This is a genomic window from Streptomyces sp. NPDC051578 (assembly GCF_044454045.1).
GTDB lineage: Bacteria > Actinomycetota > Actinomycetes > Streptomycetales > Streptomycetaceae > Streptomyces.
On sequence record NZ_JBITDH010000002.1, the window covers coordinates 56,497 to 280,252 of the forward strand.

201 protein-coding genes and 2 pseudogenes (1 of these 203 cut by a window edge) are annotated in these 223,756 nt (G+C 73.8%); 112 read left to right on the top strand and 91 right to left on the bottom strand.

Annotated features, from left to right (window positions below; all coding sequences use genetic code 11):
- A protein-coding gene (locus tag ACIA6C_RS11230; protein ID WP_399274647.1) for a transglutaminase family protein crosses the window boundary here: on the top strand, positions 1-363 show its 3' portion. It extends 237 nt beyond the left edge of the window; only the last 363 of its 600 coding nucleotides appear in the window; its start codon lies beyond the left edge, outside the window; its stop codon occupies positions 361-363.
- Here the strand turns inward: ACIA6C_RS11230 and ACIA6C_RS11235 are convergent.
- Positions 299-1,540 carry an MFS transporter gene (locus tag ACIA6C_RS11235; RefSeq protein WP_399274649.1) on the bottom strand — a complete coding sequence of 414 codons (1,242 nt, stop codon included), beginning with the start codon at positions 1,538-1,540 and terminating at the stop codon, positions 299-301. The two genes, ACIA6C_RS11230 and ACIA6C_RS11235, sit on opposite strands and share 65 nt — an antisense overlap.
- Before the next feature lie 45 nt (positions 1,541-1,585).
- Positions 1,586-2,308, bottom strand: a complete 723-nt coding sequence (locus ACIA6C_RS11240) for a lysophospholipid acyltransferase family protein (RefSeq protein WP_361137413.1) — start codon at positions 2,306-2,308, stop codon at positions 1,586-1,588.
- A gap of 211 nt (positions 2,309-2,519) precedes the next feature.
- Here ACIA6C_RS11240 and ACIA6C_RS11245 point away from each other — a divergent pair, with 211 nt between their 5' ends.
- From ACIA6C_RS11245 to ACIA6C_RS11265, 5 genes are all read left to right on the top strand, one after another.
- Positions 2,520-2,858 carry a TlpA family protein disulfide reductase gene (locus ACIA6C_RS11245; protein ID WP_399274651.1) on the top strand — a complete coding sequence of 113 codons (339 nt, stop codon included), beginning with the start codon at positions 2,520-2,522 and terminating at the stop codon, positions 2,856-2,858.
- Positions 2,859-3,138: 280 nt separating this feature from the next.
- Positions 3,139-3,675 (top strand): flavin reductase family protein, encoded by a 537-nt coding sequence (locus tag ACIA6C_RS11250; RefSeq protein ID WP_399274653.1) that lies wholly within the window; start codon positions 3,139-3,141, stop codon positions 3,673-3,675.
- A 202-nt stretch (positions 3,676-3,877) separates the two neighbouring features.
- A complete protein-coding gene (locus tag ACIA6C_RS11255) occupies positions 3,878-4,663 on the top strand; it encodes an electron transfer flavoprotein subunit beta/FixA family protein (protein WP_399274655.1) in 786 nt (261 codons plus the stop codon).
- 61 nt (positions 4,664-4,724) lie between these two features.
- Positions 4,725-5,687, top strand: coding sequence for an electron transfer flavoprotein subunit alpha/FixB family protein (locus ACIA6C_RS11260; protein WP_399274657.1), 963 nt, complete (start codon positions 4,725-4,727; stop codon positions 5,685-5,687).
- Positions 5,688-5,861: 174 nt separating this feature from the next.
- Complete coding sequence (locus ACIA6C_RS11265) at positions 5,862-7,160, top strand: DUF6986 family protein (RefSeq protein ID WP_399274659.1); 1,299 nt, start codon at positions 5,862-5,864, stop codon at positions 7,158-7,160.
- Positions 7,161-7,204: 44 nt separating this feature from the next.
- Here ACIA6C_RS11265 and ACIA6C_RS11270 read toward each other — a convergent pair whose 3' ends face one another.
- A complete protein-coding gene (locus ACIA6C_RS11270; RefSeq protein ID WP_399276180.1) occupies positions 7,205-8,191 on the bottom strand; it encodes a LacI family DNA-binding transcriptional regulator in 987 nt (328 codons plus the stop codon).
- Between the two features lie 233 nt (positions 8,192-8,424).
- Here ACIA6C_RS11270 and ACIA6C_RS11275 point away from each other — a divergent pair, with 233 nt between their 5' ends.
- Positions 8,425-9,462 carry an NUDIX domain-containing protein gene (locus ACIA6C_RS11275; RefSeq protein WP_399274661.1) on the top strand — a complete coding sequence of 346 codons (1,038 nt, stop codon included), beginning with the start codon at positions 8,425-8,427 and terminating at the stop codon, positions 9,460-9,462.
- A gap of 630 nt (positions 9,463-10,092) precedes the next feature.
- On the opposite strand, the gene ACIA6C_RS11280 is transcribed toward ACIA6C_RS11275, so the two are convergent.
- The gene (locus tag ACIA6C_RS11280) at positions 10,093-10,791 is read right to left on the bottom strand and encodes an MBL fold metallo-hydrolase (RefSeq protein ID WP_399274663.1); all 699 of its coding nucleotides are present in this window, start codon (positions 10,789-10,791) and stop codon (positions 10,093-10,095) included.
- A gap of 74 nt (positions 10,792-10,865) precedes the next feature.
- Positions 10,866-12,230 carry a dipeptidase gene (locus tag ACIA6C_RS11285; RefSeq protein WP_399274665.1) on the bottom strand — a complete coding sequence of 455 codons (1,365 nt, stop codon included), beginning with the start codon at positions 12,228-12,230 and terminating at the stop codon, positions 10,866-10,868.
- A 273-nt stretch (positions 12,231-12,503) separates the two neighbouring features.
- Here ACIA6C_RS11285 and ACIA6C_RS11290 point away from each other — a divergent pair, with 273 nt between their 5' ends.
- Positions 12,504-13,694: a geranylgeranyl reductase family protein gene (locus ACIA6C_RS11290; protein ID WP_399276182.1), complete on the top strand. Its 1,191-nt coding sequence runs from the start codon at positions 12,504-12,506 to the stop codon at positions 13,692-13,694.
- A gap of 452 nt (positions 13,695-14,146) precedes the next feature.
- Complete coding sequence (locus ACIA6C_RS11295) at positions 14,147-15,112, top strand: spherulation-specific family 4 protein (protein WP_399274667.1); 966 nt, start codon at positions 14,147-14,149, stop codon at positions 15,110-15,112.
- 31 nt (positions 15,113-15,143) lie between these two features.
- Here the strand turns inward: ACIA6C_RS11295 and ACIA6C_RS11300 are convergent, their stop codons facing one another.
- Positions 15,144-15,884, bottom strand: coding sequence for a maleylpyruvate isomerase family mycothiol-dependent enzyme (locus ACIA6C_RS11300; RefSeq protein WP_399274669.1), 741 nt, complete (start codon positions 15,882-15,884; stop codon positions 15,144-15,146).
- A 35-nt stretch (positions 15,885-15,919) separates the two neighbouring features.
- Here ACIA6C_RS11300 and ACIA6C_RS11305 point away from each other — a divergent pair, with 35 nt between their 5' ends.
- Positions 15,920-16,570 carry an alpha-ketoglutarate-dependent dioxygenase AlkB family protein gene (locus ACIA6C_RS11305; RefSeq protein ID WP_399274671.1) on the top strand — a complete coding sequence of 217 codons (651 nt, stop codon included), beginning with the start codon at positions 15,920-15,922 and terminating at the stop codon, positions 16,568-16,570.
- Positions 16,571-16,610: 40 nt separating this feature from the next.
- Positions 16,611-17,909 carry an ROK family protein gene (locus ACIA6C_RS11310; protein ID WP_361137402.1) on the top strand — a complete coding sequence of 433 codons (1,299 nt, stop codon included), beginning with the start codon at positions 16,611-16,613 and terminating at the stop codon, positions 17,907-17,909.
- A 181-nt stretch (positions 17,910-18,090) separates the two neighbouring features.
- Here ACIA6C_RS11310 and ACIA6C_RS11315 read toward each other — a convergent pair whose 3' ends face one another.
- Positions 18,091-18,633 (bottom strand): ATP-binding protein, encoded by a 543-nt coding sequence (locus ACIA6C_RS11315; RefSeq protein WP_399274673.1) that lies wholly within the window; start codon positions 18,631-18,633, stop codon positions 18,091-18,093.
- A gap of 319 nt (positions 18,634-18,952) precedes the next feature.
- On the opposite strand from ACIA6C_RS11315, the gene ACIA6C_RS11320 reads away from it, so the two are divergent.
- The gene (locus ACIA6C_RS11320) at positions 18,953-20,080 is read left to right on the top strand and encodes a PLP-dependent cysteine synthase family protein (protein ID WP_366083166.1); all 1,128 of its coding nucleotides are present in this window, start codon (positions 18,953-18,955) and stop codon (positions 20,078-20,080) included.
- A gap of 123 nt (positions 20,081-20,203) precedes the next feature.
- Here ACIA6C_RS11320 and ACIA6C_RS11325 read toward each other — a convergent pair whose 3' ends face one another.
- From ACIA6C_RS11325 to ACIA6C_RS11350, 6 genes are all read right to left on the bottom strand, one after another.
- Positions 20,204-20,683 carry an SRPBCC family protein gene (locus ACIA6C_RS11325; protein ID WP_399274675.1) on the bottom strand — a complete coding sequence of 160 codons (480 nt, stop codon included), beginning with the start codon at positions 20,681-20,683 and terminating at the stop codon, positions 20,204-20,206.
- Positions 20,684-20,771: 88 nt separating this feature from the next.
- Positions 20,772-23,225, bottom strand: a complete 2,454-nt coding sequence (locus ACIA6C_RS11330) for a right-handed parallel beta-helix repeat-containing protein (protein ID WP_399274677.1) — start codon at positions 23,223-23,225, stop codon at positions 20,772-20,774.
- A 113-nt stretch (positions 23,226-23,338) separates the two neighbouring features.
- Positions 23,339-23,953, bottom strand: coding sequence for a hypothetical protein (locus ACIA6C_RS11335; RefSeq protein ID WP_399274679.1), 615 nt, complete (start codon positions 23,951-23,953; stop codon positions 23,339-23,341).
- 221 nt (positions 23,954-24,174) lie between these two features.
- Positions 24,175-24,999 (bottom strand): MOSC N-terminal beta barrel domain-containing protein, encoded by an 825-nt coding sequence (locus ACIA6C_RS11340; RefSeq protein ID WP_366083170.1) that lies wholly within the window; start codon positions 24,997-24,999, stop codon positions 24,175-24,177.
- 101 nt (positions 25,000-25,100) lie between these two features.
- Entirely contained in the window at positions 25,101-25,610 is a 510-nt protein-coding gene (locus ACIA6C_RS11345; RefSeq protein WP_361137395.1) for a DUF6643 family protein, read from the bottom strand.
- Between the two features lie 258 nt (positions 25,611-25,868).
- Positions 25,869-27,041, bottom strand: a complete 1,173-nt coding sequence (locus tag ACIA6C_RS11350; RefSeq protein WP_399274682.1) for a glycosyltransferase — start codon at positions 27,039-27,041, stop codon at positions 25,869-25,871.
- A gap of 339 nt (positions 27,042-27,380) precedes the next feature.
- Here ACIA6C_RS11350 and ACIA6C_RS11355 point away from each other — a divergent pair, with 339 nt between their 5' ends.
- The 6 genes from ACIA6C_RS11355 (at position 27,381) to ACIA6C_RS11380 (ending at position 33,450) form a co-directional block, all read left to right on the top strand.
- The gene (locus tag ACIA6C_RS11355) at positions 27,381-28,172 is read left to right on the top strand and encodes a glutamate racemase (protein WP_399274684.1); all 792 of its coding nucleotides are present in this window, start codon (positions 27,381-27,383) and stop codon (positions 28,170-28,172) included.
- Between the two features lie 183 nt (positions 28,173-28,355).
- The gene (locus tag ACIA6C_RS11360; protein ID WP_399274686.1) at positions 28,356-28,703 is read left to right on the top strand and encodes a VOC family protein; all 348 of its coding nucleotides are present in this window, start codon (positions 28,356-28,358) and stop codon (positions 28,701-28,703) included.
- Between the two features lie 137 nt (positions 28,704-28,840).
- Positions 28,841-30,478, top strand: a complete 1,638-nt coding sequence (gene abc-f / locus ACIA6C_RS11365) for a ribosomal protection-like ABC-F family protein (RefSeq protein ID WP_399274688.1) — start codon at positions 28,841-28,843, stop codon at positions 30,476-30,478.
- A 294-nt stretch (positions 30,479-30,772) separates the two neighbouring features.
- Entirely contained in the window at positions 30,773-31,288 is a 516-nt protein-coding gene (locus ACIA6C_RS11370; protein WP_399274690.1) for a hypothetical protein, read from the top strand.
- Positions 31,289-31,331: 43 nt separating this feature from the next.
- Entirely contained in the window at positions 31,332-32,933 is a 1,602-nt protein-coding gene (lnt, locus tag ACIA6C_RS11375; protein WP_399274692.1) for an apolipoprotein N-acyltransferase, read from the top strand.
- A 37-nt stretch (positions 32,934-32,970) separates the two neighbouring features.
- Positions 32,971-33,450, top strand: coding sequence for an NUDIX hydrolase (locus ACIA6C_RS11380; RefSeq protein ID WP_399274694.1), 480 nt, complete (start codon positions 32,971-32,973; stop codon positions 33,448-33,450).
- A 47-nt stretch (positions 33,451-33,497) separates the two neighbouring features.
- On the opposite strand, the gene ACIA6C_RS11385 is transcribed toward ACIA6C_RS11380, so the two are convergent.
- Positions 33,498-34,265: a trypsin-like serine peptidase gene (locus ACIA6C_RS11385; protein ID WP_399274696.1), complete on the bottom strand. Its 768-nt coding sequence runs from the start codon at positions 34,263-34,265 to the stop codon at positions 33,498-33,500.
- Between the two features lie 329 nt (positions 34,266-34,594).
- Here ACIA6C_RS11385 and ACIA6C_RS11390 point away from each other — a divergent pair, with 329 nt between their 5' ends.
- Positions 34,595-35,884, top strand: coding sequence for an ATP-binding protein (locus ACIA6C_RS11390; RefSeq protein ID WP_399274698.1), 1,290 nt, complete (start codon positions 34,595-34,597; stop codon positions 35,882-35,884).
- A 179-nt stretch (positions 35,885-36,063) separates the two neighbouring features.
- On the opposite strand, the gene ACIA6C_RS11395 is transcribed toward ACIA6C_RS11390, so the two are convergent.
- From ACIA6C_RS11395 to ACIA6C_RS11415, 5 genes are all read right to left on the bottom strand, one after another.
- On the bottom strand, positions 36,064-36,840 hold the full coding sequence (locus ACIA6C_RS11395) for a hypothetical protein (RefSeq protein ID WP_399274700.1): 777 nt from the start codon (positions 36,838-36,840) through the stop codon (positions 36,064-36,066).
- Positions 36,837-38,474, bottom strand: a complete 1,638-nt coding sequence (locus ACIA6C_RS11400) for a serine/threonine-protein kinase (RefSeq protein WP_399274701.1) — start codon at positions 38,472-38,474, stop codon at positions 36,837-36,839. The genes ACIA6C_RS11395 and ACIA6C_RS11400 overlap by 4 nt, the downstream gene beginning before the upstream one ends.
- A 139-nt stretch (positions 38,475-38,613) precedes the next feature.
- Complete coding sequence (locus ACIA6C_RS11405) at positions 38,614-39,870, bottom strand: Tm-1-like ATP-binding domain-containing protein (protein ID WP_399274703.1); 1,257 nt, start codon at positions 39,868-39,870, stop codon at positions 38,614-38,616.
- A 48-nt stretch (positions 39,871-39,918) separates the two neighbouring features.
- Entirely contained in the window at positions 39,919-40,386 is a 468-nt protein-coding gene (locus tag ACIA6C_RS11410) for an NUDIX domain-containing protein (protein ID WP_399274705.1), read from the bottom strand.
- Positions 40,387-40,416: 30 nt separating this feature from the next.
- On the bottom strand, positions 40,417-41,448 hold the full coding sequence (locus ACIA6C_RS11415) for a cation diffusion facilitator family transporter (protein ID WP_399274707.1): 1,032 nt from the start codon (positions 41,446-41,448) through the stop codon (positions 40,417-40,419).
- Positions 41,449-41,599: 151 nt separating this feature from the next.
- On the opposite strand from ACIA6C_RS11415, the gene ACIA6C_RS11420 reads away from it, so the two are divergent.
- From ACIA6C_RS11420 to ACIA6C_RS11430, 3 genes are read left to right on the top strand one after another with little or no spacing between them, the layout of a single operon-like run.
- Positions 41,600-43,951, top strand: coding sequence for an FHA domain-containing protein (locus ACIA6C_RS11420; protein WP_399274709.1), 2,352 nt, complete (start codon positions 41,600-41,602; stop codon positions 43,949-43,951).
- Between the two features lie 14 nt (positions 43,952-43,965).
- Positions 43,966-44,595: a hypothetical protein gene (locus ACIA6C_RS11425; protein ID WP_399276185.1), complete on the top strand. Its 630-nt coding sequence runs from the start codon at positions 43,966-43,968 to the stop codon at positions 44,593-44,595.
- On the top strand, positions 44,595-45,608 hold the full coding sequence (locus tag ACIA6C_RS11430; RefSeq protein ID WP_399274711.1) for a serine/threonine-protein kinase: 1,014 nt from the start codon (positions 44,595-44,597) through the stop codon (positions 45,606-45,608). Before ACIA6C_RS11425 ends, ACIA6C_RS11430 begins: the two co-directional genes overlap by 1 nt.
- Before the next feature lie 13 nt (positions 45,609-45,621).
- On the opposite strand, the gene ACIA6C_RS11435 is transcribed toward ACIA6C_RS11430, so the two are convergent.
- Entirely contained in the window at positions 45,622-45,990 is a 369-nt protein-coding gene (locus ACIA6C_RS11435; RefSeq protein WP_399274713.1) for a hypothetical protein, read from the bottom strand.
- 98 nt (positions 45,991-46,088) lie between these two features.
- Positions 46,089-47,372 (bottom strand): streptophobe family protein, encoded by a 1,284-nt coding sequence (locus ACIA6C_RS11440; RefSeq protein WP_399274715.1) that lies wholly within the window; start codon positions 47,370-47,372, stop codon positions 46,089-46,091.
- Between the two features lie 415 nt (positions 47,373-47,787).
- Between ACIA6C_RS11440 and ACIA6C_RS11445 the strand changes: the two genes are divergently transcribed.
- The 3 genes from ACIA6C_RS11445 to ACIA6C_RS11455 all read left to right on the top strand — a co-directional run bounded on the left by ACIA6C_RS11445 (position 47,788) and on the right by ACIA6C_RS11455 (position 54,666).
- A complete protein-coding gene (locus ACIA6C_RS11445; RefSeq protein WP_399274717.1) occupies positions 47,788-48,897 on the top strand; it encodes a DUF6777 domain-containing protein in 1,110 nt (369 codons plus the stop codon).
- 19 nt (positions 48,898-48,916) lie between these two features.
- Complete coding sequence (locus ACIA6C_RS11450; RefSeq protein WP_399274719.1) at positions 48,917-50,998, top strand: SpoIIE family protein phosphatase; 2,082 nt, start codon at positions 48,917-48,919, stop codon at positions 50,996-50,998.
- A gap of 1,019 nt (positions 50,999-52,017) precedes the next feature.
- Complete coding sequence (locus tag ACIA6C_RS11455; protein WP_399274721.1) at positions 52,018-54,666, top strand: phosphodiester glycosidase family protein; 2,649 nt, start codon at positions 52,018-52,020, stop codon at positions 54,664-54,666.
- A 7-nt stretch (positions 54,667-54,673) separates the two neighbouring features.
- On the opposite strand, the gene ACIA6C_RS11460 is transcribed toward ACIA6C_RS11455, so the two are convergent.
- The 3 genes from ACIA6C_RS11460 to ACIA6C_RS11470 form a co-directional block, all read right to left on the bottom strand.
- Complete coding sequence (locus tag ACIA6C_RS11460) at positions 54,674-56,602, bottom strand: ABC transporter permease (protein WP_399274723.1); 1,929 nt, start codon at positions 56,600-56,602, stop codon at positions 54,674-54,676.
- Between the two features lie 137 nt (positions 56,603-56,739).
- Complete coding sequence (modA, locus tag ACIA6C_RS11465) at positions 56,740-57,561, bottom strand: molybdate ABC transporter substrate-binding protein (protein ID WP_399274725.1); 822 nt, start codon at positions 57,559-57,561, stop codon at positions 56,740-56,742.
- 131 nt (positions 57,562-57,692) lie between these two features.
- Positions 57,693-58,088, bottom strand: a complete 396-nt coding sequence (locus ACIA6C_RS11470; RefSeq protein ID WP_399274727.1) for a molybdopterin-binding protein — start codon at positions 58,086-58,088, stop codon at positions 57,693-57,695.
- 134 nt (positions 58,089-58,222) lie between these two features.
- Between ACIA6C_RS11470 and ACIA6C_RS11475 the strand changes: the two genes are divergently transcribed.
- Complete coding sequence (locus ACIA6C_RS11475) at positions 58,223-58,600, top strand: RNA-binding S4 domain-containing protein (protein WP_399274729.1); 378 nt, start codon at positions 58,223-58,225, stop codon at positions 58,598-58,600.
- A gap of 35 nt (positions 58,601-58,635) precedes the next feature.
- Here the strand turns inward: ACIA6C_RS11475 and ACIA6C_RS11480 are convergent, their stop codons facing one another.
- From ACIA6C_RS11480 to dhaK, 3 genes are all read right to left on the bottom strand, one after another.
- Positions 58,636-59,046 (bottom strand): PTS fructose transporter subunit IIA, encoded by a 411-nt coding sequence (locus ACIA6C_RS11480; RefSeq protein WP_366083288.1) that lies wholly within the window; start codon positions 59,044-59,046, stop codon positions 58,636-58,638.
- Positions 59,043-59,624 (bottom strand): dihydroxyacetone kinase subunit DhaL, encoded by a 582-nt coding sequence (gene dhaL, locus ACIA6C_RS11485; RefSeq protein ID WP_399276187.1) that lies wholly within the window; start codon positions 59,622-59,624, stop codon positions 59,043-59,045. Before dhaL ends, ACIA6C_RS11480 begins: the two co-directional genes overlap by 4 nt.
- Positions 59,625-59,780: 156 nt before the next feature.
- The gene (gene dhaK, locus ACIA6C_RS11490; protein WP_399274731.1) at positions 59,781-60,779 is read right to left on the bottom strand and encodes a dihydroxyacetone kinase subunit DhaK; all 999 of its coding nucleotides are present in this window, start codon (positions 60,777-60,779) and stop codon (positions 59,781-59,783) included.
- Positions 60,780-61,017: 238 nt separating this feature from the next.
- On the opposite strand from dhaK, the gene ACIA6C_RS11495 reads away from it, so the two are divergent.
- Together ACIA6C_RS11495 and ACIA6C_RS11500 are read left to right on the top strand one after the other, a co-directional pair.
- On the top strand, positions 61,018-62,583 hold the full coding sequence (locus ACIA6C_RS11495) for a molybdopterin-dependent oxidoreductase (RefSeq protein ID WP_399274733.1): 1,566 nt from the start codon (positions 61,018-61,020) through the stop codon (positions 62,581-62,583).
- Between the two features lie 87 nt (positions 62,584-62,670).
- The gene (locus ACIA6C_RS11500) at positions 62,671-63,312 is read left to right on the top strand and encodes a fasciclin domain-containing protein (protein WP_399274735.1); all 642 of its coding nucleotides are present in this window, start codon (positions 62,671-62,673) and stop codon (positions 63,310-63,312) included.
- Between the two features lie 61 nt (positions 63,313-63,373).
- Here the strand turns inward: ACIA6C_RS11500 and ACIA6C_RS11505 are convergent, their stop codons facing one another.
- Positions 63,374-63,838 carry a MarR family transcriptional regulator gene (locus tag ACIA6C_RS11505; protein ID WP_366082197.1) on the bottom strand — a complete coding sequence of 155 codons (465 nt, stop codon included), beginning with the start codon at positions 63,836-63,838 and terminating at the stop codon, positions 63,374-63,376.
- A gap of 122 nt (positions 63,839-63,960) precedes the next feature.
- Between ACIA6C_RS11505 and ACIA6C_RS11510 the strand changes: the two genes are divergently transcribed.
- Together ACIA6C_RS11510 and ACIA6C_RS11515 are read left to right on the top strand one after the other, a co-directional pair.
- The gene (locus ACIA6C_RS11510; RefSeq protein ID WP_399274737.1) at positions 63,961-64,524 is read left to right on the top strand and encodes a DoxX family protein; all 564 of its coding nucleotides are present in this window, start codon (positions 63,961-63,963) and stop codon (positions 64,522-64,524) included.
- Between the two features lie 86 nt (positions 64,525-64,610).
- A complete protein-coding gene (locus ACIA6C_RS11515; RefSeq protein WP_399274739.1) occupies positions 64,611-66,404 on the top strand; it encodes a glycoside hydrolase family 15 protein in 1,794 nt (597 codons plus the stop codon).
- A 23-nt stretch (positions 66,405-66,427) separates the two neighbouring features.
- Here the strand turns inward: ACIA6C_RS11515 and ACIA6C_RS11520 are convergent, their stop codons facing one another.
- Positions 66,428-67,858 (bottom strand): APC family permease, encoded by a 1,431-nt coding sequence (locus ACIA6C_RS11520; protein ID WP_399274741.1) that lies wholly within the window; start codon positions 67,856-67,858, stop codon positions 66,428-66,430.
- Between the two features lie 300 nt (positions 67,859-68,158).
- On the bottom strand, positions 68,159-70,210 hold the full coding sequence (locus ACIA6C_RS11525) for a SpoIIE family protein phosphatase (protein ID WP_399276189.1): 2,052 nt from the start codon (positions 70,208-70,210) through the stop codon (positions 68,159-68,161).
- 215 nt (positions 70,211-70,425) lie between these two features.
- Between ACIA6C_RS11525 and ACIA6C_RS11530 the strand changes: the two genes are divergently transcribed.
- On the top strand, positions 70,426-71,133 hold the full coding sequence (locus ACIA6C_RS11530; protein ID WP_329193035.1) for a class I SAM-dependent methyltransferase: 708 nt from the start codon (positions 70,426-70,428) through the stop codon (positions 71,131-71,133).
- A gap of 77 nt (positions 71,134-71,210) precedes the next feature.
- Here ACIA6C_RS11530 and ACIA6C_RS11535 read toward each other — a convergent pair whose 3' ends face one another.
- Positions 71,211-72,119 (bottom strand): alpha/beta hydrolase fold domain-containing protein, encoded by a 909-nt coding sequence (locus tag ACIA6C_RS11535; RefSeq protein ID WP_399274743.1) that lies wholly within the window; start codon positions 72,117-72,119, stop codon positions 71,211-71,213.
- Positions 72,120-72,333: 214 nt separating this feature from the next.
- Here ACIA6C_RS11535 and tdh point away from each other — a divergent pair, with 214 nt between their 5' ends.
- The 3 genes from tdh (at position 72,334) to ACIA6C_RS11550 (ending at position 75,781) form a co-directional block, all read left to right on the top strand.
- On the top strand, positions 72,334-73,362 hold the full coding sequence (tdh, locus tag ACIA6C_RS11540; RefSeq protein ID WP_399274745.1) for an L-threonine 3-dehydrogenase: 1,029 nt from the start codon (positions 72,334-72,336) through the stop codon (positions 73,360-73,362).
- Between the two features lie 134 nt (positions 73,363-73,496).
- Complete coding sequence (locus ACIA6C_RS11545; protein WP_361137359.1) at positions 73,497-74,699, top strand: glycine C-acetyltransferase; 1,203 nt, start codon at positions 73,497-73,499, stop codon at positions 74,697-74,699.
- Positions 74,700-74,866: 167 nt separating this feature from the next.
- Positions 74,867-75,781, top strand: a complete 915-nt coding sequence (locus ACIA6C_RS11550) for a LysR substrate-binding domain-containing protein (protein WP_399274747.1) — start codon at positions 74,867-74,869, stop codon at positions 75,779-75,781.
- 196 nt (positions 75,782-75,977) lie between these two features.
- Here the strand turns inward: ACIA6C_RS11550 and ACIA6C_RS11555 are convergent, their stop codons facing one another.
- Positions 75,978-76,757 (bottom strand): DeoR/GlpR family DNA-binding transcription regulator, encoded by a 780-nt coding sequence (locus tag ACIA6C_RS11555; RefSeq protein ID WP_399274749.1) that lies wholly within the window; start codon positions 76,755-76,757, stop codon positions 75,978-75,980.
- A 149-nt stretch (positions 76,758-76,906) separates the two neighbouring features.
- Here ACIA6C_RS11555 and ACIA6C_RS11560 point away from each other — a divergent pair, with 149 nt between their 5' ends.
- The 3 genes from ACIA6C_RS11560 (at position 76,907) to ACIA6C_RS11570 (ending at position 80,032) form a co-directional block, all read left to right on the top strand.
- Entirely contained in the window at positions 76,907-77,809 is a 903-nt protein-coding gene (locus ACIA6C_RS11560) for an SIS domain-containing protein (protein WP_399274751.1), read from the top strand.
- On the top strand, positions 77,806-78,642 hold the full coding sequence (locus tag ACIA6C_RS11565; RefSeq protein ID WP_399274753.1) for a class II fructose-bisphosphate aldolase: 837 nt from the start codon (positions 77,806-77,808) through the stop codon (positions 78,640-78,642). The genes ACIA6C_RS11560 and ACIA6C_RS11565 overlap by 4 nt, the downstream gene beginning before the upstream one ends.
- Before the next feature lie 199 nt (positions 78,643-78,841).
- Positions 78,842-80,032, top strand: a complete 1,191-nt coding sequence (locus ACIA6C_RS11570; RefSeq protein ID WP_399274755.1) for an acyl-CoA dehydrogenase family protein — start codon at positions 78,842-78,844, stop codon at positions 80,030-80,032.
- A gap of 59 nt (positions 80,033-80,091) precedes the next feature.
- Here the strand turns inward: ACIA6C_RS11570 and ACIA6C_RS11575 are convergent, their stop codons facing one another.
- Positions 80,092-80,472, bottom strand: a complete 381-nt coding sequence (locus tag ACIA6C_RS11575; protein ID WP_399274757.1) for a VOC family protein — start codon at positions 80,470-80,472, stop codon at positions 80,092-80,094.
- Positions 80,473-80,874: 402 nt separating this feature from the next.
- On the opposite strand from ACIA6C_RS11575, the gene ACIA6C_RS11580 reads away from it, so the two are divergent.
- Genes ACIA6C_RS11580 through ACIA6C_RS11595 form a run of 4 tightly spaced genes read left to right on the top strand, consistent with a single transcriptional unit; the run spans position 80,875 to position 85,482 of the window.
- Positions 80,875-81,708 (top strand): class II glutamine amidotransferase, encoded by an 834-nt coding sequence (locus ACIA6C_RS11580; RefSeq protein WP_399274759.1) that lies wholly within the window; start codon positions 80,875-80,877, stop codon positions 81,706-81,708.
- A 34-nt stretch (positions 81,709-81,742) separates the two neighbouring features.
- Positions 81,743-82,186 carry a PLDc N-terminal domain-containing protein gene (locus ACIA6C_RS11585; protein WP_361137352.1) on the top strand — a complete coding sequence of 148 codons (444 nt, stop codon included), beginning with the start codon at positions 81,743-81,745 and terminating at the stop codon, positions 82,184-82,186.
- Positions 82,187-82,210: 24 nt separating this feature from the next.
- Positions 82,211-84,061: a glycoside hydrolase family 15 protein gene (locus ACIA6C_RS11590; RefSeq protein WP_399274761.1), complete on the top strand. Its 1,851-nt coding sequence runs from the start codon at positions 82,211-82,213 to the stop codon at positions 84,059-84,061.
- Positions 84,058-85,482 carry a chloride channel protein gene (locus ACIA6C_RS11595; protein ID WP_399274763.1) on the top strand — a complete coding sequence of 475 codons (1,425 nt, stop codon included), beginning with the start codon at positions 84,058-84,060 and terminating at the stop codon, positions 85,480-85,482. Before ACIA6C_RS11590 ends, ACIA6C_RS11595 begins: the two co-directional genes overlap by 4 nt.
- A gap of 13 nt (positions 85,483-85,495) precedes the next feature.
- Here the strand turns inward: ACIA6C_RS11595 and ACIA6C_RS11600 are convergent, their stop codons facing one another.
- Both ACIA6C_RS11600 and ACIA6C_RS11605 read right to left on the bottom strand, forming a co-directional pair.
- The gene (locus ACIA6C_RS11600; RefSeq protein ID WP_399274765.1) at positions 85,496-85,873 is read right to left on the bottom strand and encodes a DUF4180 domain-containing protein; all 378 of its coding nucleotides are present in this window, start codon (positions 85,871-85,873) and stop codon (positions 85,496-85,498) included.
- A complete protein-coding gene (locus ACIA6C_RS11605) occupies positions 85,866-86,354 on the bottom strand; it encodes a helix-turn-helix domain-containing protein (protein ID WP_399274767.1) in 489 nt (162 codons plus the stop codon). The genes ACIA6C_RS11600 and ACIA6C_RS11605 overlap by 8 nt, the downstream gene beginning before the upstream one ends.
- 315 nt (positions 86,355-86,669) lie before the next feature.
- Between ACIA6C_RS11605 and ACIA6C_RS11610 the strand changes: the two genes are divergently transcribed.
- Positions 86,670-88,736 carry a tetratricopeptide repeat protein gene (locus ACIA6C_RS11610; RefSeq protein WP_399274769.1) on the top strand — a complete coding sequence of 689 codons (2,067 nt, stop codon included), beginning with the start codon at positions 86,670-86,672 and terminating at the stop codon, positions 88,734-88,736.
- Positions 88,733-90,334, top strand: a complete 1,602-nt coding sequence (locus ACIA6C_RS11615) for a phytoene desaturase family protein (RefSeq protein ID WP_399274771.1) — start codon at positions 88,733-88,735, stop codon at positions 90,332-90,334. Before ACIA6C_RS11610 ends, ACIA6C_RS11615 begins: the two co-directional genes overlap by 4 nt.
- 4 nt (positions 90,335-90,338) lie before the next feature.
- Here ACIA6C_RS11615 and ACIA6C_RS11620 read toward each other — a convergent pair whose 3' ends face one another.
- Both ACIA6C_RS11620 and ACIA6C_RS11625 read right to left on the bottom strand, forming a co-directional pair.
- Positions 90,339-90,791, bottom strand: a complete 453-nt coding sequence (locus tag ACIA6C_RS11620; protein ID WP_399274773.1) for a nitroreductase family deazaflavin-dependent oxidoreductase — start codon at positions 90,789-90,791, stop codon at positions 90,339-90,341.
- 89 nt (positions 90,792-90,880) lie between these two features.
- Entirely contained in the window at positions 90,881-92,788 is a 1,908-nt protein-coding gene (locus tag ACIA6C_RS11625; RefSeq protein ID WP_399274775.1) for a serine hydrolase, read from the bottom strand.
- A 145-nt stretch (positions 92,789-92,933) separates the two neighbouring features.
- Here ACIA6C_RS11625 and ACIA6C_RS11630 point away from each other — a divergent pair, with 145 nt between their 5' ends.
- Genes ACIA6C_RS11630 through ACIA6C_RS11640 form a run of 3 tightly spaced genes read left to right on the top strand, consistent with a single transcriptional unit; the run spans position 92,934 to position 96,786 of the window.
- Complete coding sequence (locus ACIA6C_RS11630; protein WP_399274777.1) at positions 92,934-94,055, top strand: nitronate monooxygenase; 1,122 nt, start codon at positions 92,934-92,936, stop codon at positions 94,053-94,055.
- Between the two features lie 5 nt (positions 94,056-94,060).
- Positions 94,061-95,608 (top strand): acyl-CoA synthetase, encoded by a 1,548-nt coding sequence (locus ACIA6C_RS11635; RefSeq protein ID WP_366079748.1) that lies wholly within the window; start codon positions 94,061-94,063, stop codon positions 95,606-95,608.
- Positions 95,609-95,643: 35 nt separating this feature from the next.
- The gene (locus tag ACIA6C_RS11640; protein WP_399274779.1) at positions 95,644-96,786 is read left to right on the top strand and encodes a calcium:proton antiporter; all 1,143 of its coding nucleotides are present in this window, start codon (positions 95,644-95,646) and stop codon (positions 96,784-96,786) included.
- 89 nt (positions 96,787-96,875) lie between these two features.
- On the opposite strand, the gene ACIA6C_RS11645 is transcribed toward ACIA6C_RS11640, so the two are convergent.
- The 3 genes from ACIA6C_RS11645 to paaK all read right to left on the bottom strand — a co-directional run bounded on the left by ACIA6C_RS11645 (position 96,876) and on the right by paaK (position 100,159).
- Positions 96,876-97,739, bottom strand: a complete 864-nt coding sequence (locus ACIA6C_RS11645; protein WP_399274781.1) for an oxidoreductase — start codon at positions 97,737-97,739, stop codon at positions 96,876-96,878.
- Positions 97,740-97,806: 67 nt separating this feature from the next.
- Positions 97,807-98,661 (bottom strand): YhjD/YihY/BrkB family envelope integrity protein, encoded by an 855-nt coding sequence (locus ACIA6C_RS11650; protein ID WP_399274783.1) that lies wholly within the window; start codon positions 98,659-98,661, stop codon positions 97,807-97,809.
- A 181-nt stretch (positions 98,662-98,842) separates the two neighbouring features.
- Entirely contained in the window at positions 98,843-100,159 is a 1,317-nt protein-coding gene (paaK, locus tag ACIA6C_RS11655; RefSeq protein ID WP_399274785.1) for a phenylacetate--CoA ligase PaaK, read from the bottom strand.
- 172 nt (positions 100,160-100,331) lie between these two features.
- On the opposite strand from paaK, the gene ACIA6C_RS11660 reads away from it, so the two are divergent.
- Complete coding sequence (locus ACIA6C_RS11660; RefSeq protein ID WP_399274787.1) at positions 100,332-100,985, top strand: DUF2278 family protein; 654 nt, start codon at positions 100,332-100,334, stop codon at positions 100,983-100,985.
- Between the two features lie 18 nt (positions 100,986-101,003).
- Here the strand turns inward: ACIA6C_RS11660 and ACIA6C_RS11665 are convergent, their stop codons facing one another.
- On the bottom strand, positions 101,004-102,683 hold the full coding sequence (locus ACIA6C_RS11665) for an acyl-CoA synthetase (RefSeq protein WP_399274789.1): 1,680 nt from the start codon (positions 102,681-102,683) through the stop codon (positions 101,004-101,006).
- Positions 102,684-102,869: 186 nt separating this feature from the next.
- Here ACIA6C_RS11665 and ACIA6C_RS11670 point away from each other — a divergent pair, with 186 nt between their 5' ends.
- From ACIA6C_RS11670 to ACIA6C_RS11700, 7 genes are all read left to right on the top strand, one after another.
- Complete coding sequence (locus tag ACIA6C_RS11670) at positions 102,870-103,670, top strand: crotonase/enoyl-CoA hydratase family protein (RefSeq protein ID WP_366079754.1); 801 nt, start codon at positions 102,870-102,872, stop codon at positions 103,668-103,670.
- 646 nt (positions 103,671-104,316) lie between these two features.
- Positions 104,317-105,291 carry a Zn-ribbon domain-containing OB-fold protein gene (locus ACIA6C_RS11675; protein WP_399274791.1) on the top strand — a complete coding sequence of 325 codons (975 nt, stop codon included), beginning with the start codon at positions 104,317-104,319 and terminating at the stop codon, positions 105,289-105,291.
- Positions 105,291-106,361: a thiolase domain-containing protein gene (locus ACIA6C_RS11680; protein WP_399274793.1), complete on the top strand. Its 1,071-nt coding sequence runs from the start codon at positions 105,291-105,293 to the stop codon at positions 106,359-106,361. Before ACIA6C_RS11675 ends, ACIA6C_RS11680 begins: the two co-directional genes overlap by 1 nt.
- On the top strand, positions 106,358-107,539 hold the full coding sequence (locus tag ACIA6C_RS11685) for a thiolase domain-containing protein (RefSeq protein WP_399274795.1): 1,182 nt from the start codon (positions 106,358-106,360) through the stop codon (positions 107,537-107,539). Before ACIA6C_RS11680 ends, ACIA6C_RS11685 begins: the two co-directional genes overlap by 4 nt.
- 124 nt (positions 107,540-107,663) lie before the next feature.
- A complete protein-coding gene (locus ACIA6C_RS11690; protein ID WP_399276191.1) occupies positions 107,664-107,891 on the top strand; it encodes a DUF397 domain-containing protein in 228 nt (75 codons plus the stop codon).
- A 356-nt stretch (positions 107,892-108,247) separates the two neighbouring features.
- Entirely contained in the window at positions 108,248-109,066 is an 819-nt protein-coding gene (locus ACIA6C_RS11695; protein ID WP_399274797.1) for a maleylpyruvate isomerase family mycothiol-dependent enzyme, read from the top strand.
- Between the two features lie 98 nt (positions 109,067-109,164).
- Positions 109,165-109,665: a hypothetical protein gene (locus tag ACIA6C_RS11700; protein ID WP_190184063.1), complete on the top strand. Its 501-nt coding sequence runs from the start codon at positions 109,165-109,167 to the stop codon at positions 109,663-109,665.
- A gap of 10 nt (positions 109,666-109,675) precedes the next feature.
- Here ACIA6C_RS11700 and kstD read toward each other — a convergent pair whose 3' ends face one another.
- A complete protein-coding gene (kstD, locus tag ACIA6C_RS11705) occupies positions 109,676-111,469 on the bottom strand; it encodes a 3-oxosteroid 1-dehydrogenase (RefSeq protein ID WP_399274799.1) in 1,794 nt (597 codons plus the stop codon).
- 177 nt (positions 111,470-111,646) lie between these two features.
- A complete protein-coding gene (locus ACIA6C_RS11710; protein WP_399274801.1) occupies positions 111,647-112,771 on the bottom strand; it encodes an aminoglycoside phosphotransferase family protein in 1,125 nt (374 codons plus the stop codon).
- 231 nt (positions 112,772-113,002) lie between these two features.
- Between ACIA6C_RS11710 and ACIA6C_RS11715 the strand changes: the two genes are divergently transcribed.
- On the top strand, positions 113,003-114,490 hold the full coding sequence (locus tag ACIA6C_RS11715) for a hypothetical protein (protein WP_399274803.1): 1,488 nt from the start codon (positions 113,003-113,005) through the stop codon (positions 114,488-114,490).
- 138 nt (positions 114,491-114,628) lie between these two features.
- On the opposite strand, the gene ACIA6C_RS11720 is transcribed toward ACIA6C_RS11715, so the two are convergent.
- Complete coding sequence (locus ACIA6C_RS11720) at positions 114,629-116,056, bottom strand: SpoIIE family protein phosphatase (RefSeq protein WP_366079763.1); 1,428 nt, start codon at positions 116,054-116,056, stop codon at positions 114,629-114,631.
- Positions 116,057-116,248: 192 nt separating this feature from the next.
- Complete coding sequence (locus ACIA6C_RS11725; RefSeq protein WP_399274805.1) at positions 116,249-116,497, bottom strand: SCO4226 family nickel-binding protein; 249 nt, start codon at positions 116,495-116,497, stop codon at positions 116,249-116,251.
- A gap of 302 nt (positions 116,498-116,799) precedes the next feature.
- Here ACIA6C_RS11725 and ACIA6C_RS11730 point away from each other — a divergent pair, with 302 nt between their 5' ends.
- The 3 genes from ACIA6C_RS11730 (at position 116,800) to ACIA6C_RS11740 (ending at position 121,603) form a co-directional block, all read left to right on the top strand.
- Positions 116,800-119,028: a molybdopterin cofactor-binding domain-containing protein gene (locus ACIA6C_RS11730; protein ID WP_399274807.1), complete on the top strand. Its 2,229-nt coding sequence runs from the start codon at positions 116,800-116,802 to the stop codon at positions 119,026-119,028.
- Between the two features lie 41 nt (positions 119,029-119,069).
- Positions 119,070-119,534: a (2Fe-2S)-binding protein gene (locus tag ACIA6C_RS11735; RefSeq protein ID WP_366079766.1), complete on the top strand. Its 465-nt coding sequence runs from the start codon at positions 119,070-119,072 to the stop codon at positions 119,532-119,534.
- A 119-nt stretch (positions 119,535-119,653) separates the two neighbouring features.
- On the top strand, positions 119,654-121,603 hold the full coding sequence (locus ACIA6C_RS11740) for an APC family permease (protein WP_399274810.1): 1,950 nt from the start codon (positions 119,654-119,656) through the stop codon (positions 121,601-121,603).
- A gap of 1 nt (position 121,604) precedes the next feature.
- Here ACIA6C_RS11740 and ACIA6C_RS11745 read toward each other — a convergent pair whose 3' ends face one another.
- A complete protein-coding gene (locus ACIA6C_RS11745) occupies positions 121,605-122,819 on the bottom strand; it encodes a PucR family transcriptional regulator (RefSeq protein WP_399274812.1) in 1,215 nt (404 codons plus the stop codon).
- A gap of 135 nt (positions 122,820-122,954) precedes the next feature.
- Entirely contained in the window at positions 122,955-123,443 is a 489-nt protein-coding gene (locus tag ACIA6C_RS11750; RefSeq protein WP_399274813.1) for a hypothetical protein, read from the bottom strand.
- A 213-nt stretch (positions 123,444-123,656) separates the two neighbouring features.
- Here ACIA6C_RS11750 and ACIA6C_RS11755 point away from each other — a divergent pair, with 213 nt between their 5' ends.
- The 7 genes from ACIA6C_RS11755 (at position 123,657) to ACIA6C_RS11785 (ending at position 130,802) form a co-directional block, all read left to right on the top strand.
- Positions 123,657-123,899 (top strand): helix-turn-helix domain-containing protein, encoded by a 243-nt coding sequence (locus ACIA6C_RS11755; RefSeq protein ID WP_399274815.1) that lies wholly within the window; start codon positions 123,657-123,659, stop codon positions 123,897-123,899.
- A 272-nt stretch (positions 123,900-124,171) separates the two neighbouring features.
- Positions 124,172-124,642: a hypothetical protein gene (locus tag ACIA6C_RS11760; protein WP_399274817.1), complete on the top strand. Its 471-nt coding sequence runs from the start codon at positions 124,172-124,174 to the stop codon at positions 124,640-124,642.
- Positions 124,639-125,433 carry a transcriptional regulator gene (locus ACIA6C_RS11765; protein WP_399274819.1) on the top strand — a complete coding sequence of 265 codons (795 nt, stop codon included), beginning with the start codon at positions 124,639-124,641 and terminating at the stop codon, positions 125,431-125,433. Before ACIA6C_RS11760 ends, ACIA6C_RS11765 begins: the two co-directional genes overlap by 4 nt.
- A gap of 71 nt (positions 125,434-125,504) precedes the next feature.
- Positions 125,505-125,954 carry a roadblock/LC7 domain-containing protein gene (locus tag ACIA6C_RS11770; RefSeq protein ID WP_329192958.1) on the top strand — a complete coding sequence of 150 codons (450 nt, stop codon included), beginning with the start codon at positions 125,505-125,507 and terminating at the stop codon, positions 125,952-125,954.
- 109 nt (positions 125,955-126,063) lie between these two features.
- A complete protein-coding gene (locus ACIA6C_RS11775; protein ID WP_366079773.1) occupies positions 126,064-126,438 on the top strand; it encodes a hypothetical protein in 375 nt (124 codons plus the stop codon).
- 176 nt (positions 126,439-126,614) lie between these two features.
- Positions 126,615-130,175, top strand: coding sequence for a CDP-glycerol glycerophosphotransferase family protein (locus ACIA6C_RS11780; protein WP_399274822.1), 3,561 nt, complete (start codon positions 126,615-126,617; stop codon positions 130,173-130,175).
- 138 nt (positions 130,176-130,313) lie between these two features.
- The gene (locus ACIA6C_RS11785) at positions 130,314-130,802 is read left to right on the top strand and encodes a VOC family protein (protein WP_366079775.1); all 489 of its coding nucleotides are present in this window, start codon (positions 130,314-130,316) and stop codon (positions 130,800-130,802) included.
- A gap of 87 nt (positions 130,803-130,889) precedes the next feature.
- Here the strand turns inward: ACIA6C_RS11785 and ACIA6C_RS11790 are convergent, their stop codons facing one another.
- Positions 130,890-131,615 (bottom strand): Sir2 family NAD-dependent protein deacetylase, encoded by a 726-nt coding sequence (locus ACIA6C_RS11790; protein ID WP_361137315.1) that lies wholly within the window; start codon positions 131,613-131,615, stop codon positions 130,890-130,892.
- Between the two features lie 186 nt (positions 131,616-131,801).
- Between ACIA6C_RS11790 and ACIA6C_RS11795 the strand changes: the two genes are divergently transcribed.
- Both ACIA6C_RS11795 and ACIA6C_RS11800 read left to right on the top strand, forming a co-directional pair.
- A complete protein-coding gene (locus tag ACIA6C_RS11795) occupies positions 131,802-132,251 on the top strand; it encodes a hypothetical protein (RefSeq protein WP_366079776.1) in 450 nt (149 codons plus the stop codon).
- A gap of 121 nt (positions 132,252-132,372) precedes the next feature.
- Entirely contained in the window at positions 132,373-133,215 is an 843-nt protein-coding gene (locus ACIA6C_RS11800; protein WP_399274825.1) for a GNAT family N-acetyltransferase, read from the top strand.
- Positions 133,216-133,269: 54 nt separating this feature from the next.
- Here the strand turns inward: ACIA6C_RS11800 and ACIA6C_RS11805 are convergent, their stop codons facing one another.
- The 3 genes from ACIA6C_RS11805 to ACIA6C_RS11815 form a co-directional block, all read right to left on the bottom strand.
- Positions 133,270-133,713: a subtilase-type protease inhibitor gene (locus ACIA6C_RS11805; protein WP_366079779.1), complete on the bottom strand. Its 444-nt coding sequence runs from the start codon at positions 133,711-133,713 to the stop codon at positions 133,270-133,272.
- A 316-nt stretch (positions 133,714-134,029) separates the two neighbouring features.
- Positions 134,030-134,491, bottom strand: a complete 462-nt coding sequence (locus tag ACIA6C_RS11810) for a cyclic nucleotide-binding domain-containing protein (RefSeq protein WP_366079780.1) — start codon at positions 134,489-134,491, stop codon at positions 134,030-134,032.
- Between the two features lie 158 nt (positions 134,492-134,649).
- Entirely contained in the window at positions 134,650-134,952 is a 303-nt protein-coding gene (locus ACIA6C_RS11815) for a hypothetical protein (RefSeq protein ID WP_361137310.1), read from the bottom strand.
- A gap of 362 nt (positions 134,953-135,314) precedes the next feature.
- Between ACIA6C_RS11815 and ACIA6C_RS11820 the strand changes: the two genes are divergently transcribed.
- The gene (locus tag ACIA6C_RS11820; RefSeq protein ID WP_399274828.1) at positions 135,315-138,053 is read left to right on the top strand and encodes a DNRLRE domain-containing protein; all 2,739 of its coding nucleotides are present in this window, start codon (positions 135,315-135,317) and stop codon (positions 138,051-138,053) included.
- A 61-nt stretch (positions 138,054-138,114) separates the two neighbouring features.
- Here ACIA6C_RS11820 and ACIA6C_RS11825 read toward each other — a convergent pair whose 3' ends face one another.
- Positions 138,115-138,603: a hypothetical protein gene (locus tag ACIA6C_RS11825; protein ID WP_399274830.1), complete on the bottom strand. Its 489-nt coding sequence runs from the start codon at positions 138,601-138,603 to the stop codon at positions 138,115-138,117.
- A 61-nt stretch (positions 138,604-138,664) separates the two neighbouring features.
- Here ACIA6C_RS11825 and ACIA6C_RS11830 point away from each other — a divergent pair, with 61 nt between their 5' ends.
- Positions 138,665-139,009, top strand: a complete 345-nt coding sequence (locus ACIA6C_RS11830) for a hypothetical protein (protein WP_361137307.1) — start codon at positions 138,665-138,667, stop codon at positions 139,007-139,009.
- Here ACIA6C_RS11830 and ACIA6C_RS11835 read toward each other — a convergent pair.
- Both ACIA6C_RS11835 and ACIA6C_RS11840 read right to left on the bottom strand, forming a co-directional pair.
- Positions 138,978-139,811 (bottom strand): MerR family transcriptional regulator, encoded by an 834-nt coding sequence (locus ACIA6C_RS11835; RefSeq protein WP_399276193.1) that lies wholly within the window; start codon positions 139,809-139,811, stop codon positions 138,978-138,980. The two genes, ACIA6C_RS11830 and ACIA6C_RS11835, sit on opposite strands and share 32 nt — an antisense overlap.
- A gap of 71 nt (positions 139,812-139,882) precedes the next feature.
- Positions 139,883-140,329, bottom strand: a complete 447-nt coding sequence (locus tag ACIA6C_RS11840; protein ID WP_399274832.1) for a hypothetical protein — start codon at positions 140,327-140,329, stop codon at positions 139,883-139,885.
- A gap of 327 nt (positions 140,330-140,656) precedes the next feature.
- On the opposite strand from ACIA6C_RS11840, the gene ACIA6C_RS11845 reads away from it, so the two are divergent.
- Together ACIA6C_RS11845 and ACIA6C_RS11850 are read left to right on the top strand one after the other, a co-directional pair.
- The gene (locus ACIA6C_RS11845; RefSeq protein WP_399274834.1) at positions 140,657-141,331 is read left to right on the top strand and encodes a peptidoglycan-binding protein; all 675 of its coding nucleotides are present in this window, start codon (positions 140,657-140,659) and stop codon (positions 141,329-141,331) included.
- A 155-nt stretch (positions 141,332-141,486) separates the two neighbouring features.
- Positions 141,487-142,404 carry an NADP-dependent oxidoreductase gene (locus ACIA6C_RS11850; protein WP_399276195.1) on the top strand — a complete coding sequence of 306 codons (918 nt, stop codon included), beginning with the start codon at positions 141,487-141,489 and terminating at the stop codon, positions 142,402-142,404.
- 26 nt (positions 142,405-142,430) lie between these two features.
- On the opposite strand, the gene ACIA6C_RS11855 is transcribed toward ACIA6C_RS11850, so the two are convergent.
- The 3 genes from ACIA6C_RS11855 to ACIA6C_RS11865 form a co-directional block, all read right to left on the bottom strand.
- Positions 142,431-145,415 carry a poly(A) polymerase gene (locus tag ACIA6C_RS11855; protein WP_399274836.1) on the bottom strand — a complete coding sequence of 995 codons (2,985 nt, stop codon included), beginning with the start codon at positions 145,413-145,415 and terminating at the stop codon, positions 142,431-142,433.
- Complete coding sequence (locus ACIA6C_RS11860; RefSeq protein ID WP_399274838.1) at positions 145,415-147,202, bottom strand: RNA ligase family protein; 1,788 nt, start codon at positions 147,200-147,202, stop codon at positions 145,415-145,417. The genes ACIA6C_RS11855 and ACIA6C_RS11860 overlap by 1 nt, the downstream gene beginning before the upstream one ends.
- Before the next feature lie 149 nt (positions 147,203-147,351).
- Positions 147,352-147,972: a TIGR03086 family metal-binding protein gene (locus ACIA6C_RS11865; protein ID WP_399274840.1), complete on the bottom strand. Its 621-nt coding sequence runs from the start codon at positions 147,970-147,972 to the stop codon at positions 147,352-147,354.
- A gap of 79 nt (positions 147,973-148,051) precedes the next feature.
- On the opposite strand from ACIA6C_RS11865, the gene ACIA6C_RS11870 reads away from it, so the two are divergent.
- On the top strand, positions 148,052-148,999 hold the full coding sequence (locus ACIA6C_RS11870) for a helix-turn-helix transcriptional regulator (RefSeq protein WP_399274842.1): 948 nt from the start codon (positions 148,052-148,054) through the stop codon (positions 148,997-148,999).
- Here ACIA6C_RS11870 and ACIA6C_RS11875 read toward each other — a convergent pair.
- On the bottom strand, positions 148,984-149,637 hold the full coding sequence (locus ACIA6C_RS11875) for a hypothetical protein (RefSeq protein ID WP_399274844.1): 654 nt from the start codon (positions 149,635-149,637) through the stop codon (positions 148,984-148,986). The genes ACIA6C_RS11870 and ACIA6C_RS11875 overlap by 16 nt on opposite strands.
- Positions 149,638-150,506: 869 nt before the next feature.
- Here ACIA6C_RS11875 and ACIA6C_RS11880 point away from each other — a divergent pair.
- From ACIA6C_RS11880 to ACIA6C_RS11895, 4 genes are all read left to right on the top strand, one after another.
- Positions 150,507-151,538 (top strand): NUDIX domain-containing protein, encoded by a 1,032-nt coding sequence (locus tag ACIA6C_RS11880; RefSeq protein ID WP_399274846.1) that lies wholly within the window; start codon positions 150,507-150,509, stop codon positions 151,536-151,538.
- 65 nt (positions 151,539-151,603) lie between these two features.
- Complete coding sequence (locus tag ACIA6C_RS11885; RefSeq protein WP_361137298.1) at positions 151,604-152,134, top strand: SRPBCC family protein; 531 nt, start codon at positions 151,604-151,606, stop codon at positions 152,132-152,134.
- 96 nt (positions 152,135-152,230) lie between these two features.
- Positions 152,231-152,875 carry a hypothetical protein gene (locus ACIA6C_RS11890; protein WP_399274848.1) on the top strand — a complete coding sequence of 215 codons (645 nt, stop codon included), beginning with the start codon at positions 152,231-152,233 and terminating at the stop codon, positions 152,873-152,875.
- Positions 152,876-153,070: 195 nt separating this feature from the next.
- Positions 153,071-154,003 (top strand): class I SAM-dependent methyltransferase, encoded by a 933-nt coding sequence (locus tag ACIA6C_RS11895; RefSeq protein WP_399274850.1) that lies wholly within the window; start codon positions 153,071-153,073, stop codon positions 154,001-154,003.
- A 22-nt stretch (positions 154,004-154,025) separates the two neighbouring features.
- Here ACIA6C_RS11895 and ACIA6C_RS11900 read toward each other — a convergent pair whose 3' ends face one another.
- On the bottom strand, positions 154,026-155,525 hold the full coding sequence (locus tag ACIA6C_RS11900; RefSeq protein WP_399274852.1) for a DEAD/DEAH box helicase: 1,500 nt from the start codon (positions 155,523-155,525) through the stop codon (positions 154,026-154,028).
- Between the two features lie 350 nt (positions 155,526-155,875).
- Between ACIA6C_RS11900 and ACIA6C_RS11905 the strand changes: the two genes are divergently transcribed.
- Together ACIA6C_RS11905 and ACIA6C_RS11910 are read left to right on the top strand one after the other, a co-directional pair.
- Positions 155,876-156,082, top strand: a complete 207-nt coding sequence (locus ACIA6C_RS11905; RefSeq protein WP_081524690.1) for a cold-shock protein — start codon at positions 155,876-155,878, stop codon at positions 156,080-156,082.
- Between the two features lie 220 nt (positions 156,083-156,302).
- Positions 156,303-157,301, top strand: a complete 999-nt coding sequence (locus tag ACIA6C_RS11910; protein WP_366082691.1) for a BtrH N-terminal domain-containing protein — start codon at positions 156,303-156,305, stop codon at positions 157,299-157,301.
- 64 nt (positions 157,302-157,365) lie between these two features.
- Here the strand turns inward: ACIA6C_RS11910 and ACIA6C_RS11915 are convergent, their stop codons facing one another.
- The 3 genes and pseudogenes from ACIA6C_RS11915 to ACIA6C_RS11925 all read right to left on the bottom strand — a co-directional run bounded on the left by ACIA6C_RS11915 (position 157,366) and on the right by ACIA6C_RS11925 (position 159,220).
- Entirely contained in the window at positions 157,366-157,560 is a 195-nt protein-coding gene (locus tag ACIA6C_RS11915; protein ID WP_399274855.1) for a ferredoxin, read from the bottom strand.
- 5 nt (positions 157,561-157,565) lie between these two features.
- A complete protein-coding gene (locus ACIA6C_RS11920) occupies positions 157,566-158,753 on the bottom strand; it encodes a cytochrome P450 (RefSeq protein WP_399274857.1) in 1,188 nt (395 codons plus the stop codon).
- A gap of 129 nt (positions 158,754-158,882) precedes the next feature.
- Positions 158,883-159,220: pseudogene (locus ACIA6C_RS11925) on the bottom strand (thioredoxin family protein).
- Between the two features lie 118 nt (positions 159,221-159,338).
- Between ACIA6C_RS11925 and ACIA6C_RS11930 the strand changes: the two are divergent.
- Positions 159,339-159,608, top strand: coding sequence for a hypothetical protein (locus tag ACIA6C_RS11930; protein ID WP_399274859.1), 270 nt, complete (start codon positions 159,339-159,341; stop codon positions 159,606-159,608).
- A gap of 13 nt (positions 159,609-159,621) precedes the next feature.
- On the opposite strand, the gene ACIA6C_RS11935 is transcribed toward ACIA6C_RS11930, so the two are convergent.
- Positions 159,622-159,999 (bottom strand): hypothetical protein, encoded by a 378-nt coding sequence (locus ACIA6C_RS11935; RefSeq protein WP_361137290.1) that lies wholly within the window; start codon positions 159,997-159,999, stop codon positions 159,622-159,624.
- Between the two features lie 204 nt (positions 160,000-160,203).
- Between ACIA6C_RS11935 and ACIA6C_RS11940 the strand changes: the two genes are divergently transcribed.
- Together ACIA6C_RS11940 and ACIA6C_RS11945 are read left to right on the top strand one after the other, a co-directional pair.
- Positions 160,204-160,563 carry a YciI family protein gene (locus tag ACIA6C_RS11940; RefSeq protein WP_366082688.1) on the top strand — a complete coding sequence of 120 codons (360 nt, stop codon included), beginning with the start codon at positions 160,204-160,206 and terminating at the stop codon, positions 160,561-160,563.
- A 116-nt stretch (positions 160,564-160,679) separates the two neighbouring features.
- Positions 160,680-161,909, top strand: coding sequence for an RNA polymerase sigma factor (locus tag ACIA6C_RS11945; RefSeq protein ID WP_399276197.1), 1,230 nt, complete (start codon positions 160,680-160,682; stop codon positions 161,907-161,909).
- Here the strand turns inward: ACIA6C_RS11945 and ACIA6C_RS11950 are convergent, their stop codons facing one another.
- Positions 161,910-163,370: a condensation domain-containing protein gene (locus ACIA6C_RS11950; protein ID WP_366082687.1), complete on the bottom strand. Its 1,461-nt coding sequence runs from the start codon at positions 163,368-163,370 to the stop codon at positions 161,910-161,912.
- Positions 163,371-163,503: 133 nt separating this feature from the next.
- Here ACIA6C_RS11950 and ACIA6C_RS11955 point away from each other — a divergent pair, with 133 nt between their 5' ends.
- From ACIA6C_RS11955 to ACIA6C_RS11970, 4 genes are all read left to right on the top strand, one after another.
- Entirely contained in the window at positions 163,504-164,496 is a 993-nt protein-coding gene (locus ACIA6C_RS11955) for a hypothetical protein (RefSeq protein WP_399274861.1), read from the top strand.
- Between the two features lie 223 nt (positions 164,497-164,719).
- Positions 164,720-165,544 carry an ABC transporter permease gene (locus ACIA6C_RS11960; RefSeq protein ID WP_399276199.1) on the top strand — a complete coding sequence of 275 codons (825 nt, stop codon included), beginning with the start codon at positions 164,720-164,722 and terminating at the stop codon, positions 165,542-165,544.
- A gap of 5 nt (positions 165,545-165,549) precedes the next feature.
- Positions 165,550-166,650, top strand: a complete 1,101-nt coding sequence (locus ACIA6C_RS11965) for an ABC transporter ATP-binding protein (RefSeq protein WP_399274863.1) — start codon at positions 165,550-165,552, stop codon at positions 166,648-166,650.
- Positions 166,647-167,312, top strand: coding sequence for an HAD family hydrolase (locus tag ACIA6C_RS11970; RefSeq protein WP_399274865.1), 666 nt, complete (start codon positions 166,647-166,649; stop codon positions 167,310-167,312). Before ACIA6C_RS11965 ends, ACIA6C_RS11970 begins: the two co-directional genes overlap by 4 nt.
- Positions 167,313-167,348: 36 nt before the next feature.
- Here the strand turns inward: ACIA6C_RS11970 and ACIA6C_RS11975 are convergent, their stop codons facing one another.
- Positions 167,349-167,828, bottom strand: coding sequence for a hypothetical protein (locus ACIA6C_RS11975; RefSeq protein WP_399274867.1), 480 nt, complete (start codon positions 167,826-167,828; stop codon positions 167,349-167,351).
- Positions 167,829-167,922: 94 nt separating this feature from the next.
- On the opposite strand from ACIA6C_RS11975, the gene ACIA6C_RS11980 reads away from it, so the two are divergent.
- Positions 167,923-169,005, top strand: a complete 1,083-nt coding sequence (locus ACIA6C_RS11980; RefSeq protein ID WP_399274869.1) for a DUF2330 domain-containing protein — start codon at positions 167,923-167,925, stop codon at positions 169,003-169,005.
- Positions 169,006-169,017: 12 nt separating this feature from the next.
- Here the strand turns inward: ACIA6C_RS11980 and ACIA6C_RS11985 are convergent, their stop codons facing one another.
- Together ACIA6C_RS11985 and ACIA6C_RS11990 are read right to left on the bottom strand one after the other, a co-directional pair.
- Entirely contained in the window at positions 169,018-169,830 is an 813-nt protein-coding gene (locus ACIA6C_RS11985) for a RimK family alpha-L-glutamate ligase (protein WP_399274871.1), read from the bottom strand.
- Positions 169,827-170,726: a RimK family alpha-L-glutamate ligase gene (locus ACIA6C_RS11990; protein ID WP_399274873.1), complete on the bottom strand. Its 900-nt coding sequence runs from the start codon at positions 170,724-170,726 to the stop codon at positions 169,827-169,829. The genes ACIA6C_RS11985 and ACIA6C_RS11990 overlap by 4 nt, the downstream gene beginning before the upstream one ends.
- Before the next feature lie 263 nt (positions 170,727-170,989).
- Here ACIA6C_RS11990 and ACIA6C_RS11995 point away from each other — a divergent pair, with 263 nt between their 5' ends.
- Genes ACIA6C_RS11995 through ACIA6C_RS12020 form a run of 6 tightly spaced genes read left to right on the top strand, consistent with a single transcriptional unit; the run spans position 170,990 to position 176,371 of the window.
- A complete protein-coding gene (locus tag ACIA6C_RS11995; protein ID WP_399274875.1) occupies positions 170,990-172,558 on the top strand; it encodes a sensor histidine kinase in 1,569 nt (522 codons plus the stop codon).
- Positions 172,555-172,956, top strand: coding sequence for a roadblock/LC7 domain-containing protein (locus ACIA6C_RS12000; protein ID WP_136214855.1), 402 nt, complete (start codon positions 172,555-172,557; stop codon positions 172,954-172,956). The genes ACIA6C_RS11995 and ACIA6C_RS12000 overlap by 4 nt, the downstream gene beginning before the upstream one ends.
- Positions 172,953-173,306, top strand: a complete 354-nt coding sequence (locus ACIA6C_RS12005) for a DUF742 domain-containing protein (RefSeq protein ID WP_366083409.1) — start codon at positions 172,953-172,955, stop codon at positions 173,304-173,306. The genes ACIA6C_RS12000 and ACIA6C_RS12005 overlap by 4 nt, the downstream gene beginning before the upstream one ends.
- On the top strand, positions 173,287-173,904 hold the full coding sequence (locus tag ACIA6C_RS12010) for a GTP-binding protein (protein ID WP_399274878.1): 618 nt from the start codon (positions 173,287-173,289) through the stop codon (positions 173,902-173,904). Before ACIA6C_RS12005 ends, ACIA6C_RS12010 begins: the two co-directional genes overlap by 20 nt.
- A complete protein-coding gene (locus ACIA6C_RS12015) occupies positions 173,901-175,139 on the top strand; it encodes a cytochrome P450 (protein ID WP_399274880.1) in 1,239 nt (412 codons plus the stop codon). Before ACIA6C_RS12010 ends, ACIA6C_RS12015 begins: the two co-directional genes overlap by 4 nt.
- Positions 175,136-176,371: a cytochrome P450 gene (locus ACIA6C_RS12020; RefSeq protein WP_399274882.1), complete on the top strand. Its 1,236-nt coding sequence runs from the start codon at positions 175,136-175,138 to the stop codon at positions 176,369-176,371. Before ACIA6C_RS12015 ends, ACIA6C_RS12020 begins: the two co-directional genes overlap by 4 nt.
- A 166-nt stretch (positions 176,372-176,537) precedes the next feature.
- Here the strand turns inward: ACIA6C_RS12020 and ACIA6C_RS12025 are convergent, their stop codons facing one another.
- The 3 genes from ACIA6C_RS12025 to ACIA6C_RS12035 form a co-directional block, all read right to left on the bottom strand.
- Positions 176,538-177,266, bottom strand: a complete 729-nt coding sequence (locus tag ACIA6C_RS12025; RefSeq protein ID WP_399274884.1) for an anti-sigma factor family protein — start codon at positions 177,264-177,266, stop codon at positions 176,538-176,540.
- Entirely contained in the window at positions 177,263-177,865 is a 603-nt protein-coding gene (locus ACIA6C_RS12030; RefSeq protein WP_361137276.1) for a sigma-70 family RNA polymerase sigma factor, read from the bottom strand. The genes ACIA6C_RS12025 and ACIA6C_RS12030 overlap by 4 nt, the downstream gene beginning before the upstream one ends.
- A gap of 99 nt (positions 177,866-177,964) precedes the next feature.
- Entirely contained in the window at positions 177,965-178,945 is a 981-nt protein-coding gene (locus tag ACIA6C_RS12035; RefSeq protein WP_399274886.1) for a DUF1996 domain-containing protein, read from the bottom strand.
- Positions 178,946-179,106: 161 nt separating this feature from the next.
- Between ACIA6C_RS12035 and ACIA6C_RS12040 the strand changes: the two genes are divergently transcribed.
- The 3 genes from ACIA6C_RS12040 to ACIA6C_RS12050 all read left to right on the top strand — a co-directional run bounded on the left by ACIA6C_RS12040 (position 179,107) and on the right by ACIA6C_RS12050 (position 184,996).
- A complete protein-coding gene (locus ACIA6C_RS12040; RefSeq protein WP_399274888.1) occupies positions 179,107-179,850 on the top strand; it encodes a DUF1838 family protein in 744 nt (247 codons plus the stop codon).
- A 370-nt stretch (positions 179,851-180,220) separates the two neighbouring features.
- On the top strand, positions 180,221-181,996 hold the full coding sequence (locus tag ACIA6C_RS12045) for a S8 family serine peptidase (RefSeq protein ID WP_399276201.1): 1,776 nt from the start codon (positions 180,221-180,223) through the stop codon (positions 181,994-181,996).
- Positions 181,997-182,230: 234 nt separating this feature from the next.
- A complete protein-coding gene (locus tag ACIA6C_RS12050; protein ID WP_399274890.1) occupies positions 182,231-184,996 on the top strand; it encodes an AAA family ATPase in 2,766 nt (921 codons plus the stop codon).
- A 16-nt stretch (positions 184,997-185,012) separates the two neighbouring features.
- Here ACIA6C_RS12050 and ACIA6C_RS12055 read toward each other — a convergent pair whose 3' ends face one another.
- The 6 genes from ACIA6C_RS12055 to ACIA6C_RS12080 form a co-directional block, all read right to left on the bottom strand.
- The gene (locus tag ACIA6C_RS12055) at positions 185,013-185,933 is read right to left on the bottom strand and encodes a glycoside hydrolase family 19 protein (protein ID WP_399274892.1); all 921 of its coding nucleotides are present in this window, start codon (positions 185,931-185,933) and stop codon (positions 185,013-185,015) included.
- Between the two features lie 208 nt (positions 185,934-186,141).
- Positions 186,142-186,552, bottom strand: coding sequence for a rodlin (locus ACIA6C_RS12060; protein WP_366080523.1), 411 nt, complete (start codon positions 186,550-186,552; stop codon positions 186,142-186,144).
- Between the two features lie 178 nt (positions 186,553-186,730).
- On the bottom strand, positions 186,731-186,922 hold the full coding sequence (locus ACIA6C_RS12065) for a DUF5302 domain-containing protein (RefSeq protein WP_329192845.1): 192 nt from the start codon (positions 186,920-186,922) through the stop codon (positions 186,731-186,733).
- 89 nt (positions 186,923-187,011) lie between these two features.
- Positions 187,012-187,287, bottom strand: a complete 276-nt coding sequence (locus tag ACIA6C_RS12070; protein WP_399274894.1) for a hypothetical protein — start codon at positions 187,285-187,287, stop codon at positions 187,012-187,014.
- Positions 187,284-187,997: an HNH endonuclease family protein gene (locus tag ACIA6C_RS12075; protein ID WP_399274895.1), complete on the bottom strand. Its 714-nt coding sequence runs from the start codon at positions 187,995-187,997 to the stop codon at positions 187,284-187,286. The genes ACIA6C_RS12070 and ACIA6C_RS12075 overlap by 4 nt, the downstream gene beginning before the upstream one ends.
- A gap of 161 nt (positions 187,998-188,158) precedes the next feature.
- Positions 188,159-189,664, bottom strand: a complete 1,506-nt coding sequence (locus ACIA6C_RS12080) for an MFS transporter (protein WP_399274896.1) — start codon at positions 189,662-189,664, stop codon at positions 188,159-188,161.
- A gap of 137 nt (positions 189,665-189,801) precedes the next feature.
- Here ACIA6C_RS12080 and ACIA6C_RS12085 point away from each other — a divergent pair, with 137 nt between their 5' ends.
- Positions 189,802-190,254 (top strand): MarR family winged helix-turn-helix transcriptional regulator, encoded by a 453-nt coding sequence (locus ACIA6C_RS12085; RefSeq protein ID WP_399274898.1) that lies wholly within the window; start codon positions 189,802-189,804, stop codon positions 190,252-190,254.
- Positions 190,255-190,279: 25 nt separating this feature from the next.
- On the opposite strand, the gene ACIA6C_RS12090 is transcribed toward ACIA6C_RS12085, so the two are convergent.
- The gene (locus ACIA6C_RS12090; RefSeq protein WP_399274900.1) at positions 190,280-190,759 is read right to left on the bottom strand and encodes a MarR family winged helix-turn-helix transcriptional regulator; all 480 of its coding nucleotides are present in this window, start codon (positions 190,757-190,759) and stop codon (positions 190,280-190,282) included.
- Between the two features lie 145 nt (positions 190,760-190,904).
- Here ACIA6C_RS12090 and ACIA6C_RS12095 point away from each other — a divergent pair, with 145 nt between their 5' ends.
- Positions 190,905-191,315: an organic hydroperoxide resistance protein gene (locus ACIA6C_RS12095; RefSeq protein WP_361134687.1), complete on the top strand. Its 411-nt coding sequence runs from the start codon at positions 190,905-190,907 to the stop codon at positions 191,313-191,315.
- Positions 191,316-191,533: 218 nt separating this feature from the next.
- Positions 191,534-191,917 carry a hypothetical protein gene (locus ACIA6C_RS12100; RefSeq protein ID WP_399274902.1) on the top strand — a complete coding sequence of 128 codons (384 nt, stop codon included), beginning with the start codon at positions 191,534-191,536 and terminating at the stop codon, positions 191,915-191,917.
- Positions 191,918-191,975: 58 nt separating this feature from the next.
- Here ACIA6C_RS12100 and ACIA6C_RS12105 read toward each other — a convergent pair whose 3' ends face one another.
- Positions 191,976-192,437, bottom strand: a complete 462-nt coding sequence (locus tag ACIA6C_RS12105; RefSeq protein ID WP_399274904.1) for a hypothetical protein — start codon at positions 192,435-192,437, stop codon at positions 191,976-191,978.
- Positions 192,438-192,614: 177 nt separating this feature from the next.
- Here ACIA6C_RS12105 and ACIA6C_RS12110 point away from each other — a divergent pair, with 177 nt between their 5' ends.
- Genes ACIA6C_RS12110 through ACIA6C_RS12120 form a run of 3 tightly spaced genes read left to right on the top strand, consistent with a single transcriptional unit; the run spans position 192,615 to position 195,393 of the window.
- Positions 192,615-193,883 (top strand): sensor histidine kinase, encoded by a 1,269-nt coding sequence (locus ACIA6C_RS12110; protein WP_399274906.1) that lies wholly within the window; start codon positions 192,615-192,617, stop codon positions 193,881-193,883.
- Entirely contained in the window at positions 193,871-194,527 is a 657-nt protein-coding gene (locus tag ACIA6C_RS12115; RefSeq protein ID WP_399274908.1) for a response regulator, read from the top strand. Before ACIA6C_RS12110 ends, ACIA6C_RS12115 begins: the two co-directional genes overlap by 13 nt.
- Positions 194,524-195,393 (top strand): hypothetical protein, encoded by an 870-nt coding sequence (locus ACIA6C_RS12120; RefSeq protein ID WP_399274910.1) that lies wholly within the window; start codon positions 194,524-194,526, stop codon positions 195,391-195,393. Before ACIA6C_RS12115 ends, ACIA6C_RS12120 begins: the two co-directional genes overlap by 4 nt.
- A gap of 24 nt (positions 195,394-195,417) precedes the next feature.
- Here the strand turns inward: ACIA6C_RS12120 and ACIA6C_RS12125 are convergent, their stop codons facing one another.
- The 3 genes from ACIA6C_RS12125 to ACIA6C_RS12135 all read right to left on the bottom strand — a co-directional run bounded on the left by ACIA6C_RS12125 (position 195,418) and on the right by ACIA6C_RS12135 (position 198,914).
- The gene (locus ACIA6C_RS12125) at positions 195,418-196,461 is read right to left on the bottom strand and encodes a LacI family DNA-binding transcriptional regulator (RefSeq protein ID WP_399274912.1); all 1,044 of its coding nucleotides are present in this window, start codon (positions 196,459-196,461) and stop codon (positions 195,418-195,420) included.
- 88 nt (positions 196,462-196,549) lie between these two features.
- Positions 196,550-197,971, bottom strand: a complete 1,422-nt coding sequence (locus tag ACIA6C_RS12130; protein ID WP_399274914.1) for a glycoside hydrolase family 16 protein — start codon at positions 197,969-197,971, stop codon at positions 196,550-196,552.
- Between the two features lie 205 nt (positions 197,972-198,176).
- Complete coding sequence (locus tag ACIA6C_RS12135) at positions 198,177-198,914, bottom strand: SAM-dependent methyltransferase (RefSeq protein ID WP_399274916.1); 738 nt, start codon at positions 198,912-198,914, stop codon at positions 198,177-198,179.
- Between the two features lie 228 nt (positions 198,915-199,142).
- Between ACIA6C_RS12135 and ACIA6C_RS12140 the strand changes: the two genes are divergently transcribed.
- On the top strand, positions 199,143-199,802 hold the full coding sequence (locus ACIA6C_RS12140; RefSeq protein ID WP_399274918.1) for a DUF4360 domain-containing protein: 660 nt from the start codon (positions 199,143-199,145) through the stop codon (positions 199,800-199,802).
- Between the two features lie 37 nt (positions 199,803-199,839).
- Here the strand turns inward: ACIA6C_RS12140 and ACIA6C_RS12145 are convergent, their stop codons facing one another.
- Entirely contained in the window at positions 199,840-200,775 is a 936-nt protein-coding gene (locus ACIA6C_RS12145) for an AraC family transcriptional regulator (RefSeq protein ID WP_399274920.1), read from the bottom strand.
- 116 nt (positions 200,776-200,891) lie between these two features.
- Between ACIA6C_RS12145 and ACIA6C_RS12150 the strand changes: the two are divergent.
- Positions 200,892-201,858: pseudogene (locus ACIA6C_RS12150) on the top strand (MBL fold metallo-hydrolase).
- Between the two features lie 65 nt (positions 201,859-201,923).
- Positions 201,924-203,114 (top strand): cytochrome P450, encoded by a 1,191-nt coding sequence (locus ACIA6C_RS12155; RefSeq protein ID WP_399274922.1) that lies wholly within the window; start codon positions 201,924-201,926, stop codon positions 203,112-203,114.
- Between the two features lie 25 nt (positions 203,115-203,139).
- On the opposite strand, the gene ACIA6C_RS12160 is transcribed toward ACIA6C_RS12155, so the two are convergent.
- Positions 203,140-204,696: an alpha/beta hydrolase gene (locus ACIA6C_RS12160; RefSeq protein WP_399274924.1), complete on the bottom strand. Its 1,557-nt coding sequence runs from the start codon at positions 204,694-204,696 to the stop codon at positions 203,140-203,142.
- A 220-nt stretch (positions 204,697-204,916) separates the two neighbouring features.
- On the opposite strand from ACIA6C_RS12160, the gene ACIA6C_RS12165 reads away from it, so the two are divergent.
- Entirely contained in the window at positions 204,917-206,797 is a 1,881-nt protein-coding gene (locus ACIA6C_RS12165) for a galactose oxidase-like domain-containing protein (protein WP_399274926.1), read from the top strand.
- 36 nt (positions 206,798-206,833) lie between these two features.
- Here ACIA6C_RS12165 and ACIA6C_RS12170 read toward each other — a convergent pair whose 3' ends face one another.
- A complete protein-coding gene (locus ACIA6C_RS12170; protein WP_361134730.1) occupies positions 206,834-207,454 on the bottom strand; it encodes an L-threonylcarbamoyladenylate synthase in 621 nt (206 codons plus the stop codon).
- A 209-nt stretch (positions 207,455-207,663) separates the two neighbouring features.
- Here ACIA6C_RS12170 and ACIA6C_RS12175 point away from each other — a divergent pair, with 209 nt between their 5' ends.
- Entirely contained in the window at positions 207,664-209,196 is a 1,533-nt protein-coding gene (locus tag ACIA6C_RS12175; RefSeq protein ID WP_361134734.1) for a DHA2 family efflux MFS transporter permease subunit, read from the top strand.
- Here ACIA6C_RS12175 and ACIA6C_RS12180 read toward each other — a convergent pair.
- From ACIA6C_RS12180 to ACIA6C_RS12195, 4 genes are all read right to left on the bottom strand, one after another.
- Complete coding sequence (locus ACIA6C_RS12180; protein WP_399274929.1) at positions 209,176-209,976, bottom strand: hypothetical protein; 801 nt, start codon at positions 209,974-209,976, stop codon at positions 209,176-209,178. The two genes, ACIA6C_RS12175 and ACIA6C_RS12180, sit on opposite strands and share 21 nt — an antisense overlap.
- Before the next feature lie 80 nt (positions 209,977-210,056).
- Positions 210,057-210,593 (bottom strand): cupin domain-containing protein, encoded by a 537-nt coding sequence (locus ACIA6C_RS12185; protein ID WP_366080544.1) that lies wholly within the window; start codon positions 210,591-210,593, stop codon positions 210,057-210,059.
- Entirely contained in the window at positions 210,590-211,831 is a 1,242-nt protein-coding gene (locus ACIA6C_RS12190) for a cytochrome P450 (RefSeq protein WP_399274931.1), read from the bottom strand. The genes ACIA6C_RS12185 and ACIA6C_RS12190 overlap by 4 nt, the downstream gene beginning before the upstream one ends.
- Positions 211,832-211,847: 16 nt before the next feature.
- A complete protein-coding gene (locus tag ACIA6C_RS12195; RefSeq protein ID WP_399274933.1) occupies positions 211,848-212,909 on the bottom strand; it encodes a type III polyketide synthase in 1,062 nt (353 codons plus the stop codon).
- 204 nt (positions 212,910-213,113) lie between these two features.
- Here ACIA6C_RS12195 and ACIA6C_RS12200 point away from each other — a divergent pair, with 204 nt between their 5' ends.
- The 3 genes from ACIA6C_RS12200 to ACIA6C_RS12210 all read left to right on the top strand — a co-directional run bounded on the left by ACIA6C_RS12200 (position 213,114) and on the right by ACIA6C_RS12210 (position 215,338).
- On the top strand, positions 213,114-214,370 hold the full coding sequence (locus tag ACIA6C_RS12200) for a cytochrome P450 (protein ID WP_366080547.1): 1,257 nt from the start codon (positions 213,114-213,116) through the stop codon (positions 214,368-214,370).
- On the top strand, positions 214,367-214,618 hold the full coding sequence (locus ACIA6C_RS12205) for an acyl-CoA carboxylase subunit epsilon (protein WP_399274936.1): 252 nt from the start codon (positions 214,367-214,369) through the stop codon (positions 214,616-214,618). Before ACIA6C_RS12200 ends, ACIA6C_RS12205 begins: the two co-directional genes overlap by 4 nt.
- Positions 214,619-214,747: 129 nt before the next feature.
- Positions 214,748-215,338: a hypothetical protein gene (locus ACIA6C_RS12210; protein ID WP_399274938.1), complete on the top strand. Its 591-nt coding sequence runs from the start codon at positions 214,748-214,750 to the stop codon at positions 215,336-215,338.
- A 25-nt stretch (positions 215,339-215,363) separates the two neighbouring features.
- On the opposite strand, the gene ACIA6C_RS12215 is transcribed toward ACIA6C_RS12210, so the two are convergent.
- Positions 215,364-216,539 (bottom strand): anhydro-N-acetylmuramic acid kinase, encoded by a 1,176-nt coding sequence (locus ACIA6C_RS12215; RefSeq protein WP_399274940.1) that lies wholly within the window; start codon positions 216,537-216,539, stop codon positions 215,364-215,366.
- Positions 216,536-217,837, bottom strand: a complete 1,302-nt coding sequence (locus ACIA6C_RS12220) for an MFS transporter (protein ID WP_399274942.1) — start codon at positions 217,835-217,837, stop codon at positions 216,536-216,538. Before ACIA6C_RS12220 ends, ACIA6C_RS12215 begins: the two co-directional genes overlap by 4 nt.
- A gap of 244 nt (positions 217,838-218,081) precedes the next feature.
- On the opposite strand from ACIA6C_RS12220, the gene ACIA6C_RS12225 reads away from it, so the two are divergent.
- The 3 genes from ACIA6C_RS12225 (at position 218,082) to ACIA6C_RS12235 (ending at position 222,892) form a co-directional block, all read left to right on the top strand.
- Positions 218,082-220,169, top strand: coding sequence for a SpoIIE family protein phosphatase (locus ACIA6C_RS12225; protein WP_366080552.1), 2,088 nt, complete (start codon positions 218,082-218,084; stop codon positions 220,167-220,169).
- Between the two features lie 266 nt (positions 220,170-220,435).
- Positions 220,436-221,086 carry a DUF4360 domain-containing protein gene (locus ACIA6C_RS12230; protein WP_366080553.1) on the top strand — a complete coding sequence of 217 codons (651 nt, stop codon included), beginning with the start codon at positions 220,436-220,438 and terminating at the stop codon, positions 221,084-221,086.
- Positions 221,087-221,275: 189 nt separating this feature from the next.
- Positions 221,276-222,892 carry a phospholipase D-like domain-containing protein gene (locus ACIA6C_RS12235; RefSeq protein ID WP_399274945.1) on the top strand — a complete coding sequence of 539 codons (1,617 nt, stop codon included), beginning with the start codon at positions 221,276-221,278 and terminating at the stop codon, positions 222,890-222,892.
- A gap of 21 nt (positions 222,893-222,913) precedes the next feature.
- Here ACIA6C_RS12235 and ACIA6C_RS12240 read toward each other — a convergent pair whose 3' ends face one another.
- A complete protein-coding gene (locus ACIA6C_RS12240; protein ID WP_399274947.1) occupies positions 222,914-223,564 on the bottom strand; it encodes a hypothetical protein in 651 nt (216 codons plus the stop codon).
- Positions 223,565-223,756: the final 192 nt, after the last annotated feature.

A 223,756-nucleotide genomic window follows, 5' to 3' on the forward strand; every position in this document is an offset into this window, starting at 1 on the left:
GGCATCTGCCACGCCAAGTCCCATGCCCTGGCTGCCCTGTTGCGCGCCCGGGGCATCCCGGCCGCCCTCTGCTACCAGCGCCTCACCGAGGACGACGGCTCACAGCCCCTGCTCCACGGGCTCGTCGCCCTGCGGCTGCCCGGCCGCGACGGCTGGTCCCGCCTGGACGCGCGCGGCAACAAGCCCGGCGTGGACGCCCGGTTCGACCTCGAACGGGAGCAACTCGCCTTCCCCGTACGCCCCGAGCTCGGCGAGGTGGACTACCCGACGCTCTACGCCGCCCCGCACGCGGGCGCCCTCACGGCGCTCCGGGAGTCCGCGGACCGGCCCGAGCTGTGGCGGAAGCTGCCGACGGCCCTGTGACCGCCCCCGCGGCCGCCACGGGCCCGGCCCGGCCCAACCAGGCCTGGAGCAGGGCCCCGGCCGCCTGGAGCCCGGCGATCCCGAGCACCAGCGTCCGGGGCGGCGCTGCGGCTGCCAGCCCCACCAGGGCGGCGCCCGCCGAGGCAGCCGTCAGCTTGAGCCCGGCGCCCAGGGTGAAGACCTGCGTGCGCACCGCCTCGGGGGCGTACTCCGAGCGGATCCTGAGGGTGGCCGTCAGCAGCGGGCCGTCGCACACCCCGGCGGCGGCGAAGGCGGCCGCCGTCCACGCCACCGAGGGTGTGAACGCCGCCCCGGCCAGGGCCACCGCCGTCCCGGCCAGCGCCCCGCAGGCCAGCCGGCCCGGTGTGACGGCCGTGACCCGGCCCAGCGTCAGGGAACCGGCGAGCGCGCCCACCGCGAAGGCCGTCATCAGCACCCCGCCGGCCCCCGGGCTGCCCAGCGCCGAGGCCAGCAGCACCGAGGTGGTGGTGAGGGAGCCGATGCCGACGAAGGCCAGGGTCGTCGCCGAGGTGACGGCCCGCAACTGCCGCACCCGCCACAGCGCGGCGAGCCCCCCGGTGAGCCCGGGCCGGGCTCCGGACCGTCCGGCGCCCCCCTGCGGGGACTCGTAGCGCAGGCTCGCCGCCAAGGCCGCGGACAGCGCGCCCGAAGCCGCCAGCAGACCCATCGCCGGTCCCGCGGAACCCAGCGCCGCCACCACGCTCACGGCGGCAGGTGCGGTGACGGCGGCGGCGTTGTAGGTCGACGCGTCCCACCCGTACGCCCGGTCCCGGCCGGGTCCCGGCGGCACCAGAGCGCCGACCAGGCTCGACAGGCCGCCCGTCACCATCGGCCCGCACGTGCCGCCGAGCAGCGCGACCGCCAGCACCACCACGGTCGGAGCCCGCCCCAGCAGCAGCGCCAGCGCCGCCACGGCTGCCGTGAACCCGGCCAGCGCGCCCGCGTGGAACAGCCTGGGCCGGCGTGTGCGGGCCGCGGCGGCCCCTGCCAGCGGAGCGGCCAGCACGTGCGGTGCCAGCCAGGCGGTCAGTACGAACGCCCCGTGCGCGGCGCTCCCCGTCCGTTCGAGGGCCAGCAGCACCACGGCCATCCCCATGCCCTCGGAGGCGAACCGCGCGGCGAGCGCTGCCCCCAGGTACCGCCCGCACCCCCGCATCCGTCGACCCCCCTCCGGGTCCTGCCCGTGGTCCGGGCCGAGTGCTCAGCCCGCTTCTTTGACCTGCGCCGGGGTCGGGGCGGTCCCGCCCAGGTGCGCCGGGAGCCACCAGGAGTCCTCGGGGCCCTTCGGCTTGGCCGGGTACGCGCGCTGCGCGGCGTCCAGCAGTTCCTGCACCCGCTCGCGCAGGCGTCGGGTGATGGCCCCCGCGTACTGGTCCGTCGGCGCCTCCAGCGGCTCGCCCACCCGCATCGTCACCGGGATGTGGCTGCGCCTCAGGTCCTTCGGGCGGCCCTTGGTCCACAGCCGCTGGGTACCCCAGAGCGCGACGGGGATCAGCGGGACCCCGGCCTCCTGCGCCATGCGGGCCGCACCCGACTTGAAGCTCTTGAGCGTGAAGGACTGGGAGATGGTCGCCTCGGGGAACACCCCGATGATCTCGCCGGACCGGAGCGAGTCCAGCGCGTGCTGGTACGCCGATTCCCCCTGCGCGCGGTCCACCGGGATGTGCTTCATCGCGCGCATCAGCGGGCCGGACACCTTGTGCCGGAACACCGACTCCTTCGCCATGAACCGCACCAGCCGCTTCTGCGGCCGCGCGGCCAGACCGGCGAAGATGAAGTCGAGGTAGCCGATGTGGTTGGAGACCAGGACCGCCCCGCCCTTGCGCGGGATGTTCTCCGTGCCCTTCATGTCGATACGGATGTCCAGCGCGCGAAAGAGCGTGTGCGCGGCGCCGATCACGGGTGGGTAGACGAGCTCAGCCATGGTGGGGAGACCCCGCTTTCTGCCTGGGGAGGTGCTCCCGGCCGGAAGTTACGGAAGCGTAGGTACGCGACCATGGGGATGGTGCCCCACATACCGGCCCGTGAGCCAGTCCAGACGCTTGTGCCCAAGGAGATTCTCGTCACGCCGGGAATGCGGCGCACGGGCGGGGCGCTCGGATCAGCGTACGACCGGAGCGAGGGCAGGGGTACCGATGGCGGCAGGGGAACGCGGGCACGGGGACGGGGCGCGGCTGGGCGCCGCCGAACTGGGCGCCGAACCGGGGGAGCGGGCCACCCTCGTCCAGTTCTCCAGCGCGTTCTGCCAGCCCTGCCGGGCGACCCGGCGGATCCTGGCCGAGGTCGCCTCGATGGTGGACGGCGTCGCGCACGTCGAAGTGGACGCCGAGCGGAACCTGGAGCTCGTACGCGCCCTCGGCATCGAGAAGACCCCGACCGTGCTGGTGCTGGACGCGGCCGGGCGGATCGTCCGGCGGGCCGCCGGGATGCCGCGCAAGGCCGACGTGATCGCCGCTCTCGGGGCGGCCGTGTGACGGGCGGGGTGCGGGGGGCCGGCGGGCCGGGCGAGGGGACGCGGGCGCCGGTGCACGCGCCCGCACCGGGCGTGACGCGCCCGACATCCGGCCGGAGCGGCTTGACTGTGTACACGAGAGATCGCCAGGCTGACCACATGCGGTATGAACTCCTGTTTTACGGACGGGTCCACGTCGACCTCGTCCGCCACGCGAGCGCGCGCTGTTGGGATCGCTGAACGTCCCCGACCCCCGATCCCCGACTTCGCCCGCGCCCCGCGCGGCAGAAGGAAGCCCCCTCATGACGGCCCCGACGGCCCCGTCCCCCCGTTTCACCACCGGCACGGCCGGATCCCCCGACCTCCTGCGCTCCGTCTTCCGCCAGCACGCGGCGGGGGTCGCTGTCATCACCGCCACCACGAGCGGCGGCGCCCCGGTGGGGTTCACCGCGACATCGCTCAACTCGGTCTCCGCCGATCCGCCGCTGCTCTCCTTCACGATCGGCACCGGCTCCTCCAGCTGGCCCGCCGTACGCGACAGCGACCACCTCGGCGTGCACATACTCGCCGAGCACCAGCAGGAGCTCGCCGGGCTCTTCGCCCGCAGCGGCGCCGACCGTTTCGGGCCCGCCACCGACTGGGCCGAGGGTCCGCACGGGGTGCCGGTCCTGTCCGGGGTGCTGGCGTGGGTGGTGTGCCGGGTGGTGGCGCGGGTGCCCGCCGGCGCCCACCGGGTGATCATCGCCGAGCTGGTCTGCGGGGACCCGGAGGTGCACGCCGGCGGCGAGGGCCGTCCGCTCCTCTACCACCAGGGGCGCTTCAACGCGCTGCGGGACTGAATCGTCCCTGCTGGGGCGGGTTCGGGTGGCGTTGGCCAGATCACAGTTCGGCGGCCTTGCCACCGGGGAAGACCCACTGTGTACTGACGAGTAACATTCCCTTCGGGACGCGGGCCGCCCCGATCGGGATCCGCCCGGCAAGGCGCCTATGCTGCCTGCACAAGGCGGTACCAGAAAAAGACGATGCGGTAGGAGAGTCGGCGTGAGCCTGAGGATCGTTGTCTGTGTGAAGTACGTACCCGACGCCACCGGCGACCGGCACTTCGCCGATGACCTGACCGTCGACCGCGACGACGTCGACGGTCTGCTGTCGGAACTCGACGAGTACGCCGTCGAGCAGGCGCTCCAGATCGCCGACGAGGCGGACGACGCGGAGATCACCGTCCTGACCGTCGGCCCCGAGGACGCCAAGGACGCGCTGCGCAAGGCGCTGTCCATGGGCGCCGACAAGGCCATCCACGTCGAGGACGACGACCTGCACGGCTCCGACGTCATGGGCACCTCGCTCGTGCTCGCCAAGGCCATCGAGAAGGCCGGCTACGACCTGGTCATCACCGGCATGGCGTCCACCGACGGCACCATGGGCGTGCTCCCGGCGATCCTCGCCGAGCGCCTGGGCGTCCCGCAGGTCACCCTGCTCTCCGAGGTCAAGGTCGAGGACGGCACCGTGACCGGCCGCCGCGACGGCGACACCGCGAGCGAGCAGCTGCAGGCCTCCCTGCCGGCGCTCGTCTCGGTGACCGACCAGTCCGGCGAGGCCCGTTACCCGTCCTTCAAGGGCATCATGGCGGCCAAGAAGAAGCCGGTGGAGTCCTGGGACCTGGAGGAGTTGGAGATCGAGGCCGACGAGGTCGGCCTGGAGGGCTCCTGGACCAAGGTCGACTCCGCCGCGCAGCGCCCGGCCCGTACCGCCGGCACGATCGTCAAGGACGAGGGCGAGGGCGGCAAGCAGCTGGCGGAGTTCCTCGCCCGCCAGAAGTTCATCTGAGAGCTTCGCCGACACCCTCACGATCGCCCCCTGACTACTTCGCATTCGCAGGAGCACTCCCATGGCTGAAGTCCTCGTCTACGTCGACCACGTGGACGGCGCCGTCCGCAAGCCCACCCTCGAACTGCTGACCCTGGCCCGCCGCATCGGCGAGCCCGTCGCGGTCGCCCTCGGCGCCGGCGCCGAGAACACCGCCTCCGTGCTCGCCGAGCACGGCGCCGTCAAGGTCCTGACCGCCGACGCCCCCGAGTTCGCCGAGTACCTCGTCGTACCGAAGGTGGACGCCCTCCAGGCCGCCTACGAGGCCGTATCGCCGGCCGCCGTGCTCGTCCCGTCCTCCGCCGAGGGCAAGGAGGTCGCGGCCCGCCTCGCGGTCCGCATCGGCTCCGGCATCATCACCGACGCCACCGACCTCGAGGCGGGTGACGAGGGTCCGGTCGCGACGCAGTCCGCGTTCGCCGCGTCCTTCACCACCAAGTCCCGTGTCTCCAAGGGCACCCCGGTCATCACCGTCAAGCCGAACTCGGCTCCGGTCGAGGCCGCCCCGGCCGCCGGCACCGTCGAGGCGCTCGCCGTCACCTTCGGCGCCCTGGCCACCGGCACCAAGGTCGTCTCCCGCACCCCGCGCGAGTCCACCGGCCGTCCGGAGCTGACCGAGGCCGCGATCGTCGTCTCGGGTGGCCGCGGCGTCAACGGCGCCGAGAACTTCCACCTCATCGAGGACCTCGCGGACTCCCTCGGTGCGGCGGTCGGCGCCTCGCGCGCCGCCGTGGACGCCGGCTGGTACCCGCACACCAACCAGGTCGGCCAGACCGGCAAGTCGGTCTCCCCGCAGCTGTACATCGCCTCCGGCATCTCGGGCGCGATCCAGCACCGGGCCGGCATGCAGACCTCGAAGACCATCGTGGCCATCAACAAGGACGCCGAGGCACCGATCTTCGACCTGGTCGACTACGGCGTGGTCGGCGACCTCTTCACGGTCGTCCCGCAGCTGACCGACGAGATCAAGGCGCGCAAGGGCTGACCTGCGCTTCTCCCTTCCTTGGGGTGACTTCGGGGCCGTGTGGTGCATCTCACCACACGGCCCCGAGTCGTTCGCCCGCAACGGCGGAGGGACCATTGACTGGGCGGAACCCCGTGACTAAATTCTGCTATGCGGATCTAAGCTTCCGTGAAGCGGAAAAGAGGAGAGTGCACGATGGGTCAGCAGGAGAAGGTGGCGACGAGCCTCGCGGGCGCGGTCAGCGAGGGCATCAGCGCCTCCCTCGCCCCGGTGGACGCCGAACTCGCGCGGCACTACCCGGGCGACCCGGGGACCCGCCAGCCCATCCACACCGTCTACGTGCCCGGCGACGTCTTCGCCGCCGACACCATCCGCTCCTGGGGCGACCAGGCGCTCGCGGCCCTCGACGAGCACGCCCCGGACGCCGCCACCTTCGCCAAGGTGCTCGGCATCTCCGACGAGCTCGCCGTACCCGTCTACGAGCGCGTACGCGCCAAGCTCGCCGCCGAGCCCATCGAGGACCTGCGCGTCGACTTCGAGGACGGCTTCGGCGTCCGCTCCGACGCCGAGGAGGACCAGGCCGCCGCCCGCGCCGCCCGCCTCGTCTCGGAGGCCTTCGCCAACGGCACGAACGCCCCCTACATGGGCATCCGCATGAAGTGCATGGAATCCAACGTCCGCGACCGCGGCATCCGCACCACCGACGTCTTCCTCTCCGGGCTCCTGGAACACGGCGACCTGCCCGAGGGCCTCGTCCTCACCCTCCCGAAGGTCACCTACGCCGAGCAGGTCAGTGCCTTCGTCGAGCTGCTGGAGGCCTTCGAGTCCGCCCGGGGCCTGCGCCCGGGCCGGATCGGCTTCGAGATCCAGATCGAGACCAGCCAGTCGATCGTCGCCTCCGACGGCACCGCCACCGTGGCCCGCATGATCGAGGCCGCCAAGGGCCGCGCCACCGGCCTGCACTACGGCACCTTCGACTACAGCGCCTGCGTCGGCGTCTCCGCCGCCTACCAGTCGAGCGACCACCCCGCCGCGGACCACGCCAAGGCGATTATGCAGGTCGCCGCAGCGGGAACCGGCGTACGCGTCTCCGACGGCTCGACCAACGTCCTGCCGATCGGTACCACCGAGCACGTCCACGAAGCCTGGAAGCTGCACTACGGGCTCACCCGGCGCGCCCTGGCCCGCGCCTACTACCAGGGCTGGGACATGCACCCGGGACACCTGCCGACCCGGTACGCGGCCGTCTACACCTTCTACCGCGAGGGCCTCGAAGCCGCGGCCGCCCGCCTGAAGGCGTACGTGGCCAAGATCGAGGGTGACGTCATGGACGAGCCCGCCACCGCCAAGGCCCTGGCCGGCTACCTGGTCCGCGGTCTCGACTGCGGGGCCGTGGGCACCGACGAGGTCACGGCCCTGACCGGCCTCACCCGCGCCGAGCTGGACGCCTTCGCGATCCCGCGCCGCTCGGCGACGCTCAAGACGACCGCCTGAGCGAAGGCGCGTCCTGCCCCCGGCGGCCCGGAACCCCGCGGGTTTCAGGCCGCCGGGGGCAGTTCGCCCGAGCCGCGGGGAACCAGGCGGGTGGGCAGCTCGATGCGGGCCGGAGCCAGGTCGGCGCCCGCCAGGCGCTGGAAGAGGCGGTCCGTGGCGACCCGTCCCAGGGCCGCCGCGTCCTGCGCGACCACGGTCACACCGGGACGCAGCAGGTCGGCCAGCTCGAAGTCGTCGAACCCGACCAGGGCCACCGGGCGCCGCTCGGCGGCCAGGACGCGCACCGCCGTGACCGTGACCCGGTTGTTGCCCGCGAACAGGGCGGTGACCGGCTCGGGCGCCGAAAGCATCCGGCGGGCGGCGGCCGCGACCGGGCCGGGCGCGGTCGGACCCATGGCCACCCAGGACTCGTCCACGGGCAGCCCGGAGGCCGCCATCGCCGCCCGGTAGCCCCGCAGGCGTTCCGTCGCCGTGTGGATGCGGGGGTGGTCGCCGATGAAGCCGATCCGGCGGTGGCCCCCGGCTATCAGGTGCGCCACGCCGTCCCGGGCGCCCCCGAAGTTGTCCGAGAGGACCACGTCCGCCTCGATCCGCCCCGCCGGGCGGTCCACGAACACCGTGGCCACGCCCGCCCGGATCTCCGGCTCCAGGTAGCGGTGGTCGTCCCCGGCCGGGATCACGATCAGCCCGTCCACCCGGCGGGCGCACAGTGCCAGGGCCAACTCCCGCTCCCGCTCGGGGTCCTCGGCGCTGGAACCGTTGATGAGCAGCGCCCCGTGGGCGCGGGCCACTTCCTCCACGGCCCGGTTCAGCGGCCCGTAGAAGGGGTCGGCCAGGTCCTCCAGGACCAGGCCCACGGTGGCGGTGCGGCCCTTGCGCAGCACGCGGGCGCTGTCGTTGCGGCGGAACCCCAGGGTCTCGATGGCCTCTTGGACGCGCCGCTCGGTGTCGGGGGTGACGCCCGGCTCGCCGTTGACCACCCGGGAGACCGTCTTGAGGCCCACGCCTGCCTGGGCGGCCACGTCCTTCATGGTCGGCCTGTTGCCGTAACGGGGTACGGAGGGGCGGCGGGTGTGGGGCACGGGACCTCCGGAGAAGCGGTCGGGCGGGACGCGGGCGAAGACACGGGCGGGGCAGGGGCAGGGACGCACGACAAGGCTCTGACCTTGAGGATAAGCACTCCGCCGGGGAGCGGGTTTCCGTGGCAGGGTGAGGCGGGCAAGCCACTGGGGGCTTCGAGGCGAGCCATCGGAGAGGGGTAGACGTGATTGTCTGGATCAACGGCGCGTTCAGTGCCGGGAAGACCAGCACGGCCCGTGAACTGACCGGACTCCTGCCGGACAGCACCGTGTTCGACCCGGAGTTCATCGGCGACGCCCTGCGGGTGCTGCTCCCTCGCAAGCGGCTCGCGGAGGTCGCCGACTACCAGGACCTGCCGAGCTGGCGGCGGCTCGTCGTGGAGACGGCGGCGGCGATGCTGGCGGAGCTGGGCGGGGTGCTGGTCGTGCCGATGGCGCTGCTGCGCCAGGAGTACCGCGACGAGATCTTCGGCGGGCTCGCGGCGCGGAGGATACCGGTGCGGCACGTGCTGCTGGCTCCCGAGGAAACGATTCTGCGTGAGCGGATCGCCACGCGGGAGGAGCCGGGCGCGCCGCAGGAGGTGAACGCCCGGGTCAGGCAGTGGGCGTACGACCACATCCCCGCGTACCGGCAGGCGCTGGGCTGGCTGACGGCCGACGCGCACGTCCTCGACAACGGGCGGCTGACGGTGCGCGAGACCGCGGAGCGGATCGCGGACGCGGTGCGGACGGGGTCGGCGCCGGTGTGCGAGATCGTGCAGACCCCGGAGCCGACGCGGGAGACGGTGGCCTCGGGGGTGCTGCTCTTCGACGAGCGGGGGCGGGTGCTCCTCGTGGATCCGACGTACAAGCCGGGGTGGGAGTTCCCGGGCGGCGTGGTGGAGGCCGGCGAGGCCCCGGCGTGCGCGGGCGTGCGGGAGGTCGAGGAGGAGCTGGGGCTGGCGTTGGAGCGGCTGCCGGAGCTGCTGGTGGTGGACTGGGAGCGGCCGGTGTCCCCCGCGTACGGGGGGATGCGGCTGCTGTTCGACGGCGGACGGCTGGGAGAGCGGGAGATCGCGGGGCTGCGGCTGCCGGGGCCGGAGCTGCGGGAGTGGCGGTTCGTGACGGAGACCGAGGCCGCCGGCATGCTGCCGCCGGTCCGCTTCGAGCGCCTGCGGTGGGCCCTGCGGGCACGCGAACGCGGCCGCCCGCTGTACCTGGAGGCGGGCCGGCCGGTCCCTTAGGCCGCATGCGGTGCGGCCCGGGGCGGAGGATCGCGCCTCGTAGCGGGCGTGCTCGGGCGGTTCCGGCCATGCGGGAAGGTGGCGTGGCCGCCGCCGCAGGCCGGGGGGAGATCGTCCGGACGGGGCTGGGCTCTTCGGCTTCTGCCCGTCGAGCCGCGTCGTCCGTGCCGTGCACCAAGAGGTTCCCCTCCAGTGGACGGCTTCGGGTGCCTCGACGAGCGCAGGGGTACGGTGTCGGGCGGCGCCGGCCCGGCAAGATCCGGAAGAGACGGCCCAGGCGGGCCGGCGGCGGACGGCCGCGCCCTCGGCGAGCGCCTCGGCCTCTAGCGCGCGCTCGCAGGAGCCGGCCCTCGGGCGGGCGGCCCTCCGGCGGCCCCGGAGGCGCCGACCGAGACCGGACCGGACCTCGCCGTCAGGCGAGCCCGCGGCCGGCCGGTGGTGTCTCGGCCGCAGTCGTGTCGTGGTTCGTCGGACGGACATGCGGCTTGCGAAGGGTGTCGGCCGTGGAGGTCGGTCCGGGGGCGTCGTCAGGCGGCCCTGGAGACGGCCGCGGGTGTCGGCGCAGTCGGGTCGTGGTTCGTCGTCGGACGGGGCCCGGGGTGTCGGCGGGCGAGGTCGGTCGGGGCGTCGTCAGGTGGCGTGCGCGGTTTTGTGGAGGGTGTCGGCCGTGGCGGTGGTCAGGGGGTCGCCGTGGCCGAAGCAGGCCACCGACGGGGACAGGGCGGCCAGGCGGCGGAAGGAGGCGCGGGCCCGGGCGCCGTCCACGTTGAACACGCCGAGCATGACCTGCCCGACTCCCGCCACGCAGTCCCCGGTGAACAGCACGCCGTGCTCCGGCAGGTGCACGCCGATGCTGCCCGGCGTGTGCCCGGGCGCGTGCACCACCACCGCGCCGCCCCCGAACGGCAGCCGCTCGCCGTCCTCCACCTCCTGGTCCACCGGGGTCGGCGGCGCCTGCGGGACGGTCAGGCCGTGCGCGTACAAGGGGAGTTCCCAGTCCGCGAGCACCGGCTCGGGCACCGGCTGCTCGCCCCGGATCACGGGGGAGTCCAGCCGGTGCGCCACGATCCGTGCACCCCGGCGGGCCCGGAGTTCCCCCGCCGCGCCCACGTGGTCGCGGTGGCAGTGGGTCAGTACGATCCGCTCCAGCCGCTCCGGGAGCAGGCCCAGCGAACGGATCGCCCCTTCGATCGCGTCGGCGGCGCCCGCGTGGCCGGCGTCGAGCAGCGTCAGGGCCTGGTCGTCCTGCCACAAGTACGCCTGGCCGATGGGGAAACGCAGCATGTGAAGGCGGCGGGGGATGACCTCCACCAGATCAAGTCCGGTCATGGTCCGAACGTAATCCGGCAGCCTCCGCTCCCGGTGCGCGTTTCACCGGAAGCGGAGTTCACCCGTGGCGTAGGTCAAACGTTCTTGGACCGGGCGTAGTTCACGAGGAACAGGGCCTCCGCCACCGCCAGGCGCTCCAGTTCCTCCGGGGAGACGCTCTCGTTCACCGCGTGGATCTGCGCCTCGGGCTCGCTCAGACCGATCAGCAGCATCTCCGCCTGCGGGTACAGCGACGTCAGCGTGTTGCACAGCGGGATCGACCCGCCCATTCCGCTGACCTGCATCTCCTGGCCGGGGTACGCGACCTCCATGGCCGCCGCCATCGACGCGTACGCGGGGCTGCTCGTGTCGGCCTGGAACGGCTGCCCCTGGCCCACGACCTCCAGCTCCAGCCGGGCCTGCCACGGGGTGTGCGCCACCAGGTGCGCCTCCAGCAGCTTGATGGCCTCCGCCGTGTCCACGCCCGGCGGCACCCGCAGGCTGATCAGCGCGCCCGCGCTCGCGTGCACCGACGGCGTCGCACCGACCACCGGCGGGCAGTCGATGCCGAGGACGGTGACGGCCGGGCGGGCCCACAGCCGGTCCGCGATCGTGCCCTCGCCGATCAGGCCCACGCCGTCCAGGACCTTCGCGTCGGCCCGGAACTCGGCCTCCGGGTACTGGAGCCCCTCCCAGACCGCGTCCGAGGCCAGCCCGTCCACCGTCGTCGAGCCGTCCTCGGCCCGCAGCGAGTCCAGTACGCGGATCAGCGCGGCCAGGGCGTCGGGGGCGACACCGCCGAACATCCCGGAGTGCAGGTTCCCGGCCAGGGTGTCGATCTTGATCTTGACGAGGGTCATGCCGCGCAGCGTGGCCGTCACCGTCGGCAGGCCCAGCCGGAAGTTGCCCGCGTCGCCGATGACGATGGTGTCGGCGGCCAGCAGCTCCGGGTGCGCCTCGGCGTACTGCTGGAGGCCCCCGGTGCCCTGCTCCTCCGAACCCTCCACGATCACCTTCACCCCGACCGGCACCCCGCCGTCGGCCTTGAGGGCCCGCAGCGCCAGCAGGTGCATGATGAAGCCGCCCTTGCAGTCGGCGGCGCCGCGCCCGTACCAGCGGCCGTTCCGCTCGGTCAGCTCGAAGGCGGGGGAGATCCAGGCGGCGTCGTCCAGCGGCGGCTGCACGTCGTAGTGGGCGTAGAGCAGGACGGTCGGCGCGCCCTCGGGGCCGGGCAGGTACCCGTACACCGACTGCGTGCCGTCGGGGGTGTCGAGCAGTGCCACGTCCTGGAAGCCCTCGGCGCGGAGCGAGTCCGCCACCCAGTTCGCGGCGGCCTCGCTCTCGCTCCTGGGGAACTGCGAGAAGTCCGCCACCGACCGGAAGGCAACCAGCTCGGCCAGCTCCTGCCGGGCACGGGGCATCAGCGAGGCGATGGTCTGGGCGACCGGAATCGGCGACATGGGCACGCTCCTCTTGGGTGCGACGTTGGTGTACGTGTACGCCTCCCGCATCCGCCTGGTGTGCGGAGGAACGGGGTACGGCGAAAGACAGCATCGATCCTCGCACAGCGAGCCGAGACGATCTCTCGCCGTAGGATTTCCCTGGCATCCGAGGAACAGCCTGATCAGGAGCAGCAGCACATCGTGAGCAGCGACGACGACGTACAGGGCGCGAGCGCAGAGCAGAACGCCGCCGGGCCGGCCGACGAGGGGAGCGCCGGGGGGAGCGGCGAGGTGTGGGACGTGGTCGTGGTCGGGGCAGGACCGGCCGGGGCCTCGGCGGCCCACGCGGCGGCGAGCGCCGGGCGGCGCGTCCTGCTCCTGGAGAAGGCCGAACTGCCCCGGTACAAGACCTGCGGCGGAGGCATCATCGGCCCCTCGCGCGACGCCCTGCCGCCGGGGTTCGTCCTGCCCTTCAAGGACCGGATCAACGCGGTCACCTTCTCGATGAACGGGCGGCTGACCCGGACCCGCCGTTCGCGCGGCATGCTGTTCGGAATGGTCAACCGGGCCGAGTTCGACGCGGCACTGGTCGCGGAGGCGGAGAAGGCCGGCGCGACCGTCCGCACGGGCACGGCCGTGAGCCGCGTCGAGCAGCACGGCGCGGCGGTGCCCGACCGGCGCACGGTGGCCGTGGTCCTCGCGGACGGGGAGACGGTGCTGGGCCGGGCCGTGGTCGGCGCGGACGGCAGCGCGAGCCGGATCGGCGCCCACGTCGGCGTCGAGATGGACACGGTAGACCTCGGCCTGGAGGCGGAGATCCCGGTTCCGCCGACCGTCGCCGAGGACTGGAAGGGGCGGGTGCTCATCGACTGGGGCCCTCTGCCGGGCAGTTACGGCTGGGTCTTCCCCAAGGGGGACACCCTCACCGTCGGCGTCATCTCGGCGAAGGGCGAGGGCGCCGCCACGAAGCGCTACCTGGACGACTTCATCGCCCGCCTCGGGCTGGCCGGATTCGAGCCCGCCGTCTCCTCGGGGCACCTCACCCGCTGCCGTAAGCCCGATTCGCCGCTCTCGCGCGGCCGGGTGCTGGTGGCGGGGGACGCGGCGGGGCTGCTGGAGCCGTGGACGCGTGAGGGCATCTCCTTCGCGCTGCGCTCGGGGCGGCTCGCGGGCGAGTGGGCCGTGAAGATCTCCGAGGCGCAGGACGCGGTGGACGCCCGGCGCCAGGCGCTGAACTACGCCTTCGCGGTCAAGGCCGGGCTGGGCGTGGAGATGGGCGTCGGCAAGCGGATGCTGGCGCTGTTCGAGGCGAAGCCCGGGCTGCTGCACGCGGCGATCACCGGCCTGCGCCCGGCCTGGCTGGCCTTCGCCCGGATCACCCGCGGGTCCACGACGCTGGCCGAGCTGGTCCGCGCGTACCCGCTCGCCCGCAAGGCCCTGCACGTACTGGACGGCCGCCTGGAGCGCCGAAGCCGGGGCTGAGCCGCGCGAGTGCCGCCCGACCCCGCACGGGGCCGGGCGGCACCGCCTGCCGGGCCGTCTCTTTCAGATCGTGCCGAGCGGCACGGACCCGACAGGATGCGAAGGAGAGGAACTGGTCGCGCAGCCCGTGGGGCGCGCCGTCCTCGGCCCTGACGAAGGCCCACGAGAGCCCGACGGGGTGCGGCGGCGGCCTCCCGGCGCGGGGCCATCAGCCCGTGTGAGTGCCCCGGATCGCCCGCCCGGGTCGAAGCCGTCTCCGCCCGGCAGGACACGGCCCTCCCCGGCTTCCGGACAGGCGGCGGTGGGCGGCGGCCGGTGGCGGCGGTGGCGGAAACGATTCGTCGTTCTTCTGTTCGTCGTATGAACGAAGGGGAGTTCGGCTCGTTCGGCGCTGGGCCGCGTCTACAGTTCCTCGGGTCGCCCGCCCCCCTGCCGCCGCCGGAGGAACAGCCATGGCCCGCGCCCGCGCCGTGAAGGCGCTGTACGCCGTCGCGACCGTCCTCTTGCTCGTCGCCCCGACCCCCGCCTGCACGGCCTCGCCCGGGGCTCCGCCGGCTCCCGCGCGCACCGCCGCACCCGCCCCGGCCCCCGCCGCGCCGCCCAGCCCACGGGCCCCCGGCGTGCGGGGCCTGGAGGTGGCCGTCCCCGCCTACGTGTGGGCGGACGACCCGATGCTGTCCGGCCTGACCGCCGCCGGCCCGGCCGTCTCCGTGGTCGTCCTCAACCCGGACAACGGAGACTCCCCGTTCGGCGCCCGCTGGCAGGCCCGCGCGGACGCCCTGCGCGCCGGCATCACGGCGACCGGCGAACGGACCAAGGTGCTCGGCTACGTCCACACCGACCACGGCAACCGTGACCTGGCCTCCGTCACGGCCTCTGTGGACAACTACCTGAAGACGCCCGACGGCCGCCTGCACGTCGACGGCATCTTCTTCGACGTCGTCAGCCGCGACTGCGGCCCGGCGAACGCCACCCGCGACCTGTACGAGCATCTGCGCCGCTACGTCGAGGACGTCATGCACGCCGTCGACCCGGCCGTACCGGACCTGGTCGTGGACAACCCCGGCACCGCCATCGCCGACTGCTACCTGGAACCGGGCCACCGTACGGCCGACGTCTTCGTCACCTTCGAGGACAGCTACACCGCCTACACCTCCGGCGGCCGGCCGCCCGGCAACGTCTTCGACGAGTCGGGCGGCTACCGCTCCGGCAGCGAACTCGACCCGAGCGGCACGGCGTTCTGGCACCTCGTCCACGACGTCCCGGACGCCTCCGCCATGCGGTCCACGCTCCGCACCGCCTTCGACCGCGGCGCGGGCTACGCCTACGCCACGAGCGCCGCCATGCCCAACCCGTGGAACACGTCACCGGCTTGGCCCTACTCCGCCCAGACCGGCTTCGCGGCCACCATCGGCTAGGGCCTGTCCGGGCGCCGGCGGGGCGGACGTCTCAGGTGATCGGGGAGGCCTCCTTCCACAGCTGCGCGAGCGGGTGTTCGACGTCGTCGGGGGCGGTCAAGGGGAGGCGGTTCCACAGCGCCGCGTACAGCCAGGCCGCCTCGCCCGTCAGGTCGAGGTCCGCCGGGGTCCCGGACCCGCCCCGCACCGTACGCGGCGGCTCCTGCGACAGGTGCACCGTCCACACCCCGCCCGTGTCGGTCGCCCGTATGCGTATGACCTGGGGCTTCTCGCTGCGCACCCGGCTGCGCGAGCGCGCGTGGAAGCCGGTCAGCAGCTCGTCCACCCCGTCCTGACCGAACTCCGGGGTCACCGTGGTGAACGGGACGCCGAGCGCCGCCTGCGCGTCGAACCGGTGCACCGTCGTCTCGTGCGCCTGACGGCGGGCCCAGAACCCCAGCGGGGACGGGGCGGTGGGCAGGAACGTCCAGCACTCCACATCCGCCGGGGCCTCGCGCAGCGTCCGCACCAGCGCCGCGTGCCCCTCCCGGAACCAGGCCAGCAGCTGCGGCCCCGCCGCATCCGGCGCCTGCGGGAACGGAACCGGCTCCTTCACCGCGCCGCCGACATACCCGGCCGCCCAGCGGTGGACCGATCCGGTGTGCCGCAGCAGATCCGCGACCCGCCAGTCGGGGCAGGTCGGGACCGGGGCGTCCGTACCCGCCCGTTCGGCGGCGTCCGCCATCAGTCGACCCTCACGGGCCAGCGTCTCCACGAAGTCGATGATCTCCATGGAGGGAGTGTGCCAGCCACCCTGACAATGGGGGCATGGAAGGGGAACTCTTCCCGCGCGAGCGGACCGAGATCGCCCCCGGCGCGGTGCACCTGCCCGACTGGCTCGACCGGCGCCGGCAGCGCGAGCTGCTCACCGCCTGTCGCGCGTGGGCCCTGCCGCCGGCCGGGCTGCGCACCGTGCACACGCCCGGCGGCGGGACGATGACCGCCCGCCAGGTGTGCCTGGGGCTGCACTGGTACCCGTACGGATACGCGCGCACCGCCGTCGACGGCGACGGTGCGCCGGTCAAGCCGATGCCCGCCTGGCTCGCCGAACTGGGGCGCACCGCCGTCACCGACGCCTACGGGCGGCCACCGGAGGAGGCGTACGACATCGCCCTCGTCAACTTCTACGACGGCGACTCCCGCATGGGCATGCACCGGGACTCCGACGAGAAGTCGGCGGCGCCGGTCGTCTCCCTCAGCCTCGGTGACTCCTGCCTGTTCCGTTTCGGCAACACCGCCTCGCGCGGCCGCCCGTACCAGGACGTGGAACTGAGCAGCGGCGATCTGTTCGTCTTCGGCGGACCGAGCCGGCTCGCCTACCACGGCGTGCCGAAGGTCCTGCCCGGCACCGCACCGCCCGAGCTGGGCCTGACGGGTCGGCTGAACATCACACTGCGGGTCGGCGGCCTCCTGCCCTGAGCGGCGCCCGGCCCCTTCCGCTCGTGCGAGGATCGCTGTCATGAACGGCAAGGGGGCCCCGCGGCGGGTGGGGGACGCGTCCACGGTGTCCACGGACTCATCGGCGGCCTCCGCCGCCGACCGGGCGGCGGCGGCCACGAGGACCAGACTGGAGCGGGGCCGCGGTGCGCTGGGCCCGGCGCTCGAACTCGTGCACACCGGCCGGGCCCCGACCCGGGCGGTGCTGACCGCCGAGCTGGGCGTCACCCGCGCCACCGCCGGAGCGGTCGCCGCCGAACTGGAGGCGCTCGGCCTGATCCGCGTCGACTCCCGCCCCGGTGGCGCCGGAGGTACCCAGGGCCGGCCCTCGCACCGGCTCGCGGTGGAGGAGAACGGCCCGGTGGCGCTGGCCGCCCAGGTGCACCCGGACGGCTTCCGGGCGGCCCTCGTCGGCCTCGGCGGCCGGATCGTGGCCACCGCCCCCGGCAAGGTCACCGTCTCGGCCGACCCGGCGCAGGTCCTCGGAGCCGTCGTCGACGCGGGCGCCGCGCTGCTCGCGCAGTCCGGTCGGCGCTGCATCGGCGCGGGCCTCGCGGTTCCCTCGGCGGTCGCGGAGCCGGAGGGCACCGCACTGAATCCCCTGCATCTGGCCTGGCCGGCCGGATCGCCGGTCCGTGCCATCTTCGCCGAACGGGTGAAAGCGGCCGGGATCGACGGCCCCGCCCTCACCGGCAACGACGTCAACCTCGCCGCGCTCGCGGAGCACCGGCACGGCGCGGGCCGCAGCGCGCAGCACCTGCTGTGCGTGGCCACCGGCCACCGGGGTGTCGGCGGGGCGCTGGTGCTCGACGGCCGCCTGCACACCGGCAGCTCCGGTCTCGCCCTGGAGGTCGGCCACCTCACCGTGAACCCCGAGGGGCGGGCGTGTCACTGCGGCAGCCGGGGCTGCCTGGACGTGGAGGCGGACCCGCTGGCTTTCCTCACGGCGGCGGGCCGTACGCCCGGCCCCGAGGTGTCGCTGCTCCAGCAGGCGCGGGACCTGTTGCACGCCGAGTTCGCGGATCCGGCCGTACGGGCGGCCGCCGAGGAACTCATCGACCGGCTGGGACTGGGCCTGGCGGGTCTGGTGAACATCCTCAACCCGGACCGGATCATCCTGGGCGGTCTGCACCGCGAGCTGCTGCAGGCGGACCCGGAGCGGCTGCGCGCGGTGGTCGCGGACCGGAGCCTTTGGGGGCGCAGCGGCGGGGTGCCGATCCTGCCGTGCACCTTGGACCACAACAGCCTGGTCGGCGCGGCGGAGCTGGCATGGCAGCCGGTGCTGGACGACCCGCTCGGGGCGCTGGGCGCCGTCGCCTGAGGGGGAGGGGCCCGGTGCGGGGCGCCGACCGGGGCGGGGGCGGGGGCGGCGTGCGTCGTATGCCGGCGGCGGCAGGCGGCAGGCGGCAGGCGGCAGGCGGTCGGGCGGGGGGCTCCGGGCGGTGGCCGGGCGGTAGGCTCACGGCGGTGGCCGGGCGGCGGGCTCTCGGCGGGGGCGAGGGCTACCCGGGCCTGGCGCCGGCCCGGGCCGATACCGGCACGGCTGTGACGACGGCCGCCGGTTCCACGGCGTAGAGCGCCGCCGGGGCGGGCTCTCGTACGGCCTTGGAAGAGATCCGCACGGTACGGGTCGGCGCCGTCGAGGCGGGTGCCGCCCGCAGGGAGAACCAGACCACCTTGCCGGGCCCGTCCTGCTGGTGCCGGGAGCCCCAGGCCTCGCTGATCGCCGCGACGAGCGCGAGGCCGCGCCCGCAGGTCTCCAGGGCCGCCGACTCCCGCACCACGGGGAGCCGCGGATCGTTGTCGTGCACCGAGACGGTGAGCCGGCCGAGCCGGAATTCGATCTCCACCCTGCAGACCTTGTCCGGCTGCGCGTGGCGGTGCACGTTGCTGAGCAGCTCCGTCACGCCGAGCGCGGCCCGGTCGATCAGGGGGTCGAGCTGCCAGTGACGCAGTTGTGCAGAAACGATTCTGCGGATCTGGCCGATCCGCGCGGGCAGGGCCTGCAGTTCGACGACGCAGTGCCTGCGGGAATGACTTATCACGGCTGCGACTCCCCGACATGAGTGTTACGGGTGCTGCACCCTCTGTGACGCCTCACCAGGGTCACCCACGGTGCGCCGGTGTGCAACCGAACGGGCCCGACGATCTGGGCCCGGTGTCCGGCACCCGTCCGAAAGTGGTCGGTCCGCCGTCCGAAAGCCGCCTGCGGGTGCTCCGCAGGTCGTCCGGCGGCTCGGCCGAAGGCCGCTCGCACGCCCCCCTAAAGCGATGCGCATGGAAACCCAAAGGAACCGTTTGCGCAGGTGAGGGAGGTACATTGCGAAGGCAGGGGGCCGTGGAAATGATGAAGGAGCAAGGCGCATGAGCACGACCAGCACCACCGCCGGAGTCGACGACGTCGACCGCAGCGACGCGGACTACCGGGCCTGGCTGAACGAGGCCGTGCGCAAGGTCCAGGCCGACGCCAACCGGTCCGCCGACACCCACCTGCTGCGCTTCCCGCTCCCCGAGGAATGGGGCATCGACCTCTACTTGAAGGACGAGTCGACGCACCCGACCGGCTCCCTCAAGCACCGACTGGCCCGCTCCCTGTTCCTGTACGCGCTGTGCAACGGCTGGATCCGTCCCGGCCGCCCGGTCATCGAGGCCTCCTCCGGCTCGACCGCCGTGTCCGAGGCGTACTTCGCCAAGCTGATCGGTGTCCCCTTCGTCGCCGTCATGCCGCGCACGACCAGCCCCGAGAAGTGCCGTCTCATCGAATTCCACGGCGGCACCTGTCACTTCGTGGACGACCCGATGAAGATGTACGAGGAGTCCGCGGAGCTGGCGGCACGCACCGGCGGGCACTACATGGACCAGTTCACGTACGCGGAGCGGGCCACGGACTGGCGCGGCAACAACAACATCGCGGAGTCGATCTACCAGCAGCTGCGTCTTGAGCGTTACCCGGAACCGGCCTGGATCGTGGCGACGGCCGGAACCGGCGGCACCTCCGCGACGATCGCGCGCTACGTCCACTACATGCAGCACGACACCAGGATCTGCGTGCCCGACCCGGAGAACTCCTGCTTCTTCGACGGCTGGACCCAGGGCGACCCGAACGCGAGCAGCGATTGCGGTTCGCGCATCGAGGGCATCGGCCGCCCCCGGATGGAACCGAGCTTCGTGCCCGGCGCCATCGACCGGATGATGAAGGTGCCGGACGCGGCGAGCGTCGCCGCCTGCCGGGCCCTGGAGCAGGCCATCGGGCGCAAGGCGGGCGGCTCGACCGGCACCGGCCTGTGGAGCGCGCTCAAGATCGTCTCGGAGATGGTGGCGCAGGGCCGTACGGGCAGTGTCGTGACCCTGCTGTGCGACCCGGGCGACCGCTACCTCGACAAGTACTACTCGGACGACTGGCTGGCGGCGCAGAAGCTGGACATCGCCCCGTACACGAAGACCATCGAGACGCTGCTGACGACGGGTACCTGGCGGGAACCCTCGGCCTGACCGGGGCGCGAACAGCGGCGCGGGCCGGGCGGGCGGTCAGGTCGGCCGGGCCGGGCCCGCGCCGGGAGGTCGGTGCCGGGCGTTCGGTGCCGGGTGCTCAGACGGGCGGTCGGTGCCGGGCGGTCAGCTCCGGGCGGCGATCAGACGGGCGTCGAGTGCGCCCACCGCCGAGCGGAACGAGTGGCCGAGCCCCGGGCGGGCCGCGGCGAGGGCGAACCGGAGCGGCGCCGGTCCGTCCGCCGCGAACGTCCACCGGATCCGCGTCCCGGAACCGGACGGGCTCAGCCACCACTCCTCCAGCAGCGCCCGCAGGCCGGGGACGTTCGTCTCGTCCACCCGGTACGCGTAGCGCCGCCCCCGCTCGGCCGCCACGACGGTCTCCCGGAACCGGACTCCGCCCATCAGCCCGATCTCACGGCCCGCACCGCCGTGCGTCGAGCGGGCCAGGGTGACCGCCTTGAACCAGGCCGGCCAGTCCGGCACCCGCTCGGCGAGCGCCTGGTAGACCGGTGCCGGCGGCTGCGTCATGCGCGCCGTGAACACGAGCCGGACCGGCGCCGTCCCGGCGAAGTCCAGCTCCACTGCCCGGAGTCGGCGAGTCATCGGTTTACCCCCTGCACATAGGCGGAGCGGAACGCCGCACCCTACCTGCTGCCCCGTCAGATGTCTCCAGGACGTTCTCGGACGCTCGTCAGGGGCCCGCCGCCGAGCCGGCCCGGAGCGCCGGAAGGTCCTCGGGGAAGAGCAGGGTGAGCTCGTCCGTGCCCGGGTCGCTCAGCTGCGCCACGCGTCCCGCGTGGCGCTCGACCATGGACTCGAAGGTCTGGCGGGCGGTGCGGCCGTTGCCGAAGGCAGGCCCCTTGGGCAGCTCGGTGAAGTACGCCAGCAGTGCCTTCGCGGTGCCCTCGCCCAGCCGGTACTCGTGCTCCTCCGCCTGCTGTTCCACGATGCGCAACAGCTCCTGCGGCCCGTAGTCGCCGAAGGTGATGGTCCGGGAGAAGCGGGACGCCACACCCGGGTTGACGGTCAGGAACCGCTCCATCTCCGCCGTGTACCCGGCGACGATCACCACCACCGCGTCCCGGTGGTCCTCCATCAGCTTCACCAGCGTGTCGATCGCCTCGCGCCCGAAGTCGCGGCCGGAGTCCTCCGGCGCCAGGGCGTACGCCTCGTCGATGAACAGCACGCCGCCCCGCGCCCGTTCGAAGGCCTCCTGCGTACGGATCGCCGTGGACCCGATGTGCTCGCCGACGAGGTCCACCCGGGACACCTCGACCAGGTGGCCCCGCTCCAGGACCCCGAGGGAGGCGAGGATCTCCCCGTAGAGCCGGGCGACGGTGGTCTTGCCGGTACCGGGGGAGCCGGTGAACACCAGGTGCCGGCGCACCGACGCCGCCTTGAGGCCCGCCTGCTGCCGTCTGCGCCCCACCTCGATCATGTCGGTGAGGGCCCGCACCTCGCGCTTGACGCTGTCCAGGCCGACCAGCGCGTCGAGCTGGCCCAGCACCTCGCCGGAGCCCCGGGCCGGCGCGGCGGCGGGATCCGGCTCGTCGGCGGGACGCGGTGCCGGTACGGCGGCCGCCCCCGGTACGGGGCTCCCCGCAGCCGTCACCGTACGGATCCCTGCGCGTTCGCGAGCCGGGCCGCCGGCGGCCGCAGACTGAGCGGCGAGGCGCGGTCCCGACTCGTCGCTGGTGCAGTCCTCCGCCACCGGGCCGTCCTCCGCGAACTCGTAACCGCCGCGCGCGCAACGCTCGGTGTGGCACTTGGCCAGCGAGGTGCGGCTGCCGTCGATCACGTGGAAGCCGAAGCCGGAACTTCCGCTCACCCGGCACGCGGTGAACGTGCCGCGGCCGCCCGCCGAGACGTAGAAACCGGCCTCGGCGGGGGAGGTGACCACGCAGCGGTCCAGGACCGGGTCGGCTCCCTTGGTGACGATCACGCCCGTCTGGACGGAGTCGACGGAGCAGTTGGCGAGGGTGCCGCCGCTGCCGTGGTCGCGGAACCAGGCGCCGGTGGCCGCCTCCCGGATCCGGCAGTCGTCCAGCTGCGCGGTGGCCCCGTCGCTCACCGAGACGGCCGTGTTGCGCACCTGCGACAGGTCACTGTCCACCACGTCCGCGCGGGAGCCCCGGTCCAGGACGAACAGCGCGTCCGGTACGTCGTGCACCCGGCAGGAGTCCAGCGAGGCCGTGGCCCCGTCACTGATCCACACCGCCGGATAGTCCCCCGTGCTGTCGTGGATCTCGCAGGACCGGGCGTCGACCCGGGTCCCCGGATCCCACACCGACAGGCCGTTGCGGCCGAAGCGGCGCACGGTGGTGCGGCTCAGCGTGAGCACCGAACGCGAGCGCAGGTCCACCGCGTTCTCCGGGATGTCGTGGATGTCGCAGCCGGCGAGGGTGAGGACGGCATCGGTGTCGAGGGTGACCCCGTCGGCGGAGGTGCGGTGCACCGCGCAGTCGGTGAGCCGGGCGACGGCCCGCGCCGCGACCTGTACCCCGGTGCCTTTGACCTCGTAGACCTCGCAGCCCAGCGCCTCCAGACCCGAGCCCTCCCCGGTGACGGCGATGCCCGCGCCCGTGGCGTGGTGGATGCGGCAGCGCTCCAGGCGCGGGTGGCCGCCCCGTACCGAGACGCCGCTCTGCCCGGCCGCCACGACCTCGCACTCCTCGAACACACCGCCGCCGCCGTCCAGTACGGCGATGCCCACCCCGGCCGGGTTCTCCACCGTGCACCGGCGCACCAGGGGCCTGGCCCCGGCGCCGCGGACCTCGATGCCGGCCGACGAACGGGTGTGGACCCGCAGGTCGGTGAGCTCGGGCGAGCCGTCCTCGACGAGCAGTGCGGGCGCCGTCCGGTCCTGGCCCTCCAGATACAGGTCCTGCACCACGGCCGAGGCGCTCACGGTCAGCGCGACGCCGTCGGGAGGGGCGATGCGCACGGATCCGACCGCGCCCTCGGGTCCCCGGAGGGTGACGGCGTGGCGCAGCACCAGGTTCTCCCGATAGGTGCCGGGCGCGATCGACAGGACGTCACCGTCGCCGGCGACGGCGAGCGCGGCGGTCAGCGTCGCGTACTCACCGGAGCGGCGCCGCCAGCGCGAAGCCCCGCCGTGTGTCACCTGGACCGTGCCCTGAGCCATGGTGCTGTCGTGCCCCCACCCTCGTCCTCGCGTGCGACAGTCACCGCCGGAGTCGCCCGGCGGCCGGCCTGCCCGGTCCACCGTAGCGCGCGCGGGGCTGGTGAGTTGCCAGGTCAGCTGCCCGCGTCCGCCCGGCCCCAATCCGGCCCGACCGCCGCCCACGCCCGGTCCAGGCGTATGTACCGCCGATGCATGAGCCGCCGTACGATCAGCCGCCGGACCGTCTCCACCAGCGCGGCCACGCCCAGGGCGGCCGCCAGGCCGGCCATCACGGCGTGGAACGAGGCGGCGGAGGCTGCGAGCGGCTGCCCTACCAGCCGGCCGCTGGTGTCCGTCCATATCCGGAACTGGTCACCGGCCCGGGGCGGTTCCTCGGCGGCCGGTACCGTCCCCCGGTGGACGCTGCCGTCCGGCGCGGTCCACGAGGCGAGGATCCGGGTCCGCTGCGGTGTCTGCGGCCCCGCCGACTTGTCGGCGGCGACGCCGCCCTCGGGCGCGGCCTGGGTCGGCCGGAGCACCACCGCCGGGACCAGGTACCGATCCTGCCGCTGCTCGTGCACGGCGCGCTGCAGCGTATCGTCCACCCTCGTGCCCGCGAGCCAGCCGACGGCCGGAGCGACCACCAGGACGCACACCGCCGCGGCGAGCGCCAGCCACGCTTCGAAAAGATCAGTCCTGCGGCGCAGCGGATTGCGCCGCCAACGCCACACACCCACTGCTGTCCACACGGTCCGGCACCCCCTCGCCTCCGCCTGCCTGCGCGTCCCAGCTTCCCGCATGCCCGGCGGACGCGCATTCCGGAACGCGAGAGACATGCGCACCCGGCCCGGCCCCGGCCGGCGCACCTTCCCCTGTGCCCCGTCCGAGCCCGTGCCCGCACGTCTCGAATGATCCAACGGCGCCGCGGTGCCCGCTGGTTCCGGCGGGCGGGCGGAGCCCCTCGAAGGTGTTATTCCAGAACCCGCACCTCGTCGCCGACGCGCACCGTTCCCAGCGCCACCGGCACCACCTGCCGGCCGAACGCCAGCGACTTCCCGATCCGCCGGTGCTTCGCCAGTGTCTTCAGCGGCTCCTTGCCGCGTTGCGCCGTCGACTGGTCGGTGGTCGTGACGATGCACCGTCCGCACTCCCGCACCCCGCGGAAAACGGCGTCCCCGATGGCGATGCGCCGCCAGCCGTCCTCGGCCCACGCCCCGGCGCCGGCCACGACCAGGCTCGGGCGGAAGCGGTTCATCGGCAGCGGCCCTTCCTCCGGATGGCCGCCCTCGGCTATCAGCGCGTTGAGGGCGTCCAGCGAGGCGAGGGTGGTGACCAGCAGCGGATAGGCGTCCGCGAGGCTCACCGTCTCGCCCGGCAGCGCGTAGTCCGGGTCCACGGGGCGGCGTACGGCGGGATCGTCCAGGTGTACGAGACGGGCGGGCAGGCCGAGGTACGCCGAGAGCCAGTCGGCAGCGGCGGTCGACGCGACCACGGTCTCGATCTTCTTCCCGAACAGGACGACCGGCTCCAGGGGGCCCGGCTCCGGCACCTCCACGACCAGGTCCGCCATGCCCGGCGCGGAAAGCTCCACCCGGCCGCCCTCCATCGGACGTGCCGAGGCCAACGCCAGCCGGGCCTGCTGGCGTTGCGTGATGACCGCGCCCTCGATGTCGATGACGGCCCACCGGCGGTCACCCGAGAGCCCCCAGGGCTCCACGGCCATCTCGACGGGATCGATCCCCGCCATCGATTTGACGGGGTAGACGTGGAGCGACTGGACGTACAGGTTCGACATGAGTGCAGTTTGCCAGTAGCCGCCCCCGCGGCTCCCGGCACCTCTTCCCACAGGGCCGCGCGGGGGTCAGCCGCCGCGGCCGTGCTCCGGTGGCCGCGGGCCTAGTAGCCGCGCCCCTGGTAGGGGCGGCCGTACGGATCCTCGTACGAGGGGACCTGCGCGGGCGCCTGCATCGGGCGCGGGGCGGCCGGGCGCATGGCCTCGTACCCGGCGCCGGTCGGAACCGGGCGGGGCTGCTGCTGGGGGGCGTACCCCGCGCGGGCGCCGACCGGCTGCTGCTGCGGCACGTACGGCGCGGGCGCGTTCTGCAGCGGCACCGGCATCTGCATCTGCGGGGCGGGCTGCTGCTGGTACGGGTACCCGTACGCCGGGGCGCTCTGCTGCTGGGGCATCGAGGGCGCGGCGGGCAGGGCGGGGAGGGCGGACGGGAGGGCCGGCAGGTACCCACCGCTCGAATAACCGGAACCGGGGGTGTCGTAGGCGGCCGGAACGCGGATCGGGGCGATCTGCGGAGTGCCGCGTTCGGCGACGAGGGAATCGTAGATGGGGGTGTCCGGGAAGGAGGGCGCGGAGTAGTAACCGCCGCCATAAGTGGAGCGGGGGGAGGTCATGGGACCTAAGTTAAGCCCACGACTTCACGGGGTCCATAGCGAGGTGCCGTCAACCCCGCCCTGACCTGCATATTCCCAGGTCAGGGCCACAGCTTTCACTTCACGTTCACGTGCACGATTCGCGACTTCCACCCCACCTTGTTCCTACTCGTACTCACCGGTTGGGAGTTGCACGTACTTGGGCTTGACGCAGCGTCACCGAGTGCGAGCCTGCGCCCTGACCTCGCATGACGCCCATTCAGCCGGTTCTGTGAGAGGTCAGGCGTCACGGGGCCGGGCGTAGGTCCGGCCCTTCCAGGCGGCGCCGCGGCCGCGGTAGTGCAGGACGGCCGAGTCGACCGTCATCAGGAGGTAGAGCAGGGCCGTGAACGGAAGCAGCGGCGCGAGGACGGCGGGCTGGCGGTAGTACCGCAGCATCGGCAGATAGGTACCGGCCATCAGCAGCCAGGCCAGACCTCCCGCCCAGGCGACGGACGGGCGGTCCAGGGCGAGCCCGGCGAACAGGGCGCCCGGCGGCACGAGGTAGACGAGAACGAGCCCGGCCACCGTCCCCGCCAGCAGCAACGGTTGGTGGCGCAGTTGTGCGTAGGCGCTCCGCGAGACCATCCGCCACAGGTCGCCCAGCGCCGGGTACGGGCGCACGCTGTCCACCCGCTCCGCCAGTCCGAGCCAGATCCGGCCACCGGAGCGCCGGACGGCGCGGGCGAGGGAGACGTCGTCGATCACGGCCTGCCGGATCGAGTCGGGCACCCCCGCCCGGACGGCGGCCTCCGTGCGCAGGAGCACGCAGCCGCCGGCGGCCGCCGCGGTCCGCCCACCCGGGCGGTTGACCCGGCGGAAGGGGTACAACTGCGCGAAGAAGTAGACGAAGGCCGGTACGAGGAGCCGCTCCCAGTACGTGGCGACCCGCAGCCGCGCCATCTGGGAGACCAGGTCGAGGCGGGCGGACGTCGCGGCGGCGACGAGTTCGCGCAGGCTGTCCGGTTCGTGGGCGATGTCGGCGTCGGTGAGCAGGAGGTACTCGGGTTCGGCGGTGCGGGCGGTGCGGGCGTGCGCGATGCCGTGGCGCAGGGCCCAGAGCTTGCCGGTCCAGCCGGGGTCCGGGGCGCCGGGGGAGACGATGGTGAGGGGCAACCCGGGGAGTTCCCCGGCCAGGCACCGGGCGAGGTCGGCGGTGCCGTCCGTACTGCCGTCGTCGACCAGGATCACCTCGGCGGCGCCGGGGTAGTCCTGGGCGAGGAGCGAGGGAAGGCTGCGGGGGAGCACCTCCGCCTCGTCCCTGGCGGGAACGACGATGGCCACGGACGGCCAGCGGGCGGGGGCGGTGCGCGGGGGGAGGCGGACGTCGGTGCGCCAGAACATGCCCTGGGCGAGAGTGAGCCAGAGCCAGGCGGCGAGGGAGGCGTAGGCGGCGGCGAGGAGGATGCCCATGGCCGCAGTGTGCCGAACGGGAGGGGCCGTGTCGCGCATCCGCACCAGCGCGCCGGGTGCCGCCGGCGGTGCGGGTCCCGGGCGCGGCGGGCGGGTCGCCGGTTCGGAGCGGGACCGCGGGGTGGTCGCCGTGCCGGTGGTGCGGCTGGGGTTGACGTGCGGGCGGGTGTCCCGGGGCGGGCGGCGTCGGCGGGGCGGGTGTCACCAGGGCGGGCGCCAGCGGGCGGGGGCGTACGGCGGGCGAAGCGACCGGGCCGGGCGGGGCGGAAAGCGCCGGTGGGGGTGGTCGGGGTTGGCGGCCTCGCGGGGGCGGGGCGTCGCGTCGATTAAGGTGACCAGGTGAAGATCGCCCTCATGGACTCCGGAATCGGCCTCCTCGCGGCGGCCGCCGCGATGCGGCGGCTGCGGCCCGACGCCGATCTGCTGCTGTCGTGCGACCCCGAGGGGATGCCCTGGGGTCCGCGTACTCCCGCCGACCTCACCGGGCGTGCCCTCGGCGTCGCCCGGGCGGCCGCCGAGCACCGCCCGGACGCCCTGGTCGTGGCCTGCAACACCGCCTCCGTGCACAGCCTGCCCGCCCTGCGAGCGGAGCTGGAGCCGGCCATCCCGGTCATCGGCACCGTCCCCGCGATCAAGCCCGCCGCTGCTTCGGGCGGCCGGGTCGCGATCTGGGCGACGCCCGCCACCACCGGCAGCCCGTACCAGCGCGGGCTGATCGAGGAGTTCGCCGCCGGGGCCCACGTCACCGAGGTGCCCTGCCCCGGCCTCGCCGACGCCGTCGAGCGCGGGAACGAGGACGCCGTCGTGCGGGCCGTCGCCGCGGCTGCCGCGCTGACCCCGGCCGACGTCACCGACGTCGTACTCGGCTGCACCCACTACGAGCTGGTCGAGGCGCCGATCCGGGCCGCCCTCGCGGAACGGACCGGCGGCGCCGGGTTCGTCTTCTACGGCTCCGCCGAGGCGGTCGCCGTGCAGGCGCTGCGCCGCATCGGAGCCCGCCCCCAGCCGGACCTGCCCCGCACCGGCGGCCTGACCGTGCTGCTCGGCGGGCAGCAGGGACCCCTGCCCGCCGCCGCCCTCGGATACGCCGAGGGCCGCCTGCTCGCCGAGGGCGCGCCCCTCGCGCACTGACGCGGGCCCGTCACGGCCGGCGTCGCCGCAGCCGCCGGACTGCGCGCCCCTCGCTCGCGCATCGACCCGACCCGACCCGGGCCGGCCCGGCCCGGCAACCGGCGTGCCGCGTCGCCGATGAGTTTCCCGTCCGCCGGGAGTCGGAAGAGGGACGGAACTCTTCGCGACGGAGGGCGGCAGGACATGTTGTTCACACACGTACTCGCAGTGGCCCCGGTGAGTGACTTCGAGTCCGCGGTGTTCTGGTACGAGCGCCTCCTGGGCAGGCCGGCCGATGCGCGGCCGATGGCCGGGCTCGCGGACTGGCACGTCTCCCCGTCCGCCTGGGTGCAGGTCTTCCAGAGCCCCGAGCACGCGGGGAAGACCCTGCTCAACCTCGTCGTGCAGGACTTGGACCGGGCGCTTTCCGAGCTGGCCGGGCGCGGCATCGCGGCGGGGGAGGTCCAGCCGGGTGCCGGGAAGGTGCGGTTCGCCGCCCTCCACGACCCAGACGGCAACCGGGTCACGTTGGTCGAGAACCCGGTGGCCTAGCGCGGCCCCTTCCATCGCGGGAGATATCGGTCGCCGTCCCGCCGGGCCGTGGGTATCGTGGGCGAACCAGGTGAGACGATACGTCTCGTATCGCTTGGGGTGTCCCATGAGGTCACCCCGCAGCGCCCCATCCGCCCATGAAGGAATCGCCCTTGCGCGCTCCCGCCCCCCTCGCCTCCACCCAGATCGCCCTGTCCGAGGTCGGCAAGGCCTACGACACCCGGGTGGTACTGGACCGCGTCAGCCTCACGGTCCGCCCCGGTGAGCGGGTCGGCGTCGTGGGCGACAACGGATCCGGCAAGTCCACGCTGCTCCGGCTCCTCGCCGGCCGCGAGCGCCCCGACCACGGGCAGGTCACCGTCACCGCGCCCGGCGGGGTCGGCCACCTCGCCCAGACCCTGGATCTGCCCCCGACCGCCCGCGTCCGGGACGCGATCGACCTCGCGCTCACGGAACTGCGCGAGCTGGAGCGCCGGATCCGCTCCGCCGAAGCCCGGCTCCGGCAGGCCGGCCCCGAGGAACTCGCCGCGTACGCCGACCTCCTCGCCGCCTACGAGGCCCGCGGCGGCCCCGACGCCGACCGGCGCGTGGCGACCACCCTGCGCCGGCTCGGCGAGCGCACCGCGCCCGACCCGGACCGGCCGCTCGCCACCCTCTCCGGCGGGCAGCGCTCACGCCTGGCGCTCGCGGCGACCCTGGCGGCCGAACCGGAGGTCCTGCTGCTCGACGAGCCGACCAACGACCTCGACGACGAAGCCGTCGGCTGGCTGGAGGACCACCTGCGCGCCCACCGCGGCACCGTCGTCGCCGTCACCCACGACCGGCTCTTCCTGGACCGCGTCACCACCGCCATCCTCGAAGTCGACCAGGACCGCCGCACCGTACGCCGGTACGGCAACGGATACGCCGGGTTCCTCACCGGCCGCGCCGCCGAACGCGCCCGCTGGGAGCGTCAGTACGAGCAGTGGCGCCAGCAGATCCGGGACGCGGAGCGGCTCGCCGACACCAACATCGGCCGGTTCGCCGCGATCCCGCGCAAACTGCCGCGCGGTTTCAGCGGGGCCGGCGCGTTCCGGGCCCGCTCCCGCACCCACGGGGCGGCCGGCCGGATCCGGACCGCCCGCGAACGCCTGCACCGGCTGACCGAGAACCCGGTGCCACCGCCCCCGAGTCCGCTGCGCTTCACCGGGCGGTTCACGGCGGGTGCGGCGGGCGTGGTGGAGGCCGACGGGCTCGCCGTGCCGGGACGGCTGGCTCCGATTTCCTTCCGGCTCGAACCCGGTGAGCGGCTCCTGGTCACGGGGCCCAACGGGGCGGGGAAGTCCACGCTGCTGCACCTCCTCGCGGGGGAGCTCACCCCCGCGCGCGGCACCGTACGCACGCCCCCGCGCACGGGCCTGCTGCGCCAGGACGACCCCTTGGGGCGAGAGGCCCGCTCGGTGACGGAGCTGTCCGGCCCGCAGTACGCGGACGAGGTCGCGGCCCTCGGCCTGCTGGCCCCGCCCGACCTGACCCGCCCCGTCCGGGACCTCTCCGCGGGCCAGCGCCGCAAGCTGGAACTGGCCCGGCTGGTGACCGCCCCGCTGGACCTACTGCTCCTCGACGAGCCGACCAACCACCTGGCCCCGGCCGTGGTGGAGGAACTGGAGGCGGCGCTGGCCGACTTCACCGGGACCCTGGTCCTGGTCACCCACGACCGGCGCCTGCGCAGCGCCTTCCGGGGCCGCCGCCTGGAGCTGACCCCCGACCCTCAGGCGGCCCCGGCGAGCCGCTGAGCCGGCCGCCGCAGCCCACCGCGTCCAGGAGCGGGCCCCCAACCCCGGCAGCGGCACGTGCAGCGGCCCGACCCGCTCGGCCGGAACGGCCCCCTGCCCGTGCCGTGCCCCGGCCAACGCCCCGGTGAGCGCCGCCACGGGGGCCTGCGACCGGAAGCGCCGCCGCCGCGTCCAGCGAATCGCCTTCGCCTCCCGGACCCTCCACCGGATCGTCACGGCCCGCCGCCCCGGCCGGACCGGGCGGGCGGCGACGTGTCGGAGGGCGCCGGGGCGGGACGTGAGTACGCTGCACTCATGACGGGTCACCCCCCGGGTCCGCTCTGGACCGGCCGTGCATCCAACCGCGCGCAGTGGCTGCTCGCCGCGGCCGGCGCCGCGTGCCTGGCGCTCGGCGTCGAACTCGCCGTCGACGCCAGCTGGACCTCCGGGACCGTGCCGCTGCTGATGTCCGTGATCGGCTGCTTCGCGGCCGGGCTGCTCATCCTCTTCGGCACCCTCGCCTTCGTCCACGTGGCCGTCACCGTCGACTCCCGGGCCGTGGAAGTCCGCTGCGGCCACATCGGGCTGCCCCGCCGCACCATCCGGCTCGCCGAGGTGACCTCCGCCGAGTTCGTGCCCCGGATCACCCCCCAGCACTGGGGCGGATGGGGCTACCGCTGGCGCCCCGAGCGGGGGACCGCCGTCATCGTCCGCCGCGGCGAGGGCCTTGAGCTGCGCCTGGACGACGGGAAGCTGTTCACCGTCACCGTCGACGACGCCGAGAACGCCGTCCGGGTCATCCGGACCCACCTGCGCGCCCTGGCGCACTGAGTCCCTGAGGACTGTCGCGCGCCGGGAACGTACACTCCGCCAAATGAGCACCAGTGTCACCCGAGCGGCCGGGAACGAGCCCGCGCAGTCCACCGCACCGGCGAGCGCCGCCCGCGCCCTGGACCGGCTGCTGGGCGCCTGGCCGGCCCGGGCGGCGCTCGCCGCGCTCGCCGGGGTCCTGCTCTACCTGAGTTTCCCGCCCCGCCCCCTGTGGTGGCTGGCCCCCTTCGCCGTCGCCCTGCTGGCCGGCTGCCTGCGCGGCCGTCGCGCCCGGGCCGGCTTCGGCCTCGGTTTCGTCTTCGGGCTGGGCTACCTCCTCCCGCTGCTCGTGTGGACCAGCGAGGGCGTCGGTCCCGTCCCGTGGATCGCCCTCGTCACCCTCGAAGCGCTGATCTTCGGCCTCACCGGCCTCGGCATCGCCCTCGTCGGCACCCTCCCCGGCCGGGCACTGTGGGCCTCCGCCCTCTGGATCGCCGGCGAGGCGCTGCGCGCCCGGGCCCCCTTCGGCGGCTTCTCCTGGGGCAAGCTCGCCTTCGGCCAGGCCGACGGCTTCTTCCTGCCGCTCGCCGCACTGGGCGGCACCCCGCTGCTCTCCTTCGCGGTCGCCCTGTGCGGGTTCGGCCTGTACGAGGCCTGGCGCACCGCCCGCTCACAGCCGCGCCGCACCACCGCCGCGCTCGCCGCCCTCACCGTCGCCCTGCCCGTGGGCGCGGCCCTCGCGGCGCGGCCACTGGTCTCCGACGCCGCCGAGGACGGCACGGCCGTGGCCGCCGTCATCCAGGGCAACGTCCCGCGAGCCGGCTTCGACTTCAACGCGCAGCGCCGTGCCGTCCTCGACAACCACGCCAACCGCACCCTCCAGCTCGCCGACGACGTCAAGGCCGGCCGCGCCCGACAGCCCGACTTCGTCGTCTGGCCGGAGAACTCCTCCGACATCGACCCGTTCACCCAGCAGGACGCCCACGACGTCATCGACCGGGCGGTCAAGCGGATCGGCGTGCCCGTCGCGATCGGCTCCGTGCTGGAGCCGCCGACCGGCCCGCTGCGCAACACGATGATCCTCTGGGACCCGGTCAAGGGCCCGACCGCGACGTACGACAAGCGCAAGATCCAGCCGTTCGGCGAACGGATGCCGATGCGGTCCTTCGTCCGGATCTTCAGCAAGGACGTGGACCGGGTACGCCGTGACTTCGGCCCGGGCAAGGAACCCGGTGTCTTCGACATGGCCGGCACCCGGGCGGGGATGGTCACCTGCTACGAAGCCGCCTTCGACGACGCCGTCCGCTCCACCGTCCAGGCGGGTGCCCAGGTCATCGCGGTACCGAGCAACAACGCGACCTTCGGCCGGAGCCAGATGACCTACCAGCAGCTCGCCATGGACCGGATCCGGGCCGTCGAACACAGCCGGACCGTGCTCGTTCCCGTCACCAGCGGGGTCAGCGCGGTCATCCGGCCCGACGGCACGGTCGTGCAGCAGACGAAGATGTTCACCGCCGACGCGCTGGTCGCCGAGATCCCGCTGCGCTCGACGCAGACCCCGGCCACCCGGCTCGGACCGCTGCCCGAGTACGCGCTGCTCCTGGTGGCCGCCGGCGGGCTGGGCTGGGTGGCGACCCGCCGGGTTCACGCCCGCCGGTCCGCATGACGCGGGTGCGGGCGGGGCGTCTCGTAGGGTCGGGGCCATGACCACCCCTGACTACATACGCGCGGTCCGTGAGGCCGGCGCCGGGCACCTGCTGCTCCTGCTGCCCGGCGTCACCGCCATCGTCGTGGACGACCGCGACCGGATCCTGCTCGGCCGGCGCGCCGACACCGGCCTCTGGTCGGTGATCGGCGGGATCGCCGAACCGAGCGAACAACCCGCCGACACGGCGGTGCGCGAGGTGTACGAGGAGACGGCCGTGCGGTGCGTCCCCGAGCGGGTCGTGCTCGTGGAGATGCTCGAACCGATCACCTACCCCAACGGCGACGTCTGCCAGTTCCAGGACATCACCTTCCGCTGCCGTGCCACCGGCGGCGAGGCCCGGCCGCACGACGACGAGCTGCTGGAAGTCGGCTGGTTCGCGGCGGACGCCCTGCCGCCGCTGGAGCCGTTCGCCGTGAACCGCATCCACCGCGCCCTGCGTGACGAACCGACCTGGTTCCGGCCCGCCGAGTCCTAGGCCTGTCGGGGTCGCCCGGTCCGGGCCCGGATCTGGGGGGACGGACCTCAGCCCGCGACCGCCGCCTCGCGGTACAGCTCCAGGGCCTGGTCGTCCATCACCGCGCTGTACGACACCTCCGGGGCCAGGCCGCCGCCCTCGTAGCCGCCCAGGACCCCGGCCACCGCGCCGTTCGCCAGCCAGGGGCTGCCGCTGGTGCCGCCGCTGAGGTCGGGGCAGTCGATGCGGCGCTGCGTCGGCGAGAACAAGCTCGTGGCGTTGGTGCAGCGCAGCGGCGACTCGTCACTGCTCGGGTAGCCGACGATCGTCACCGTCACGTCCGTCGACTGGTCGGGGGCGACCTGGAAGCCGCCCACCAGGTCCTCGACCTGCTCCGACCCCGTGACCGGGGAGACCGAGGCGAAGGCGATGTCCTCGTCCTGGTCCCGCCCCTGCGTCCAGCGCGGGGACATGTACACGCTGGTCACCTTCCACAGCCCGTACGGTGCCTTCCCGTCCCGGTAGCCCGGCGCGAACACCGTGCTGTCCGGGTTGTCCAGACAGTGCGCGGCCGTGGCGATCACGCTCCGGTCGTCGCTGTGCACCACGGCGGCGGTGCAGAAGTGGCCCCCGTCCAGCCCGCCCGCGAACAGCGCGCCCACCCGGTCGGCGCCCGCGTCGGGCTCGGCCCGCGCGGTGACGCCGAGCGGCGCGGCGGCTCCGGCGTCCGGTAGATCGACGCTCAGCAGCGCGGCCATCGCCGCCAGCGCGAGCAGGACCCGGGACGCCCGCCGGACGCGGGAGGAGCCGACGGGAGCGGCCTGTCTGGGGAGCATGCTGCGGATCATGCACCTGAGCCTGCCCAGCGAGCCTGTGGTCGGAGCCCTGGATTCCATAAGAATCCGCTGTGAATCCGGGGCCGGCCATGGAGGAAGTGCCGAAACGGCACCCATTTCCGGCATGCGCCTCCGGGCGGACGGGGCGCACCTGCCGGGCAGACGGCGCGTGCCTGCCGTCGCACGGCACGGCTCTTCGCACGGGGAGACGCGAGTCTATGGACGGCGCGGACGGTTTCCGGACCCGGTGTTGTGCACCGCGGAGGGTGATCGCGGGGCCCGGCCGCCCCTAGCCTCGCCGCAGGAGCACGAACGAGGGGCGGTACCCGGTGAACTGGCTGATCCACGACTACCGCGAGAGTGATCTCGCCGCTGTCGTCCACCTGATCGACACCACGGCGGAGCTCGGCCAGGAATCCGTCTTCTCGCTCGCGGAGTGCATCAGCGCGCTCACCGACCGGCAGCCCTGCGTGGTGGCCGTCCACCAGGGCGTACCGATCGGCGCGGCCCTCGCCTGCGTCACCGGTGAACGCGCCTGGGTGATGCGCATCGCGATCGCCGCGGGCTGGCGCGGCCGCGGCCTGGCCAGCGCCCTGCTCGTCGAACTGGAGCGGCGGCTCATCGCCGCCCGCGTCGGACGGATCGCCTACGTCCTGCCCGAGGAGGACCTGCTCGGAGAGGGCCTGCTCAACGCCGGCTACACGCGCCAGCCGGCCGTCGCCTACTTCGAGAAGACCGAGCCGCTGCACGGACCGGCTGCCGGTCTCCTCGACGACCTCGGCGGCCGTTTCCTCCCCAACGACCTGTGGCCCAAGGTCGCCGGGATGGAGAACGAGAAGGACCTCATCGAGCGCCGCGTGGTCCTCCCGCTCGCCGAGCCCGAACGGGCCGCCGCGCACGGGGTGCGCCCGCCGCGCGCGATCACCCTCTTCGGACCGCCCGGCACCGGCAAGACCACCTTCGCCCGCGCCATCGCCTCCCGCCTGGGCTGGCCCTTCGTGGAGCTGCTGCCCTCCCGGCTCGCGGACGAGGGCAACCTGGCGGCCGCGCTGCGCGACGCCTTCGCCCGGATCGCCGAGCTGGAGCGCGTCCTCGTCTTCATCGACGAGGTCGAGGAGATTGCGCCCGTACGGACCGAGCCGGCGCAGCCCGGCGGCATCCACGGCGTCACGAACGAGCTGCTCAAACTGATACCCGGCTTCCGGGAGGGCGACGAGCGGCTGCTGGTCTGCGCCACCAACTCCATCCGCTCCCTTGACCCCGCCTTCCTGCGGCCGGGGCGCTTCGACTACCTGATCCCGATCGGCACCCCGGACGCCGGGGCGCGCGCCGCGATCTGGTCGCGCTACACGGCCGGGCGCCCGGACGTCGACGTGGCGGCGCTGGTGGAGGCGACCGAACTGTTCACCCCGGCGGACATCGAGCACGCGGCGCGCATCGCGGCGCAGGTGTCCTTCGAGCGGGACCTCGAGGCGGTGGGCGCGCGGGGCGCCGCCGCAGCTCAGCTGGGCGCGGGCACCGGGGACTACCTGGCGGCGGTCGCGCAGTGCAGGCCGACGGTGACCCCGGCGATGACAGGGGAGTTCGCGGCGGACATCACGGCGCACGCCCGCTTCTGACCCGCCCGGCCGCCCGCCGCGGACGGGCCCCACAGGCGTGCCCGCCGCGGACGGGCCCCACAGGCGTGCCCGCCGCGGACGGGCCCCACAGACGTGCCTGCCACGGACAGGCCGGCCGGGTCGGTCCGCGGCCGCTCCTCCCCGAGCGGCCGCGGGCCTTCCGCGCGAGGGCCGCCGCCCTATGCCCGGCAGCGGTAGGTGAACCCGACGGCATCGGCGCGCTGCCCGGGCGAGTCGAGCCGGAGTTCGGCCCGCGCCTCGTAGGCGCCGACGCCCTGGAAGGTCCACAGCAGGTGCAGCCGGGCCTCCGTACGCCCGCTCGGGACCCGCTCCGTGAGCTCCTCGGAGCGGGTGCCGTCGCTGCGCTCCCAGTGGTAGGTGAGGGTACCCGGGCGCCCGTTGGTCCGTACGACGGCCAGCACATCGGCGGCCGCATCGCACTCCGGCCCCTTGGGGTCGGTGGTCACCGCCAGGTCCCGGACCGCGAGGGCGGGACCGAACCGCTGCCAGCCCAGATAGGCGAGGACCCCGGCCAGGACCACGGCGGCCAGGGTGTAGCGCCGCCACTGCCCCGGGCGGCGTCGCGGAGCCGCGGCGGGCACCGTCACGGGGAACGGCGCGGGCATCGCCGCCGTGACGCCGGGGCCGAACCGCAGCACCGGCCCGTCGACCCGGTCGGGGGCGGCGCCTTGGACGGTCTGCGGGGTGTCGAGCCGCGGCGTCCCGAGCGCGGCGGTGACGGGCGTGGGGCTGTCGGGCTCGGGGGTGTCGAGCCGCCGGGTACCGAGCCGACGGGTGTCGAGCGCGGGCGCGTCGTAGTGCCGGGTGCCGTACCGCTGGGTGGGGACGTCCGGTCGCCCGGTGGCGTCCGACGGCTCGGGCGGCCCGCTGAACCACTGGCTGCCGAGGACCGTGGCGCTGTAGTCGTCGCCTTCGGGGGCGTGGGGATCGCTCATCGCGGCGGCTCCTGGCACCTGGGGATCTGCTTCGAGACGACGACGCTCCCGGAAGAGGGCGTCGTGGTGACGCGCACGCTCAGGTAGCAGCCCGCCCCGCGGGTGAAGGCGTGGGCCCGGGTCACCGTCGCCGAACCGGCCTCGACGGGGACGGAGTCCGTGCCGTCGGCGACGCGCAGGTCGGAGGGGCCGTTTCCGAGGAACCACTCCAGTACCACCGTCGCCGGGCCGCCCTTCACATCGAGGGAGACGTTCACCTGTCCGGTGCTCGGGCCGGCCAGCAGGGTGGCCTTCACCCCCGAGACGGTGACCGGCGGGCTGGGCTTCACGGTGGGAGTCGGCTTCGTCGCAGTGGGAGTCGGTGTGGGCGTCGGCGTCGGCGTGGGCGTCGGAGTCGGGCTCGGTGTCACCGAAGCAGAAGCCGAAGCAGAAGCCGAGGCCGAGGCCGAGGGGGAGGCGGACACGGACGGCGAGGGCGACCCCGACACCGACGCCGAGGGCGTCGCGGACACCGGGGCGCCCGGCCCCGGCCCCCCACCGCCCGGCGGCCCCGCGCTCGACGTCGCGAACGCGCTCAGCGTGGCCGCCCCGCCGGACTCCCCGGCGACGGCCTCGTACGTGAACAGCAGCAGCGCCCCGATCACCACCACGGCCGCCGCCGCGAGCGCGCCGCGCCGCCCGGGCGCCCAACTCGCCCTCGCGGGCGGCAGCACGGTCGTCGCGAGCGCCGTGGTGCCGGACGCCGCGGCGCTCGCCGACGGGAACAGCAGCGGCAGCAGCGCCGCCAGGGCCGCGAGCTTGCGCTGTCCGCGCTCCTCCCAGTGCGGCCCGTAACCCGCCAGCGCCACCTCCTCCAGCTCCGCCACGAACGCCTCGGCGTTCTCCGGCCGCTGCTCCGGCGCCTTGGCCAGGCCCCGGCGGATCAGGGGGCGCACCGGCTCCGGCGCTTCGGTCTCCGGTACCGGGGCCTCCACGTGCTGGACGGCCAGCTCCGCGAAGTTCGTTCCGGGGAAGGGCTTGTGTCCCGTCACGCACTCGAAGAACGTCGCCGTCGCCGCGTACACGTCGGCCGCGGGGGAGGCCGGCCGGCCCTGCCACTGCTCGGGCGCCATGTACGCCGGCGTGCCCGCGACGCCCGGCGTGGTCCCGCGTCCGGCCGCGATCCCGAAGTCCACCAGTTTCGAGGAACCGTCCGCAGCGACCAGTACGTTCTCCGGTTTGTAGTCGCGGTGCACGACCCCCTCCCGGTGCGCGGCGGCCAGCCCCAGCAGCGAGCCCTTGAGCAGCACCAGGGCGGCCTCCGGCTCCGTGCCTGCGCCGGACTGTTTCAGCAGGGCGCGCAGGGAGATCCCGTCGACGAGTTCCATCACGATGGCGGCCCCGCCGGGCCCTTGCGTGTACTCGCAGTACTCGTAGAACCTCACCACGTGCGGGGAGCGCAGACCGCCGAGGAGCCGGGCCTCCGCCCGGAACTCCCGGACGAATGCGGGGTCCTCGCGCAGCCGCTCGCCGAGGTACTTCACCGCGACCGGCGTGCCCGTGGCCTCGTGGACCGCCAGCACCACCCGGCCGCTTCCGCCCGCACCCAGCTCCCGGACCGGCGTGTACCCGGGAACCGTCCACGCGTCTTTCATCGTTCCCCCTCCATGGCCCCACCGTGTCCCAGTGCCGGTCCGTGCGGCCGGCACCCCCTGGGACACGGTTTCCGCCATGGCCGGTTCCCTGCCGCAGGGGGTGTCTCGAAGCGGGGGCCCGGGCGGGTGGGTCAGGCCGTCACGCCACGGCCCGTTCCGCGCCGATCAGGGCGTGCAGCCGCTCCGCCGCGGCCCGTCCGAAGGACGGATCGTTGATGTGGGTGTCGTAGTCGTGCAGCCGGGCGGCGCTGCCCCGCAGTCCGTCGCGCAGCGCCGTGAACATGGCCCGGTCCGCGCCGGGGTCATGGTAGGGGCCACCGGGCGCGCCGAGCGTCGACAGTCCGCGCAGTGGGACGCACACCGCCGTCGGACCGGTCGCCGCCCGGAGCTTCCCGGCGACCCGGCGGCCCAGTTCCGCGGATTCGGCCGCCGTCGTGCGGATGACGGTGATCGAGGGGTTGTGGACGCGGATCCGGCGGTAGCGGACCCGTTCGGGCAGGCTCTCCAGCGGCCCGAACTTCACCATGTCCAGCGCGCCGAGGCTCACCACCTGCGGGACCCCGGCCCGGCCGGCCGCGCTGAGCCGGTCGGGGCCGGCGGTGAGGATGCCCCCGCACAGGTCGTCGGCGAGCTCGCTGAGGGTGAGGTCGAGGACCCCGGCGAAGATGCCCTGACCGGCCAGTTTCTCCAGGGTGCGGCCGCCGCTGCCGGTGGCGTGGAACACCAGCACCTCGTAGCCGAGTTCGGTCAGCCGCTCCCGGGCCGCGTCCACGCCGACCGTGGTGACGCCCGCCATGCTCGCGGCGACCAGCGGCCGTGAGCCCGCCCCCAGCCGGGCCGGCCGCCGACGCCTCAGCGAGGCCCGGGCGTACCCCTTGGCCATGCCGGCGATCGCCTGTACCGCGTTGGCCAGCACCGGGGCGGAGACGCTGTTGATCCCCGCTATGTCCACGACGCTGTACATCATCGTGATGTCCGCGGATCCGACGTACGGGGCCACGTCGCCCGAGGCCATGGAGGAGACCATCAGCTTCGGTACGCCCAGCGGCAGTGCGCGCATCGCCCGGGTGGCGATGGAGGTCCCGCCGCTGCCGCCGATCGCGAGGACCCCGTGGAGCCGGCCTTCGGCGTGCAGGCGCAGCAGTGTCGCCTCCGCGCCCTCGGCCATGGTGGTGACGGCGGCGCCCCGGTCGGCTGCCGCCCGCAGTTGCGCCAGTTCCGTTCCCGCCGCCCGTGCGACCGCTTCACGCGGTACCTGCGCGGGTATGCGGGGCTCGCCCATGATTCCTGTGTCGACCGTGATCACTTCGACGCCGGCGCGCAGCAGCCTCTCGCGCAGCCAGCCGTACTCGACACCCTTGGTGTCCAGGGTTCCCACCAGCACGACGTTCGTCATATGTGCAATGTCCATGCAGGTGGGGTTTGTTGGCAAGTCAAGGTCGGGTCAACCCTCTGTGAGCGCCAACAGGCGCTCCAGGAAGGGAACTTGGCCTGCGATCAGCTTGTTCCTGGCCGCCGGGGGAGGGAACCAGGCCACCCGGTCCAGTTCCGGGAACTCGGCCGGCCGGCCCGAGTGCGGAGGCCACTCCATGGTGAAGGTGCCGGGCACCATCAACGCCGGATCCAGATCGGCGCGTACCGCCCAGATCGTCACCAGCTTCCCGCCGGCCATCCGGATCTCGCCGAGCGGCAGGTACGGGCCTTCCGGCGGCGGCAGGCCGATCTCCTCGGTGAACTCCCGGCGGGCCGCGTCCAGCGGCGCCTCGTCGGGGCCGTACTCCCCCTTGGGGATCGCCCAGCCCCCGGCGTCGCGCCGCTCCCACAGCGGGCCGCCCATGTGGCCCAGCAGTACCTCGACCCCGGCGTCGGCCTCGCGGAACAGCAGCAGACCGGCGCTGCGCTTTTGCGTCATGCCCTCATATATGCCCCGCCGCGCGGCCCGTCAGTGATCGTGCGGGCCGGCCCGGTGGACCGGACCGTGCGCGTCCGCGCAGTGCGGGTCGCCGGGCTCCGGGTCCTCGCCGGCCCGGCCGACGGAGAGGAGGGCTTCTTGGACGTGGTCCACCTGGAGGGTCGTGTGCGTGATCCCGTACTCCTTGGCCAGGAGCCGTTCCAGGTCCCGGCGTACCGCATGGCAGTCGCCCGCGGGCTCCACCAGCACGTGTGCCGAGAGCGCGGCCTGGCCGGAGGTGATCGTCCAGATGTGCAGGTCGTGGACTTCGGTCACCGGCGGGTGCCCGGCGAGGCGGTCGCCGACCGCGTCCGGGTCCATGTGCGCGGGGGCGGCCTCCAGGAAGATCCGGCCCGACTCGCGGACCAGGCCGTAGCCCGCCTTGACCATCAGCACCACGACGACGAGGGAGGCGATCGAGTCGGCTTGGCGGAAACCGGTGGTCAGCACGATCAGACCGGCCACCGCGGTCCCGATGAAGGCGAACAGGTCGTTCAGGATGTGCTGGTAGGCGCCCTCGACGGCCAGGGAGGTCCGGTTCGCCTTCGAGATGCACCAGGCCGCCGCCACGTTGACGACGATGCCCGCCAGAGCCGTCACCAGGACCAGACCGCCCTCCACCGCCGGCGGCTCGATCAGGCGCCGCACCGCCTCGTACGCCAGCCACACCGCCAGCAGCAGCAGGGTCAGGCCGTTCGCCTGGGCGGAAAGTATCTCCGCCCGCTTGAGGCCGTACGTGAACCCGCCGCGGGCCGGGCGGGCGGCGAGCCGCATCGCGATCAGAGCGAGCACGATCGAGACCGCGTCGGTCAGCATGTGCGCGGCGTCGGAGATCAGGGCCAGGGACTGCGCCAGGACGCCGATGACCACCTCGACGGCCATGAAGCCGCCGATCAGGCCGAGGGCGATCGCCAGCCAGCGCCGGTCGGCGTCCGCGGCCACCCCGTGGCTGTGCCCGGCGTGTCCGCCGGGACGGGAATCCCCGGCGTGGTCGTGCTCGGGCCCGTGGTCGTGTCCGGTCATGGCGTCCCCCGTGTGTTCGGTTCCGACGCCGCAAGTGAAACGCACCTTCCGCGCAACGGCAAAGGCTGCAACGGGGACCGTTGTCATTACCCATAAGAGCCCGCTGACCTGCTGCTATGCCGCCTGGGTCGGATCGTGGGAAAATCTGACCATGGCCTCGCGACCCGGTGTGCCGGCCGCACCCGAACTCGTGCTGGAGACCGCCCGGGGGTCCACCCCGATCAGCCCGGGCCGGACCTACCACGTCGGACGCGACCCCCTCTGCGAGATCTGCCTCGACGACGCCCGCGTCTCCTGGCACCACGCGGTCCTGCGCCCCGACGGCGACCACTGGACGGTCGAGGACGAGGGCAGCACCAACGGCACCTGGGCCGACGGCCACCGCGTTCACGCGTGGAGCGTCGGCCCCGGCAGCGAACTGCGCTTCGGCAGCGCCGAGGACGGCCCCCGCGTCGTCCTCCTCGGCGCCGCCCCCGAGCACACCCCGGGCCGCCCGTCCTCCGTCTCGAACCCCGCCCTGACCGGCGCCTTCCGCCGGCCCACCTCCGTACGGCAGCTGCCCGCGCGCACCGTCCGCATCGGCCGGGCCCCCGACAGCGACCTCGTCATCGACGACCTCGTCGTCTCGCGCCGCCACGCCGAACTGCGCGCCCTGCCCGACGGCACCTACGAGATCGCCGACCTCGCCAGCCACAACGGCACGTACCTCAACGGCGTCCGCGTCGAGCGGGCCCGCGTCGCCGACGGGGACATCGTCGGCATCGGGCACAGCGCCTTCTGCCTCATCGGCGACCGGCTCCAGGAGTACGTGGACACCGGCGAGGTCTCCCTCGACGTCCAAGGCCTCGCCGTCACCGTCGACCGGGGCCGCAAGGTCCTGCTCGACCACGTCTCCTTCCCCGTCGGCGCCAAGTGCCTGCTCGCGGTCGTCGGCCCCAGCGGCGCCGGCAAATCGACGCTGCTCGGCGCGCTCACCGGGCTGCGCCCCGCCGACCGGGGCACCGTCCTCTACGACGGGCGCGACCTCTACCACGACTACGCCGAACTGCGCAGCCGCATCGGCCTCGTCCCGCAGGACGACATCCTGCACGCCCAGCTCACCGTCCGCCGCGCCCTGACCTACGCCGCCGAGCTGCGCTTCCCGCAGGACACCGCCAAGGCGGAGCGGCAGGCCCGGGTGGACGAGGTGATCCGGGAGCTGGGACTCGGGCAGCGCGCCGACCAGGCCATCCACAGCCTCTCCGGCGGCCAGCGCAAACGGGTCTCCGTCGCGCTGGAACTGCTGACGAAGCCGTCCCTGCTCTTCCTGGACGAGCCGACCTCCGGACTCGACCCCGGCATGGACCGCTCCGTGATGAACATGCTGCGCGGCCTCGCCGACGACGGCCGGACCGTGATCGTGGTCACCCACAGCGTGCTGAGCCTCGAAGTCTGCGACCGGCTGCTGGTCCTCGCCCCCGGCGGACGCGTCGCCTACTACGGGCCGCCCGGGGAATCCCTCGGATTCTTCGGCTTCGAGGAGTGGCCGCAGGCCTTCGAAGCCTTCGAGAACCAGCAGGACCGGGACTGGGCCGGCGAATACCGCTCCTCGACCCTGTACCGCAAGTACGTCCAGGTGCCCGGCCACCCGTCCGTCGGGGACGGCGCCCCGGCCGGGCCGGGCGGATTCGCCGCCCCGCCGCCCAAGGCGCAGAGCTGGGGAGCGCAGCTGTCGACCCTGGTGCGGCGCTACGCGGCCGCGCTCAGCGCCGACCGCACCTTCCTCGCCGTCATGGTCGCCCTGCCGTTCGTGATGGGCGCGATGGCCCGCGCCCTGGCCGGGCGCTCCCTCACCCAGGAGACGGCCATCAACGCCCTGCTCATCCTGAGCGTGGGCGGCGTACTCACCGGCGCCGCGAACGCGGTACGCGAACTGGTCAAGGAGCGGACCATCTACCGGCGCGAGCGCGCCGTGGGCCTCTCCCGCTCCGCCTACCTGATGTCGAAAGTGGTGGCACTGGGCGCGGTCACCGTCGCGCAGGCCGTGGTGCTGACGCTCGTGGCGCTCCTCGGGGTGAAGACGAACGCGCCCGGCGGCAAGGGGGTCTTCCTGCCCCCGCTCGTGGAGCTCACGATCGCCGTCGCCATGCTGTCGTTCACCGCGATGATGCTCGGCCTGCTGATCTCCGCGCTGGTCAGGAAGGAGGAGGTCACGATGCCGTTGCTGGTCCTCCTCGCGATCGTGCAGGTGGTCTTCTGCGGGGCCCTGCTCCGGCTGGACGGCGCACCGGTGATCCAGCAACTGGCCTGGCTCGTTCCCTCCCGCTGGGCGCTCGGCGCCATGGCGGGCACCATCGACCTCCGTGCGATCGTCCCCGGCAAGATCACCGACGATCCGCTGTTCGCCCACTCCGCCGGGGTGTGGCTGCTCGACATCGGGATGCTGGTGGCGCTGTCCGTGCTGTTCGGGGTGCTGGTCGCCCGGCTGCTGCGCCGGCACGAGCCCGCGATCATGAGGAAGTAGCCCCGGTGACCTCGATGACGAGCCCCGCCGACGCCTCGGACTTCCGGCCCACGCACGTCGTGCCCCAGGACGGGCTGCCCGCCTGGGAGGCGCCGGACGTGTCCCGGCCGACCGCCGCCCTGGACCCGTTCCTGCCCGTACAGCTGCTGTCCCGGCAAGGCGAATGGGGCGAGGTGCTGTGCTCCAACGGATGGTCCGCGTGGGTGGACGGCCGGCTCCTGGTGGCCGTGCCGCAGCCGCCGCCGACGGGCGGGCGGCCCCTCGGGCGCACGGAGGACCCCCGTCCGCTGCTGGCCCGCACCGCCGACGCGCTGGAGCGCTACCGGCAGGCCGCCGACGAACTCGCCTCCGGACGGGCGGACGCCGAGGCGTTCCGCAGGGCCACGCGGGGACTGCGCGCCGGCCTGGTGATCGAGGGGGAGGCGGTGTGGCTCTACGACGAGGCGGCCGGGCGCTGGCTGTACGGCGAAGGCGGCGGGGCGGAGACCTTCGCCGTCGTCTCCGGGCCCGGCTCCGAGGCCGCGGCGCCGCCGCCCGACGCGTCGGACACCGGCCGTGAAGCCGACGCAGGAGCCCGTGGACCCGCCGACGCCGGGCACGAATCGACACTGGTCGTGGAGAGCCCCGAGGGCGGCGACCGGTGATGTCCGCCGCAGCGCCCGCAGGCCGGCCATCCGACCTGCGGGGGAAGCAGATCGCCGGGTACCGGGTGGAGAGCGAGATCGGGCGCGGCGGGATGGCGGTCGTCTACAAGGCACTGGACCTGCGGCTGGACCGGACGGTGGCACTGAAACTGCTCGCGCCCGAGCTCGCCCGCAACGACACGTTCCGGCAGCGCTTCATCCACGAGTCGAAGGTGGCGGCCGCCATCGACCACCCGCACATCGTGCCCGTCTTCGAGGCCGGCGAGACGGAGGGCCTGCTGTACATCGCGATGCGCTACGTCGCCGGACAGGACCTGCGGGCGCTGCTGGACCGGACGGGTCCGCTGCCCGTCGGTGCGGCGGCGCGCATCGCGGGCCAGGTGGCCTCCGCGCTGGACGCCGCCCACGCCCACGACCTGGTCCACCGGGACGTGAAGCCGGGCAACATCCTGGTGGCGGAGGGCACCGACAGCGACCACCCCGAGTACGTGTACCTGACGGACTTCGGGCTGACGAAGAAGTCGCTGTCGCTGACCGGTTTCACGAGTGTCGGACAGTTCGTGGGGACCCTCGACTACGTCGCGCCGGAGCAGATCTCCGGCAAACCGGTCGACGGGCGCTGCGACGTGTACAGCCTGGGGTGCGTCGTCCAGGAGATGCTGACCGGGGCACCGCCGTTCCAGCGTGATGAGGACATGGCCCTGCTCTGGGCCCACCAGTTCGACCAGCCCCCCGCGGTGACCTCGCGGCGGCCCGACCTGCCGGCGGCGGTCGACGAGGTGCTGGGCAAGGCGCTGGCCAAGTCGCCGGAGCAACGCTGGCGCGACTGCCTGGAGTTCACCGGCGCCCTGCGAAGGGCGGGGGAGGCGGGGAAGCCGGCCGGGGCGGCGGGTTCCGGCCGTCCGGCGACGCCGGTCGCGGACGTCCTCGGGCCCGCGGCGGACCGGGGTCCCGCGCCGCCACCGCCGCGCTGGGCGATGCCGGTGTTCCGGCCGCGGGGCGGCGGTGCGTGAAGGGGGGAGCCGGTCAGGAGTCGGAGTCGAGGGCGGAGCGGCACAGCACGTACGCCCTGACGTCGGCGTGCGAGGCGGAGGCGTACCAGCCCTTGCGGCCGTCGGGTCCGACCACGGGGTGACTGGCCAGGACGGGACCGGTGTTGCCGTTCTCCAGGGAGTAGCCGCCGGACTGGAGGAGCATGCCGTCGGGGCAGAAGACCGCGCTCGCCGAAACCTGCCGCGGTGTCGCGTCCCGGGCCCCGATGGGGCCGGCGAGGTAGCGGGCCGCGGTGGGGGTCGCTCCGGTGGGGAGCGCGGTGGAGAGGATCAGGGCGACTGCGGAGACGGCAAGCAGGCCGCCGGCATGGAGCGGCCGGAACAGGCCTTTAAACGTGTTCACGGAGGTGAGGTTGGCACGCGGAATCGATTCACCGCCGAACCGATCCCAGCCGGTTCACCCGTATGGATCATCGGTTGCCCACCACGGCAACCCCTCGGTCACGGCCCCGCCGGGCCCTTGCTCGCCACCGGACCCCGGTGGCGCAGCGGGCGGGCCATGAGGGCTCCGAGGAATCCGGCCACCGCACCCCACAGCAGGGCCAGGCCGGTGTTGCGCCACAGCACCGGGGCCAGTTCGACCCTGCCGCCGAGACCGCCCACATCGCCGATCCCCAGGAGCGACAGGCCGAACCCGGCGTTCACGCCTGCCAGCAGACAGACCGTCAGAACCGCCAGGGCCAGCGCCACCCCCAGGTGGAGGGCGTGCCGCCAGGGCCGGACACCGGCCGGGGAGCGGACGGCGGCCAGCACCCCCGTACCCAGCAGCAGCAGGACCGCGGCGACCACCACCAGCCACCACGCCCGCGAGTCCTGCCGGGCGAGCGTGGACACGTCGACCGTGGCGCGCTCCGGGCCGCGCAGCACCTGGTCGAGCAGATGCGGCATCGGCAGCCCGAACGGCCCCTCGACCCGGCCCTCCCAAGCCCCGCCCAGCCCCAGCGAGAGGGCGATCCACACCAGGTTCGGCAGGCCCAGCAGCACGACCGCCAGGGTGCGTTCCGCGTGCCCCTGGGTGCCCGCCACCACGAGACCGGTGACGACCCCGAGCACGACGTACGCGAGGAGCAGCACCAGGGTGGCGAAGGCGGCCGGGCGCACCGCCGTGTGGAAGCGGAGCACCGAGGCGGGCAGCGGTGCGCGCCGCGACACCAGCAGGGTCACCGCCAACAGGCCGAGGATCCAGAGCAGTCCGCCGAAGAAGGTCACGGGCAGATCGGTCTCGAAGCCCACCGTGGGGGCGGAGTCGAGCAGTTCACCGATGTCCCCGAGCGGGGAATCGCCCGGGAGGAGGCCGAAGGTCTGCCGGGCCGCGAGGCCGGTTCCCATCAGGGCGAGCAGCCACAGCACGACGAAGGGCACGGCCCGGCCCAGCAGTTCCCGTGGACCGGCGACCGCCCGGCCCCGCAGCGGCCGCAGGAAGGCGCAGCCCACGATCAGCGCACCGGCCAGCGCGACCGACAGCGGCATCACGGAGAGGTCGGCGTCGGCGCCGGCCAGGGCGCCGGCCCCGCCGGAGACCCCGACCGAGCCTCCGGCCGCCATCACGACCACCGCGGCGGCCACCCGGGGGAACGCGCCGCCCGGCAGGTTCCCGGCGCCCGCGCAGGCCGCTCCGGCCGAGGCGACCGCGAACATGACCGCGAACCCCGCCACCACGGCGACGAAGCCGTCACGCCATGCCTTCACCGCCCTGTAGGCCGGCGTCGTCGAGGGACTGCTCACCCCGCAAAGGTGACACCCCCGGCTTGCGGCCACCACCCGGCGGCCGCACACAATGGTCCGCAGGTGCAAAAAACGATGGTGTGCACGGTTATGGGTGATGTGCGGTCACGTCCGTCCGGCAGTCGCGGGACCGACGGGCCGGGCCGGCACCCGGAACACCTTCGCAGGGGAAGAGGAGCCCGTGACCACGCAACCCTCAGGCGAGGAACCGCCGCGGCCGCCCTCACGGCGGCCGTCCGGCGGACCTCCGGGCGACCGTCCGGCCGGTCCGCCGTCCGGCCCGCTCTCGGGCGGCCGCCACGGGGGCGGCCCGCCGCTGTCGCCTCCCGCCGGACCCCCGTCGGGGCCGGGCGGGCAGCCGCCGAAGGGGCCCTGGTGGCGTTCCGTACCCCGGCTGGCCACGGCCGTGGTCGCGATGGCGGCCGTCGCCGCCCTGGTGGTCGTCCTCACCCGGCCCGGCGGGACGCCGTCCGGCAAGGCGGGTGGCGAGATCTTCCTCCAGCCGGCTGCCGCGGCCGGCCCCGACCCGTTCACCGAATCCACCGCCACCGACCAGGGCACGCAGCCCCCGCAGAGCCCGTCCCCGCACGCACCGGGCACGGCCACGCCGAGCGCGGCGGCGGGCGGGACGACGGTCACCCGCAGCGTCACCGGGGCCGCGCCCGGGCTCTACGGCGGCACCAAGGACGTGGCCAGCTGCGATGTGGAAAAACAGATCCGGGCGCTGTCCGCGCAACCGCCGAAGAACGAGGCTTTCGCCTCGGCGCTCTCCCTCCGGCCGGCCTCCGTCCCGGACTACCTGCGCTCCCTGACCCCCCTCCAGCTGCGCGTCGACACCCGGGTCACCAACCACGGCTACCGTGACGGCAAGCCCACCGCCTACCAGGCCGTGCTCCAGGCCGGGACGGCCGTGCTGGTCGACGACAGGGGCGTGCCGAGGGTGCGCTGCGCCTGCGGAAACCCGCTGTCGCCCCCGGTGGCGCTGCGGGGCGAGCCGAAGCGGACCGGCCGGCCGTGGCCCTCGTACCAGCCCTCCCGCGTGGTGGTCATCGCACCGTCGGTGACCGTCGTGAACAAGTTCGTGATCTACGACCGGCACGAAGGGCACTGGGTCGAGCGCGACCGGAACGACCACCAGGGCAAGCACGACAAGACGGTGCCGCCGCCGGAGGTGAAGAGCCCGCCGCCGCCCTCGTCGCAACCGCTGCCCGTCTCGCCGCCGCAGTCGCCGGCCCAGTCGCCGCCCGAGTCCCCGCCCGCGTCGAACCCGCCGCAGTCCCCGGCCTCGCCTGCCTCTCCCCCCGAGTCCCCGGCCTCTCCCCCCGAGTCCCCGCCCGCCTCCGAGCCGGAATCTCCGGGCCCGGGGACCTATTCCGGACCACCGTCCGAGCCGGCGCCGCCCGGCTCCCCGCCCGAGTCCTCACCCGCTTCCCCGGATTCCCCACCCGCATCCCCACCTGATTCCTCCGCCAGCTCCCCCGCCGGCTCTTCCTCCAGTCCGCCCGCACCCGGCGACGTCCGATAACACGTGAGAGGCTGGCTGCATGGACCAGCGGGGAGAGACGGCCCCCGAATTCGACTGGCCGGCGCGGCCGGACACCAGCCTCGCGCTCAACCGCATGGGCACCTTCGACTGGGACCTCGACAGCGGGCAGATGCACCTGGACCCCACCGCCCTCAAGGTCCTCGACCTGCGCCCCGACGAGTTCAGCGGCACCCCCGACGGGCTGCGCGCCCGCCTCGTGTCGGGCGAGGAGGCGCGGATCGACGCACGCGTCGCGCAGGCACTCAAGGAGGGGCGCAGCCACTACGGGGCCTACTTCCGCAGCAGGCGGCGGGACGGCAGCGCCGGCTGGAACCACATCCAGGGGCACATCCTGCGTGACCCGCAAGGCCGTCCGTACCGGATCATCGGGATCCTCCGCGACGCCGCCCACGACCCCGGCGAACCCGGGGCCGACGGGTCGCACGACGAAGGACGGCGCCGGATGACCGGGGTGGTCGAGCGGACCACCGCCATCCTCGCGCACGCCCGCACCGTCAACGACGTCACCGACGTCCTCAAGGACCCCGAGGCGCTCGGCCACCTCGGGGCGGTCAGCGTGATGCTCGGGGTCGTGGACGGTGGCCGGATCCACCTGGTGGCGGAGGGACGGCTCGGCTCGTACGTACCGGAGATCGAGTACACCCGGATCGACGCGCAGTTCCCGATGAGCGAGGCCGTACGGAGCCTGCGCCCCGTCTTCATCGCCTCCCGGGACGACTTCCGGGAGCGCTACCCGACGCTGTGGCCCTACATCGAGCCGCTCGACGTGTGCAGCGGCGTCTACCTCCCCCTCATCGCCCAGGGCAGGGCCATCGGCGCACTCGGACTGCTCTACACCCGCCCCGGCGACTTCACCGCCGAGGAACGCAACGTGCTCATGGCGCTGGGCAGCGGCATCGCGCAGAGCCTCCAGCGGGCCATCCTCTTCGAACAGGAACACGACCTCGCCGAGGGCCTCCAGCGGGCCATGCTCCCGCGCCGGATCCCGGAGGTCGCCGGCGTACGGATCGCCGTCCGCTACCGGGCGGCCAGGATCGGCCGGGACATCGGCGGCGACTGGTACGACGTCATCCCGCTCGGCGACGGGCGGGTCGGGGTGATGATCGGCGACGTGGAGGGGCACGACACGGACGCGGCGGCCGTCATGGGCCAGCTGCGCATCGCGATGCGCGCCTACGTCGCCGAGGGGCACACCCCCGGCACCGCGATGGCGCGGGCCTCGGCGTTCCTGCGCGAACTGGAGACGGAACGGTTCGCCACCTGCACCTACGCCGAAGTGGACCTGAACACCGGGACGCTGCGCATGGTCCGCGCCGGCCACCTCGACCCGGTGCTGCGGCGCGGCGACGGCAGCGCACACCGCGTCCAGGTGGCGGGCGGCCTCCCGCTCGGACTGCGCACGCCCGACGGCCCGCAAACCGCGCCCGCGACCGGTACGGGGTATCCCGTCACCGCCCTCGACCTGCACCCCGGCGACACGCTGGTGCTCTGCACGGACGGCCTGACCGAACGCCCCGCGGGTGACTCCGAGAGGGGCATGCGCGAACTGATGGACGCGGTCCGTGACGGCCCGGTCGACGTCGAGGAACTCGCCGACGTGCTGTGCGACCTCATCGGCGACGCGGGCGGCGGCGACGACATGGCGCTGCTCCTGCTGCGCCGCCGGGGTACGCCGGCCCCGCGCGGCGGGGGCCCGCTGCGCCACCGGCTCGACCCGGGCGACCCGGCGGCCCCCGCCCACGCCCGGCACCTGATCCGTGCGGCGACGGAAGCGTGGGGCGCGCGCGGCAGGTCCGACGAGATCGTGCTGGTCGCCGACGAGCTGATGACCAACGCCCTGGTCCACACCGAGGGGGGCGGCCACGTCGGCATGCGCCGGACCGTGGACGGCCGCATCCGGGTCGAGGTGGAGGACACCAGCAGCGCCCTGCCGTACCGCCGGGAGGCGGGGGAGTGGGCGATGTCGGGACGCGGCCTGCTGCTGGTGGACGGGCTGGCGGACGCCTGGGGAGTCGAACCCAGAGGCGGCGGGAAGTGCGTGTGGGCGGAGTTCGCCCCGGAACCGCCGACGGCGGGCTGAGACCCCGTCCGGGGGAGTGGCAGGCCGACCGGACTTCGCGGTGCGGTGTGCGGTGTGCGGTGTGCGGTGTGCGGGCTTCGGGTCTGACGTGTGCCGGGCGTTGGGTGCCGCCGCCCGGCGTGGTGTGACGGCCGGGGCTCCGCCGTGTGGGCCGAGGCACGTGGCGCGGGCTGCGGGTGTGCCTCGGCGTGCGGGTGTGCCGGGTGCCGGGAGCTGCCCCCCCGGTGGGGCGAGTTGCTGTGGCCGGGGCCTGGCGGGAGGGCCGGGGCATGGGGCGCGGGCTGCGGGTGAGCCCCGTGCCGTCGCTCGGCGTGGTGTGACGGCCGGGGCTTCGCGGTGTGGCGTGCGGGTGTGCCGGGCGTTGTGTGCCGCCGCTCGGTGGGGCGAGTGGCTGTGGCCGGGGCCTGGCGGGAGGGCTGGGGCATGGGGCGCGGGCTGCGGGTGTGCCCCGTGCCGTCGCTCGGCGTGGTGTGACGGCCGGGGCTTCGCGGTGTGGCGTGCGGGTCTACCGGGCGTTGTGTGCCGCCGCTCGGTGGGGCGAGTGGCTGTGGCCGGGGCCTGGCGGGAGGGCTGGGGCATGGGGCGCGGGCTCCGGGTGTGCCCCGTGCCGCCGCTCGGCGTGGTGTGACGGCCGGGGCTTCGCGGTGTGGCGTGCGGGTGTGCCGGGTGCCGCCGCCCGGCGGAATGGCTGTGGCCGGGTGTGCGGTGTGAGGCCGAGGCACGGGGCGCGGTCTGCCGCGTGCCCGTCGCCCGGCGGGCGCATGGCTGTGGATGGGGGTGTGGCGTGCCGGCGGAGGCGTCGTAGTGCGGCGCGCGGCCCGCGGGTGAGCCCCGTGCCGCCGCTCGGCGCAGTGTGACGGCCGGGCACGTAGCGCGGTCTGCGGGTGCCGTCGCCCGGCGGGGTGAATGGGTGCAGCCGGCGCCGGGGGACGCGGGCCGGTGGGGCGAATGGGTGGATCCGCGGGCGTGGCATGGGGAACGGGCTCTCGGTTGGCGGTCCCGCGTTCGATGCTGCCCGGGTGTCGAACCCGCGGCGGCTGCTCATCGCCCCCCTCGCCTCCCTGGTCTGCGCCGCCCTCGTCGCGGCGGGCCCGGCCCCGGCCGGCGACGACGGCATCGAGACCGCCCGCACCTCCCGGCAGATCGCCCCCGGGGTCCGCCTGGAGTCCTACGACCGCCTCCAGGCTGACCGGTGGCTGCGGATCGACGAACTCGTGGCCGACCTCGGCGGAGCCGACGGCGTACGGGCCGAGTACCTCGGCGGACCCGGCCGGGACCCGACGCGCCTCGGCACCCTCGCCGAAGCCGCCGCCCGGCATCCGGCGGGGCCCGGGCGGCGGATCGTCGGCGCCGTCAACGGGGACTTCTTCGACATCCGCGGCACCAAGGCCCCCCTCGGCCCCGGGCTGCGCGCCGGACGGCTCCTGCACTCCGCATCGCCCGGCCCCGGCGGCGGCCTGGCCGTCGGCTTCGGCCCCGACGGCGGCGGCCGGCTCCTGCGCCTCGGCCTGTCCGGGACCGTCACCCTGCCGGGCGGCGCCGTACGCCCCCTGGCCGGCTACAACGCCGCCCGGCCGCCCGCCGACGGCTTCGTCCTCTACACCGGCGACTGGCCCGGCACCGGCATGCCCGCCGCCGCGACGCGGGCCGTGGAACTCCGCGACGGCCGGGTGACCGGCCCCGTCCGGCAGCCGGCCCGGCGGCCCGTCCCCGGGACCACCGTCCTCGTCGCCACCGGGCCCGCGGCGGCCGAACTGGGCCGCCTCCGCCCCGGCGACCCGGTGGCCGTGACGGCCCTCCCGCTCCCCGTGCCCGGCGCCCCGCTCCCCGTGCCCGGCGCCCCGCTCCCCGCGCCCGGCGCCCCGGCCCCCGCGCCCGGCGCCCCGGCCCCCGCCCCGGTGACGGCGCTCGGCGGCCGGGAGCCGCTGGTCCTGGCCGGAACCCCGCAGGTCCACGACGGAGAACCCAACGACACGGCCGCCCCGCGCACCGCCGTCGGCCTCTCGGACGGCGGCCGGCGGCTGCGCCTGGTCACCGTCGACGGCCGCCAGCGCGACAGCGGCGGCCTCACCCTGACCGGGCTCGGCCGGATGATGCGCCGGCTCGGGGCGTCCGAAGCCCTCAACCTGGACGGCGGCGGCTCCTCGACCCTGCTCGCCGGACGGAGCGGGACCACCGCTCTGACCGTCGAGAACTCGCCGTCGGACGGCGCGCTCCGCCCGGTCCCCAACGGGCTCGTCCTCACCGTCCCGGCCGGCTCAGGCCGCCTCACCGGGTACCGCGTCGAGCCCGTCGCCGGCCCGGCCCGTACCTTCCCCGGGCTGACCCGCACCCTCACCGCCACCGGCCACGACGCCGCCCTCGGCCCCGCCCCCGGCGCCCCGCAGTGGTCCGCACGCGGCGGCGGCATCGGCCCGGACGGGGTCTTCCACGCGCTGCGCGTCGACGTCCTCGGCCCGCTGACCCGGCTCCGGCCCACCAGCGACCGCATCGGCCTCGCCGGCCCCGCCGAGCACGCCGGGTTCGCGCTGACCGGCTACGACGCGCAGGGCGCGGCCGCGCCGGTCGAACCCCGGGACGTCACGCTCCGGTTCGACCGCTCCCGCTGGAGCGTGACCGACGACGGCCGCGGCGCCTTCACCGTGACCGCCCGGGTCCCGCACGCCACCGGACGCCTCGCCGTCACCGTCCGGGCGACCGGAGCCACCGCCGAACTCGCCCTCGGCGTCGGGCTGGAGGACCTGCCGCTCGCCGACCTGGCGGACGCCGCCCGCTGGACCGGGCCCGGTGCGACGGCCGCCCCCGGGGCGCTGGCGCTGGCCCCCACCGCCGCCGGGGCGTCCGCGACACCGCCCGCCCGGGTCCCCGTGCCGGAGCTCGCCCGTTCGGTGTCCCTGTGGGTGACGGGGGACGGCTCCGGAGCCCGCCCCACGGTGCACCTGGCCGACGCCGACGGGGCCGCCCTCCCCCTGCGCGGGCCCGCCGTGACCTGGTCCGGCCGGCGCCGGGTCACCCTGCCGCTGCCGGGCCGGGCGCAGCCGCCGCTGACCGTGACCCGGCTCTCGGCGGCGCCCGGGACGCGGCCCGGCCGGCTGCTCCTGGACACGCTGACCGCCGCCACCCCGCCGACCGGCCCGGCCCCCGCCGTGCCCGCGGCCGCGGATCCGGTGGTGGGCACCACCGCCGAGGTGGCGGCGCGGCCCTGGCGGTTCGCGGTGGTCCCGGCCGGGCAGGCGCCGCCGCCGGGCGTCGACTTCGTGCTCCGCGCGGGCCGGCCCGGGGCCGTGCACCGCGGGGTACGGTTCATGCCGCTCGACAGCGGCCACCGCACGCTGGAGCGGGGCGCCGGGCTGCACCGGATGCGGGCGGTGCGCGAGGCCCTGGCGGCTGCCGCCCGGGAGCCGGACACGGGCGCCGTGGCCGTCGTGGAACGTCATGCGCCGCAGAGCGTGGACCGCAAGGAGGCCGCCCTGCTGGAAGGGCTGCTCGCGGAGTTCCGCCGCACGACCGGGAAACGGGCCGCGTTGCTGACCCTCGACGCACCCCGCTTCGCGGCCGGACGCTCCGAGGGCGTCCTTACGGTCGCTGCGGCCCGCGGGGAACGGACCCTGGTCGGTGTCGACGCCTTCGCCGCCGGGGACTGGCTCTCGGTGCGGACCGGAGCCTGACGCCCGATCAAAGCCGTACGAGCGTCACCTCGGTGGCCTTGACGCTGGTCCACACCTCGGCCCCGTCGACCACGCCGAGCTCGGTCGCGGCCTCGGGGGTGATCTCCGCGACGAGGTCCGGAGCCTCGGCCGACTCGACCAGCACCCGCAGCCGGCTCCCCACCGCGGTGACCTCCCGTACGGTGCCGGGCCACACGTTGCGCGGACTGCCGCCGGGCCGCTCCCGGTACACGGACACCGCCTCCGGGGCGATGATCGCCAGCGCCTGCGACCCCTGCGGCAGCGCCTCCGGCACCACCAGGAGCCCGCCGCCGGCGAGTTCGAGCCCCTTCGGGGTGGTGGTGCCCGGCCAGGCGTTCCGGCCCAGCATCCGCGCCACCCACGGGGAGCGCGGATGGCGGGTGACTTCGGAGGGCGGGGCGTCCTGGAGGGTGCGCCCCTCGGCGAGTACGAGGACCCGGTCGGCCAGCGACACCGCCTCGACGGGATCGTGCGTGACGATCAGGCAGACGCCGCCGAAGCCGGCCAGATGGGTGCGCAGGGTGTGCCGGACGCGCGCCCGCGTCGTCTGGTCGAGGGCGGCGAGGGGCTCGTCGAGGAGTAGCAGCCGGGGGCGCGCCGCGAGCGCCCGGGCCAGGGCCACGCGCTGCGCCTGCCCGCCGGACAGCTGCGCCGGCCTGCGCCGGGCCAGGTGGCCGACGCCGAGCCGGTCCAGCCACGCCTGCGCCTCGGCACGGGCTTCGGCGCGCGGCACCCGGCGGGCGCGCAGCCCGTACGCGGTGTTGGCGAGGGCGCTCAGGTGCGGGAACAGCGCGCCGTCCTGCGGGACCCAGGCCACCTCCCGCCGGTGCGGGGGCAGGGCGGTGACGTCGGTGTCGCCCAGTCGCAGGGTGGCGTGGGCGCGCGGGCTCAGCCCGAGCAGGGCCCGGAGCAGGGTGGTCTTGCCGGCGCCGTTCTCGCCGACGACGGCGATCGTGGTGCCGGGTCCGGCGTCCAGGGTGAGCCGGTTGAAGCCGGTGACCTCGGCGTGCAGCGGCCAGTGGCCGCTGTCGGGGCGTGGGGCGGACGGCTCGGCGGCGGCGACGGGCTCGGGGGTCTCCCCGGTCACGGGGGCGGGCGCCGCGGCCGGGTCGCGGCTGACGGGTGCGCCGGTCCAGCGGCCGCGCAGGGCGATCAGCACACCCATGGCGATCGCGAGCAGCAGCAGGGACACCGACGTGGCCGCCTCCGGGCTGTCCTGTAGCAGCAGGTACACCTGGAGCGGCAGCGTCTGGGTGGTGCCGGGGAGGTTCCCGGCGAAGGTGATGGTGGCGCCGAACTCGCCGAGCGCCCGCGCCCAGGTGAGCGCAGCGCCCGCGGCCAGGCCGGGCGCCACCATGGGCAGGGTCACGGTGAAGAACACCCGTACCGGCGAGGCACCCAGGGAGGCCGCGGTCTCCTCGTAGCTGCGTTTGAGACCGCCGAGCGCGCCCTCCAGGCTGATGACGAGGAACGGCATCGCGACGAAGGTGGCGGCGACGACGGCGCCCGAGGTGTGGAACGGCAGCGTGATGCCGAAGGTGCCCTCCAGCCACGGCCCGAGCAGCCCGCGGCGCCCGAAGCCCAGAAGCAGCGCCACACCGCCGACGGTGGGCGGCAGCACCATCGGAAGCAGTACGAGGGACCGTACGAACGCCTTGCCCTTGAAGTCGACGCGGGCCAGCAGCCAGGCGAGCGGCACCCCGAGCAGGAGCGAGAGGCCCAGTGCCCAGCAGGAGACGAGCAGCGACAGCCTGAGCGCCTGTTCCACCCCCGGGCTGCCCAGATGGGTGCCCAGTTCACCCCACTGGGTGCGGCTCAGGATGCCGAGGAGCGGCAGCAGCAGGAACGCCACGGCGAGGAGCGCGGGCAACGCCAGGGCCACGGGCGGCCGAACGCGGGTACGGAGTCTGCTCATGGGGCGGTTCCTGGCTGGGTTCTCGGCTGCGGGCGTTGCGGGTGGCGGGACAGCCGTTCGAGCGCTGTACGAAGGAAAAGGGCTGCCTGTCCCCCCCGGTCAGGCACCCCCTCCCCGCGTTCGGGCCGCGGGAGCCGTTACGGCTTCTGGAAGCCGGCGTCCTGGAGGATCTTCTGCGCTTCGGGGGTGCTCAGCCACGCCACGAAGGCTGCCGCGGCCTCGCCGTTCTTGGACTGCTTGATCGTGGCGGCCGGGTAGGAGGCGACCGCGTTCTGGTCGTCGGGGATGTCCACGTTGACGACCTTGTCACCCGACTTGGCGGAGTCCGTCTTGTAGACGAGACCGGCGTCGGCCTCGCCCAGCTCGACCTTGCTCAGCACGGCACGGACGTTGGGCTCCTGGGAGACCGGCTTGACCTCGATCTTCTGCGCGTCGAGGATCTGCTTGCTGTAGCGGCCGACCGGTACCTCGGGGGCGGCGAGCACGACCTTGATCTTGCTGTCGGCGAGGTCCTTGAGGTCGTCGATCTTGAACGGGTTGCCCTTGCCGGTCGCGATGACCAGGCGGTTCTTCGCGATGACCGTCGCGTCGCCCGTCTCTGCCCTGAGGCCGTCCATCGTCTTGGTGTCGGCGGTCACCAGCGCGTCGGCCGGGGCGCCCTGCTTGACCTGCGCGGCGAGTTCCTGCGAACCCGCGAAGGAGAAGGTCACCTTCGTGCCCGGGTGCGACTTCTCGTAGGCGGCGCCCGCCGTCTTGAACACGTCGGTGAGGGAGGAGGCGGCGAGGACGGTCAGGTTCGCCGGCTTGACCTGGGCGGAAGCGGAAGCGGAAGCGGATGCGCTCGGCGAGGCCGTCGCGCCGGACTTCCCGCCGTCGGAGCCGCAAGCGGACAGGGCCGGCACGAGGAGCGCAGCGGTGAGGGTGGCGGCGGCGCGGCGGCGGGTCGGGTTCGGGGACATGGGCGGGTGCTCCTCGGTCGGGTCGGCGGTCGGCTCGGGTGCCGGGACCGCGCGGTGGTGACCCGCGCCGGGGGACGGGCGGAGCGGGTGGGGACGTTCGGTGGTGCTGAGCGGGGGTGCGGGAACCGCGGTCAGGCGCGGTCGACGTGCACACTGGTGGACTTCACGCGGGCGGTGGCCTGCATGCCGACCTCCAGGCCGAGCTCCTCGACGGCCTCACGGGTGAGCAGGGACACCAGGCGGTGGGGACCGGCCTGGATCTCCACCTGGGCGGCCACGTCGCCGACCTTGACGGCCGTGACGATCCCGGGGAAGGCGTTGCGCGCCGAGGTGTACGGCTCCTCCTCCTCGCTGTGGGCGCCCTGGCCCACCTCGACGGAGAAGGCGGCCAGCGCCCGGCCGTCGATCAGCCGGCGCCCGCCCTCGTCGCGATGGGTCGCGACCCGGCCGGCATCCGCCCAGCGGCGCGCCGTGTCCGGGCTGACGCCCAGCAGACGCGCGGCCTTTCCGATGGTGTAGGACTGCATAAGCGACAAGGTAGGGGCACCCTCGGCGCATTTGCAATTCCATCAGGCAGTTGTACATGGCAGCTGCGAAGGCTGTTGTGGTATCCGCCGAAAGTGTTTCCCCTCCCCGCCGCCCGTCTCGATAAAGTCGGGTCATGACTGATGAGGTATCGGGGACGGTCAGGGTCGACGCGTGGATCTGGTCGGTGCGCCTGACCAAGACCCGCTCGACGGCGGCGACCGCCTGCCGCGCGGGTCATGTGAAGGTCAACGGCGATCGGGCCAAGCCGGCCCAGGCCGTGCGCGCGGGCGACGAGGTCCGGCTCTTCCACGCCGGCCGCGAGCGGATCGTGGTGGTGCAGAAGCCGGTGGCCAAGCGGGTCGGCGCGCCGGTGGCCGCCGAGTGCTACATCGACAAGAGCCCGCCGCCGCCGACCCCCGTCGAGGCGGCCGTGGTCGGCATCCGCGACCGAGGCGCGGGCCGGCCCACGAAGCGGGAACGCCGCGAGATCGAGACCCTGCGCGGACGGTAGCGGTCGGCCCCGGCCGATCGGCCGGGGCCGGCGGGTCAGCCCTTGCGGTACTTGTGCGCCTCGCCGGCCGCGGCCTCGACCGCGTCCATCGGCGCGCCCGCGGAGGCGGCCACCACGGCGGCCACCGCACCCTCCAGGAACGGCGTGTCGAGCAGCCGGCTGCCGTCCGGCAGCTCCCCGTCCACGAGCAGTGACTTGACGGTGAGCACCGAACTGCCCAGGTCGGCCAGGATCGCCACGCCCGCGCCCGTGTCCACCTCCCGTGCGGCGCGCACGATCAGCTCCGAGCTGGTGCCGAGCCCGCCGTCCCCGGTGCCGCCCGCGACGCCGACGAGGACGGACGGCGCGCCCCCCGCCAGGCCCCGGGCCAGCTCGGCCACCGCCTGCGCGACCTTCGCGCTGTGCGAGACCAGCACGATGCCGACACAGGCCCGCTGCGCACTCACGCCGCGCCCTCCGCGACCTCGGCGAGGGCGTCCAGCAGCAGGGCCGACGAGGTCGCGCCCGGATCCTGGTGCCCGATGCTGCGCTCACCCAGGTAGCTGGCCCGGCCCTTGCGTGCCTGGAGCGGCACGGTCGCCCGCGCGCCCTCCTCGGCCGCGTCGGCGGCCGCCCGGTAGGAGGTGCCGAGCGCGGCCACCCCCGGCACCAGGGCGTCCAGCATCGTCTTGTCGCCCGGCGCCGCCCCGCCGAGCTGCGCCACGGCGCCCACCCCGGCGTACAGGGCCTCGCGCAGCGCGTCGTCGGAGACCTCGGTGGCGTCGCCGAGCTCCTTGCCCGCGCGGCGCAGCAGCGTCCCGTACAGCGGTCCGGACGCCCCGCCGACCGTGGAGATCAGGGTCCGGCCGGCGAGCTGGAGGACCTCGCCCGGGGACGCCACGGCCGGTTCGCCGGCGGCGAGGGCCGCCCGGACGGCCATGAAGCCGCGCAGCAGGTTGCTCCCGTGGTCGGCGTCCCCGATGGGGGAGTCGAGTTCGGTCAGCCGGTCCGCCTCGCGTTCGACGACCGCCGTGGCGGTGTCCATCCAGCGCCGGAAGAAGTCTGTGTCACGCACCGGATCTCCTCGCCTCACGTCCGCCCGACCGGTCTCGCACCGCCACCATACGGTCCACCGGCGCGCGCCCGGTGCTTTGACGACGGGGCCACGGCGGCGGGCCGGGCCGGGGGCCCTGACGGCCGCTCACCGCCCCCACCGCAGGGCCGCGGTCTGCACCGGGGCGTCCCACAGGCGCAGCAGTTCCTCGTCGGCCCGGCACAGGGACACCGAACAGCCCGCCATGTCGAGGGAGGTGACGTAGTTTCCGACGAGGGTCCGGGCGACCGGCACCCCCCGCTCGGACAGCACCCGGGCCACCTCCGCGTGGAACCCGTACAGCTCCAGCAGCGGGGTCGCGCCCATCCCGTTGACCAGCGCGATCACCGGCCCGTCGGCGGGAGCCACCTGTTCCAGGTCGTCCAGTACGGCGCCCACCGCCACGTCCGCGATCTCCCGCGCGGGCATCATCGCCCGCCGCTCCCGGCCGGGCTCGCCGTGGATCCCGATGCCCAGTTCGAGCTCGCCGACGGGAAGGTCGAAGGTGGGGCTGCCCTTCGCCGGTGTGGTGACGGCGCTCAGGGCGACGCCGAAGCTGCGCGAGGACTCGTTGACCCTGCGGGCGAGCGCCGCGACCTGATCCAGCGGGGCGCCCTCCTCGGCGGCCGCCCCGGCGATCTTCTCCACGAACAGGGTCGCGCCGGTACCGCGCCGCCCCGCCGTGTAGAGGCTGTCGGTGACGGCGACGTCGTCATTGACGAGCACCTGCTCGATCCGGACCCCGTCCTCGCCTGCGAGGTCGGCGGCCATCTCGAAGTTCAGTAGGTCGCCGGTGTAGTTCTTGACGATGAACAGCACGCCCTGACCGGCGTCGACGGCCGCGGCGGCCCGCACCATCTGGTCGGGCACCGGCGAGGTGAACACCTCCCCGGGACACGCGGCCGACAGCATGCCCGGGCCCACGAACCCGGCGTGCAGCGGCTCGTGGCCCGAACCGCCCCCGGACACCAGACCGACCCGTCCGCCGTCCTTCGCGTCCCGCCGTACGACGACTCTTCGCTCGACGTCGACGTCCAGTTCGGGGTGCGCGGCGGCCAGTCCGCGCAGCGCGTCGGCGACGACGGTCTCGGCACTGTTGATCAGCATCTTCACGAGATTCTCCCGGTGCGGCTGGAGTGGTGCGCGTGTTCGCCCATGCTGACGGTTGGCGGCCCGGGGCGGGGGACGACACCCCACACGGCGGGCCGGCGGCAGCCACTTCCAGCGTCCCACCTCGGCGCACGGCGCGCCCCGCGGACCGCCGCCCCGGGTACGGCATCCGAGGACCCGCCACGTCACGCGATGAAGGGGCAATCCGGCCGCCCGGCGGCTCCGAAGACCCGGCGTGAGGATCGACCGAGCCACCATCGCCCGTACCGCCCCGGCGGCGCTGAGCGGCCTGCTGTCCGGCTACGCCGCCCTGGCCGTCGCCGAACTGGTCTCGGCCGCCGTCCGCCCCGAGGCGGGGCCGGTGACCGCGGTCGGCGGGGCGGCCATCGACCGGGCTCCGTCCGCGCTCAAGGACTGGGCGGTCCGGCACTTCGGCACCGACGACAAGCTCGTCCTCCGGTTCGGCATCCTCGTCGTCCTCGCGCTGACGGGCGTCGCCCTCGGTCTCCTCGCCCTGCGCCACCGCCGCGGCGGATGCGCCGGGATCCTCCTGCTCGGTCTCGTCGGCGGGGCCGCCGCCGTCACCCGGCCCGACTCCGGCGGCCCCGCCGACGCCCTGCCGTCCCTGGCGGGCGCCCTGGCCGCGGCGGCGCTGCTGTACGCGCTGACCGGCCGGGCGGCCGCGGCCCGCGGCATCGTTTCCGGCACGGCGGCGAGCCGCCGGCGTTTCCTCCTGGCGGCCGGCGCCGCCGCCGCGGCCTCGACGGCCGCCGGAGCCCTCGGCCGGCGGCTGGGTTCCTCGCGGGTCAGGGACGCGGCCGCCTCCCGGGCCGCCGTACGACTGCCCGCGCCGGCCTCACCCGCCCCCGCCGTGCCCCGCGGGGCGTCCCTGCGCGTCCCCGGCATCAGCCCGTTCACCACGCCCGGAGCGGACTTCTACCGCGTCGACACCGCCCTGGTGGTCCCCGCCGTCTCCGCGGACACCTGGGGGCTGCGCGTCCACGGCAAGGGCGTCGGCCGCCCCCGCACCTACAGCTACGCCGAGCTGCTCGGCCGGCCGCTCATCGAGCGCGACATCACCTTGACCTGCGTCTCGAACGAGGTCGGCGGCCCATACGTGGGCAACGCCCGCTGGCTCGGCGTACGCCTGGCCCACCTGCTGGCCGAGGCGGGCGTACGGCCGCCGTCGAAAGGGGGGCCGGCCGACCAGCTCGTGGCCCGTTCGGTGGACGGCATGACCCTGGGCACCCCGGTGGAAGCCGTCATGGACGGCCGTGACGCGATGCTCGCCGTCGGCATGAACGGCGAACCCCTGCCCCTGGCCCACGGGTTCCCGGTACGGATGCTCGTGCCGGGCCTGTACGGATACGTATCGGCCTGCAAGTGGATCGAGGACATCGAGCTCACCACCTTCGCCGCCTACGACCCCTACTGGGTCCGGCGGAAATGGGCCCGGGAGGCGCCCGTCAAGACGCAGGCCCGCATCGACACCCCGAGGCCCTTCGCCCGCCCCGCACCCGGCACCGTCATGGTCGCCGGAGTCGCCTGGGCGCAGCACCGGGGCATCGACCGGGTCGAGGTACGCGTCGACGACGGCCCCTGGGAGCCGGCCGACCTCGCGGCCGAGCACTCCGCCGACACCTGGCGGCAGTGGTCCTACCGCTGGCAGGCCGTCACCGGCGGCCACACCCTCACCGTCCGTGCCACCGACCGGTCCGGGACCACCCAGACCGAGGAACGGCGGCCCACGATCCCCGACGGGGCGAGCGGCCGGCACTCGGTCGTCGTCAGCGTCGGCTGACCACAGCCCACCCCACGATCCCCCCCCGACTGACCCCTCCGACGAACCCACCCGATGAACCCGCACCGATCAAGGAGAACCAGTTCCATGAACAGCCTCCGTGCCCGCCGTACGGCCCTCACCCTCGCCGCCGCGGCCGTCCTGCCCTTCGCCCTCGCCGCCTGTTCCTCCGACTCCGACCAGGAGGCGGGGTACGGCAGCGCCGCCTCAGGACCGGCCGATCCCGCGGCCGCCCCCTCGCCCGCCGCGGCGGCGGACGCCCCGTTCGGTCCGGCCTGCGCCACGGTGCCCGAGCAGGGCGCCGGCAGTTTCGACGGGATGGCGAAGGACCCGGTGGCCACCGCCGCCTCGAACAACCCGGCCCTGTCCACGCTCGTCGCGGCCGTCAAGAAGGCCGGGCTGGTGGACACGCTCAACAACGCGAAGGACATCACGGTGTTCGCGCCCACCAACGACGCCTTCGCGAAGATCCCGAAGGCCGATCTCGACAAGGTCCTCGCCGACAAGGCGACCCTGACGAAGATCCTCACGCACCACGTCGTCGGCCGGACGCTGACACCGCAGCAGCTGGAGTCCGGTTCGTTCGAGACCCTGGAGAAGGGCACGCTCACGACGGCCGGTTCGGAGGGCTCCTACAAGATCGGCAACAGTGCCAACGTGGTCTGCGGCAACGTCACGACGGCCAACGCCAAGGTCTACATCATCGACACGGTCCTGATGCCCAAGTAGCGGCGGGCGAGGACCCGGTGACGCCCGTGCAGCGCGGGCGGGAAGTCCCCGGCGGTGCGCCTCAGGCGCCCTGTTCCCTGAGCCGGCGGCCGACCTCACCCAGGCCGGCCGCCAGCGCGTCGAGCTGTTCGGGCGTCAGGACGTCCACGAGGACCTCGCGGACGGTGGCCACGTGCCCCGGCGCCGCCTCCTCCAGCCGGGCGAGGCCCGCCTCGGTGAGGACGGCGAAGACCCCGCGCACATCGGAGGGGCAGCTGCGGCGGCGGACCAGGCCCGCCTTCTCCATCTGGGTGATCTGGTAGGTCAGCCCGCTCTTGGAGTTGATCAGCCCGTTCGCCAGCTCGGTCATCCGCAGTTCACGGCCGGGTGCGGCGGCGAGCCGGACGAGTATCTCGTACTGGGGGTGCGAGAGTCCGGAGTCCTCCTTGAGCTGTTGGTCGAGGCGGCGGTTCACCAAGGCGGAGGCGGCGAGGAAGCCGCTCCAGGCGCGCATCTCGCGGTCGTCCAGCCATCTCGTCCCAGCCATGACACCAGACTACACATGTTGTTCCAATTTGAATCAATGGCTTAGGGTCTTGCACAGCCGGTTCGAATTTGAACAACCCGTGTCTGTCGCGCCGGACCGGCCCGACCGGAAGGATCCCCCCCATGACCAGCGCCTCCGCCACCGCGACGAAGGCTCCGGCCGCCGCCCCGGCCGCCCCCGCCCCCACGACCGGCACCACGGCCCACGACGCCGGACTGCTCCTCCTGCGCCTCGTCCTCGGCCTCACCATGGCCGCCCACGGCACCCAGAAGCTGTTCGGCTGGTTCGGGGGCGGCGGCGTCAGCGGCACGGGCCGGTTCTTCACCGCGAGCGGCTACCCGGCGGGCGACGCCATGGCCGCCCTCGCCGGTCTCACCGAGACCCTCGGCGGTCTCGGTCTCGCCGCCGGGCTGCTCACCCCGCTCGCCGGCGCCGCCGTCGTCGGCACCATGATCAACGCGATCGCCGTCCACGGCGCCGGAGCGTTCTTCGCCCCGAAGGGCATCGAATACGAACTGCTGCTGACCGCCGGGGCCGCGGCCCTGGCCCTCACCGGCCCCGGCCGGTACGCGGCCGACCGCCTGCTGCCCGTAGCGGCGCTGCGGACGCCCCGCCCCGCCCACGGGGCGCTCGCCCTCGCCCTCGGCGTGATCATGGGAGCCGTACTGCTCCTCGTCCGGAACTGACGCCGGGGTCCGCGCCCTCCGGGTCCCCCGAGCCGGGCGGGGCGCGGACCTGATTGGCCCCCGGTGTTCGGGGGAAGAGCGCACAAATGACACAACCCATCGAAGACTACGCACTCATCGGCGACCTGATGACCAGCGCACTCGTCGGCCGAGACGGGTCCATCGACTGGCTGTGCCTGCCCCGCTTCGACTCGGCCGCATGCTTCGCCGCCCTGCTGGGAGACGAGGAGAACGGCCACTGGCGCATCGCCCCGGCGGACGCCGCCGACGGCGAAGGGTGCACGCGCCGCGCCTACGTCGACGACTCGCTCGTCCTGGAGTCCTTCTGGGAAACCGAGCACGGCACGGTCAAGGTCATCGACTTCATGCCGCAGCGCGACGTGATGCCCGACGTCATGCGGATCGTCGAAGGGGTCTCCGGAGAGGTCACCGTGCGCAGCACCCTGCGCCTGCGGTTCGACTACGGGGACATCGTGCCCTGGGTCCGCCGGCGCGACGGCGACCGCGTCGCCATCGCCGGACCCGATTCCGCCTGGTTCCGCAGCCGGCCGCCCGTACGCACCTGGGGCGAGGACAACAGCACCCGCTCCGAGTTCACCGTCGCGGCCGGCGAGAAGGTCGCCTTCGTACTGACCTGGCACCCCTCGCACGAGCCGCGGCCCGAGCCCCTGGACCCGGACGAGGCGCTCGAACAGAGCCTCGCCGGCTGGCGGGAATGGGCCTCGCGCTGCGCCTACGTGGGCCCCTACCGGGAGGCGGTCGTCCGCTCCCTGATCACCCTCAAGGCCCTGACGTACGCCCCGACCGGAGGCATCGTCGCCGCCGCCACGACCTCCCTCCCCGAGGAACTCGGCGGCGTGCGCAACTGGGACTACCGCTACTGCTGGCTCCGCGACGCCACCCTCACCCTCGGCTCCCTGCTCGCCACCGGCTACCACGACGAGGCCCGCGACTGGCGGGCCTGGCTGCTGCGCGCGGTGGCCGGGGACCCCGCCGACCTCCAGATCATGTATGGGATCGCGGGCGAGCGCAGGCTTCCCGAGACCGACCTTCCCTGGCTGCGCGGCTACGCCGGCTCCTCCCCGGTCCGCGTCGGCAACGCGGCCGTGGACCAGCTCCAGCTGGACGTGTACGGGGAGGTCATGGACGCCCTCTACCTGGCGCGGGCCAGCGGGCTGCCCACGGAACGGCACGCCTGGAAGATCCAGCTCGCGCTCCTGAACTTCCTGGAGCGCAACTGGCGGCGCCCAGACGAGGGGCTCTGGGAAGTCCGCGGCCCGCGCCGCCACTTCACCCACTCCAAGGTGATGGCCTGGGTCGCCGCCGACCGCGCCGTCAGGACGCTGGAGCACGACCCCTCGATGCCGGGCGACGTGGAGCGCTGGCGGGCCATAAGGGACGAGGTCCACGCCGACGTCTGCGCGAACGCCTACGACCCGGAGCGCAACACCTTCACCCAGTACTACGGTTCGCGCGAGCTGGACGCCGCGACCCTGCTCATCCCCAGGGTCGGCTTCCTGCCGCCCGACGACCCGCGGGTGATCGGCACCGTCGACGCGGTGCGCGAGGAACTCGGAGCCAGCGGCTTCGTCCGCCGCTACAGCACCGAAGGCCCCTCCGTCGACGGATTGCCCGGTGACGAAGGGGTCTTCCTGGCCTGCTCCTTCTGGCTGGCCGACGCACTGCACCTGACGGACCGGAGCAAGGAGGCGCGCGAGCTGTTCGAGCGGCTGCTGGACGTGTGCAACGACGTGGGCCTGCTAGCCGAGGAGTACGACCCCGTCGCCGGACGCCAACTCGGTAACTTCCCGCAGGCGTTCAGCCACATCGGCCTGGTCAGCACCGCGCTCCTGCTCGGCTGGGGCCCGCCGCGGGACTGACCTCGCGGGGGCCCCGGCGGAGCTCAGGCCACGGCCCCCGGCGCGGCCGCTTCGGCGTCCTCTTCCCCGTCCTGCGGGATGCTGACCAGCCAGCGGCTGTCCTGGCGCGGCCGCAGGTACAGGGCCCAGTACAGGGTGGCCACGGCGGTGATCCCGCCGGTCCACAGCAGGTACTGGGTCTCCTGCTGGGTCAGGATGTACGCGAACACCCCGATCAGCACCACCGGCACGGCAGGCCACATCGGCATCCGCCAGGCGGCCTTGTCGCGGTGCGCCCCGCGCCGGCAGAACAGCGCGGCCACCGCGACCAGCAGGTACATGCCGGTCACCGAGACGCCGGTGACCCCGTACAGCGTGTCCAGGTTGACGAAGCACATCAGGGCGCCGGGGATGCCGACCAGCAGGGTGGCCACCCAGGGCGAGCCGAAGCGGCCGAGCTTCGACAGGGCGTTGTTGACCGGCTCCGGCCAGGCCTTGTCGCGGGCGGAGGCGAACAGCACGCGGGAGTTCTGGATGACCATGACGATGCCCGCGTTGACGATGGCGAGGGCGACGCACAGGCTCACGAAGGTGCCGACGGCCGAGTTCGACCAGGCGGTGACCATCCCGCCGAGGTCACCGGCGCTCAGCGCGTCGAGGTCCGGGGCGCCCATGGTGATGGCGATGACCGGGACGAGGATCACGGCGGTGGAGATGGCGAGCGTCGCGAGGACCGTCCGCGGGACGTTGCGCCGGGGCTTCTCCAGCTCCTCGGAGAGGTAGACGGCCGTCGAGAACCCCTGGGTGACGAACAGGGCGATCGCGAGGCCGGAGACCACCATCATCGCCGTCACGGTCGACGTGCCGCCGCCCTCGGCGGCCACCGAGCCGTGCACCAGCGCGCCGGCGCCCCGCTCGCTGTGGGCGAAGCCGAGTACCGCCACCAGCGCGGCCGCCACGACTTCCAGGACCAGGAAGATGCCGGTGATCCAGGCGTTGGCCCGCAGGTCCAGCAGACCGGCGAGGGTGGCGAGCAGCATCACCGCGCCGCCGGCGACCGGGGCGGGGATGTGCACGACCGGGGCCAGGTAGTCGGCCGTGCCCATGGCGATCACGGGCGGCACGATCATCACGACGAGCAGCGAGAGCACGAAGACCAGCCAGCCGGCGAGCCTGCCGGCCATCGTCGACACCATCGCGTACTCACCGCCGGCGCTGGGGATGAGCGTCCCCAGCTCCGAGTAGCAGAACGCCACACCGATGCAGAGCAGCGAGCCGATGGCGATGGTGAGGGCGGTCCAGGTCCCGAGGCCGGCGAACAGGTCGGGAACGACCACGAAGAGCGTCGAGGCGGGCGTCACGCACGAGAGCGTGAGCAGCGTCCCGCCGACCACGCCGATGGAGCGCTTGAGCTTCTGGGGGACGGGCGCGGTCGCCGGCGCGAGGGCCTGCGGGGCGCTGATCGTGTCAGTCATCGGTGCGGGGTTCCGATCGGCAGATGCGGGGAGTGAGCGCGGGAGCGGTATCGCCTCCGGGGCGGGTGGTGAGCAAGGTGTTCCGGTGGCTCCCGAGCCGTCATGCAATCTCCGCGAGATCCGCAGGTCAAGACCTGTTCATGTGCGGATTCCCTTGTCCGCGGACCGCCGGTAACCCCTTTTCGGCGTCAAGACGGCGTAAACACTGCCCACGCGGGGGTACGGGAACCGCACCTAGATCAGCGCGAATTTTCTTCCGCTTTGCCGAGCGGCCCCCTTGCCGTGACCAAGCGGGGCGCCTCAGCCGACCGTTCCGGTTCGCCACGCCAGCAGCAGGGCGATGTCGTCCGGCCGGTGCCCGGTGGTCCCGGCTCGGCCCGCCAGTCGGTCGGCGGTCTCGGTGAGTGGGACGGGAGGGGCGGCGGCCAGCGTGGCCCGCAGCCGTTCCACCCCGGCGTCGATGTCCGTGCCCGGCTGCTCCACCAGCCCGTCCGTGTACAGGGCGAGCAGCGCGCCCGGCTCCAGTACGAACTCCGTCTCCGGGTACGAGGCACCCGGATCGACGCCGAGCACCACCCCGCCGCGCAGGTCCAGTACCTCCGTGCGGCCGCCGGGATGGCGCAGCAGCGGCTGGGGGTGGCCCGCCCGGACGGCCCGGGCCCGTCCCGTGGTCCGGTCGAGCTCGACGTAGCAGCAGCTGGCGAACTGGCCGGGGTCCAGGTCGATCAACAGCCGGTTGGTGCCCCGCACCACCTGCTCGGGGGCGTTGCCGCCCAGCGCGAACGCCCGGACGGCGCTGCGCAGCTGGCCCATGGTCGCCGCGGCCGCCACCCCGTGCCCCTGGACGTCGCCGATGACCAGGGCGAGGGTGTCCGGGCCCGTCTCCGTGACGTCGTACCAGTCGCCGCCGACGTCCATGCCGACCGTGCCGGGCAGGTACCGGCCCACGGTGACCACGTGCTCGCGCACCGGCAGCCGGTGCGGCAGCAGCGCCGACTGGAGCCCGCGGGCCAGCGCCGCCTCGCTGTCGTAGCGCCGGGCCCGCTCCAGGGCCTGTGCGATCAGTCCGGCGAGGGCGGTGAGGACCGTGCGCTCCTCCGCGCTGAAACCGCGCGGGGTGTCGAAGCCGAGGATGCAGGAGCCCACCGGACGGCCCGAGGCGATCAGCGGCAGGAAGGCGCGGGCCCCGACGTGGGTGTCCAGGGGGATCCCCGGATAGGCCGCGGCCATGTGCTGCATCGACTCGAAGAACAGCGGACGCCCCGACGTGAGGGTCTCCACGCCCGGCAGCCGCACGTCCAGGCCCACGCCGTCGAAGCGGTCCAGGAACCCGCGCGGGAAGCCGGTCTCCCACGCCAGGTGCAGATGGCGTTCGTCGAGGAGGTAGATCGCCAGCTGGCGGCCGCCGAAGGCCGGCAGCAACTCCTCGGTGACGACCGCCGACACCTGGCGGGCGGTCACCGCCTCGGTCAGCGCGATCGCCAGCGCCACCGGCCGGTACAGCGCCGAGGACCGGTCGGCGGGGGAGCCGGGCCCCTGCGGCCCCGCGGAGTAGGGGTCCGACCCGGCGGAGCCCAGCGTCACGGTCACCCCGTCCGGCCCGGGGTGCAGGCCGACCGACAGCCACGACCCCGACGGGGCGCGGCCCTCCCGCGCCACGAAGTACACCGGTTCGGGCGCCATGAAGACGGCCCGGAAGTGGTCCTCGTACGCCGGATGGCCCAGCCAGGGCAGGGCCTCCCACAGCACCTCGCCGAGCAGCGGCCGCCCCTGCGCGCCGGGCAGCGCCGCCGCGGCGGCGTTCGCGTAGCGGATCCGCCCCTGCCGGTCCATCGACAGCACGGCCTGGTCGAGGCGGTCCACGGCCGTCTCCGCCCCGCCCCGCGGGACCATCGGCTCCGGGCGGAACGGGTCGCCGTCCCACACCACCGGCTCACCGCTCGCGCTGAGCGCGGTCAGCTCGGCCGCCAGCCGCGCCGCGACGGCGCGCATCCGCTCCCGGTCCTCGGGCCCGACCGGAACGCCCGGGGTCGCCGGGCGCAGCACTATCAGCACCCCGAACCGCTCGTCCCCGGCGGTGACGGGCTCGTACAGCGACCCGAACGTGAAGGGCAGCCCCGCCGTCAGCTGGGGGAAGCGCCGCATCGCCGACTCGGCGTCCGGCAGGTGCACCGCCTGCCCGGAGCGGTAGGACTCCGCCACGGGATAGGGCCGGTTCACGTGCATTCGCCACCAGGGCCGGAACAGCCTGCCCGGGAGACCGTCCAGCGCGGCCAGCCGCAGCAGCCCGTCCGTGCGCGAGCGCAGGTAGACCCCGCCCGCATAGCCGCCGACGGCCTCCTCCACGGCCATGGCTGCCCGGGCGAGCACCCGGGCCAAGGCGTCGGTGGCCGGGCTGCCGCTGTCGGGTCTCGCGGTCACACAGCCAGGATGCGCCCGGCGCAACGGGCCCGCACCGCGCGCGGCCCCCGTACGCCGCGCCGACTGACCCGAACGCATCCCCCGTGCGGGGGACGGTGTGCGCCGGGCGGCTGCCTCCCCGGCCGTCGCCGGGGAGGCATTGCGGCATGCAGCAGCAGTACGACACGTCGACGCCCCCGCCCGCCTTCTCGGAGGCCGACGCCCTCACCCTGCGCACCGCCCTGGACGCGCTCGGCGGGGTCCGGGGGCTCGACGCCCTCGACCTTCCCTGCGGGAACGGCGGCACCGCGAGACTGCTGGCGAGCGGCGGGGCCCGGCGCACCGTGGGCGTGGACAGCTGCCCCGACCGCATCCGCCGCGCCCGCGAGACCCACCACGACGCCCGGATCGAGTACGTCGTCGCCGACGCCGCCGGAATGCCGCAGCTGGGCCCCTTCGACCTGGCCACCGCCGTCTACCTGTTCAACCAGGCCCCCGACCGCGAGACCCTGCACGCCCTGTTCAGGTCCGTACGGGCCAACCTGCGGCCCGGGGGCCGGCTGCTGGCCATCGTGCCGAACCCGGGGGCGTTCCCGTGCCCGGACTGGTCGCCCTACGGAGTACGCGTCCTGCGGCGCGAGCCGCACCCCGAGGCGCCGCTCGTGCGGGCCCAGTTCGTCTCGCGCCCCGACGCGCACTTCGAGTTCCGCGCCTGGGCGCACGCCGACTTCTGCGAAGCGGCCGTCGAGGCCGGGTTCACCACCGCCGGCTGGCAGCCCGTGCGCACCCCGCCGCCCGACGCGGAGCGCGACGAGGCGTTCTGGGCGGCCTACCGGGCCCGGCCGGTCAGCTCGCTGATGACCTGCCTGGCCTGAGCGTGGGGCCGGTGGCGGGGCGCCGGACGGGGCCGCCGCACGGCTCGTCGGCCGGGGCGGTGGCGCCCCGTCGTGCCTCACAGCTCCGCGGCGGCCCTGACCAGGTCCACGATCCGGTCACGGGCGGCCCGGCCCTCCGGGACCGGCAGCAACGGGTAGCCGTGCGGCAGCCCCTCCTCCTCGTGGAACTCCACCTCCACGCCGTCCGCCCGGGCCCGCCGCAGCAGCTCCCGGCTGTCGGTGGTCAGCACGTCCCTGGTCCCCGTGAACACCGTCAGCGGCGCCAGTCCTTCGAAGGAGCCGAGCAGGGGGCTCACCCGCGGGTCGTCGGCGGCGAGGGTGCCCGCGTACAGCCGACCGGCCTCCGCCAGCCCGGGCCGGGCCAGCAGCGGGTCGGCCCGCTCGATGTCCGGCTGGGCGGGATGGCTCATCGTCACGTCCAGCCAGGGCGAGATCAGCACGATCCGGGACGGCTGCGCCCCCGTACGGTCCCGCAGGCGCTGCGCCGCGGCCAGCGCCAGACCGGCCCCCGCGGAGTCGCCGATCAGTACCGTCCCGCCCGCGCCACCGCTCTCGATGAGCCCGCTCAGCAGGTCGGCGGCGACGGGCACGTTCCGGTCGGCCGTCCCGCGCGGGGCCAGGATGTAAGCCGGTACGACGACGCGGGCACGGGCCCGGGCCACGAGCGTACGGATCATCGACCAATGCGGCCGGACCAGCTCGTTGATGTACGCGCCACCGTGCACGTACAGCACCTGCGCCACCGCTTCCGTCCCGAGCGGCGAGATGTCGTACACCGGCCAGGCCCCGACGAAGGCCCGCGAGACCTCGGCGATCCGGCCCAGCGAACGCGGCGGCAGGTGCGACGCCGGCCGCCTGGCGGTCTGCGCGACCCTGGCGCGAACCGCCTCGGCGCTCGCGAACCGTCTTCGCCGCCCCGTCGCGATCAGCGCGACCGACAGCGCCCTGCTGCACAGACTCGGCACGCCCCCCACCTCCCCGTTCCCCTGCTCCCGGCCCGGTCCCGGCCGGCCCTGCCCCGTCACCCGAGGAGCATAGGCGTGAAGCTGCGCTGTCGACCCGCTTAAGAAAGTCTCGATGGACTGATCACCGGGCCGCTCGGCAGATTGGTCCCGTCACTCATCGTCCGCGCGGGCCCGCACGCCCGCCGCGGCACCCTTCACATGCCTGGAGCCACCCATGAAGGCACTCGTCAAGCACAAGGCCGAACCCGGGCTGTGGCTCATGGACGTCCCCGAGCCCGAGTACGGCCCCGGCGACGTGCTGATCAAGGTGCTGCGGACCGGGATCTGCGGGACCGACCTGCACATCCGGGCGTGGGACGGCTGGGCGCAGGGCGCCGTCAAGACGCCGCTGGTGCTGGGGCACGAGTTCGTGGGTGAGGTCGCCGCGCTCGGCGCCGACGTGCGGGACATCGAGATCGGCGCCCTCGTCAGTGGCGAAGGCCACCTGGTGTGCGGCAGGTGCCGCAACTGCCTCGCCGGGCGCCGCCACCTGTGCCGCAGCACGGTGGGCCTGGGCGTGGGCCGGGACGGCGCGTTCGCCGAGTACGTGGTACTGCCCGCGCAGAACGTGTGGGTGCACCGGACCGCCGTCGACCTGGACGTGGCGGCCATCTTCGACCCGTTCGGCAACGCCGTGCACACCGCGCTGTCCTTCCCCTTGGTCGGCGAGGACGTCCTGATCACGGGCGCCGGCCCGATCGGCATCATGGCGGCCGCCGTGGCCCGGCACGCCGGTGCGCGCAACGTCGTCATCACCGACGTCAGCCCCGAGCGCCTCGACATCGCCCGCAAGGCCGGGGCCACCCTCGCGGTGAACGTCGCCGAATCCTCGATCGCCGACGCGCAGGCGCAGCTGGGACTGCGCGAGGGCTTCGACATCGGACTGGAGATGTCGGGCCGTGCCGAGGCCATGCGCGACATGATCGACAACATGACGCACGGCGGCCGGATCGCCATGCTGGGCCTGCCCGCACAGGATTTCCCCGTCGACTGGGCCAAGGTCGTCACCTCGATGATCACCATCAAGGGCATCTACGGCCGCGAGATGTTCGAGACCTGGTACGCGATGACCGTGCTGCTGGAAGGCGGGCTGGATCTCAGCCCCGTCATCACCGGCCGCTACTCCCACACCGACTTCCAGGCCGCCTTCGACGAGGCGTCGACCGCCCGCAGCGGCAAGATCATCCTGGACTGGACGGCCTGACCGCAGCCGGGGACGGGTACGGCACCACCGTCCAGAGCTCCCCGGACCACCTACTCCGGCCGGCCCCCGCAGGCACCCCTCGCGGGGGCCCCGCCCCCCTCCCTCCGCCACCAGGAGAAAGAGAGCACCGCCCCATGTTCGAGACCGTCCGCGCCGACCTGCGCACCACCCTCGACGAGATCCGGTCCGCCGGCCTGCACAAGCCCGAGCGAGTGATAAGCACACCGCAGAGCGCGTCCGTCGCCGTCACCTCCGGTGGCTCCGCCGGAGAGGTCCTGAACTTCTGCGCCAACAACTACCTCGGGCTCGCCGACCACCCCGAGGTGGTCGCCGCCGCCAAGGACGCGCTGGACCGCTGGGGCTACGGCATGGCCTCGGTCCGCTTCATCTGCGGCACCCAGGAGGTGCACAAGGAACTGGAAGCCCGCCTCTCGGCGTTCCTCGGGCAGGAGGACACGATCCTCTACTCCTCCTGCTTCGACGCCAACGGCGGCGTCTTCGAGACCCTGCTCGGCGCCGAGGACGCGGTGATCTCCGACGCCCTCAACCACGCCTCGATCATCGACGGCATCCGCCTGTCCAAGGCCCGCCGCTACCGCTACGCGAACCGCGACCTCGCGGAGCTGGAGACCCGGCTCAAGGACACCCAGGACGCCCGCCGCCGCCTGATCGTCACCGACGGCGTGTTCTCGATGGACGGCTACATCGCCCCGCTCGCCGAGATCTGTGACCTCGCCGACCGCTACGACGCCATGGTCATGGTGGACGACTCGCACGCCGTCGGCTTCGTCGGCCCCGGCGGCCGCGGCACCCCGGAACTGCACGGGGTCATGGACCGCGTCGACATCATCACCGGCACCCTCGGCAAGGCACTCGGCGGCGCCTCCGGCGGCTACGTCGCGGCCCGCGCCGAGATCGTGGAGCTGCTGCGCCAGCGCTCGCGCCCGTACCTCTTCTCCAACTCCCTCGCCCCGGTCATCGCGGCCGCCTCCCTCAAGGTCCTGGACCTCCTGGAGTCCGCGGGCGACCTGCGGGAGCAGCTGGCCGCCAACACCGAGCTGTTCCGTACGAAGATGACCGCCGCCGGGTTCGAGGTGCTGCCCGGGGACCACGCCATCGCCCCCGTGATGATCGGCGACGCGGCGGAGGCGGCCCGCATGGCGGAGCTCCTGCTGGAGCGCGGCGTGTACGTGATCGGCTTCTCCTACCCGGTGGTGCCGATGGGCGCGGCCCGCATCCGCGTCCAGCTGTCGGCCGCCCACTCGACGGCGGACGTGGAGCGCGCGGTGTCCGCCTTCGTCGACGCCCGCGCGGCGCTGGCGACGGCAGGGGCCTGAGCCGAGGGCCTGAGCCGAGGGCCTGAGCCGGGTGGGCCTGAGCCGGCGGGGATCTTGAGACGGTGGGCCCGAGGCGCCGGGGGTCCTGGGGCGCCGGGGGTCCTGGGCTGCGGGCGCCCGTGACTGCGGGGGCCCGCGGGACCGCCGGGGCCTGCGACAATGGCGGGGTGATCGACCCCCGCCGGCTGCGTGTCCTGCGGGCCGTGGCGGACCACCGTACGGTGACCGCCGCGGCCGCAGCGCTGTACCTGACCCCCTCCGCCGTGTCGCAGCAGCTCGCGGCGCTGGAACAGGAGACCGGGCACGCCCTGCTGACCCGCAGCGGCCGGGGCGTACGGCTCACCGCCGCCGGGGAGATCCTGCTCGGGCACGCCCACGAGGTACTGGCCCAGCTGGAGCGCGCGGAAGCCGAACTCGCCGCCTACGCGGGCGGCACGGCGGGCGAGGTCACGGTGGCCGCCTTCGCCACCGGCATCGCCGAGGTCCTGGCGCCGGCGATCGCCCGGCTGGCCGTGGACCACCCGGGCATCCGGCTGCGGGTCCGCGACGCGGAGGGCGACCAGAGCCTGCCGCTGCTGCTGGACGGCGAGGCGGACCTGGCCCTGGCCGTGGAGTACCGGGGCGCCCCGGGCGCGGACGACGGCAGGCTCTCCGTCCTCCCGCTGTACGCGGAACCCTTCGACGCGGTCCTGCCGGTGGGGCACCCCCTCGCCGGTCTGCCCACGGTGTCGCTCGCGGAGCTGTCGGACTCGGACTGGGTGGGCCAGTACCCCGGCAACCCGTGCCACGACGTGACGCTGCTGGCGTGCGAACTGGCCGGATTCCAGCCCCGCTTCGCGCACTCCTCCGACGACTTCCGCGCGGTGACGGCCCTGGTGGGCGCGGGCGCCGGCGTCGCCCTGGTGCCGCGGTCCGCGCTGCGCGGCATGGACCTCAAGGAGGTCCAGGTCCGCCCGGTCTCCGGCCCGGCCGCCACCCGCCGCGTCTTCGCGGCGACCCGCCGCGGGGCGGAGACCCACCCCCTGATCGCCCCGGTCCTCGCCGCCCTGACCCGCGAGGCCCGGCGCGTCCCGACCCAGTGACCCGCGGGCTCGGCGTGTTCCGACTCCGTGGCCTTGGGGGCTCGGCGTGTTCCGACTCCGTGGCCTTGGGGGCTCGATGCGTTCCGCCCCCGTGACCTGCGGGGCCCGGCGCGTTCCGACTCCGTGACCCCGCGGGCTGCGCCGTCCCGCCGGCGCGCGCCGCGTCGGGGGCCGGTCCCGGGGACCGGGCCGAGGATCAGACCCGGCGGACCTCCACGCCCGCCGCGGCGAAGGCCTTCGCAACGGCCTCCGGCAGGCCCGTGTCCGTCACCAGCACGTCCACCGCGTCGGTCGCGCAGATGCGCGCGAACGCGCGCACCCCCAGCTTGCTGGAGTCCGCCGCGATCACCACCCGGCGGGCCCGTTCGCACAACAGGCGGTTCATCGCCGCCTCGTCCTCGTGGCGGGTCGCCGCGCCGTCGGCCGGGTCGAAGGCGTCGACACCGACCACAGCGGTGTCCATGCTGAGCTGCCCGAGCACCTGCTGCGCCAGCGGGCCGGTCAGTTCGTACGACTGGGGCCGGGCCACCCCACCCGTCAGCACGATCTTGAACTGCGGCCGGATCACCAGCTCGCCCGCGATGTTGAGGGCGTTGGTGACCACGGTCAGGGCGGGCGAGCCGGTGGCGAGGTCCGGGCGGGCGGCCAACGCCCGGGCGACCTCCGTCGTCGTCGTGCCGCCCGTCAGTCCGATCACCTCGCCCGGGGCGACCAAGGCGGCCACCGCCTCACTGATCCGGCCCTTCTCGGCGGCCCGGCGGGTCGTGCGGTAGCGCAACGGCAGTTCGTAGGACACCCCGTGCGGCACCGCCCCACCGCGCGTGCGGACCAGCATCTGCTGCTCGGCCAGCTGGTCCAGGTCGCGCCGGATGGTCGCCGCGGACACGCCGAGGAGCCCGGCGGCCGGTTCCACTTCCAGCCCGCCGTGCTCGACCAGGAGATCCAGCAGTCTCTGCCAGCGTTCCTTGCGGGTCATGGCCCCACTCCCACTTTCCCGGCCCGTCGTTCGGCCCTCGGCTTGAGATTAACCCAGACGATCGCCCGGTAGATGCTTGAAGTTGCGCGAAACAGCCCGATACCGTGCAAGAACACGCATCGATCGACCCACTGCTCCAGGGAGCCCCTATGAGTCACGTCGCGCACGAGCTGGTCACGCAACCCGCATGCTGGGAGCGGGCCGCCGAACTGGCCCCGGCGCGGCGGGCGGTGCTGCCGCAGCCGGGGGAGCGGACCGCGATCGTCGGATGCGGCACTTCGTACTACATGGCCCAGGCGGCCGCCGTCCTGCGCGAGGAGGCCGGGCAGGGCGAGACGGACGCCTTTCCCGCCTCCGAGTTCCCCCGCCATCGGCGCTACGACCGGGTGGTGGCGCTGACCCGGTCCGGGACGACCACCGAGGTGCTCGACCTGCTGGCCGGGCTGCGGGACGCGGGGGTGGCGACCACCGCCGTCATCGGCGACCCGGCCACCCCGGTGATGGCCCTCGCGGACGAACTCGTCGTACTGGACTTCGCCGACGAGCAGTCCGTCGTGCAGACCCGGTTCGCCACCACGGCCCTGACGCTGCTGCGCGCCCATCTCGGCGCGCACGGTCCCGCCGTCGTCGCGGACGCGCGCACCGCACTCGCCGAGCCGCTGCCCGAAGGGCTCGACGCCCGGGCGGAGTTCACCTTCCTCGGGCGCGGCTGGAGCGTCGGGCTGGCGAACGAGGCCGCGCTCAAGATGCGCGAGGCCTCCCTCTCCTGGGCCGAGTCCTACCCCGCGATGGAATACCGGCACGGACCGATCAGCGTCACCGGGCCCGGAACTGTCACGTGGTCCCTGGGCGATGCCCCCGAGGGCCTCGCCGAGCAGGTCCTCTCGACCGGCGCCGAATGGGTGGCCGGGCGGCTCGACCCGCTCGCCGAGCTGGTACGGGTCCACCGGCTGGCCCTCGCCGTCGCCGCCCACCGCGGCCTCGACCCCGACACGCCACGGCACCTGACCCGCTCCGTGATCCTGACCGCGGGCGAGGAGGCGGTCCGATGAGCCTCGTACCGGCGGGCTCGCTCGTCACGCAGGCGGCTGCGGCCGGCCGCGCCGTCGCCGCCTTCAACATCATCACACTGGAGCACGCGGAAGCCGTCATCGAGGGCGCCGAGCGGGCCGGTCTGCCGGTCATCCTGCAACTCAGCGAGAACGCCGTGAAGTTCCGCTCCGGCCGGCTGCTCCCCATCGCCCGGGCCGCCTGCGCCTGCGCGGAGGCCGCGGCGGTGCCCGTAGGGCTCCACCTCGACCACGTGAAGAGCTCGGAACTGCTGCGTCAGGCCGTCGACGCCGGGTTCGGGTCGGTGATGTACGACGCGGCGCACCTGCCGTACGCCGAGAACCTGGAGGCCACCCGCTCCACCGCCGACTGGGCCCACGCCAACGGCCTGTGGATCGAGGCGGAGCTGGGGGAAGTCGGCGGCAAGGACGGCGCCGCCCCGCCGGATCCGCACGCCCCGGGCGCCCGTACCGATCCTGACGAGGCGCGGCGGTTCGTCGCCGACTCGGGGGTGGACGCGCTGGCCGTCGCCATCGGCAGCAGCCACGCCATGACCAGCCGGACCGCTTCCCTGGACCACGGGCTCCTGGGCCGTCTGGCCAAGGCGGTGGAGGTCCCGCTCGTCCTCCACGGGTCCTCGGGACTGCCGGACCGCGAACTCGCGGCGGCCGTGGCGGGCGGTATCCGCAAGGTCAACATCGGCACCGCGCTGAACGTGGCCATGACCGAAGCCATCCGCACCCACCTCACCCCGGCGGACCCCCGCCCGTACCTCACCGCCGCCCGCGCCGCGATGGCGGCGACGGCCGCGGCGATGATCGCAGCCCTCGACTGAGCCCCGGCCGCGGTCGCCACCTCCGGGCGGTGACCGCGGCAGGCCGGGCACACGCGCTCCGGGCGCGAGCGCCGCCTCCCGCGCGTGCCGAAAGCCCGGCCCGTCCCCGCACTTCCGGATTCTTGAAACAGGTTCTAATCTACGCTCCGCCGGCGGACGGACCGGCCGACGGACGGACCGCGAGACACCCGGAGGGGCCGTGCACCTCGAATACACGCCTGAGCAGGAGCGGTTGCGCGGCGAACTGCGCGCCTACTTCGCCGAGCTGGTCCCGCAGGACGTCTACGCCCGCTACGAGGACCCCGCCGCACAAAAGCGCTTCTACCGCGAGACCATCCGGCGCCTCGGCGCCGACGGCTGGCTCGGCGTCGGCTGGCCCGAGGAGTACGGCGGGCGCGGCATGTCGGCCATGGACCAGTTCATCTTCTTCGACGAGGCCGCGCAGGCCGTCGTACCACTGCCGCTGATGGCGCTGAACACCGTCGGGCCGACCCTGATGCAGTTCGGCACGCAGGAGCAGAAGGCGTACTTCCTGCCCCGGATCCTCTCCGGCGAGATCGACTTCGCCATCGGCTACAGCGAACCCGACGCCGGCACCGACCTCGCCGCACTCAGGTGCAAGGCGGTGCGGGAAGGCGACGAGGAGACCGGCACCTACGTGGTCAACGGCCAGAAGATCTGGACCACCAACGGCGACACGGCCGACTGGGTCTGGCTCGCGGTGCGCACCGACCCCGGCGCCCCCGCGCACAAGGGCATCAGCATGCTCCTCGTGCCGACCTCCGACCCCGGCTACTCCTGCACCCTCATCAACACGCTCGCCTCGCACGACACCACCGCCAGCTACTACGAGAACATCCGCGTCCCGGCGAGCCGGCGCGTCGGCGCGGAGAACAAGGGCTGGCGCCTGATCACCAATCAGCTCAACCACGAGCGCGTCACCCTCGCCGCCCACGGCACCATGGCCATCCGGGCCCTGCACGACGTCCAGCGATGGGCGGCCGAAACCAAACTGGCCGACGGCCGCCGGGTCATCGACCTCTCCTGGGTCCGCGGCCGCCTCGCCCGCACCCACGCCCGGCTCGACGCGATGAAGCTGCTCAACTGGCAGATGGTCAACGCCGTCCAGTCGGGCACCCTCGCGCCCCAGGACGCCTCCGCCGTCAAGGTCTACGGCTCCGAGGCGCGCCGGGACGCCTACGCCTGGCTGATGGAGGTGGTCGGCGCGGCCGGCTCCCTCAAGGACGGATCCGCGGGCGCCGTCCTGCACGGCGAACTCGAACGCGGCTACCGCAGCGCCGTGATCTTCACCTTCGGCGGCGGCAACAACGAGATCCAGCGCGAGATCATCTCCTGGATCGGCCTCGGCATGCCCCGCGTCCGCCGCTAGATCCCATAAGGGGGGCGGATCGCCCGGACAGGACCCGGGGCGGCGCGGGGCAAGGGCCGTCAAAGTGCCGCGATGCGGCTCTTGAGCAGGCAGAACTCGTTGCCCTCGGGGTCGGCGAGGACGTGCCAGGACTCCTCCCCGGTCTGTCCGACGTCGGCCGGGCGGGCGCCGAGCGCCAAGAGCCGTTCGAGTTCGGCGTCCTGATCGCGGTCGGTGGCGTTGACGTCGATGTGCAGCCGGGGCTTGCCGGGCTCCGGCTCGTCCCGGCGGCTCAGGAAGAGCGTCGGCTGCGCGCCGCCGAACCCTTCGCGCGGCCCGATCTCGATGCTGCCGTCGTCCTCGCGGCCGAGCACGACGAAGTCCAGGACCTCGCACCAGAACCGCGCCAGCACCTCGGGGTCGCGACAACCGAGCACGAGCTCACTGATACGGCATGCCATGGACGCAACCTGCTCTCATCGTGGGGGAGTGCCGGGGTGGCCGCGCGAGGTCTCGCGGGCTCCCGGCAAACGCGAGGTCTCCCGGGCTCCCGGCAGAGCGGAACTCCGGCGACGGTACCGGGCGTCGCGAGTGATGGCGAGTGATTTCAGGACCCCGCCCCGCTGCTCCGCCGGGTGGGACGCCGGTCCGCTCGACCGCCCGGCCCCGAAGGGCTTCGCGCGGGGAACGGCGTTGGCCGTCCGGGGAATCGGGATCGACGGGCCCGGGTTCCGCGTGGCGGTCTCGGCGGGGGGACGGGAGAATGGGTACGCCGGGGAAGAGCGTGCCCGGCCGAACGACCGACCCCCGGCTCCGCGGTCCCCTTCCGCCGGTGCCGTAGGGAGGGACACAGGTGATCCCCCATGTGCAGATGGCTCGCGTACTCGGGAACGCCCCTGCTGCTCGACGCCCTGCTGTACAAGCCGGCGCACTCGCTGATCGACCAGAGCCTGCACTCCCGCATGGGGGTGGAGACCACCAACGGTGACGGCTTCGGGGTCGGCTGGTACACGGGGGAGGACGCCACCCCTGCCGTCATGCGGGACATCGGCCCCGCCTGGAACAACCGCACCCTGCGCGAGATCGCGGACCACGTGCGCTCCCCGCTGTTCTTCGCCCACATCCGCGCCTCGACCGGCACCGCGGTCCAGCAGTCGAACTGCCACCCGTTCCGGCACGGTCGCTGGATGTGGATGCACAACGGCGCCATCTCGGGCTTCCACTTGATGCGCCGCGACCTCTGCATGCTCGTGGACCCCGCCCTGTTCGCCGACATCGAGGGCACCACCGACTCCGAGGTGATGTTCTACCTCGCCGTCACCCTCGGCCTGGACCAGGACCCGCCCGGCGCCGTCGCCAGGATGGTGGGGGTCGTGGAGCGCAGCGGCCACGAGCACGGGGTGGAGTTCCCGATGCAGATGACGGTCGCCGTGACCGACGGCGAACGCGTCTGGGCCTTCCGCTACTCCAGCCAGGGTGCCTCCCGGTCGCTGTTCTACAGCAGCCGGGTGGACACGCTGCGCACACTGCATCCGGACGTCTCCTACTTGCAGGACCTCTCCGAGGAGACCCGGCTCATCGTCTCCGAACCGCTGTCGGACCTGCCCGGAGCCTGGAACGAAGTCCCCGAGAGCAGTTACGGCGTCGTCCAGCCCGGGGCGGACGGGATGTTCCGCTTCACCCCGCAACCCGCGTAGCACCGCGAGGGGGACCCGCCCACACCACGCCCCCATGACGAAGGGACCGGCGATGAAGGACTCGACGGCGCAGCTGCTGGCCGTGGACTACCCGCTGCTGAACCTGTTCTGGACCATGATGCTGATCTTCATCTGGGTGCTGTGGTTCGCCCTGCTGTTCCGCGTCATCGTCGACATCTTCAGGGACGACGCGATGAGCGGCGGCGCCAAGGCCGCATGGACCCTCTTCGTCATCCTGCTGCCGTTCCTGGGCGTGTTCGTGTACCTGATCGTCCGCGGACGCGGCATGGGCGCACGGGAGGTGAAGCGGGCCCACCAGCACGAGGAAGAGGTCCGTGCCTTCGTACGCGAGGCCGCCGGGACCGGCGCCGCCACCGGTCACGTCGGGGAACTGTCCCGGCTCGCCGAGCTCAAGGACCGGGGCGACCTCACGCCGCAGGAGTACGAGCAGGCCAAAGCCAAGGTCCTCGCGGGCTGAGGGCCGATCCCGGGAGCCGGCCACATGACGCGCCCGTACCCGCCGATCGCCGAACACGGCCTGATCGGCGACCTGCAGACCTGTGCGCTCGTCTCCTCCGACGGAGTGCTCGACTGGTTCTGCTCCCCCCGCTTCGACTCTCCCAGCCTCTTCGCCGCGCTCCTCGACCACGAGCGCGGCGGCCACTTCGCCATCACCGCGCAGGCACCCTGCGCCGCCGGCCCGGAGACCGGGGCCGGCGTCGTCACCCGACAGCTCTACCTCGCCGACACCGCCATCCTGATCACCCGCTTCCTCACCCCCGCAGGAGTCGGTGAGGTGGTCGACTTCATGCCGGTCCGCGAGGAGCGGACCCCCACCGACCGGCACCAGGTGGTGCGCGTCATGCGCGTGGTACGCGGATCGATGCGTTTCGCCCTGGAGTGCCGACCGCGCTTCGACTACGGCCGTGCGCACCACGCCCTGGCCCTGGACGGGCGCGCCGCGCGCTTCGACGGGCCGGGCACCACCGCGCACCTGCAGGCCGTGGGCCCCGTACCCCTCGAAGCCGACGGGGGCGACGTACGCGCGACGGTGGCCCTCACCGCGGGCGGGCGCGCGGCCGTCGTGCTGACGGTGTGCGACACCGGCGGCGAGGTCCCGCCACCGCCGGACGCCGACGACATGGCCCGCGAGTTCACCGACCTGAACCGCTACTGGCACGGATGGACCGGGCGCTGCCGCTACCGCGGCCGCTGGCAGCAGATCGTCAACCGCTCCGCCATCACCCTCAAGCTGCTCACGTACGCGCCCACGGGCGCACCGGTCGCCGCCGCGACCATGGGCCTGCCCGAGCAGGAGGGAGGGGAACGCAACTGGGACTACCGCTACACCTGGGTCCGGGACGCCTCCCTCGCCGTGCGGGTCATGCGCGACCTCGGATTCACCGCCGAAGCGAACGCCTTCCGGGGCTGGCTCGCCCACCGGTTCCGGGGCGCAGGCACCCCGAACGGCGAGCCGCTACAGGTCATGTACCGCGTCGACGGCGACCCCGACCTGCCCGAGGAGGTACTCGGGCACCTGTCGGGGTGGCGGGGATCCGCTCCCGTCCGTGCCGGGAACGACGCGGCCGGCCAGCTGCAGCTCGACATCTACGGCGAGGCCGTCTACGCCCTCGCGCAGGCGGGACGGACCCCCGACGTGGTCGGCTACGACGACTGGCGGCGCTCCGCCGCCCTGCTGGACTGGCTCTGCGACCACTGGGACCGCCCCGACGACGGCATCTGGGAAACCAGGGGAGGCCGCAAGGACTTCACCTACAGCCGCCTCATGTGCTGGGTCGCCCTGGACCGCGGCATCCGTCAGGCCCTGGCCACGGGCCGCCCCGCGGACCTGGCGCGCTGGACCTCCGTCCGCGACCTGGTCATGGAGCAGATCATGACCCGCGGCTGGAGCCGGGAACGCAGGGCGTTCGTCCAGCAGTACGACAGCACCGTCCTGGACGCCTCGCTGCTGATGATGCCGCTGGTCGGCTTCGTACCGCCGAAGGACCCGCGCTGGCTGTCGACCCTGGACGCCATGGAGGGCGAACTCGTCTCCGACAGCCTCGTCTACCGCTATGACCCCATGGCCTCCCCGGACGGCCTCAGGGGCTCGGAGGGCACGTTCTCGTTCTGCTCCTTCCTCTACGTCCACGCCCTGGCCAGGGCCGGACGGGTCGAACAAGCCCGCTACGCCTTCGACAAGATGCTCACCTACGCCAACCACGTCGGTCTGTTCGCCGAGGAGATCGGGCCCACCGGTGAGCAACTGGGCAACTTCCCCCAGGCCTTCACCCACCTCGCGCTGGTCACCGCGGCCCTCGCGCTCGACGCCGAACTGGACGAGGAACAATGACGGAACCCACGGAACCCGGCCCGCGGCCGGACGCCGCCCCGGCGAAGGCCCCGCACCCGGACGCCCCCGCCGGCCGCTCGCAGCCGCGGGAGGCGGACCGCCTGCGGGCCATCCTCCGCTCTCCCGGCTACCTCAAGGCCCTCGCCTTCTCCGCCTTCGTCGGCATTCCGGTCTCCCTGGTCGCGTTCTGGTTCCTGGCAGGGCTGCACGCCCTGGAACACGCCGTGTGGGTCTCGCTCCCGCACACCATGGGCCGCGACGCGCCCCCGTGGTGGTGGCCCCTGCCGCTGCTCCTGATCGCCGGGGTCATCGTCGCACTCGTCGTCATCCACCTCCCCGGTGCGGGCGGGCACATCCCCGCAGCCGGGCTGTCCACCGGCGGCAGCACGCCCGCCGCGCTGCCGGGCGTACTGATCGCGGCGGCGGCGAGCCTGCCCCTCGGCGCGGTCCTGGGCCCCGAAGCACCCCTGATCGCCCTCGGCGGCGGCCTGGCCCTGCTCCTGCGCGACCTCACCCGGGCCCCGACGAGCCCGATGACCACCGCGCTGCTGGGTGCCGCCGGAGCGGGGGCCGCCATAGCGGCGATCTTCGGCAACCCGCTGGTGGCCGCGGTGCTGCTGATCGAGGTGGCGGGAGTGGGCGGGCCGGAGCTGTTCGCGGTCATGCTTCCCGCCCTGCTCTCCAGCGGCATCGGATCGCTGGTCTTCACCGGCTTCGGGCGGTGGACCGGACTGGGCACCGGCAAGCTCGGCCTCAAGGTGTCCGGTGCCGCCCCGAGGCTGGACACCGGGGACGTGCTCTGGGCGGTGGTCATCGCCGTCGGCTGCGCGTTCCTCATGCGGCCGGTCCTGTTCGTGGCGCGCCGGGTCGCGGTGTTCGTCTCGCGCAGCACCCTCCCGCGCACGGTCCTGTGCGCGCTCGGCGCCGCCGCCTGCACCGCCCTCTACGCCCTGATCACCGGCCGCTCCCCGGGGGAGGCCGCCCTGTCCGGTCAGGCCACGCTGGCGCAGTTGGCCGCCGACCCGCACGCCTGGGGGATCGGCGCGCTGATCGCCGTCCTGCTGTTCAAGGGAGCGGCGTACGCCCTGTGCCTGGGCTGCCTGCGCGGTGGCCCCATCTTCCCGGCCCTGTTCCTGGGAGCCGCGGCCGGAGTCCTCATGGCACCGCTGCCGGGCCTGGGCGTCGTACCGGCGATGGCGGCGGGCATGGCCGCCACCGCGGTCTCCGTCATGCGGCTGCCGGTGAGCAGCGTGGTGCTCGTGATCCTGCTGCTGGGCAGTTCCGCCATGATGCCGGTGGCGATCCTCGCGGCCGTCATCGCCTTCGTCATCACCGAGCTGATGCCCGAACTCCCTCCCCTGCCACCTCCCGCGCCCCGGCCCGAGGCGGCCGCCACGGCCGAAGCGGCCGGGACGCCTTGACCGCGGCCGGCGTTCACCCCGCCGGCTCGGGGGCGAGGCGCGCGGCCAGGGCGGCGAGGTCGGGGACGAACCAGACGTGGCGGCCACGGTTCGCCTCGCGCACCATGTCCCGCAGGGCGGTGCCGGAGCGCAGGTGAGGGGAGAGGTCGCCCACGACCACCAGCCGCAGGCGGTAGTCGACGAACTTCTGCATGACGGCTCCGGCCAGACCGGTCCTCAGGTCGAAGAAGCCGTCGTCGAAGCGGACCGTCGGGACGGCCACCATGTCAGCGCCCTGGAAGGCGACGCCGATCAGATGGTCCAGGGCGTCCTGCACGGTGGCGATCCGCGCCCCCTCGGCGTCGCAGACGAGGACGGGCACGCCGTGCTGACGCACCACCACGTCAGCCACGGTCCACCTCCTGCGCGGAGTCGTCCGACAGGATGCCGTTGCCGGGGCCGAGTACGCCATTGAGCAGGAGCAGCAGGTCGGCGCTGGCGGCGGCGTTGCCGAGGATCACGATCTTCATGCGGGCCCGTGCCCTGTCGTAGACGGTCTGGATGCGCAGGGGTTCGGGGGTGTCGCGGGCGAACTGGCCCCCGGCCGTGACGAGGGTGCTCAGCCGGCTCGCCGCGTCGGGGCCGATCGCGTCGATCTGGACGATGCTCGACACCTCCACGTGCCCGCGCGGGGGCGCGGCCTCCGGGAGCGCCGCGGCGGCCGGGCCACCCGTCAGCGCCTCGAAGTCCTCCCGGGCGATCCGGTACTGCTTGCCGATGCGCACCGCCTTGAGGCGCCCCTCGCGCACGTACGCCCGGACGGTCCGCACGTGCAGCCCCAGGCGCTGTGCCACCTCACCGACCGAGTACATCTCTCGTTCAGGACTCTCCATGCCCACGGACACTACCGTAAACATCCCTTGACTGGGATCTATAGGGAAGGATGGGGAGTGGTACGCAAGGTAGGCGGAACGGCTCACCCGCGAACGATCCGCCCGTCCCCACCCGCCTCCCACGGCCCACCCGGCGCCCACGGCCCACCATCCCCCCCAGGTCCGCGCCTGAGGCCGCCGTCAGGTCACATCTTGAAAGCGATGCGTCGCACGGGCCCCGGGAGTCGCCCCTCGGCGTACACACTGCGTACATCAGCGGCCATACTGGACCGTCCGGGGAGGGCGTGGCACGACACACGGGGGCGGCTTCAAGACATGGCGGAGTCCAGACTGATCCAGGGCCGGTACCGGTCGCTCGATCTGATCGGGCGCGGCGGCATGGGCGAGGTATGGCGGGCCCGGGACGAATCGCTCGGCCGCCAGGTCGCGGTGAAGTGCCTCAAGCCCCTCGGACCCGAGCAGGACACCCACTTCACCCAGGTACTGCGCGAACGCTTCCGCCGCGAGGCGCGCGTGGCCGCCTCGCTCCAGCACCGCGGCGTCACCGTGGTCCACGACTTCGGCGACGACAGCGCGGCCGGCGGCCCCCTCTACCTCGTCATGGAGCTCCTCGACGGCCGCAACCTCAGCCAGCTCCTCGCCGACAACGAGTCGCGCCCGCTGCCCGTGGACGTCGTCGTCGACATCGCCGAGCAGATGGCCGCGGCGCTCGGCTACACCCACGACCAGGGCGTCGTCCACCGCGACCTCAAGCCCGCCAACATCATGCGGCTCACCGACGGCACCGTGAAGATCTGTGACTTCGGCATCGCCCGCCTCGCCCACGACATCGGCTTCACCGCCAAACTCACCGGCGGCGGCATGGCCATGGGCACCCCGCACTACATGTCGCCCGAGCAGATCGCGGGCGGCGAGGTCGACCACCGCAGCGACCTCTACTCCCTCGGCTGCGTCCTCTACGAGATCGCCACCGGCGCCCCGCCCTTCGACCTCGGCGACTCCTGGTCGGTCCTGGTCGGCCACCGCGACACCGCGCCCGTGCCCCCCCGCGAGCACCGGCCCGAGCTGCCCGAGTACTTCGACCGGTTGGTCCTCGAACTGCTCGCCAAGCAGCCCGAGGACCGCCCCGGCGACGCCCGCCACCTGCACCGCAGGCTCGTCGAGTACCGGCTCGGCCCGGGCGGACTGCCCGGAGCGCAGCCCCCGCTGCCTGACTGGGCCCGGGGGATGACCGCCGGGCGCAAGGCCGGGACCGACGCCCGCCCCGCCAGCGGGGAATGGGCCGTGCTCACCGGCTCCTGGACCACCGCCCGGCCCGGCGTGACCCGGCCCATCGAACGGCCCGACGCCGCCGCCGACCCCCGGCTCACCCTCGCCGTCGGGCTGCCCCGCGCCGCGGCCCCCGGCGGCGATCAGGAGCACCCCGAGGCGCTCGCCGCCGCCCACGCCCGCGCCCACGCCCTCAGCCGCGCCGGCCGGCCCGAGCAGGCGCGCGCCGTGTACGCGGCCGTGGCCCAGGGGAGGGCCAGGGTGCTGGGACCCGACCACGGCGACACCCTCGCGGCCCGTCAGGAGGAGGCGTACGAACTGGGCCGTCTCGGACGCCACCGCGAGGCCTGCGAGATCTACGGATCGGTGCTCGCCGCCCGGACCCGCACCGTGGGCCCGCGCCACCCCGACACCCTGCTCTGCCGCCACAACCTCGCCTGCGCGCTCGGCGCCCTCGGCCGGTACGAGGACGCCCACCGCACCGCCGCCGCGGTGGCGGCGGACCGCGCGGCCGTGCTCGGCGCCGAACACCCCGACACGCTGCTGACCCGGTACGAGGTCGCGTACGCGCTCGGCCGCCTCGGCCGCTGGGACGAGGCGCTGGCCGGCTTCCGGCAGGTCGCCGCCGTCCGCGAACGGATCCTGGGCCGCGACCACCCCGACGCCCTCGCCGCCCGCTACGAGACCGGGATCGCGCTGGGCCGCACCGGGCGCGCCGCCGAGGCCCTCGACCTGTTCCGCGCCCTGGTGCGCGACCGCACCCGCGCGTACGGCGCCGCCCACCCCGAGACCCTGCGCGCCCGGCACGTCCTCGGTGTGAACCTGGGCCGGCTGGACCGCTGGGAGGAGGCGGTGGCCGAGGCCGGCCAGGTCGCGCGGGCGCGGGCCGAGGCGCTGGGCGCGGAGCACCCGGACACGCTGGTCAGCCGCCGCGAACTCGCCGTCGGACTCGGCCGGCTGGGCCGCTGGCACGAGGCGCTGCCCGTGTACCGGGAACTGTCCGGCATCCGTGAACGGTCGCTCGGCGAAGGTCACCCCGACACGGTGCTGGCCCACGCCGACGAGGCCTACTGTCTGGAGCGGCTCGGCCAGGTGTGCTACCAAGAGCCATGACGACGACCTCGGAGCCCTTCCGGCAGGCGGCCTACGACGTGGTGATCGTGGGCGGCGGCCACAACGGCCTGGTGGCCGCCGCGTACCTGGCCCGCGCGGGCAGGTCCGTACTGGTCCTCGAACGACTCGGGCACACCGGTGGCGCCGCGGTCTCCACCCGCCCCTTCGCCGGCGTGGACGCCAGGCTCTCCCGCTACTCCTACCTCGTCTCCCTCCTCCCCGCGAAGATCGTGCGCGATCTGGGCCTGGACTTCGCGGTGCGCGGGCGCACGGTCTCCTCGTACACCCCCTACGAGCGCGGCGGCCGCGCCGGCGGACTCCTCGTCGGCGGCTCCGAGGCCCGCACGCGAGAGTCCTTCGCGCGGCTGACCGGCTCCGACCGCGAGTACGAGAGCTGGCGCGCCTTCTACGCGATGACGGGCCGGCTCGCCCGGAAGGTGTTCCCGACCCTCACCGAGCCGCTGCCCACCCGCGCGGAGCTACGGGCCCGCATCGACGACGAGGCCGCCTGGCGGATGCTGTTCGAGGAACCGCTGGGCCGGGCCGTGGAGCACCACTTCGCCGACGACCTCGTGCGCGGCGTGGTGCTGACGGACGGCCTGATCGGCACCTTCGCCGACGCCCACGACGTCTCCCTCGCCCAGAACCGCTGCTTCCTCTACCACGTCATCGGCGGTGGCACGGGCGACTGGAACGTCCCCGTCGGCGGTATGGGCGCGCTCACCGACGCCCTCGCACGGGCGGCGCGGGCGGCGGGGGCCGAGATCCTCACCGGCCACGAGGCGCTGCGGATCGACGCCGACGGGACGGCGACGCCGGCCGAGGTGACGTTCCGGACGGCGACTGGGGAAGGCGCGGTCGCGGGCCGCACGGTGCTGGTGAACGCCTCGCCGCAGGCCCTCGCGGAACTGCTCGGCGAGACCCCGGCCGCCCCGGCGGAGGGCGCCCAGCTCAAGGTCAACATGCTGCTGCGGCGGCTGCCCAGGCTGAGGGACTCTTCGGTGGACCCGCGCGAGGCGTTCGGCGGCACCTTCCACATCGCCGAGGGGTACGAGCAGCTCGCGCGGGCCCACGCGGAGGCCGCGAGGGGCGAACTGCCCTCCGTCCCTCCCTCCGAGATCTACTGCCACTCGCTGACGGACTCCTCGATCCTCGGGCCCGAACTCGTCGCGCGCGGCTACCAGACCCTGACCCTGTTCGGCCTGCACACCCCGGCCCGGCTGTTCGAGAAGGGACACGGCGGCAACACGGTCGCGCGCGAGGTGCTGCTGGCCGGCACGCTGGCCCAGCTCGACGCGCACCTGGCCGAGCCGCTCACCGAATGCCTCGCGCTCGACGCGGACGGCCGGCCCTGCATCGAGGCCAAGACCCCGCTCGACCTGGACCGCGAACTGCGCCTGCCCGGAGGGCACATCTTCCACCGCGACCTGTCGTGGCCCTACGGGCAGGAGGGCGCGGGCGGCGCGGCCGGCGCGGGCCGTTGGGGCGTGGAGACGGCCTACCCGAACGTGCTGCTGTGCGGGGCGGGCGCGGTGCGCGGCGGCGGTGTCAGCGGGGTCCCCGGCCACAACGCCGCCATGGCGGTCCTGGGCCGCTGAGCCGTTACGCGACCTGCCGCGCGGGCTCGATGACCACGATCGGGATCTCGCGGTCCGTCTTGGTCTGGTACTCGTCGTACGCGGGCCAGTGCCCCACCATCACGGGCCAGTACGCGGCGCGCTCCTCGGAGGTCGCGGTGCGCGCGGTGCCCTGGATGACCTTCGGGCCGACCTGGACGCGGACCTCGGGGTGGACGCTGAGGTTCTTGTACCAGAGCGGGTCCTCGGGGTGGCCGCCCTTGGACGCCACGACGAGGTACCGGCCGTCGGCCTCCCCGTAGATCAGCGGCGTGCGCACGGGTTTGCCGGAGATCCGGCCGAGGGTGGTGAGGAGCAGGGTCTGGGTCCCGTTCCAGAACTGGCCCTCGGCCCCGTTCGAGCCCACGTACAGCTTGACGTGGTCCAGCGTCCAGCCGGGCTTGGGGTCGATCGGGTCGTCCCAGTCGATGTCGGTCATGTTCCTACCTGCCTTCGTGTTGAACGGTCAACGCACTTCGGCATCGAGTCGCAACGCGGCGGGGGACGCGTTCATTCCGCACCGGCGCGTCAGTCGGCCGAACGGGTCCATCCCGCGGCTTCCAGGCGGTCCGCGTCGGCCGGACGGTCCTCGGCGAAGAGCAGGCGGCCCGGCTCGGCGACGCGGATCACGTCGACGTACACGCCGCGCCCCACGTAGCGGCCGGTGGCGCTGTGGCGGAAGCGCAGACGGACCTCCCGGCCCGCCCAGGGGGCGAGGGGGGCTTCGAGGCGGTGCCAGATGCGGCCCGACCAGCCGTCGGCACGGCCCTCGGGCCACGCCTCGGGCGAGCCGCCGGTGGAACGCACGGTGGTGAAGGGCAGGGGGTCCCAGGTCTGCCCGTCGGCACAGGCCTCCAGGTGGAAGGCCCCTTCGCCCGGAACGGTGTCCCACCACAGGGCGCAGCGCAGCCGGGCGGCCGCGGTGGCGGGGGAGAGCGCGGGGAGGGTGAGCGTGCCCGAGCCGCCCGGGGTGATGCCGGAGAACCAGGCGGGACCGCCGTGCCCGGTGCGGACGGGGACGGCGCGCGCGAAGCGGTTGCCCGTGGCGACCCGCGGCGCGCTGCCGGCCCGCCAGGTACGCACGGGGTGCACGGAGTTGCCGAGCAGGATCAGGAAGGAGTCGGTGGAGGGGTCCAGGACCAGGGAGGTGCCGGTGAAGCCGGTGTGGCCCGCGGAGTGCGGGGTGGCCATGGCGCCCATGTACCAGTGCTGGTAGAGCTCGAAGCCCAGGCCGTGGTCGTCGCCGGGGAAGGCGGTGTTGAAGTCCGTGAAGAGCAGCTCGACGGAGGCGGGACGCAGGATGCGCTTGCCGGCGTAGACCCCGCCGTCGAGCAGGGCCCGGGCGAGGACGGCCAGGTCCCAGGCGGTGCCGAAGACGCCCGCGTGGCCGGCGACCCCGCCGAGGGCGTACGCGTTCTCGTCGTGGACCTCGCCCCACACCAGGCCGCGGTCCAGGCCGGACCAGGGGGGACGCTGCACCTCGGTGGCGGCGGTGCCGCGGCGCCAGGAGAGCGGGGGGCGGTAACGGGTGCGGTGCATCCCGAGCGGAGTGGTGATCTCCTCGCTGAGCAGGGTGTCCAGCGTGCGGCCGGTGATCCGTTCCAGGAGCAGCTGGAGCGTGATGAGGTTCAGGTCGGAGTACCGGTACACCGTCCCCGGGGTGTCCTGCGGTCGCACCGACCACAGCAGTCTCATCTGCCCCTCGCGGGTGGACTCCCGGTAGAAGGGCGCCCACGAGCGCATCCCGGAGGTGTGGGTGAGCAGCTGACGGACCGTGATCAGCTCCTTGCCGCCCCCGGTGAACTCCGGCAGGTACCGCTCCACCGGAGCCTCCAGCTCCAGTCGTCCCCGCTCCATCTGCTGCACGGCCAGCAGCGAGGTGAACAGCTTCGTGAGCGAGGCCAGGTCGAAGACGGTGTCCTGCGCCATCGCGATCCGTTCGGCCGCGGGGAACTCCCGGACCCGGTCGGTGCGTCCGTCGTAGTCCGCGTACCGGACCGCGTAGCCCATGGCCCGGTGCAGCGCGACGGTGCGGCCGCGGCCGGCGAGGACGACGGCCCCGGCGTAGTACGGATGTTCGGGGGAGGGGCCGAGGAAGCGCCGGGCCTCGTCCGCCACCCCTTCGAGGTGCTTCTCCAGCAGCCCGGCCTGGCGTGCGGAGCCGTAGCGCAGTCTCAGGCCCTGGAGGGCGCGCCGTTCGGCCGGGTTCCCGCGGGCGCCGGCGGACCCGGGCAGGGCCGCCTGGAGGACCAGCACCCCGCCGAGCGCGAGCAGCCGCGCCCCGAGCCGCCTGCGGCTGACACTCCGGGCACCATCCACCCCGCCCGTCCCGGCCGTCGCCCCACCGGCTCCCGCCGCCCCACCGGCTCCCGCCGCCCCACCGGCTCCCGCCGGGCCGGGCCGCGCCCCGCCGGCCGCCCCCGTGAACTCGTCCATCACCGGTCCTCCTGTCCGCCGTCGCGCCTCTCGCAGTATCTGCCCGCACGGCGCGCGCCTCCCGCACCGACCGGTCCGCAAACAATCTGACGCTGCATCAGGAAACCTCTTCCCTCGGCCGTCGCGCTGCGGCATCCTCACGCCCATGGAGACGGAGCTGAGCAAGAAACTGGGAGTCGAACACGCCATCTTCGGCTTCACGCCCTTCCCGGCGGTCGCCGCTGCCATCACCCGCGCGGGCGGATTCGGCGTACTCGGCGCCGTCCGCTACACCGCCCCCGACGACCTCAAACGCGACCTCGACTGGCTGGAGGCGCACACCGACGGCAAGCCGTACGGCCTCGACGTCGTCATGCCCGCCAAGAAGGCCGTCGACGGCATCGGCGAAGCCGACATCGAGGCGATGATCCCCGCCGGGCACCGCGCCTTCGTCCGCGACACCCTCGCCAAGCACCACGTGCCCGAGCTCGCGGAGGGCGAGGTCTCCGGCTGGCGGATCACCGGCTGGATGGAGCAGGTCGCGCGCAACCAGCTCGACGTCGCCTTCGACTACCCCATCAAACTCCTGGCCAACGCGCTCGGTTCCCCTCCCGCCGACGTCATCCGCCGCGCCCACGACCACGGCGTCCTCGTCGCCGCCCTCGCGGGCAGCGCCAAACACGCCCGCCGCCACGCCGAAGCCGGCATCGACGTCGTCGTCGCCCAGGGCTACGAGGCCGGCGGGCACACCGGTGACATCGCCACGATGGTGCTGGTCCCCGAGATCGCCGAAGCCGTCGCCCCGCTCCCCGTCCTCGCCGCGGGCGGCATCGGCAGCGGCGAGCAGATCGCCGCGGGCCTCGCCCTCGGCGCCCAGGGCGTCTGGCTCGGCTCCCTCTGGCTCACCACCACCGAAGCCGACCTGCACTCCCGCGCGCTCACCGCCAAGCTCCTCGCCGCCGGTTCCGGCGACACCGTCCGCTCCCGCGCCCTCACCGGCAAGCCCGCCCGCCAGCTGCGCACCGAGTGGACCGACGCGTGGGACGACCCGGACGGCCCCGGCGCGCTGCCGATGCCGCTCCAGGGCCTGCTCGTCGCCGAGGCCGTGTCACGGATCCAGAAGTACGAGGTCCAGCCGCTGCTCGGCACCCCCGTCGGCCAGATCGTCGGCCGGATGAACAGCGAACGCAGCGTCCGGGCCGTCTTCGACGAGCTGACCAGCGGCTTCGAGAAGGCCATCGACCGAATCAACCGCATAGCCGGCCGCCGGACCTCCCGAGAGGCGTGAGCAGCATGACCGACACCAACGGCTTCTGGGCCCAGGCGGCCGCCGAGCCCGACCGCACCGTAGTGACCGCCCCCGACGGCGAACAGTGGAGCGCGGGCCGGCTGCACGCCGACGTCAACCGGCTCGTCCACGGGCTGCGCGCCGCCGGGATGCGCACGGGCGACTCCTTCGCCGTCGTACTGCCCAACGGCGTCGAGTTCCTGACCGCCTACCTCGCCGCCTCCCAGGCCGGCTTCTACCTCGTCCCGGTCAACCACCACCTCGTCGGTCCCGAGATCGCCTGGATCGTCGCCGACAGCGGCGCCAAGGTGCTCATCACCCACGAGCGCTTCGCCCGGGCCGCCACGGCGGCGGCCGACGAAGCCGCCCTGCCCGCGAGCCACCGCTACGCCGTCGGAGCGGTGGCCGGTTTCCGCCCCTACGAGGACCTCCTCGCGCCGCACCCCGCCACGCCACCCGCCGATCGCACCCTCGGCTGGGTCATGAACTACACCTCCGGCACCACCGGCCGGCCGCGCGGGATCCGCCGCCCGCTGCCCGGGAAGCTCCCCGAGGAGACGTACCTCGGCGGATTCCTCGGCATCTTCGGGATCCGGCCCTACGACGGCAACGTCCACCTCGTCTGCTCGCCGCTCTACCACACCGCCGTCCTGCAGTTCGCGGGCGCCGCGCTGCACATCGGCCACCCGTTGGTCCTCATGGACAAGTGGGCCCCGGAAGAGATGCTGCGCCTGATCGACCAGTACGCCTGCACCCACACCCACATGGTGCCGACGCAGTTCCACCGCCTCCTCGCCCTCCCGCAGGAGACGAAGGACGCCTACGACGTCAGCTCCATGCGGCACGCCATCCACGGCGCCGCGCCCTGCCCCGACCACGTCAAGCGGGCGATGATCGACTGGTGGGGCGGCTGCGTGGAGGAGTACTACGCCGCCAGCGAGGGCGGGGGCGCCTTCGCCACTGCCGAGGACTGGCTGAAGAAGCCGGGAACCGTCGGCAAGGCCTGGCCGATCAGTGAACTCGCCATCTTCGACGACGACGGCAACCGGCTGCCTCCGGGCGAACTCGGCACCGTCTACATCAAGATGAACACCGGTGGTTTCAGCTACCACAAGGACGAGGGCAAGACCCGCAAGAACCGCATCGGCGACTTCTTCACCGTCGGCGACCTCGGGCTGATGGACGAGGAGGGTTACCTCTTCCTCCGCGACCGCAAGATCGACATGATCATCTCCGGCGGGGTCAACATCTACCCGGCGGAGATCGAATCAGCGCTCCTCACCCACCCGGCGGTCGCGGACGCCGCCGCCTTCGGCATCCCGCACGACGACTGGGGCGAGGAGGTCAAGGCCGTCATCGAGCCCGCCGAGGGCTTCGAGGCGGGTGACGCGCTGGCCGCCGAGATCCTGCACCACTGCGAACGGCAGCTGGCCGCCTACAAGCGCCCCAAGTCGGTCGACTTCATCGAGACGATGCCCCGCGACCCCAACGGCAAGCTGTACAAGCGACGGCTGCGGGACCCCTACTGGGAAGGGCGCGAGCGCGCCATGTGACGCACCCGGGGGACGGTTCTGGCAAGTTGGCCGATATGAGTACGGCTACGCACAGAACGCCCCTGACCGACTGGACCGTCGTGGTCCCCGTGGTGGCCCTCGCCGCGCTCCTCCTGAGCTGGGGCCGCGACCTGCCCGGCTTCGCGGTCGCGCTGGTCTCCCTCTGCCTGGCGGGCGCGGTGCTGGCGGCCGTCCACCACGCGGAGGTGGTGGCCCACCGGGTCGGCGAACCCTTCGGCTCCCTCGTCCTCGCCGTCGCCGTCACCATCATCGAGGTGGCCCTGATCGTCACCCTGATGGCCGGCGGCGGCGACAAGACCGCCTCGCTGGCCCGGGACACCGTCTTCGCCGCCGTCATGATCACCTGCAACGGCATCGTGGGTGTGTCACTGCTGGTGGGAGCCCTGCGCAACCGGGTCGCCGTCTTCCATGCGGAGGGGTCGGGTGCGGCGCTCGCCACCGTCGCGACCCTCGCCGTACTCAGCCTGGTCCTGCCGACCTTCACCACCACCAAGCCCGGCCCCGAGTTCTCCAGTGCCCAGCTGACCTTCGCCGCCTGCGCCTCCCTGGCGCTCTACGGGCTGTTCATCGCCGTCCAGACGGTCCGTCACCGGGACTACTTCCTGCCCGTGGCCACGCAGCGGGGCGCGTCGGGGAAGGGGTCCGGGGAGGGGGCGGCGGGGGACGCCCCGGCGGAGGAGGACCACGCCGTGCCACCGAGCTTCCGCGCCGCCCTGACCAGCCTCGGCCTGCTGCTGATCGCGCTCGTCGCGGTGGTCGGCAACGCCAAGGCCGTCTCGCCGACCATCGAGAAGGGCGTCGCCGACGCCGGACTGCCGCACGCCGTCGTCGGTGTGATCATCGCCCTGCTGGTACTGGCCCCCGAGACCCTGGCCGCCGTCCGCGCCGCCCGCCGGGACCGGGTGCAGACCAGCCTGAACCTGGCCTACGGATCGGCCATCGCCAGCATCGGCCTGACCATCCCGTCCATCGCGCTGGCCACGATCTGGCTCTCGGGGCCGCTGCTACTGGGTCTCGGCCCGGTGCACATGGTGCTGTTGGCGCTGACGGTGGTGGTCAGCGCCCTGACGATCGTGCCGGGGCGGGCCACGCTGCTCCAGGGCGGCGTGCACATCGTGCTGCTGGCCGCGTACCTGTTCCTCGCCGTGAGCCCGTGAGCCGCTGAGTCCTCGGACTTGCAGGCGCGGGCGTCCGCCCCGGGCCGCAGTCACCGGCCCGGGGCGTACGTCTTCTCGTGCGCCGGGGGTCAGGCCTCGAAGTCCGTGCCGCGGCTGACGGACTCCCAGGCGTCGGCTTCGGCGCGGACGGCGTCCGCGTGGGCCCGGATGAACTCGACGGCGTCCGTGCCGAGCACGAGCCGCAGCGGGGTCTGCGGGGCGTCCAGGGCGGCGAGGATGGCGGCGACCGCCTTGACGGGGTCCCCGGGCTGGTGGCCGTCGCTCGCCGGGAGCCCGACCCGCACGGGGCCGACGATCTCCTCGTAGGCGGGCAGCGGGGTCGTGGACCGCAGCGCACCGCCGCCCGCGAAGCTCGTACGGAACGAGCCGGGTTCCACGATCAGCACCTTGATCCCGAAGGGGGCCACCTCGGCGGCGAGCGCCTCGGTCAGACCCTCCAGGGCGAACTTCGTCGCGCAGTAGGCACCGACGCCGGGGAAGGCCAGCCGTCCGCCCATGCTGCTCATCTGCACGATGGCTCCGGACTTGCGTGAGCGCATGTGGGGGAGCGCGGCGCGAAGGAGCGCCGCCGGGCCGAAGAAGTGCAGGTCCATCAGCTCGCGCAGTTCCCTGTCGCTCGCCTCCTCCACGGCGCCGACGAGGCCCCGCCCGGCGTTGTTGACCAGGACGTCGATGCGGCCGAAGCGGTCCACGACCCCGCCGACGGCCTCCTCGGCGCGGGCCGTTTCCGTCACGTCCAGGGCCAGGGGAACGAGCCGGCCGGGGTGCTCGGCGGCCAGGGCGTCGAGGGTGCCGGTGCGGCGGGCCGCCGCCACGACGGTGTCGCCGGCGGCCAGCGCGGCCTCGGCCAGGATCAGGCCGAACCCGGAGGACGCCCCGGTGATCAGCCAGACGCGTCCCTCGGGTGCGTCCGTCGGAAACTGCGTGGTCATCAATCCCCCTGCGAGTGACTGGTGTTACTGGATCGCCCTGATCCTCGCACCGGCGGGGCCCGCGGCGTCAGTCGGTTCTCGGACCATGCGAATCCGGTCCCTCACCGGTGAGGGCGCCGGTTCTGTGCAGTCGGCGCAGGGTGAGCCGTTCGTGGGCCAGGCGGCCGACGAGGGAGCCGCCGTAGACGACGAAGCCGACGCCCACCAGCCAGGACTGGACCACGAGGAGGGTGCCGAACGGCCCGTACGTGACGGCGCTGGAGGCGATCAGGGGGGAGAACACCAGCTGGGAGAAGACGCGCAGGCCGAGGAGGCCGATGCTGGTGGCGACCGCGCCCGGGAGCAGGGCGCGCCAGCGGACCCGGCCGCCCAGCAGGAGGTGCTGGGAGGTCCAGAAGAAGAGGACCGTGCCGATGAGGTCGCTCACGGTGCCGAGGGCGATGCCGACCGCGCTCTTCGAGGGGGCGGGGATCTCGACGAGGAGGGCGAGGTAGCAGACGAGCAGGGCGAGCCAGACGACGTGGCGCCACATGGTGTGCCAGCGGGCGGTCGGGAGGTCCCAGACCTTCTCATAGCCGGTCTGCACGGCCGATCCGAACGTCAGGCCGAATACGGCGAGTGCGGCGAGACCGAAGGCGGTGGTCCGCTCCAGCGCCAGGTCGGCGGCGCTGAACAGCATCTCGACCCGGGCCCGCGAGGATTCCGTCACCCCGAGGGCCTGCCCGAGCCAGCGGCCGAAGCCGGAGCCGGAGCCCGGTGCCGCGGCCGCGACGACCACGAGCAGTGGCACCAGGGTCAAGAACCCCAGGGCCGCGAAGCCCATCGCCCGGTGCATCAGCTCCATCTGCCGTCCTCGGCTCCAGGCCAGCCCGATGAGGGAGGCCCGGAGCCGGTCGTGCGGCGGACGGGGCTTCGAGGTCACACCCTTCACCTACCCGGCCGCACCCCGATTGCCTCGGAGGCACCGGTGAAAACGGTCCGAAGGGGTGGTTTTCCCGCGTCCGCGCGGCTGACCGGTGCTCCTGGCCGCGTAGGTGTCCGGCCCATGTGCCGCAGTCGCCACCGGGTGCGGCATCCGGTGCGGCCCGCCCCGCCGCCGGCGGTCAGGGCCGTATCGGCGGCTCCTGGCGCAGGTCCCGGATCCGTTTGATCTTGCCGACCGACCGCTCCAGCGTCTCCGGATCGACCACTTCGACCCCGACGGACACCCCGACCCCCTCCTTCACGGCTCTGACCACCGCCGCGGCCGCCGCTTCCCGCTGGGCCGCATCGGCCTCGCGCCGGGCCTCGACCCGGACGGTCAGCGCGTCCAGCCTGCCCTCCCGGGTCAGCCGGAGCTGGAAGTGCGGGGCCAGGGCCGGGATGCGCAGCAGGATCTCCTCGATCTGCGTGGGGTAGAGGTTCACCCCGCGCAGGATGATCATGTCGTCGCTGCGGCCCGTGATCTTCCCCATCCGGCGGAAGGCGGGCCGGGCGGTCCCCGGCAGCAGTCGCGTCAGGTCCCGGGTCCGGTACCGGATGACGGGCATGGCCTCCTTCGTGAGCGAGGTGAACACCAGCTCCCCCGGCTCACCGTCCGGCAGTACCGCCCCGGTGATCGGGTCGACCACCTCGGGATAGAAATGGTCCTCCCAGATGTGGAGCCCGTCCTTCGTCGAGGCGAATTCCTGCGCCACCCCGGGGCCCATCACCTCCGACAGGCCGTAGATGTCCACGGCGTCGATGCCGAGCCGGTCCTCGATCTCCCGGCGCATCTCCTCCGTCCACGGCTCCGCGCCGAATATCCCCGTCCGGAGCGAGGTCGACCGGGGATCGATCCCCTGGCGCTCCATCTCGTCCAGCAACGTCAGCATGTAGGAGGGGGTCACCATGATGACCTCCGGCCGGAAGTCCTGAATGAGGCGGACCTGGCGGTCCGTCATGCCCCCGGAAGCGGGCACGACCGTACAGCCGAGCCGTTCGGCGCCGTAGTGCGCGCCGAGGCCGCCGGTGAACAGGCCGTACCCGTAGGCGATGTGCACGACCTGCCCCGGCCGGCCGCCCGCGGCCCGGATGGAGCGGGCCACGACATCGGCCCAGGTGGACAGGTCGCCCTCGGTGTACCCCACCACCGTCGGGCGGCCGGTCGTTCCGCTGGAGGCGTGGATGCGGCGCACCTGCGTGCGGGGCACGGCGAACATCCCGAAGGGGTACTGGTCGCGCAGGTCGGCCTTGGTGGTGAAGGGAAAGAGGGACAGGTCGGCGAGGGAGCGGCAGTCGTCGGGGTGCACGCCGGCCTTGTCGAAGGCCTGCCGGTAGAAGGGCACCCGCTCGTAGACGTGGTGCAAGGTGGCCCGCAACCGGCTCAGCTGGAGGGCCGCGAGCTCGTCACCGCTCAGCAGCTCGCCCTGGTCCCGCTCCTCGCCTGCGTAGTCCGACATGTCCTCACCCCATCGTGAACGAACCGACCGATCATTCGGTAGCCTGCCGGACGCCGACGGCTAAAGCAATGACTCGAACGAGTGATCGGTGCTCTCGCCGCTCGGCGCGACGGGGGAAGACCGGCCCGCGCCCTCGGTCGCCGCCCGGGCCCGGCGGTGGTTCACTGGCCGCATGCCGCTGGCCGACTACGGGGTGCTGTGCGGAACACTGCACCGCCACTTCCGCGACGAACCCGATACACAGGGGCGCTGGTTCCACGTCAACCTGGAGGTCGACGCGCCCGACGGCCGCTACCGCTGCGCCGTCGACGTCGACGTCGACAGCAAGCACTCCGCCATCGGCGTGCAGTGGAAGGTCCTCACCCTGTTCTCCTCGGTGCTCGAACCGGCCTCCGCGCTCGCCCCGGGCTACCACGACCTCGCCCGCACCTCGGGCTCGGGCGCCGTCGACTTCCAGCGCCACCCCGCGCTCGCCGACCGGTCCGGCCGCGCGCCCGCCTGGCTGCGCGCGCTCCTCGGCCGGCTCGGCGCCCCGCACCCCTGGGTCTCGGGCTCCTGCCTCGAAGCGTCCCGGGCGCTGGAGCCCCTCCTCGTGCCCGGCCGGCCCGTCATGGTCTTCGGGGAGCCCTTCGGCCACGGCGGTCCCGGCATGCACAACATCCACCAGAACCAGGGCGACCCGTACGGCAGTCAGTGGTGGCCGGACGACGGGACCTGGCAGGACGGCGCGACGATGACCCGAAGGGAAGACGGCCGCTACGACGTCTTCCTGTCGAAGTTCTCCACGCAGGCCGACAAGACCGGTCCCGACGGCCACCCCCTGTGACCCGCGCCGCCTCCGGCGTCAGCGGGCGGCGTCAGTCTCGGCGTCCGGTTCGCCGCCCGCTCCGGTGTGCGCCTCGGCGTCCGCCTCGGTGGCCACCGCCTTCGCCCAGCGGTAGTCCGCCTTGCCGCTCGGGGAGCGCTGGACAGCGGGCGTGACGACGAGCTGCCGCGGGATCTTGTACCCCGCCAGCCTGGTACGGCAATGGGCCTGGATCTCCTCCAGCGTCGGCGCGGCCGCCCCGGCGCGCACCTGGACCACCGCCGCCACGTGGCTGCCCCACGTCGGGTCCGGCACCCCCGCGACCAGGGCGTCGTAGACGTCCGGGTGCGACTTCAACGCCTGCTCCACCTCCTCCGGGTAGACCTTCTCGCCCCCCGTGTTGATGCACTGCGAGCCGCGCCCCAGCACGGTGACGATCCCGCTCTCGTCCACCGTCGCCATGTCGCCGAGCAGCACCCACCGCTCCTCGCCCTTGCGGAAGAAGGTCTCGGCCGTCTTCACGGGGTCGTTGTAGTAGCCGAGCGGTACGTGCCCGCGCTGCGCCAGCCGCCCGGGCCGGCCCACCGGCACCGGCTCGTGGGTCACCGGATCCACCACCTGCGTACGGTCGTTGACCTCCAGCCGGAACCCCTTCTCGGGGCCGGAGTCGTTCGCCGCCCGGCCGTTCGAACCGGACTCCGAGGAACCGAAGTTGTTCAGCAGCACCACGTGCGGCACCAGCCGCTGGAACTCGGCCCGGACCGAATCCGACATGATCGCACCGGACGAGGAGACGCTGAACAGAGAGGACAGGTCGGTCCCCTTGAGCGGGCCGTTCAACGCGTCGATCAGCGGCCTCAGCATCGCGTCGCCCACCAGGGACACGCTGGAGACCTTCTCCTTCTCGATCGTGCGCAGCACTTCCTCGGGCGCGTACTTGCGGTGGATGACCACCCGCTGGCCGTAGTTGAAGGCGATGAACGACGTCAGGGTCGACGTGCCGTGCATCAGCGGCGGCGCGGGGAAGAACGTGAGGCCGGCGCCGCGCGCCGCGACCCGCTCGGCCAGTTCCTCCGGCCGCTTCACCGGTTCGCCCGACGGCTCGCCGCCGAACAGGCCCGCGAAGAACAGGTCTTCGGCCCGCCACATGACGCCCTTGGGCATCCCGGTGGTGCCGCCGGTGTAGATGATGAACAGGTCGTCGGGGGAGCGGGGCGCGAAGCCGCGCTCCGGGGAGCCGGCCGCCTCCGCGTCCGCGTACGCCACGGGCGCGGTCGCGGGCTCCGGTGCGCCCTCGGGCGCCTCGCCGACCCGGATCAGGTGCCGGAGTCCTGCGGTCTGCGGGAGCGCCGCGGCCACCCGCCCGGCGAACTCGCCCTCGAAGACGAGGGCGGCGAGGTCGGCATCGTTGTAGAGGTAGACCAGCTCCTCTTCTACGTAGCGGTAGTTGACGTTCACCGGCACCAGGCGCGCCTTGAGGCAGGCCAGGACGGTCTGGAGGTACTCGACCCCGTTGTAGAGGTGCAGCCCGAGGTGTTCGCCGGGCGTCAGGCCGCTGTCGAGGAGGTGGTGCGCGAGACGGTTCGCCGCCGCGTCCAGTTCCGCGTACGTCAGGCGGCGCTCGGCGCCGGTTCCGGGGTGGTCCACGTAGACGAGGGCTTCCCGGTCGGGGACGACGTCGACGACCGACTCGAACAGGTCGGCAAGGTTGTACTCCACCGTTCCTCCTGACCCGAAAGTGTCCATGGCTGACCCCATGGCTGGGCCGGCTCGGCGGTCATTAGAGCGCCGGGACGGTCAAGTGGGAAGGCGCGCAACAAGAAAACTGACTGTGTGTCAGAAAACTATTGAACTGCATCCTCCCCTCCTGCAACCTGTTCTAGGTCTTCAGACGGGAGGACGGCAATGGGTGGGACGGAACACCTGACCGTGGAACGCCACGGCGCCACGCTGGTGCTCACCATGAACAGGCCGGAGGCGAAGAACGCGCTCTCGCTGCCGCTGCTGGTCGGGCTGTACGACGGCTGGCTGGAAGCCGACGCCGACGACGCCGTCCGCTCGGTGGTCCTCACCGGTGCGGGCGGGGACTTCTGCGCGGGCATGGACCTCAAGGCGCTGGCCGGGCGGGGGATGGCGGGCGACCAGTACCGGGGCAGGCTCGAAGCCGACCCCGACCTGCACTGGAAGGCGATGCTCCGCCACCACCGGCCGCGCAAACCGGTGATCGCGGCGGTGGAGGGCTACTGCGTGGCCGGCGGCACCGAGATCCTCCAGGGGACCGACATCAGGATCGCGGGGGAAGGGGCCACGTTCGGGCTGTTCGAGGTCAAGCGGGGTCTGTTCCCGATCGGCGGCTCGACGGTGCGGCTGCCGCGGCAGATCCCGCGCACGCACGCGCTGGAGATGCTGCTGACCGGCCGGCCGTACTCGGCGGCGGAGGCGGCGCGGATCGGTCTGATCGGGCGGGTGGTGCCGGACGGCACCGCGCTGGAGCGGGCCCTGGAGACCGCCGAACGGATCAACGAGTGCGGGCCGCTGGCGGTGGAGGCGGTGAAGGCCTCGGTGTACGAGACGGCGGAGATGACGGAGACGGAGGGGCTGGCCGCCGAACTGACCCGGGGCTGGCCGATCTTCGCCACGGCGGACGCGAAGGAGGGCGCCCGTGCGTTCGCGGAAAAACGCCCGCCGCGGTACCACCGCGCGTAGCCCGCACCACCCGGCGCCCCCGGGCGGCCCGGTGCCCGTCGCCGGTCCCCCGGGTTGCCGGTGTCCCGGTTGCGGCCCGGCATTTCGTGGCCGCACGGCCGGGTGGGCCGGTGGCAGGAGGACCGCGCCGGGCCGGCTCCCCGGCCGCCCCGCCCGGGCCAGTACTCCAGGACCCGAGGGCCTGGCGGTCAGGGTGCGCCGGTGGCCCGAGGGCGATCCGGCCAGGTCCCCGGCCGCCCGCCGGGGCCGATACCCCAGGACCCCGACGCGCAGATCGATCCGCCACCCGCAGTCATGCCGGACCGAAGTGGGCCGAGCGGCCCAGCCGACCGGCCGGAGCGCCGGAACGAGGCCGACGGCCAGGCCGATCGACCTGCTTGACCCACCAGACCCAGCCGTCCCGGGCGACCGACCCACTGGCCCGACCGGCCCGCACGGCCGGGCGACCCCACCTCCCCGGCTGACCCGACCCGCTTACCGGCTGACCCGACCGGACCGACCGACCGACCGACCGACCGTCCCGTCCGGGACCTGGGCCCGGCCCACCCGGGCGACCCGGCCGACCCGGCTCGGCCGTGCAGGCCTCAGGGCCCGGCCGGGGCCCGGACGGGTGTTACTCCTCGTGCCTTCAGATAGGAGCCCGCACATGACCGCAGCCGCAGAAGCCGCCGCGTCGCCGCCCGGGGTGTTGCGTGCGCCCCTGGTGGTCGAGTTCCCGTTCACGCGGTCCCTCGGGCCCGTGCAGAGCGCCTTCCTCACCGGCCTGCGCGAGCGCGTCGTACTCGGCGTACGGACCACCGCCGGCCAGGTGATGGTCCCGCCCGTCGAGTACGACCCCGTCACCGCCGAGGAGATCCGCGAACTCGTCCAGGTCGCCACCACCGGCACCGTCACCACCTGGGCCTGGAACGACCACCCGCGCCCGAACCAGCCCCTCGACCGCCCCTTCGCCTGGGCCCTCGTCAGACTCGACGGCGCCGACACCGCCCTCCTGCACGCCCTCGACGCCCCCGGCCCCGACGCCGTCCGCACCGGCATGCGCGTCCGCGTCCGCTGGGCCGCCGAACGCACCGGAGCCATCACCGACATCGCCTGCTTCGAGCCCCACGAAGGCCCCGCGGACCCTCAAGCCGGCTCCCACGACGCGACGTTCGCGGACCCCGTCACCGGGATCGTCGCCGAGGCCCGGCTCGACTACACCTACAGCCCCGGCCGTGCCCAGACCGCGTACATCAACGCCCTCTCCGAGCGGCGGACCGTCGGCGAGCGCTGCCCCTCCTGCCACAAGGTGTACGTACCGCCGCGCGGCGCCTGCCCCACCTGCGGCGTCGCGACCACCGACCGGGTCGAGGTCGGCCCGGCCGGCACCGTCACCACGTACTGCGTCGTCAACATCAAGGCCCGCAACCTCGACATCGAAGTCCCCTACGTCTACGCCCACATCGCCCTCGACGGCGCCGGCCTCGCCCTCCACGGCCGGATCGGCGGCATCCCCTACGACCAGGTCCGCATGGGACTGCGCGTCGAACCGGTGTGGACCGAAGGCGGCCGGTACCCCGACCACTACCGCCCCACCGGCGAACCGGACGCGGACTACGACGCGTACAAGGAGCTCATCTGATGGCCACGACCCACAGGTACGGCCGCGAGGTCGCGGTCGTCGCCTTCGCGCAGAGCAACCACCGGCGCCGCACCGACGAACTCAGCGAAGTCGAGATGGTCATGCCGGTCCTCCATCAGGTGCTGGCCCGGACCGGACTCAAGACCGGCGAGATCGGCTTCACCTGCTCCGGCTCCAGCGACTACCTGGCGGGCAGGGCCTTCTCCTTCACCATGACCCTCGACGGAGTCGGCGCCTGGCCGCCCATCTCCGAGTCCCACGTCGAGATGGACGGCGCCTGGGCCCTCTACGAGGCCTGGGTCAAGATCCAGACCGGAGAGGCCGACACCGCGCTCGTCTACGCGTACGGGAAGTCCTCGCCGGGACCGGTGCGCGACGTCCTCACTCGCCAGCTCGACCCCTACTACCTCGCTCCCCTCTGGCCCGACTCCGTCGCCCTGGCCGCCCTCCAGGCCCAGGCACTGATCGACGCGGGCGAGACCGACGAGCCGGCCCTCGCCGCCATCGGTGCCCGCAGCCGGGCCAGTGCAGGGGCCGGCAACCCGCACGCCCAGCTCACCGGCGCCGTCCCGCAAGGCGACTACCAGGTCCGGCCGCTGCGCACCGGGGATTGCCCGCCCATCGGCGACGGTGCCGCCGCCGTCATCCTGGCGGCGGGCGACACCGCCCGCCGGTTGTGCGAGCGGCCCGCCTGGATCACCGGCATCGACCACCGGATCGAGGCGCACGCCCTGGGACTGCGCGACCTCACCGACTCGCCCTCGACCCGCACCGCCGCCGAACACGCGGGGCTCTTCGAAGCGCCCGTGGACACGGCGGAACTGCACGCCCCCTTCTCCTCCCAGGAGGTCGTGCTCCGCAAGGCACTCGGGCTCGACGACGCGGTGGCCGTCAACCCGTCCGGCGGGGCCCTCGCCGCCAACCCGATCATGGCCGCCGGCCTGATCCGCATCGGCGAGGCCGCCGCCCGCATCCACCGCGGCGCGTCCCACCGGGCCGTCGCGCACGCCACCTCCGGCCCCTGCCTCCAGCAGAACCTGGTCGCCGTCCTGGAAGGGGACCGAGCATGAGCAAGGCCGCGACATCGAAGGAGAGCGTGGCCGTCGTCGGCATCGGCCAGACCAAGCACGTCGCCGCCCGGCACGACGTCTCCATCGCCGGACTGGTCCGCGAGGCCGCGGTGCGCGCCCTCGCCGACGCCGAACTGACCTGGGCGGACATCGACGCCGTCGTCATCGGGAAGGCCCCCGACTTCTTCGAGGGGGTGATGATGCCGGAGCTGTACCTGGCGGACGCGCTCGGCGCGGTCGGCAAGCCGATGCTCCGCGTCCACACGGCCGGCTCCGTCGGCGGGTCCACCGCGCTCGTCGCCGCCAACCTGGTGGCGGCCCGCGTGCACCGCACCGTCTTGACCCTCGCCTTCGAGAAGCAGTCCGAATCGAACGCCATGTGGGGCCTCTCGCTGCCGGTGCCCTTCCAGCAGCCCCTGCTGGCGGGAGCGGGCGGGTTCTTCGCGCCGCACGTCCGCGCGTACATGCGCCGCACCGGCGCACCCGACACGGTGGGTTCACTCGTCGCGTACAAGGACCGGCGCAACGCGCTGAAGAACCCCTACGCGCACCTGCACGAGCGCGACATCACCCTGGAGAAGGTCCAGGCCTCGCCGATGCTGTGGGACCCGATCCGGTACTCGGAAACCTGCCCCTCCTCCGACGGGGCCTGTGCGATGGTGCTCACCGACCGGGCGGGCGCGGCCCGTTCGCCCCGGCGCCCGGCCTGGGTGCACGGCGGGGCGATGCGCAGCGAGCCGACCCTCTTCGCCGGCAAGGACTTCGTGTCCCCGCAGGCGGGCAAGGACTGCGCGGCCGACGTCTACCGGCAGGCGGGGATCACGGACCCGCGCCGGGAGATCGACGCGGTGGAGATCTACGTACCGTTCTCCTGGTACGAGCCGATGTGGCTGGAGAACCTGGGCTTCGCCGAGGAGGGCGAGGGCTGGAAACTCACCGAGGCCGGGGTCACCGAACTCGACGGCGACCTGCCCGTCAACCCGTCGGGCGGTGTCCTGTCCACCAACCCGATCGGCGCGTCCGGCATGATCCGCTTCGCCGAGGCGGCGCTCCAAGTGCGCGGTCAGGCGGGCGAACACCAGATCGCGGGCGCCCGCCGGGCCCTCGGCCACGCGTACGGTGGCGGGGCCCAGTTCTTCGCGATGTGGCTGGTGGGGGCCGAACCTCCCACCTCCTGAGCGCCGGCCGGGCGGGCGGGACCGGTCACGGCCGGGACACCGGGGGGCCTGTGCGGCACCCGCCCGCGTGGTTAATCTGGCCCTCGGACGACGTACCGGGAGGAGCACGCACGTGGCCGAGAGCATGACTTCGCAGGCCCCCGCCGGCTGGGGCAAGCCGGACCTGGATCTCAGCGGGGCGCACTGGCGGTCGAGCAGCCGGGGAGCGGGGGACGTCCAGATCGCCTTCGTGGAAGGGTTCATCGCGATGCGCAACAGCGAGCGACCCGACAGCCCCTCGCTGATCTTCGCCCCCGACGAGTGGCGCAAGTTCGTCCTGGACGCCCGCGGCGGGGAGTTCGACCTGACCTGACGCCGCGAGGCCGCTGGGGCGCCGGGGCGCCGGGCGTGAGGCTGCCGCCCGATGCCCCGGCGCGGGCGAATCCGTCCCGTCGCCACAGGGGCCGTGACGGCAGGCCGCCGAACGGGCGATGCCGCGCGACCGGACCGGCGCGCCGCGCGCCCGGCGAGGTCCGTCCGAGGGCCGCCGTCCACCCGAGTGGACCAGCGCGCCGCCCGGCGCACGGTCCGCCCCTCGGACCCGTACCGCGTCAGCCCCGGCGCCGAGTTCGCCGTCGCACCCTCCCCGGCCGCGCACCGGCGCGCCGGAGACGTTCGCCCGCAGCAAAGGACGTAGGAACCCGCCGGTGAGCCGGGCACAGTGGCCGCATGGACGAGATCACGCGGCTCAACCTGTTCCACGCGCAGGCACGGGCGTTCGAAAAGGCCGTCCGCCGGGCGGTCGGCCCCAGTGGCCGGCCGCCCCTGGTGCCGTCCTGCCCCGGCTGGTCGGTGTCCGACCTCGTGGGGCACCTGGGCGGCGTACACCGCTACCTCGCCCACATCCTGCGCCGGCGGCTTACCGAGGCCCCCGACCCCTCGGACCTCTCCCTCTACGGGCTCCCCTCCGACCCGGCGGACCTGGCCGCGTGGCCGAGGCCGGACCGGACCCCCACGCTCGACCCGGTACCCGGATCGCTGATCGACTGGTTCGCCGAGGGGGCCGCGACGCTGGCGGAACTGCTGCGTACGCTCGGGCCCGACGTCCCGGTATGGACCTGGTCGTCCGAACGGACCAGCGGCTTTTGGCTGCGGATGCAGCTGATCGAGCTCACCCTGCACCGCTGGGACGCGGAGGCCGTGACGGGCACACCGGACCCGGTCGACGCCCGGGTCGCGGCCGACGCCGTGCCCCACACCTTCGAGGTGATGGCTCCGGCCCGGCGCCTGTGGAAGCCCGCACCGCCGGGTGCGGGGGAGCGGTACCGGTTCCTGCGGACCGACGCCGCCGGATCCTGGACGGTCACCTTCGCCGGGGACCAGGTGCTTTCGGAGCCCGGTGCCACCGGCCCGGTGGACGTCGAAGCCGCCGGGACGGCCTCGGAGCTGATGCTGTTCCTCTGGCAGCGGCTCCCCGCCTCAGCGCTGACGGTCACCGGTGACCCCGGCCGCCTCGACCGCTACTTCGAGCTGGTCCCGCCCGTGTAGGAGCCGGCCCCGCCGCGGACCCCCGCCCCCCGGTCCCGCGCCGGGGCGGAAGCGGGGCCCCGGGCCGGAAAACGCGGTCGGCCACGTACCATGGCGGCATGTCCTTCCTCCGCCGCCACCGCGCCGCCACACCCGCCGGCCCGGACTTCGACGTCCTGGCCATGGACCCGGGGGACTGGCCGGGCAACCTCGGGGCCGGGCTGCTCCCCGCCCCCGACGGAAGCTGCCAGGGCGTCTTCCTGCGCTACGACCTCTTCGGCGGCCGCGGCCCCGCGATGATCATCGGCAACCTCCCCGAGGGCTCACCGGCCCGCGAGCTCGCCGACAAGCAGGTCCCCTTCGAGGTGGCCCAGCTCCTCGACGCCCTGGAGAACGACGAGGAGGTCGAGGTCACCGGGGTCGAGGACTGCCCCGTCATGCAGGGCGACAACCTCCTCATCGTGCGGAAGGTCAAGCTCTCCGAGGGCCGCATCAGCTGCGTGCAGTTCGACCGCAGCGACAACGTGCTGGTCACCATCGCGAGCTGGGACCGCCCCATCACCGATGACCTGTACGCCCTGCTCAAGCCCCTCCCGGCCGAGCTCTTCCAGCAGGGCTGAGCCCGGCCGCCTACGCGTCCGCGATGTCGTTCGCCGCTACGTAGCCGAACGTCATCGCGGGGCCGATCGTCGATCCGGCGCCCGCGTAGCTGTGTCCCATCACCGCCGCACTGGCGTTGCCCGCCGCCCACAGGCCCCGGATCACCGACCCGTCCGCCCGCAGCGCCCGGGCCCGCGCGTCCGTGACGATGCCGCCCTTCGTGCCCAGGTCCCCCGGGACGATCTTGAAGGCGTAGAACGGCGGCACCCAGACCGGCGCCAGGCACGAGTTCGGCTGGATGTTCGGATCCGTGTAGTAGTGGTCGTACGCCGTGTCACCGCGGTGGAAGTCCGGGTCGGACCCGCCCCACGCCTGCGCGTTGAAGCGGCCCAGCGTCGCCCGCAGGGCCGCGGCCGGCACCCCGATCTGCCCGGCGAGCGCGTCCCAGGTCCACGCCTTCTTCGCGGCCCCCGCCTCGTACCAGGCGTCCGGGAAGGGCAGCGTGGGCAGGAGGTCTTTGAAGAGGTACCTGTTGCGGTAGTTCTGGTCCACGATCAGCCAGGCCGGAATGTGCGACCCGGTCGCGCCCCGGTCCTTCTCGTACATGACGTGCACCACGTCGCTGTACGGGGCCGCCTCGTTCACGAACCGCGTGCCGTTCGCGTTCACCATCAGCCCGCCCGGCAGGGTCCGCTCCGCCAGGCAGAAGTACGGCTCGCCGGGCAGCGGGATCGACGGCCCCCACCAGGCGTCCTCCATCAGCGCGAGCGCCGCCCCGGCCCGCTGGCCCGCCCGGATGCCGTCGCCCGTGTTCTCCTTCGCGCCCACCGACCACTGGGTGCCGATCGGCTGCTGCTGGTACTGGGCCCGCATCGCCGCGTTGTGCTCGAAGCCGCCGGAGCCGATGATCACTCCCTTGCGGGCCCGCACGACGCCCCGGACGCCGTCCTTCTCGACCACCACCCCCGTGACGGTCCCGCCCTCCCGCACCAGATCCACCAGCGGGCTGTTCAGCCACACCGGCACCCCCGCCCGCATCAGGCCCGCCCGCAGCCCCGTGGCCAGTGCCTGGCCCATGGTCAGCGGTTTCTCCCCGCGCAGCGCGGCCGCCGTGCCGCGCGCCAGGCACTCCGCGGACACCGCCAGTCCCTTCGCGGTGACCGCCGCGAGGTTCAGCCACTTGTAGTCCTGGCTGAACACCACCATCCCGGCGGGCACCGGCATGTACGCCGGGTTGAGCCGGGCCAGTTCGGCGCCCAGCACGTTGCCGTCGATCTGGTCGGGTTCGACGGAGCGTCCGTTCGGCAGGCCGCCGGGAAGGTTCGGGTAGTAGTCGCTGTAGCCGTCCATGAAGCGGAACTTCAACGGGCTGTTGGCCATGACGAAGTCCAGCATCCGGGGGCCGTTGGCGAGGAACGCCCGCTGCCGGTCGGCCGGTACGTCGGGACCGACGACCGCCGCCAGGTACGCCGAAGCCTTCTCCGGGGTGTCCGGCACACCGGCCCCCAGGATGACCGAGTTGTTCGGGATCCAGATCCCCGCGCCGGAGCGGGCCGCCGAGCCGCCGAAGGTGGGGGCCTTCTCCACCACCAGCACGCTCAGCCCCCGCCCGGCGGCAGTGAGCGCGGCGGTCATCCCGGACGCCCCCGACCCGACCACAACGACGTCGTACTCGCCGAGCGGGACCCCGTCGGCTGCGGCGGCCGACGCCCGCGCGGCGGCGGCCGGCAGCACGGTGGCGGCGAGCACCCCGGCTCCGGTACCGGCGAGGACCGTCCGGCGGGCGGGCAGGGGAGCGCGTGCGTGATCGGACCGTGCGGACATGGCGGGCTCCGGGGGAGTGAGGACGGGGCGACGGCTCCGGCACGTCTGATGCCGAGTCAGAAACCTGTTCGCAGGATCATGTGATGTCAAGGCATCCGACGCCGCCGCCCCGGCACACGGCGAAGCGAGGCCCCGTGGCGGTGGGAGCCACGGGGCCTCGCGCATGAGGGGACGGCGTCAGCGGGTGCCGACCACCGCGCGGACCGCCCTGCGGGCCATCCCGCAGTCGTCGTGCAGCCGGCGCAGCAGCAGCCGCTGCTCCTCACCCGAGGACAAGGCGCCCGCGGGCAGCGGCTGCATCGGGGCGGTCGCCAGCATCGAGCGCTGCACCGCCGTCTCGGACATCCGGATCTCCCGGGTCAGGATCAGCATGAGGTTCACCAGGAACGCGTCCCTGACCGCCGGCCCCTGCTGCTGCGCCAGCCGGCTGATCTGGCCGCGCGCCGCCGGGGCGTCGCCCAGTACCGTCCACAGCGTGGCCAGGTCGTAGCCGGGCAGGTACCAGCCGGCGTGCTCCCAGTCGAGCAGCACGGGCCCGGCCGGGGAGAGCAGCAGGTTCGACAGCAGGGCGTCACCGTGGTTGAACTGCCACGGCGTCCCGGCCAGCTTGAGGCCGTGCAGCAGCTTCTGCAGGTCGCCGAAGTCGCGGTCGGTCAGCATCCCGAGCTGGTGGTCGCGGGCGATCCGCCGGGTGTAGTCCAGCGGGTGCCCGAACAGCTCGGGCGACGGCCGCCACTGGTTCACCCGGCACACCGCTCCCAGCGCCGCCCGTACGTCGGCCCGCGGCGGAGCCTCCACCGGGTGCCGCTGCAGGGCCGCCACCCGGCCCGCCATCCGCTCGACGACCAGGACGCAGTTCTCCGGGTCGGCGGCGATCAGCCGGGGCACCCGCACCGGCGGACGGTGCCGGACGAACGCCCGGTACGCAGCTATTTCGTGCCGGTACCGCTCGCGCCACTCGGGCGAGTGGTCCAGTAACACCTTCGCGACGGCGGTCATCCGTCCCGTCGTCCCCACCAGCAGGACCGACCGGCCGCTGCGCCGCAGGACCTGTACGGGCGCGAACTCCGGACAGACCCGCTGCACCGAGGCGAGCGCCGTGCGCAGTTGGGCGCCCTGCGGCCCGGACAGGTCGATTCTTCCGCTGAGCGGCTGGGCCCCGGCCCCGGGCATCCGCCGGGCCCGTACGGCGCCCTGCGCCGGGGCGGCCGGCCGGCCGGGTTCGAGGTAGGGGCCGCCGCCCGCCTGGAGCGTGCGGTGCGGCCGGACCGGGGCGGACACGGAGGACGTTGCTGCGTACATGGCGTTTACGGTTCCCTTCGTGCGCCGACGAGTTGCGTACGCCGCCCCGCCGGATCCCGTGCTTCACCCTGGGGAGTTCCGCCGGGGGCCGGGTCGGGGAGGCGCATTCCTACATGACACCCCGCCGTGGGTGGCACACCATCTGGCGGACCCTGGCGAACCCTGGCGAATAGTCGCTGGGCACCTGACGGCGGGCTACTGTCAACTCAGCCGAGAACCTGGGGGCTTGACGTGAGCAAAGGTCCAAACACCCGTCTGAACGACCTGTTCGGCCTGGCCGGCTGGTCCAAGGGCGAACTGGCGAGGATGGTCAACCGGCAGGCGGCCGCCATGGGCCACCACCAGCTGGCCACCGACACCTCGCGGGTGCGGCGCTGGATCGACATGGGGGAGACCCCGCGCGAACCGGTGCCCACGGTACTGGCAGCACTGTTCACCGAGCGGCTCGGTCGTGTCGTGACCATCGAGGACCTCGGGTTCGTACGGCAGCGGCGCACCGCGAAGCGGCAGCCGGAGGGGGCGCAGGAGAACCCCGACGGAGTGCCCTGGGCGCCCGAACGCACAGCCGCGGTCCTCACCGAATTCACGGGAATGGACCTCATGCTCAACCGTCGCGGTTTGATGGGCGCGGGAGCCGCGCTCACCGCCGGCTCAGCCCTCAGCAACGCCATGTACGACTGGCTGCACACCGACCCCGCCGCCGCCAAGAACGTGCACCGCTCCGGCGGAGTCGCCCACCAGGCCGATCCGGCCGCCTACGACCGCTACGAGGCGGCCCCGATCGGCTCACAGGAGATCGATGCCCTGGAGCGCTCCGTCGAGGTCTTCCGCGCCTGGGACGCCTCCAGGGGAGGCGGACTCCAGCGCAAGGCCGTCGTCGGCCAGCTCAACGAGGTGGGCGGAATGCTCGCCTACCACCACCCCGACCACCTCCGGCGCCGGCTGTGGGGAGTGGCCGCGAACCTGGCGGTGCTCGCCGGCTGGATGTCCCACGACGTCGGCCTCGAACCCACCGCGCAGAAGTACTTCGTCATCGCCGCGCACGCCGCACGTGAGGGAGGGGACCGTCCGAGGGCGGGCGAGGCGCTGTCCCGGGCGGCCCGCCAGATGGTGCACCTCGGCAAGCCCAACGAGGCCCTGGACCTGATGAAGCTGGCGAAGTCCGGTTCCGGCGAGGAGACCCTGCCGCGCACCCGCGCCATGCTCCAGACCATCGAGGCCTGGGCGCAGGCCGCCATGGGCAAGGGCCAGGCCATGCGCCGCACGCTGGGCGAGGCCGAGGACCTGTTCGTCTCGGACAAGGGCGACGTCCCGCCGCCCTCGTGGATGCAGCACTTCGACGAGGCCGACCTGCACGGGATGCAGGCGCTGGCCTTCCGGACCCTGGCCGACCACGAGCCCGCGGCCGCGCCGATCGCCCAGCGCCACGCCAGGGAGGCGCTGCGGCTGCGCGCCCAGGGCCACCAGCGCTCGCAGATCTTCGACTACATCTCGATGGCCTCGGCCTGCTTCATCGCCGACGACCCGGAACAGGCGGACCGGTACGCCCGTCTCGCGCTGGTGTCGATGAACGAGACGTCCTCGCACCGCACGTGGGACCGGCTGCGCGAGATGTACCGGCTCACCGGCCAGTACTCCGGCTACGCGCGCATCGAGGACCTGCGCGAGGAGATCAAGCTGGCCCTCCCGGACACCCCGAAGGCGGCGAGCCACGTCTGACCAGGGCGACGTCCGACCCGAGAGGTGCGACCCGGAGTTCCCACCCAGAGGCCCGAACAGGCAAAGGCCGCGCCGAGCGGCGCGGCCCGTAAACCTCGCAGACCGTTCTGCGTGGCCGACTCGGTCAGGAGGGCCCGGTCAGAGGCCGATCCGGGCCACGAGCACGCAGGCGTCGTCCTCGCGCTCGTTGTCCCCGAACTCCTCGGTCACGATCCGTACGCACTCCTGCGCCGACCGCGCCGTCGAGAACCGCGGGGCGAGCGCGAGCAGCCGCTCGGTGCCGTCCGCCCGGCTGAACTCGATGCTGCGCGGGGTCAGTCCGTCCGTGTGCAGGACCACCACGTCGCCCGCTTCGAGGCGTTCCTCCGCCTGGCCGTACACCGCCCCGGAGGTCGCCCCGAGCAGTACGCCCTCCGGCGGCTGGAGCGAGCGGCCCTGGCCGTCGCGGAACAGCAGCGGCGCCGGGTGGCCGGCCTGCGCCCAGGACAGCACGCGCCGGGCGGGATCGTAGCGGCAGCAGACGGCCGAGCCGAGGGCAGGCTGGACGGAACTCTCCAGGAGCTGGTTGAGCCAGCCCATCAACGGGCCGGGCTCGATACCGGCCATGGCCATCCCGCGCAGGGCGCCGAGCATCATCGCCATCCCGGAGGTGGCGGTCACACCGTGGCCGGTCAGGTCACCGACCGTCAGCAGCGAGCGCCCGTCGCTCAGTTCGAGCGCGTCGTACCAGTCCCCGCCGATCAGCGCGCTGGTGGCGGAGGGCATGTAGTACGCGGCCACGTCCAGGGCGCCGGTGCTGTCGTGCGGGAACCGCAGGGAGCCGCGCCACGGGGGGAGCACGGCCTCCTGCAGCTCGACCGCCAGCCGGTGCTCGGTCTGCGCGATCTCCCGGTGGCGCTGGAGGGAATCCCGGGACTCGCGCACCGCGCGCTGGCTGCGGCGCAGTTCGCTCACGTCCCGCAGCACGGCCCACATGGAAGCCGTGCAGCCGTCGGAGTCGAGTACCGGCTCGCCCCTCATGTGCAGCGTCCGGACCCGCCCGTCGGCCCGGACGATGCGGAACTCGCCGTCTATGGGCTTGCCGTCCACCAGGCAGTCGGTGACCATCGCGGTGAGCAGCGGCTGGTCCTCGGAGAACAGGGTCGAACCCAGCTCGTCCAATGGCAGCGCACCGGCCTCCGGTGACCGGCCGAAGATCTGGAAGAGTTCCTCGGACCAGGTCACCTCGTCCGTCAGCAGGTTCCACTCGGCGCTGCCGACCCGGGTCTGCCGGTCCTCGACCGTCGTCCCGGGCGCCACAGCCGGCGCCTCGACGGGCTGCTGCGGCGCGGGCGGCAGGCCTTCCTTGAGCTGGCCCAAGTGCTGGCCCAGGTCGTCGAGGTGGTGGACCGCGAGATCGCACAACGCGCGCTGCCAGCGGCCCTGGGCGTCGTCGTCGTCCACGACGGTGTCGCGGCGCACGGCGTCCACTTCGCCCCGCAGCCGCCGGGTCTGCGAAATCAGTGCGTCCACCGACCCCGGCTCGGGCGGCTGCGCGGGACGGTCCGCGAACAGATGGGACGGCATGAGAACTCCGATACAGGCGCGGCACGGCCATGAAGGAAGGACCGGTTACGACTGTTGCACAGGCCGGCACGGCCTGTAAGGCGTTTGGCAACATCCGCAACAGGGTTGCTCAAGGCATATGCCGTGGGCCTTCGGGGCCTCCTTCGTGTGTACGAATGTTTCCGGTCACGGCGGCCACCAGCCGCCGCGGCCCTACACCATCAGCGGCACGGGGTGGATCTCGTTCGCCGGGTGCCCGGTCCGCTCGTGGATGCGCTGCACCGCCTCGGCCGTCGGCGCCTCCGACAGGCAGTACACCGTGCCCGACTCCGGGTCGGCCCAGGCCTGCTTGAAGTGCACGCCTTCCTCTCCTTCGATCGCCAGGTCCGCCTGGTGGGCCTCCATCAGCGCCTCTGCGGTGATGCCCTGCATGCCGGTGTGGATGTCCATGAACGTGGCCATCGCCCCACACCTCCTCGCTGTCGCGGTCAGGTCCGGTTTCTGCATCTTCCATAGTCCACCTGCGGCCGGAAAACCGCTGTCCGGCCGCGAGGAGTCGAGCGTACGCACGAGGGGTGCGAGCCCCCGGAGTGCTCCAAGTGCCTCCGGGCGCCGGTCATCACCCGGCGGCGGGACCGCTCGAACGAAGGACCCCGCTCCGGGCTACCGCTTCCCACCCCACCCCCTGATCGCTACCCTACGTGTCGGTAATGAACTGGAGCGGCCACCGCGGTGGATCCGTGCAAGGCGGGGGACACGACGACATGACCGGGCACAGCCCCACCTCCGGCCGGAGCCGGCGCTCCTTCCTCATCCACCTCGTCGCGGCCCCCACCCTCGCCCTCCTCACCCGGGCCGGATCAGACGTCCTCGCCCCGCAGCCCGCCGCCGCCGCGATACCGACGCTGCCCGCCATCGCCGACCTGGTCGACCTGGGCGACCTGTTCATCCTGGCGGGCGCCCCCACCTCCGCGCTGCTCGCCCTCGCCGTCGAAGCGGACGGGACCATCCGCTTCCGCCTGCCGCGCGAGGAGGTCGGCCAGGGCCTGACCACGGCCGTCGCCGTCCTCGTCGCCGAGGAGCTCGACGCACCGCTGACCGCCGTTCGCGTCGAACTCGACGACGCGCGTCCCGAGTTGCTGTTCAACCAGCTCACCGGCTCCTCCAACTCCATCCGCTCCCTCTACGGGCCGGTCCGGCAGACCGCCGCCACGGCCCGGGCCCGGCTGGTCGCGGCCGCCGCCGCCCGCTGGGGACTCCTCCCCTCCGCCCTGACCACCGCGAACGGCGTCGTGCGGGCCCCCGACGGCCGCACCGCCGGCTACGGGAGCCTCGCCGCGGCGGCCGCCGACCCGGCCCTTCCGGTCCTCGGCGTCACCCCGAAGCCGCCGGCCCGGCACACCCTCGTGGGGAAGCCCGCCGGGCGGATCGACGCCCGCGCCATGGTCACCGGCGCCCAGCGGTACACCCTCGACCTCGACGTACCCGGCGCCAAGCCGTGCGTCGTACGCCGCCCGCCCACCCTCGGCGGCAGCGTCCGCGCCGTCGCCAACCGCGCCGCCGTCGAGGCCATGCCCGGGGTCCTGCACGTCGTGACGATCCCGACCGGGGTGGCCGTCGTCGCCGAGACATTCGGCCAGGCCCTCGACGCCAAGGCCGCACTCCAGGTCACCTGGGGCCCCGGCCCCGCCGACCGGCTCTCCGACGCCCAGGTCCGGGAGCGGCTGCGGGCCGTCAACCCGCCGCCCCTGCTGCCGCCGCTGCTCACCCCCTACGTCGACGCCGAATTCGACTTCGCCTTCGTCAGCCACGCGCCCATGGAGACCAACTCCGCCGTGGCCGACGTACGCGAGGACCGCGCCGAGATCTGGTCCGGGCTGAAATCCCCGATCGTGGCCCGCGAGAGCATCGCCGCCGACCTCGGACTGCCCCTGGACAAGGTCACCGTGCACGTCGTCCAGGCCGGGGGCTCCTTCGGCCGGCGGCTGTTCTTCGACGCCGCCCTGGAAGCGGCCCGGGTGTCCAAGGCCTGCCGCCGCCCGGTACGGCTGATGTGGACCCGTGTCGACGACACCCGCCACGGACGGATGCGCCCCGCCACCCACCACCGGATACGCGCCACCTACGCCCTCGGCGAGGTACTGAGCTTCGAGCACCGCGTCGCCGCCGCCGAGACCGACTTCCGGCACGGCCTCGGCGAGATCATCACGGCCACCGCGGCCGGCCTGCCCTCGGGCCTGGGCAACGCCACCCTCGCCCAGACGCTCTTCCTCACGACCGTCAAGTCCCCGTACCACTTCGGACTCACCACCCAGTCGCTCACCGAGGTGCCCACCGGAGTCCCCACCGGCTCCTGGCGCTCGGTGTACTCCGCCAACACCCGCGGCGCCGAGGAGATCGTCGTCGACGAACTGGCCGCGCGGACCGGCAAGGACCCCTACCGGTTCCGGCGCGCCTTCCTCAAGACCGACGCCCAGCGCGCCGTCCTGGACAAGGCCGCGCGGGAAGGCGAATGGGGACGCCCGATGCCGGCCGGCTGCGCCCAGGGCATCGCCTTCCACGAGGAGTACAAGTCCCGCACCGCCTGCCTGGTCGAGATCGACACCCGGGACCCGCGGCACGTCCGCGTCACCAAGGCGGTCGTCGTGGCCGACGTCGGCCTGCCCGTGAACCCGCGCGGTGTCGAGGCCCAGATGATCGGCGGCCTCACCGACGCCATCTCCACCACGCTGCGCGCCGGCCTCCACCTGGACAACGGACTCCCGCTGGAGGGCAGTTACAGCCAGTTCCACTGGGCTCAGCAGCGGGACACGCCGCGTGACGTGCGGGTCTTCGTGCTCCCCGCGACCGGTACGGAGCCGGGCGGCGCGGGCGAACTCGGCGTACCCGCCGCGGTGGGGGCGATCGCCAACGCGTGGGCCCGCGCCACCGGTTCGAAGCCGCGCTCCTTCCCGCTCTCCTTCGACGTCGACTTCACCCCCTACCCGCGCTAGGCCGTCCTCGTCCCCCCGCCCCGCCAGTTCAGGAGCCCGCCGTGCCCTCGCACACCTTCACCGTCAACGGTCAGAGCGTCACCGTCGACGCGCCCGACGATCTGCCCCTGCTGTGGGTGCTCCGCGACATGCTGGGCGTGCGCGGGCCGAAGTACGGCTGCGGCGTGGACGTCTGCAAGGCCTGCACCAGCCACCTCGACGGCGCGGACGTCCGCCCCTGCGTCGTGCCGGTCTCCGCCTGCGCCGGGAAGACGGTCACCACCATCGAGGGGCTGGCCGACGGGGACGAGCTCCATCCGGTCCAGGAGGCCTGGCTCGAACAGGACGTCTCCCAGTGCGGCTTCTGCCAGCCCGGTCAGATCATGGCTGCCGTCGCCCTGCTGCGGCGCACCGCCACCCCCACGGACGAGGACATCGACGCCATCGCCAACATCTGCCGCTGCGGCACCTACTTCCGCATCCGCGAGGCCATCCGCAGTGCGGCGGCCAAGATGCGCTCGGCTTAGGCCGTCCAGCGGCGACGGCCTTGACCGTCCCCCACCCGGTCGAGGGCGCGCGCCACCCGGATCCGGGACACAGCACCGATAGAGGCTTCAATGCGCCGAAAATGGCTGATCATGCCTGAATGAGGCGTATCAATGCGAAACGCGTGCTGGTGGGTGAGCCGCTCGACACCGCGCGACTGGGTGAGACGCTCCTGCCCAAGCGGCTCGCCCTGCCGATCTTCTGCAGCGACCCCCTCTCCTCGGTGGCCTACGCCACCGAGGAGATCCTGCTGACCCTCGCCCTCGGCGGCGTCGCCCTGCTCCACCTCGCCTGGTACGCGGCCGCCGCGATCGTCTTCCTGCTGGTGGTGGTCGTCGCCTCCTACCGCCAGACCTGCCACGCCTACCCCGGCGGCGGAGGCGCGTACGTCGTCAGCGCCGAGAACCTCGGCCAGAGCGCCGCGCTGACCGCCGCCAGCGCGTTGCTGGTCGACTACGTGCTCACCGTCGCCGTGTCCGTCGTCTCCGGCGTCGCCGCCATCACCTCGGCCGTCCCCGCGCTCAACGACCACCAAGTCCTCCTCTCGGTCGGTTTCGTCGTGGTGCTCACACTGATGAACCTGCGCGGCGTAAGGGAGTCCGGGCGGGTCTTCGCCGTCCCGACGTACGGGTTCGTCCTCGTCATCTACCTCATGTTCGCGGTCGCCGCGTTCCGGATCGGGACCGGAGACACCATCCGGGCCGAGTCCGCCACGCTCCCGATCACCGCCGACGGGACGTACACGGGGATCGCCCTCGTGCTGCTCGCGATGCGCGCCTTCGCCTCCGGATGCACGGCGCTGACCGGCGTCGAGGCCATCAGCAACGGCGTGCCCGCCTTCCGCAAACCCAAGAGCCGCAACGCCGCCACGACGCTGGCCGCGATGGGCGCCCTGGCGGTGACCATGTTCATGGGCATCACCGTCCTCGCCATGGTCTACGAGGTCCACGTCGCCGCCGACCCCACCGAGCTCGGCCTGCCACCGGGAACGGCGATGTCGACCGCGCTCGCCCAGATCGGCCGGGCCACCTTCGGTGACTGGCACGTCCTCTTCTACCTGCTCCAGGCCGTCACCGCCGGCGTACTCGTCCTCGCCGCGAACACCGCCTTCAACGGGTTCCCGATGCTCGCGTCCATCCTCGCCCGGGACCGGTACGCGCCGCGCCAGCTCTACAACCGCGGTGACCGGCTCGTCTACTCCAACGGCATCGTGCTGCTCGCGCTCGCCGCTATCGCCCTGATCGTCGCCTTCGACGCTCAGCTGACCCGGCTGATCCAGCTGTACATCATCGGCGTGTTCGTCTCCTTCACCCTCTCCCAGTCCGGGATGGTCCGGCACTGGAGGCGCGAGCTGGCCTCGCCCGCGACCCCGAGGGAGCAACGGATCCACATCCACCGCCGGCTCGCCATCAACGCGGTCGGCGCCACCCTCACCGCACTGGTCCTGGTCATCGTCCTCATCACCAAATTCACCCACGGCGCCTGGCTGGTCTGCATCGCCATGCCCGCCCTGTTCCTGGGCATGAAGGGCGTCCGCCGGCACTACGACGCCGTCACGCATCAGGTCGCCGTCCCCGCCGGGGCCCAGCCCCGCAAGCCCGCCCGCCACCACGTCCTGGTGCTGGTCTCCTCCGTGCACGCCCCGACGCTCAAGGCGCTCGGTTACGCGCAGGGCCTGCACCCGGACACCCTGACGGCGGTGTCGGTGGCCGCCGACGAGGACGACATGCGGCGGCTGCGCGAGGCCTGGGCGGACCACGCCCCGGGGATCAGCCTCAAGGTGCTGCATTCGCCCTACCGCGAGGTCGTCGGCCCGATGATGGCCCACATCCAGGAGCTGGCGGCCGCCGACGGCGGCGACATGCTGTCGGTCGTCATCCCCGAATACGTGGTGGGCCACTGGTGGGAACAGCCCCTGCACAACCAGAACGCGCTGCGGCTCAAGGCGCGGTTGCTGTTCACACCGGGCGTCGCGGTGATCGACGTGCCGTACCTGCTGGAGTCGGCGAAGGCGGGGGAAACCGACGGGACCGGGGTGCCGGTCGGGTAGTTCAGCCGGCGCCGTGCTGGAGCACCGCCGTGTGCGCCAGCGCCAGTTCCACGACCTGCGCCGGATCGGACAGCGACCGTCCGGTGAGCCGCTCCAGCCGGCGCAGCCGGTTCGAGACGGTGTTGCGGTGGCAGTACAGGCGCTGCGCCGCGTACGTGGTCGAGCCCTGGCAGGCCAGCCAGGTCCCCAGGGTCGCCAGCAGCACCCGGCGGTCCTCCGGCGGCAGGTCCAGCACCGGCCCCAGCACCACCCGGCGCAGCCGGTCCGCGAGTTCGGTGTCGGAGGCGACCAGCGCCGCCGGGAGCCGCTCGTCCAGCAGCGTGGCGCACGGCCCGCCCGCCGCCGGGGCCGTGCGCAGGGCCAGCTCCGCCAGCCGCCGGGCGCAGGCCAGTTCGGCGGGGGACCCCACCACCGGACTCACCCCGGCCCGCGCGCCGGGCGGTGCGAGCAGCTCCCGTACGGATTCCAGCGGGTGGTGGCCCAGCTCCACCAGCCCGTTCTCGCCATCGGCGCGCACCCGCCACCACACGCGCGGGGCGCCGGCCGCACCCGGGGCGGCGGGCCCACCCGGGGCTGCGACCACGGCCGGGGCGGCGGGGACCGGGCCGGGAAGGGACCCGCCCGGCCCGAACGCGATCACCGCGAACCGGCCCCGCTCCGGGAGCCCCAGCCGGACGGCGGCGTCCGCGGCCTCCCGGGCCGTCCCCCTGCCGTCCAACAGCGCGTCGAGGAGGACCGCCCGGCGCTCCCGGTCGCGGTCGGCGCGCGCGGCGTCGGCATCCCGGTACCCCTCTGACGCGGCGTCCGACATCCGCTCTATCACCTCCCACAGCCCGGCCGCGCCCGGCAGCAGCCTCGGCAGCACAGCGGGGTCGTGCGCGGCCGCCGCTTCGGTCAGCGCCTGCCACAGCAGCCGCCCGGCCCGCCGGTATCCGCGCAGCAGGGACTCCAGCGGCAGCCCCCGCACCGCCGCCTCCGCCCCCTCGCCGTGAGCCGTGCGGGCGCAGGCGGGATCCACCGGCAGCCCCCGCGAGTCCCGGTCCAGCCCCGCCAGGGCCTGCTCCAGGATGCGGTGGATACGCTCCCGCAGCTCGGGCCGCCCGATCAGCGCGGCGTACCCGGGGTCCTCGGCCAGCGTCCGGTCGGTGAGCCGGTCCGCCGCCACGGTGATCCGGCGCCCCAAGTCCTCGCGCATCTCCTCGATGAGCCGCTCCATGCCGGGCAGCGTGACACGCGCGGGGGCGCGGTGGGGAGCCCCGCGAGCGACCGCGTCCCCGCCGCCCCCGGCACACCACCGCCGAGGCCCCTTCCCGTGGCGAGGCAAAATCCGGCCGTCTCGCCCGCGCCTGAACTAGCGGCCCGCCGACTCCGGTTGGGGTATGCCCAGGCCGGCGAACAGGTCCTGGGCGAGGTGCTCGGTGAAGACGGCCGACTCCGTCAGCGCGCGGCGGACCGCGGCCTCGTCGGCGGTGAGTCCCGCCGACGCCGACCACGCCAGGGCGGCGCACACCGCCGGGAGCACGGGGAACTCGTGCACGGGTATCCCGTAGTCCACCGCCTTGGCGCGATCGAGCAGAGCCCGCCAGCGGTGCCCGTCCGGCGCGGTGGCCTCGACGAAGCCGACGTCACTGTCGAGGAATTCCACCGCCACCACCGGCGCGTCCACGAGCCGGGCCAGGCGCGCCACACCCCGCCGGTCCGCCTCCTCGAACTCCGCCGACCGCCAGCCGGCCACCGCCGGGGCCGACGCCTCGACACCGGTGAAACCCGCGGCTGCCATCAGGCCCGGCAGCCGTCGCGCCGCGGACCGTACGACCAAGGACCCCCCTGAGTTACCCATGCCGACAACGGTACGGCGGCCCACTGACAACCACTTCGAGGTCCGGACCCGCAGCGGGGAGCCTCCCGCGGCCCCCCCCGAGGGAGATTCCGCTTCCCGGGCGCAGGGCGGTGGTTGATCTTATGCTCAGGTTTACGCGAGTCAGCTGGTTTTGTGGCCGGTGAGCGACTTTGATGGGTTTGCCAGCCTCGTCACGGAGCAGGGGGACTCACCATGGGCACCGAGCACACCCACAAGGACAACGCACCCACCCTGATCGGTTCCGTGCAGCGGGCGCTGCGCCTCGTGGAGGCGATGCACGCGGAGGGCGGCGCGACCGCCAAGCGGCTCTCGCGGATCACCGGGATCCCGCTGCCGACCGTCTACCACCTCTTGCGCACCCTCAGCCATGAGGGGTATGTACAGCGCGAGGGAGGGGCGTTCCGGCTCGCGGACGACCTCCCGCTCGCGTCGTGAGCCGGCCGTCCTGAGCCGGCCGTCGTAAGTCGGCTGCCGTAAGCCGGATGTCGTACGTCGGCTGTTGCGATCAGATCATCATGATCAAGCCGTCATGATCCGGCCCCCGTGATCAGAAGCTGACACGTTCCGGCCAAGCTGGCACGTGCTACCGCGCATGTTCCAGCGGAAAATGCCAGAACGCCTTTTCGCTCTGCGGAAGTTGAGTAAGTTCCCTCCTGTCGCGCCGTACGACCGTGCACCCAGCACGTCCAGCCGGGAGGGGAGCCCGCGTGCCCGGGATCGACGAATGTCTGCTCGAAGCCATGGCCCTGCCCGGTGCGCGGGGCGCCGCGCTGGTCGACTGGAGCAGCGGACTGGCGCTCGGTACCGCGGGGGACTCGCCGGTGGGCGACCACGAGACCACCGCCGCCGAAACCGCCGAGCTGGCCCGTGCGGCCGCCGAGTACGAGTCCTTCGCCCCGGCGGAACCCGCGCCGGGAACGGGACCCGGCCCGGGCGCGGGACCGGTCGCGGGGACGGCCTCCGGCCCCGGCGCGGGATCCGGCCCGGGCACCGCCGCAGGGCCGCCCGTGGAGGACCTGATCGTCACCACCCGGACCGGCTACCACGTCCTGCGCTTCGTGGAGACCAGCTTCGACAGCAGCGTCTTCCTCCACCTCTGGCTCGACCGCGCCGACGGCAACCTGGCCCTCGCCCGGCACAGACTCCGCACCCTCGCCGAGGGACTGGTGCTCAGATGACCGCCGCCACGGCGACCCCCGCCCCCGCCACCGCCGTCTCCCCGCTGCTCACCCGCCTCGCCGCCGAGCGTGCCACCGGCGCCCTGCTCCGCGACCGCGGCACGCTCTTCCTGGAGCACGGCCGGGTCGTGCACGCCGAGAGCCCCTCGACCCCCGGCCTCGGCGTCCTGCTCACCACCGGCGGCGGCCTCGCCCCCGAACGCTGGAACGAGGCCATCAGCCAGGCCGGAGCCCGCCGCCAGGTCGCCCGGTTCCTCGTGGACAGCGGGGGCCTGGCGGACGGGGAGCTGGAGATTTGCCACCTCGCCGCCATCTTCGACGCCGCCTTCTTCGCCCTCTCCCCGGGCAGCGGCCCCTCGCGGTTCCGGCGCGGCGCCACCCACTGGATCGGCTCCGTGCGGTCCGTCCCGGCGGCCGCCGTCGAGCGGGAGACCCGGCGGCGCCGTGAACTCCTGGACGCGGTGTGGCCGTACCCCCTGCTGGACACCGCCCCCGTGGTGCCCCGCCCGGCCGCCCCCGGCCAGACGGTCACCGCCCGCCAGCGCCTCCTGCTCCGGCAGGCCGACGGGGTGCGCACCCCCGCCGACCTCGCCTGGGTGCTGGGCCGCCCGGCCTTCCACACGCTGCTCGACGTCCGCAGGCTCGCGGCAGCCGGCCTGGTCGAGACCCCGCACGAGGCCGCCCCGGCACCGGTCGCCGGGGCATCCCTGCCCGACTGGATGACCCAGACCCAGACCCCGGACGTGGCGCTGCTCCGCCGGTTACGCGACGCACTGGAGGCAAGCCTGTGAGGCTCCCGCTGCGACCGGTCCTGCGCGCCGACCGCTCCGAGCGCAGGCAGCCCGAAAGGAGGCCGGCCGAGATGAGCACGGTGATGGTGACCGCCGAGACCGAAGCCGAGATACGCGCGGAACTCCGGCGCCTGCGGGCCCGCGTCCCCCAGCTCACCGGCGCCCTCGCCGCGAGCGCCGACGGCCTCGTCCTCGCCCACGACAGCGCCGCCGCGGAGGCCGAATCCGTCGCCGCGCTGACCGCGGCGGCCCTCGGCGTGGCCCAGCGGCTCAGCGACTGCACCGGCCAGGGCGGCTTCCGCGAGCTGCTGGTCCGTGGCGAACACGGCTACGTCGCGACCTACGCCGCGGGGGAGGCGGCCGTCCTCACCCTGATCGCCGAGCCACGCGTCAACGTCGGCCGGCTCCACCTGGAGGCCCGCCGCTCCAGTCTGCGCATCACCGAACTCGTCGAGCACGGCCTCGGCCGGCGCGGAGGCCCGGTGGCCCCGCCCATGCCGACCGAGGCGCCGTCGCCCTGAGTTCCGCAGGACCACCACGACGGACCACCGCGACCGGACGTCCGGGCGCAGCCACTCCCACAGCGACAGCAGACGACGACAGCAGGAACGACAGAGAAAGGCAGCACTCATGGCCAACGTGGAGACCGCCCTCAAGGAAGCCACCACCACCATCGACGGCGCGCTCGGCGCCGCGCTGGTCGACTACGGCAGCGGCATGGCGCTCGGCACCGTCGGCGGGGGCAAGGACCTCGACCTCGGGATCGCCGCGGCCGGCAACACGGACGTCGTGCGGGCCAAGGTCCGGACGATGGAGATGCTCGGCCTCAACGACGAGATCGAGGACATCCTGATCACCCTCGGCAGCCAGTACCACCTGATCCGGCTGATGAGGGCCCGCAGCACCGGAGGCTTCTTCCTCTACCTCGCGCTCGACCGGGGACGCGCCAACCTCGCCATGGCCCGGCACCAGCTGAAGAAGATCGAAAGCGAGCTGGAGATCTGAGGAGGACCCGCGAGGGTCGCGACGGCGCGGTGGCGGGCGGTTGAATTCTTTGCCGTCCGCCCGGCGACCAGGGGCGATATGTCCGAGGATGGGCGGACTTTATCATCCCGTTACCGAGTAAGATGCTCTAATCGGTTGATCATCAACAAAGCAAAAAGCTGGAGAACCTGCCACCCATGCCCCCGCGCCTGAGCATCGTCGTACCGGTCTACAACGTCGAGCTCTACCTCGACGAGTGCCTGGAGTCCATCGCCGCCCAGACCTTCGAGGACTTCGAGGTCGTCCTCATCGACGACGGATCCACCGACGCGAGTGCCGCGATAGGCGAGGCCTTCGCCGCGCGGGACGACAGGTTCCGACTGGTCCGGCAGAAGAACGCCGGACTCGGTGCCGCCCGTAACGCGGGTGCCCGTCACATATCCGAGGGCAGCGAGTACCTCGCCTTCGTCGACAGTGACGACACCATGCCGACGGACGCCTACCAGCGGCTGATCGAAGCCCTCGACGAGACGGGTTCCGACTTCGCCGGCGGCAACGTGCTGCGCTTCCGCTCCGTCGGCATGCAGCAGTCCTGGGGCCACCGCGCCCCCTTCGCCACCACCCGGCTCAAGACCCACATCTCCAAGTTCGCGCCGCTGGTCACCGACCGCACCGCGTGGAACAAGGTCTACCGGCGCAGCTTCTGGGACGAGCACGGCTTCCAGTACCCGGAAGGCATCCTCTACGAGGACGCGCCCGTCAGCATCCCCGCCCACTACTTCGCCACCAGCGTCGACGTGATCAGCGACGTCGTCTACCACTGGCGGGTACGCGAGACCGGCGAGCGCTCCATCACCCAGCGCTCCACGGACCCCGTCTCCGTGATCGACCGCGTGACGTCCATCCGCATGGTCCGCGACGCCCTGAAGGGCAAGCAGGGCGAGAAGTACGCCCGGTACCTGCGCGAGTACGACCACAACGTGCTCAGCGAAGAGCTGCCGCTCATCTACAAGTACGTCGGTGAGGGCGGCCCCGAGTTCCGGGCGGCGTTCGTCAAGGAGGTCGGCGGCCTCATCCGGGAGATCGGCACCGGGCCCTGGTCCGACCTCACCGTCGCCGACCGGCTCAAGGCCTACCTCGCCCGCGAGGGCCGCGTCGAGGAGTTCATCGCCCTCAACAAGCACCAGAGCGACTACTCCTACAGCGTCCCGGTCAAGGGCCTCGCCCGCCCGCAGGCCGACTACCCCTTCCTCACCGCCCCCGTCCCGCCCAAGCTCCTCACCCTGGGCCCGCGCGAACGCCGCGTGGTCAGCCGTCTGGAACAGGCCGCCTGGAGCGACGGCAAGCTGCTCCTGCGCGGCTACGCGCTGCCCGGCCACCTGGGCGCGGAGAGCCGCCTGGGCTCCCGCAAGATGCTGGTCTTCCGCGAGCAGGGCAAGCGCCGCCGCAGCGTGGTCTCCGCCCGCACGGTCGCCTCCCCGATGGCCACCGTCAACGAGTCGCACCTCGCGCTGCGGCACGCGGACTGGGCCGGCTTCACCGCCGTCGTCGACCCCACGGTCTTCCAGACCGGCGGCACCTGGAACGACGGCACGTGGACCACCTCCATCGCCGTCACCGGCGCCGGCGGCCTGCACCGCGCGCGCCTGCGCGGCGGCGACCACGACAGCGGCCACAACCCGCCCGCTTACTGGGCCACCCCCGACGTCCGGATCGTCCCGACCGTCGCCGGCGCCCTGACCATCAAGGTCGAGGTCGTCCGTGCCCGGGCGCTGGACGTACGCCCGTCCGGCGACGACGCCGTCGAGGTGTCCGGCGAGCTGTCCACCGAGGTCGGCCGGGGCGCGTCCCTGCGCGCGACGCACGTCGGCAGCGACAACACCCTCACCGTCGCGCTGGACACGGCGGACGCCGCCGGGAACGGCCGCGTCCCCTTCACCGCCGTCCTGCGCCTGGCCGAGCTGGCCGACGTGCCACTGCCCGGACCCGGTGAGTGGGGCCCCCAGGCGTGGAACCTGTCCGTCGTCCGCGCCGACGGCACCGAACACCCCCTGACCCTGGACGAGCGGGGCGGCTTCACCGGACTGGTCGTGCCGGTGCCCGGCGACGCCACCGGCCGCGCCGTCTTCGCCAAGCGCGGCACGTCGGGCCACCTGGTCCTCTCCGTCCAGGCCTCGCCGCCCCTCGTGGACACGGTCACCGCCAAGAACGGCACCCTCACCCTCGCGGGCAGCTTCCTCGCCCCCGCGGACGCCGCCGACGAGCCGTACGAGCTGGTCCTGCACAACCACCACGGGAGCGAGTTCAGCTACCCCGTGACCCGTGACGGCGACCGCTTCGAGGCCTCCTTCGAACCGGTCCTGCCCGAGCCGTACGCCGGCCGCACCACCCTCCCGCACGGCCGCTGGTGGCCCACGCTGCGCCCGGTGAGCCAGGGCGGCACCACCGCCGGCCTGCTCGGCGTCGACCGCGGCGCGCCGCTCCAGCTGCTGCCGCCGGTCCTCTTCTCCGGACCGCACCACATCACCGTCGACGGGCGCCGGATGCGCGTCGAGGCCCGTCTGTACGACCGGCTGGTCCTGAACAGCGACCCGCTGATCAGCCCGCACGACCGCTCGCGGTACGCGCAGCGCGTGGCCCGCGACATCACCTACCCGGCCCAGTCCGCCCTGCCGGTCAAGGACATGGTCGTGTACGAGACCTTCCAGGGGAACGGCGCCGGCGACTCGCCGCGCGCCATCCACGAGGAACTGGTGCGGCGCGGCGAGAAGCTGGACCACGTCTGGCTGGTCCGCGACGGCCGCGCCGAGGTCCCGTCGACCGCCCGCGCCGTGCAGTACGACAGCCTGGAGGCCTGGGACGTACTGGCCCGCGCCCGGTACTACGTCGTCAACGACAGCGTGCCGGGACACTTCCGGCGCCGCCCCGGGCAGACCGTCGTACAGACGTGGCACGGAACGCCGTTGAAGCAGATCGGCCACGACTACCTGCACGACTACTACACGAGCCCGGAGGCGCTGGACGCGCTGCGGCACGACGCCGCCCAGTGGTCGCTGCTCGCCTCCCCGAGCTCGTACGCGACCCCGGTCCTCAAGCGCGCCCTCGGCTACGACGGCGAGATCATCGAGTCCGGCAGCCCGCGCACGGACGCCCTCGTCCGCCCGGACGAGCAGCGCGTCGCCGAGGTCCGGCGGCGGCTCGGCCTGCCCGACGGCAAGAAGGTCGTCCTCTACCTGCCGACCTGGCGGGAGAACCGCGAGGGCTGGTCGAACGGCTACAAGCTGGACCTGCAGATCGACCTGGACGCCGCCCGGCGCGAGCTCGGCGAGGACCACGTCCTGCTGGTCCGCGGCCACCACAAGGTGAATGAGCAGGTCCGCGAGGGAGCCAGGGACGGGTTCGTGATCGACGTGTCCCGCTGGCCCGACACCACGGACCTGCTGCTCGTCGCCGACGTTCTGATCTCGGACTACTCGTCCGCGATCTTCGACTTCGCGCTCACGGACCGGCCGATCCTGCTGTTCACCTACGACCTGGAGCACTACCGCGACACGCTCCGCGGCTTCACCTTCGACCTGGAGAAGAAGGCCCCCGGGCCGCTCCTCGCCGACTCCGCGAGTCTGATCGAGGCCGTCCGCAACGCGGACGCGGTCGCCGCCGAACACGCCGAGGCGCGGGCGGCGTTCCGTGCCGAGTTCTGCGACCTGGACGACGGCCACGCGGCCGGGCGCGTCGTCGACCGGATGCTCGCCTTGTAACCCGTACGAGTGCATTACCCGAGGGACACAGACCGGTCCCCGGCCCACCGATGAGTTCCGGGCCGGGGGCCGGTCTGTATGTGTGAGACGGCATCCGGCACCCGGGTCCGTCGTGCGCACCCACTCTGGAGGGCAGTCATGAGCAGCAGCACCGGCTTCACCACGTGCCTGTGGTTCGACGGCGACGCGGAGGCCGCCGCCGACTACTACCTGTCCGTCTTCAAGGACGGCAAGCGCGGGCGCACCGTCCGCAGGAACGAGGCGGTGCCCGGCCCGGCCGGTGAAGCGCTGTCCGTCGAGTTCGAGATCAACGGGCAGAAGTTCATCGGCCTCAACGGCGGTCCCCAGTTCCCCTTCACCGAGGCCGTCTCGTTCATGATCCACTGCGCCGACGAGGCCGAGGCGGACTACTACTACGACGAGTTGAGCGGCAACGGCGGCCAGGAGTCGGCCTGCGGCTGGGTCAAGGACAGGTTCGGGCTGTCCTGGCAGGTGGTCCCGGCCGGCACCCTCGACCTGATCGCCGACCCCGACCCGGGACGGGCCACGCGCGCGACGGCCGCCATGATGACGATGAAGAAGCTGGACGTGGCCACGATGCGCAGGGCGGCCGACGCAGAGGGGTGAGCCGAGGGCGGCCGGAGGCCCCGAACAGGACCGGATCAGCCACGGGCCAGGACCAGCCGCCGGCTCGGATCAGCCACCGGGCCCGGATCAGCCGCCGATCCGGGCCAGCAGCGCCGGCAGGGCCGTCCCGATCGGCTCACGGACCACCTCGTCCGCGAGGGAGTCGTACGGGGTCTCCTGCGCGTTGACGATGATCAGGCGGGCCCCCGCCTCGGCGGCCATCCCGGCCAGCGAGGCGGCGGGCTGCACCTGGAGGGTCGACCCGACGGCGATGAACACCTGGCACCCCTTCGCCACCGCCACGGCCTGCCCCAGCACCTCGGGGTCCAGCCGCTGACCGAACATCACCGTCGCGGCCTTGAGGATCCCGCCGCAGGCACGGCAGGCGGGATCCGGCTCCCCAGCGGCGACCCGGGCCAGCGCCTCGTCCATCCCCGACCGGGCGTGACAGGCCGTGCACACCACCGACCGGGCCGTGCCGTGCAGCTCGAACACCTTGCGCGCGGGCATCCCGGCGAGCTGGTGCAGGCCGTCGACGTTCTGGGTGATCACCCGCACCGGCGTACCGCCGCGCTCCAGCTCCGCCACCGCGAGGTGCGCGGCGTTGGGCCGGGCCCCGAGGGCGCCGATCTCGGCCCGCATCAGCCACGACCGGCGCCGGACGTCCGCATCGGCCATGTAGGACGCGTACGTGACGAGCTTCTCGGCATCGGGCTCGCGACGCCACAGCCCCTGCGGACCCCGATAGTCCGGGATCCCGGACTCGGTGGATATCCCGGCCCCACTGAACACTGCGACGAGCGGCTTCCCCATGAGCCGACCCTACGCAGACCACCCCCGGCCCGCGAACCCGTTTTCCCGGCGCCCGGCCCGCGCGCACCCCCCCGGCCGGAGCGGGGGAGGGGCCCGAAGGCCACAGTGGTGAATCCCGCCCCCACTGGGGTGAGGTCCCCGCCGCGTCCCGCCCGGCCGGACCGCGCGGACGGCTACAAACCGGACATGAAGCTGACCCCTCACCTCCCCGGCGCCCTGCTGCTCACCCTGGCCGCCCTCCTGGTCCCGACGGCGGCCGCAGCCCCCGCGCTGGCCGACGCGCCGCCGTTCGGCGACATCACCGCCCTCGCCCGCCGCCACACCGCCGCCCAGATCAGCGGCTTCCTGACCGGCTTCTACGGGGCCCACGGCCCCTCCGCCCACGACCGCCGGCACCGAGTCTCCCAGCAGCTCAGGGACAAGCAGCGGAACAACCCTGACACCGACGTGCTGCTCTGCGCCCAGAGCGAACCCAACCGCATCACGGTCGGCCCGGCCACCGTCGCCCAGAACGCCGGCGTCGGCTGGGCCACCGTCACCACCCACTGGGACGGCGGCGCCACGGACACCTTCACCGCCTACGTCCGCCTCGACAGCCGGCCGATCCGGGTGGACGACGTGATCTGCGCGGGCTGACCAGGGGCGCGGGAGCCCCGCACCGGGAGGCCGGTCCTGCCGCCCCACCGCTCTCCTGACGGGAGACCGGGCCGGGCGGGCGGGGCTGTGTGGGCGCGGTGGTGTCTGGTAGAACACCGGCATGACGGGCTTCGAGATCAACGGCGCGAGCGCCGGCGACATGGAACTCATCCGCTCCTGGGCAGAAGAGGAAGGCTGGAACCCGGGTGTCGGCGACCGTTTCGCCTTCGCGGTCGCGGACCCCGGCGGGTTCCTCGTGGGACGGCTCGACGGGGAGCCGGTGGCCTGCATCTCGGCGGTCCGCTACGGCGCCGGCTTCGGGTTCGTCGGCTTCTACATCGCCCGGCCGGCGGTGCGCGGCCGGGGGTACGGGATACGGCTGTGGAACGCCGGGATGGAACGGCTCGACGGGCGCCTCGTCGGCCTGGACGGGGTGGTCGAGCAGCAGGACAACTACCGCAGGTCCGGGTTCCGCCCTGCCTGGAACAACGTCCGCTACGAGGGGGTCCCGGCCGCCGGTGACGACCACGGGGTGCGGTTGGTGGACGCCGCCTCGCTGCCCTTCGCGGAAATCGCCTCCTACGACCGCCTGTTCTTCCCGGAGGCCCGGGACTCCTTCCTCGCGGCATGGACCGGGCTGCCCGGGCGGACGGCCCTCGCCGCCGTCCGGGACGGACGGGTCGAAGGCCTCGGCGTGGTCCGCCCGGGCAGTGCGGCCGCCAGGATCGGCCCCCTGTACGCGGCCGGCCCCGAGATCGCCGCGAGCCTGCTGCGGGGGCTCGCGCGGCACGCTCCCGGCGGGCAGGTCGCCGTGGACGTACCGGACGCGAACCCGGCCGCGGTCGAGCTGGTGGCCGGGCTGGGCCTGGTCCCCACCTTCGAGACCGCCCGCATGTACACCGGACCGGCGCCGGAGGTGGACCTGTCCGGCCTCTACGGGGTCACGAGCCTGGAACTGGGGTGAGCCGGACCGGGCGGCGGTCGCACGGCGCCGCCCGGCAGGATCTCGCGCCCCGTCCTACACGTGGAACAGGACGCCCTCACTGCTGCGCAGCTCGCACGGGTTGGCGAAGGTATGCGAGTAGTTCAGCCGACGGCCCTGCCACACTCCGTCGGTCGTCACCGTCACCGGGTTCCACTCCCTCGTACACCGCACGTTCGCACGGGGCGCGGTCAGCGCGTCCGGCGCGCCACCGGTCGCCCGCAGTTCCGCGCACGCCGTTGCCGGGTCCGGGTGCGTGCCCGCCGGCCGCGGGGCGCACACCAGCGTCACCGCGCGCATCACCGTCGCCTGGGCGGGGTCCTCTCCGCTGGCGACGCTGACCACGAGCGCCGACGGGGCGTAGAGGGTTTGGGCTCCGGTAGGCGCCGCGTCGGCGGCTCCGGACCCGGCCAGCGCGGTGAGAGCGGTGAGCGCCATTGCTCCGGAAGCCAGTCCCAGACTCCTGCTGATGGACCGCATTTCGAACACTCCTCGGGGTTGTCGTGCCGGATAACGGACGGGAGTCTTGCCCATGCGGCGCCAGAACGCTCGTTCGGGCCGCGATTTCACGTCACCGTTCGTGAGCGAATGAGCGCAGTCCGCAGCCGTGACGGTCCGTTGACCAGTGCGAACGGAGAGCGCCGAAACGGCCGAAGAAGCCCGCTTCCGAGGGGCTCATGAGGCGCGAGGGGCCGGCCCCGCACCCCGCTGACCGGCGGCGCGGGCCGCGGAACGGGGCTCCGGAGCCCCCGCGGGGCCCGGTTCGGCGGGGCGGGGGACCGGCGGGCCCAAGGGGTCAGCGGGTCGCGGGGCTGCGCGGCGCGTACAGGTCGAGGAGCCGGGTGCGCGTCTGCTGGAGCCGCATCGCCAGCACGCGCCCGACCCAGTGCCCGATGGCGGAACCGAAGGCGGGGTCGGCGTCCATCAGCATCCGCACCGTCGGCGCGTCGAACTCGTACGCCCGCACCAGGGTCATCGCCTCGGCGCTGAGCTGCCAGGCGTACGGCGGGAAGAGCCAGGACCAGCCGACCAGTTCACCCGTGCCGAGGCTCTCGATCGGCGCGGCCCGGCGACCCGGGACGGGAAGCTCCAGGGTGACGGTGCCGGAACGCACGATCCAGAAGGAATCCGCCCGGCCGCCCTCGTCGAAGATCCGGGTGCCCTCGCGGAAATTGACCTCACGGGCCAGGGCCATGAGCCGCCCGCGATGCTCGGTGGACAGCACGGCGGCGAGCCGGATGGGGGAAGGTGTGCTCACGACGGCCTCCGATCACGACCCCCCACAACGGTGCTGCTCACCTCAGTGTCGCCGACTCCGGCGCAAGGGGCGGTGCGACGCCTCGGCACCCGTGCCCCGCCCCCGTGGCGGCCCGCTCCGGACCTGTCGGCCATCCTCTGCGCAGGGGGCGCGACGGCTCAGTCCTCGGCGCTCGCCTCCAGGCAGGCCAGCTCCATCGCGTCGAGGACCGCCTCATGGCTGCGCCGGCTCAGCTCGGCCACGTTCTCGATCTGAGCCGTCGCCCAGGCGGCGAGGGTCATCACGAGGACCCGGAGCCCGTCGGTGCCGTGCTCGGCGAGGATCGCGTCGGCCACGATCATGGCCTCCTCGGGGACCTGCTCCGGCGGCTCCAGCCCGGCCAGACCCCGCAGCATCGCGAGGGTCCGCCGGGAGATCTCCGGTGTCATCCTCGCCAGCCGCATGTCTTCGTCGTCGTCCATCCGCCCACCTCCGGTGCCGTGCCGAACGCCTCAGGGCACGGTAGAGGGGCGCGGGGCCCCGCGGGGCGGTTTTCCCCGGGGTGCGCCCGGGCGAACGAACGCGCCGGGGCGCGGGCCCCGACCTCGCACCCGGGCGACGGTGGGGCGCGGCCCCGTGCGCCGCACGGGGCGGGCGGCGGCGAACCGCCGTCCCGGGTCCGGTTCGGCATCCGATGGGTCAAGTGCCGTGTCCGGCGCACCGATTCGCCCTAGGGTGTGCGCCCGTACGTACGGCCGTCGGACCGCTTTCCGGGCCCGCCGGTCGTACGGCCGTGTCCCGCGCGGCGCACGCGCGGCGCAACGCACACCGAACTGGGGGGTTCATGCGTAGATCCAGAGGGACGGCCACCGCTCTCGCCCTGTCCCTGACGGCGAGCGCCACCGTCATCGGCCTCGGCCTCGCCCCGCAGGCGGCGGCCATCACCCCGCCCGTCGCCTTCACCGCCGACGCGCTGCCCACCTGGCAGCCCAACGGCGTCGTCTGGGCCCTCGCCGAGGCCGGTGGCACCGTCTTCGTCGGCGGTACCTTCTCGGCCGTACGGCCTCCGGCGGGCGGTGGTGGCAGCGAGCGGCCGGCGGTGAACTTCGCGGCGCTCGACGCCGCGACCGGCGCCCCCACCTCCTGCTCCCTGGACTTCACCGTCGGCGGGGGCACCGCCACCGTACGCGCGCTCACGCTCTCGCCCGACAAGAAGACCCTCTACGCGGGGGGATATTTCGGAGCCGTCAACGGCACGCCCGTCTCCAGCATCGCCGCCATCGACGTGGCCGGCTGCACGGTGAAGACCTCCTTCCGGCCCGCCTTCGCGGCCACCGTCCGGGCCCTCGCGGTCACGGGCGACACCGTCTACGCCGGCGGTGACTTCCTGACCGTCTCCGGCCAGCCCCGCAGGCGCTTCGCCGCGGTCGGCGCGAGCGACGGCGCGCTCAAGCCCTTCACCGCCGACGCCGACGAGCCGGGCCGCGCCGTCGACGTCACACCGGACGGGAACAACGTCGTACTCGGCGGTGACTTCTTCACCGTCAACGGCACGAACACCCACGCCCTGGCCGTCGTCAACGCGACGAGCGGCGCCCTCACCAAGGCCTACCCGGGGTTCATCGAGACCAACTCGGTGGTCAAGGACATCGCCACCGACGCGACCGGCTTCTACACGGGCAACGAGGGCACGGGCGGCGGCGTCTTCGACGGCCGCATCGCGCTCGACCTCAGCGACTTCAACCAGCGCTGGCGCGACACCTGCCTCGGCGCCACCCAGGCCGTGCTGCCCTACCGGAACGTGCTCTACAGCGCCTCACACGCGCACGACTGCTCCAGCGTCGGCGAGTACCCCGACGGCCAGCGGCACCACCTCCTGGCCCAGCCGACCACCAGCGTCGGCAAGCTGGGCTGGGCGCCCGACACCAACGACGGCATCGGCGAAGGCATCGGCCCGCGCGTGCTGACGGTGGCCTCCAAGGCCGGAGCCCCCTACCTGTGGGTCGGCGGCGAATTCACCACCGTCAACGGGGCGGCCCAGCAGAGCCTGACCCGCTTCGCCTCGACCGGCGACACCGGGGCCCCCACCGTGCCCGTCGCGAGCGCCGTCAGCTTCACACCGGGCGAGGCCCAGGTGCGCTGGCGCACCAGCCTCGACCTGGACGACAGCGCGCTCACCTACCGGATCTACCGCAACGGCTCCGCGACGCCGATCGGCACGGTCACCGCGGACTCGCTGTTCTTCAAGCGGCCCCAGGCCTCCTGGACGGACACCACCGCCCTCGCCGGACAGTCCTACACCTACCGGGTGACGGCCACCGACGCGGCCGGCAACACCAGCGCCCCGTCCGCAACCGCTGCCGTCACCGTCCCCACCTCGGTCGACGCGTACCCGAACGCGGTCCGCACCGACGGCGCCCAGCAGTACTGGCGCTACGACGAATCGGTCCTGCCGTTCGTCGCCGACTCCTCGGCGGCGGACAACCAGAGCGGCGTCCACCTGAACGGACCGGCACTGCGCCAGTCACCCGGCGCGGTCACCGGCGCGAGCACGGCGATCGGCTTCAACGGCACCAACACCCAGGTGTACGGGGACAAGCGGCAGACGGTGGGCAGCAGCTACTCCATCGAGACCTGGTTCAAGACGAACACCACCCGCGGCGGCAAGCTCGTCGGTTTCGGCAACAACCAGGCCCGCGGCAGCAGTCAGTACGACAAGCACATCTACATGACCAATGACGGCCGGCTGGTCTACGGCGTCTACACCGGAGCGACCCGCACCATCACCACCGGCGGCACCGACCGGTACAACGACGACAAGTGGCACCACGTCGTCGCCACCCAGGGCCCCGGCGGCATGACCCTCTACGTGGACGGCGCCCAGAAGGGCACCCTCAACGTCACCACGCACGAGAACTTCGCCGGCTACTGGCACGCGGGCGGCGACAACCTCAACGCCTGGCCCGACCGCCCGACCAGCGACTACTGGGCGGGACTGCTCGACGAGACGGCCGTCTACCCGAGCGTGCTGAACGCGGCGCAGGTCCAGAACCACTACGCCCTCGCCTCCGCACCCGCCGACTCCGTCGTCCAGCTCACGGCGGCCGAGGACACCTACGCCAACGCCGGCGCGCCCGGCACCAACTACGGGACCTCGGGCTCCCTCGCCGTCCGCGGGACCTCGCTCTACGCGAGCTACCTGCGCTTCGACCTGCCCGCCGCGCCGGCGGGCACGGTACTCAAGTCGGCGACGCTCAGCGTGAAGACCAGCACCATGAGCGGCGCGGGCACGACGGACACCGTCTCGGTGGTGCCGGTCACGGGGGCCTGGACCGAGGGCGGAACGACGTACGACAACCGCCCGGGCCTGGGAGGGCCGGCGCTCGGCAGCTTCCCCGGCGTCCCCGACGGTTCGGCCGTCCACACCGCCGCCCTGGACACGGCGACGGTCGCGTCCGCCCTGGGCAGCGCCTACGGGCTGGCCCTGACCAGCACCGGAACCGACGCCCTGTGGCTGTGGTCCTCGGAAGCCGCGGCCGGCGAAGGCACGCCCCGGCTCACGCTGACCTTCGGCACGCCCTGACCTGCCGCCGCCCCCGCGGCGGGACGGTCCGGCCCGGACCGCCCCGCCGCGGGGGCGGCCCTCAGCGGCGTGGTTCGACCTCCAGGAAGCGGCGCCGACGGGGGCCCCGGTACAGCAGGCACTCCCAGCCGTGCCGCTCCAGCACACGGCCGCACTCCGACAGCCGCTCCTGCTCCTCCTCCGCCGCGCCACCGCCCGGCGGGCCGAGCCAGGACACCTGCACCCGCCCGGACTCCGGCGCGGCCGCCACCCGGTAACCGGTGTGCGTGCGCCGCCCGTCGGGGGCCACCGCCGAGGGCGCGAGACCCGCGGCCTCCAGTACGAGGGCCACCGCGCGCGGCATCCGGCGCAGCTCCCACGGGGCGGGAACCTCCGGGCCCCGAGGGCCGTTCACCAGACGCCGGATCTGCATCAGCCCCTCGTACGCCGTTAGGACCTCGGCCGCCCGCCCGGGGCCCGCCGGCGGGGCCGGGCCGTCCCCGGTCGCCGCCTCGAAGCCCTGCCCGTCCGGTTCCTGCGCCACGCACACCACCCCGTCTGAGTACCCCACGTCCAACGCCCTGAGTATCCGCACCGATTCCGCGTCCGGCGCGCGCTGATCGAATGGCGGCATGACGCACGAAGCCCCGCGCGGCCCGCACCACCCGCGCATGCAGCAGGTCGCCACCGCCGGTTCGGCGCTGGCCGTGGCACTGGTCCCCCTCGTGGTCGGGGTCCTGATCGCCAAGGGGATGGCCGCCGACCCGCACACCCCGGTCAACGCCCTGATCACCGGGGGCGGCCGGCACGCCGGGCTGCCCCGCGCCGAGTGGCGGCGACGCGGGCACACCGCCCTGAGCCGCCTGCGGACCGCCCGCGAGGGCACGGCCCGGCGCTGCGCCGCAGCCCGGGGGCGGCGCACGCGGCGTGCACCGGGCACCGGCGTCAGGGGGTCAGGGGTTCCTGGAGTTCGGTGACCCACTGCTCGCGGTCCTCCGGGCAGGCCAGGGTCAGCTCGCGCGCGAACCCGGCCGAGCGGTGCCCGTGGGCGTCGATCCACCGGGCCAGCGCCTGGACCGTGGGCAGCACGTCGTCCATGGACCCGCGGTGCACCACGGTCGCCGCCCGCTCGACCCCGGGCAGCTCGACGACCCTCACCGCACCCCCGAGGTCCTCGGCGCGGACGGCCGCTGCGACGGGGAGCCCGGCATGCACCAGGACGGATCCCGGCGCGGCGTCCGGAGCGTCCTCGTAGTAGGCCAGACCCGGGCCCGTCGGAACCACCCCCGCAGCCTGGATGCGGCTGCACAGCTCCTCGTACAAAGGACCGATGACCGGCCCGATCTCCTGCGGAGCGTACCCGGCCGCGACGCCGGTCAGCTCCGCCAGCCGCACGGGCGGCAGGTTCTTCACGACGATCTCGTCGGTGGGCATGGTCCCCTCGCTCTCGATGGTCCGGAGCCTCGTCTCGACCTCCGCCAGCCGCGCCGCGGCCGCGGCCAGGGCGCCCTCCAGTTCCGCCTGCCGCAGCCGCAGCATGCCGCGCAGCTCCGCCACGCCCGGACGCTCGTCGAGGATCGCCCCCACCTCTTCGAGGCTGAATCCGAGCTCCTTGAGCGCGATCACGCGGTTGAGGCGGGCGAGCTGTCCGGCCTCGTAGAAGCGGTAACCGCTGACGGGGTCGACACGGGCCGGGCGCAGCAGTCCGAGGGCGTCGTAGTGACGCAGCATGCGGACCGACACCCGGCCGTACTTCGCGAAGTCTCCGATGGTGAACATGACGCCTTCCAGTGCACGGCCTGACACGGTGTGAGGGTCAAGCCCGAGAGCCAGACGGCCATCCTGGCCGGTCAGCGGTCGTACTGGCGCACGCACAGGTCGACCACGGACGGCGGCACGACGCCCTCCGCGGCCGCGCACGGCTCCTCCCCGACGGGGCCGCGCGGAACCGTCCTGCGCGCGGCGTCGGGCGTGCGGACCCGCCGGGGGGCGGAGGGCTTCGCGGCCCGTTCGCCGCCCCTGCGGGCGGGGCGCACGCGCGCCTTGCCCTTCGGCTGCCGGTCGGCGTCCGCCCCGGGGGCGGGGGCCGAATCCGGGGCCGGCCCGGGTACGGGCAACGGGCTCAGCGGCAGCGGCTGCGACGAGGGAACGGCGGGAGGCGAGTCGGGGGCGCCGACGGGTGGCAGCGAACCCCGGGCGGGGCCCGCGGCGGGCTCACCCGGCCCGACCGACACGCAGCCGGCACTCGCCAGGAGCGCGAGGAGGGAGAGGGGCAGGGCGGCCCGGCGTAACTGCATTCCCCCACCATGCCGTACCCCGGACGGCCCAGCCGCGCCGCTCACGCGTCCGGGTGACCCGATGCGCGCCGGAAGCCGGAAGCCGGAAGCCGGGAGCCGGAGCCGGATGCCGGATGCCGGGAGCCGGGAGCGGCGACGCGGCCCGCCCGGGATCTCCTGCCCGGAGGGAACGGGCGGATCGGACAACGGGCTTGACCGGACCCGCCCCCGGCGGCAAGAGTGCGCCCCGATCACGAACCACGGCGCGACCCGCACTGCGAAAGACGTACCCCATGCCCCTGCCCGCCCGCACGGCGGTTCCCCGTGCCACCAGCCGGAAGCGGGCCCATGCCTGACGACGGCCCGCTGGTACGCCCCTACGTCGCGGCCCCGCTCGCGCCGGCCTCCGCGACGAACGGCCCGACCTGGCCCGAGGGCACGGCGCGGCCGGTTCCCGGCCCCCCGCCCGGCGCGGCGCTGCCGGCCGGACCCGACCGGCGCGTACGCGGCGGGTGGGCGCCCGCCGTCCTCGGCCTGCTCGCGCTCACCTGCGCCGGCGCGCTGGTGTTCCTGCTCGGCGCCCCCGAGCCCGAACCCGAGCGGGCCTCGGCGCCGCCCGGCCTGACGGTTCCTGTCCTCCCGGCGCGCAGCCCGGACGCCGACCCGAGCCGCTCTTCCGCAGCCCCGGAGCGGCCCAAGGCCTCCGCCCCGGCCCCGGCCCCGGCCACGGCTACGCCCTCGGCCCCCGGCGCCCGCCCCGGGAGCACGCCCCGCGGCGGCCCGTCCGGCGTCGCCCCGCCGCCCCCGGCCGAGGACTCCGCAACCCTGCGCCAGGGGGACAAGGGCCCCGAGGTACGCGTTCTCCAGCAGCGGCTGTACGCACAGGGGTTCACGTACGTGGCCGTCACCGGCGTCTACGACGGGCGCACCCGGCGCGGTGTCGCGCAGCTCCAGAGCGACCGCGGCATCAAGGGTGACCCGCCCGGGGTCTACGGCCCGGCGACGCGGGCCGCCTTCGGCTGAGGAAACGGCAGCGGCGTGGGCGGACCGGCGCCGGCCGCCGGGAGGCGGCGCGGCTTGCCGGGGCGCGCACGGCCGTCCGTGATGGGATGGCGCCACGCAGGCGATCGCACGAGCCACCAGCTGACGGAGAGGCCGGGTACATGTCCGAGGAAACGATGCGGGCCATGGCATACGAGACGTACGGCGGTACGGAGGTGCTCGCCGAAACCAGGCTGCCGGTCCCCAAGGTCGCACCCGGCGAGGTGCTCGTCCGCGTCAAGTACGCCGCGGTCAACCCGGTCGACTGGAAGATCATGGCGGGTGGGCTCGACGCGCTGATGGACGTCGTGTACCCGGTGGTCCCGGGCTGGGACGTCGCCGGCACCGTCGAGCGCGTCGGCATCGACGCCCCGGAGTTCGCGGTCGGCGACGAGGTCATCGCGTACGCCCGCAAGGACTACGTACACGGCGGCACCTTCGCCGAGTTCGTCAGCGTCCCCGTCCGGACGATGGCCGCGAAGCCCGCCTCGCTCGACTGGAAGCAGGCCGCCGGACTTCCGCTCGCCGGCCTCACCGCGTACCAGCTCCTCACCCGCCTCGGCACCGGCAAGGATGACACCGTCCTCGTCCACGGCGCGTCCGGCGGCGTGGGCTCCCTCGGCGTGCAGATCGCCCGTTCGCTGGGCGCCCGCGTCATCGGCACCGCCTCGCCGCGCAACCACGACCGGCTGCGCGAGCTGGGGTGCGAGCCCGTCGCGTACGGGGACGGCCTCGCCGACCGCGTCCGCGAGCTGGCACCCGACGGGGTGAGCGTCGTAGCGGACTTCGTCGGCGGGGTGCTGGACGTGACGCGCGCGGTCCTCGCGGACGGCGGGCGCCACGCGTCGATCGCCGACCACACGGTGATCGGCGCGGGCGGTCAGTGGATGTGGGTCAGGCCGGTCGCCGACGACCTCGCCGAACTGGGCCGGCTCGCGGACAGCGGGCTGCTGACGGTGCCGGTCGCCGAGACCTTCCCCCTCGCCGAGCTGGCGGCGGCCTTCGAGCTGAGCCAGGCCGGGCACACCGCAGGCAAGATCGTCATCCAGCTCTGAGCGCCCCCGTCCCGCAGGTCAGGCCGTCAGGCCAGCGAGGGGACCGCTCCGCACTCCGCCCAGGCGACCTCGACGCCGGGCAGGCCCGAGGACCACGGGCCGCAGAGCGAGGCCAGCCGGGCCGCGTCCGGCGGGGCGGTCCCGAGGCCGATCGCGTACCGGGCCAGGGCGTCGCCGCGCTCGAAGGGGCGGGGCCAGGCATGGGCGTCGGGCAGACCCGCGTCCGCGAGGGCGCCGAGCAGGGCGCGCAGACGGCCCCGCATCCGGCCCAGGTTCTCCTCGAACTCGCCGGGTCCGGAGCCCCTTACGGTGACCACCGCCCACGCCGCGTGCCGCCGGTGGAGCGGTGTGGGGCCGGCGGGGGAGAGGCGGCCCGGGTCGGCGTCCAGCCACTCCCACGCCGCGTACAGCTCCCGCACCAGCAAGTCCCGCGTCCCGGGGCCCACCTGGGCCGTGCAGCTGCGGACGGGGTGGGAGGGCGTGAGTACGGTGACGGCCGGTCCGGGGCCGGGGGTCGCCTGCGGGGCGGACGGCGTGTTCAGGTCGGACGGCGTGTTCAGGGCGACCGGCAGGCGCCAGTCCCAAGCGGCCCAGGTGGCGAAGAACTCCCTGAGCAGTGTCCCCGCGGCCAGGTCCTCGGCCTCCGCGACCGTGCGCGCCGCCAGCACCGCCCAGGCCAGCCCCGGCAGACCGCCGAACGGGGCGCAGTCCAGGCCGCGGGACCGGGCCCAGGCCTTCACCTCGCGCGCCAGCCCGGCGAACGCCTCCGACCGGGAGCCCACGAAGCCCCGTACCGCATCGGCGTCGCTCACTGCGCTCAGCGCCACCGCCGCCGCCTCGCCGAGCCCGGCGCGCCCGGACACCGCTTGCGCCGGGGCCGCTGTCCCGGTGGCGACGGCCACCAGGTCCACGTCCAGTCCGTCCACGCGGAACCGCAGGCCCGGCACCCGCGCCCCGGTGACCAGCCGGAGCCGCCGGGCCCGCGGCAGCGCCGCCGCGATCCGCTCCCGCAGCCGCTCGGGGTCCACCTGGCCCGGCAGGGCAGCCACCAGGTCCAGGTCCGCCCCGGGCAGCGCGCAGCCCATCCGCCGGGAACCGGCCAGGTGTACCACCGCGCCGGGGAGCGCCCCCTCGACGCGGGCGGCGACGGATCCGGCGTCCGGCAGCGCCCCCTCGACGCGGGCGGCGACGGATCCGGCGTCCGGCCCGGCGGCGGGCGGCCCCACAACCGGTGCCGCCTCCGGTCCCGCTGTGTCCGTGTCCGCCGGCCCGTCACCGCCGGGTCGCGGCGAAGGTGCCTCGTCGGCGAGCCGGCGCACCGACCCGGTCCCGAGTTCCACGGTCGCCCGGACCCGCATCGGCTCGTCCCCGCGCCGCGACAGCACCGCGAGCGATCCGACCCGCACCGCCGAGCCCTGGAGGGAGCCCCCTTCCCCGAGCCGGGCCTCGAACGCGCGGACCGCCCGCTGCGGATCGCCGCTGCGCCCCAGCGTCAGGTGCGGGGTGAACTCCCGCGCGTCCGCGCCCCGCCCGCGACACCCGGGGAAGCGTGCGGCCAGTGCCCGTCGCAGCTCCTGCCACGCCGCGTCACCGTCGGCCGCCGGGTCCAGCCACAGGGTCGCGTCGTCGCGGTGTCCGAAGCTGTGCACCCCGGCCAGCCGGGCGGTGAACGGCGCGGTCCTCGCGGCGACTTCCGCCAGCAACGGCAGCGCCTCCTCGAAGGAGGACTCGGGTACGAAGCCGTACAGCAGGTTCACGTGCGGCGGCCACCGGTCGGCCCCCGGGTCGTGCTCCCGCCGCAGGGCGTCCACCGCCGGGTCGTGCGGCGGCAGCCACGCCACCGCCGTCCGCGCGGTCGCCGGTGCGTCGAGGGTGCCGCCCTCGCCGCCGGCCGCGAACTCGACCGTCGCCTGCACCCCGTAGTGGTCGGAGACGAACAGCCCGTCGGCGGTGGGGGAATCCCCCCGCAGGGAGGCTTCCCGCACCCGCGCGTCCGCCGACCTCAGCAGGATCCGGTCCAGCCGCGCAGCCCGCCCCGACAGCGAGCCGACCGCGGCCAGCGGATTGGCCACCGGGTCGAAGGTCGGGGTGTCGTCCGCCGGCCCGTGCACCTCGCTCCACGCGTCCCGGAGCCCCAGCGCGGCCGCCGGCCCCTCGGCCCCGGACCGCCCGTCGTTGAAGTCGCCGACCAGCGCCAGCGCGGCTTCGACGCCGCCCAGTCCCTCGGCCAGCCGCGCGAGTTCCGCCTCCCGCCGGTCCGCCCCGCGCTCGGAGTGGTCGCTGCTCAGATGCGTCGCGGCGACCACCAGCGGGCCGTCCGCCGTATCGACGGTGACGGCGGTGACCGCCTTGTGCGGGCCCAGCACGTTCAGCCCGGCCTCGCGCACCGGCAGGCGGCTGAGCAGCAGCAACCCGCTGTCGGCGACGTCGGGTCCGCCTGGGTCGGTTCCCAGGGTGTAGCCGGCCCGGACCCACGGCAGCGCCAGCAGCCGGACGAGCAGCGCGGGTTCGACTTCCTGGAGCGCGATCACGTCCGCGTCGGCGGCCTCCAGGTCGGCCAGCAGCAGCGGCCTGCGCCGGTCGGTCGCGATGCGCGGGGCGTCGTAGCGGTCCCACAGCGTGTTCCAGGTGAGCAGCCGCACCCGCGCCGGAGCGGGCTCCGCCCCGGCTCCGGGTGCCTCCACGGGCCGCCAGCCGCCGCCGTCCGCCGGGTCCCATGCGTGCGGGGTGCGGGCGGTGAAGAACGGTGCCCGCAGCAGCCGCGGGTCGCGTACCCGCCCGGCCCGCGTCACGTCGATCCGGTCCACTCCGGTGGCCCGGTCCCACACCAGCTCCCCGTCGGCCTCCACGAACAGCACGCGGTGCCAGGGGATGTCACCGCCCGGCACGAAGGACGGCAGCGGGACCCGCTTGGGGGCGGCCCCGCGCTGGAGCAGCCCGAGGGTGAACCGCGCCGGGTCGAAGCGGGGGTCCCAGCGGACCTGGTGGTAGAGCTGCTCGCTGGTACGCATCAGCCGTCCTCGCCCGGTGTCCCGGCAGCCGCCGGGGACTCCTCCGTGTCCGCCTCGCCGATCGACCCGGCGGTGTCCGCGAGCGTGCCGTCGGCGCCGACGTACCACGTCAGGTGCGCCTCGCCCGGGTACGGAGGACTGAACCGGCGCAGTTGCGAGGCCAGTACGCCCTCCGGCACGGGGTGTGCCCGCGAGGCGTTGCGCCGCACCAGTTCGTCCTCCCCGACCCACACCACGGCGTGCGTGACCAGCGCGTCGCGGCGGCGCGCGACCGCCCCGGCCTGCCCCCGCTGCTGCTTCGTCAGCGAGGTGGCGTCCCACACCACCGTCCCGCCCGTGCGCGCGGCTGCCGCCAGGGCGGCGTCCAGCCGGTCCAGGCCCTCGCGCACAACGTCGGCGTTGGCCCGCTGGTCGGAGCGGGAACCCCGGGCGGTGCGCAGATCGTCAAGACTGATGCAGGTCTCCACCCCGGGCAGCCGCCCGGCGTAGGTGCTCTTGCCGCTGCCCGACGGCCCGCACAACTGCAGCAGGTGCGGGAAGGCCCCGTCCCGGAGGCGCCAGGTCGCGGCCACCGCCTCCTCGGCGGTGTGCACCCTGCCCTGCCCGAACGCCTCCCGCGCCTGCGCCCAGCACCGGTCGGCCGCGCGCTGCCCGAGCCCGGCGAGCGCCTCGCGCAGCCCCCTGCGCAACGGCCCCAGCGGGTCCGGTCCGAGCAGCCCGGCCTCCTGCGCGAGCAGGGCCGACCACTCCGCCCACTCGCGCCCCGCCCCGTCCCCGGGTTCCCCCAGCGCCCCGGCCAGCGCGTGCAGCACTCCCAGGTCGGCGGCCGTGGCCAGGCGGACCAGCCCGGCCCGCCGCTCCGCGTCGGGGAACGGCCTGCGCAGGGCCGGGTACAGCCCGACCAGGTCCGCCACCCGACGGGCGGACGGCATCCCGAGCGGCCCGGCCGCCAGCCGCGCACCCAGCCGGGCTCGCGGCACGCGGTGCAGGACGGCGGCGAGCACCCCGGTCAGCCGGCTCTCCCCGGTGCGCCCCAGCCCGTCCAGCCGGGCGGCCACGTCGGCGACGGCATCCGCGGTCCCCGGCGCGGGGTCGGGCTCCATCCCGAGCGCGCCGAGCAGGCCCGCCGGGTCCGGCTCGGAGCCCGACCGGACCGCCCACAGCGCGGCCGCCGGCCCCAGCCCGTTCGGTACCACCGGCGCGTACATCCAGTGCGTGCCGGTCCGTACGTGCCCTCCGCGCACCCACTTGGCCACGTACCGCCCGAAGTCGGCCCGGGCGAAGCCGGCGACGGTCCGTACGACGTACCCCTCCTGGCGGGTGGTGTCGATCCGCAGCCTGCGCAGCGCGCGCTCGTCGTAGACGCCCCGCCACAGCACGCGCGGGGTGGGCACGCCCAAGCGCCGCAGGAAACCCACCGTCCGGTCCCAGTCCAGGCAGTGGTCGCCGTCCCACACCGAGAACCCGTAGAACCAGCTGTCCAGCTCCTCGTACGGGAGGGAGTGCCGGGCGTACAGGTTCTCGCCGCACACCCGCCGGCCCGCCGGTATCTGCGGGCCGATGCGGCCCTGGAGGCCCTTCACCCAGGCCCGGGAGGGGTGGTGTCCCGAGTCCGGGGAGCGTGCGTGCAGCCCGTCGCGGTAGAGGGTGGTGTTCTCGCCGTCGAGCTTCTCCGTGACGACCACCTCCCGCCCGGCCAGCGCGACGGGTCCGGACATGCGTACGTCGTCCGGGGCCGCCCCGGGGGACCAGGGCAGGTGCGCCGTACGGGGGTAGTGCGTGCGCATGATCCGCTCCTGCTCGACCGCTGCCCGACGAGGGCTTCCACCGTCACTCTAGGTAGGCGGCGCGGGCGGATCCACCCGATATCACGACCCGCGGGCCGGAGGCCCGCAGACCGGCCCGCCGGCGGCCCTCCGGCCGGCCCGCCGCGGTCCTACGGCCGGCGGCCCGCCCACGCCACGAGCCGGTCGATGGCGGGAGCGTCGTCGTCCACCGCGACGACCTCGCCGTAGGGCACCGGGCCACCGCGCCGGTCGGCCGGTAGGGACCGGCGCAGGACCTCCAGCACCCGCTCCACCAGAGCCGGGTCCCAGGCGGGGTGCTGTCCCGTCGCCCGCGCCAGGTCCCAGGTGTGCACGGTCAGTTCGTTCGTGTAGATCACCGCGCCGACCGCTCCCGGCTTCGGGCCGATCGGCAGCCGCAGCTCCCGGTCGAGGATCCCTTCGTCCGCCCACACGGACTCCGCCTCCAGCGTGGCCGGCGCCCAGGCCGCGGCCCACGCCCCGTCGGGGAGTTCGTCGGCGAAGGACGGCACGCTGAACGGGTCCTCGCCCCGCCCGATCACCGCGATCCGGCGCAGGACCGCGATGAGGTGGCTCGACAGCCGCCGGACGTCGAACTCGTCGCAGGGGGTGGGCAGGTCGTACTGGTCGGGGCGCACGGCGGCGAGGGTGCGTCCGGCGAGGGCGATGGCGGCCGAGAGGTCGGGGCGCGGGTCGAAGGCGCGGGCGGGCAGGGACTGCGGGGCCGCGAGCTGTGCGGTGTTCTCGTTCATGTGTTCATCGTTGCGGCTAAAGTGGCCACCTTCTGGCCAGTTTTACCGGAGTTTCTCCGGAGGAAGTGGGGCGCCGCGCATGAGGGCCGACCGGTTGGTGGCGACCTTGTTGTTCCTCCAGGAGCGCGGCCGCGTCACCGTTTGCGAGGTCGCCGCCGAACTGGAGGTGTCCGAGCGCACCGCCCGCCGTGACCTGGAGGCCCTGGCCGCGTCGGGGATCCCCGTCTACTCACAACGCGGCCGGGGCGGCGGATGGTCGCTGGTCGGCGGCGCGCGCACCAACCTGACGGGCCTGACCGCCGTCGAGATCCGGGCGCTCTTCCTGCTCACCGGGCCGCTCGCGGCGACGCCCGAACTCCGTACCGCCCTGCGCAAGTTGGTCCGTGCTCTGCCGCCGGCGCTGCGCTCCGGAGCCGAGGCGGCAGCCCGCGCGGGGATCACCGATGCCACGGACTGGTCCCGCAACGCCGCTACGGTCGAGGCGGGCCACCTCTCGCTGCTCCAGAGCGCGGTGGTGGAGGGGGAGCGGGTCCTGCTGGGGTACGCCGGGGTCGGAAAGCCCGCGGGGGTGCGGAGGGTGGATCCCCTCGGGCTCGTCGCCAAGGCGGGGGCCGACTACCTCGTCGCCGGTACGGATTCGGGCCTGCGGACCTTCCGGCTCAGCCGTGTCACCTCGGTGGAGCCCACGGGGGAACCGGTGGTCCGGCCACCGGACTTCGACCTCGCCTCGGTGTGGCGGGAGCGGGCCGAGGTGATCGAGGGCAGCATGTTCGCGGTGACGGCCCGCGCCCGCGTCGCCCCCGAGGCGCTGGGCCGCCTCGAACGGCTGCTCCGCGGCCGGGTCACGGTCGGCGAGCCATTCGGCGACGGGTGGACGGAGGTCCGCGTCGACGGCCCGGCCCACCGCGCCCTGGCCGCCCAGCTCGCGGGCTTCGGTGCCCTGGTCGAAGTCCTGGACCCCCCAGAGCTCCGCCGCACGCTGGCCCGCATCGGCGCCGAACTCACCACGCTCTACGACGACGCCTGACCCGCACCTCCCTCGGCGGGTGCTGCCTTCTTCGCCGGCCTCGCCTTGAACCGCCAGACAGCGTGCTCAAGGCCGCCGGGTGCGTGCCCGAGAAGAGCGGCGGCCTCCTCGTACACGGCTTGCAACTGCCGGTAGCCGAGGCGCGGGAGTCCGGCGTCCGCGGCGAAGGCCCGCAGGTGTACGTCCACCGCGACCTGGGACCGGCCGACGAGATTGCCGATGTAGTCCACCGTCTTCGGCCCTACGCCCTTCACCGTGCGCAGGGCCGTGCGGTTGGCCTGGTGGCCGAGCCAGGCATGGAGATCGTCGGGGGTGTCGACTCCCGCGGCGGCCAGCAGATCGGTGATGCCGTGGGCGACGGCGACCTTGCCGGGGCTGTTGAAGTCCATGGCGACCGCGAGGTCTTCCGTGGCGAGCCGGGCGCGGAAGCCGCGGACGGTGGCGGCGTCGGGCCATTGCGCCTCCAGCCGCCGAAGCCGCGGCAAAACGGTGGACCGGTACGTGCGGCGGGCATCGAAGCCGGCGTCACAGATGACGGCGCCCATGTGGGTCCACCCGCGGGCCGGGTGGAACGGCCCGTCGCCGAGGGTGGTTCGTATGTGGTGGGCGAGCCGCTGCGCCGGGCCGGGTGTGGTCATGGCCCCATCATGGCGCCCCGCCCTCACGACCGGGGGCGTTTCGCCCCTGGACCGGGCGTGGTGTGCGAGGCGATCCCGAGCGGCGCCGTGGCCGCCGTCACGGTCGCGGTCGGCGGTGGCCGTCGTGCGGCGCCGCGGCGCGTGAACGACGTCAACGGGCATGGGCAACTGCGGTATCGGGCCGGGCGGGAACCTCTGGGGCTGCCCACGCGTCGCAGCGCCATGACGCGACCCCGCCGCACGGCAGCCCTCGTCGTCTGCGGGCTCCTCCTGGCCGCCTGCGGGACGGCGCCTCGGGCGCAAACCCAGCCCCTCATCCGCGCCGTGCGCCTCGGGCTGGACGGACGGGCCGTCATCACCACCGTCGTGGTGGGCGGTTGTCGGACGGGTCGGCTCACGGGCAGGGAATCGGACACCGCGATCACCCTGAACCGTCGATCCGCACACGGGAGAAAGCCGGTCAGGTCTGCTCGGCCGGCATCAGGCTGGAGCCGGTGGGCCTCACGCTCCGCTCACCCCTGGGCAACCGGAAGGTGGTCGACGCGGCAACCGGCCGGACGCTCGGGATCGGGTCCGAGCCCGGATCGCCGTTCCGCTCGCCGTCCCCACCGCCGACGGCCGTCGCACCGTCGGCGTTCCTCACACCGGCGTCGCCCCCCACGGCCGGTCACGTGGTCGGACGGGCGGTTTTCAGGCCGCCTGTCCGCATCACGGAAGCTAGCAAGATCGACATAATCAGGCAATAAGGAGGTATCGGCGAGGCAAAACGGCGCAGTGGGTTCCGCATCCGGGTGTGCGCCGTAACCGCAGGGTCGTCGGCGCTGTTGCACAGCCGGCGGGCCACCCCCACGGCGAAACGGAGTCCCCCCATGCCCCAGCTGACCGACGACGCCGGCCAGGCCACCGGGCAGGCCGCCGCGCAGACCGGTACCTGGATGACGCCCGCCGAGTACGGCGCCTCGCGCGCCGCGCTCTGGACCGGGGCGGTCGTCCTCGTCACGGACACCGACGGCCGGGTGCTCGTCCAGACGGTCGACTACCGGCCCGACCGGCTGCTGCCCGGCGGCGCCGTCGACGCGGGCGAGTCGCCGGCCGCCGCGGCCGCCCGCGAGATGCGCGAAGAGCTCGGGATCGACGGCCACTACCCGCACGGGCTCGCCGTCGACTGGATCCCCGCCGGCACCCCCGGGTTTCCACCCGAGATGCGCTTCCCCGGCGAGATCCTCTACGTCTTCGACGGCGGCACCTGGACCCCCGACCGGATCGGGGCCGTCCGCCTCCCGGCCCAGGAGATCACGGGCATCGACTTCGCCGAGCCCGCCGACCTGGCGGGCCTGATGGACGCCGGCGACGCCGGCCGGGCCCTGTCCGCGCTGCGCGCCCGGATCGCCGGCGCCGGTCCGGCGCTGCTGGAGGACGGCCGGCCGGTCACACCGACCGCCCTCGACCGGCTCGGAGTGCTGCGGACCCGCCGGACGCCCGGGCGCGGCGCCTGGCACCCCGGCCCGGTGCCCGCCGGGCTGCCGGTGCGGGACCGGTCCGGATGGCTGTTCGCCCCCGACGGGCGGGTCCTGCTGCTGATCGCCCGCGCGACGGGCGCCGCGCACCTGCCGCCCCCGAACGCCGAACCCACCGCCGGGGCCGCCCCGCTCGGCTACCGGTACGCCGACCAGGGCGCCCACGCCCGCACCGTGGCCCGTCTGACGGCGGTGTCCGCGCACCGCGACCCCGCGTACGCGCGGCTGCTGGCCACCCCGGAACAGGTCCGCGAACTCAGCGACTGGGGGCCGGCCGGCCGTCAGGAGCTGGCGGCCGTCCACGCGGCCCGCCAGCAGCTCTCGCTCCCCGCCCCGCCCCGGACCCCGCCCACCGAACTGCCCCGCGAGGGCGCCCGTTGGTGACGGGCCCGGCGTCGTCCCGTCCGCAATCCCGGCCCCGCGGACCGCGGTCCCGCAGCATGGACGCCATGAGCGACAGCGCGATCACGTACACCCTCTACATCCAGGCCGATCCCGACCGCGTCTGGCAGGCGCTGACCGAGCCGGCCCTCACGCGCAGGTACTGGGGGCTGAGCTTCGAGACCGACTGGGCGGTCGGCTCGCGGATGGACTGGGTCGAACGAGGAGCCCGCACCAGCGACCCGGCCCAGGTGGTGCTCGACTGCGTCCCGAACCGCAGGCTCTCCTACACCTGGCACACCTTCACGCCGCAATGGGCCGCCTCGGTGGGCATCGGCGAGGAGCTGCGGGCCGAGCTGGCCCGCGAACGGCGCACGAAGGTCACGTACGAGATCGAACCGGTCGGTGACACGCTCACCCGGCTGACCGTCATCCACGAGGGGTTCGATCCGGGAGGCACCCTCATCGGCATGTGCTCGCGCACCTGGCCGTTCCTCGCCTCCAGTCTCAAGACCCTGCTGGAGACCGGTGCCCCGCTTCCCGGGCCGGGTCACGACGATGAACAGGGCTACGGCGGCCACGAAGACTTCGAACGCTGACCCGCGTACGGCACCCTGCCGGAGCCCCCGCACCCCCTCGCGCCCTCACGCACCCCTGGGCGCCGGGCGGCCGAGGGGGTCGTGTGGAATAAGGACATGGGGAGCAGCGAACACGAGATACGCCGGGTGCAGGGGAGCGGGCCGGGGCAGCCGCCCGAGCGGTGGCGCTACGCCCGCCACCTCGCGGCGCTCGCGGCGGCCTCCGCAGAAGTGCCGGCCTCCGCCGAAGTAGTGGCCTCCGGCCACGTGTCGGCGACCGGCGAAGCGGCCCGCCCCGCCGAAGCGTGTGCCTCCGCCGAAGCGGCCCGCCCCGCCGAAGCGGCAGTCCCCGCCGAAGCCGCCGCCTTCGCCGACCAGCGGGAGGCCGAGGCGGTCGCCGTCGTCCTGCGCGACCCGGACCCGGTGATGGCCGAGAGCGCCGTCGTCACGCACCTGGACCGGCGCGCGGTCCGACTGCTGGCCGACGGGCGCTTCCCCGGGTGGGCCCGGGCCATGGAGACGGCGCTCCACGGGCGGCTCTTCCCGTCCGGGCGGCTGCGCGAGTGGACCCTGCTGAAGGCTATCGCCGCGGGCGAGCCCTGGTCCGCGGCGGAGCTCACGGCCGCCTCCGACTGGTGCCAGCGCACCGCCGCCCAGACGGTGACCTCGTACGAGGCGCTCGGCGTGCTCGCCGCGGCCGCCCGCAGCCACCGGGTCCGCGACGCCGCCGCCCGGCGGCTGCGCAAACGTGCCTCCGCCTGAGCGCGGACCGTCCGGGAAGCGGTGGAGCGAGCCCCTTATAGCGTGACGAAAGGGACGGATGGCGGCTCCTGTGGCACGGATTGCGGACGCTCTCCCACCGAAGCCTCGTCACACGTGCGTTCGGGGGCTTAAGGTCGGCTCACCTGGCCGGGTATCAGCGTTGGACCATGCCATTCCGCTGGAGGATGACTCTCCGTGTCGCACCTTTCACAGGCTCCCGTCACCACCCCGGAAGCCGAGCCCGCTCCCCCCACCCCGCGCGCCTTCAGCGAGGTCAAGGGATGGTTCTCGGCGTACGACCAGGTGCTCTTCGACTGGTTCCTGACCCGGCAGAACAGTGACGCCGCCTCCTCGGGCGACCTTCTGGAGCTCGGCGCGTTCATGGGGAAGAGCGCGATCTTCCTGGCGGGATACCTGCGGGACGGCGAGGAGTTCACCGTCTGCGACCTCTTCGACTCGCCCCCGCCGGACGACGAGAACCTCAGCGAGGTCCGGGACTCGTACCCCACCCTGACCCGGCGCGGCTTCGAGACGAACTACCTCGCCTTCCACGAGGCGCTGCCCACCCTCATCCAGGCGCCCACCTCCGTGGTGGCCGACCGGGTGCGCGCCAAGAGCTGCCGCTTCATCCACATCGACGCCTCGCACCTCTACGAGCACGTCGTCCAGGACATCGAGTCCTCCCGGCTGGTCGCCGCCCCGGACGCCGTCGTCGTCTTCGACGACTACCGCTCGGCCCACTGCCCCGGCGTCGCTGCGGCGGTGTGGGCCGCCGTCGTCCACGACGGGCTGCGGGTGATCGCCGTCTCCGCCTCGAAGCTCTACGCCACCTGGGGAGACCCGGCCCCCCACCAGAAGGCGCTGCTGAGCTGGCTGGAGGGCCGCTCCGACCTGTGGCACGGCGTCGATGTCGTGGCCGGCCTGCCGCTCGTGCGGATCGGCGACGAGGGCGTGGTCCCGATCGCGCCCCCGAAGCCGCTGCACGCTGCCGAGGAGGCGGAACCCGTCGCCCCGCAGGCCCCCGCCGCCGTCCGCAGGCCCCCGGCCGCCTGGCGCAAGCTGGCCAAGGACCTGCTCCCGCCGCTGGTCACCCGCAAGATCGTGGCCGCGCGGCGCCGCCGCCGCTGAGCCCGGCCGCGCCGCGCGGGTGTCAGTTGGCCTTGCGCACCCGCGCCGCGCGCCGGGCTTCGGCCGCCTGACGGGCCTCGATGGTCTTACGGGACTCCTTGCCCTTTCCGGGCCGGCCCGGGCGGGTTCCGATGCCCCGGAAGCCGAGGTCGGAGCCGCTCGGCCTGCCCTTGGCGTCCGTCGGCGCCGACCCGGACAGGGGGACGCCCGACGGGGCCTTGGCACCGGTGATCCGGCTGAGCGCCGCTTCGCCGGAGCGGACCTGGGTGATGGTGGGCCGGATCTTGGCGTCGGCCATCAGCCGGACGATGTCGCGCCGCTGGTTCGGGGTGATGAGGGTGACGACCTTGCCGGACTCGCCGGCCCGGGCCGTGCGCCCGCCGCGGTGCAGGTAGTCCTTGCTGTCGGCCGGCGGGTCCACGTTGACGACGAGGTCGAGGTCGTCGATGTGGATGCCGCGGGCCGCGACGTTCGTCGCGACCAGTACGTTGACCAGCCCGTCCTTGAACTGCCCCAGGGTCCGGGTGCGCTGGGGCTGCGACTTCCCGCTGTGCAGGCCCTCCGCGCGCACGCCCATCGCCCGCAGGTGCTTCACGAACTGGTCGACGCCGTGCTTGGTGTCCAGGAACATCAGCACCCGGCCCTCGCGCGCGGCGATCTCCGTCGCGGCCGAGATCTTGTCCGCCGCGTGGATGTGCAGCACGTGGTGGTCCATGGTCCCCACCGAGGCGGACTGCGGGTCCACCGAGTGCGAGACCGGGTCCTTGAGGTAGCGGCGCACCAGCTGGTCCACGTTGCGGTCCAACGTGGCGGAGAACAGCATCCGCTGACCGGCGTGGTGCACCTGGTCCAGGATCTCCGTGACCTGCGGCATGAACCCCATGTCGCACATCTGGTCCGCCTCGTCGAGGACCGTGATCCGTACCCGCTCCAGGTGGACGTCGCGCCGTCCGACGAGGTCGCTGAGGCGCCCCGGGGTGGCCACCACGACCTCTGCGCCGGTGCGCAGCGCACCGGACTGCCGGCCGATCGACAGACCGCCGACGACCGTTGCCATCCGCAGGCCCAGCGCCTTGGCGTACGGGTCCAGCGCCTCGGTCACCTGCTGCGCCAGCTCGCGGGTCGGTACGAGGACCAGGGCGAGCGGCCGCTTCGGATCCGCCTGCTGCCCCGCCGTACGGGCCAGCAGGGCCAGACCGAAGGCGAGGGTCTTGCCGGAGCCGGTCCGGCCGCGGCCGAGGATGTCCCGGCCGGCGAGCGAGTTCGGCAGCGTGGCGGCCTGGATCGGGAACGGCTCGCGCACCCCCTGCTCGGTCATCGTCTCCATCAGCTCGACGGGCAGAGCGAGCTCCGCGAACGACGCCACCGGCGCCAGCGCGGGCGTTTCCGTCTTGGGCATGGCGAACTCCCCCTGCGGCCCGAGGGTCCGAGGGGCCTTGCCGGGGCCCTTGGCCCCCGGCTTGCCGCCTGCCTTGGCTCCGGCCTTGACGCCGAAACGCCCGTGAGCTGACGGGTTCTTCATGCAGAACCTTCCGTGAGGAGAGCGTGCGCGGCGCGGCGACGACCTCGGACGGCAACGAGCCGGGGCCCGTACCCCTCGGTACGGGCCCCGGCTCGTCGTACACGTCCGCACCGGGCGAGAACGGCCCGCGCATCAAGTTTCCCGCCCATTTTACCAGCCGCGGCCCTCGCCGCCGGGCGCGAGCGGAGCCCCACGCCACCGGCGGTGCTCACTCCTTTCACCGACAAGTCGGGCACAAGTTCGAACGAACCCGGTTGGCCGCGCCTGGGGTGTGGCGGGCGGGGCGGGTGGGCACTATCGAGACGGCCGCGTGTGTGGCCCGAGAGGCACGTCGAGAAGGATCAGTACCCATGGCAACTGGCATCGTGAAGTGGTTCAACTCGGAGAAGGGGTTCGGGTTCATCCAGCAGGACGACGGCGGTCCCGACGTGTTCGTGCACTTCTCCGCGATCCAGACCACCGGTTTCAAGGAGCTGGCGGAGGGCGCGAAGGTCGAGTACGACGTGACCCAGGGCCCCAAGGGCCCGCAGGCGGAGCAGGTGGTCCCCATCGGCTGACTCCGCTTCACGAGCCGAGCTGTGCGTGGGCCCCGCCGGAAGTCCTTCCGGGCGGGGCCCACGCCGCTCGGCCGAGGCGCGCCGCGTGCCGGGCCCCGGGCAGCCGCCGGAGCGGTCCGCCGGCTCGGAGCCGCCGGTCGGCGGTCGCCGCCCCGCACGCCCCCGCGAAGACCGCACGGGCGCGGACGGCCGGGGCCTTCGGCGCGACTACGCTGGCCGCATGACTGTGCTCTTGTACGAAGAATTCGGTACCGGACGCCACCGCGAGAGCTCCCTGATCCGCCACGCGCTGGGCAACGCCCACGACGAGGCGCTGGTCGCGGGGCTCGCGGGCGGTATCGGCTTCATGTACTTCGTCTTCGAGTACCCCGAGCGCCCGCCGCTGGCCACCATCGTCGCCCAGGCCCACCCCGAGCCGTGGGTGCAGGTCGCCCTCGGCCGACTGCACGTCCCCTACGACGCCACCCGCAGCACCAAACCCCGCTGGGGCCGGGTCCGCGCCGCGCTCGACGAGGGGCAGCCCGTGTTCTGCGTCGTCGACCGCTCCTCCCTCCCCTGGCACGAAGCGGCCGCCCCGATGCCGGGCGCCGACGCGTACACCGTGGTCATCGCCGGGTACGAGGGCGACGACCTCTTCATCGAGGACGGGGCCGCGGCGCCCTACCGGATCGACCGCGAGGAGTTCGGCGCGGCCTGGAGCGCCCACCCCACCGGCCGCCACCAACTGGTCGTACCCACCGGACCGGCCGAGGCCGACCCGGACGTCGACGGGGCCGTCGCCGCCACCGTCAAGCACCTGACCGGGCCGGTCCTCGGCAACCGGTTCGACGTCAACTTCGGCCTCTCCGGTATGGCCAGGCTCTCCGCGGACCTGCGCGACACCACCACCGCCGCAGGCTGGGAGCAGCGGTTCGGAGCCTCTCCCGAGGCGTTCCGCGGCGCCACCCGACGGCTGTACGCCTCCCTGGAGGAGGAGTGGACGGCGCCCGGTGCCACCCGGCCGCTGTACGCCGACTTCCTGGACCTGGTCGGCCGGTCCGAGGCGGCCGCGCTCATGCGCGCATCGGGCAGCCACTGGTCGGAACTCGCCACCCTCGCCCGCAAGGCCGCCCCGGAGGCCGACGCGGGAGAGCGCCGGGCACTGTTCGACGCGTGCGCGGGGCTCGTCGACCGCTGCGCCGAACTCGAACGCGAGGCCGCGGCGGTCCTGGCGGTGTAGGACCGCCCCTGCCGCGCGGGCCGCCTCCGGGAACCACCACCCGGCTGCGGCCCGCGCCCGTCCGTCAGACGTCCTCCACGGAAATCGCCGCGACCGGGCAGGCCCGGGCGGCCTCGCGCACCAGCGGGCTGCCGTTGCCGTCCTCGCGGCCCGGCAGCAGTTCGCTGAAGCCGTCGTCGTCCTGCGTGAACACGTCGGGCGCGGTCAACGCGCACTGGCCGGCGCCGATGCAGACGCCTCGGTCGATGGAGATCCGCATGCCGCTCACCATGCCACGGGAAGTTCGATCATGCCCTGAATGGTGTCGCCCGGCTTGAAGGGGATCCGGTCCGGTTCCTCCGCGAGGCGCAACCCGGGGAACCGCGCGAACAGGGAACCGAGGGCGATCTCCATCTCGGCGCGGGCCAGGTTCTGGCCCAGGCACTGGTGGATGCCGAAACCGAACGCCAGGTGGTGACGGGTCGGACGGTGCCAGTCCAGCGAGTCGGGATCGGCGAAGACCGACTCGTCGCGGTTGATGACGGAGGTGGAGAACACCACCCCGTCGTCGGCGCCGATCGTGACACCGCCGATCTCGATGTCCTCGGTCGCCACCCTCAGCATGCCGTCGGCGATCGACAGGAACCGCATCAGCTCCTCCACGGCCTCCGACATCAGCGAAGGGTCCGCGCGCAGCTCGGCCAGCTGCTCCGGATGGCGCAGCAGGGTGAAGGTGCCGAGCGAGATCATGTTCGCCGTGGTCTCATGGCCCGCGATGAGCAGGATCACGGCCAGGGCGACCAGCTCCTCGACATCGGTCTGGCCGGTTTCGAGGCGCTGCGCGACGAGTTCGTCCAGCAGACCGTCGCCCGGGTCGGTGCGCTTGCGCCCGATCAGGTCCCGCAGGTAGGCGTCGAGGCTGTGGCGGGCCTCCTCCACGTCGGACCGTCCGGGGCCGCGCAGCAGCTGCCGCGACTTCGCCTCGAAGAACTCGTGGTCCTCGTACGGAACTCCCAGCAGGGCGCAGATCACCATGGAGGGCACGGGCAGGGCGAAGGCGCCGACCAGTTCCGCCGGTGAGCCCTGGGCGGCCATGCCGTCGAGCAGCCGGTCCACGGTCTGCTGGATCTGCGGCCGCAGGGCGGCGATGCGTTTGACGGAGAAACTCGGGATCAGCATGCGGCGCTGCGTGTTGTGTTCGGGGTCGTCGACGCCGAGCAGGGCGGTCCTGCGTGCCGTCAGCCCCTTGAAGCGCTCGGTCGTGGCGGGGAAGGCGGCGTTCTGGCGGTCGGAGGAGAGCCGGCCGTCGGAGAGCAGGGCGCGCGCCTCGGCGTGCCCGGTGACCACCCATACCGAGCGGCCGTCGAAGAGGGTGACGCGGGAGAGCGGCCGGGTCTCCCGCAGGGGCGCGTAGGCCGCCGGGGGGTGGTAGGGACAGGTCCGGTCCTGGGGAAAGGCAACGGTTTCTGACATGCAGCACCTCGCGAGCGATGGTCCGTCTTGCCGGCTCCATTACATGCCCTAGGCACCTATCTCACCTATGCCACTTTCGGCCAGACCGGCCGCATGTCCCCCGAAGGGCCCATCGGGCGTCCGGGGGGGTCAGAGGTGGGCATCGAGGAAGGCCCGGAACTCCTGCGGGTCATCGGTCCGGCCTGGGACGCCACGGCCCCGCCGTCCTTGACGAGGACCACGGTGGGCGCGCCCGTCACGCCGAAGCGCCTGGTCGGGCCGGGGCAGCGGGTGATGTCGGTCCGTACGGCGGTCAACCGCGTCCCGTACTCCTGCGCCAGCTCCCCGACGAGGACGTCCATGGCGCGGCAGGCCTCGACGGCCTTGGGCCAGGTGCCCGTGAAATAGGCGAGAACCGGCCCCGGGGACATTCCAAGGATGAAATCGAACTCCTGGTCCTCCAGCGGCTGGTGTACCCGACGTGCCATGTGCGCTGCTCCTCGTGTGTTCCGGCGGGCCCGTCCGGTCCGGCGTGTGGTGGCCCGCGCACCCCATCATCCCCGGGCGGCGCGGCGCGTTGTCAGTGGTGGCTGGCAGCCTGGACGCATGGACGACAGGATGCTGCGGCGCCGGGTCTACGGCGCCGACCACGACGACCCCGACCCCGGCCCGCGCCCCGGCCATGTCTACGGCGAGCTCGTGGGCGGCCCGCTCGACGGCCTCCTGCTCGACGTCACCGGCTGGAGCGGGCCACAGCTGACCGAAGAGGCCCGCCTGCCCACGGAGATAGGCCGCTACGGGTCGGGCGGCCGGGCCCACTACCGCCGCCGCGCGGCGGACCCGCAGCGCTGGGACTGGTCGGGCGACAGCCCCTGACGTACGCCGGACGTCAGCCGGCCGTGGCGCTCCGGCCGACCTTGCGCGCCCACAGCACCAGCGGCACCTGGAGCGGCAGCCGGGCCAGGGTCACGGCCCGCACCGCGGGAGCGCCGCGGCGGGCGTCGACCGCCATCTTCACGTTGGCCGGGAAGACGCCGACGAAGAACGCCGCCGTGGCCAGAGCGGCCACCCGACGGGTCCGTGGATGCGCGACCCCTGCTGCGAGGGCGAGCTCCGCCACGCCGCTCGCGTACGTCCACTGCCGCGGGGTGCCGGGCAGGGAACGCGGGACGATCTTGTCGAACTGCTCGGGCCTGACGGCGTGCGCCACCCCCGCCGTCGCCAGCAGTCCGGCGAGCAGCAGAGGTGAGGAGGGTGTGCGCGGCATGGGGGACTGGCCTCTCGGAGGGGGGAACGGGGTGACGGCCCCGCGATCCTACTCGCGGGTAGGTCACGGGTGGTCCGGCGAGCCCCCGGGCGTCCTTGAAAAAAATCCCGAGAAGTTCTCCGGGAGCTGTCGATCCGGGCGCCTCCCGTTCGACACAGGAGTGAAAGGCGGGGAAAGGCCCCGCCCACCGACCGAGGAGTCACCATGCCGCGCTTCCTTTCCATGGTCCGCATCGACGAGCAGAGCCTGCCCGAGGACACCCCCTTCCCGGAGGGCTTCCTGGAGCGGATGGGCGGACTGATGGAGGAGATGACCAAGGCCGGGGTGCTGCTGGACACCGCCGGACTGCTCCGCACCGCCGAAGGCACCCGCGTGACCTGGTCCGGGGGCAAGCTGAGCTACACCGACGGCCCCTTCACCGAGACCAAGGAGGTCGTCGGCGGCTACGCGCTCCTCCAGGCCAAGGACAAGGCCGAGGCACTGGAGTGGACCAAGCGGTTCCTGGAGATCCACCCCGAGGAGTGGACGGTGGGCATCGAACTCCGGCAGATCGCGGAGGGCTGAGCCCCGCGGCCGGGCCGGCGCCCGACCGGCCGCCGGCGCGACCCGGTCGCCTCCCGCGGGCGAGCCCCGTTTGCCCTGCCTCGTCACGGCTGCTCTGATGGGTGGCCGTGACGGCAGTGACCCCGGCCCAGACGGTCGAAACGGTGTTCAGGATCGAGTCCGCGCGGATCATCGCCGGCGTCGCCCGGATCGTGCGGGACGTGGGCATCGCCGAGGAACTCGCCCAGGACGCCCTGGTCGCCGCGCTCGAACAGTGGCCGCGGGCCGGGATCCCCGACAACCCGGCCGCCTGGCTCATGGCCACCGCCCGCAACCGCGCGGTCGACCTCGTCCGGCGCAAGGAGACCTACGCGCGCAAGCTCGCGGAGGTCGGCCGCACTTTGGAGGACGTACCGCCCCCGCCCGAACCGGCGGCCCCCGACGACATCGACGACGACGTACTGCGCCTGGTCTTCACGGCCTGCCACCCCGTGCTCGGCGCGGAAGCCCGCATCGCGCTCACCCTGCGCCTGGTCGGCGGCCTGACCACGCAGGAGATCGCCCGGGCCTTCCTCACCTCCGAGTCCACCGTCGCCCAGCGCATCGTCCGCGCCAAACGGGCACTGGCCAAGGCCGGGGTGCCGTTCGAAGTGCCCTACGGAGCCGATCGCGAAGCCCGGCTCGCCTCCGTCCTGGAAGTGATCTACCTCGTCTTCAACGAGGGCTACTCGGCCACCGCCGGAGACGACCTCGTGCGCCCGGCCCTGTGCGAGGACGCCCTGCGGCTCGCCCGGGTGCTGGCCGCGCTGATGCCGGAGGAAGGCGAAGTCCACGGCCTGGCGGCGCTGCTGGAGTTCCAGGCCTCCCGGATCGCGGCCCGCACCGGCCCCGACGGGGAGCCGGTCCTGCTCGCCGACCAGAACCGGGCCAAATGGAACCGCATGCTCATCCGGCGCGGCTTCGAGGCCGTCGGCCGCGCCGGCACCGGCCCCTACTCCCTCCAGGCGGCCATCGCGGGCTGCCACGCCAGGGCCCTCCGGTACGAGGACACCGACTGGAAGACCATCGCCGCGCTCTACGCACGCCTGGTCCGGCTGGTCCCCTCACCGGTGGTCGAGCTGAACCGGGCGGTCGCCGTCTCCATGGCCGAAGGCCCCGAAGCGGCCCTGCCGCTGGTCGACTCCCTCGCGGCGGAACCCGCGCTGCGCGCCTACCACCTGCTGCCGAGCGTACGGGGGGACCTGCTGGAGCGGCTCGGCCGCCGGGCGGAAGCCCGCACCGAGTTCGAACGGGCCGCCTCCCTCACCCGCAACGCGCGCGAACGGGAACTGCTGCTGGGCCGGGCGCGCTCCCTGGGCACGCCGTGATCAGACCCGGACGGGCGTGTCCAGCGGGCGACGGGGCGCGGTCAGCGCGATCGGCCGCCGGAATCCGCCCGAGCGGGCGATGTCCCGTACCGTCTCGCGGAGCGCCTCCTGGAAGTCGCCCATGGTGCGGCGGGCGGCGGGGGTATCGACGTAGATCGAGTTCATGTGCAGCCCGTCCGCGTCGCGCTGGTACCAGGAGCAGGCCCCGTTCGCCCGCGCCGACCACACGTGCGAGGCGGGCCGCCAGTCCTCGTGCCGCTCGGCGCCCCGGCACTTGCGCATGTCGATGTACGAGAAGAAGTTCACCGGGTAGGGCCAGGAGCGGGCCGCGAACTCCTGCGGCGCCAACAGCTCCCACGCCCGCACGAACGGCACGTCGATATGGCGGAGCAGCTCCCCGAACCCCGTCCTGATCCCGGCCATGACCTGGGCGAAATCCCGCCCGGGCGACGCGTCGAACTCGATCGGCATCGTGTTCACGAACCAGCCGACCGAATCGGACCATCCGTCGCGGCCCCGCTCGCTCACCGGCATGAACCCCCGGTAGACGCCCGGCCCGCCGGCCTCGCGCAGCGACAGCGCGACGGCCGCGAGCACCCCCATGAAGGGCTTGCCGTCGACCGCCAGACAGGACTTGTCGAAGACCTCCGCCTCACCGGCGTCCAGCAGCGGCGAGGCCTCGTTGACGATGGGGTACATCCGGTCCGGTTCCACGCCGAGGTCCAGCGGGAACCTCGGGAAGAACTCGCCGTTGCGTGCGATGAACGACTTCCAGTAGCCGAGCCGTTCGTCGTCCGCGTCGATGGAGAGGTAGCGGCGGCGCTGCTCCTCGGCGAAGTCGAGGTAGCTGGGAGCGGTGGCCGGCAGGACGGAGCGCTCGCCCCGGCACAGGGCCTCGTAGGCGGTCAGTACCTCGTTCACCACGATGGGCATCGACATGCCGTCGCAGACGATGTGGTCGAAGGCGAGGTAGACGGTGGCGGAGTCCTCGCGCAGTACCGCGCCCATCGTGAACAGGGGCCAGGACAGCGTGTCGATGCTCCGCCGGAAGCGTTCCACGAGGAAGGCGCGCAGCAGCTCGGTGGTCTCGAACTCGCCCACCGGTACGGCGTCCAGCGCGAGTTCGTCCGCGGCGAGCGGCTCGCACGCCACCTCCCCGGCCAGGCGACGGAACTCGCACCGCAGCACCTCGTGCCGCCGCACGAACGCCAGCAGGGCCTCGGCGAGGGCCTGTTCGTCGAGCGGTCCGCGCACCTCGAACGTCACCGCGAGCCAGGACGCCACCGGGTCGTCGGCCCCCCGGCTCTCCTCGGCCACCGTGAAGTGCTTGTCCTGGTTGAAGGACGCCCTCCTGCCCGCCGCGTCGCCGGGGCCGGTGGCCCGGGCGGCCGTGGACCGCACCAGCCACTCGACCACCCGTCCGGGCGCCAAGGTGTGCATCTCCAGAGGAAACTGCCGCATTCCGTCATCCCTTCGCCCCCCGAGTCAACCCCGTGCGCCTAACGACACCCGGCCCGTGGAAGTGACGCCCCCGCGCGGCGCGCGGGGGGCGGGGTCCGTCGTACCCGGGCGGTGATGACCGACAGTGGTCGGCGTGGAAGCTTCTGACGACGTCGAGCAGGTCATCGACGCCCTGTACGTGTCGCCGCCCGCGGGGTTCACGGCGGCCCGGGACGAGGCCGCGGCCGGATTGAAGGCGGCGGGTGACCAGGCCGCCGCGAAGCGGGTCGCGGGGCTGCGGCGCCCCACACTGGCCGCCTGGGCGTCGAACACGCTGGTGCGGGCCGATCCGGAGGAGGTGGGGCAGTTCCTCCAGCTCGGCCAGGCGTTGCGGGAGGCGCACCGGGCGCTGGACGGGGAGCAGCTACGCGACCTCTCGCACCAGCAGCACGTGGTGATCGGGGCGCTGGCCCGGGAGGCCGTACGGCTGGCCGAGCAGGCGGGGACGCCGGTTTCGGAGGCGGTGGAGCGGGAGGTGGAGCAGATCCTGCGCACCGTCCTCGCCGACCCGGCGGCGGCCGAGGAGTGGGCGTCGGGCCGGCTCTCGAAACCCCCGACGCCGGTGACGGAGTTCCCGACGCCGGCCGAGGACGCGGTGGCCCGCGCCGCCGGCCGGGCCGGTGCGGCTCGCGGGGATGCGGAGCGGGCCGGTGCGCGCCGCAGGGACTCGGGGTCGGCCCGCGAGGAGGCCGCGCTGCCCGAAGCGCGGGAGGACGGGCGGAAGGCAGAACGGGACGCAGACAGGAAGGCAGAACGGGACGCCGAACGGAAGGCCGAGGCGCGGCGGGATGCCGAACGGGCGGCGGCCGCCGCCGAGGAGGAGCTGCGGGCCGCGGACGAGGCCCGGCAGCGGGCGCTCGGGCGGGTCGCCTCGGCGGACGCGGACGCGGAGCGGCTGGAGCGGGACGCGGCCAGGGCCCGGGCGGCCCGGGAACAGGCCCACGCGGAGCTCGCCGCGGCCGAGAAGCACCGCCGGACCGCCGACCGGGCCGCGCGCCGAGCCCGCGACCGGCTCCCGCCCGCCGAGGAGGACGGCCCCGCCCCCACCCGCCGCCGCAGCCGCGCCCGCCGCCCGGACCCGCGGTGAGCGGCCCGGCCGAGGGCGCGGGAGGAGCGCGGCGGGCGGGAGCCCCGGCGTCCTCGGGGAGGCCGTGCGCCGGCGGGGCCAGGGTGCCGTCGGGATACCGGCCGCCCTGGGCCGCGGCAGCGCGCTGACGAGCGGTCAGCCGTCGCCCGCTCGGCGGGCACCCGAAGCGGCCCCGGCACCCCGGGCCGCCGCGCCCCGCGCCGTCCGCCGTCCCCGCCCCCGCATCTGGCGCGGAGCCGTACTCGCGCTCGCGGGCGCGTACTTCCTCACCCCGCTGGTCGCCTCCTTCGTCTTCACCGTGCACGCGCCCGGCCGGGGCGTCAGTTTCGAGGCGTACACCGAGCTGCTCGGCGCCGACGGCTTCACCGAGAGCCTGCTGCTGTCCCTGAGCCTGGCCGCCGCCACCATCGCGCTGTCGCTGCTCCTCGCGATGCCCGCGCTGGTGGCCGTACGGATCGGCTCGCCGAGGCTGCGCCCCGTCGTGGAGGTGGCGTGCATGCTGCCGCTGGTGGTGCCGCCCATCGCCCTGGTCACCGGCATCACCACCGTGCTGCGCTGGGGACCCGAGCACCTCTCGCGGACCCCGCTCTACCAGACCTTCATCGCCGTCCAGGACGAGCGGTTCCCCGTCGTCCTCGTCCTCGCGTACACGGTGCTGGCGCTGCCCTTCGTCTACCGCTCCCTCGACGCGGGTCTGCGCGCCATCGACGTGCCCACCCTCGTGGAGGCCGCCCACAGCTGCGGCGCGAGCTGGCCGTACGTGGTCCTGCGCGTCCTGCTCCCGAACCTGCGGGGCTCGCTCGCCGGAGCCGCCTTCCTCACCCTGGCGCTGGTGCTCGGCGAGTTCACCATCGCCTCCCTCCTGGGCTTCCGTCCCTTCGCGGTGTGGATCGTCTCCATCTCCGGCGCCCAGGCCCGGATGTCGGTGGCCGTCTCCATCCTCAGCCTGCTGATCACCTGGCTGCTGCTGCTCGTCCTCTCACGTGCCGGAACCAGCCCCTCCGCGGCGGCCTCCGCACCCGTCACCACCTCCCGCAAGGAGTCCTGACCCGCATGTCCACCACCCTTCCCGCCCGGAAGCCGGCGGGCACGCCGGCTGCGGGCGCCCCCGCGGGCGTGCGCCTCCAATTCCGCGGCCTGCGCCGCACGTTCGGCTCCACCGTCGCCCTCGACGGACTGGGCCTGACGATCGCACCCGGTGAACTCATCGCCCTGCTCGGCCCCTCCGGCTGCGGCAAGACCACCGCGCTGCGCGTCGTCGCCGGCTTCGAGCAGCCCGACGCGGGCGAGGTCCTGGTGGACGGCCAGGACATCACCGCGGTGCCGGCCAACCGCCGTGACGCCGGAATGGTCTTCCAGTCGTACAGCCTCTTCCCCAACCTCAGCGCCCGCGACAACGTCGCCTTCGGCCTGCGCGTGCGCAAGGTCGGCGCGGCGCAGCGCCACGAACGGGCCGCCGAACTCCTGGACCTCGTCGGCCTGCCCGACCACGGCGACCGCTACCCGCACCAGATGTCGGGGGGCCAGCAGCAGCGCGTCGCGCTGGCCCGCGCCCTGGCGCTGCGCCCGCGCGTGCTGCTGCTCGACGAGCCGCTGTCGGCCCTGGACGCCAAGGTACGGGCGAACCTGCGCGAGGAGATCCGCCGCCTCCAGTCCTCGCTCGGCATCACCACCGTGTTCGTCACGCACGACCAGGAGGAGGCCCTGTCGATGGCCGACCGGGTCGCCGTGCTGAACGCCGGGAAGCTGGAGCAGTGCGCCGCTCCCGCCGAGCTGTACGAGCGGCCCGCGACCGCCTTCGTCGCCGAGTTCGTCGGCACCATGAACCGGCTGCCGGGCCGGCTCACCGACTCCGGGACCGTGGAAGTCCTGGGCGCCCGCCTGCCCGTGGACGGCCCCGTGCCCGCGGGACCGGACGTCTGGGTGCTGGTGCGGCCCGAGAACGTCACCGCGACCGCCGACCCGGACGGCACGGCCACCGTCGTCTCCGCCTCCTTCTTCGGCGCCGTCACCCGCCTCCACCTCGACCTGCCGGGCGGCGAGCCGGTCAAGGCCGACCTGCCCTCGCGCGCGGCCGGCGACCTGGTTCCCGGGGCGCGGGCGGCCGTCGGCCTGGCCGAGCGGCCCGTCCTCGTCGTGGCGAGCACCGCGTGAGCGCCCTCGCCGCGGTCCTGTTCGACATGGACGGCACCCTCGTCGACACGGAGGGCCTGTGGTGGGAGACCACCGAGGAGACCGCCGCCGGACTCGGTCACCGGCTGGGTGACGCCGACGCGCCGGAGGTCGTCGGCCGGGCGGTGGAGGACACCGCCGCGCATCTCGTACGGGTCTGCGGCGCGGGCGACGCCGAAGAGGTGGGCGCCGCGCTCACCGAGGGGTTCTTGCGCCGGGTGCGGGCCGGAGCGCTGCCGCGCCCGGGGGCACGGCGGCTGCTGAGCGCCCTCGAGGCCGGGGGAGTGCCCTTCGCGCTGGTCAGGGCCTCCCCCCGGCTGGTCATGGACGCGGTGCTCGAAGGCCCGCTGGCCGGCGTCCCGTTCGCCCTCACCGTCTCGGCCGACGACACCACGCTGACCAAGCCGCACCCGGACCCCTACCGGGCGGCCGCCGAGCGGCTCGGCGTCGCCCCGGGCGGCTGCGTCGCCGTCGAGGCCTCCCCGGACGGCGTGGCCTCCGGGGAGGCCGCCGGCTGCGCGGTACTGGTGGTGCCGTCCCTGCTGCCGGTACCGCGCTCCCCGGCGCGTATCTTCGCCCGGACCCTGGAGGACGTCACCGTGGACGTCCTGCGGGAGTGCCTGACCCGGCATCCGCCCGCCTGACGGGGCCGGACCGGGCCGCGGCCGCAGGGGCGGGCGTCACGCGCAGAGGTCGAGGATGTCGACCACGCCCTTCGCGTAGGCGCCCGTCACCGAGCCGGGTGCGGCCGCGGCCTCGCGGCGCAGCTCCGGCAGGGCCGTGCGGATGAAGGCCGCGCACTGCCCGTACAGGCCGGCCTCGTGGGAGCCGCCGTCGTCCTCCGTGCCGAGCAGGGCGAGCAGCGTCCACAGCAGCGCTTCGCGGGTGGTCTCCCGGGGCGGGCCCGCCGCCCACACGGCCATCAGCACACCGCAGGCCGCCGGCGCGGGCGGCTGGAGCCTGGCCGGCGTGAAGACGTGCCCCGCCAGGGCGTGGAAGGCGGCCGGATGACCTTCGGCCGCGTCCCACAGCACGTCCTGCAGATGACCGGCGGAGCGGCCGCAGCCACAGGGGATGGACTCCCAGGCGTGCCGCGCGATCTCGGCCTCCACCGCCTCCGGTACCAGCGGGCTGCGCAGCGGCTTGTCCGTCCGTCTCATGGCGCAATTATGAGATCCCGCCGCGCGGCCGTACCAGGGGGCGGGGAACCGGATCCGCCGGCCGGCCGTCCCTGTCGCCGTGTGGAAAGCCAAGATGAGACCAAGAGTCCTGACCTTGCTGTTCGCGCTGCTCGCGACCCAGCTGGGGTCCCTGGTCGCCCCGGCGTACGCGTGCGGCTGCGGAGCGATGATCCCCGACGGTTTCTCCCGGATCGGCGTTCAGCGGGAGACCTCCGTCGTGCGCTGGGATGGCCGGACCGAACAGATCGTGATGCGGTTCAGGGTCGACGGCGACGCGAGGAAAGCCGCCTGGATCATGCCGGTGCCCGGGCGCGCCTCGGTCGGACTCGGCAAGGCGGAACTCTTCACCGACCTCGGCCGGCTCACCGTGCCCGAACGCAGGACCCGCGGCTACTTCTGGCCGCGTGAGGCGGACTGGCCCTTCTCCTCCGGTTCCCGTGACGGGCTCGGCGCCGCGATGCCGGGCGCGGGCGACCCGACCGTGGGTGTGGTCGGCCGCGAACAGCTCGGCGACTTCGACGTCGCCCGGCTGACGGCCACGGACCCCGACGCCCTCAGGCGCTGGCTGGGTACCAACGGCTTCCAGCTGCCGGACCGGCTCGCCACGGAGCTGCGGCCGTACGTGGACCAGAAGTGGGAGTACGTAGCCGTCCGCCTCGCCCCCCGCGACCCGGCGAAGGCGCTGCGCGGAGACTTGGACCCGTTGAGGATCAGCTTCGACAGCGACCGCCTCGTCTACCCGATGCGGCTCTCCCGGACGGCCAAGTCCGCCCAGTCGCTCGGGCTGTACGTCCTCGCCGCACACCGGATGGAGCCGCTCTCCCCGATCGGCGGGTCCGCGCCGGAGGTGGCCTTCGCCGGGACCATCACCCCGCGGGGCTCCGTGGCGGAACTCACCGGCTCCGACCGGCCGGTGTTCCTGACCGCGATCGAGCAGGAGTTCCCCGAGCCGGCCCGCATCGACGGCGACCACGAGCTGCGCGCCACGGCCGAGGACACCCCGTACCGGCGGGCCGTCTACCACGACGAACTCCTCACCGTCGGCGGTGCCCCGGCCTGGGTCCTGACGGTGGCGGGCGCCCTCGCAGCAGCCGGGGTCCTCGGTCTGGTCCTCATCCGTCGCGGGGCCGGGCGGCGCGGCGCCGGAGGCGCTTAGGGAGTCACGCCGTCATCCGGCCCGGCGCAGGGCCAGGGCTGCCAGTGCCTCCGGGGCGCCGGGGCGGCCCCGCAGGCCCGGGAAGGCGTTGACGTCCACGATCAGCGGCGTGCCGCCGCCGGTGTCGACGAAGTCCACCCCGTAGACGTCCAGCGCGAACACCTCGCCCACGAGGAGCGTCAGCTCCGCCCACCGTGCGGGAGGTCCGGTCCCGGAGCGGGCGGGTTCCGCGTCCTCGCGGGCCAGCTCCGAGCGCCGCAGCCCCGCGAAGACCCGGTCGCCGATGGCGTACAGCTTGTGGTCCCAGCCGTTGTTGGGGGCGAAGGCCTGCACCACCACCGGCTCCTCGCCCCACCCGGCGGACAGCTCGCGCAGCCGCTCCGCGTCGTCGACCCGCGCGACCAGGTCGCCCTTGCGGCTGCGCCGGCTCTTGACCACCACGGGCCAGGGCAGGCCGGGCAGACCGGGGCCGTCGCCGGCCCGCTCGGCCATTCGGTCCAGGGAACGGAAGGCCGCCGTCGCCGCGAAGGGCAGCCCGGCCCGGCGGGCCAGCTCCGCCATGTCCCTGCGGTCCTGGCAGCGCTCCGTGGCCGCAGCGGAGTTCACCACGGGCGCGCCCCGCCGCTCCAGTGCCCGCGCCAGCTCCAGCGCCCGGGGGTCGCGGGCCTTGAGGAGGTACACGTCGGCCGGCGCCCGGGCCGCCACCGCCTCCGCGTCCGGATCCCGCGGGTCCAGCACCACCACCTCGTGCGCGGGGGCCAGCGCGGCGGCCGTCCCCGCCAGCAGGGGGTGCCCGGCGTCCGGGGTGATGAGGCCGACCTTCACGCGCCGTCACCCGCCCGGGCCGCGACCTGCGCCGGGATCGACACGTGGAGCCCCGCCGTGCGCGGGGGCGGGCACGCCGCCGTGCCACCGGCGCGGGACAGGTCCAGCACGGCCCGGGCCACGCGGGCCGCCGCCTGCGGCACCTGACGGAAGCTCGGAAAGTCGTTCACGTCCACCACCACCGGCCCGTCGGGGCCCAGCAGCACGTCCAGTCCATACAGGTCCAGCCCGTACACCACGCCGACCTGCGCGGCGATCGCGGCCACCTCGGCGGGCAGCGGCACCCGGCGCTCGCGCACGGAGCGGTCCGGGTGCATGGGGGAGCAGCGCTCGGTGGCGAACAGCTCCCCGCCGACGCAGTACACCTTGATGTCGACACCGGAGTTGGGTACGTACGGCTGGGCTATGAGCATGCCCTCGCCGGCCAGCCGCGGCAGCAGCGCGGCGAGCCGGTCGGGGGAGGCCACGAGGTGCACCGCCCGGCCGGAGCTGCCGTCGGCGGGCTTGACGACCAGCGGGTACTCGGACTCCGGGATCTCCGCCAGCAGCTCGGGGCGTGCCACGGCGTACGTCGGCGGCAGCGGCAGGCCCCGGGCGCGCCCGATGGCCGCGGCGAGTGCCTTGTCCCGTACACCGCGGATCGACCGCGCGTCGTTGACGGTGGTCATCCCGGTCGCGGCGGCCGCTTCGAGCATGGTCAGACCGGGGCCGCCGGACACCGTCTTGAGCACCCAGGCGTCGTGCACCCCGGACCGCACCAGGTCGGTCATGCGCAGCAGCGAGCCGCCCGGCCGCAGCACGTCCACCTGGTGGCCCCACGCGCTCAGTTGCCGGATCACCTCGTTCGGCATGCCGTCGTGGCGGTAGTGCTCCTCCACCAGGAAGCAGAGCCTCATGGACCTTCCCCATATTTTCCGGACGTCCGCCGATCCCGCCCGGCGAGTTGTGACGTCACAGGATGCCATGGCCGCAATGTGATGATCGTCCGGTACCAGCCGGGGATTCCACAGAAAACGCATGAGAAGTGCCTTAAGTGGCCATTACTCAGCGTCACATTTACCAAGAACTTTCCAAACTGATCAACAATTCTCTTATAGTGATGGCTTGTTGCCACAGGAACCCTCTCTTCCATTTACGCCCCGCTTTGAGGCTTTGATTGATGACGGCGTCGCCCTCCCCCCTTCGCCCCTCCGCGCTCGCCCTGCTGGTCACGGCCGTCGCGGCCGGAGTGCTCTGCACGGCGGCGGTGGCCGCGGCCCCGTCGGACGTCCGCGTTCCCCTCGGCTGGTTCTCGCTCTTCGGTGTCCTGCTGCTCTCGCTCGCCGCCTTCGCCGTCACCTGGCTGACGCGCGGCAGTCGCCTGCTGCGCACCCGGATCGCGGGCCTGAACGCGGACATCGCCGCCCGGGACGGCCACATCGCCCGGCTCACCGCCGACGCCGCCCGTGACACGGCCGCCCGCACCGCCGAGGCCGCGCGCCTCGCCAAGGAGTACGCGGCGGAACTGGAGCGGCTGAAAACCGCCCACAGGGTCGAGCTCGACCTGGTGACCGTCACCGGGCTGGCCGACCGCGAGCGGCTCGGTGAGGAGCTGCGGCGCGCCGAGTCCGGGAGGGCCGCGGCGATGGCGGCCGCCGCCAACGCGGCCGGACGCATGCAGGCCCTCGCCACCGGAATGCTGGCCGACCTGCGCGAGATGGAACACCGGCACGCCGACGAGGACGTCCTCGGCGACCTGCTCCACCTCGACCACCGCACCGCCCAGGCCGGCCGCCTCGCGGACTCCATCGCCGTCCTCACGGGGGCCCGCTCGGGCCGCCGCTGGGCGAAGCCGATCGTCATGGAGTCGATCCTGCGTGGCGCCATGGGCCGGATCGGCGGCTACCAGCGGGTCCGGCTGCACTCCACCAGCGACGCCGCCGTCGCGGGGCACGCCGCCGAGGGGGTCATGCACGCCCTCGCCGAACTCCTCGACAACGCCGCCAACTTCTCGCCGCCGACCGCCGAAGTCCACGTCTACGTGGAGGAGGTGCCGGCCGGGATCGTCATCACCGTCGAGGACAGCGGCCTGGTCATGAGCGACGTCCAGCTGCGCCGCGCCGAACAGGCCGTCACCGGCGAGTCCCTGGACCTGGCGGGGCTCTCCGGAACCCGCCTCGGGCTCGCGGTCGTCGGCCGCCTCGCCCGCAAGCACGGGCTGACGGTGTCGTTCCGGCCCTCCGCGCGCGGCGGTACCGGCGCGCTGATGATGCTGCCGCACGAGCTGATCAGCCGTACCCCGGGCGAAGCCGGGCCCACGCCCGCGCTCGTGGCCGCCCCGGCCGCAGCCCCCGGGGCGCGGACCGGGGAACCGGCCGCGGACCACGGGCCGGGCCCGCACGGCGGCGGCGCCGGCTCCGCCGGCTCCGGGCGCGCGAAGGAACGTACGCCGTCCCCGCAGGACGACGCCCCGGGCGCCGCACCCGCGGCCCGCGGCGAGGACCCCGGATCCGCCGACGGGAGCCCCCGGACCGGCGACACCGGCCTGCCCCAGCGACGACGCGGCCGCACCCTGGCCGCCGCCCACCCCGAAGGACCCGAAGCCGCAGCCCGCGCGGCCCGTACCCAGGCGGCGCCGACCGGCGCCTCCCAGTCCGCCGCCCGCTTCGGCAGCTTCCGGCAGGCCGTGCGCGGCGCGTCGGCGCAGCAGCCCACGAACCCACCGCACCCGGAAGGCAACACGCGATGACCGGCTCCACGACCGACGAGACGCTCAGCTGGCTCCTGGAAGGACTCCTGGAACGCACCCCCGGCGCCCGCCACGCGCTCGTGCTCTCCCGGGACGGCCTCAAGCTGTGCCGCACCCCCGAGCTCTCTGTCGACCAGGCCGACCAGCTCGCCGCGATCGCCGCCGGCATCCAGAGCCTGTCGCACGGCGCGTCCATCGAGTTCGGTGACGGCACCGGGGGAGTCCGCTCCGCGATGGCCGAGTTCTACGGCGGCATCCTGTTCATCGTCGAGGCCGGTGAAGGCGCGCACCTCGCGCTCGTCGCCGCCGAGGACGCCGACGCGGGCCTGGTCGGCCACAACATGTCCGAACTGGTGGAGCAGCTGAGCGAGCATTTGATCGCGAGGCCCCGGGGTTGAGCCGTACCAGGCCGGGTCGGGACGACTCCCCGGACCGGCTCTACACCCTCACCGGCGGTCGCAGCAGCTCCGGTTCGGACGCCTTCGACCTCGTCACGCTGGTCGTCGCCGAATGCGATCCGGTTCCCGGCATGCAGTCGGAACACACGGCGATCCTGCGCATGTGCCAGTACCCGACGGCGGTCGTCGAGATCGCCGCCGAGCTGGGCCTGCCCGTGTCGATCGTCCGCATCCTCCTCGCCGACCTCCTCGGCACCGGCCGGATCAGCGCCCGGCACCCGCGTTCGGCGTACCGCCTTCCCGACCCCGACATCCTGGAGCAGGTGCTCGTTGGACTCCGCAACCTCTGACCGGCGTGAAACCCGGCAGACCCTCAGCAGCACCGCCGACAACGGCTTGAAGATCGTCATCGTCGGCGGCTTCGGAGTGGGCAAGACCACCATGGTCCGATCGGTCAGCGAGATCCGGCCGCTGAACACCGAAGAGACCATGACCAAGGCGGGCGAGGGGGTCGACGACACCGACGGCGTCGCCGGGAAGAGCAGCACCACGGTCGCCTTCGACTTCGGCCGGATCACCCTCGACGCGCACAACGTGCTGTACCTCTTCGGCGCTCCCGGGCAGGAACGTTTCTGGTTCCTGTGGGACCGGCTGTTCTCCGGCACCCTCGGCGCGGTCGTCCTCGTCGACACGCGCCGCCTCGCCGACTCCTGGTACGCCATCGACCGCCTCGAACACCACGGCACGCCCTTCGTGGTGGCCTGCAACGACTTCGGCGGCCCCGGCCACACCGCCGAGGAGGTCCGCGCGGCCCTCGACCTGCCGCCCGAGGTGCCGCTCGTCTTCTGCGACGCCCGCTCGCGCGCCTCCAGCAAGGACGTCCTGATCTCCCTCGTCCGCCACCTCCAGACGGCCACCCTGTCCCACACCCCGGAGCCCACCCCGTGACCACCCCCGCCGACCGCGAACCGCAGCCCGTCTACCTCGGCGGTCCGCGGTTCCAGACCGATCCCGTCGCGCTGTACCGGGAGATGCGGCGCGAGCACGGCGCCGTCGCCCCGGTCGTCCTGGACGGCGACGTACCGGCCTGGCTGGTCCTCGGCTACCGCGAGCTGCACCAGGTCACCAGCGACCCGCAGCTCTTCACCCGCGACTCCGAGCTGTGGAACCAGTGGGACCGCATCCCCGCCGACTGGCCCCTGCTCCCGATGATCGGCCGCAAGCAGCCCTCCATCCTCTACACCGTCGGCGAACGCCACCGCGAACGGGCGGCGGTCGTCTCCGGGGCACTGGAAGCCGTCGACCCCTTCGAACTCAAGGGCCACGCCGAACGGTTCGCGGACGAGCTGATCGACGGGCTGTGCGGCAAGGGCGAGTGCGACATCGTCGGCGAATACGCGATGCTGCTGCCGCTGCGCGTCCTCGCCCGGACCTACGGATTCTCCGACGAGCAGGGCCCCGGCCTCGTCACCGCCATGAACGACATGATCAACGGCCGCGAGGGGGCCCTCGACGGCCAGCGCCACCTCGCCGAGTCGATGTTCGCGCTCATCGCGGACAAGCTGGTGCGCCCGGGCCACGACGTCGTCTCCCGGATGCTCGCCGCCCGGGGCGACTTCACCGTCGAGGAGATCGCGCAGGACCTCATGGTGATGCTGGCCGCCGGGCACCAGCCCACCGCCGACTGGATCGGCAACACCCTGCGGCTCATGCTCACCGACGACCGGTTCGCCGCCTCCCTCGCCGGCGGCCGGCACAGCGTCGGCGAAGCGATGAACGAGGTCCTGTGGGAGGACACGCCCACCCAGAACGTGGCCGGGCGCTGGACCTCCCGCGACACCCACCTCGGCGGACAGCGCATCAACCGCGGCGACCTCGTGCTGCTCGGACTGGCCGCCGCCAACGCCGACCCGCACGTACGCACCCACGTCGGAGCCCTGACCGGCGGCAACAACGCCTTCTTCTCCTTCGGCCACGGCGAACACCGCTGCCCCTTCCCCGCCCAGGAGGTCGCCGAGGCCATCGCCCGCACCGGCATCGAGGTCCTCCTCGACCGGCTCCCGGACGTCGACCTCGCCGTGCCCGCCGCCGACCTCGCCCGGCGGCCCTCGCCCTGGCTGCGCGGGCTGACCGCGCTCCCCGTGATCTTCACCCCGACCCCCGCCCTTGGAGCCTCCCGATGACGTGCCCGATCGACCACACGGGACCCGCCGCCATCACCCTGGACCCCCTCGTCGCCGACCTCGACGCCGAGAGCGCCGCGCTGCGCGCCGCCGGACCGCTGGCCCGGGTCGTCCTGCCCGGCGGCGTCGGCGTGTACGCCGTCACGCACCACGTCCAGGCACGGGCACTGCTGACCGACTCCCGCCTGGTCAAGGACATCGGTGTCTGGGGCGCCTGGCAGCGCGGTGAGATCCCGCCGGACTGGCCGCTGATCGGCCTCGCCAACCCCGGCCGCTCCATGCTCACCGTCGACGGCGACGAGCACCGGCGCCTGCGCAGCCTCGTCGCGCAGGCCCTGACCGTCCGCCGGGTGGAGAAGCTGCGCGCGGGCATCGAGGCGCTGACGGCCGGGATGCTCGACCGGCTCGCCGAGCTGCCGGCCGGCGCCGGCGTGGACCTCAAGGCGGAGTTCGCCTACCCGCTGCCGATGAACGTCATCAGCGAGCTCATGGGTGTCGACAGCGCCGAACACCCCCGCCTCAAAGCGCTGTTCGAGAAGTTCTTCTCGACGCAGACGCCGCCGCACGAGGTGCCGCAGATGATGGTCGACCTGGCCGCACTGTTCTCCCGGATCGTGGAGTCCAAGCGCGAGAACCCGGGCGACGACCTGACCAGCGCCCTGATCGCGGCCTCGGAGAACGGCGACCACCTCACCACGGAGGAGATCACCAACACCCTCCAGCTGATGGTCGCCGCGGGCCACGAGACGACCATCAGCCTGATCGTCAACGCGGTCGTCGCCCTGGAGACCCACCCCGAGCAGCGCGCCCGCGTCCTCAAGGGCGAGGTGCCGTGGGAGAACGTCATCGAGGAGACCCTGCGCTGGTCCACCCCGACCTCGCACGTCCTGATCCGCTTCGCGGCCGAGGACATCGAGGTGGGCGACCGGATCCTGCCGAAGGGCGAGGGACTGATCGTCTCCTTCGGCGCCATCGGCCGCGACGAGGCCCAGCACGGCCCGGACGCGGGCGAGTTCGACGCCACCCGCACCCCCAACCGGCACATCTCCTTCGGCCACGGCCCGCACGTCTGCCCCGGCGCGGCGCTCTCCCGCCTGGAGGCACTCGTGGCGCTCCCCGCCCTCTACGCCCGCTTCCCCGGCCTCACCCTCGCCGTCCCCCGCGAGGAGCTGCGCAACAAGCCGATCCTGACCCAGAACGACCTGTTCGACCTCCCGGTCCGCCTGCGCTGAGCCCTTCCGCTGAGCCCTTCCGCTGAGCCCGTTCACCGAGCCCTTCCGTCGAGCCTTCCGAAGCCGCGGGAAAACACGAATGCCCGCCGCCGGTGTGCGCAATCGGGTGGCACGCAGGAGCCCGGGAACTGGATATGTTCCCGGGCTCCGTCACGTCCGGGGGCCGTCAGGCCCGGAGCGAGACCGAGACGAAGGTCTTGCCCGCCTCGTTCTCGACCAGCACCTCACGGACGTCGGCCGCCGCCACGGCCGCCGAGCCGTCCAGTGAGGCGCCCTTGCCCTCGCCGAGTTCCGTGGTGCCCACGACCCACCCGCCCGCCGTGCTGCGCGTGCCGTCCCGGGAGACCACCACCAGCCGGCAGCGCTCGCCCGGAGGCACACCGGTCACGGCCGCGTGCACCCGTACCCAGGCTGCCGCCGGCACCACCTGCACCGTCATCCGGGTACCGGTGCCCCGGTCCGTCGCGGACGCCACCCGGGTCCCGGGCACCGCCGACGGCGCGGGCGGTGCGGACGGGGACGGCGGTGGGGCCACGGCGACGTCGTCGGCGCCGCCCGTGCCCAGCTGCGTACCGGCCCAGAACACGGCTGCCAGCGCGGCGGCCGCGGCCACTCCCGCCAGCCCGTAGCGCCGGCGGGCCCGCGCCGCACGCTCGCTGCGCACCTGGCGCAGAGTGCGCCGCAGCAGCAGGTCACCGCCCTGCGGGGGCCCGTCGAGGAACGCCTCCGCGGGGACCTCGCCCAGGGCCCTCTCCATCTCGCGCAACGCGGCCACCTCCTCCCGGCACTGCACGCAGTCGCCGACGTGCTCCTCGACGCGCCGTACGTCCGCCTCGTCGAGGACTCCCAGTACGTACGGGCCGAGGAGTTCCTCCTCGTGCCGCTGCCGGCTCATGCCACCACCTCCCGCAGTCCGCCGGGCTGCTGGGGCGGCCCGCCCGGCCTCCTGCTCCTGTTGCCTTCCCTGGCGCCGTCCGCGAAGACCTCCCGCAGGGCCTTGAGGGCGTAGTGCGCACGCGATTTGACCGTGCCCGCCGGAATGCCGAGCCGGTCGGCGGCCTCGGCGACGCTGTGCTCGCGGTAGTACAACTCGGTCAGCACGTCCCGGTGTTCCGGGGTGAGCCGGTCCAGTGCGCCGAGCACCGTCATGGTGTCGACGACGGAGTCCGCGTGGTCCACCTCCACCGGGGGAGCGGCCGCCGCGCCGGAGACCTCCGGCGGCCGGGCGGCCTTCGCGCGGTAGCGGTCGGTGATGATGTTGCGGGCGACGGTGAGCAGCCAGCCGCGCACCGAGCCCTTCCCGTTGACGAGCACCTCCGAGTGCCGCCAGGCCCGCAGGAGGGTCTCCTGGACCACGTCCTCGGCGGCGGCCCGGTCCCCGGTGAGCCGGGTCGCGTACGCGAGCAGGGCGTGGCCGTGCTCCTCGTACACCGACGTGATCAGTGCCTCATCCGTCGAGCCCCGCCGCGTGCGGGGCCACAGTGGTCCGGCCATCTCACCCTCTCCGTCTTCCTCGCTTGCGTGGGTGCGGTCCGAACACGGGCCCCGGGCCGGCCGGGTTCATGTGACCCGCGTCACTGGGGCGCGCGGGGCTCAGGTGCGGCAGGTGCGGCCGTCGTTGAGGCAGTCGGCCACTTCCTGCATCCGCTCGTCGGTCATCACGTTCACGAACATCGCGTGGTCCGTCTTCGGGCTGTGCAGCTGCTCGGGGAAGGAATCGAGCGCGAAGGGCACGCCCGGCGGCAGGTCGTACGCCAGTGACACGCGCAGCTGCGGAACCGGGAAGGTGCCCTGGGGGCAGACGCCGGTCACGGCGGGGAACAGCAGGTGCGAGCGGTGCCCCGGGCTGTCGTCGTCCAGCCCGTTCCAGCAGCTGGGGAAGACCAGGGTCCGCGTGACGCGCTGCCCGGCAGGACAGCGCGGATAGTGCGCGGAGGCCGACCCGGGAGTGCCCGAACAGCCCCAGCGGGCCCGGACCTGCGCGGCGGCGCCCGCCGTGTACGCGAGCGCGTCGCCGGTCACCGCCCGCAGGAACCGCGGCATCGGCACCACCTTCCCGACCGGACTGCCCCGGAATTCCACCGTCACCGCCGCCTCCGGCACGATCTCGCCCGCGTTGCCGTGCCCCGGCGTGTTCTCGCGCGGATCCCGGCCCGGCCGGTCCGTGCGGCGCAGGACCGGCCAGTAGTACGTCGAGCGGTCGCCGCCCGCGCAGCTCGTGGGCGCGGCCGCCAGGGAGGCGTCCGTGGACAGCGCGTCGGTGGACAGGTTCCCCACGTAGGCGTGGGTGTGGTGGGCGCCCGCCCGCAGCCCCGGGGAGACCACCAGGTTGTCCTGGTTGTAGTGCCCTTCACCGTTGCGGCCGCAATCCACCGTCACCGTCCCGGTCGAGGCGTCGGGGCCGGTGGGAAGCAGGCCCGGCTCCGGGGACATGTCGCGCGGGGCGGCGAAGTCCGCGGCCGCCGGGCCCGCGCGGGGCCCGGCCGCCCGGGAAGCACCGAGCACGGCGGCGCACAGCCCGCCGCCCAGGACCAGGCAGACGAGCAGCGCGAGCAATCGGTGTTCGTTCCCCATGGCGCCCACGGTTGCCGGTGCCCGCCACCCGAGTCAACCGCGCCCGCGCGGGCCCCGGCGGCCGCGCCCCGCACCCGCTGCCCCCAACGCACCGCGGCCGGACCCCGGTTGGCCATGTCGCTCCTTGCCGGGGCGGTCGCCGGCCGCGCACAGTGGACGCCATGACTCCCGCCGAGCTCCTCCTCGCCCTCGCCCGCACCCGCGCCTCGCTCGACGGCAGCGAGGTGACCTTCTGGTGGACCGGAGACGTCCACTCCTGGGCGCCGGGAGAGCCCTACCGGCACCTCTTCGGCTTCGAGGGCGTCAACGTGGCCCGGCTGGAAGCCGGCGGGGGCGAGGAGGAGGGGACGTACCGGCTCCTCACCCGGGAAGCCGCCTTCTACCTGGACCCGCGCAGCCGCGAGATCCTGGAGACATGGGAGGACAAGCCCGTGGTGCACGTCTGGAACGACCCCGCGAACCAGGCCTGGCGGCCCTTCCCCGTACCCGTGACCGACCTCGGCGACCAGGTGTGTTTCAGCCTGGAGATCCCCCTCTCCTACCCCTCGCCGCTGCCCGTCGCCCAGTACCCGCTGAACTCGGCGGACGACACCTACCGGGCCCTTGAGCTGTTCCAGTTCTTCGCGCCGGCGACCGCCCTGACCGCCGACGCGCCGAGCGTCCCCGCCACGATGTCCTGGACCCGGATGTCCCCGTGGCTGCCCTGGATGGAACAGGGGGCGCGGCCCGGCGGACTCACCTTCCACTGTCGCGGTCGCAAACTCCCCTCCTACGAAGACGCCCCCGAACGCACCCGCGCCTACATCGCCGCGCACCACCCCGAGTTCGCCCGCGCCCCCGAGAAGTGGACCGCGCCGAACGAGACCAGCTGGACCTACTTCCGGGCCCTCCACCCGCCCCGGTAGCCCCCGGGGCACGGGCAGGGGGGTCGACAAGGGTTTTCCCCGTATCGAGTTCATCCCCGCGTTGCCTACTGTCTGCCCACCGGCGGTCTTCCCCGCCACGAACGGTCCCCGCACCAACCCCACATGGTGTGAAGCCTTGCGCGGCCGGGCCGGATCGCCGGTACCGCCGTTGCCCCGCCCCGCCGTCGCGGCCGGGCAACGCGGCGCGCGGTGGTGTCCGGAGCGGGCCTGACCAGCCCGCTCCCGGCCCGCCCCGGCCGCCGGTTCACCTCCCACACAGCTCGAACCGGCCGCTCCGGCCTGCCCGGAAACGGCCCGCGAAAGGGAACACGTGCACGCATCCAGACGTCGGCTCATATCCGTGGTGGCCATGTCCGTCACCCTGCTGGCGGGCTCCGCCACCGCCTCCGTGGCCGTGACCGGCTCCTTTGACCCCGCCACCACCCTCCCGGCCGCCGCGGCCCCCGCCGCCCCGGGTGCCGCGCCCGTGCAGAACCTGATCGTCGGCTACAAGGCCTCAGCCGCCGAAGCCGGCTCCAACAGCGCGGCCGCCGACGACGCCGCCGCCAAGGGGAAGAAGGCCGGCAAGAAGGCGAAGTTCGACCGCCGCCTCGGCACCGGCGCCGCCCTCGTCAGCCTGGGTGGTGCGACCGCCCCGGCCGACGCGGCCGACGTGATGGCCCAGTTCCGCGCCGACCCCGACGTCGCCTACGTCGAGCCGGACTCCCGCGCCTACGCCATGGCCACCCCGAACGACACCGAGTACGCCAAGCAGTGGGACCTCTTCGAGGCCACCGCCGGAATGAACGTACCCGCTGCCTGGGACAAGTCGACCGGTTCCGGCGTCACCGTCGCCGTCATCGACACCGGCTACGTCACCCACTCCGACGTCGCCCCCAACATCGTCGCCGGCTACGACTTCATCAGCGACTCCACCGCCGCCCGCGACGGCAACGGCCGCGACTCCAACCCGGCCGACCAGGGCGACTGGAGCGCGGCGGGCGAGTGCGGCACCGGCTCCACGGCCAGCGGCTCCTCCTGGCACGGCACCCACGTCGCCGGCACCATCGCCGCGGCCACCAACAACGCCAAGGGCGTCGCCGGCATCGCGTACAACGCGAAGATCCAGCCCGTCCGCGTCCTCGGCAAGTGCGGCGGTGCCACCTCGGACATCGTCGACGCCATCACCTGGGCCTCCGGCGGCTCCGTCCCCGGCGTCCCGGCCAACGCCACCCCCGCCAAGGTCATCAACATGAGCCTCGGCGGCTCGGGCACCTGCGGCACCAGCTACCAGAACGCCATCAACGCGGCCGTCGCCCGCGGCACCACCGTCGTGGTCGCCGCCGGCAACTCCAACGCCGACGCGTCGGGCTTCACCCCCGCCAGCTGCAACAACGTGATCACCGTGGCCGCCTCCAACCGGACCGGCGACCGCTCCTTCTACTCCAACTTCGGTACCCGCATCGACATCACCGCCCCCGGCGGTGAGACCCGCCGCGCCACCGACACCCCCGGCACCGTCACCACCCCCGAGAACGGCATCCTCTCCTCGCTGAACGCGGGCACCACCACCCCGGGCGCGGAGATCTACAAGCCGTACCAGGGCACCAGCATGGCCTCCCCGCACGTCGCGGGACTCGCCGCGCTCCTGGTGGCCGCCAAGCCGTCCCTCACCCCGGCGCAGGTCAAGGCGGCCATCAAGGCCAACGCCCGTCCGCTCGCCGGGACCTGCACCGGCGGCTGCGGCGCCGGCCTCGCCGACGCGGCCGCCACGGTGAACGCCGTGACCTCCACGCCGGTCACGCCGGTGTTCGACAACACCACGGACGTCGCGATCCCGGACAACGGCGGCGCCGTCTCCTCCTCGGTCACCGTCTCCGGCCTCACCGGCAACGCCCCGGCCGCCCTCAAGGTGAACGTCGACATCAAGCACACCTACCGCGGTGACCTCGTCATCGACCTGGTCGCGCCGGACGGCACCGTCAAGCGGCTCCAGAGCTCCTCGGGCGACAGCGCGGACAACGTGCTCACCACGTACACCGTGGACGCCTCCGCCCTGCCCGCCAACGGCACCTGGCAGCTGCGCGTGCAGGACGTGGCCGCCGCCGACACGGGCTACATCGACTCCTGGAGCCTCGGCTTCTGAGTCCGCCGCCGCGGCCCTGACGGGCCGATGGTACGGACCAGCACCAGCGTCGATTCCAGCCCTCGGACCAGCCCCCGGACCTGCCGGTACCTCCCGTACCGGCAGGTCCGCCGTGCATTCCGGCCGGCCGACTGATTTCTGCGTCACAATGAGGGTCCGCCCGGCAGCCGACCTCGTATTGTCGCGCTCACAGGAAAGGCACAGGGCAGGGGCGCGAAAGGCTGGTGGCTGTGCGTGGCGGCGACGGGGAACGCTGACACAAGCGTCGGACACGGTGAACTCATCGCGGCGGTCGACCGCGCGCTGACCACCCACGGCCGGGCGATCCTCACCGGACCCGCCGGCGCCGGCAAGACCGAGGTGGTGCGCGCCGTCGCGGCCGCCGCCGAAGCGCGACGCGAAACCGTGCTCCACCTCGCCCCCGAAGCCGCCGACCAGTCCATACCCGAGGCCTCGGCCGCCGCCCTGCTCGCCTCCGTCCCCGCCGCCGCCCTCGAACGGCTCGCCGGACCCCAGCGCACCGCGATCGCCCTCCTGCGCCGGGAGACCGACACGCCCGGCGCCGGCCGCGACCACGTGGCGCTGCGCCTCGCCGTCGTCGAGGTCCTGCGCACCCTCGCCGCGCGCAACCCCGTGCTGCTCGTCATCGACAACGCCCAGTGGCTCGACGCCGAAAGCACCGGCCTGCTCCGCTTCGCCCTGCGCCTGACGCCGCCCCGGGTCCGCGTCCTGGTCGCCGAGTGCGTGCAGGGCGGCGCCCCCGTCGCCGGACCGCTCTGCGGGCCCGCCACCCCCGCCGTCCGGGTGCCCCCGCTCGGCGCGGACGAAGTCGCCGAACTGCTCGTGCGCCATGGGCTGCCCGCCCGCCTCGCCGGCCGCATCCACCAGGCCAGCGGCGGCAACCCGCGCCTCGCCCTCGCCCTCGGCCACTCCCTCACCGAAGCCGCCGGCGCCCGCGACGGCGCATCCGGCGCCCACCACGCCGACACCCTGCCCGTATCGGGGCAGGCCCGCGAAGTCGCGCGCAGGCTCCTCGCCGAAGCCCCGGCCCGGGCCCGCCGCACCCTGCTCCTCGCCGCCCTCGCCTCCCGTCCCACGACCGCCCTGCTGCGCCGGGCCGGCAGCCCCGACGCCGAAGCGGAGCTGGCCGAGGCGGAACGGGCCGCGCTGGTCACCGTCGGGGAGGACGGCGCCGTCCGCTTCACCGCCGGCGCGCTGCCCACGGCACTGGCCGCCGACGCGGGCTGGCCCGAGCGGGCCGCCGGGCACGCCGCGCTCGCCGCCGCCGTGGACGACCCCGTCCAGGCCGTACGGCACCGGGCGCTGGCCGTGGACACCCCCGACGCCCGCCTCGCCGCCGAGATCACCGAGGCCGCCGCTGCCTGCCGCCGCCGCGGCCAGCGGGCACTGGCCGCCGAACTCGGGCTGCTCGCCGCCGAACGCACCCCCGGCGACCGGCCCGAGGAGGAACTGGCCCGGCTGGTCACGGCCGCCGAGGACGCGGGCTGGGCGGGCCGCGCCGACCTCGCCCGCCGCGCCACCCGCGCCGTCCTCGCCCGCGACGCCTCGCCCGCCGACCGGGTCCGCGCCCGCCTCGCCGTGATCGACGCCGCCGGCCAGGCGCTGGCCGACCTCGACGAGACCTTCGCCTACGCCATCGACGACGCCGCGGGGGACCCGGCGCTGCTGGCCGCCGTCCGGCTGCGGGTCGCCTGGAAGCACAACCTCAGCGACGGAGACCCCGTACGCTCCCGCGACGCGGCGGCCGAAGCCGGAGCGCTGGCCGCGCTCGGCGGGGACCAGGTGGCCGAGGCCATGGCACTGACCGTGCGGGCCCGCATGGGCCGCATCCTCGGTGACCCCGGAGCCGAGGACATCCTCGCCGAGGCGCTCGCCCTGCCCGCTCCCGAGGTGCCGCTCGGCATGCGCAACGCGCCCCAGTACCTCGCCGTGCGGCACGCCCTCTTCGACGACCGCCTGGAGGACGCCCACCGTCAGCTCCTCGCCCTGCTCCCCGCCGTACAGCGCACCGGCTCCTCGGAGGACGTCTTCGAGGTGCTGCGCAGCCTCACCGAGGTCGAACTGCGGCGCGGCAGGTGCGCGGCAGGTGCCGCACACGCCCGGCGCGCCCTGGAACTCACCATCGAGGCGGGCCTGTCGCCCGGTCCCGCCTGGTATGTCGCCGCGACGGCCGAAGCCACGAGCGGCAGCTTCGCCCGGGCCGCCGGCTACGCCCGCCGCGGCATCCAGGCCTCGGAGGAGGAACACGACCAGGTCTTCCTCTCCCGGAGCCTGTACGCCCTCGGCCTCGTCGAACTGGCCACGGGTGACGCCGCGAAGGCCGTGGCCACGCTGCGCCGGGTCGCCGGCCTGGAAGAGGCCCAGCAGGTGGTCGACCCCTCGATCCTGCGCTGGCACGGGGACCTCGCCGAGGCCCTGGTCGCGGCCGACGCCCCCGGCGAAGCCGCGGAACTGCTGGACTCCGTCCGTACGGTGGCCCGCGCGCTCGCGCGCACCGGAGTCCTGGCCGCCCTCGACCGGGCCCAGGGGCTGTGCCTTTCCGCGCAGGGCGACGCGGACGCGGCCGTGGCCCTGCTGGAGGCCACGGCCCGCCGGTTCGTGGAGCTCGGGCTGCCCCTCGAACGCGGCCGTACGCTCCTGGCCCTGGCCCGTGTCGAACGCCGCCGCCGGCGCCGCGCCCCGGCCCGTACCGCGCTGCGGGAGGCGGCCGAGGTGTTCGACCGGGCCGGGGCGAAGCCGTGGCTGGACCTGGCCCGGGAGAGCGCTCCCGAAGCCGGCGCCCTGCACCCCGGGGTGACGGCCCTGACCGAGGCCGAGACCCGCCTCGCGCTGCTCGTCAGCCAGGGAGCGAGCAACCAGGAAGCCGCCGCGAAGCTCTTCCTCAGCGTGAAGACGGTGGAGTCCCGGCTCACCCGCATCTACCAGAAACTCGACGTCCGTTCGCGGGCCCAGCTGGCGACGGCCCTGCGCGCGCGCTGAGCAGGGGCGGCCCGGGTCAGCAGGTGAGGTGGTCGCCCGGGGTGACGCCCAGCAGCCGGGTGAAGCTCTCGTAGGCGTTCACCCGGCTCTGGACCTGTGCCGGGTTGCCGCCGTTGCACTCCAGGGAGCCGTTGATGGAGCGGATCGTCTCGCCGAAGCCGGCGCCGTTCACCATCGCGGCGTGGGCGGTCATGGTGCCCGGGCCGTTCTGCGTGTTCCAGTACCAGAGGGCGGTCTTCATCGCGACGGCCGGGTCCTGCTCCACGAGGTAGGGGTTGGCGAGGAGGTCGATGCCGAGTGCGTCGCCCGCGGCCTTGTAGTTGAAGTTCCAGCTCAGCTGGATGGGGCCGCGTCCGTAGTAGGCGGCCTGGCCGGCGGGGCAGCCGTAGGGCTGGGACGCGTCGCAGTAGTGCGGGTAGTTGGCGGTGTTCTGCTCGACGATGTAGACCAGTCCGCCGGTCTCGTGGGAGACGTTGGCGAGGAAGGCGGCGGCCTCGCGCCGCTTGACGGTGTCGTCTCCGGTGTGCGCGAAGGCCGGGTACGCCGAGAGGGCCGCGACCAGCCCGTTGTAGGTGTAGAAGGGGTTCCGGTTCGGGAACATCTGGTTGAACTGGGCCTCGCTGACGACGAATCCCGAGGGGTTCCCGGTGCCGGGGTCGGGGTCCTGGCCACCGCTGCCGCAGGCGCCCTGGTCCGACCAGACCCCCCACTGCCCGGTGGTGCCGGGGGTCTCGCCCTGGGTCCACCACTTGGCCTGCCAGTTGTGTCCGCCGTACGAGGCGCTCATGCCGTTCGTGTAGACGGCGGCCGCGGTCCAGGAACCGGCGCAGGCGGGGGCCGCGGCGGCGGGGGAGGCGGGCAGGGCGATGGCGACGCCGAGGGTCACGGCGGCGGCCGCGGCCAGGGAGAGGGCGCGGCGACGTAGCGCACGGATCACGGAACTGCTCCTTCAGTGGGGGGAGTTGCCTGAGGTGTCGAGTGGGGGGCAACTACGGCCACTGAAGCGAAAGTGGTCTGAACCTGTCAAGGTCTAGACCAAAGCTGTTGCATTTGGCGAAAGAGCCGCTCGCCTCTTGCGGCTCGCCGCGAACGCCGGACCGGCGTGACGGCCGATGCCGTCACGCCGGTCCGGGGATGAAGAGCGGTCAGCTGTTGGCGGACAGGTTCCCGGAGAGGACCGGGATGTTGTCCAGGATGTGCGACAGCGACTCGTCGCCCTTGGCCTGGGTGGAGTTCTCCGCGCACTGCTGGTTCTGCGGGTTGGACAGGACGTTGATGTCCTGGACACCGACGTTGACCAGGGCCACGAGCGACTGCACGTTCGCCTTGGCCGGCAGGCCGATGCACAGCTTGTTCAGCGAACCCTGGACCAGGCTCAGCTGCGGGCTCATGGCGCCCTCGGTCTTCTGGTTGCCGTAGATCTGCGCGGCACCGTTGCCGTTGACGGTGTTCACGCCGTTGTCGTTGCCGATCGCCATCGCCGGGGTGGCTGCGAGGGCGCCGGCGCCGACTACGGAAGCGGCGACCGCGGCGGTGGCCATGAACTTCTTGAGCATGGTGAGGAATCCTTCTGTCGCATGAGCTGTCCCCGGCGGGTACGACCGGATCAACTAGCGACTTGCCCGGGGGTTATCACCACTCACCCATGCGGCCCAACGATCCGGAGACCGTCAGGGCGAGGCGCCCGCTGGGCGGCGCACCCCGCACGGGGTCCCGGCCGCCCGGCGGAACGCGTCAGCCGGTCTTGCGGCGCACCTTCTTGTTCTTGCCGCCTGGGCCGCTGCTGGCGCCCTGCACCTTCGCCCGGCTCTGGTGGGCCTGCTGCGAATGGGCGTTCGCCGCGTTGCGCTCCAGGGCCTCGCGGAACTTGCGCTTGGCCTCCTCGGCGGGGGATTCGTCCTGCGGGGTGTCGGTCTCGTCGGCCATGGGTCCTCCTGGGAGTGATGGAGCCACCTCAGTCTGTCAGCCCGCAGCCACGCTGACCAGCGCGTTCCCCGCGGCGGGCGGCTGACCGGTCAGGCGCTGGGGTGCGGAGCCCCGGCGCCGCCGCCCGCGCGGACGGCGCGCAGGGCCGCCAGGTGGAGGGCGTACGGGTCACCGTGGGCGACGGGACTGCCGGTCAGGGTGTACCACTCGTCGGCGTCGCGGTACTGGATCTCGAAGCGGACCTTGCCGTCCGGATCCGCGAGGGTGCGCAGGGTGAGCTCCCCGGTGATCACCCCGACCTCGTCGGTCATGGCGCCGCCGCGGCCGGCGAGGACGTCGTCCTGCCACTGCCCGGGCGCGGTCATGAGGCGCAGGTGTCGATCATCGTGGTGAGCATGGCCTTCTCCGGTTGGGTGACGGTCAGCCCGTAGTAGGACTTGACGGTGGTCCAGGCGCGTCCGTACAGGCACCAGCTCGTCTTGTCCGGCGGCTGCCACAGGTCCGGACTCTGGTCGCCCTTCGAGCGGTTGGAGGCCGCCGAGACGGCCAGCAACTGGGGGCGCGTCAGGTCGTTGGCGAAGGCCTTGCGTTTGGCGGCGTCCCAGCCGGCGGCGCCGGAGCGCCAGCCTTCGGCGAGCGGGACCATGTGGTCGATGTCCAGCTTCGCCGCGTCGGTGATCTCCGCGCCGTCGTACAGGCTCTTCCACGTGCCGGACACCGCCCGGCACTGCGCGTCCTGGGTGACGTTCTTGCCGTCGCGCCTCAGGACGACCTCGCGGGTGTCGCACTTGTCGCCCTGCTCGGCCCAGTGCGTGAACTTGTCGCGGCTGTACCCGGCCATCGTCCCCGGCTTGCCGACCGCCAGCGCGGCCAGCTGCGTCCGGGCCACGGCCGCGCTGACCATGCCGGGCAGTACGTCGGCGGCGCCGGGTTTCGGGTCCCCGCCGGCCGGGGGTCCGCCCGTGGCCCCGCCCCGCCCGCCGTCCGGCGCACCGCCGTACTGACCGCACCCGGCAAGCCCCAGCAGCAGCGCCGCGGCCACCGCCGCGCCCCGCAGCCCCGCCTGACGACCCATGAACCCCACCCCGCCCCGAACTGCCCGCGCTGTCCCGGGAAGCGTACCCAGCGGGGGCCGTCCCACCGCGCGGGACCCGCGCGGGCCGCTTCACCGGCGACGCGAACCGCCCCCGGTCGTCCAGGAGGACCGGGGGCGGTACGGGTGCGGGCGGCGGGGGATCAGACGGCGTCGGCCGTCTCCACCACCTTCGGGGCCGGGACCTCGCCGGACGCGACGGGCCCGGCCACACGGGGGCCGTGGCCCTTGCGCAGTCCGACCCAGCTGATCAGGGCGACCAGGGCGAAGGCCGCCGCCCCGATCCCGAACGTCAGGGTGAAACCGGACTCGGCGGGCAGGGCGGGAACGCCCGGCGGGAGGTGCTCGATCGTCTTGGACGCCAGGATCGTGGTGACGATGGCGCTGCCGATCGCGCTGCCGGTGGAACGGGAGATCGAGTTGATGCCGTTGGCGATGCCGCTCTGGTGGTGCGGCACGCTCGCCATGATCACGGCGGGCATGGCCGCGTAACCGAAGCTGACGGCCGCGCCGACGACGACACCGGCGCCGATCACCGAGAAGGTGTGGCCGTGGTCGAAGGCCAGCCAGCCGAAGCCGACGGCGCCGAGCCCGGCGGCCAGGGCGAGCGCGATGCGCGGGCCGCGGTGGCGGACCAGCTGACCGCCGATGGGCGAGGCGAGCAGCGAGACGATGGCACCCGGCAGCAGGAACTGGACGGAGGCGCGCAGGATGGACGCGTCGAACCCGTACCCGGTGAGCGCCTTCGGCATCTGGACGAGGTAGGACACGCCGAGGAAGTTCGCGAACATGCCGAAGCCGACGAGGATGCCGGCCAGGTTGGCCATCAGCACCGGGCGGTGGACGAACATCCTCATGTCGACCAGCGGCTCGCGCACCTTGCGCTCGACCAGGACCCACACGGCGGTCATGACGGCGGCGCCTGCGAAGCCGGCGAGCGTACGGCCGGAGGACCAGCCCCACTCGTGGCCCTGCGAGATGGGCAGCAGGAGCAGCAGCAGGGCGATGCCGAGGGTCAGCGCGCCCAGGAAGTCGGTGCGGCCGCCGGTCTTGTGGCGGGTGGCCGGGACCAGGAACACGACCGCCAGCAGGGCGAGGGTCGCGAAGCCGGTCGCCATCCAGAAGGCGTTGCGGTAGTCGGCGCCGTCACCGGAGGTCAGCAGGCCGGTGGCGACCAGCGCCAGACCGCTGCCGAACGCGAGCGTTCCGCTGACCAGTGCCATGGCACCCGGCAGCTTCTGCGGCCGGACCTCTTCGCGCAGGACGGAGAGGGCCAGGGGGAAGATCGCGGTGGCCGCGCCCTGGAGCACCCGGCCCAGGATGAGCAGGGGCAGCGAGGTCGCCAGGGCGGCGACGACGGAACCCGCGACCATGACGGCGAGTACGGCCACCAGGGTCGGCTTCTTGCCGTGCTGGTCGCCGAAGCGGCCCAGGAGCGGGGTGAAGACGGCTGCGGACAGCAGGGTGGCGGTGGTCACCCAGCTGACGTTGGCGGTCGAGGTGCCGAGGTCGTTGCGGATCAGGCCCAGGATCGGGACGGGCAGGGTCTGCATCATCGACACGACCATGGCGGCGAGGCTCAGGGCGAAGACGATGACCGTCTCGTTCCCGGGTCTGGCGGCGGAGGGGGCGGGTGCGGCGGAGCTCATGGCTGGCAGGACCTTCTTAACGCTTCAGATCGCAGATGTTTTATCTCATCAAGTACTTGGATGAAGGTAGACCGCAATAGTTAAGGAGGTCAAGTAAACAATTGATAATGGCAACCTTCTTGCGTACGCTCGACCGCATGAGTGCCACCGCCGGCCCGGCCGCCCCCCCACGCCCCGCCAAGCTCCAGCTCCTGGAGCTGCTCGCTGCCATCGGCACCGCCCAGTGGCGGGATTTCGCGGCCGCCGCCGCCCGCTACGGCCTCACCTCCACGCAGGCCAGGGTGCTCGCCCAGCTGGAGGGGCCGGTGCCGATGCGGGGCCTGGCCACCCTGCTGGTGTGTGACGCGTCCAACGTCACCGGCATCGTCGACAGACTGGAGGCGCGCGAGCTGGTGCGGCGGGAGCCGTCCCCCATCGACCGGCGCGTGAAGAACGTCGTCGCCACGGACGAGGGCCGGGACGTCATCCGGCGGGTGCGCGAGGAGATGCAGGCGACGCACGGCGCGCTCGACACCCTCGACGAGGACGAGAGCGCGACGCTCTACGCCCTGCTGGAGCGGCTCCGTCCCACCATGGAGAAGGACGCCTGAACCTGGGAGGGCCGGAGCGGGCGGATCAGAGGTCCTCGCCGGTCGTCGCGGAGTCGAGGGCCGCCGTGAGGCGGCTCAGGCGCGTCTGGAGGTCGCGGATCTCCTCCAGTTCGAACCCCGTCGCCCGCGCGATGCGGCGGGGAACCTCCACCGCGCGCCCGCGCAGGGCCGCGCCCTCGTCGGTCAGCACGGCGTGGACCGAGCGCTCGTCCTGCGAGCTGCGCTCGCGCCGGATCAGGCCGGCTCCCTCCAACCGCTTGAGCAGGGGCGAGAGCGTGCCCGAGTCGAGCCGCAGGTGCGCCCCGAGCTGCTTGACGGGCATCGTGCCGTGCTCCCACAGGACCAGCATCACCAGGTACTGCGGGTAGGTCAGGCCCAGATCCTTGAGGACGACCCGGTAGAGGCCGTTGAAGGCGCGGCTCGCGGCGTTGAGCGCGAAGCAGATCTGCCCGTCCAGGCGCAGGAAGTCCTGGTCGTCGAGCGGGGTGGCGGGCTGCTGCGTCATGGGGGCCAGTGTACCGCGAGGTGGCTTGCAAGCCATTGAGTTGTGCACAATTCAATTGTGTGCTCTATTAGTGGAGGCGGCCGGTTCACCGGCACCGCCGAGGTTCGCCCCGGACCGCCTTCCCCACCTCCCGAGAGGAACTCCGATGGACGCGCTGTACACCGCTGTCGCCACCGCCAACGGCCGTGAGGGCCGCGCAGTCAGCTCCGACGGCCAGATCGACCTCGCGCTGGCCATGCCTCCGGCGCTCGGCGGCAACGGGCAGGGCACCAACCCCGAGCAGCTCTTCGCGGCCGGCTACGCCGCCTGCTTCGCCAGCGCCCTCGGGCTGGTCGGCCGGCAGGCCAAGGTCGACACCGGCGACATCTCCGTCACCGCGGAGACCTCCATCGGCCAGGACGGCTCGGGCTTCGGTCTGGCCGTCACCCTGCGCATCGAGCTGCCCGAGTCCCTCGAGGGCGAGACCGGCGCCCTTCTGGTCAAGCAGGCGCACGAGGTCTGCCCGTACTCCAAGGCGACGCGCGGCAACATCCCCGTCGAGCTGGTCATCGAGTAGAAGTCGGGCCCATCGGGCCGTAGGGCCCCGCGCACACGGCGCGCCGGCCGCCCCGCGGCGCCGCACACGCCGCGACGACCGCCTCCGGCGCCCCCGAAGAGGGGCGCCGGAGGCGTTTGCACCGCCGGGCAACTCCCGGATCCCGCAGCTGTTTTGGGGGAGGGGGAAGTACGCCGGATCGGCTGCACGCGCCGGTGCGCCGCCACTACCGTTGCCGCATGAGCGCCGATGAACTCGACCCCCGGGACGTGTGGCCGCTGCCGCCGGCCTGGATGTTCGACTGCACCGACTGTTTCCGGCTCTACCGTTCCATGAAGCGCATCGAGCGGGTCACGGAGGAGATGTGGCTCACGGGGCAGGGGAGCGACTGGGACCCCGTGGACAGCGGCCCCGGCTCGCGGATCCGGCTCGCCCGCCACCTGGCCACCAGCCACGAGAGCCTGCTGCCCGACTGGGTGCCGGAGTGCGAGCGCTGCGGCGACCACGAACGCAGACTCGCGCGGAGCGAGGACGCCGAATTCGGCCTCGCCGCGGCCCTGGTGGCCGCCGAACACCGGGCCGCGCACCTCTTCGTCCCGCCCCGCGGACTGGGCCTCGTCTGACCGCGGGCTCCGCGGGGACGGCCCTGCGGAAGGGCCTACCCAGGAGGCCGGCGGCCGCTCAGCCGCGCCGCCGGCCGGCCACCACCGCACAAGCCACCGCGAGCGGCACTTCCGCCCCCGCCGCCAGCAGCAGCGCCAGGCCCTGGCCGCCGGTCCCCAGCGAGGTGGTCACGTCGAACCAGGCGTCCACCGCCAGCAGCGCGGCCGTCGCCGCCGCCACCGGCGAAGCCCGGGGATCCTTCCGGCGCAACAGCAGCCCGGTCCCGGCCAGTGCGACCGCCAGCATCACGTCCAGGCCGATCCAGGCCGTGGCCCAGTGGGACACCCGGGCGCTCGCGGGCAGCGTCGTCGCCAGCACGAGCATCCACGGCAGCAGCGCCGCCCCGGCCCCGGTGAAGACCACGGCGATCCCCGGCGCGGCGCGGCGTGCGGCCGTCCGACGGCCCGTCGCCGGCGGACCGGGCATCCGGCGGGTGGTCGTGCGTGCGGTGACGGGGAGGCAGGGGGCGGTGAGGGCCATGGCCGCGGGTCTCCTTCCGGCCCGGCGGTCCTTCCGCGGGGCACGCCCCCACTCTTGTGTCCCGCAACGCGAAGATCAGTAGCCCCACGGTCCGAAGCCGGGGTGGTGCCTGTACCACCCCCGAGCGGGTACCAGGGTGGTCGCACACCCCGGACCGGTGCGATTACCGTATGGATCATGGCACTTCGCGGCGCGCTGAGGCGTACGTCCACCTGGTTGGCCGCGCACGCCCCCTGGTCGGCGTGGGCCCGGCGCAACACCGCCTTCGCGGCGGCTGCCATACCGCCCGCGCTGCCCGTCCTCGCGGGGGTCACCGTCCTGGCGGTGCTCCCCGGGCACGATCCCGTTCCGCTGGCCGCCGCGCTGGTCCTCTGCCCCCTGCTCACGCCGCTCCAGCGCAGCCGCTTCTGGTCGCTGCTCGGCCTCGACGTTCCGCCGGTCGTACACGAGCACCGGTGGTGGACACCGCGGGGGGTGGGTGAACGGCTGGGTTCCGAGGCGATGTGGCGGCAGTACGGGTACCACCTCGTCGTCAGCCCCCTCGCCGCGCTGGCGGGCGCCGCCGTCGTCCTCGGCTGGGCGGCGGGTGGCGTCGGCGCCACCGTCTACGGATGGGTCTGGCTGCTGCCCGGCCGCGGCGGAACGGGCACCCCCGGCTGGACCGGCCAGTACGACCTGATGACCGTCGCCGGGGGTCTGGCCCTGCTCACGGTTCCCTGGGCGGCCGCCCTCGTCGCCCGCCTCGACGCACTCGCCGCCGCGGCCCTCCTCGGCCCCAACCGCGCCGGGGAGTTGCTGCGCCGCGTCGAGGACCTCGCCCAGAGCCGGGCCGGCGTGCTGGACGCCGCCGACCTCGAACGCCGCCGCATCGAGAGGGACCTGCACGACGGCGCCCAACAGCGCCTGGTCTCCCTCGCCATGAACCTCGGGATCGCCCGCGCCACCCTCCCGGACCTGCCGCCCGAGGCCAAGGCCGTCATCGACGAGGCCCACCGCGAGGCGAAGGAGGCGATCGAGGAACTGAACAGCCTGGTACGGGGCCTGCACCCGGCGGTCCTGGAGGACCGCGGGCTCGACGCCGCGCTCTCCGGGATCGCCGCCCGCGCCCCCCTGCCCGTCGAACTCACCGTGGACCTCGCCGAACGCCCCGGCCCGACGGTCGAGGCCGTCGCGTACTTCGTGGTCTCCGAAGCCCTCGCCAACGTCGCCAAACACGCCCGTGCCGGCCGCTGCTCCGTCCGGGTGCGGCGGGTCATGGGGGACGCGGGCACCGACCTGCTGCGCGTCGTCGTCACCGACGACGGGGTGGGCGGCGCCGATCCGGCCTCCGGCACCGGCCTGACGGGTCTGCGCAAGCGGGTAGGGTCGGTCGACGGAACTCTCAAGATCAACAGCCCTCTCGGGGGCCCGACCGTCATCACCGTGGAGCTGCCGTGCGTGCCGTGATCGCCGAGGACTCCGTCCTGCTGCGCATAGGACTCGTGAAGGTCCTCGAAATGGCGGGGTTCGAGGTGACCGCCGAAGCCGGGGACGCCGAAGCGGTGCTCGCCGCCGTCGAGGAACACCGGCCCGACCTCGCGCTGCTCGACGTACGCATGCCACCCGGCTTCACCGACGAAGGGGTCCGCGCGGCGCTGATGATCCGCAGCCGCAGCCCGCGCACCGCGGTCCTGCTGCTCTCGCAGTACGTGGAGGAGCGCTACGCGGCCGACCTGCTGTCGGGCGAGAACAGCGCGGGCATCGGCTACCTCCTCAAGCAACGGGTCGCAGACGTGGAGGAGTTCATCGACGCGCTGCGCCGCGTCGCGGCGGGCGGCACCGCGCTCGACCCCCAGGTCGTCGCCCAGCTCCTGCTGCGCCGGGGCGGCGGACCGGACCCGTTGGAGCGGCTGACCCCGCGCGAACGCGAGGTGCTGGCCCTGATGGCGGAGGGCCGCTCCAACGCGGGCATCGCGGCCGGACTCGTGGTCAGCGAGAGCGCGGTGGCCAAGCACATCAACAACATCTTCACCAAGCTGGACCTGCCACCGGCCGAGGGCGCCCACCGCCGCGTCCTCGCGGTCCTGCGGTTCCTGGACGGCACACCGTGACCCGCGCCGACGCATCCGGTGCGCCGCCGGCCCCGGCCCGCCCGAAGCACCGCAGGGCGTGGCTCCTCGCGGCGCTGGCCGGTGCGCTGCTGGTCCTCGTGCCGGCGGGCCGTCAGGCATGGACGCAGCACTCCCCGCACAGCCGCGTCCTGGTCGGCGACAGCGGCGCTCTGCCCGTGCGGGCCCTGGAGATCACCGGTCGCAGCGCGGACATCGTCGTCACCCCGCGCGCGGACGCGGTGGTCGGCTACCGGGCGGAGCTCGGCTGGTCCGCCCGGCCGCCCGTCGTCGAGGAGAGCCGGCTCGGCGACACCCTGCGGGTGGCCGCGCGCTGCCCCGGCGAAAGCGCCGATGACGGCGCTGGCGCCGATGGCGGAGATCCGGACGCGCCGGGCCCCGGGCCCGGCTGTGACGTCCGCCTCGCGGTGACCGTGCCGGCAGACATTCCCGTACGGGTGTCCGCCGGCTCCGGCCGGGTCGACATCAGCGGTATGGCCGGCCCCGTCGACGCCGCCGTCGACTCCGGCACCCTGAACCTCGTCGGCCTGCGCGGCGTGCTGCGCGCCCGGGCCGGCTCCGGCGCCCTGAACGCCACCGGCCTGACCTCGGCGCAGGCCGACGTCGCGGCGGACTCCGGCCACGCGCTGGCCGCCTTCCTGGCCCCGCCCGACCGGGTCACCGCCCGTGTCGGCTCCGGCGGGCTCGACCTCGCCTTCCCCCCGGCCACCCGCTTCCGCGTCGACGCGCGCGCGGGCTCGGGCACCTGTGAGGTCGCCGGGACCCTGCGCGACCCCACCTCCCCCCACTCCCTGACCGTCTCGGCGGAGACGGGCCGGGCCGAGGCCCGTGCCACTGCGCCCCACTGACCGGCGGTGACGGCGGCGCCGGCGTCAGGCGGAGGCCCGGCGGACCAGTGCGGTCGGTGTGATCACCGCCCGGGGTGCGGGCGAGGTGCCCAGCGCGCCCAGCGTGCCGAGCAGCAGCCGGGCCATCAGGCGGCCCATCCCCTCCACGTCCTGGCGGACCGTCGTCAGCGGCGGCTCCGTCGCCTCGGCCACCCGCTCGGTGTCGTCGAAGCCGACCACCGCCACGTCCCCCGGCACGTCGAGGCCCTTCTCCCGGAGCACCGCGAGGGCCCCCGTCGCCATCAGGTCGTTCGCGGCGAACACCGCGTCCAGGTCCGGCCGGCGCTCCAGCAGCTCCCGCATCGCACGGGCCCCGCCGGCCGCCGTGAAATCACCCCCCGCCACCAACGCGGGGTCACCGCCGACCAGTACGTCCCGGTAGCCGTCGAGCCGGTCGACGGCCGACGTCTGGTCGAGCGGCCCCGCGACGTGCGCCACACGCCTACGGCCCAGGGCGAGCAGGTGGCGTACCGCCTCCCGGGCGCCGCCCCGGTTGTCGGCGTCGACATAGGCGGCGCACGGGTCGTCGGGGCCGGTCGTCCAGCCCGGCCGGCCGCCGTAGACCGTGGGCATCGCGACCCGGCGGGTGATTTCCGGCAGCGGGTCGTCGGTGTGCAGCGAGAAGGCGAGCGCCCCGTCGACGTGGCCGCCCGCCAGGTACCGCTCGATCCGGTCGTAGTCCCCCCGGTCCTCCACCAGCAACAGGACCAACTGGGTGTCCTGCGCCGTGAGTTCCCGGCTGATTCCGCGTATCTGGCGCGAGAAGAACGGGTCGGAGAAGATCCGCGCCTCCGGTTCGGGGATGATCACCGCCACCGCCCCGGTGCGCCGGGTGACCAGGGTGCGGGCCGCGTGGTTCGGCACGTAGCCGAGCTCGCGTACGGCCTCCCGCACTTTGTCCACCAGGTGCGCCCGGACCCCGTCACCGCCGTTGACGACGCGGGAGACGGTGGCCCGGGACACCCCGGCCAGTGCCGCCACGGCCTCCAGGGTGGGGCGGTTCCCTGGAACACGAAGCTGTTCGGGCACGGGCGCTCCTCATGCGTGGCCGTCGGAGGTTGACTTGCCGCGGAGCAGGTTAACCCGTACCGCCGGAGCACCCGGCGCCGCAGCCCGGTCAGTGGCCGAAGTCGAACCAGTTCACGTTCACGAAGTCGGCCGGCTGACCGCTGGTGAAGGTCAGGTAGACGTCGTGGGTGCCGGTGACGGCGCTGATGTTCGCGGGGACGGTCCGCCAGCTCTGCCAGCCTCCGGTGCCGGCGACGGAGAAACTGCCGACCGGAGTGCTCGTACGGCTGTCCAGGCGGACTTCCACGAGGCCGCTGACCCCGCCCGCGGCGCCGCTCGCGATCCGCCCGTAGAACTGCCGGGCAGCGCTCGTGCCGAAGTCGACGCCCCGGTACACGGCCCAGTCGCCGTTGGCGAGGGAGGCGAGGTCCTGGCCGCCGCCCGTGTCCGAAGAGGTCTCCTTGGCGGTGCCCGCCTGGTCGTCGTACGACTCCGCCTGGATGGCGGCGTAGGCGTCCCGCGCCCCGGAGGGCGGGGTGGTGGGGGGTGTCGTGGGCGGTGTGGTGGTGCCGCCCGTCTTCTGGAGCACGGAGACGTAGTCGACCACCATCGGGTGGCCGGGCTCGGTACCGGCGTCCGGTCCGCCGCCGAACGCGTCGGGGAAGCCGCCGCCCATGGCGACGTTCAGGATGATGAAGTAGCCGTGGTTCGTGGCATTGGCCCAGGTGGTCGCGTCGACCTGGTTCGCCTTCACCGTGTGGAAGGTGACGCCGTCCAGGTAGAAGCGCATCTCCTCCACGGCGGTGGACCGGTCCCATTCCACCGCGTAGGTGTGGAAGCCGCCCTGGCAGGTGGTACCGGTACAGGCGCGCTGGCCGCCGATGCCGGAGGTCTCGTTGCACGGACCGCCCGGGCTGGTGCCGCAGTGCATGGTGGCCCACTCGTTGTTGAGGCCCTGGACGTTCTCCATGATGTCCAGCTCACCGATACCCGGCCAGTTCCACCAGTTGCCCCGGTACGGGGCCCCGAGCATCCAGAAGGCCGGCCAGTACCCCTTCGCCGCGGCGCCCGTGACGTTCGGCATCTGTATCCGGGCCTCGGTGCGCAGGGTGCCGCCCGCCGGGGGCCGGAAATCGGACCGCCTGCTCTCCACGCGGGCCGAGGTCCAGTTGCCGGCCGCGTCCCGGCGGGGGGTGATCCGGAGGTTTCCGGCGCCGTCGAGCGAGACGTTGGCCGGGTCCGCGGTCATGGTCTCGATCTCGCCGGTCCCGAAGCCGGTGGGGCCGCCCGGGTAGCCGCGCCCGGTGGTGTACTGCCAGTCGGTGGTGTTCACGCCGGAGCCGGCGGCCCCGTTGAAGTCGTCCAGGAAGACCTGGGACCAGCCGGCCGGGGCCGGGGGAGCGGCGGCGCTGGCGGGCGGGGTGACGGCCACGGCAGCGGCGGTCGCCAACGCCGCCGCCATCGTGCCCAGGGCGGCGGCGACGGAACGCCGGGTCGCCGGGCGTCGCCTTCTGCGGGGTGTCTCACGCATGGGTGGGTGCCCTCTCTGCGTGCGCCCTCGGGGGCGCGGTGGGGGGAGGTCCGGGCTGCGACGCCGCTTCGAGAGCGCTCTCACAACGATGTCGCCCGCCACTGTGCTCCCCGCCACCAGGGCCGTCAAGAGATGGAACCGGCAAAGGCCTTCGTGGGGCGGGGAGTTCACAGGTTGAAGCGGGTGGCGTGGTCCCGCGCCGGGGTCAGCCGGCCGTCCGGCGCAGGACCAGGGAGACGAAGCCCCAGGTGTCCCGGTAGACGCGCAGCCACTCGGAGCGCCGGACGCCGGCCGTTTCGAGGGCCTGGGAGCCGTCGGGATCGGCGGGACGGTCCAGGCCCCATGACGCCAGGGAACCCCAGCAGGACCATTCGTAGGCGTCCAGTTCGCCGCGCGTGCTGACGTGCCCGTCGACGGGTGTCCACCCGTCGGCGACGACACGGTCCACGGTGGTCGCGAGGTCGGCGAAGTCCCCGAGCATCCCGACGGCCTCCGGGGAGGGTTCGCGGTCCCAGAACCCCTCGCCGATCAGGACCCGGCCGCCGGGGGCCAGGTGCTTGCGCGCCTCGGCGAGGGTGGGGAGCAGGCCGCCGAAGGCGTGCGTGGCCCCCACGCTGAGTACGAGGTCGAACGGCTCCACCGAGGTGAAGTCCGTCGCCGACCGGTGGTGGAGCACGAGGCGTTCGCGGACGCCGAGGCGGCTTGCGGCCCGGTCGGCGAGTGCCAGGGCCTCGCCGGAGATGTCGACGCCCTCGGCACGCAGGTGGGGGTGGGCGTCCAGGGCGCGCAGCAGCCACTCCGCGCTGCCGCAGCCAAGGTCGAGCACGCGGGCGTCGGCGCGTGGGACGCCGCGTTCCAGCAGCCGGCGTACGGACCCGTCGTCGAGCGGGGCCTTGATCGGGTGGTCGGCGTGGGCGATCTGGGAAATCTCTTCGCGGTTCACCGGCGCAGCCTGCCAGCGGCCGAAGACCGCGCGCACCCCCTTTTCGCGCACTTCTCGCCTCCGGTGCCGCAACCCCCGCGCCCTGCGCCGGCCGCCGGGCGTGCTGGGCCGTTCGGATGCGCGTCGGGCTCTGCGCAATCGTTTCTCCGGTGAACCGGGCCGTCCATCGGGGTGAGCCCCCGTATCCGCTGCCGGGCTCCGGCGTCCGCCGGACGTTTCCATGGCGGCGTGATCAAGTCTCTGCGCACCACACTGACCGCGGCCGTCGCGGCCGTCGCGACCGGCGCCCTCGTCACGCTCGCCCCGGGCGCCGGGGCCACCGTCCCCGCACCCCCGCAGAAGGTGACCGTGGACGTCGCCTCGGTCAACGGCTCGGGCTGCCGGCCGGCCTCCGCCTCCGTCGCCGTGGCCCCGGACAACTCGGCCTTCACCGTCACCTACAGCGAGTACCTGGCCCAGGCGGGCGGGGGAGTCCCCACGACCGAGGGCCGGAAGAACTGCCTCCTGTCCCTGCTCGTCCACGTGCCGCAGGGTTTCACCTACGCCGTGTCCAAGGTCGACTACCGCGGTTACGGAAACCTGCAGCCGGGCGCGGTCGGCACCCAGAAGGCCAGCTACTACTTCCAGGGCATGAGCCAGACCGCCTACCGCACGCACACCTTCCGCGGCGCGCTGGACGACAACTGGCAGACGACCGACACCACGGAGATCGAGGCCCTGGTCTTCGCCCCCTGCGGGGCCCAGCGCAACTTCAACATCAACACCGAGCTGCGGGCCGAGGTCGGGAGCTCGGACAGCACGAAGACCAGCTACATCACGGTCGACTCGACCGACGGCAGCATCAGCACGAAGTACCACTTCTCCTGGAAGCAGTGCCCGGCCCGCTAGGGCGCCCACCGGCGGCCGGGGAAAGCCGGTGCGCCCGTCAGCGCGCCTCGGCGGCCGTCTGCGCGTGGTCGCGGTAGCGGCCCGGAGGTGTGCCGAACTGCCGGTTGAAGGCGTGCGAGAAGGCGTACGGGGTCCCGTAACCGCAGCGGCGGGCGATCGCCGACAGCGGGTCGGTGGTGTCGCGGAGCAGCGTCGCGGCGAAGGTCAGCCGCCACCAGGTCAGGTACGCCATCGGCGGCCGTCCCACCAGCGCCGTGAACCGGCGGGCCAGTGTGGCCCGCGAGACGCCCGCTTCGGCGGCGAGGCGGTCGTTGGTCCACGGGGCGGCCGGCTCGGAGTGCAGCGCCCGCAGCGCGGCGGCCGTCACGGGGTCGCCCAGTACGGCGGGCCAGGCCCCGGTCGGGGCGTCCGCCATCCAGGACCGGATCATGTAGACGAGCAGGAGGTCGAGCAGCCCGGGGACGGCGATCCCCGCGCCCGGCCGCTGTCCGCCCAGCTCCCGCCCCAACAGGTCGATGGCGGAGCGTAGTTCCGGATGGGCGCCGACCCGGTTCGGGAGGTGGACGACGGTCGGCAGTTCGGCCATGAGCGGGTGCATCCGGCTGCGGTCCAGCCGGTACTTGCCGCACAGCAGCTCGACGGCGCTCCCCTCGCAGCCGACGGCGCCCCGGTGCGGGTACTGGCCGTCGGCCCACTCCTCGAACGCCACCGCGCGCCGCCGAGCCGACTCGTCGGCACGGGAGTCGGCGAGGACGTGCCCGGCCCCGTGCGGCAGCAGCACCGCGTCCCCCGCCGCGAGCGGCACCGGCGCGCCGTCATCGGGCAGCAGCACGCAGCTGCCCTCCATGACCACATGGAAGCCGGCGCCGTCGTACGGGGCGAGGCGGGTGCACCAACGGCCGCTCGTCCGGACGCGGTTGGAGGAGGGCCGTCCGATGCGGACGGTCGATATCGCATCGCTCACCACATCCATGCCGCAAGCGTAGCCGGGCATCAGCGGCGAGTGTTCCGCGCATCGGTATGAGCCGACGACGCATTGAGGGGCTCATCCGGTGCTCATACGGTCGGCACATGAGCAGCGAGACCACCATGAGCAGCGAGGACATCGTGAGCGACGAGAAGATCGTGAGCGACGAGAGCAAGCAGAGCATCATGCTGGGGGACGTCGAGGTCACCCGTGTCGTCGAATGGCAGGGGCCGGTCGCCCAGGCCTGTGACATCGTGCCCGGAGCCGGACCCGAAGTGTGGCGGGACAACGCGGGCTCGCTCGCCCCCGACCACTGGGACCCCCAGGACGGCCGCGTCGTGATGGCCGTGCAGACCTGGGTGCTGCGCAGCGCCGGACGGACCGTACTGGTGGACACCGGGGTCGGCGACATGCGCGAGCGCCCCGGTACGCCGATGTTCCACCACTGGCGGGGGGGACCTCCTCGGCCGGCTGGCACTGGCCGGCATCCGCCCCGAGGACGTGGACGTCGTCGTCAACACGCACGTGCACGGCGATCACGTCGGCGGCAACACCACGGGTGCACAGGGCGAGTGGGCCCCGGCCTTCCCGAACGCCCGGTACCTGATCCCGGCCGCCGACGACTTCCACTACGGGCCCCGCAACGCATACGCGCAGGGCGGGAGGGCCGACGACCGGCTCATGTACGAGGACAGCATCGAGCCCGTCCACCGTGCCGGTCAGGCCGTGCTCTGGGAGGGTGTCCACCGCATCGACGAGCACCTCGTCCTGGAGGCCGCGCCCGGTCACACGCCCGGGTCGAGTGTGCTGCGGCTCGACTCCGGCGGGGACCGGGCGGTGTTCGTCGGCGATCTGGTGCACAGCCCCGTTCAGATCCTGAGCCCCCGGCACAACAGCTGCTTCTGCCTGGACCCTTCCCTTGCCGCGGCTGCCCGCCGCCGGATCCTCGAAAGAGCCGCGGACCGGCGCGAGTTGGTGGTTCCGGCGCACTTCGGTGGACCGGGCGCCCTGGAAGTACGGCGGCAGGGTGGCGACTTCACGCTCGGTTCGTGGGCGGCCTTCGGGCAGGACGTGCCGACCGTGCGATGATTCCGGCCCGACGACTGGCCGGAAACAGCGCGTTCAGCAACGTGCGGCGGCCGTACTGTGGAGTGATGCCTGTAGTAGACATCAGTTCCGGTGCCGAGAACTTCAACGCCGACCCGTACGCCTTTTACGCGAAGCTGCGGGAGAACGGCCCGGTCCACCAAGTCGTGATGGACGGGGCATCGGGGCCGAGCTGGGTGATCGTGGGGTACGAGGAGGCCCGCCAGGCCCTCAACCACCCCGTTCTGCTCAAGGACTGGCGCGATACCGGCCTGTTCCCCGAGGTCGTGGCGACCGCCGCCAACGCGAACATGCTGGAATCGGACCCGCCGCACCACACCCGGTTGCGCCGCCTGGTCGCACGCGAGTTCACCGCGCGCCGGATGGAGTCCATGCGGGCCCGCATCCAGGAGATCACCGACGAACTGCTGGACGCGATGGCCGCGCGGCCGGAGCGCACCGCCGATCTGATCAAGGAGCTCGCGTTCCCGCTGCCCATGACCGTGATCTGCGAACTGCTCGGCGTGCCCGACCTGGACCGCGAGCGCTTCCGGTACTGGTCCAACGAGGTCGTGGCCCCCACCCAGGGCGCTCCGGCCGGCGCCGCCCACGAGCAGCTCAGCGCCTACCTCGCCGAGCTCGTCGCACTCAAGGCGAAGGCGCCGGGTGAGGACCTGCTCAGCGCGCTGATCCGCACCCGTGACGAGGACGGCGACTCCCTCTCCGCGGAGGAGCTGATCGGGATGGCCTTCCTGCTGCTCGTCGCCGGTCACGAGACCACGGTCAACCTCATCTCCAACGGCGTAAGGGCCCTGCTCGCCCACCCCGGCCAACTCGCCGAGCTGCGGGCCGATTTCGACGGACTCCTGCCCGGCGCCGTCGAGGAGATGCTCCGCTACGACGGCCCCGTGCAGAACGCCACCTTCCGCTACGCCGGCGCGGACGTGGAGATCGGCGGCGTCGTCATCCCGGCGGGCGACATCGTCCTCGTCTCGCTGGCCGGCGCCGACCGCGACCCGGGGCGGTTCGCGGAGCCCGACACCTTCGACATCCACCGCGCCCCCCAGGGCCACCTCGCCTTCGGCCACGGGCTGCACTTCTGCATCGGCGCCCCGCTGGCCCGGATGGAGGGCCGCATCGCGATCCGCAGCCTGCTGGAGCGCTTCCCGGACCTGGCCGAGGACCCGGCCGGCGGGCCCCCGGCCTGGCTGGCGGGCAGCCTGATGAGGGGCGTGAGCCGGCTGCCGGTCCGCTGGTAGCGACGCCGGGGGCCCGCGGCCTGCGTCAGCGCCCGCCGGGACGGCCGGCCGGCTCCGGCAGCGGCCCGCCGGGGCAGCGGGCGCCTTCGGCGGGCAGCACGCCGTCGAGCAGGTAGGCCTCGACGGCCGCGTCGACACACGGGTTGTGGTTCTGGAACTGGCCGTGGTCACCGCCGTCCACCGTGAGCAGCCGGGAGCCGGCCAGTCCGCGGTGGGCGCGCACCGCGGACTCGTAGTACGTCGCGGGGTCGTTCGTCGAGTTCAGCATGAGTACGGGTGGCAGCCCTTCACCTGTGACCCTGACACGGTGCGTCCGGGTGCGCGGCCAGTTCGCGCAGACCGAGGCGAAGGCCAGCTCGCGCGCACCGGCCAGCGGGTGGGCGGCCGTGTCCCGGGCGCTGAGCTCCTCCCAGTAACGGGCGTCCCGTGTCCAGGGGGTGTCCTGACAGGTGACCGAGAAGAAGTCGGCGGCGAAGTCGGCGCCCAGGGGGTGCGCGAGCCGAGCCGCCACGGTCTTGCGCACGTCCGCCGGAGCCTCCTGCGGGTGGGCGAGGACCCCGAGGAGCACGGCGAGGCCCTCGAAACCCTCCCGCGCGTTGTAGACCGAGTCCGTCGTCGCCGCGTCGAGGTGGTTGGGGGTGACGACCGTTCCCTCGATGTCGAGCGGGTGGGCGCCCAGGGCGGCCCGCAGCCGCTCGAAGGCGGCCCCGGCCTCGGCGGGGGTGGCGCCCTGGTGGTAGGTGGCGTCGTGCGCGGCCAGCCAGGGCAGGAAGTCCTCCTCGAACCTGCGCTGGAAGCTCATCGGCTGACCGGTCATGAACGACTGCCAGGTACCGGTGAAGTCGACGTTGCTGTCGAGCACCACCCGCTCCACGCGGCCCGGGAACTCGGTGGCGTAGTACGCGCCGAGGAACGTCGCGTAGGAGGGGCCGTAGTACGAGACCTTCGGAGCCCCGAGGAGTTCCCGGTACAGGTCCATGTCGTGCACCGCCTGATCGGTGGTGATGTACGGGAGCAGGTCCCCCGAGCGGCGCCCGCAGTCCTGTGCGAAGCCCCGCGCCCGGTCGACGGTGTGCCGCACTGCCTCGGGGGACCGGTCGCGCAGGTCGCCGCTGGCGAACAGGGCGTCGACGGTGTCCTGGTCCGAGCAGGTGACACGGGTGCTCGCGCCGACACCGCGCTGGTCGAAGCCGACGATGTCGTACGCGGCCGCCAAGTGGGGGCTGTACGAGGCCAGTCGCGCGGGCCGGCCGAGCCCCGACGCGCCGGGGCCGCCCGCCGCGACCATCAGCACGCCCCGGCGTGCGGCCGGGTCGGCCGCGCGGAGCCGGTCGACCTCCACGTGCAGGTCCGGCCCGGCGCCCGGGCGGTACCAGTCCCGGGGCACGGTCATCGTGGCGCACTCCAGCGGTCCCGTCGCGCACGGGTGCCAGTCGAGCCGCTGGTGGCGGTAGCGGTCCGGGACCGGGGGAGCGGCCCCCGCCGGCGCGGCGCCCGCCGCGGTGGCGGGCAGTGCGGCGGCGGCCAGCACACCGCACAGGGCGGTCGCCGCCCACGTCGCGGACTTCCTGAACAAGCGCATTTCTTCCTCTTCCCCCTCGTACCTCCTGGACGCTCAGATCGTCGCCCGCGCGCGCCGGGTGCTTCGATCCCCCTGGCACCCGGATCGGGGGTGGTGACAGGACCACCCCGGCCGTCCCCTCCGCCGGGGGCCGTTCGGGGAACCCGCCGGGTCACACGCGGACAACTGTCCAATTTCTTCTACGATGGGCGCTTTGTCGGTGGTTGCTAGGAGGAGTCCCATGCCCCTGAACCCTGTCCGGGCGGTCTTCGAGGACCGGCCCGTCCCTACCCTGCGCCTGCTCGCGACGCTGCTGGCCTCCGCCGTCCTCGCCACCACCGCCCCCGCACTCGCCTCGGCCCCCCCGCCCGGCGACACCCACCACGAGGGCCCCGTACTCGGCGAGGGCCCCGTACCCGGCGAGGCCGCCGTGCTCGGCGAGGACCACGCCCGCGCCCACGCCGGCCGCAGGAAGGCCGCCGACGCGATGCGCGGATACCCGCAGTCGCGGCGCACCGCCGGCCTCGCCTCGCTGGGCGCCTCGCAGCGGCGGCTCAACGCCACCTTCGCCGCTTCGAAGTGGGGCCGCTTCACGGACTACTTCGCCTCGCCCGACTTCGGCGTGCACGTGGCCCAGCTGCCCACGGGCAAGGTGCTGCTCTTCTCCTTCGAACGGGTGGAGGTCGACCCCACCAAGGAGACCGGCCCCACCGACCGCCTCGGCCGCACCAACGCCGGCCGGGCCTACCTGTGGGACCCTGCCAAGGGCACCGGCGCCCGGGCGTTCAAGAAGGTGCCGCCGCCGACCGTGCTGATGCCGGACGGCACCTACGCCCCGCGCCCCGCCCCCTTCTTCTGCGCGGGCCACTCCTACCTGCCCAACGGCATGGTCGGCGTCTTCGGCGGCAACGGCGGCGGCAAGGGCGGTACGGGGGCCAGGCTCTCCTTCGTCTTCGACCCGTGGACCGAGACCTGGTTCCGCAACCGGGACATGGCGGTGGGCCGCTGGTACCCCTCCGTCGTCACCGGGGCCGACGGCCGGCAGCTGATCATGTCGGGGCAGGACGAGCGGGGCAGCGGACACCCCACCCCGCTGGTCGAGCGCTTCCCGGCGCGCGGTCACCGGGTGCCCTGGCGCCCGTACGAGATCCCGGCGGGCGTCCCCGCGGAACGGTTCGCGGCCGACGCCCCGTTCCGCAACGACTACCCGCACCTGTTCTCGCTGCGCGACGGCATGATCTACGGTCTCGGCCGTGACGCCGACCAGCAGTGGGTGTTCGACCCGGTCAAGGAGACCCGGACCGATCTGCCGCGGCGGCCCGCCGACTTCCGCGGCTACGGCTCCGCCGTGCCGCTGCCCGCGGGCCTGCGCGGTCCGGACTCCGTGCTGGTGCTCGGCGGCGACCCGCTCGACCCGTCCACGTACCGGCTGTCCGGCGGCGCGTGGACCACCGACACCCCCCGGGCCTTCGGCCGCACCCAGGACGACACGCTGATCCTCCCGGACGCCACCCTGCTCACCGTCAACGGGGCGCTCGACACCAGGAACTACGGTTACGGGCCGTTCAACCCGAAGGCCGACCTCAAGTACCGGCAGATCGAACTGCGCGACGCGCACGGCCACTGGAGGCTCGGACCGGCCCAGCGGCTGCCCCGCGGCTACCACTCCAACGCCCTGGTCATGCCCGACGGGCGGGTGATGGTCACCGGTGACGAACTCCAGCAGATCGCCAACGACCCCGACATCGCGGACGGCATGGACGGCAGCATCGAGCTCTACGAGCCGCCCTACCTGCACCGCGGCCCCCGTCCCGCCCTGGACCGGGCGCCGCGCGGCGAACTCGCCTACGACGCCGAGTTCCAGGTCCGCACCTCCACCCCCGCGGCCGTGGCGCGTGCCGTCCTGCTGGCCCCGACGACCGTGACGCACGCCGTGAACACCAGTCAGCGCCACCTGGAACTGCGCATCAGCGCCGTCCGGGGCGACACCGTCACCCTGCGCACCCCGCCCGGCGCGGCCGACGCGCCGCCGGGCTACTACATGCTGTTCCTGCTCAGCGCCGAGGGCGTCCCGAGCCCGGCGCAATGGATCAAACTGGGTCCCCGGCCGAGCGGCCGCTGAGGGCCCGCGGCAGCGGCCGCCGCAGGCCGCTGCCGGCTACTCGAAGCGGTCCGTGTCGCCCGCGCCGTAGCGGACGATCTCGGCCCCGCCGCCCGAGAAGTCGATGACCGTGGTCGGCTTCGTCCCGCAGTCGCCCGAGTCGACGACGATGTCCACGACGTGGTCGAGCCGCTCCTTGATCTCCCAGCCCTGGGTCATCGGCTCGGACTCGTCGGGCAGCAGCAGGCTGCTGGACAGCAGCGGCTCGCCGATCTCCGCGAGCAGGGCCTGGACGACCGTGTGGTCCGGGATGCGGACCCCGACCGTCTTCTTCTTGGGGTGCAGCAGCTGGCGCGGCACTTCCTTGGTGGCGGGCAGGATGAAGGTGTAGCTGCCCGGAGTGGCCGCCTTGATAGCGCGGAACACGTCGTTGTCGATCTGCACGAACTGCCCCAGCTGCGCGAAGTTCTGGCAGACGAGGGTGAAGTGGTGCCGGTCGTCGAGGTCGCGGATGGAGCGGATCCGGTCGAGGCCGTCACGGTTGCCGAGCTGGCAGCCCAGCGCGTACAGGGAATCGGTCGGGTACGCGACGAGCGCGCCGGAGCGGATGCCGTCTGCCACGTTGCCGATCGTGCGCGCTTGCGGGTTCTCGGGGTGCACATCGAAGTACTTCGCCATCCGCCGAGCCTACGGGATGCCCCGGCCCCGCCGTTCCACACGTCGGCGCGGCGCCCCCGGTCACGGCCCCGCCAACCCGTCGCGCTGGTCCGTCCGGACGGCATCGTGGCGTGGCGAACGGGTCAGGGACCCGGCCCGGGGGCTCCGCTCGCCCACTGTCGAACCAGACACCCGCCCGCCAGTACGAGTGGAATCCATGGAGTGCCCCCGTGTCCACAGAACCCACCGTTCCCGGAACCAGCACCGCAGCCGACGCCCCCGGCGCCGCACCGCGGCCCGATCCACGCCGCTGGTGGATCCTCGCGGTGATCGGCCTCGCCCAGGTCATGGTCGTCCTGGACGCAACCGTCGTGAACATCGCCCTGCCCTCCGCCCAGGCCGACATCGGTTTCTCCGACGGCCGGCGCCAGTGGGTGGTGACCGCCTACGCCATGGCCTTCGGCAGCCTGCTGCTGCTCGGCGGCAGACTCGCCGACCTGTTCGGGCGGCGGCGGGCCTTCATCATCGGCCAGGCCGGATTCGCGGTGTCCTCGGCGGTCGGCGGCTCCGCGGCCGGCTTCGGTCTGCTGGTCGGCGCCCGCGCCTGCCAGGGCGTGTTCGCGGCGCTGCTGGCGCCCGCGGCCCTCTCGTTGCTCACCACCACGTTCACCGCCCCCGCGGAACGGGCCCGGGCCTTCGGCGTCTTCGGCGCCCTGGCCTCCTCCGGCGGGGCGGTGGGACTCTTGCTGGGCGGCGTACTCACCGAGCACCTCAGCTGGCGCTCCACCCTGTACGTGAACGTGCTCTTCGCCGTCGCCGCCGTGATCGGGGCACTTCTGCTGCTCCCGCCGCAGCCCGCCGCCACCCGGACCCGGCTGGACCTGCCCGGTACCGCCCTGGCCTCCACGGGCGTGTTCTGCCTCGTCTACGGACTCGCCGAGGCGGGCTCCCGGGGCTGGCTCTCCCTGCGCGCCGGGGGCTTCCTGTGCGCCGGCGTCCTGCTGATCGCCGCGTTCGCCGTGTGGCAGGGCCGCTCCACGCATCCCCTGCTGCCCCTGCGGATCGTGCGCGACCGGGTCCGGGGCGCGGCACTGCTCGCCATGTTCATCGCCGGCGTCGCCACCTTCGGGGTGTTCCTGTTCCTGACGTTCTACCTCCAGCACACCCGGGGCTACAGCCCGGCCATGACCGGTCTGGCGTTCCTGCCGATGTCCGGCGCGATCATGTTCAGTGCGATGGGCAGCGGCACGGCCCTGCTGCGCAAGGTCGGCGGACGCACGCGCGTCGCAGGCGGCATGCTGCTGGCGGCGGGCGGGATGGCATGGCTGACCCGCCTCTCCGTCGACGGGTCCTACATGATCGAGGTGCTGCCGGCCCAGATCGCCTCCGGCCTCGGTGTGGGACTGCTGACGGCGGCGGCCATGAACCTCGCCACCGCGGGCATCGCGCCAGGGGAGGCCGGAGCCGGCTCGGCCGCCGTCAACTCGATGCGCCAGATCGGGGGCTCGGTCGGCACGGCGCTGATGAGCACCTTCGCGGCCGCCGCGACCGCCGGCTACCTGGCCACGCACCGGCAGCCCGGGCCGCTCACCGCGGGCCGGGCTGCTGTGGAGGGGTGTCACGCCGCGTTCACGGCCTCGGCCGCGGTCTTCGCCGCCGGAGCCGTCCTGACGTGGTTCATGCTGCCCGAGGGTCTCTCGGTGGAGCGGGGCGGCCCCGGCCGCCCCGCGCAGTCCAGGGCCTCAGACGCAGTTCGCGATTGAGCTGCGGATGCGGTCGCCGGTCGAGAAGTGCTTGACCTTGCAGTGGTTGACGCCGATGCCGCCGTCGACCTGTCCGTAGCCGGGGCCGATGGTCAGGACGCTGTCGTTCTGGCCGCGGACCCGGTCGTCGCCGGGACCGCCCAGGACGACGCCTGCGGACTCCGAGCCCACCGAGGCGGGCTCGATGATGTCGTCGCCGGCGCCGCCGAGCACCCGGCCGCCGAGGTCGACGCTGTTCGTGCGGATCCGGTCGTTGCCGTCGTTGCCGAAGACCTGACCGCCGCCGCGCTCGTACGCGCCCTGCGGGCCCATCACGCTGCCGGTGGTGATGGTGTCGTTGCCGTGGTCGCCGTACACGGCGGCTCCGTGGGCCGCCGTGCCGACGACGAGGGCGGTGATGATCGTGTCGTTGCCCAGGCCGCCGCGCACCGTCGAATTGCCGCTCCGCGGGTAGAGGTTGTTGACCTGGAGCGTGTCGTCACCCTCGCCGCCGAGCACCTGGGCGTCGATGAGCATGCCCTTCACCCGGATGTTGTCGTTGCCGCCCTTGCCGTCGATGATGGCGTTCTCGACGTCGTTCTCGCACACGATCGTGTCGGGCCCGTCCGTGCCCTCCACCACCGGTCCGGGGCGGGCCTCCTGGCCGTTGACGTAGCACCAGTGGGACGGCAGGGGGTCGGCGGCGGCCTGGGCGGGCCCCGCCGCGAGCGAGGCGGAGGCGGCCACCGTGGCGGCCAGGGCGTACGTCGCGGTGCGAAGCGTGCGGCGCGTGCGCAGCATTGAGTCTCCCGAGCGTGGTGTGGGGGTGGAAGGGGAACGGTGTCCCGGCCGCGGAGGCAGGTCCGTGGGCCGCCCGTCGGTCAGGACGGGCCGTGGCGCAGCGGTGTCAGCTGCTCGATGTCGTAGCGCGCCCGCAGTTCCCCGATCGCCGAGGCGTCCGGTGAGGGGTTGGCGTCGAGCAGTTCGAGCAGCTCCTCGAAGTACCGTTCGTGGTCGGGCGGGGGAGATGCCTGGAAGAACATCCGGGCCGGTTCCCCCGTGGGGTTGGCGAAGGCGTGCGGACAGCCGGGCGGTACGACGATGACCGTCCCCGGGGTCGCCCGGACGACCCGGCGGCCGTCGAGCGACTCCCAGCGTCGCCAGTCGTCGCCGCTTCGGACGCGAGGCTCGAACGCCATGACGTCGAGTTCACCCTCCAGGACGTAGAACAGCTCCTCGCTGCGCGTGTGGAGGTGCGCCCCGACGTCGAATCCGGGCGGTACGACGACCTCGAAGCTGGAGGCGACCCGCGAGTGCTCGCCCGTCACCTTGAAGGTGACCTGCTGGGCGGCGGTGTGCAGGGTGCGGCCGTGTCCGGGCGGTACCAGCAGTCCGTTGCGGGCCAGGTGCGCCGTCACGACCAGGTCACCGGCAGGGCCTCGGGGCCGCGGATCAGCGCCCCCGGCCGCCAGCCCAGTTCCGCCACCGGCACCGCGAACCGCGGGTCGGGGAAACGGTCCAGCAGCGCGTTCACGAGCAGCTCCGACTCCATCCGGGCCAGCATGTTGCCGGGGCAGAAGTGCGGCCCGTAGCCGAAGGAGACGTGCGCGTTCGGCGTACGGTCCGGCCGGATCTCGTCGGGGTCGGGGAAGACCTCCGGGTCCCGGTTCGCGGCGAGGTAGGAGACGTACACCGCCTCGCCCGCGCGGATGACCTGGCCGGCGACCTCGACGTCCTCCAGGGCGATCCGGGACAGTCCGACCGAGTTGCGGTGCGGGATGTAGCGCAGGAGTTCGTTGACGGCCGTGGGCCGCAGGTCCGGCGCGGCGCGCAGCTCGTCCATCAGTTCCGGCCGGGTGAGCAGGATGTACACCATGTTGCCGACGTTGTTGGTGACGGCCTCGCCGCCGATCTGCAGGAGCAGGGCCACCCCGACGGCCTCCTCCTCGGTGACCTCGCCGGCCTCGACGGCCGCGGCGAGCAGGCCGATGACGTCGCCCGCCTCACCGGCCCCGCCCCCGTCGCCCGCGGCGCCGCGGCCGGCCCGCAGCCGCTCGCCCAGGTAGCCGCACATCCGCGTCTTCGCCTGCTCGCTGCGCTCGGCGCCCTGGGCGGAGGACAGGATCATGGCGGTCCATTCGTGGACCTGCGGGCGGTCCCGCTCCGGAACGCCCATCAGCTCGCAGACCACCGCGAGCGGGAACGGCGCCAGCAGCCGCTCCGTGAGGTCCGCGGGTGGCCCGTCGCGCAGGATCGCGTCGACGAGTCCGTCCAGCATCTGCTGCGCCCTGGTCCGCAGGCGTTCCACGCCCGCGGTGGTGAACGCGGCGGCGACGGTGCGGCGCAGCCGCGTGTGGTCGGGCGGGTCCTGCAGACCGACCGCGCCGGGCGCCGGGATGAAGTGGGGTGCCAGGCGGGTGACGTCGTGCTCCATGACCAGCTTGCGGCTGAACCGGGGGTCGTTGGCGACCATCCGCACGTCGTCGTACCGGCAGACGAGCCAGGCCCAGCCACTCCCGTTGGGGAGTGTGATGCGGGAGATCGGCCCCGCGCGCATCAGCTCGGTGAGGACGGGGTCGAAGTCGACCCCGTCCAGGTCCAGGGCGGGCCAGTGCGTGACGGGTGGCCTAGAGGTGGCGGGGCCGTCCTTCAGCATCGTTCGGATTCCTCCCTCACGGGGTCGCCGGCTCCGAAGTCCAGCTCCCGATCGAGATCTCGGCGGTGATGCCGGGCCCGAACCCGGCGAGCATGCCCTTGGCGGCATGGGCGGTGCCGTTCTCGTCGAAGAGCCGGCGAAGGGCGTCCAGGACCACGGCGCTTGCGATGTTGCCGTATTCCGTCAGTGTGGCCCGACTGAAGCGGAATGCCTCGGCAGGCACACCGAGGTACTTGCTGAGGTCGTCCAGGATCCTCGGGCCACCGGCATGGATGATGTAGAAATCCAGTGCCGAGGCATTCCACCCGTGGGCCTGGGCGAGGCGTTTGAGGGACGGGGCCAGCGGTTCCATCGTTCCCGGGACGCGCCGGTCGAGCTTGAAGTGGAACCCGGTGGCCTTGACGTCGTACATGATCCAGTCCTCCGTCTCCGGGATGATGTACGACCCGTTGCGGTGGAGGTCCATGCCCGTGCCGCCCCGGCCGCGGACGACGGCGGCGCCGACGCCGTCACCGAAGAGGCCGTTGGAGAGCAGGTTGCCGACCTCCAGGTCGCTCGGCTGGTAGCAGAGCGAGCAGAACTCGCAGGAGACGATCAGCGCGTTCGACGCCGGGTAGGCGGTGCAGAAGTCGTGCGCGCGGTTGACGGCAGCACCGCCGGCCGCACATCCCAGCTGGGCGATGGGCAGCTGTCTCGTGTCGGTGCGGAAGCCCATCGTGTTGATCATCCACGCGGTCAGCGACGGCATCAGGAAGCCGGTGCACGACACGAAGATGATCAGATCGATGTCCTCGGGACGCAGCTGCGCGTCGTCGAGGGCCGCGCGTACCACCGCCGGTATCCGGGCCTTGGCCTCGGCCTCGTAGACGGCGTTGCGCTGTTCGAGACCGGGGTGCCGCAAGGTCTCCTCGATGGGACGCACGATGTGCCGCTTCGCGACGCCGGTGTTCCGGATCAGTCGCAGCGCGAGGTCGAGCTGCGGGTGATCGGCGTGAACGGACCGGGCCAGATCCAGGGTCTGCTCCATGGTGATCACGTGCTCAGGCACGTGCACCGTTGGTCTGCACAGAGTCGCCACAGTCGGCTCTCCTTTCATTTCCCCGACAAAGCCTCACGGACCCGTGCCGGTTCCGCGCGTCGGACTCCGCTGCCGGCGACGTGGGCCATTGCGGTGAGAGTCGCGGCCGCAGGCAGCGGAGCGAGCCGGTGCCGGGAAGGGATCGTCAGCCGGATTCCCGGCGCAAACGCCTACCTGGAGTGACATCGAGGCTGGGAGACGACCATGACGACAGACCCCGACGCGGCCCTCGGGACGCGTCCGGACCCGCCCGCGGACGGGCCGGTGCACTGCTGGAACCTGGATGACCTCGAAGCACTGGAGTTCGACCCGTTCCTCCACGCCCGGCTCCGGGACGGCAGGGCCAGTCGGGTGAAACTGCCGTTCGGTGAGGGCAGCGCCTGGCTCATGGCGCGCTACGCCGACGTCAAGGCCGCCACGACCGACCCGCGCTTCAGCAGGCAGGAACTGGTCGGGCGCACGATCACCAGCTCCTCGCCGCACGCGATCGCCTCGCAGAAGGCGTCACTGAACTACGCCGACCCGCCCCGCCTGAACGACATGCGCCGCGTGGTGGCGCGGGCCTTCACCGGCAAGAGCATGCAGCGGCTGCGGCCCTCCGTACAGGCCACCGCCGACCACCTCCTGGACGGGATGGAAGCCCACGGCTCACCCGCCGACCTCGTGGAGCACCTGCACGGTCCCTTCCCGCTCGCGGCCGTCGCCGACCTCCTCGGGATGCCGCAGGAGATGCGCGAGGGCATGACCTCCTGGGCGAACGTGATCATGACGCCCGGTCCGGCCCCGGAGCGCAGCGCCGACGCGATGAAGACCGTCCGCGAGAGCGTCGTCGCCCTCCTCGCGCTGCGCCGCGCGGAGCCGGCCGGCGAGCCGGGCGAGGACCTCGCCTCCGTCCTCGCGGCCGCCGCCGACGAAGGGGAGATCACCGAAGCGGAGGCCGTCTCCCTCGCCACCGCGATCCTGGTGAGCGGCGCCCACGCGGTCCGCAACAACAGCGCCAACATGATCTACGCCCTGCTCACCCATCCGGAGCACATGGCCCGGCTGCGCGCCGAACCCGGGATGATCCCGCAGGCCGTCGACGAACTGCTGCGCTTCATCCCGCACCGCAGCGGCGTCGGCATCCCGCGGGTCGCCACCAGGGACGTGGAGATGGGCGGGGTCCTGATCCGGCAGGGGGAGGTCGTCTACTCCTCGTACCTCGCGGCCAACCGCGATCCGGCCGTCTTCCCGAACCCCGACGCGCTGGACTTCGACCGCGGCCCCATCGCGCACATGGCCTTCGGCAACGGGCCCCACCACTGCGTCGGCTCGATGCTCGCCCGGATGGAGTCGGAGATCATCGTCGCCACCCTGCTCGACCGGTACCCCAAGCTGGCGCTGGCGGTGCCGCCGGAGCAGATCGAATGGCAGCCCGGCGCCCTGATCCGCGGGCCCAAGACCCTGCCGGTGACCTGGTGATAAGCCACATCAAGGTGGTCCGCGGCAACCCGGACCACATAGAACTGGCGGCCCTCACGGCCGCCCTGGTCATGCTGGCGCGCAGCGCCCCCGCGGTCCACGGACACCACCACCACGGCCGCCCGCACCACCACCGCCGCCGTGCCCACTGGGACCGCCACTCGCCCGTCGTCCACCCCGCCAACTCCTGGCGCGCCCGGCCCCCGCTCCACAGGACGGGACACGACCAGACGGGCAGCCGCGTCTGAGCGAGGGCGCCCCCGCGCCCCCGCACGCCACCTAGGGGTCGCGGCCCCGGGTCCGGTCAGGGAGGGCTCGGGGGCCGCCCGGGGGCGTCCCCGACGCGGGGAGCGGCACGGCCCCAACATGATCAGGACATGACCAACATCAAGTGGCCGGGAGCCGCATTCGCCGTGGGACCGCTCTGCATGACCGTCTACGGGCTCATCCGGCTCACCGACGACGTGCACGGTCCGGGCTTCGCCTGGTCCACGAGCCACCTCGCCCTCCTCGCCGGCGTCCTCGCCTTCGTCCCCGTCTTCCTGCAACTGCGCCGTTCGGCGGCGCGCGGGCGCGGCGCGACCGGCCGGTGGTTCGCCGGCGCGGCGGCCGCGGCCGGACTGCTCGGCGTCGGGGCGGTGACGGCGCAGGCCGTGATCGACCTCGTCGTCGGGTTCCTGAGCGAGGACCGGGGCGCCATGAACGACCTCTTCCAGCGGATCCAGGACCAGCCCGGGGTCATGCCCGCCGTGTACACCGTCGGACCGGTGCTCTTCTACGTCGGCCTCGTGCTGCTGACGGTCTGGCTGGCGGCGCTGCGGCGGACCGAGGCCTGGCGGCCGGCGGTGATCGTGGCCGGCGTCGCCGCCATGGCGGTCAGCCTGGACCTGCTGCCCCTGGGCGGCCTGCTCTTCCTGCTGGCCCTCGCCCCGCTGGGTCGGCGCGCCCCGACCGGGCCGGCCGTCTGACGGCCCGTACGCGGTCACCGCCCGATCAGGGAATGACGATCAGGGAGTGCGGGGCGCGTGACGGGGCCGCGGGCAGCCGCAGGGGGCGCCGCCCCGGGGTGATCGAGCCCAGGACGCGCGGGCCGCGGGCCCCCGTGCATCCGGGCGCGTTGCCCGGCAGCCCGTGCAGCGTGAGGTATCCCAGCACCGCGAACGCGTAGGCCTCCTTCGCGGCGGCCGGCAGGCCGAGCTCGTCCGACGTGCGCAGCGCGGCGGGACCCAGCTCCGCGCGCAGCATCGCCGTCAGCGTCGGATTGCGGACGCCCCCGCCCGAGGCGAACACCTCCGTGGCCCCCAGCGGGCGCAGCGCGTCGGCGATGGTGGTCGCGGTGAGACGCGTCAGCGTGGCGATGAGGTCCTCGGGCGGGAGAGCGGCGAAGGCCGGGCCGGCCACGGTGGTCCGCAGGTAGTCGCGGTGGAAGAGCTCCTTGCCGGTCGTCCTGGGCCAGGGCATCCGGTAGTACGGCTCCGCCAACAGCCGCTCCAGCAACGGGTGGTGGACGCGTCCGGCCGCCGCGAGGGCGCCGTCCTCGTCGTACGCCAGCCGCCCGCCGGTCACCTCCCGCACCGCGGCGTCGATCAGCGCGTTGCCCGGGCCGGTGTCGAAGGCCACGGGGTCACCGCCCGACGGGACGACGGTCAGGTTCGCGATGCCGCCGATGTTCAGCGCGGCCGGGACACCGGGCCGCCCGCGCAGCAGCATCAGGTCGATCAGGCTCACCAGCGGCGCGCCCTGGCCGCCCGCCGCCACGTCGCGCGGGCGGAAACCGGAGACGACGGGGCAGCCGCTGCCCTCCGCGATCCAGGCCGGTTCGCCGAGCTGGAGCGTGCCCTCCACCCGGCCGTCCCGCGTCCAGTGGTACACGGTCTGGCCGTGGGAGGCGACCAACTCCGCCCGGCCTTCGCACAGTTCCCGGTCGGCGCGGACCGCCAGCCGGGCGAAGGACTGCCCGATCCGGGTGTCGAGGCGGCAGACGTCGGCCATCGTGGTCGCCGCGGGCGGCAGTGCGGCAGCCAGGGCCGCCCGTACGTCGTCGGGGTACGGTTCGCCGACCATCCCCAGCGGTGTCAGGCGCAGCGTCCCGTCCTCGGCGCTCAGGTCGGCGGCCGCGGCGTCGACGGCGTCGTACGAGGTCCCCGACATCAGGCCGATCACCCTCATCGCAGCGGCTCCCTGTGGCCGTCGCCGCGCAGGGTGGTCAGTGCGAGCGCGCTGACGGCGCACGCCGCGGCGGCGTACCAGGCGGGCACCGAGGCGTCCCCCGTGGCCGCGATCAGGGCGGTGATGACGAGGCCGGCGCAGCCCGAGAACACCGCGTTGGCCAGCGAGTAGGCGAGCCCCAGCCCGGTGCAGCGCGATCGGCGCGGGAACATCTCGGCGAGCATGGCCGGTCCCGGCCCCGCCATGAGGCCGACGAGCGCGCCCGCCACCAGCAGCGGGCCGGCCCGGGCCGCGGGGGAGAGGCCGGGGTCCCGCAGCGCGTGCAGCAGCGGGAAGGCCAGCAGTACGACGGCCAGGGCCCCGCCGAGCATGACCGGGCGCCGGCCGATCCGGTCGCTGAGCAGCCCGGCGGGCAGTACGCAGGCCGCGAAGCCGAGGTTCGCCAGGGCCGTGGCGGTCAGGGCTTCGCTGGTCGAGGAGCCCGCCGTGGACTGGAGGTAGGACGGCAGGACGACGAGGAACGCGTACCCGGCCGCCGACCAGCCCGTCACCCGGGCGATCGCGAGGGCGACCGCGCGCACGGGCCCCTCCCCGGGTGGCGCCGCCCCGGCAGGAACCGGCGCGGACGCCGGCGTCGGCTCCTCCAGGGCCGTGCGCAGCCACAGCGCGACCCCGCCGAGCGGCAGGGCCAGCAGGAACGGGATCCGCCACCCCCACGCCTGGAGGGCGGCGCCGGGCAGGACGCGGGCCACGGTGGCGGCCGTCGCCGCTCCCGCGAGCAGCCCGAGGGCGACGGTGAAGGACTGCCACGCCCCGTAGAGGCCGCGCCGGCCCGGCGGGGCGGATTCCGTCATCAGCGACACGGCGCCGCCGAACTCCCCGCCGGCCGACAGCCCCTGCACGACGCGCAACAGCGTGAGGAGCCACGGCGCGGCGGGACCGATGACGGCCCGGGTGGGCAGCAGCCCGATCGAGGTGGTGGCCAGCGTCATCAGGCCCACTACGAGCACCAGGACGGGCCGCCTGCCGAGACGGTCGCCCAGACGCCCGAACAGCAGCGCCCCCACCGGACGGAAGAAGAACGCGAGGGCGAACGAGGCGTACGTGGCGATCAACGCCGGGGCGCCCCCCGCCGTTCCCGCCGGAGGGGTGAAGAAATGGGTCGCGATCACCGTCGCGAAGCAGCCGTAGACGCCGAACTCGTACCACTCGACGAGATTGCCCGCCGAGCCGGCCAGCAGCGCGCGACGGGAGGCGGCGCGGTGCGGGGCCACCGGGAGCAGGGCGAGAGGGCTCACGCGTGCTGCGTGCCCGCCGGGCGGGGCCGCGACGCCGGGCGGCCCTACGGTTCAGCAGAAAGCAGCACCCGCATCGAAGGCTCGTTTATGCATCGAATCTGATTCCGCCGCTTCGCTTATGGCTGCGGGGGGTGGAAGCCGGCTCGCCGGTACGCGGAGACGGTGGGATGGTTTGGGGGAACGGCGAGGTGGTGCGGGCAGGCACGGGGTGTGCGCCACGGAGTGAACGGAAAGGGTTCGGGCCATGAGCACGTCCGACGCGTTCCGGGCCGAGATCCACAGCACGGAGGCGGATCCGGGGGCGACGGGCGGCCTGCTCGACGTACTGAGCCTCGCCGCGGTGGTCCTGGACGACCGCGGCCGCATCGTGTTCTGGAGCCCCCAGGCCGAGGACCTGTTCGGCTACTCCGCGCAGGAGGCGCTCGGGCGGCCCGCGGCGGCGCTGCTGGTGTCGGAGGAGAACCGCGGCCTGGTGATCGAACTGTTCACCCAGGTCATGCAGAGCGGCCGGCGCTGGGCCGGGAGCTTCCCCGTCCGGCACAAGGACGGCAGCGCCCGCCTCGTCGAGTTCCGCAACATGCGGCTCCAGGACGACCTCGGCGACTTCTACGCCCTCGGCATCGCCACCGACCACCCCACGCTGCGGCGTGTCGAGCGCGACCTGGCCCTGTCCCTGCGGCTGGTCTCCCAGTCCCCGATCGGCCTCGGCGTGACCGACACCGACCTGCGGTACGTGCTGGTCAACCCGGCGCTGGAGCACATCAACGGCCTGCCCGCCTCCGAACACATCGGCCGGACCATCCGCGAGGCGCTGTCCTTCCTGGACGTGGACGCCATCGAGTCCTCCATGCGGGAGGTGCTCGACACCGGCGTACCCCTCCTGGACCAGTTCGTCACCGGCCGCACCCCGGCCGACCCCGAGGAGCGGGCCTGGTCCGTGTCCTACTACCGGCTCGACGACGCGGCCGGGCACGCGCTGGGCGTGGCCGTCTCCGTGGTCGACGTGACCGAGCAGCACCGGGCCGCCGCCGACGCCGCCCGCGCCCGCCGCCGCCTGGCGGTGGTGGCGGACGCCTCCGTACGCATCGGCACCACGCTCGACCTGGAGCAGACCGCCCGGGAACTGGCCGAGGTGTGCGTACCCCAGCTCGCCGACGTCACCACCGTGGACGTGCTCGACAGCGTCCTGCACGGCCGCCGCACCACCGGCGAACCGGCCGGACCGGCCCGGTTCCGGGCCCTGGCGGTGGTCGCCGCCTACCCCACCGGAGCCGCGCAGGCCACCGACCCGGCCGGCGAACTCGCCCAGTACGACACCGACCGCGTGATCACCCACTGCGTGAACACCGGGCGCCCCGTCCTCCTGGCCCGCGTGAGCGGCCCCGACCTGCGCCGCATCGCCCGGGACGACAACGCGGCCGCCCTGCTGGCCGCGGCGGGGGTGCACTCCTACCTGGCGGTCCCGCTGGTGGCCCGCGGCGAGGTGATCGGCGCCGTCGGGATGATGCGCGCCCGCACGTCCGCCCCGTTCGACGAGGACGACGTCACCCTGGCGGTCGAACTGGCCGCGCGGGCGGCCGTCTGCGTCGACAACGCCCGGCTGTTCCAGAACCAGCGGCACGCCGCCCTCACCCTCCAGCGCAACCTGCTGCCGCACCAGCCGGCCCACCGGCTCGGCCTGGAGATCGCCCACCGCTACCAGCCCTCCGGCGCCACCAGCGAGATCGGCGGCGACTGGTTCGACGTCATCCCGCTCGCGGACGACAAGACCGCCCTCGTCATCGGCGACGTCATGGGCAGCGGCATCGCGGCCGCGGCCACCATGGGCCAGCTGCGCACCGCGACCCGGACCCTGACCCAGCTCGACCTCGACCCCTCCCAGGTCCTCCAGTACCTCGACCAGGCCGCCGCCGGCATGGAACACACCATCACCACCTGCGCCTACGCCGTCTACGACCCCCTGCGCTCCGAATGCCACATCTCCCTCGCCGGGCACCTTCCTCCGGTCCTGATGCGCCCCGGCCGGCTCCCGGAACTGCTCGACCTGCCCACCGGCGCCCCGCTCGGGGTGGGTGGCGTCCCCTTCCACACCACCCGGATCGCCCTCGCCCCCGACGACCAGCTCGTCCTCTACACCGACGGTCTCGTGGAGACCCGCGACCAGTCCCTCGACGAGCGCCTCGACCTCCTGCTCAGCCTGCTCGCCGGCCCCCACCGCCCCCTGGAGGCCACCTGCGACCTGCTCCTGCGCGCGCTGCGCCGCCCCGGCGACCACGACGACGTCGCCCTCCTCATGGCCCGCATCCTCCCGGTCGACCCCACGCTGCCCTGACCCGCGCCCCGCCGGCACGCCTGCGCCCCGCCGGCACGCCCGCGCCCCGCCGGCACGCCCGGGCGCAGCCGGCACGCCCGCGCCCCGCCGGCACGCCCGGGCGCAGCCGCGCTCCGCGCCGCGGCGCGGTCGGTTTCTTCGGCCGGTATGCGACCTACTGCGGGGGCGGGCCGGTCCCTACTATCCAAAGCGGTCCGGAACCCGCTCCGCCGTGCGGCCGGACGCCCCCACATCAGGCAAGGCCACCGACAACCGATCGGAGCATCATGCCCGGTGTCTTATTCGTGAGCGGTGCGACCGCCGCGCTCCTCGCCGGCTCAGCGCTGGTCCCCGCCGCACCCACTCCCTTCACCCCGCCGCCCGACAAGATCGTCATCGACGTCGCCTCGGTCAACGGATCCGGCTGTCCGCTCGGTACCGCCGCGGTCGCCCTCGCCCCCGACCACACCGCATTCACCGTCACCTACAGCCAGTACCTGGCGCAGGTGGGGCTCGGTTCCCAGCCGACCGACTTCCGCAAGAACTGCCAGATCAACCTGATCGTCCACGTGCCGCAGGGCTACTCCTACGCCGTCGCGAGCGCCGACTACCGCGGCTACGCGCATCTGGAGCGCGGCGCGCGAGCGACGCAGAAGGCGTCCTACTACTTCCAGGGCTCGCCCGACACGGCGAGCCGGACCCACGCGTTCAACGGCCCGTTCGACAACGACTGGCAGGTCACGGACTCCACGGACTGGGACCAGCTGGTGTGGGCGCCGTGCGGGGTGCAGCGCAACTTCAACATCAACACCGAGCTGCGCGTCAGCGCGGGTTCCTCGGACCCGGCGAAGACCAACAGCTTCGTCGCCATGGACTCCGCGGACGGTGACATCCGGACCGTCTACCACTTCGCCTGGAAGACCTGCCCCGAGCGCTGATCCCCCGTCAGCCGCATGCGGCGGCCGGGCACACCGGGGTTCGCGCGCCCGGCCGTGCCCGGCCGTCCGCCGCGGGCGAGGTGGCCGAATCCGACATAGGGGATTCCTGGCGTCTCGCTACGCGGTGGTAACTTCCGCCGAGTCGATCTTGACCGATCCCTCGTCACGGCTCTCGCCCAAGGAAGTACATTGCCCCGCCCATCGCTTCGCCGTCTCTCCTCCCTGCTCACCCGCGCGGCGGCCTCGGCCGTGCTGCTGGCCCTGCTGCCCGCCGGCGCGGCGGCGGCCGACCCCGGCTCGCCGACCCCGCACCTCGACGTGGTCGAAGGGACGCTCCGCCAGGTGTCCCCCGGACTCGAACGCCGGGTCTGGGAACGCACCGCGGGCAACCTCCTCGACGCCTCCTCCGCGGGCGGCGGCGACTGGCTGCTGCAGACCCCCGGCTGCTGGGGCGACGACACCTGCGCCACCCGCCCGGGCACCCGGCGCCTCCTGGCGAAGATCACCGAGGACGTCTCCCGGGCCACCGGCACCGTCGACGTCTCCACCCTCGCGCCGTTCCCCGACGGCGCGTTCCAGGACGCGCTCGTCGCGGGTCTCAAGGCCTCGGCGGCCCGCGGCAACAAGCTCAAGGTGCGCGTCCTCGTGGGGGCCGCGCCCGTCTACCACCTGAACGTGCTGCCCTCGAAGTACCGCGACGACCTCGTCGCCAGGCTCGGCGCCGCCGCCCCCTCCGTCGACCTCAACGTCGCGTCGATGACGACGTCGAAGACCGCGTTCTCCTGGAACCACTCCAAGATCCTCGTGGTCGACGGCCGGTCGGTGGTCAGCGGCGGAATCAACAGCTGGAAGGGCGACTACCTGGAGACCGCCCACCCGGTCGCCGACGTCGACATGGCCCTGACGGGCCCCGCGGCGGCGTCCGCGGGCCGGTACCTGGACGAGCTGTGGTCCTGGACCTGCCAGAACAAGGGCAACTTCGCCAGCGTCTGGTTCGCCTCCTCCAATGCCGCCGCCTGCATGCCCTCGCTCGCCGGTGACGAGGCCGCGCCGGCGGCCCCGGGCACCGTACCGGTCATCGCCGTCGGGGGACTGGGCGTGGACATCATGCGCGACGACCCCGCCTCCGCCTTCCGGCCGTCCCTGCCCACCGCCGCGGACACCAAGTGCGGAGTCGGCCTCCACGACAACACCAACGCCGACCGCGACTACGACACGGTCAACCCGGAGGAGAGCGTCCTGCGGACCCTGATCTCCAGCGCCGACCGGCACATCGAGATCTCGCAGCAGGACCTGAACGCGACCTGCCCGCCGCTGCCCCGCTACGACGTCCGCGTCTACGACGCCCTCGCCGCCAAGATGGCCGCAGGGGTCAAGGTCCGCATCGTGGTGAGCGATCCGGCCAACCGGGGAGCCGTCGGCAGCGGCGGATACTCCCAGATCAAGTCCCTCTCCGAGATCAGCGACACGCTGCGCGACCGGCTCTCGCTGCTGACGGGGGACCGGCGCACGGCCGGCGCCGCGATGTGCTCGAACCTCCAACTGGCCACCTTCCGCGCCGCGCAGAACCCGACGTGGGCGGACGGCCACCCGTACGCACAGCACCACAAGCTGATCTCGGTGGACGGCTCGGCCTTCTACATCGGCTCGAAGAACCTGTACCCGGCCTGGCTCCAGGACTTCGGCTACGTCGTGGAGAGTCCCGCCGCGGCCCGGCAGCTCGACGCGCAGCTGCTGGCCCCGCAGTGGCAGTACTCCAAGGCGACCGCCACGGTCGACTACGAACGGGGCATCTGCCAGGGGTGAGGTGACCGGGCCCTGCCGGTCCTAACGCCTGCGGGCGCGCCGCAGCCACAGACCGACGGCGGTCCCGGCGAGGGCCGTCACGGCCACCCCGGCCGTGGTCCACCACCAGCCGCTTCCGTCGCCGGACGCCTCGTCCGCCTCGGCGGCATCGGTCGCGGCCGGGGCGGAGCCCGCAGGAGACGGGGCGGAGCCCGCTGAGGAGGGCTCGGGACCCGCCGATGACGGCGACGCCGGGCCGGCCGGCGAGGGCGCGGCCGCGGACGGCCGGGGGTCGACCACCGGTACGGATACCTCCTTCTCGCCGTGTCCCAGGGCGGGGAAGCCCACGTCGACGGAGACCTTCCACGTTCCGGGCGGCAGCACCTCGGCCGTGCTCCACCCCGCACCGCCACCACCACCGGTATCACGGACCAACCGCCAGGGCCCCTCCGTGCGCGATCCGTCCGCACTCGTCGCGTTCACCGTGGCGGCGACCGCCTCGTCCACGGCGTCCCCGTCGTTCTCCCAGGTGACTTCGGTGGTGAGGTGGCCGTCCCGCTGGCCCGTGATCACGACCTTGACGGTGTCGCCGTGGGCGTGGGCGGCGGTGGGGGCCACGAGGGCCCGGGTAAGGGCCAGGGCCAGGAAACCGGCGGCGGTCAGGGCCTGGAAGGAGAGTCGTCTGCGTCGCATCGTCGTGGTGCTCCCGTTGCGGTGGGGTGGAGAACGAGAAAGAGGGGTGGGGAAGGAGGGGCGGAGCAGATGGGGGAGGGCAGTGGGGGGGGGGGGGCCGGCCCCCCCCCCCCCCCCCCCCCCCCCCCCCCCGCCCCCCCCCCGCACCCCCCCCCCCCCCCCCCCGCGGGCGCGGGGCGCGCCCCCGGCGCG

Coding starts and splice junctions, on each gene's coding strand:
- ACIA6C_RS11235 (WP_399274649.1), bottom strand. CDS start 1,540: ATGCGGGGGTGCGGGCGGTACCTGGGGGCAGCGCTCGCCGCGCGGTTC.
- ACIA6C_RS11240 (WP_361137413.1), bottom strand. CDS start 2,308: ATGGCTGAGCTCGTCTACCCACCCGTGATCGGCGCCGCGCACACGCTC.
- ACIA6C_RS11245 (WP_399274651.1), top strand. CDS start 2,520: ATGGCGGCAGGGGAACGCGGGCACGGGGACGGGGCGCGGCTGGGCGCC.
- ACIA6C_RS11250 (WP_399274653.1), top strand. CDS start 3,139: ATGACGGCCCCGACGGCCCCGTCCCCCCGTTTCACCACCGGCACGGCC.
- ACIA6C_RS11260 (WP_399274657.1), top strand. CDS start 4,725: ATGGCTGAAGTCCTCGTCTACGTCGACCACGTGGACGGCGCCGTCCGC.
- ACIA6C_RS11265 (WP_399274659.1), top strand. CDS start 5,862: ATGGGTCAGCAGGAGAAGGTGGCGACGAGCCTCGCGGGCGCGGTCAGC.
- ACIA6C_RS11270 (WP_399276180.1), bottom strand. CDS start 8,191: ATGAAGGACGTGGCCGCCCAGGCAGGCGTGGGCCTCAAGACGGTCTCC.
- ACIA6C_RS11280 (WP_399274663.1), bottom strand. CDS start 10,791: ATGACCGGACTTGATCTGGTGGAGGTCATCCCCCGCCGCCTTCACATG.
- ACIA6C_RS11285 (WP_399274665.1), bottom strand. CDS start 12,230: ATGTCGCCGATTCCGGTCGCCCAGACCATCGCCTCGCTGATGCCCCGT.
- ACIA6C_RS11295 (WP_399274667.1), top strand. CDS start 14,147: ATGGCCCGCGCCCGCGCCGTGAAGGCGCTGTACGCCGTCGCGACCGTC.
- ACIA6C_RS11300 (WP_399274669.1), bottom strand. CDS start 15,884: ATGGAGATCATCGACTTCGTGGAGACGCTGGCCCGTGAGGGTCGACTG.
- ACIA6C_RS11305 (WP_399274671.1), top strand. CDS start 15,920: ATGGAAGGGGAACTCTTCCCGCGCGAGCGGACCGAGATCGCCCCCGGC.
- ACIA6C_RS11310 (WP_361137402.1), top strand. CDS start 16,611: ATGAACGGCAAGGGGGCCCCGCGGCGGGTGGGGGACGCGTCCACGGTG.
- ACIA6C_RS11320 (WP_366083166.1), top strand. CDS start 18,953: ATGAGCACGACCAGCACCACCGCCGGAGTCGACGACGTCGACCGCAGC.
- ACIA6C_RS11325 (WP_399274675.1), bottom strand. CDS start 20,683: ATGACTCGCCGACTCCGGGCAGTGGAGCTGGACTTCGCCGGGACGGCG.
- ACIA6C_RS11330 (WP_399274677.1), bottom strand. CDS start 23,225: ATGGCTCAGGGCACGGTCCAGGTGACACACGGCGGGGCTTCGCGCTGG.
- ACIA6C_RS11340 (WP_366083170.1), bottom strand. CDS start 24,999: ATGTCGAACCTGTACGTCCAGTCGCTCCACGTCTACCCCGTCAAATCG.
- ACIA6C_RS11345 (WP_361137395.1), bottom strand. CDS start 25,610: ATGACCTCCCCCCGCTCCACTTATGGCGGCGGTTACTACTCCGCGCCC.
- ACIA6C_RS11350 (WP_399274682.1), bottom strand. CDS start 27,041: ATGGGCATCCTCCTCGCCGCCGCCTACGCCTCCCTCGCCGCCTGGCTC.
- ACIA6C_RS11360 (WP_399274686.1), top strand. CDS start 28,356: ATGTTGTTCACACACGTACTCGCAGTGGCCCCGGTGAGTGACTTCGAG.
- abc-f (WP_399274688.1), top strand. CDS start 28,841: ATGAAGGAATCGCCCTTGCGCGCTCCCGCCCCCCTCGCCTCCACCCAG.
- ACIA6C_RS11370 (WP_399274690.1), top strand. CDS start 30,773: ATGACGGGTCACCCCCCGGGTCCGCTCTGGACCGGCCGTGCATCCAAC.
- lnt (WP_399274692.1), top strand. CDS start 31,332: ATGAGCACCAGTGTCACCCGAGCGGCCGGGAACGAGCCCGCGCAGTCC.
- ACIA6C_RS11380 (WP_399274694.1), top strand. CDS start 32,971: ATGACCACCCCTGACTACATACGCGCGGTCCGTGAGGCCGGCGCCGGG.
- ACIA6C_RS11385 (WP_399274696.1), bottom strand. CDS start 34,265: ATGCTCCCCAGACAGGCCGCTCCCGTCGGCTCCTCCCGCGTCCGGCGG.
- ACIA6C_RS11395 (WP_399274700.1), bottom strand. CDS start 36,840: ATGAGCGATCCCCACGCCCCCGAAGGCGACGACTACAGCGCCACGGTC.
- ACIA6C_RS11400 (WP_399274701.1), bottom strand. CDS start 38,474: ATGAAAGACGCGTGGACGGTTCCCGGGTACACGCCGGTCCGGGAGCTG.
- ACIA6C_RS11405 (WP_399274703.1), bottom strand. CDS start 39,870: ATGACGAACGTCGTGCTGGTGGGAACCCTGGACACCAAGGGTGTCGAG.
- ACIA6C_RS11410 (WP_399274705.1), bottom strand. CDS start 40,386: ATGACGCAAAAGCGCAGCGCCGGTCTGCTGCTGTTCCGCGAGGCCGAC.
- ACIA6C_RS11415 (WP_399274707.1), bottom strand. CDS start 41,448: ATGACCGGACACGACCACGGGCCCGAGCACGACCACGCCGGGGATTCC.
- ACIA6C_RS11420 (WP_399274709.1), top strand. CDS start 41,600: ATGGCCTCGCGACCCGGTGTGCCGGCCGCACCCGAACTCGTGCTGGAG.
- ACIA6C_RS11425 (WP_399276185.1), top strand. CDS start 43,966: ATGACGAGCCCCGCCGACGCCTCGGACTTCCGGCCCACGCACGTCGTG.
- ACIA6C_RS11430 (WP_399274711.1), top strand. CDS start 44,595: ATGTCCGCCGCAGCGCCCGCAGGCCGGCCATCCGACCTGCGGGGGAAG.
- ACIA6C_RS11445 (WP_399274717.1), top strand. CDS start 47,788: ATGGCGGCCGTCGCCGCCCTGGTGGTCGTCCTCACCCGGCCCGGCGGG.
- ACIA6C_RS11450 (WP_399274719.1), top strand. CDS start 48,917: ATGGACCAGCGGGGAGAGACGGCCCCCGAATTCGACTGGCCGGCGCGG.
- ACIA6C_RS11460 (WP_399274723.1), bottom strand. CDS start 56,602: ATGAGCAGACTCCGTACCCGCGTTCGGCCGCCCGTGGCCCTGGCGTTG.
- modA (WP_399274725.1), bottom strand. CDS start 57,561: ATGTCCCCGAACCCGACCCGCCGCCGCGCCGCCGCCACCCTCACCGCT.
- ACIA6C_RS11470 (WP_399274727.1), bottom strand. CDS start 58,088: ATGCAGTCCTACACCATCGGAAAGGCCGCGCGTCTGCTGGGCGTCAGC.
- ACIA6C_RS11475 (WP_399274729.1), top strand. CDS start 58,223: ATGACTGATGAGGTATCGGGGACGGTCAGGGTCGACGCGTGGATCTGG.
- dhaL (WP_399276187.1), bottom strand. CDS start 59,624: ATGGACACCGCCACGGCGGTCGTCGAACGCGAGGCGGACCGGCTGACC.
- dhaK (WP_399274731.1), bottom strand. CDS start 60,779: ATGCTGATCAACAGTGCCGAGACCGTCGTCGCCGACGCGCTGCGCGGA.
- ACIA6C_RS11500 (WP_399274735.1), top strand. CDS start 62,671: ATGAACAGCCTCCGTGCCCGCCGTACGGCCCTCACCCTCGCCGCCGCG.
- ACIA6C_RS11505 (WP_366082197.1), bottom strand. CDS start 63,838: ATGGCTGGGACGAGATGGCTGGACGACCGCGAGATGCGCGCCTGGAGC.
- ACIA6C_RS11510 (WP_399274737.1), top strand. CDS start 63,961: ATGACCAGCGCCTCCGCCACCGCGACGAAGGCTCCGGCCGCCGCCCCG.
- ACIA6C_RS11515 (WP_399274739.1), top strand. CDS start 64,611: ATGACACAACCCATCGAAGACTACGCACTCATCGGCGACCTGATGACC.
- ACIA6C_RS11520 (WP_399274741.1), bottom strand. CDS start 67,858: ATGACTGACACGATCAGCGCCCCGCAGGCCCTCGCGCCGGCGACCGCG.
- ACIA6C_RS11525 (WP_399276189.1), bottom strand. CDS start 70,210: ATGGCCGTGGAGGAGGCCGTCGGCGGCTATGCGGGCGGGGTCTACCTG.
- ACIA6C_RS11530 (WP_329193035.1), top strand. CDS start 70,426: ATGCAGCAGCAGTACGACACGTCGACGCCCCCGCCCGCCTTCTCGGAG.
- tdh (WP_399274745.1), top strand. CDS start 72,334: ATGAAGGCACTCGTCAAGCACAAGGCCGAACCCGGGCTGTGGCTCATG.
- ACIA6C_RS11545 (WP_361137359.1), top strand. CDS start 73,497: ATGTTCGAGACCGTCCGCGCCGACCTGCGCACCACCCTCGACGAGATC.
- ACIA6C_RS11555 (WP_399274749.1), bottom strand. CDS start 76,757: ATGACCCGCAAGGAACGCTGGCAGAGACTGCTGGATCTCCTGGTCGAG.
- ACIA6C_RS11560 (WP_399274751.1), top strand. CDS start 76,907: ATGAGTCACGTCGCGCACGAGCTGGTCACGCAACCCGCATGCTGGGAG.
- ACIA6C_RS11565 (WP_399274753.1), top strand. CDS start 77,806: ATGAGCCTCGTACCGGCGGGCTCGCTCGTCACGCAGGCGGCTGCGGCC.
- ACIA6C_RS11575 (WP_399274757.1), bottom strand. CDS start 80,472: ATGGCATGCCGTATCAGTGAGCTCGTGCTCGGTTGTCGCGACCCCGAG.
- ACIA6C_RS11580 (WP_399274759.1), top strand. CDS start 80,875: ATGTGCAGATGGCTCGCGTACTCGGGAACGCCCCTGCTGCTCGACGCC.
- ACIA6C_RS11585 (WP_361137352.1), top strand. CDS start 81,743: ATGACGAAGGGACCGGCGATGAAGGACTCGACGGCGCAGCTGCTGGCC.
- ACIA6C_RS11590 (WP_399274761.1), top strand. CDS start 82,211: ATGACGCGCCCGTACCCGCCGATCGCCGAACACGGCCTGATCGGCGAC.
- ACIA6C_RS11595 (WP_399274763.1), top strand. CDS start 84,058: ATGACGGAACCCACGGAACCCGGCCCGCGGCCGGACGCCGCCCCGGCG.
- ACIA6C_RS11605 (WP_399274767.1), bottom strand. CDS start 86,354: ATGGAGAGTCCTGAACGAGAGATGTACTCGGTCGGTGAGGTGGCACAG.
- ACIA6C_RS11610 (WP_399274769.1), top strand. CDS start 86,670: ATGGCGGAGTCCAGACTGATCCAGGGCCGGTACCGGTCGCTCGATCTG.
- ACIA6C_RS11615 (WP_399274771.1), top strand. CDS start 88,733: ATGACGACGACCTCGGAGCCCTTCCGGCAGGCGGCCTACGACGTGGTG.
- ACIA6C_RS11620 (WP_399274773.1), bottom strand. CDS start 90,791: ATGACCGACATCGACTGGGACGACCCGATCGACCCCAAGCCCGGCTGG.
- ACIA6C_RS11625 (WP_399274775.1), bottom strand. CDS start 92,788: ATGGACGAGTTCACGGGGGCGGCCGGCGGGGCGCGGCCCGGCCCGGCG.
- ACIA6C_RS11630 (WP_399274777.1), top strand. CDS start 92,934: ATGGAGACGGAGCTGAGCAAGAAACTGGGAGTCGAACACGCCATCTTC.
- ACIA6C_RS11635 (WP_366079748.1), top strand. CDS start 94,061: ATGACCGACACCAACGGCTTCTGGGCCCAGGCGGCCGCCGAGCCCGAC.
- ACIA6C_RS11640 (WP_399274779.1), top strand. CDS start 95,644: ATGAGTACGGCTACGCACAGAACGCCCCTGACCGACTGGACCGTCGTG.
- ACIA6C_RS11645 (WP_399274781.1), bottom strand. CDS start 97,739: ATGACCACGCAGTTTCCGACGGACGCACCCGAGGGACGCGTCTGGCTG.
- paaK (WP_399274785.1), bottom strand. CDS start 100,159: ATGTCGGACTACGCAGGCGAGGAGCGGGACCAGGGCGAGCTGCTGAGC.
- ACIA6C_RS11660 (WP_399274787.1), top strand. CDS start 100,332: ATGCCGCTGGCCGACTACGGGGTGCTGTGCGGAACACTGCACCGCCAC.
- ACIA6C_RS11670 (WP_366079754.1), top strand. CDS start 102,870: ATGGGTGGGACGGAACACCTGACCGTGGAACGCCACGGCGCCACGCTG.
- ACIA6C_RS11675 (WP_399274791.1), top strand. CDS start 104,317: ATGACCGCAGCCGCAGAAGCCGCCGCGTCGCCGCCCGGGGTGTTGCGT.
- ACIA6C_RS11680 (WP_399274793.1), top strand. CDS start 105,291: ATGGCCACGACCCACAGGTACGGCCGCGAGGTCGCGGTCGTCGCCTTC.
- ACIA6C_RS11685 (WP_399274795.1), top strand. CDS start 106,358: ATGAGCAAGGCCGCGACATCGAAGGAGAGCGTGGCCGTCGTCGGCATC.
- ACIA6C_RS11690 (WP_399276191.1), top strand. CDS start 107,664: ATGACTTCGCAGGCCCCCGCCGGCTGGGGCAAGCCGGACCTGGATCTC.
- ACIA6C_RS11695 (WP_399274797.1), top strand. CDS start 108,248: ATGGACGAGATCACGCGGCTCAACCTGTTCCACGCGCAGGCACGGGCG.
- ACIA6C_RS11700 (WP_190184063.1), top strand. CDS start 109,165: ATGTCCTTCCTCCGCCGCCACCGCGCCGCCACACCCGCCGGCCCGGAC.
- kstD (WP_399274799.1), bottom strand. CDS start 111,469: ATGTCCGCACGGTCCGATCACGCACGCGCTCCCCTGCCCGCCCGCCGG.
- ACIA6C_RS11710 (WP_399274801.1), bottom strand. CDS start 112,771: ATGTACGCAGCAACGTCCTCCGTGTCCGCCCCGGTCCGGCCGCACCGC.
- ACIA6C_RS11720 (WP_366079763.1), bottom strand. CDS start 116,056: ATGCCGTCCCATCTGTTCGCGGACCGTCCCGCGCAGCCGCCCGAGCCG.
- ACIA6C_RS11725 (WP_399274805.1), bottom strand. CDS start 116,497: ATGGCCACGTTCATGGACATCCACACCGGCATGCAGGGCATCACCGCA.
- ACIA6C_RS11730 (WP_399274807.1), top strand. CDS start 116,800: ATGACCGGGCACAGCCCCACCTCCGGCCGGAGCCGGCGCTCCTTCCTC.
- ACIA6C_RS11740 (WP_399274810.1), top strand. CDS start 119,654: ATGAGGCGTATCAATGCGAAACGCGTGCTGGTGGGTGAGCCGCTCGAC.
- ACIA6C_RS11745 (WP_399274812.1), bottom strand. CDS start 122,819: ATGGAGCGGCTCATCGAGGAGATGCGCGAGGACTTGGGGCGCCGGATC.
- ACIA6C_RS11750 (WP_399274813.1), bottom strand. CDS start 123,443: ATGGGTAACTCAGGGGGGTCCTTGGTCGTACGGTCCGCGGCGCGACGG.
- ACIA6C_RS11755 (WP_399274815.1), top strand. CDS start 123,657: ATGGGCACCGAGCACACCCACAAGGACAACGCACCCACCCTGATCGGT.
- ACIA6C_RS11765 (WP_399274819.1), top strand. CDS start 124,639: ATGACCGCCGCCACGGCGACCCCCGCCCCCGCCACCGCCGTCTCCCCG.
- ACIA6C_RS11770 (WP_329192958.1), top strand. CDS start 125,505: ATGAGCACGGTGATGGTGACCGCCGAGACCGAAGCCGAGATACGCGCG.
- ACIA6C_RS11775 (WP_366079773.1), top strand. CDS start 126,064: ATGGCCAACGTGGAGACCGCCCTCAAGGAAGCCACCACCACCATCGAC.
- ACIA6C_RS11780 (WP_399274822.1), top strand. CDS start 126,615: ATGCCCCCGCGCCTGAGCATCGTCGTACCGGTCTACAACGTCGAGCTC.
- ACIA6C_RS11785 (WP_366079775.1), top strand. CDS start 130,314: ATGAGCAGCAGCACCGGCTTCACCACGTGCCTGTGGTTCGACGGCGAC.
- ACIA6C_RS11790 (WP_361137315.1), bottom strand. CDS start 131,615: ATGGGGAAGCCGCTCGTCGCAGTGTTCAGTGGGGCCGGGATATCCACC.
- ACIA6C_RS11795 (WP_366079776.1), top strand. CDS start 131,802: ATGAAGCTGACCCCTCACCTCCCCGGCGCCCTGCTGCTCACCCTGGCC.
- ACIA6C_RS11800 (WP_399274825.1), top strand. CDS start 132,373: ATGACGGGCTTCGAGATCAACGGCGCGAGCGCCGGCGACATGGAACTC.
- ACIA6C_RS11805 (WP_366079779.1), bottom strand. CDS start 133,713: ATGCGGTCCATCAGCAGGAGTCTGGGACTGGCTTCCGGAGCAATGGCG.
- ACIA6C_RS11815 (WP_361137310.1), bottom strand. CDS start 134,952: ATGGACGACGACGAAGACATGCGGCTGGCGAGGATGACACCGGAGATC.
- ACIA6C_RS11820 (WP_399274828.1), top strand. CDS start 135,315: ATGCGTAGATCCAGAGGGACGGCCACCGCTCTCGCCCTGTCCCTGACG.
- ACIA6C_RS11830 (WP_361137307.1), top strand. CDS start 138,665: ATGACGCACGAAGCCCCGCGCGGCCCGCACCACCCGCGCATGCAGCAG.
- ACIA6C_RS11835 (WP_399276193.1), bottom strand. CDS start 139,811: ATGTTCACCATCGGAGACTTCGCGAAGTACGGCCGGGTGTCGGTCCGC.
- ACIA6C_RS11840 (WP_399274832.1), bottom strand. CDS start 140,329: ATGCAGTTACGCCGGGCCGCCCTGCCCCTCTCCCTCCTCGCGCTCCTG.
- ACIA6C_RS11845 (WP_399274834.1), top strand. CDS start 140,657: ATGCCTGACGACGGCCCGCTGGTACGCCCCTACGTCGCGGCCCCGCTC.
- ACIA6C_RS11850 (WP_399276195.1), top strand. CDS start 141,487: ATGCGGGCCATGGCATACGAGACGTACGGCGGTACGGAGGTGCTCGCC.
- ACIA6C_RS11855 (WP_399274836.1), bottom strand. CDS start 145,415: ATGCGTACCAGCGAGCAGCTCTACCACCAGGTCCGCTGGGACCCCCGC.
- ACIA6C_RS11860 (WP_399274838.1), bottom strand. CDS start 147,202: ATGCGCACGCACTACCCCCGTACGGCGCACCTGCCCTGGTCCCCCGGG.
- ACIA6C_RS11865 (WP_399274840.1), bottom strand. CDS start 147,972: ATGAACGAGAACACCGCACAGCTCGCGGCCCCGCAGTCCCTGCCCGCC.
- ACIA6C_RS11870 (WP_399274842.1), top strand. CDS start 148,052: ATGAGGGCCGACCGGTTGGTGGCGACCTTGTTGTTCCTCCAGGAGCGC.
- ACIA6C_RS11875 (WP_399274844.1), bottom strand. CDS start 149,637: ATGACCACACCCGGCCCGGCGCAGCGGCTCGCCCACCACATACGAACC.
- ACIA6C_RS11880 (WP_399274846.1), top strand. CDS start 150,507: ATGCCCCAGCTGACCGACGACGCCGGCCAGGCCACCGGGCAGGCCGCC.
- ACIA6C_RS11885 (WP_361137298.1), top strand. CDS start 151,604: ATGAGCGACAGCGCGATCACGTACACCCTCTACATCCAGGCCGATCCC.
- ACIA6C_RS11890 (WP_399274848.1), top strand. CDS start 152,231: ATGGGGAGCAGCGAACACGAGATACGCCGGGTGCAGGGGAGCGGGCCG.
- ACIA6C_RS11900 (WP_399274852.1), bottom strand. CDS start 155,525: ATGAAGAACCCGTCAGCTCACGGGCGTTTCGGCGTCAAGGCCGGAGCC.
- ACIA6C_RS11905 (WP_081524690.1), top strand. CDS start 155,876: ATGGCAACTGGCATCGTGAAGTGGTTCAACTCGGAGAAGGGGTTCGGG.
- ACIA6C_RS11910 (WP_366082691.1), top strand. CDS start 156,303: ATGACTGTGCTCTTGTACGAAGAATTCGGTACCGGACGCCACCGCGAG.
- ACIA6C_RS11915 (WP_399274855.1), bottom strand. CDS start 157,560: ATGCGGATCTCCATCGACCGAGGCGTCTGCATCGGCGCCGGCCAGTGC.
- ACIA6C_RS11920 (WP_399274857.1), bottom strand. CDS start 158,753: ATGTCAGAAACCGTTGCCTTTCCCCAGGACCGGACCTGTCCCTACCAC.
- ACIA6C_RS11930 (WP_399274859.1), top strand. CDS start 159,339: ATGGACGACAGGATGCTGCGGCGCCGGGTCTACGGCGCCGACCACGAC.
- ACIA6C_RS11935 (WP_361137290.1), bottom strand. CDS start 159,999: ATGCCGCGCACACCCTCCTCACCTCTGCTGCTCGCCGGACTGCTGGCG.
- ACIA6C_RS11940 (WP_366082688.1), top strand. CDS start 160,204: ATGCCGCGCTTCCTTTCCATGGTCCGCATCGACGAGCAGAGCCTGCCC.
- ACIA6C_RS11950 (WP_366082687.1), bottom strand. CDS start 163,370: ATGCGGCAGTTTCCTCTGGAGATGCACACCTTGGCGCCCGGACGGGTG.
- ACIA6C_RS11965 (WP_399274863.1), top strand. CDS start 165,550: ATGTCCACCACCCTTCCCGCCCGGAAGCCGGCGGGCACGCCGGCTGCG.
- ACIA6C_RS11975 (WP_399274867.1), bottom strand. CDS start 167,828: ATGAGACGGACGGACAAGCCGCTGCGCAGCCCGCTGGTACCGGAGGCG.
- ACIA6C_RS11980 (WP_399274869.1), top strand. CDS start 167,923: ATGAGACCAAGAGTCCTGACCTTGCTGTTCGCGCTGCTCGCGACCCAG.
- ACIA6C_RS11990 (WP_399274873.1), bottom strand. CDS start 170,726: ATGAGGCTCTGCTTCCTGGTGGAGGAGCACTACCGCCACGACGGCATG.
- ACIA6C_RS11995 (WP_399274875.1), top strand. CDS start 170,990: ATGACGGCGTCGCCCTCCCCCCTTCGCCCCTCCGCGCTCGCCCTGCTG.
- ACIA6C_RS12000 (WP_136214855.1), top strand. CDS start 172,555: ATGACCGGCTCCACGACCGACGAGACGCTCAGCTGGCTCCTGGAAGGA.
- ACIA6C_RS12020 (WP_399274882.1), top strand. CDS start 175,136: ATGACGTGCCCGATCGACCACACGGGACCCGCCGCCATCACCCTGGAC.
- ACIA6C_RS12025 (WP_399274884.1), bottom strand. CDS start 177,266: ATGAGCCGGCAGCGGCACGAGGAGGAACTCCTCGGCCCGTACGTACTG.
- ACIA6C_RS12030 (WP_361137276.1), bottom strand. CDS start 177,865: ATGGCCGGACCACTGTGGCCCCGCACGCGGCGGGGCTCGACGGATGAG.
- ACIA6C_RS12035 (WP_399274886.1), bottom strand. CDS start 178,945: ATGGGGAACGAACACCGATTGCTCGCGCTGCTCGTCTGCCTGGTCCTG.
- ACIA6C_RS12040 (WP_399274888.1), top strand. CDS start 179,107: ATGACTCCCGCCGAGCTCCTCCTCGCCCTCGCCCGCACCCGCGCCTCG.
- ACIA6C_RS12045 (WP_399276201.1), top strand. CDS start 180,221: ATGTCCGTCACCCTGCTGGCGGGCTCCGCCACCGCCTCCGTGGCCGTG.
- ACIA6C_RS12060 (WP_366080523.1), bottom strand. CDS start 186,552: ATGCTCAAGAAGTTCATGGCCACCGCCGCGGTCGCCGCTTCCGTAGTC.
- ACIA6C_RS12065 (WP_329192845.1), bottom strand. CDS start 186,922: ATGGCCGACGAGACCGACACCCCGCAGGACGAATCCCCCGCCGAGGAG.
- ACIA6C_RS12070 (WP_399274894.1), bottom strand. CDS start 187,287: ATGACCGCGCCCGGGCAGTGGCAGGACGACGTCCTCGCCGGCCGCGGC.
- ACIA6C_RS12075 (WP_399274895.1), bottom strand. CDS start 187,997: ATGGGTCGTCAGGCGGGGCTGCGGGGCGCGGCGGTGGCCGCGGCGCTG.
- ACIA6C_RS12080 (WP_399274896.1), bottom strand. CDS start 189,664: ATGAGCTCCGCCGCACCCGCCCCCTCCGCCGCCAGACCCGGGAACGAG.
- ACIA6C_RS12085 (WP_399274898.1), top strand. CDS start 189,802: ATGAGTGCCACCGCCGGCCCGGCCGCCCCCCCACGCCCCGCCAAGCTC.
- ACIA6C_RS12090 (WP_399274900.1), bottom strand. CDS start 190,759: ATGACGCAGCAGCCCGCCACCCCGCTCGACGACCAGGACTTCCTGCGC.
- ACIA6C_RS12095 (WP_361134687.1), top strand. CDS start 190,905: ATGGACGCGCTGTACACCGCTGTCGCCACCGCCAACGGCCGTGAGGGC.
- ACIA6C_RS12100 (WP_399274902.1), top strand. CDS start 191,534: ATGAGCGCCGATGAACTCGACCCCCGGGACGTGTGGCCGCTGCCGCCG.
- ACIA6C_RS12105 (WP_399274904.1), bottom strand. CDS start 192,437: ATGGCCCTCACCGCCCCCTGCCTCCCCGTCACCGCACGCACGACCACC.
- ACIA6C_RS12110 (WP_399274906.1), top strand. CDS start 192,615: ATGGCACTTCGCGGCGCGCTGAGGCGTACGTCCACCTGGTTGGCCGCG.
- ACIA6C_RS12130 (WP_399274914.1), bottom strand. CDS start 197,971: ATGCGTGAGACACCCCGCAGAAGGCGACGCCCGGCGACCCGGCGTTCC.
- ACIA6C_RS12145 (WP_399274920.1), bottom strand. CDS start 200,775: ATGGATGTGGTGAGCGATGCGATATCGACCGTCCGCATCGGACGGCCC.
- ACIA6C_RS12155 (WP_399274922.1), top strand. CDS start 201,924: ATGCCTGTAGTAGACATCAGTTCCGGTGCCGAGAACTTCAACGCCGAC.
- ACIA6C_RS12160 (WP_399274924.1), bottom strand. CDS start 204,696: ATGCGCTTGTTCAGGAAGTCCGCGACGTGGGCGGCGACCGCCCTGTGC.
- ACIA6C_RS12165 (WP_399274926.1), top strand. CDS start 204,917: ATGCCCCTGAACCCTGTCCGGGCGGTCTTCGAGGACCGGCCCGTCCCT.
- ACIA6C_RS12170 (WP_361134730.1), bottom strand. CDS start 207,454: ATGGCGAAGTACTTCGATGTGCACCCCGAGAACCCGCAAGCGCGCACG.
- ACIA6C_RS12180 (WP_399274929.1), bottom strand. CDS start 209,976: ATGCTGCGCACGCGCCGCACGCTTCGCACCGCGACGTACGCCCTGGCC.
- ACIA6C_RS12190 (WP_399274931.1), bottom strand. CDS start 211,831: ATGCTGAAGGACGGCCCCGCCACCTCTAGGCCACCCGTCACGCACTGG.
- ACIA6C_RS12200 (WP_366080547.1), top strand. CDS start 213,114: ATGACGACAGACCCCGACGCGGCCCTCGGGACGCGTCCGGACCCGCCC.
- ACIA6C_RS12210 (WP_399274938.1), top strand. CDS start 214,748: ATGACCAACATCAAGTGGCCGGGAGCCGCATTCGCCGTGGGACCGCTC.
- ACIA6C_RS12215 (WP_399274940.1), bottom strand. CDS start 216,539: ATGAGGGTGATCGGCCTGATGTCGGGGACCTCGTACGACGCCGTCGAC.
- ACIA6C_RS12225 (WP_366080552.1), top strand. CDS start 218,082: ATGAGCACGTCCGACGCGTTCCGGGCCGAGATCCACAGCACGGAGGCG.
- ACIA6C_RS12230 (WP_366080553.1), top strand. CDS start 220,436: ATGCCCGGTGTCTTATTCGTGAGCGGTGCGACCGCCGCGCTCCTCGCC.
- ACIA6C_RS12240 (WP_399274947.1), bottom strand. CDS start 223,564: ATGCGACGCAGACGACTCTCCTTCCAGGCCCTGACCGCCGCCGGTTTC.